Raw genomic sequence first — 230,686 nt, 5'->3', positions numbered from 1 at the left:
CGTCATGCGGTGTCGTGCTTAAAAGTGGATCCACTTTAACCTGTAATTAATGATATTTGATCATGAAGCCTGAATTTATTCAGGCTTTTTTTATAAATAAAATTTGTATTACTAATAAATTCAATCTTATTGACAATAAAATATCTATCTTGCTTAAAAAACAGAGTAATATTGTTCTTATAATAAGAAATAAAGTGATAATGAATTATTTAAACTATTTTTTATTTTTCTTCGATTCATTTAATCATCTCTTTGAAATGAAATAGCTTTAGCTTGGCTTAAATATTGATTTTTATCAATATAACGCTTTAAAGTTAAATCATTTCTAGCAAAAAATAAAGAACATATAATATATTTACGGATACTACCTTAAAGTAACTAATTACTGCGAAAATTTTAATATTACAGTCAATTCTTCCTAAGGTGTGTGTTGAGTTGTGAAAATTTATTAATTTGACACTTGAATTAATTAGCTGAATCGAGACTTCCTTCCAAATATTATTTCTTATTTTCTTAAATATGCGTAACAAATTAGACGTTATCACCATCCTAAAAAGACAATCAAAAAAAGATACTTCATCAACATACTGATACAGTACGTATGAGGATATTTACGTACACTTATTAAGTGTTTTATTATTGACTAATTAATTGATTAGCTAAATTGAAATATTTGATTTTATTAATCTCATCACGTAAATTAAATAAAAAGAAATGTGAGGAAGAAAGTTTTGGAAATGAATATTTTTTCATTGGATTATGAATATATAAGTGAAAGAAAGATATTTTGTTATTCTATTGGTTATGAACTTTCTCTCTTAAGACAACGTAATTCAATGACAGGTGCTGAATTAGGACAAAAGTTAAGCATTTCCCAACAACAAATATCTCGTTATGAAAGAGGTGTAAATAAGATACCTGTTGATATATTATTTTACGTTCTAAATATATTTAATATTTCAATTAATGATTTTTTTGATCGTGTTTCAAATCGTGTAGTCACATTGAAATATAAAATGAAATATGATTCAGAACATAACATTCCTTTTTTTAAAAACATTATTTAACGTATGGTTATTGAATTAAATAAGATGAGCATTATACATCACTAGATGATTAAATGTTATATATTAAATATATTATTCTATGATTTAATCTAATGTAAAAGTTATTTTTATCATTCTGTTTTTTATTTTTATTTTTATTTTTATTTTTTATTTCTATGAAATGTACCCTTTGAAATTAATGGGTATTTACCACCATATCTTTAATATAAATTAAAGTATTTTTTTATTATTAAGTGTTTATCAAGTGAAGTTGTTATTTATATTTATCTGTAATATAAAAAGGAAAAATCAATGCTTAAAACAAAAATGCTAGTTAAAACAGTATTAGCTGTATCGGTTTTATCACTGAGTGGTTTTGCTTCAGCCGCTACAGTTGTTAATGGCGGTAAAGTTAATTTTACAGGTCAAATTGTTAATGCGGCTTGTGCTGTTAGTGCTAAATCCATGAATCAGACAATTAATATCGGGCAATATCGGACGGCTCAATTTGATAGTTTAGGCAAAACTGCAGGGGATACTGGATTTTCAATTGATCTGGAAGCATGTGATACAACAGTAGCGCAAAATGCTTCTGCATCATTCTCTGGTGTTAGTGATGCTAATGATAAAACAGTATTAGCCGTTAGAAATATTACTAGTGGTGGTGCCGGCGCTGCTACTGGTGTTGGTGTTGAAATTACGGATCACACAGGTAAAGTACTTACTCCTGATGGTTCTGTTTTTTCTACCGCCAAACAATTAATTGATGGTGCTAATACTCTAGATTTTATTGCTCGCTATAAATCAACATTAGATACTGTAACTCCGGGTCAAGCTGACGCAGATGTTACATTTAAAATGCAATACGATTAATTCTAATCTAGTTTATTTAGAAGTATGGCCTTAATAGGTCATACTTCTATATCGAGGAAAATATGAAATATAGATTAATATATTTTATTATCCTATTTTTTGGTATTGCATTTAATACTTATTCTAATAATAGGAATAATTTTTTTATAGAGGATGGTGTTGTTTATTTTAGAGGAGGTATTGTTGAACCAGCATGTGTTGTTTCTCCCGAAAGTAAAAATCAAATTATTGATTTAGGCTCTTTAAGTAGTAATACATTTCATGGCGTGGGAAGCCATTCAATTAAAATTCCCTTTGTACTTAAGCTCACAAATTGTAATAAAAATATTAGTGATAAAGTAAGTGTGCTAATTCTAGGTGATGTAAATAGCAAAGATAAACGATTATTTAATATTACAGAACAAAAAAATTCCGCTTCAGGTGTCGGCATTGCATTATTTGATTTTGAAGATGAAATAATAATGCCAAATAAAATAAATAAATATAACTTTATTGAAGAGAATGAATCAAAAATAAATTTTAAAGCAAGCTATTTAGCAACGAACGATGAAGTCATTGGTGGTAAAGCAGATGCGACAGTTTGGTTTGTCTTTAATTATAATTAATTAGAAATATTATTAGAGGTTAATATGTATTTAATATATAGAAATTATATAGTCTTATTTTTTCTCTTCTTTTTTTCTGCGTGTTCTTATGCCGGTGGTGTTGCATTAGCGGCTACTCGAATAATTTATCCATCGGACGCCAAGCAGACATCAATTACTATTAATAATACAGATAAAAAACTACGTTTTTTAGTGCAATCATGGATTGATGATAGTAACGACCAAAAAACAAATGAATTTATTGTTACGCCACCGCTTTTTGTGAGTAAGCCTGATAGTGAAAATACACTAAGGATCATCTATGCGGGTAAAGCATTACCGGATAATAAAGAAAGTTTATTTTGGTTAAATACAAAATCAATACCAGAAATTGATCGCGAAGATATTAAAGATAAAAATGTACTTCAATTAGCCGTTTTATCAAGAATTAAAATATTTATTAGACCACAAGGGTTAACTTTTAAAACAGAAGATATTCCTAACAGCATAGGGTTTAATCTGTCAGGAAAAGATCTAATAATAAAAAATCCATCACCTTATTATGTCACTTTAATTAATTTAAAGATCGGCAATGATAAGTTAAATAGTGCGATGATCCCACCGATGGGTTCTATTGAGATGAAAGTGAATAATTTTAACTATAATCAGGTTTCCTATCAAACTATTAATGATTATGGTGCAAGCACTCCAATCATAATAAAAACAATTGGGAAGTAACATTGTTAGATTAACTAATAATAAGGCTTTTCTTATGCTGAAATCTAAAACGATAATATTTAATCTTTATATTTTCTTGGGATCTTTTTATTCTGGAGTTAGCTATGCAGATAGTTTTTTTAATCCTAACTTAATATCTAGCATTGATAGTGAAGTGGCAGATTTATCACGGTTTGACAAAGGAGAAGGTCAACCTGAAGGAAAATATTCAGTAGAGATTTATATCAATAATGAATATATTGAAACAAAAAATGTTTCCTTTTATGAAAGTGATAAATCTTCTGATGAAACGGGATTATTACCTTGTTTTAATTCTAATGAATTAAAAAACTTCGGAATAAATTTAGAGAGTAATAAAGAAAGTGTAGATAACACCTGTGTTAATATTTTAAATGAAATAGATAAATCGAATATAAAATTCGACTTTGAAAACCAAAAGTTATTTTTAAGTATTCCTCAAATAATGTTTAAAAATAACATACGAGGTTATATTCCACCAGAAAAATGGGATGATGGAATTAATGCTTTATTGTTAAACTATAATTTTACAGGACGTAATAGTAAAAACTTTAAGGATAATGTTAATAATAATAATTATTTTCTAAGTTTAAATCCGGGTATTAATATAGGTTCTTGGCGATTTAGAAATGAAAGTTCATGGACATATGCAAGCGGAGAAAGCACTCAAAATAAATGGAGAAATATAAGAACTTATGTACAAAAACCTATTATCCCATTAAAAGCAGAGTTGACAGTAGGTGATTCATTTTCTAATGGTACAATTTTTGATAGCTTAGGTTTTCGAGGTGCTAAGTTAGAATCAGATGACAACATGCTACCTGACAGCATGAGAGGGTTTGCGCCTACAGTTAAAGGCATTGCAAATAGTAATGCTATTGTAACAGTTAAGCAAAATGGTTTTGTTATTTATCAAATATCAGTTCCACCGGGCGCTTTTGAAATAAAAGATCTTTATGCTACTTCTAGTAGCGGTAATTTAGATATCACTATTCAAGAGAATAATGGGAAAATAACACAATTTGTGGTGCCTTATTCTAACGTGCCTATTTTGCAACGAGAAGGCCGGTTAAAATATGAGTTTATTGGTGGAGAATTCAGAAGTGGTTCTGATTTTCAAGATAAACCTAATTTTGGGCAAATAAGCCTGATTTATGGCTTACCTTACAATATGACTCTTTATGGTGGTAGCCAATTCTCAAGTAATTACCAAGCTTATGCTATTGGGCTTGGTGGGAATCTCGGAAATTTAGGTGCGGTTTCAACCGATGTAATTCAAGCTAATAGTATTTTGCCTAACGAAGAACATAAAAAAGGACAATCAATTCGACTACTTTATGCTAAATCTATTAATAGCACAGGAACAAACTTTCAAATTATGGGGTATCGCTATTCAACACAAGGCTACTATACTCTAAATGAAGTTAGTTATAAAAAAATGCAAGGTTATGAAATAAAAACACCAGATGGAATAATATCAAGTGAAGATCAACTATTTGATTATTATAACTTGAATTACTCTAAAAAAGGGCGTTTCCAAGTTAATATCAATCAAAAAATTACTGATAATAGCTCCTTATATCTTTTAGGATCATTCCAAAATTATTGGCGAACATCTGAAACAGAGCAATTATGGCAAATTGGATATAATGGAAATGTAAAACAAGTTAATTATAATTTAAGTTTTTCTCAATCAAAATCACCAGGAATGAGTGGTGATGATAAAAATATTGCATTTAATATTTCTATTCCGATAAATGATCTTTTTAACCAGAATATGGTTAATGATTTAAAATCAAATCAAAATAGTATGTATGCAGTTTACTCGATGAATAGAAGTAATGATAACACGCTAATTCAGCAAGCAGGATTAACAGGAACATTACTGGAAGATAATAATTTAAATTATAACCTTCAACAAGGCTATGCCCATAATGGCTCAGGTTATTCTGGAATGGTATATGGTAATTATAAAGGGAAATATGCCAATGTAGGAAGTGGGTATAATTATAGTAATGATTGGCATGAATTAAATTATAGTTTAAATGGCGGTGTGGTTGCCCATGCTGGCGGTGTGACATTAAGCCAACCTTTAGGTGATACTAATATTCTTATTAAAGCGAATGATGCTGATAATATTAGAGTGGAAAATGCAAATGGTATCTTAACCAATAATAAAGGTTACGCAATTTTACCTTACGCATCTACTTATAAGAATAACAGAGTTTCTTTAGATGTTAATTCATTGGGCGAAAATGTTGAAATAGAAAACTCAATTATTAATATTGTTCCTACCAAAGGGGCATTAGTTCAAGCTGATTTTAAAACAAATATCGGTTATAGAGCCATTGTGAATTTATCCAATAAAAATGGTTCAGCTATTCCATTTGGCGCAATGGTTATAGATGAAGAGCGCGCCGTCAGTGGTATTGTTGGTGATAATGGCAGTGTATTTATTTCTGGATTAGCACCAGTCGGAAGATTAAAAGCTAAATGGGGAAAAATGGAAGATCAGCAATGTTTATTTGATTATGAAATCAATGAACATGTTGTTAAAGAAAAAGGGATTTATTTTATTTCATCAACCTGCCAATCCTATAAATAGTAATTTAGTGAGTTAATTATGATTAGAACATTATTATTTACAATAATAGCTATTACTTCACAGAGTGCTTATTCTGTTTCTTGTTTAAGCGGCTGCAATACCAATGAATACTCAACATTAAGCGGGCAGTTGAGTAAAACTGAAAATAAAGCAGGTGTCACCAAAGATGCATCTGAAATTACTTTAACCAATCGAACTAGCCTTAAATGGAATGCAGGACAAGCGCAAACTTGGGCTACTTATTCTAATGGTAATATTCCTGCGGCTAATACTAATAACAATGATTGGAATTATTCAAAAATAGATGATTATATTTCTGTCGCATTAAGAGTGACTAATAGTTGTAGAACAATATATGTACCTTACAATGTACCCACATTAAGTGTTAGTTGTGGGTCGCGCACATATACAGAGGGTGAAGAAAGTGTTGTATCTACAAGAAAATATCAAACAAAAATAAGAATAGATAAGGCAATAATATCTGGAACCTATGTCAAAAATATATTTGTCGGTGAATTTGGTTTTTGCCAACCGCAAAATTGCTCATCAAAACAAGTGGTATTAACTAAGTTATTTTTAAATCTTTCTATGACTGTACCACAATCATGTGTCATTAACTCTGGTCAAGTACTTAATATTGATTTTGACAATATACCTGCATCAAGTTTTAAAGCAGCAGGGGAAAAGGCCGTAGGGGTTAATACGATATCTCGTAATTTGAATATTCAATGTGACAATATAGAAGCAAGTGCAGATTTAACTATGCGATTACAAGCAGATACAGTGGCAGGAAATGCCATAGTTTCTAATAATAAAAGTGTTGGGTTTGTGGTCGCTAATTCGACAGGTTCAGAATTAACACCAAATGATTTATCAAGTTTTATTCCTTTTAAGTTAAATGGAAATTTGGGTTCTAACGTCACAATTAATATTTATCCTGTCAGTGTTGATGGAAAAACACCGACTGAAGGCGCTGTAACATCAAGTGGCTTTTTACGCGTTGATTTCCCTTAATCGATATAGGCTCACATCATGAATGAGTTACCATATATTTACAAATTAGTACGTTATGTATTATGGGGATTTTTCCTAATAATGGGTTATTCAATATCTTTAATTCAAGGAGCAAAGGCTGACTTAGCCAATACAAATATTGTTATAAAGGCGAATATTGTTGCTAATACCTGTAGAGTGAGCCCAGACTCGATAAATCAATTTGTTGATTTAGGCGTGTGGGCGACGAAAAATTTTAAGCAAAAAGAGTCTACCGAACCTGTGAAATTCACGCTGAATTTAACTGATTGTAGTGTCACCACAACAGGTGTAAAAGTGACATTTAATGGTGAGATTGATGGCCAAGATAATACATTATTTAAACTTACAGAAAATGATTCTGCGAAAAATATAGCTATTGCCATATTAGATAAAAATAAAGATAAATTGCTGCCAGGTCAAAGTAGTATTCTATATCCTGTAGGTACTAACAATAATTTAGCGCTCGATTTTTATGCTCAATATACGGCTACAGGCCAGATAGTGACTGGAGGTAGCGCAAATGGAGAGGTATTGTTTGCTTTGGAATATCTTTAAATTATAAAGGGAACACTAAGGTTCCCTTTACTTGTTAAAATGCAATAAATTAATAGTGTTCAGATTAAATCCAATCTTTAGCACGAAACGCTTTTAAGGTTGCAACAAAATAGCTCATCTCTTCTGGTGTGCCTAGCGTTAAACGGCTCCAACCATAAGCAGGTGGAAATTCGCGACCAACCATAATATGGGCATCTTTCATTCTATTTTGATAAGTTTTTACATCACCTTTTACTTTATGAAAAATAAAATTGGCATGAGAAGGTACATATTCAATTTGTAATTCATTTAAAGCATCAACTACCATTTGGCGTGAAACATCGATAGATTTGCGACTATATTCTCTATAAGCGCGATCATTTAATGATGCTAATGCGGCAACTGCGCCAGCAGTGTTGGTATTATCGATAGAAACAAAGGTATCAATACCCTCAATAACGTCAGGTGCTGCAATACCATATCCCACACGAAGACCTGCTAAAGCATAAATTTTTGAAAACGTACGTGCGACAATCAGATTTTTATGACCTTTTTGAACTAATGCAATGGCACTAGTAAATTCAGGTGTTGATGCAAATTCAGCATAGGCCTCATCAATAATAAAAAACACATTCTCTTTTGCTGATTTTATCCAATTATCCAGTGGTGCTGTTGGTGTTAAAGTTGCGGTCGGATTATTAGGATTACATAAATACACCATGCTAATCCCATCAAATGCATCAGCTTTTTTCTGCATGGTTTTTAAATCAAAAGCTAATTTTTCATCGACAGGGATCTTAACGATATTTACCCCTAAAGGCGCTGCATATAATTCGGCATAATTAAAAGTTGGGTCTGGCACAATAAGCTGAACCGCTTTCTGTTCTTTTTGTCCTTTATTCGCGACATATTGCACAGCTGCTTGAATGGTCTCTGATGAACCGTTCCCTAACGTAATATGTTTATCTGATAATTGAAATGTTTTACCTAATTCGCTAATAAGTGCACTGCGTGCATCATCGGGATAACGAAACGCATTAGGTAATGCATCGATAATTGCTTGTTTAGCTTTAGGCGACATTCCTAAAGAGTTTTCATTAAAATTTAATAATAAAGGATTTTCTGCATTAAATATTTGTTTATTGCTGAGTTTTACATCGGCATAGGCGGAGTTAACGAAAGAGCTCAATGACAAGCTACCGATCACTAAGCTTGATGAAGTTAAGAATGAACGACGATTCATGTGATGTTTCCCAAGTGTATTATTTTAAATTTTATTAGTTTGTATAGATTACTAAAAAACAGCACAAAGTAAATAAATATGATAAAAAAATAATTAAATATTCACATGATTTCGTGGTTTATTTCTGATCTTTGTCGTATTAACAAATTTTATCTGAATGACTTACTAGATCCTTTGTTTCAGTTAAACAAGTCTCTATTTCTGCTGTCAGCCAAGTTTTAAATTTATCTTGTTTACTGTTGGGCTTGATTTCAGTTGGTGAAAGCAAATAGTAGCTAGAATTATCTTTAACAAAGCCATTTATTGTGGTTAGTTGCTGATTTTTAAGTTCATCCTGAACCATTAAAAAGGAGGCGATAGTTACGCCAAGCCCCGCTTGTGCTGCTTGTAATGCAAGGTAAAAATGTTCATATTGGCTTTTTTCAGTGCTGGTGAGTTGTACACCTGAATAGCGAGTCCAATCAAGCCAAGCTTGTGGTCGTGATAATGTTGATAGCTGCTTAATTGAGTGGTTTTTTATCGGCTGATGGGTAACGGCTGCAATCTGTTCATCACAAACCTTAACTGCATAAATATTCTTACTCCAATGGAAGTCATCGCGCCTAAATGCTAAATCAACACCCTCTTTATTAAAATCAATAGGCCCACCAGCGGCGACTAAATGTAATGTGATTTCAGAATATTGTGCATAAAAATTAGCAAGGCGAGGAATAAGCCATTTCATTGCTATTGTTGGCTCACAAGATACAACTAAAACATTGTCATTTAATGGTGAACGTAAATGCATAATTGTATCTTCAAGTTGCTCAAAAATAGCCGATGTAGTCTTATATAAATAACGTCCAGCATCATTAAGATAAACTGCACGATTACGGCGTTCAAATAATGGCACACCAAGTTCTTCTTCTAATAAACGTATTTGTCTACTTACTGCACTATGAGTAACGTGAAGTTGTTCTGCTGCACTTACAAAACTTCCCGTTTGTGCTGCACTATTAAAAAAACGTAGTGAGCTTAATGACGGCATTATCATAAATATAAACCTAAAATAGATGATAAAAACTAACAGATATCCTGCAAGATAAATCGCTTTTTATTTTTGGTCAAGTCAGCAAAATAGTAGTTGTTAACTGAGGTGAATAGATTTTTTATTAAAATAAAAATCTATTTTACGTCATTTTTTATTACCAATAATTGGCTAAGAAATAACAGTAAGGGAAACAATGAGCGAGCTAATAGCTGTTGCAATGATAACGATACTGGCAGTAATTAGTCCTGGTCCTGATTTTGCTATGGTGACAAAAAATAGTTATTCCTATGGTATAAAAACAGGTTTATTGACAGCGCTTGGTATTGCGTTGGGAGTACAAATTCATGTGTTTTACACCGTGTTGGGACTTTCATTGGTCATCGCAGATTCGCCAACTTTATTTTTAATTATTAAATTGGTGGGAGTAGGGTATTTAATTTATTTAGGTTTTAAATCGCTGACAAATAAAACGCAATTAACAATAGAAAACTCGGCAGGCATGGTGCCAACTTATTTTCAGGCACTAGGTGTTGGTTTCTTAACTAATGCATTGAATCCTAAAACAATGCTTTTTGTTATTGCGCTTTATACCCAAGTTGTCAATATTAGCAATCCACTTTGGCAAAATCTTACTTATGGTGTATTTATTTCATTTGCCCATTGGATATGGTTTAGCTGTGTAGCACTATTTTTTTCAACGCCGATTTTACGGGCTAAAATACTCTCACAACAAAAAATAGCAGATAGAGTTATTGGTATTTTATTAATTATTTTAGGTATCGGATTGTTATTTATTTCTGCGGATATAGGAAAATCAATACTCTGATTTTATAGTTATTTTTCTAATTAACTACTGGGTTAGCTTATTTGATAAGTTAACTCAGTAGATTAATACTAAATCAACAAATGATATTTTTATTGAAAAGGGTTAATTTACGTTTTTAGCCACTATTTTTTTATCATTAATTTATCTAAAGAAAATCCGAATAAAAACCTCAACCAAAAACCTCAACTAAATTCAACGTTAATAACGTTTTCCCTCTCTTTTATGTGATGTATATCAACTCTTGTGAATAGATTACTTCCATTAATTATTGTAAACAGACGACGAAAACGTTTGCATATTATTTTGAGGCAGATAGAATGCGGCAGATTTTTTGGCCTGGTGAAATTAAAAGGGGGTTAAAGTGTCTCAGGACAACAATTATAGTCAGGGCCCTGTGCCCATATCCGCACGAAAGGGTGGAATAGCGTTAACCTTTGTGATGTTGGGATTAACGTTTTTTTCAGCCAGTATGTGGACCGGAGGCGCTCTCGGTACGGGTCTTTCTTTTAATGATTTCTTCCTCGCAGTTCTTATTGGTAATCTTCTTCTTGGTATCTACACCGCATTTCTTGGTTTCATTGGTTCTAAAACAGGTCTTACTACTCATCTCCTCGCTCGTTACTCTTTCGGTATTAAAGGTTCTTGGCTTCCTTCTCTTTTACTCGGTGGTACTCAAGTTGGTTGGTTTGGTGTTGGCGTCGCAATGTTTGCCATTCCAGTTGGAAAAGCAACTGGCATTGATATCAATTTATTAATTGCTATCTCGGGTATCTTAATGACGGTTACCGTCTTCTTCGGAATTTCTGCACTAACTCTCCTTTCTATCGTCGCTGTTCCTGCTATTGCCATATTAGGTTGTTACTCAGTTTATTTAGCTGTACATGATATGGGCGGATTTTCTGCACTAATGGCAATAAAGCCTGTTGAAAAGCTCGATTTTAATTTAGCACTGGCAATGGTGGTGGGATCGTTTATTAGTGCCGGTACATTAACTGCGGACTTTGTTCGTTTTGGACGTAATCCTAAAATTGCTGTTATTGTGGCAATTATCGCTTTCTTTTTAGGGAATACCTTAATGTTTGTTTTTGGTGCAGCAGGTGCCGCATCATTAGGTATGGCAGATATTTCAGATGTAATGATTGCTCAAGGCTTATTATTACCAGCAATAGTGGTGTTAGGGTTAAATATTTGGACAACCAACGATAATGCACTTTATGCATCAGGATTAGGTTTTGCCAATATTACGGGTTTATCGAGTAAAAAACTCTCAGTAATAAATGGCATCATTGGTACATTGTGCGCATTATGGCTTTATAATAACTTTGTAGGTTGGTTAACCTTTTTATCTGCGGCAATTCCACCTGTTGGTGGGGTTATTATTGCAGATTATCTGATGAATAAAGATCGCTACAACACATTCTGTGTTGAGAAAATGCAATCGGTAAATTGGATTGCACTATTAGCTGTCGCTATTGGGATCGCCGCAGGGCATTGGTTACCAGGTATTGTGCCTGTTAATGCTGTATTAGGTGGCGCAATAAGCTATGCAGTATTAAATCCAATATTAAATCGTCGTACAGCGCAACAAGCGGAGATAAGTCATGCTGGATAAAAACATCGAACAAATTAATCATGCTCGTTTAGCTGGAAAAGAAGGCTTATGGCGCATCACGCTTAACAATAACAAAATTGAAACGATAGAACCTCAACCAAAAGGAGACTTTCATCCTAATGCATTAGATGCTGAAGGGGGGTTAGTACACGCACCTTTTGTAGAACCACATATCCACTTAGATACAACACAAACAGCGGGTCAGCCTAACTGGAATCAATCTGGCACCCTATTTGAAGGCATCGAACGTTGGGCTGAGCGTAAAGCATTATTAACACATGACGATGTAAAACAACGCGCATGGCAAACATTACAATGGCAAATTGCCAATGGTATTCAGCATGTCAGAACGCATGTTGATGTTTCTGACGCTTCATTAACGGCATTAAAAGCGATGCTAGAAGTTAAAGAAGAAATTAAACCTTGGATTGATTTGCAAATAGTCGCTTTCCCGCAAGAGGGTATTTTATCTTACCCAAATGGTGAGGCTTTATTAGAAGAAGCGCTAAAATTAGGTGCAGATGTGGTGGGGGCTATTCCTCATTTTGAATTTACGCGTGAGTATGGTGTTGAGTCATTACATAAGACATTTGCATTGGCACAAAAATATAATCGTTTAATCGATGTACACTGCGATGAAATTGATGATGAGCAATCGCGCTTTGTTGAAACTGTAGCGGCTTTAGCGCATAAAGAAAATATGGGCTCAAGAGTAACAGCAAGTCATACAACAGCAATGCACTCTTATAATGGGGCTTATACTTCACGATTATTCCGATTACTAAAAATGTCAGGTATTAATTTTGTTGCCAACCCATTAGTTAATATTCATCTGCAAGGTCGCTTTGATACTTATCCTAAACGTCGTGGTATTACTCGCGTAAAAGAGATGTTAGAGAGCAATATTAATGTCTGTTTTGGCCACGATGATGTATTTGATCCTTGGTATCCATTAGGTACTGCTAATATGCTGCAAGTACTGCATATGGGATTGCATGTTTGCCAACTAATGGGTTATGGCCAAATTGATAATGGTTTGAATTTAATTAGCCATAATAGTGCTAAGACATTGGCATTAACCGATTATGGTGTAGCAGTGGGAAATAGTGCAAACTTTATCATTTTACCCGCAGATAGTGGGTTCGATGCATTACGTCGTCAAGTACCTGTGCGTTATTCCATTCGTCAAGGTCGAGTCATTGCTCAAACACAACCAGCAAAAACAGAAATTATGTTAGATAAACCAACAATTATTTCTTATAAATAATTTTTAATACAGTTTGATAATAACGGACAGATTAATAAACAATCTGTCCGTTATTTTAGCGAATAAATAACTAAGTCGTATATTGCTTTAAATCTACTGAATATCTTACCTACGAAATAAAATTTAAATGACTTTGCTGTGTACAAAAATAAGTCATTGCGATTTAACAGTATTCAATTAAAATAACACCTGTTAGATACTCTCCGTATTACTGCGGCTGCTATCCGTTTAATCAGAGAGGTTTTTATGTCTATACAACGTTCACGAGCTTGGCGCCAATGCGTCAACCGTAAAAATAAACATCAAGAAATGGGTAGTGCGCAGTTTGCTTTTAAGCCAGAAAAAAAATGGCGCAATTTGTATACTCGATCACTAAAAATGACAAGAGCTGAGCAGCTGGGAATTGAATATCCAAGAATTTCTCGCAGCCAGCGCCGTTTAAATGCGTTATTAGATATTAGTGAGTCATAATGAATATCTTATTTATTTGCAGTAAAAATCAATGGCGAAGCCCTACAGCAGAGTTATTGTTTGCAAATAGAAATGGCATTGAGACTTTGTCGGCAGGAACACGACGAGATGCAAAATGTGTGGTAGATAATGAATTACTTAAATGGGCTGATTTAGTCTTAGTGATGGAATCAAAACATTTAAATCGATTATCTGCTCAATTTCCTGGGGCAATGCGATATAAAAAAGCGCATGTGTTGGATATTCCTGATAACTATCAGTTTAACGATCCTGCACTTATCACACTGCTAGAACATAAAGTTCAACCTTATTTACCAATGAAAGCAAGACTTACTGTTGATTAAATAAGCCATTTTATTGATAAAAAAACGCTCAGCTTAATTAAGTCTGGGCGTTTTTTTTATTTAATCGAGTCATGCTATATACAAAAAGTAATATAAAAAGTGAAAGTAAATTATTTACTGTTTTTCCGAATAAGTGCCGCTAGTTCAGCAAGCTCTTTATCATCTGCCCGCTCAAAATCATGAGATGAAAGATAACCGGGATATTTATCGAAGAAAATTTTCTGTTTATTTTCGATAGGGGCCCATTTTGTCATATCGCCAGTTCCATGCATTGGACTAAGTTTGCTATGAACATGGTCTACACCAAAACCTTCAAAAAACATACCTGAGCGAGAAACATCAGGGAAGGTTTTATCTAAAATTTTTGCTACTTTTTTGGTGGCTATAACTAATAAGGCGAGAGCTTCATCACTTAAGTCGAAAGCATAGCTAGGGTAATGTTTTTTAGGAATAACAACAGTAAAGCCTTTGGTATTAGGGAAAATAGACAAAAATGCAAGATGGTGATCATCTTCCCAAATTTTATGACAAGGTGCTTTACCCGCAACAATCTGACAGAAAATACAGTTATCCATATTCGCCTCATAGCAAAAAGTGAGGCTCTATATCATCAAAAATTACTGAAAAAAGAAAGTGTAATTATAGCTAGCTAAAGCGAATAGAAGAGGAGGGAGCAAAAAAGACTATGGCAATAATATCAATAGACCTTATCAACAGAAAACCGGCACTGTTATAAGGTCTATTACTTGTACTGTCAGATAAAATGCAAATATTGCTTTTTGTCTAAGGTAAATTATTAAAGTAAGTTTCTTTCTGCTAGATCAAGTGCAAAATAAGAAAGAATTAAATCGGCACCTGCTCGTTTAATTGAGCCTAAGGTTTCCATTACGACGCGATCTTCATCAATAGCGCCTGCTAATGCAGCAAATTTAATTTGTGCATATTCGCCACTAATTTGGTAAGCCGCTAAAGGCAACAATGTGCGTTCGCGTACATCGCGAATGATATCTAAATAAGCACCTGCTGGTTTTACCATTAACATATCAGCGCCTTCTTGCTCATCAATTAGTGATTCGCGGATTGCTTCACGGCGGTTCATTGGGTTCATTTGATAGGTTTTACGGTCGCCAATTAAACGAGAACCCGCTGCATCACGAAATGGGCCATAAAGTGCAGAAGCAAATTTAGTGGAATAAGAAACAATGCCAGTATCAACAAAACCCGCTTTATCTAGTGCCGCACGAATAGCCGCAACTTGTCCATCCATTGCAGCGGATGGTGCAATAAAATCAGCGCCAGCTTGGGCAGCAGCAACAGCTTGAAGACCTAAATTATAAATAGTTTCGTCGTTATCAACATGTTCACCATGCAGCACGCCGCAATGACCATGAGAAGTGTATTCGCAAAAACAGGTATCCGACATAACAATCATTTCAGGTACGGCATCTTTACAAATACGCGACATACGAGAGACTAGGCCATCGCTTTTCCAAGCATCGCTACCTGTTTCATCGAGGTGGTGTGAGACACCAAATGTCATAACAGTTTTAATACCCGCTTTTGCAATACGCTCAATTTCATAAGCAAGACGTTTTTCAGGAATACGAACGACACCCGGCATACTTTTAATTGGCTGATAATCATCCAACCCTTCTTCAACAAAAATAGGGAGTGCTAGATCATTTTTGCTTAGGGTTGTTTCTTGAAAGAGTGCGCGCAGGTTTTCTGACTGGCGTAGTCTTCTTAAACGCTGGATGGATTGTTCGTTGCTCACAATATCTCCTTTTTATGGCCAGTTCTAATAAATATTTACGATAGTATTATAGACCTTTAAACAAGGAGATAGATACTCTGATTCTTGATAAAACAGGAATAAACAGAAGAATGACAGTAAGAAAAACGATGTAAAACTTAATTTAAGAAAGAAAAATAAAATGATGTTTCAGTTGTTTATTATTAAATTGTAATAATAAAAAAAACAAAAAAGAGCAGGTTAATTTCCGCTCTTTGGTTTCAATAACAAACTAAAATAAAGCCTTTTTAGGCTATTATTTTTTCTGTTCGTTTAATACTTCAACCATTTGAATTTTACATGCAGCAACGATTTGCGTTAAACCTGCTTGGAATTCTGCACGAGAACCAATTTCAGCTTTTGCATCACGCAGAGATTTAACAACTTCTACGGTGCCTTGGGAGAAATCAGCTTCAGTTGCTTCTAATTTAGCTAAATCAAATTTCTTTGCTTTTAAAGCAGCTAATGCATCTTTTGCGATTGTCTCTGGTGAATCATTGGTGTCGTAAGCTCGGACTGAAATATCTTTAAATGTATCGCAATAGTCATCTGCCATTTTTGTTGGATTAGCAAATGCGACAGCAGGTAATAGGAGCAGAGAGAAAAGAAGTGGTTTCATTATAAAGCCTCATGGTTTATTTTTTAGTGCATACCATTTCAGTGTAACATACAAACCCTTATCACGTTAAATCAGAATAGGTGTAAAAATAAGCTAAAATAATGCACTTAATGCTTATCTAGCATTTATTGTTAGTATTTATTTTAAAGCAGTGAGTGATTTTATTGATTTTTTATTAAGGGAATTAATAGCGTTAAGCTAAGTGATATTAATTATATTGTTATTTATAGAACTTAATTAAGCTAATGTTTAATCAGATTTATACCAATAGACAGGATTATTTGCTGTTAAAACGTACAATAAAAAGAAAAGATGAAAATTATTAATGGTAATATAACTAACACATTAATAAATAAGATAAAAAAATCCCCTCTATAAAAATAGAGGGGTAGCTAAATGAATAAAGAATGGTTTATTTCGAGACTGAGTATATAGAAGTTTAGAACATATCTTTTGTTTATTTGTGCAGCACAAAAAGTCCAGAAAATAGAATAAAACTATGAGCAAACACTCAATTAGAAATAGAATAAAACTATTGACGATATGCAGTCTTAATTTGAGCTATTGTATTTCGGAATGTCTCTGCTTGTTTCTCATCATCAACTTTCTCAATAGCACGTTGAATATTTAAAATAACGCGGCCCGCATCTGCCTGGCCTAGCGCTTTTAACATATAAGTGACTAACGTTTTTAAACAAGCGACTTCTTGAGCTAAGGTTTCGACATCAGCTTCAGTTTTAAACTTCTCGTTCATGGGGCAATTTCCTTTGTATGGTGTTTATAATTTAAGCTTCAATTACTAATAGGATAGCATTGTCTGAGGTTGGTATGAATAGCTGTAACAAAAGAGCTATTCACAGTGGTTAGTTATCTTAATAAAAGGTTCATAAAGTGATAATACTTAATACGTTAAAAATAAAGCTCAAATAATCTCTCAGTTTATTTTTGGAAGTAACGCTATACTTTTATCGGTGATGTAATTCTGTGGATTTAATTTTTTAACTATCAGATTAATAGCAATAAATTGTGTAATAAAGGAACGATAAATGAAACAAGAGCAATTACTAAACGCGATATCTCATTATCCAGCACTTTATCAACGCAAATCAGGAGATACTCATAAAGGTTCATTTGGCACATTAGCGGTTATTGGTAGCACAGAAGGAATGAGTGGTGCCATTGTATTAGCAGGTAAAAGTGCGTTAAAAGCGGGATGCGGTAAAGTTTTTCTTGGTTTTGCTCAACAAAAGTTACCTGTTCCATATATCGATAGTGCACCTGAAATTATGCTACAAACAGCGACAACATTATTAAAACAAAAAAATGTCTCGGCATGGGCTATTGGCTGTGGATTAGGATTATCGGTAGATTCAGAGCAACTTTTATCATCAGTACTTACCCAACGAAATAAAAATACACCTTATGTGTTTGATGCTGATGCCTTGGTATTAATGGCAAAAATAAAACCAATACAGCAGTTGGACTCTTATTGTGTATTAACCCCACATCCTAAAGAAGCTGCTATTTTACTTAATTGTACTATTGCAGATATACAAAATAATCGAGAACAGGCAACTATTGAAATTGTTCGTCAATATAGATGTTGGAGCATATTAAAAGGACAAGGAACAATTATTGCTTCGCCCGATGGAAAAACGATAAAAAATAGTACAGGAAATAGTGGATTATCAACAGCAGGGAGTGGAGATGTATTAACCGGAGTAATGGGGAGCTTTTTAGCACAAGGTATGTCGATGTTTGATGCCGTTTGTAGCGCGGTATGGATCCATGGTATGGCTGCTGATATTTTAGTCGAAAATGGTACAGGACCTATAGGATTAACCGCTTCAGAATTAATAGATGCTATTCGCACTATTCGTAATCAAATGTGGCGAATAAAAAAACAGCATAGAGATGCTTTATTTTAAATGCAGATTTTTAATCGGAATTTTTACTAGTCTAATGAGCGTTAATATTAAAAAGTTTTTTTATTATCAGCGTTAAGGTATTAATAATTAAAGTTGGTTTATAATTGACATTAGATTGCTTTTAGTTAATTCACTCACAGTAATCTTGGGGTTATTGCGGTAGTATTAGGGCAAATGGAGAGTTGAGAGGAGTTATTATGTATAAAACAATTTTAGTACCTATCGATATTGTAGAAGAAGAGCTAACCAGCAAGGCTGTTCGACATGCACTGTATTTAGCGAAAGAAACCGGAGCTAATTTACATTTAATTCATGTTCTTCCTATCTCTTCGGCAATCATTAATGCTTATTCTCTGGGATATCCAGAAATTAAAGATAAAGCGACAGTAAAAGCTGAAAATGATATGCAAATGTTAGTGGACTCCATTGATTTACCTGCCGAAAAAGTCGCTTATACGGTAACTTTTGGCTCACCACGCGATGAAATATTAGTTACAGCAAAAGATATTAATGCAGACTTAATCGTGATCGGTTCACGCAGACCAAATATCAGTACTCATTTATTAGGTTCAACGGCAGCTGGTGTTGTTCGTTATGCTGATATTTCGGTATTAGTTGTTCGTTAATATATTCATTAATATGCTATGAGGTTTTCTCATGGCATATTTTTTGCCATTCTTACACAGTGTTATCTTATTTATAAAATATGCTGTTTATCAAGTAAACCGTCTATAGAGTGAATAAGAATGGAAAAATTCACAGAAGAACTTTTAAGGCTTGATCATTTTATTCTACGCATCTTACGCTATTATTTAATAGGGCTTATCTTCTTTTTTTTAGGATTATTACCAGGTGTGTTGGGGTTTTATTTAATTGAAGGTCATTCAATTATGGAATCTTCATTAAATGCAATATCCATGCTTAGTGGACAACCGGTAGAGCCTGCACCAGTCACACCGACTGGGCGTTTTTTCATTGCAATTTATGGCTTATTTCTTCAATGTGTATTTATTTTATCCATTGGGCTTGTCGTGACTCCGTTTATACACCGGCAACTCCATAAATGGCACCTTGAAGAAGATTAAACGAGAATGTTGTTATTTTAGGCTACAATAATAAACAGATTATAATCTAATAACGAGGAGTCACTATGTATAAAACTATACTAGTACCTGTTGATATCGCAGAAGATGAATTGACAACCAAAGCATTGCAACATGCGGTATATATTGCAAAACTTGAAGGTGCAAAATTACATTTATTCCACGCTATTCCTGATATTTCCCGTTTCTCTATTAGTTATAGCTACCATTACGATATGTTAAGTTCATTTGCTAACAAAGCAATTGAACGAGTTCAAGAGCAATTAAAAGAACTGGTTGATTCTGTTGATTTACCAACAGAGCAAATTGAATATTCTGCTGCTTTTGGCTCTGCAAGAGATAAAGTACTAGAACTCGCTGAAAAAATTAACGCAGATTTAATTATTGTGGGTTCTCGTCGTCCAAGTATTTCAACACATCTATTAGGATCTAACGCATCAGGTATTGTTGCTTATGCGAAACAATCTGTCTTAGTAGTACGCTAGTCTTTTATAAAGCCCCTAATGCTGTAGTAAGGGGCTTTTTTTGTGCTATTTTCTTGCTACTTCTACTAGTCATCCGTAAATTATTTTTTAATACGATAGTTATTTAATAATGATAATTATTACTGGCGAGAGAATGTGCTTAGCTTAACGTGTTTGATCTCTATTTATAGATTAGAGATAAGATAATATTATGAATAATAAACATTTTTAATTTATGAATATTACACAGTTTCCTATTGTGACAATGCAAGTTTTTTCTCAAACATTAGCGCATGCTAATAGCCGGTCTTCTGAGATGGATTTAGTATTAATAGGAAAAACGAAAAAGAAGATATGGAGGGAATGAAAGCAGTAGAGCGTTGGTTAAAAAGGTAAATTTTTATTGAGTGAATATTGTGCTGGTATGATTATGACTGTAAACCCACAAACTGATGACAAAGTACAATTAACGCAATTATCTTCAGTCATTTTTGCAGTATATGGCACAACTGTTTTTGTCGCAGAAACACGAAATGATGCTTATGTAAAAGTAGGGGGGTTGTAAGATAATAAATCTTAATAATGCATTATATGAGGCACTTAATTTAAGATGCCTTTATTGTAGATATATTATTAACTCTCTATGCTTGCTAAAAAAGGCATTTATCTTTATCAATTTAATGTCTAATAAAAACTTGATCTACTTACAGCCTTAAATCTTTTAATTGTTCATAATAGTCCACGAAGTTTATAAAGCAGAGAGTGAGCTATACTGATAAACTTTACATAAGTATTGCTCATTTTTTATTAATACTAAGGCGTAGCATGGACAATGAAATAATGGCAGAACACTATGCCATTTCAGAAGATAAGCAGCGTGAAATTACTAAATTATGTATCCAAACAGCCTTGTTGTTATTACAACATGGGGCTGAGAGTATGTTGGTTGAACAATTATCAACCCGCTTAGGGCTTGCGTTAGGTGTCCATCAAGTAGAGAGCGCAATCTCAGCCAATGCGGTGGTGTTAACCACCATTGTGAATGGACATTGTCAAACCTCGACACGAAAAATAGTAGATCGCGGCATTAATATGCACGTAGTTACTGAGGTTCAGCATATTGTTATTCTTGTTGAACACCATCTCGCTGATATTGTTGAAGCCAGAAAACGTTTTGAACATATAAAACCGCTAAGATATCCCCGTTGGGTAATTATATTTATGGTGGCGCTCTCTTGTGGGTGTTTCTCTAAATTAAATGGCGGTAATTGGGATGGATTTTTAGTTTCTGCAATGGGTGGTGGTTTCGGAATGTTTGTTAGACAAATATTAACGCATCGCCAAATGAACCCGTTAATTAATTTCTGTATTACTGCATTTGTTGCGACTTCTGTTTCTGGTTTTCTATTAAAATTGCCATATTTTCAAACAACGGCGACTATTTCCATGGCCGCTAGTGTCTTATTATTAGTTCCCGGATTTCCTTTAATAAATGCTGTTGCTGATATGTTTAAAGGTCATGTAAATACGGGATTAGCACGTTGGGCAATGGCGACAATGTTAACCTTGGCTACTTGTCTAGGTGTAATTTTAGCTATGGCAGTATGGGAGTTAAGAGATTGGGCATAATAAATATTATCCTCACACTTATTGAAGATATGATTTTAGCCGCCATCCCAGCTGTTGGTTTTGCGATGGTGTTTAATGTGCCATTACGAGCACTAAAATACTGCGCTGCATTAGGTGCAATAGGGCACGGTTCGCGCACATTATTAATAATGAGTGGTATGAATATTGAGTGGGCGAGTTTTTGTGCTGCAATTTTAGTTGGGTTTATTGGTATTCAATGGTCACGTTGGTGGTTAGCACATCCTAAAGTCTTTACTGTGGCCGCGGTTATTCCAATGTTCCCCGGAATAAATGCATATATCGCGATGATCTCAGTGGTTAAATTAACGCAAGTGGGATATAGCGCGGAAATTTTTGAAGCTTTAGTTACTAATTTCCTTAAAGCTTCATTTATTGTCGGTGCGCTTTCTATCGGGCTATCCTTGCCGGGATTATGGTTATATCGTAAGCGTCCGAGTGTGTAATTAGACAGCGTGTTGTAGTGAATTTAGAGTAATATCCAGTTCATTTTTATCAGAGATAATGATTTGGATCCGCAGTTTATTTTCAGACTCTAAACTAGCATGCGCTTTAACATCTTCGTTATTCGCATGCTTTTTTGTAATTTCAACTAACTCATCCATTAAATTCAGCATATTCTCATTCATTTTTTGAATCTCTCTAAATTAGCAATGGCTAAACCATAGCAAATCCCTTTTTGGTTAATGACATGAATAACGCCTTTTTCTATCATCTTTCACGCTTATTGTTTTATTTTTGATTAATTAATTGTAATAAAAATAAAAAGAAAGGTAGTCCAAAAGTAATCAAAAAAGGTTAATATAAAGAAAAATAAAGATAGGATTATTAGTTAGTTAATAACCATTAACTTTATTTGTATTAATTAAATAGAGAGTAAGGCAGATATCACTTTGAGAAAAATAATACACCAGTTCACAATATTGTTAGGTTTGTTTTTTATTGTTCTGAGCGTGCAAGCGCAAGCACCAGAAAATTTTTCTAAAGCAAAAGAGATAGCAAAAAAAGAGATTTATCATGATCGAAATCAACAAAAAGAAGGCACAATTTATTGTGGCTGTGATTGGGAATGGACGGGTAAGTCAGGTGGACAAGTTAATTTAGCCAGTTGTGGTTATAAAGTAAGAACACAGCAAACTAGAGCAATGCGTATTGAATGGGAACATATTGTTCCTGCTTGGGTTTTTGGGCATCAGCGCCAATGTTGGCAAAATGGTGGGCGTACTAACTGTGTAAAAACAGATCCTGTATTTAGAGTGATTGAAGCTAACTTACATAATTTAGCGCCGTCTATTGGCGAAGTTAATGGGGATCGTAGCAACTTTAGTTTTGGTCAATTATCTGGGCAGGCTCCTTATCAATATGGGCAATGTCGTAGTCGGGTTGATTTTGCTTCTCGTACTTTTGAACCACGAAATGAAGTGAAAGGGCAAGTCGCAAGAGTTTATTTCTATTTGCACGACCGCTACAACCTTTCTATGTCTCGTCAGCAGCAACAACTTTTTATGGCATGGGATCGTTCTTATCCGCCTTTAGCATGGGAAATTGAACGAGATAATCGAATTGCCAGAATTATGGGGCACCATAATCCTTTTGTTACAGGGCAAGTCAAATGGCAATTAGGTCATAAAAATAGTGGAGCAGGATTAACTGCAAATAGTTCGGCATCGACAAACCGAGCTGCAACAAATACATCTCAACCCGTTTCTAGTAGTACTGCTAATAAAGGGCAGGCTCAAAATGGTGAAATTAAAGGTAATATAAATAGCAAAATTTATCATTTTTCCCACTGTTCGGGGTATAAAAATATGTCTGATAAAAATGCTGTTTATTTTGCAACTGAAAGCGAAGCAACTAAAGCTGGTTATCGATTAGCGAATAATTGTAAACAGCCTTAACAGTTAATTAATTAATTAGATCCAACGACGAACGTGGCGACAATATTGTTGCCACGTTTGTGGAAACAATTCACTTAATAGTTTTTCTTCTTTCACTATTGTGTAGCGATCAGTAATAAAAAAGAACGCTATTGCAGCACCTAAAAATCCCCAATTACCAAAAATAAAAAATAACCCAATACTGATATCAAGAAAACCCAGATACATAGGATTTCGGCTAATTTTATAAGGGCCACTTGTTACCAATTGTTGTGGCGTGTGATTAGGATTCGGTGAGGTTTTTTGTTTGATAAAAAATGAAAGGCAATAAAAAAGCCAAATACCAGAAGTTATTACGGTTAATAAACCTAAATAAAAAAAGGATCCCGTTTTAATGGTGGCAGAATGAAGTTCAAAACCAACAAATGGAATAGCGTTAAGCAATAGCCAATAAATAAAAGGTAAACGTAAAAATTTCATTATTCCTCCTTAAATAACAAAATATGTTATTTAAATGTTAACCATCTCTCGTTATTACCCACTATCTTATTGAAAAAAAATTTTCATTGTCATTATACTGTCATATAGCTTCGTTAAATTTCACTTTAACTCCATGATGGGGAATATGAATGACAGAAGCAATGAAAATAACGTACCTTGCGTATGAAACCGGTAACAATCGATTATTAGTTGCTAATAATCTGAATTGCGACCGGTTTTTTATTTTCAATAACTTGTTTTTTTATAACTAGAGTCTAAAAGGGGACTCACCTTGTAATCACATGGAATGCAGATTGATGTCTATAACTTTTTGAAGACTAACAAGGGTAAATACCACTATGAGTAGACAAAAAGCAGCAACACGTTTACGTCGAGAAAATAAACGTACATCACGCAAAGAACAGCGTAATGGTTCTTATCAAGATAACGTTACTGTGTTACCCGGATTTCAAGCTATTGATACTATTGGTATGGCGAGGGAAAAACGTGATGAAAGGGTGCTTTCACCACGAACAGAAGCGCAACGCGAATATATGAATGCCATACGACATCAACATCTTGTATTTGCAACAGGAGAAGCAGGATGTGGAAAAACTTTTCTTAGTGCAGCAATGGCAGCTGATGCGCTTATTAATAAAGAAATAGAGCGTATTATTGTCACTCGACCTGTATTACAAGCTGATGAAGATTTGGGATTTTTACCCGGCGATATTGCCGAAAAATTTGCACCTTATTTTCGACCTGTCTACGATGTGTTAGTTAAGCGTTTAGGCGCATCATTTTTACAATACTGTTTACGTCCTGAAATTGGCAAAGTAGAAATTGCACCATTTGCTTATATGCGTGGACGTACTTTTGAAAATGCATTTGTTATTTTAGATGAAGCGCAAAATGTGACTATTAATCAAATGAAGTTGTTTCTTACGCGAATGGGGGAAAATGTCACAGTCGTAGTTAATGGCGATATTACACAGTGCGATTTATCGACAAATGTTGCTTCTGGTTTAGCTGATGCACTAACGCGTTTTGAGGCAAATAATCGAGTTGGTGTAATCCGATTTACAGAAGAAGACTGTGTCCGTTCAACCTTATGTCAGCATGTATTAGCGGCTTACCACAATTAATTTTTTAATAAAAAAGATAAATTAGGTTCATCTGCACTAAATAAAAAGGCTGTATATTGTCGAGGGAAACAATATACAGCCTGTACAACCAACTCAATATGCCTAATTAGCTTACATCTTCGTTATCCATAACATGATGGCGCTCAGCATGATAACCTTCTTCGTTATAACCAAAACGCCAGTAAGGGATAGCGTAAATTTGGCTACGATCATAGCCTTTATCGCGGCGAATATGACGTCTTAAAGCACGAATAATCTTGTCTTCACCAGCAATCCAAAATGCCACATCTTCTTGTGGTAACTGCCATGAAATAAATTCGTCGATTAAATTTTGCGTCTGTTCTTCAACAGAACCAATTAACCAAATTATTTCTAAATTTTTAGGTGCTTGAATTATTTGGCGATCAGATTCATTATCTACCCGAATAATGACTTTACCTTGTATATCAGGTGCCATTGTTTCAATTAATGCTATTAATGCCGGTAATGAGCTAGGGTCGGCCGCCATATAGTAATGAGATGCAGGTGCTAATAAAGGGTCTGGCCCACCTGGGTTGGTAATACCAATATAGTCACCTACTTTTGCATTCATCGCAAAATTAATGGCGGGACCTGCATCGTCATGTACTGCAAATTCGATATCAATCTCTTTTTGTTCAGGACGAATTGCACGAACACTATAAGTACGCACAATGGCTCTTGGTTCATTCTCTGGCCAAGCCGGCCCTTTTTCTGAGAATGTAGGCATTGTTGGTTTGATTTGACCATCTACAGGTAAGAATATTTTTAAATGTGCACCACCCGTGTTATCAGGATAGGTATCTAGATCATCACTAGTAAAAGTTATCGAGCGCATACCCGGAGTAATATCAGTAATACATTTTACTTGAACTAAGCGCGGTGGGGCTGGACGATAAATATTTTTCTCTTGAGTTGTTTCTTTATTACTCACTTTCTTTTACCTGACTCATTTAGTTGAATTATTTATCGTAGATATTATCATTTTTAATTAATAATGATAGTCATTATCAATAGTAACTGTGATTTTGATCGTAAAAAAACAGGCAAGGCAACACAAAAAATCAAAGAATAGAATACACTATAACATGCTGATTTTATTTTGATTTAGCCATCTATTTAGGTGAGAGATAATGAATGATTATTATCAGATACTTTCAATTTATAACGATTAAAGTATTTTAAATATGTTTTATTTATCTGTTTTTTTTATAAATATAATTTTAAATTATTTATAATTATTTTGTTTTAATGGTTTTTTAAAATAAAAATTAATTATTAAGAGGTTAATAATTATAATTACATAAGAATATAATAAAGATTAAAAGTATATTTTAATCTTATCGTAAATTAAAAAATTAAAACATTAATATATTAAAAATCTCTATATTGACCATTTAATTTGACTTAAATCACACTCGTAAAAAAATAATTAAAATAACTGGCAAGCTTATTTTTGTGTATCTAATATAAAAATGACTAGAGTTCTCTTTAGTCACCTTTAGTTAATGATGGCAATAATAAAAGCTTATTTTTGCTAATTGAATGCTAATCTATTCTCGGAGTTAAATATGTTTAAAAATAAACTCCCACTGTCATTATTATCAGTGGCTATTTTATCGACGTCAGCTTTTGCTACAACTAATAGCGCGGGTGGTATTATTTCTTTCTCTGGTGCCATTAGTGATACGACATGTACTATTAATGGAGGCAATAGTGCAGATTTTTCTATTCTATTAGATCCAATTACGGTGACAGATGCAGGAACAACTGCAAGTGCAGTGATTACAAAGAATCAAAAGGAGTTTGCATTAACATTCTCTGACTGTGCTCCAGCTTCAACACCAAGTGGCAGTAATTTAAAAATACATTTCTCTTCTGCAAATAGTATTTCTACAAACGGATTATATTTAATTAATGATACTGTTAATGAGAATGATCCTTTGGTGGCTAAAAACGTAGGCTTTAGTTTATCTACAACAGCAGCACCAACGGTTGCTATTCCTTTAAATGCGACATTTGATACAGGTATTAAAGGTGATAAAACAGCACCTGATTCAGATACCTTACGTTTAATTGCAAGCTATTATAAAACAAATGCGACAGCGGCTAAAACAGGTCCTGTACATTCTAATGTTATCTATACAGTCTCATATTTATAATATTTAAAGCCAGACTCATTTGAGTCTGGCTTTTTAGGACGATAATGATGAAAAAATTAATCTCATTTATAATACTCTTTTTTTCCTCAATAAGTGTCTATGCGAATGTTATTATTAACGGTACTCGGATTATCTATAATGAAGGTACAGAAAGCATTAATATTCAACTAACGAATAATGGAAATTTAGCTTCTCTTATTCAAAGTTGGATAGATAATGGGGATATTGATTCAACGCCAGAAAATGCCATATCCCCTTTTTATTTATATCCACCAATAGTAAAAATTGCAGGAAAACAAGGCCAATTACTAAAAATTAAAATATCTAATGAGCAATTACCAAATAATACTGAACAGGTTTATTATTTAAATGTATTAGATATTCCAGAAAATGCAGAGGCAATGAATGGAAAAAGCTATCTGCAATTAGTAATGAAAACAAGAATAAAAATTTTTTATCGCCCTAAAGCATTAACAGATGATCCAGCCTTGGTTAATGAAAAAATAACTTATCAATTAATAGGTAATAAAATTTTAGTCAAAAATAACTCACAATATCATTTTACAATAGCTTCTATTTCAACAGAGGGAACTCCTCGTATAACTCTTACTGAGGCTGAAATGATACCTCCGTTATCTTCGCGTGAGTTACCATTAATTAATAAATTAAAAAATAATTCAGTTGTTGTTATTTATGTTGATGATTTTGGTGTTTATAAATCACAGAATATTAAATTCTAATTGAGATAACATCGTGAAAAATAAAAAGTATCTCTCAATTCTTATTTTTATAGGAATGCAAAACTACACACAAAATCTGTATGCAGAGGGATTTGATACGTCTTTATTAGTAGGAAAATCAAAGCATGGAGATATATCCAGATTTTATATAGAAGATAAAGTGCCTGAAGGAAAGCAATTGGTTGATATTTATGTTAATCAAGTATGGAAAGGTCAGTTTGAAATTAATATTAGTGGAGAAAAACCTAATATTAGCCTTGACGCTAAGGATGTAAATAAATTAGGCCTGAATCTTTCTTTAGAGACTAAACAGCAAATAGATAAAGATGAACCCATTTTAGTTGATATCTTAGCTAAAGGTGTTAGTGCAAAATTAGATATTAATAATTTAAGATTAGATGTTATAGCACCTCAAATTTCAGTTAAACAATCAGAAGTCGGTTATGTGGATGCAAGTTATTGGCAACAAGGAATATCTGCATTAATCCTAGCTTATAATATAAATTACTATAATTACAAAGAAAAAAATGGTAATAAAAGTAATAATGAAAATTTTTTTGCAAATATAAACTCGGGTGTTAATTTGGGTTCATGGCAGTTTCGTGATGAATCTAACTATTCTTATTATTCACATGGAAAGCATCAGTGGAAAAATAATACTCGATATATTTATAAAGCATTAAGTAAAATAACGGCAGGGCTAACAATGGGTGATTTTTATACACCCGCCGCACTTTTTAATAGTATTTCATTTCGAGGTATTTCTCTTTCAACTGAAATGGGGATGTTACCCAATTCAAGCCAAGGTTTTGCGCCTATTATTAGAGGGGTTGCACAAACAAATGCTTTAGTTAGTGTTTATCAAAATGAAAACTTAGTTTTTCAAGAAAATGTTCCACCTGGTGAATTTTCATTTAGAGATATTCAGCCTACCGCTGGTGGCGGAGATCTTCTTGTTGTTATTCAAGAAGCGGACGGACGAAGAGAGTCATTCACTGTACCATTTTCTGCTGTGCCCGATATGCTAAAAGAAGGGGTTTATCGCTATAATGTGATGATGGGTGAATCTAGAATTAATAATACCGATTATCGGCCTAAATTTGCGCAAGGTGAAATTCATTATGGTGTAAATAATCTGGTTACTGTATATGCAGGAGGTATTGTTAGTGAAGATTATTATTCTGCATTAATTGGTAGTGGTTGGAATTTTAAATTTGGTGCGATATCTGCTGATATAACGCATGCAAGTGCAGATTTGCAAAATGGAAAAAAGACTGGGCAAAGCTTTCGCCTTGCTTATAGTAAATATATGGATGCAACACTAACCAACTTAACGTTAGCTGCTTATCGATACTCTACCAGTAATTATTACAGTTTTGTAGATTCAATATACTCTCATGATAATTATCAAGCTTGGAAAGATTATCAAAATGAGATTGCTAAACAGCAAGATAATAATAATACAGTTTCAGATTTAGATTTAACAACATTTGATGCACTGAGAGGTTCTAGAGCAAAAAATACCTTTACGATAAATTTAAATCAATATTTGGGTGGTCAGCGAGGCGCTATTTTTCTTTCAGGGACACATCGTAATTATTGGAATACGCAAGGTAATAACCGAGAATACCAATTAGGCTATTCAAATAACTATAAAGATATTGCTTACAATTTTTCGGTATCAAAATTAAGAAATTATGATAACGAAGACGAAACTCGTTATTATCTAAATGTCAGTGTGCCGATTTCATTCTTTGATAAAAGAGCCAATATCAATACTTCTATTTACGCTGCTGATTCACGTTATCAGCAATCTACATTAAGTTTGAGCGGCACAGCAGGTAAAGATGATTTGATGAATTATACTTTAACGACTTCTAATCAAACAGGCGGAAATAATTTAGTTGGTGCAAACGTTAGTTATCGTCATCCTTATAGTACATTATCGGCATCTTATACTGAAGCCAATGATTATCGCCAAGGTGGGTTAGGTACCAGAGGTACTATTGTTGCTATTCCTAATCATATTGTTTTTTCAGGTGATACAGGAAAAACTTACACTATTATTGATGCGCCTATGGCGAATAATATGATGGTGAATGGGAATAAAGCTACGTTAACTAATAATCAAGGTGTTGTGTTAGTGGCAAACACTATTCCTTATCGTACTAATACTTATACGCTAACCAATACTGAAAAGCCGTCTAATGCTGAAATGGTAGGAAATATAACGCATGTAACACCTTATTTAGGTGCTGTTAATTATCTCACTATTGCGACCGATCAACGGCAAACTTTTATTATCAAAGCTTCTTTAGAAAATAATGAGAGCCTGCCTTTTGGTACAGAGGTTTTAAATAATAAAAAACAAAGTATTGGATATGTAGGGCAATCGGGCGTGCTTTATTTAAAGAGCGACACATTGCCATCTTCTGTATATGTGAAATTAAATTTAGCAGGAAAAAAAGAGTGCGTAATTAATAATTTAATAAATACGATGGATGTAAATCGTAATATCTGTCGATAAAGGAAAGTATCATGAAATCATCTACCTTTATATTTTTACTTTTATTCGGAACAATAAGTCAACAAGCCATGGCAAATTGCAAGCCAGATAGTACCATAACCGCACCTAATATTAATTTTGACTTATCAACTGATTTAAATAGCACTTCAACAACGGCAACAAGAACAAGCAGAACAATATTTCCAGGTACATTTAAATGCACGGCAAGGGGATTGTTTCCTAATACAGTCGGTATTGCTTCTCCCTTTGCAGATAATCGGGTTGGAACCATAGGGTTTAATGGTGGAAAGCAATTTGTATCTATTACGCTGACATATTTGGAAAAGGATAGAGTGACCGACATTACAGCAGGAACACATCCTGCATCTGATTTGGATACTAATTTCACCTTAAAATTCACCTTAGTTAATAGCAAACCTTCTTCTAATTATACTGAGGTGAGTGGAAATACAGCGGTTGTAACACCGGTTATTTTAGCCTCTGATGCTTCTAGTTTAGGGATTATACAATGGTTAATTAACATTGTTGTGAAGTTGGTACAATTTTTATTAACTTGGCAATGGCCTGTTGATCAGAATAATATATTTTTGCAGCCGATGCAGATTACTTATAACCCTGTAATGACAACCTGTAATTTTTCTAATGCGGGATTAACTGTCGCATTACCATTAGTCAGTATTAAAGATGCTAAAACTTTAGATAAAGCGGGTTATACACCTTTTACATTAAATTTTACTTGCCAAGATTTCTTAAGCGGTTCAAAAGCATCTCGCGATATTAGTATGTTTTTATCTAGTCAAAATTTATTAGCTAATGATAAGTCAGTATTAACTAATACAACGGCGCAAGGCGCAAGTGGCGTCGGATTTCGTGTAGTAAAAAGTGATAATATAACTAGTCCACTTATTTTTTCTAATAGTGTAAGTGCTCAAGGAAGTGCAACAAGTATATTTAGTGTTATAAAAGGAAATACTATCTCACCTACATTCTCGATAAATATGGCAGCCTATTATTATCCTTATAATATTAATGCAGTAACGCAAGGAAAAATAGAAAGTACTGCAACTGTTGTGATGTCATATAATTAGAGAAGAAAAAATGAAGAGCATAATACGCACTTATTTTATTTTAATGCTTATTTTTTTCACCCATTTAACTTATGCAAGTGTTGTGCTTGAACGTACTCGTTTAATATTTTCATCAGATAATCAGATGGTTTCATTACAAGTTTTTAATCATAGTGAGCAACCGGCACTAATTCAGAGTTGGATTGATGAAGGCAATATTGAATCGACGCCAGAAACAACCTCTGCGCCTTTTTTGGTTATTCCGCCTATTGCGAAAATAATAGCCAATGACGGACTACAGATAAAAATAAAGCAATTTGAAAATCAACTTCCCCAAGATAGAGAATCTGTTTTTTATTTAAATGTATTAGATATTGCACCAAAATCATCGAATAAATTGAATCAAAATACATTACAGTTAGCGTTACAAACTAGAATTAAGCTTTTCTATCGACCAATCCAAATTGATATAAAACCTGATGAAATTGTTGATGGCATAAAAATAAATCAGCAAGGAATAAATTTAGAAATAAGTAATCCAAGTGCCTATTTTTTTACCATATCAAAAATATATGCTGAAGATAAAGAAGATAAACCCTTTGTGGGTGCAACAATGATAGCGCCTTTTTCTAAACAACAAATTCAATACCAGGGCGCGATTACACCTAACCAGCTAGTGACAATTATTTATATTGATGATGATGGTAATTATTTGCAAAGTAAGAAAAATATTAATTAATATGATATTTTTTATGTAAAAGAAAAGGGCTGAAAATAACTCCAGCCCTTGATTTTTATTATTATATTGCTGTGTGTATCTATTGCCTACTTCACTTTCATTCCGGCTGCTGTCATTAAAAATCGAAAGAGAGAAGAAACCGCAAACAAGGCAATTACACTACAAAACCAAATGGTAATAAGCCATCCCCACTTTTTAAGTAATGAGGGTTTGCTTTCTGTTGCTGGATCAGTGATAGCCTTCTTCATGAGTTTTTCCTCTAAATACGTAGTAACTCCAGAATGTATAAACAAGAATAATTGGAATAATAAATAGTGCGCCTACTAGCATAAAACCTTGGCTTTCTGGTGGCGCAGATGCGTCGACAAAACTGATTGCCGGTGGAATAATATTTGGCCAAATGCTAATGCCTAATCCAGCAAAACCTAAGAAAATAATCGCTAATGCACCAAAGAAAGGCAGGTAATGTCCTTTTCTTTTTACTGAGCGAATAATTAGCCATGCACTATATAAAACCAGTAATGGCACAGGTAAAAAGAAGAAAATATTAGGTAAAGAGAACCAACGTTCAGCAATAGCGGGTTGGGCTAATGGTGTCCATGCACTGACAATGGCAACAACCGCAAGCATTACTAAGGTTAATGGCTTGGCAACTTTATATAAATTTTGTTGTAAGTGACCTTCGGTTTTCATAATCAACCAGCCACAACCCAATAATGAGTAGGCAATAACTAAACCAAGGCCGCAAAAAAGAGGGAATGGTGTTAGCCAATCAAGGTAGCTGCCCGCGAAAGTACGATTAACTACGGGTAACCCCTGAACAACACTACCGACAACAATACCTTGTGTGAATGTTGCTAATACTGATCCGACAATAAAGGCTTTATCCCAAAAAGATTGGTGGTTATCATCCGCTTTAAAGCGGAATTCAAACGCGACCCCTCGGAATATTAGTGCAACAAGCATTAACGTTAAAGGCATTGCGAGTGCATCGAGGATCACGGCATAAGCCAGAGGAAAGGCACCAAAAAGTGCAGCGCCACCAAGTACTAACCATGTTTCGTTGCCGTCCCAAACTGGGGCAACGGTATTCATCATTAAATCACGATCTTGTCTATCTTTTATAAAAGGATAGGGCATTCCAATACCGAGATCGAAGCCATCCATAACGATGTACATCAGTGTACTAAATACGATTATGATGAACCAAATAACTGGTAAATCAATTCCCATTTTGAACCTCCGGTGTACCTTTACGGATCAGTTTTAACATATAGGCATATCCAATACCGAACACAGAACTATAGACAACAAAGAAGATCAGCAAACTAATGCTCATATGCATTTCACCATGAGCTGAAACCGCATCTCGTGTTCGTTGTATGCCATAAACAACCCAAGGCTGACGGCCAACTTCTGTGGTAAACCAGCCAGCAAGGATAGCGATAAGACCTGATGGCGCCATTAAAAATGTTAAGCGTAAGAAAGCTTTTGATTGATATAGTTTATTTCTATAACGCAACCATGTTCCCCAAACGCCCACTAAAATCATTAACATGCCAAGACCAACCATAATGCGGAATGACCAGAAAACAATAAGTGAATTGGGTCTATCTTCTTTAGGGAACTCTTTAAGTGCGGGTACTTGTTTATCTAAACTATGCGTTAAGATAAGGCTGCCAAGATAAGGAATTTCTAAAGCATATTTTGTCTTTTCAGCATCCATATCAGGCATACCAAAAAGAATAAGAGGTGTTGCTTCGCCAGGTTTATTTTCCCAATGCCCTTCAATTGCAGCTATTTTTGCTGGTTGGTGTTTTAAGGTATTTAAACCATGCACATCACCAATCAATGCTTGAATAGGTGCAAGGATAAGGATCATCCATAAAGACATCGAAAGCATTTTTTTCATTGCCGATGAGGTATTACCTTTAAGCAGATGCCAAGCGGCGGAAGCCGCAATAAAGAAGGCAGAAGCAAGGAAAGCAGCAACACCCATATGTGCAAGGCGATAGGGAAATGAAGGGTTAAAAATGACAGCAAGCCAGTCAGTTGGAACTACTTGGTTATTAATAATTTCAAATCCTTGTGGTGTTTGCATCCAGCTGTTTGATGCCAAGATCCAGAATGTGGACATCAATGTACCGAGTGCAACCATACAAGTGGCAAAAAAGTGGAGTTTTTCACCGACTTTATGCCAACCAAATAACATAACGCCTAAAAATCCCGCTTCTAAGAAGAAGGCGGTAAGGACTTCATAAGTCAGTAACGGACCCGTTATGGAGCCCGCGAAATCTGAAAATAAGCTCCAGTTTGTACCAAACTGATAAGCCATAACCAGACCTGATACAACGCCCATAGCAAAGTTAACAGCAAATATTTTTGACCAAAAATGGAATAGCGCTAAATAGTCCTTATTGCGGGTTTTTAACCATAAACCTTCCAATACCGCTAAAAAGCTAGCAAGTCCGATAGTAATAGCAGGGAAGATAATATGAAAAGAAACTGTAAACGCAAATTGGATACGCGCCAAATCAAAGGCACTTAACCCAAGCATAAAAAACCTCGTTATTAATATGTAAATTGCAGGTAAATCGTGTGGATTAGTAGACCATATGAAAGTAGACTATAATAGTGACAATAAGTTTAAAAATGACTATAACAGTTTTGAGGTAAACAGTTTTATATGACTCGATATGAACAGCTTGCAGCGCAAATTCGTCAACAGATTGAAGATAATATCTGGCAATCCGGCGACCGTTTACCTTCATTGCGGGATACGGTTAAACAATCCGGCTTAAGTTTAATGACGGTTTTACAATCGTATCAATTATTAGAAAGTCAGGGATGGATAACGGCTCGGCCACAATCCGGCTATTATGTTGCACATCGTAATACACGTTTTGGTCAGGTAACCGCCAGTAAAGGGCTGCATATGAGCGAAAATGTTGAAATAAGCACCTCTATTTTCAATGTGCTCCAAGCCTGTAAAGATCCCGACATTATTCCTTTTGGTTCTGCATTTCCTGATCCTAGCCTTTTTATTCAACCAAAATTAAGTAGCGCATTAGCGGCAGCGGCAAGGCATTTAGCACCTCAAAGCTCAGTAATTAACTTACCACCGGGTAATGAAAAGTTACGGCGTAACATTGCTCAACGCTATGCTTTACAAGGGATTCATGTCTCACCTGATGAGATTGTAATAACAGCAGGTGCAATGGAATCGCTGAGTTTTAGCTTGCAAGCTGTGACAGAACCGGGTGATTGGGTTGTGATTGAATCACCTGCTTTTTATGGTGCATTACAAGCGATAGAACGTTTACGCTTGAAAGCTATTGCTATTAAAACAGATCCCGTAACTGGTATTTGCTTAGATGAGCTGGAGAAAGTTGTTGAAAAATACGATATCAAAGCATGTTGGTTAATGAGTCACTGTCAAAATCCATTAGGTGGAACTATGCCTGATGAGAATAAAATTAAGCTGGTAGATATCTTAGCGAAAAATCAAATCACTTTAATTGAAGATGATGTGTATGGTGAACTGTATAACAGTCCAAAAGCACCGATGCCTGTAAAAGGTTTTGATAGATCTAATAGCGTATTGCATTGTGCTTCGTTTTCTAAATGTTTAGCACCAGGTTTTCGGGTGGGCTGGGTTGCAGCAGGTAAACACGCAACAAAAATTCAGCAATTGCAGATGATGAGTACAGTATCGGCAAGTATGCCAACACAACAAGCTATTGCTGATTATCTTTCCCAAGGCGGTTATGATACGCACCTTCGTCGTTTAAGATTATTGCTAGAACAAAGACGTTATCGTATGTTGCAAGCAATACAAACGCATCTTCCTGATGATGTAAAAGTTAATATTCCTATTGGTGGCTATTTCTTATGGGTTGAATTTGAATCAGAGTTTGATGCGAATAAACTTTATCATTTCGCCTTAGAACGAGGGGTGAGTATTGCGCCGGGTTCTATGTTTTCAACCAGTTGCCAATTTAATCATGCCTTTCGTTTAAACTCTTCGTTTCAATGGAATAATCGTACTGAACGTGGAATGGAAATTATTGGTGAAGGATGCCGTAAACTACGTCGAAAATAGCGTAGAAATAGCCGATGTTGGCGCACATTTTTAAAAGTTATTTATTGATTTATGAACGCTAATCTCCAATGATTGATCCTTGACCTCACTATCAGACTAATTAGCCAGATATTGTAGGAGGAGACAATGAAATTACGTTGTTTTGATCAACAAGAGTTACCGTTTATTTCATGGAGTAATCAACGAGGCACAACACAAGAAATTGTTTGTTGGCCGGTTAATAATGATTTTTCATGGCGTGCATGTTTAACATCGATTGATGATAATAGTTCACTAGGCCAATTTCCAGATATAGAACGGCAAATGGTATTGTTAGAAGGTAAGGGTGTTAATTTAAATAGTCCCGGTTTTTTTAATCACTCTGTGACGACCTCTTATCAACCTTTCGATTTTTCAGGCGATATACATGTACGCTCTGAATTAATCGAAGGGGCGGTTAAATGTTTAAATATTATGGTGCGTCGAACTTGTTGGAAAGCAGAAACAACGTTAGTGACACAACCCTTAATTTTGCCAAGCTCTCATGCTGGTTTAATTTATGTCATAGAGGGGCAATGGACGTTAACAGGTGCCACTTGCCAACATATTTCCAAAGGACAAGGTGCTTGGTGGCTACCCGATATTCGGGAAGGAGAAATTAGTCCATTAACCGCAAATAGCCAACTATTATGGGCAGATATTCGACCACTGAAATAGTCAATATCAGTGGTCAAATAAGGTGAAATACTTTTTGTATATATATTGATGCTAATTTAAGGCGAGATTGACAGCTGCAAAGGTGAGTAATCCACCAGCAATGCCATCATTATAGCGACGACGTTTATCAGACAAGCCACCTTTTAAGCCTATATAAGCAAAAACTGAACCTAAAATACCGTAAATGACCAAGCAAGTAGTAATAAATATTGTTGATAACAGTATAGATTGCAGAGCTATATCATTATGACTATCAATAAAGTTTGGTAAAATAGCTAAATAGACTAACAATCCTTTAGGATTGAGAAAACTGGTTAAAAAACCTTTACGAAAAACATGAGAGGTTTTATTTGCAGAAATGACTAAATTACTTTTTTTACATGCAGATAACAGCATTTTAATAGCAAGATAGGCGATATAAGCAACACCTATCCATTTAAGTAAATTAAATAAAATAGGTGATGCAGCAACGATAGTGGCAAGACCTAATGCACTGAAAAGGGCATGAGTAAGATACCCACTAATCACGCCAGCATTGGCTATCCATGCGGTTCTCATTCCACTGGCAAGACCTTGTGATGAGATAAATAAAATATCAGGCCCTGGAGTACAAATAAGTGGCAATACTGTCAGAGCAAATAATAATAAAGTGTTAAATTCCATCTTTTTCACCTGATATAAATATGTTGGGTTGAACATCGTTTTTGCTGTGAAATTTAGCTGAAAAATTATATGATGTTTTCGAAAAAATCGGGTTGCTTTGTTGCTAACAAAAATAATTAATTGGCAATAAAATTCCATAAATAGAGCTAAGGTTAATCTTTGATGTCAATAAAATTGGATAAGATAGATAAACATATTTTGCAGGTGCTTCAGCGTGACGGCAAAATCCAGAACATTGAATTAGCAAAAGAAGTTGGGCTTTCACCATCCCCGTGTTTAAGACGCGTGCGCTTACTAGAAGAATCTGGCGTTATTACTCGTTATGTTGCGGTTTTAGATGGTAGTAAAGTTGATGCTGGGTTGTCTTTATTTGCACGTATCTGGTTTAGAGCACAAGATGCTGAAACCATTGAAGAGTTTGTAAAAGCAATAAAAGTATTACCAGAAGTGGTTGAATGTCATTTAATGGCGGGTGAATGTGATGCATTGATCCGCATCGTGACAAAAGATTTAGCGACTTATCGTCGTTTTCATGCCGATTATTTAACACAAATCCCAAGTATCCAAAGTATAAAAACAGAAGTACCAATGGAAACCGTTAAAGTTAGTTTTGCTCTGCCGCTTTAAGTTTTTTATAAAAATTTAGATGTCAGTAAATTTAAACAATCACACAACATTACTTTTCAATATAAAAGCCTCTTAGCTCTTAATAAGAGGCTTTTTAATATAATGGATTAATTAAACTATCTAATTTTATTGAATCGATATAGTTCAGGCATATAAAAAGATATACAAATAAATAAAGATGCCCCTATATAATAGAGATTAAATATTGGCGCGAACCAACAGGTCATTATTGTTATAAAAATATTGATTAATGCTTAAACTTAATTTTGCCTAATAAACGGTTTTGTTACAATTTCAGTGGCTTTAACAATGATATCTTTACGTGGTTTCGCATTTTGTTCTTGCTGGGTAAAATAAATGACTAATATAAGTGGTGCCTGATTTTCACGCCAAATTACAGCAATATCATTAGTGGTGCCATAATCACCGCTTCCTGTTTTATCACCTACAATCCACTGTTTTGGTATACCTGCTTTTATGCTGTTATCACCCGTTGTATTGCCTTTTAACCAAGTTATCAATTGATTACGTTGATATTGACCTAGCGCATCGCCCAAAGTTAGCGCCTGAAGACTTTTCGCCATCGCTAATGGCGATGTTGTGTCTCGAGGATCACCATGTATTGCCGTATTTAATTCAGGCTCAGAACGATCAAGGCGATAAGTTATATCATTAATAGAACGTGCAAATTGAGTGACTTTTTCTGGGCCACCTAAATGCGCTAAGATTTTATTCATTGCTGTATTATCACTATATTGCAATGTTGCAGCGCTGAGTTGGGCTAATGTCATTCCTGTCGTTAAATGCTTTTCAACAATTGGGCTATAAGCGACTAAATCTGATTGTTTTATGCTGATATTCTTATCTAATAAATCTGTTTTTTGCTCGCTTTCTTTTAATAATGCCGCTACTGCCATTACTTTACTGGTACTTGCCATAGCAAAGCGTTCATTACCACGATAAGTTATTTGTGAATTATCAGCAGTATTAATTAAAGCAACACCTAAACGACCTTGAGTACTTTTTTCAAGCGCCGCTAATTGTTGTTCGATAGCACTATTATCTTGTGCCCATAAAGTTGATGAAGCGAAAAGTGATATTAATGAAACTACCATCACCACGGAACGAAGAAAAATTTTTTTAAACATAGTAATAAAAGCCTAGGTTAATTTAATAAAGAAAATCTCAATATAGATAATGGGTTATAACTAAATTAAGAGTTATAATTATCACTGTAGCGCAATATCCTATTAAATCACTTTATTGACAATCGATAATAAATCACCTTAGCCTAGAGAAAATCTATTGGCTAAGAATATTATGCGCACACATCTTCCTCTTAATGCATTAAGAGCATTTGAAGCATCAGCAAGACATCTTAATTTTACCAAAGCTGCGTTAGAACTGTATGTCACCCAAGGTGCTGTCAGTCAGCAAGTTAGAATGCTCGAAAATCGTTTAGGTGTAGTACTTTTTAGACGATTACCTCGTGGATTGGAAATGACGGATGATGCCCAAATTTTATTTTCAGTATTAACCAATGCATTTAGCGATATCGAGCGCGCTTTTAAACAATTTGAACGTGGTGAATATCGTGAAGTAGTCTCAATTGCGGCGGTTGGTACATTTGCAGTAGGGTGGTTATTACCTAAATTAGCAGAATTTAAACAGCAACACTCTGCAATTGAAATAAGTTTAAGAACCAATAACAACATTGTTAATTTAGCAACCGAAGGACTCGATTTTGCAATTAGATTTGGTGAGGGCTTATGGCCATTAACGCATAATAAGGTGTTATTTTCAGCACCATTAACGGTGTTATGTTCACCAGAAACAGCAAAACGTTTACATCATCCCAATGATTTAATTAATGAAAATCTATATCGTTCTTATCGAGAGGATGAGTGGGAAAAATGGTGCTGTGCTGCCAATATTTCAACATTCAAAGTTTCTGGCTCAATATTTGATTCTTCGCGATTAATGGTTGAAACAGCTATTTATGAGGGCGGTATTGCATTAGCGCCAGCAAAAATGTTTTCACGTGAAATCGCAAGTGGTCAATTAGTTCAGCCTTTTCCCATTGAGATTGAAATAGGAAAATATTGGTTAACGTATTTAAAATCTAAACCACTTACGGCTTCAATGGAGATATTTCAGCAGTGGTTAATAGATGAGGCGTTAAAAGAGTGCAGTAATTAATTTACTAAAAGCACTGAATAAATAAAATACAGTGCCTTTTATTTTTATTCACAAATAAAAACAGATCATTATTATAATAAAAAGTGCTCTCTTACTATTTCTCTACCAATTTCAATAGAGGCGGTTGCTGCCGGTGAAGGCGCATTGCACACGTGTAATGAGCGTTTTCCTTTTACAAAATGAAAATCATCTACGAGCTTTCCGTCTTGTGTGAGTGCTTGAGCGCGAACACCAGCAGGGCCAGGATGAATATCTGCTTCACGTAAATCAGGAATTAGCTTTTGTGCATTTTGAGTAAAAAGTTTACGAGAATAAGAACGACGTAATTCAGCCATTCCTTCACCAAAATAATTTCCAGCTATTTTCCAAAAACCTTTATAAGTTAATACCTCAGCCAAATCTTTTAAGTTGATATCGCTCTTTTTATAACCTTCACGTTTAAAGGCGAGTACAGCATTAGGGCCTACATCTCGATGCCCGTTATACATACGAGTAAAATGTACGCCTAAAAAAGGAAAATCAGGGTTAGGAACAGGGTAAATTAAGTGATTCACTAAGTAATTTTTATTATTGTTAAGCATAAAATATTCACCACGAAAAGGGACTATTTTCATTCCGGTATTGTATCCTGCCATTTTTGCAATACGGTCACTAAATAATCCAGCGCAATTAATTAGCCATTTACCTGTAAATTGATTATTTGATGTAGACACTGAAACAACATCATCGGTTTCATTGATAGCAGTAACAGTTTGATTAAACGCGAATTCACCATTGCGTGATTGGATAATTTCTACATGCTTGGCGGCAATTTCAGGGTAATTTACAATACCAGCATCTGGTACTAATAAAGCGGCAATGCCATTAACATAAGGTTCTCTGGCGTTGAGTTCGCTTTGTGTCATTTTTATTACTTCAAGCCCATTTTCAATACCGCGCTGATAAATTTTTTCTAATGCTTGTAACTCACTTTCATTAGTTGCAACAATGACTTTGCCACAACGATCATAATAAAGATTATGCTGTTGGCAAAATGCATAAGTAGTGATATTGCCTTGTTTGGCGAGTCTCGCTTTTAAGCTACCAGGTGTGTAATAAATACCTGAATGAACAACATTACTGTTATGGCCACTTTGATGAATTGCAGGGCCAGATTCCTTATCAATCACCAGTAATTTAAGCTCGGGCTGACTCTCTTGAAGTGCACTGGCAACTCCTAATCCGACTAATCCTGCACCGATGATAATAACGTCATAAGTCATAATATTATCCATTTTGCTAAATATATTGTTAACGTTTCTCTTGCTGTAAACGATTTAATTTGCCACGTACATTGGTTAAATGAAGGCGCATTTTATGACTGGTTTCGTCGCAATCTTGTTGACGTATTGCCTCAACTATCGCTTCATGTTCAGCGATAACACGTTCAGTTTCTACCTCTCGCCCTTTATTTTGGCTTAATGAATACATTAGTACGCCAAGATAAAGTTCATGCATATTATCTAAAATTCGAACAAAAAATGGGTTATGAGAAGCCACCATTATGGTGCGATGAAACTGATAATCTTCTTTATGGCCAATATTTTTATTTTGTGTCGTGGCTAAAATAAATGCTTGATGCGCGTTTTCAATAGCCACTAGTTCCTCTGGTGTTCGGCGCAAAGCGGCAATGGCAGCCGCTTCATGTTCAATGACCTCACGCATTTCAAGCAACGCATCGATTTCTTGAGGACGAGCGACTTCCATTACTATCGGTTCGTATTTACTCAGTATTGAATGGTCGATAACTCTTCTACCTCCACCTTGGCGTGAGGTAATAATGCCACTCGCTTCTAATACACCTAATGCTTCTCTGATTGGAACCCGGCTAACACCAAAGGCATCAGCGAGAACATTTTCAGAAGGTAATTTTTCACCAATAGGATAAGTACCGTCCGAAATACTTTGCTTTATTTGGTCAAGGGTCTGATGTGACGCTTTTTGGCGTGAGATCTTTTGTATCATCTAGTTTTCTCCGGGAATATGCCCCATATTATTTAATTGCTTTTTAGACCGTAGAATATGGAATGTGCCAGTAAGTATAATTAAGCCGATCCCCATTAGGTCAGTATAAAGGCCCGGTTTGATCATCAAAATAGCGGCACCAGCAAATGCAATGCGTTCAAACCATGTTGTTTTCACCATCCAAAAATTAGCGGTAGCAATACTTAATGCATAAATTCCTATTAATGCAGTAATAATCATTAATCCAATAGAGAATATACCTAAGTTATCGCCTTGCATTAATAATGCAGGGTTATAAACAAGAATGAACGGAATAATAAAGCCGGGTAGTGCTAAACGAACAGCATCCCATGACGTTTGCATTGGATCTGCTCTTGCTATACTCGCGGCAGTATAACTGGCTAATGCTACTGGTGGTGTAATATTAGAAAGAGCACCAAACCAAAATACAAAGAAATGCGCGGCTAAAGGTAATACACCCGCTTTAATCAATATAGGTGACACTGTAACGGCAACAACAATATATAATGCAGTTGAAGGCAAACCCATACTTAATACAATACATACCAACATAACGACTAATAAGATCATCCATAATGTATTGTCAGTCATCGAGACAATATTAAAGGCTAATGTGGCGCCAATACCTGTCATGGTAACAACACAAATAATGACACCAATGGCAGCACAAGCGATGGTAACTTGTACAGAGCCTCTTGCGGCTTCAGCTAAGGCATCAGCGACTTTGCTTAATGTCATTCGAACGGTTTTATCTGGCGTAATCCAACTGGCGACGATAATGGTTAATATGCCTAAAAATCCTGCATAAATTGGCGTTTTTCCGACAAGTAATGTGCCAATAACAATCACTAGTGGTAATAGTAATAAACCACGGGCTTTTAATACGGCTTTAACTCGAGGAATATTTTCTTTACTTAATCCTTTTAATCCTTGTTTTTTGGCTTCAATATCTATTGCCATAATTAATGCGGCGTAATAAAGCAGTGCTGGAATAATGGCGGCAATAACAATAGTGGTATAAGAAATACCCAAAAAGCCAGCCATAATAAAGGCAGCTGCACCCATAATTGGCGGCATTATCATTCCACCCGTTGAGGCAGTTGCTTCTACTGCACCAGCAAAACGTGGCGTTAATCCGATGCTTTTCATTAAAGGAATAGTGAATGTTCCCGTTGTTGCTACGTTAGCAACAGCGCTACCACTTAATGAACCTGTTAATGCAGATGAAATAACCGCAACTTGTGCAGGACCTCCACGACGGCGACCTGCAATGGCTAATGCTAAATCATTAAATAGTGCTGTAGCCCCGCTGACACTTAAAAATGATCCAAATAAAATAAATACCACAATAGCGGTTGATGCTGTTGATAGGGTAATACCAAATATGCCTTCACTGGTCATAAATAAGCGGTATAACAATCTTTCTACCGAAAACCCCGCATGACCAAAAATACCCATAAAATACTGACCAAATAGGGCGTAAATAATAGCGAAAGTTGCAAGGCCAGGAATAAAGTAACCTGTAGTACGACGGGCGGCTTCGAAAAGGACAATAATACCAAGTATCGCCATTACATAATCAGTCGTATTAGGAATACTTTTTCTGACTACATGTAGATCAACGTAATTAAGGAAAAAATAACCATAACTAATTAATGTTAAGGCAATAAAAAGATAATCCCAGAGATTAAACTTAGGTGTTGAAAAACGCTTAGAAAACGGGAAAAGAATAAATCCTAGAATTAAGATCCCACTAAGAAAAATAGTATTACGATAAAACTCTTGTGTATTTGATAACGCATTAGAGTAAATAGCATACAGCGAAATTAAAATAGCAAGGGTTGTAGTAATTTTAAGGTAAATACCTGCAAGCTGACGACTACCAGAGCCGGCTTCTTTATCTAGTGCAGGGGGTTCTACCGGAGTTAAATGGTCATTATTTATTGTCATAACTCACTCCTGTTATTTATTATTAATCTGCATTTGGGCTTCTGGCGGAATAAGATAATCGGGGATCGCTAACCCAATTTCTTTGTAATAACGATAAGCACCAAGATGGAGTGGCACAGAAACACCTTTTAATGCATTCTCTGTGGTGATGTATTTCGCAGCACTATGTACTTGATGAACCTCTGGTAGGTTTTCAAACATGGTTTTGGTGAGTTCATAAATTAACTCATCATCCATTGCGGTGGTGGTCATCAAAATATTAGGTTGAGCAATAGTGTCTACTTTTTCAGTTTGGCGAGGATAGGTATCTGCGGGTATTTCAAAGCGAAACCAGGAGTTGGCAATATTATTGATATCGTCTAATTGCTTGTCGGTGACTTCAAGTAATTTTGCACTTACACCACTTGCATACATATCTGTTACCGCAGAAGCAGGAACACCGGCAGGCAACGCACCACCATCAAGGCGACCATCACGCATAGCTGAAACGGTATCTCCATAACCAAGATATTCAGGTGTGATATCTTTTTTGGTTAAATTGACACCTTGTAAAATAATTATCGTAGATTGTTCTGTACCACTGGCTTGTGGGCCAACAGAGAAGCTGGTTGAGCGAATATCCTCTAATGTGCCAGTTTTCACTTTATTATTCATCAAAACAAAGTGTTCTACGTTAGGCCATAACATTGAAATAGAACGCAGATTTTTTTCTGGTTTACCTTCAAAATTACGCACGCCATCGTAAGCTTCTACTGCTAATAAGCTTTGTAAAATGGAAAGCTGAGCCTCATTTTTCTGCATTAGATAGATATTTTCTATCGATCCAGCAGAGGATTGCCCTGTAACTTGCACGCCTCTATCTTTTAAATGCGTACTCCAAACATTGGCCAAACCGACCCCCATTGGATAATACGTTCCTCCGGTTGATGCGGTTGCTACAGAAAGAAATTGTTTATTCGCATTCTCTTTTTTGCCGATCACTGCTAATGAAATAACAGCAATAACAGCAACAAGACCAATGGCGAGCTTTGTTTTTTTTATTCTCATGATGTTGTTGTTCCTGTACATAAAAATGCAGGTGAATGTTTCACACTAACTTGTATACAACATGACAACTTCAATAGGTAAATAAAGGTTGGTAAATTGTGAACCAACTTGATTAATTTAAAACAAAAAGATAACAAACTGTGATCATCTCTGTAATTATGTAAATTTTAATCATATTTATGGTGTTAACTAGGAAAGGCGACAGAAAATATCGATAAGAAAATAAGCAGTGAGAAAAAAAACTAAAAGTAAGGTAAAAATCCGAGGAATTAGATAAATAAGTCATAAAAAGACTAATTAAGATGAATAATAAGAAAAATAGTTAAGAAAATATGAAAATAGATAAGCTAATCATGTTAAGTGAGCAGCTAAAACAAGCGTGTGGGATAATGGAAAAGTGGTAGCGAAAGAAAAAGTCGCTGAATAGTAATGAGTTGAGTAGTCAGCTTGTTATAACGTGATGTTAAGTACTCCAGTTGCAATTAAAACAAAAAGTGCAGACCAAACTAATGCAGATATTGCGCTGGTTATATAAATACCATAGGCGGGTAATTTTAATAACCCTGCGCTAAATGGCGTTAAATAACGCAATACTGCAAGAAAACGTGAAATAAAAACAATGCAATAGGTTTTGCTTTTTAATAACTGCTGTAGACGATTAATTTTCGATTGATAACGAGATACTCTTTTTTCAAGGCGAGGAAAACGATAAATAAAGCGGCCAAGTTCATAGCTCATAATAGAGCCTAATAAAGCGCCACAACCAGCTGCAAGCCAAAGAAAAATAGGTGAATAAGTGGGTAAACAAAGACTAAATATTAATAACAACATAAGTGATGCTGGTGGTAAAAGGGAAGAAATACCTATCGTCGATTTACCGGCAGTTAATAAAGTAATAGAGATAAATAACGTTATTGGAGATAAATGATTTAATGAATCAATAATGAAATTAAATACCTCCATTTTTATTTTCTCCAGTTATTCTTAATTTATATAAATAATATTTATGTTCACTGAGTTTTAATTTTTCAATGAAATTTGTTTTTTTGTACCATATGCTAACAAAACTTAGAGATATAAAGCAATTATTTCAATAACAGCTATGCTAAATAAGTATGATTTCAGATGTTTTTTAATTTTTTATTAATATATAGGGGAATTGTTTAAATGGTAAATAAGATCCTTGGCTATGCTGCTAAATCACCATCAGCTCCTTTAGCCCCTTATCAATTTGAAGTGCGTTCGTTACGTGAAGATGATGTCGCTATTGATATTCTTTATTGTGGCGTTTGCCATTCAGATTTACACCAAGCGCGTAATGATTGGAATGCAAGTATCTATCCTATAGTACCAGGACATGAAATTATTGGTCATGTAACCGCGGTAGGAAATAAAGTAAATAAATTTAAAGTGGGTGATTTAGTTGGTGTGGGATGCATGGTAGATTCTTGTCGCCATTGTTCTGCGTGCCAACAAGGATTAGAGCAATATTGTGAAGAAGGATTCACCTTTACTTATAATAGCCATGATCGTCATGATAATCGGGTAACTTATGGCGGGTATGCGCAAGCTATTTTATGTGCTGAAGATTTTGTACTTCATGTTCCTAATAATTTAGCACCTGAAGGTGTTGCGCCTTTATTATGTGCAGGAATTACGACATGGTCGCCACTGCGCCAATGGGGAGTCACGAAGGGGAGTAAAGTTGCCATCATTGGGTTGGGTGGTTTGGGGCATATGGCGTTAAAATTTGCCCATGCACTCGGTGCTGAAGTGACATTATTTACACGCTCAATAGATAAAGAAGCTGATGCGCGACGTTTAGGTGCACATCATGTTGTATTATCTACCGATAAAGCACAAATGGATGCTGTAAAGAATGAGTTTGAAGTCATTATTGATACAGTACCTTACTCGCATGATATTAACCCTTATTTACCAACATTAATGATTGATGGCACATTAGTTTTTGTTGGTTTAATTGGTGATGTTGAGCCAACAATTAATACGAGTGCTATGATATTTGGGCGCAGAGCTGTTGCGGGATCTTGCATTGGTGGAATAGCAGAAACCCAAGAGATGCTGGATTTTTGTGGTAAACATAATATTACGGCAGATATAGAGTTAATTGATATTAAAAATATTAACCAAGCATTCGAGAGAATGATAAAGAGTGATGTGAAATATCGCTTTGTTATTGATATGAAAACGTTGTCTGAAAATTAAAGTAAATGTTTAATATTATATTCTGAAAGATAAATTTCAATATTTAATAAATTTTTATCTCGATATTTTATTATCTTAATCATTTATTATAATGCAGATTTTCTAGCAATTAACATTTCAGCCCATTGTGTTGGGTTGTTTTTAATAGGTAAACCTAATCTCTTACTTAACGAATAAAGTGTTGGTGCTGGTAATACAGAAGGTGGTTGAAGTGTTGGATTAATTAATACTTGTTCTGGTGCACCATCAGCAATTAATTGACCCGCAGATAAATGAATAATACGGCGAAAATGTCGAGCAGAAAAATCAAGGTCGTGGCTAATCGCTAGCACTGATGTACCTTGCTTTTTTTGTATATTCAGCCAATGTTCAAATTTTTTTAACCAGTAAGCGTCAAAATCACGTGTTGGTTCATCTAGTAATAATAACTGAGGAGAAACGATACTTAAGCTGGCGACGGCAACCATTCGACGTTGGCCTGCATGTAAATCTAATGGATGAATATTGGCAACGTCGGTTAAGCCACAAAGTTCAAGTGTTTCGTTTAATAGATGTTCTTTTTCTACTTTAGGAATTTTACGTTGTTTTAAGCCAAAAAGAATTTCATCTTTTACTGTGCTGTGAAAAATTTGGCGTTCAGGTTCTTGAAATAACACGCCAATCTGACAAGCACGTTGTGCTGCTTTAATATGAGATAAGTTTTGTTCGTTTAATCGAACTGTGCCTTGCTCTGGTTTTAATAATCCAGCGGCTAGGCGTAATAATGTAGATTTTCCTGCTCCATTATCGCCAACTAATGTTACCCATTCACCTTTATTTAGTGTTAAAGAAAGTTGTGATATACAAGGTGACTCATCTTCACTCCAACGATAAGTGATTTTATCAAGCTGTAGCATAAAACTCCTTAAATGCTTTAAGTAATGCTTGGTCATTATCAACAATGGGCTGTTTCCAATGACCTTGTTCAACTAACCAAGCAAATGCTTGCCATGCATCAGGTGCATTAACTGTTGAAATAGCCATAGGAAAAACTTGCTGCAATAAGCCCTGAGATTTTACTTTTCCGGCTTCTAATAATAAAAAGTGATCACTTAAGCTAATTGCTGGAAGTAGATTGCGTTCAAATACAATTACGCTGCAATTATATTCTTTAGCATAACGCTTAATTTGTTGCTGCAATTGCTGTGTAGCATTAGATGTTAAACGACTAAAGGCTTCATCTAATAATAAAAGCTGGGGATGCATAGCAAGCGCACTAGCAATAACGACACGTTGAGCTTCTCCACCTGATAGTGTGGCAGGGTGGCGAAAGCGTAGTTTTTCACATTGTGTTATTGCTAATGCTTCCTTTACACGAAACCTAATTTCATTGGCACTTAACCCTATATTTTCAGGGCCAAAAGCCACTTCTTGTTCAACAGTAAAAGCACAGCCAGAGAGTTGTAATTGCGGGGATTGTTGTACTAATTGACGTCCGGGGGCTAAAGAAACTAATCGGCTTTTGTCTAAATCAATTTCTTGCACAATACCTGAACCTTGAATTGTGCCGCTAAGTAAATCAGGAAACCAGCCAGCGATTAGTTGAGCTAGTAGACTTTTTCCGCTGCCATTGCCGCCTAATACGACTAACCATTCACCTTGATAAAGTTGAAGATCGATAGGTCCTATAATTGGCCGTTCTTCATTTTTAGGTGTAAAGCTGAGTTGTTGTAAATTTACCACCATAACCAAATCCCCCCTTCAATAAGGATTATTAATAAAATGGCATAACGAAGAACCACTTGAAGTGAGCTGTCAGTAGGTGGTGATAGCATGGTTCTTTTAGCAATAATCCGAAATCCTCGCATATCTAATGCTGCGCCACGAATAGCTAAGTCACTTAGGGTATGGCTTATTAAAGGAAAAAGTACGGCAGGTAACGCGCTTAAACGCTGATAAAAGTTACCATCAAGGGGGACACCTCTTGCTAATTGTGCTTCTTTTATATTTTGTAGTTGCTGATTTAATTGTTCTACAAGTAATAATGGTCCAGCTAAGAGATAAGAAAAGCTAACAGGTAAACGGCTCGCAAAAAGTGCTTTTATAAATTGTTCAGTAGTTGTGTATTGTAGCCATAATTGTGCGGCGCTTATTATGGCTAATAATCTTAACCAAAGCGCAATAGCAGCATGTTGGTTACTGGTATCTAAAGACGCATTGGTTATCCAGTGGGCAAGCCAACCACTGTGAACGAGCCATAATCCGATAGCCATTGGGATCATTAACCATGCAATAAAGCGCCACCGCCAGCGTGACGCTGTCCAGATTAATACGCTAATAAAAACGCCACCGCTGATAAGTAGCAATGGCAAATCTAAAGGTAGATAAATAACACTCGCACTAAGCCAAAACCAGAGTGCAAGTGAGGTAAACGGATGCATTGTCAACTAACCTTTGCCATCGATGGAAAATTACGTTGTGCTCGTTGTGGTAATCGACGTACTAAAATCCATGCAATAATGGCGGATAATATTTTATCGGCAAGATTAGCGCCCAACACAGTAATAGCAACAGATTCAACTAATCCTTCGCCAACAGCATGGAAATAAGCAACAAAGAAATCAGCGCCGCTTCCGGTTGTACCGGCGAATAAATAAGTACGAATTGGCACCGCGACCAACATTAAAGCCAAAGTGATAAGGATACCAGAGCCAATAACGCGAGTAAGAGAGCGAAAGCCACCAACACGAGCCAGTAAACCTGCACTTAATCCGATCATCATGGCAACAGGAGCAAAAGCGGCGGCTATAGGACCACTAATTAATCCCCACAATAGATTTGTCAATAAGCCAGTAAATAAAGCAACCCAAGGGCCACCTAATAATGCACAAATTAATGTGCCAATAGAATCTAGGAAAATAGGAAGTTTAAGCATCGAGGTAATTTGACCACCGATCATATTAATTGCGATAGAGACCACAATAAGAACTAGAGTACGACTCGATATAAGGGGCGTTGTAGACATAATTAAAAAAACCTTTGTAAAAGAGTAGTTATTATTGGTTTTATTACAGATGCGTAAATATATTCTCTTATCTGCGGGGTTTTATTTACGCGGCGTGATGACTAACTCTTCATAACCAGAGTATTTACAAGGTTGACGGCTAAAAGTCACTTGCTCTAACTCACCAATAACGAGCTCTAGCGTTGTGCGCACTGTACAACCTGGCATCATATGTCCACCACACATTAATCCATTTTCATCTGATACTGCTAAATGAAGATGTTCACTTGAGGCATCTAATGTGCCAATGAGTGAAACAATTTCAAACTTACCTGTAATATAACGATTTTCTTCACGACCTGCGAAACGTAATACCACATCTGTTAAACTCCCCACACAACCCGCAATAAATGCCGATTTCAGATTTTTTTCTTTAATAATCTGTCGTAATGCCATAATCACATCCTCATTAGGGAGAAGGCGAAGAGCAATAAATCGAGCATGAGAAGAAAGTGATGAGGTGTGAAACATGATGATTATCCTAATCTGAAAGTCTATATTTAATTTATTATGGTTATTGTAAGCACTAAAATGACTGTGTCAGATAAGATAAAACTTAGTTTATTTGTATTATCTACTTTCATTTTTATGCACAAAATTCGCATAACGTATTATTAATAAAAAAAACGAAAGAAGAAATAACGAATAACCTTTTATTAACAATGAAGTTGCTTTGTATCAAAACAAGAAGATATGAAGAAAAATAAAAAAGGCAAAGGATGAGTGGAAAATACTCACCCTTATTTTTTAAATACGGCGTTTAAGTAAGATAACTAAATAATTATATTATAATTGATGTGTTCCATTAATTTTGCATTATCCCGATAATCGACAGGAATAGCGAGAACAGCGGGTCCCTCAACAGCCATTGCTTCATGTAAAACGGTACGTAACTGAGACGCACATGTTACATCAAAGCCTTTAGCGCCAAATGATTCAGCATAGTGTTTGAAATCAATGGCACCAAATTTTACGCCAGAATAACGTCCATATTTTTCCTGCTCTTGCATCTCAACCATATTATAGGCGTTATCTACCCAGATTATATGCAAGATATTGGTGTTTAGACGAACAGCAGTTTCTAATTCCATAGACGATTGCATAAAGCCACCATCACCAGAAACTGAAATAATTTTATCCGATGGGCGAACAAAAGAGGCTCCAATTCCCCAAGGTAGGGCAACCCCCATTGTTTGCTGGCCATTAGAAATCAGCATTTGTCTTGCTCTAAAGCTATAAAGATAACGTGCAAGCCAAATATGGAAACTTCCCATATCGATGCAAAGCGTTACATCATTATTAATAATATCCTGCATCTCATGAATAATGGTTAAAGGGTGAATAGGGTTACCTTGTCTAAAATAACTATTCTGTTGCAGCGTTTCTCTTTGTTGGCGAATTTTTTCTAAAACCTGACGAGTGTTATTTGAGAGTGTAATTTGAGATGTGGATTGTTTAGCGAAACGCTGAGTTAAATTATCGAGGGTTAACTTAATATTGCCAGTCAATTCTAAATCAGGACAGTAAGCTAAATCTATTTCAGCCGGAATTTCATCAATATGAATAATATTGGCGTTGTGGTGATTCCACAATGAAGGCTCATATTCAATAGGGCTATAACCTAACGTAATGACTAAATCTGCATAGGAAAGTAGTTCATCTCCCGGTTGGTTATTAAATAAACCAATTCGCCCTGCAAATAAAGAGAAATGGCGATGAGCAATAGCACCTGCTGATTGATAAGTTCCCACAATTGGAAGGGGGCAAATATCAAGTAGTGATTGTAATGCTAGCGCATTATCAGGAAAACTTGCCTGTAAACCTAATAAAATAACAGGACTTTTTGCCGTTAATAATAATTTAACTGCTTCATTTATGGCATCATTATTAGCGCTACCTATATTAGATTTAGATTTTGGTACTAATATTGGGCTATCAACGGCATTATTTAAAATATCCATTGGAAACGTTAAGAATGCAGAGCCGGGTCTTCCTGATTCTGCATGGCGAAACGCATTGACCATGGTTTCAGAAATAGATTTTGCAGAATCTATTTCTGCACAAAATTTTGTAATTGGATTAAACATGGTAACCGTATCCATGCTTTGATGAACCAGTTTTAATCTATCAGCCGATTTTACTGAACCCCCTAATGCAACTAATGGATCACCTTCGGAAGTTGCCGTTGCAATGCCTGTTGCCAGATTAGAACATCCCGGTCCTGAGGTTGCAATTGCAACGCCTGCCTTACCTGTTAAACGCCCAACGGCAGCAGCCATAAAGGCAGCATTAGCTTCATGACGAACAACCACGGTTTCAATACTGGAATCAACAAGCGAATCGAATATACGATCAATTTTTGCACCCGGAATACCAAACACCTGTTTAATGCCATGTCGTTCTAATTGTTTGACGACTAAATCTGCACCACATTTCCAATGATGAGTGTTCATATAACCTTCTTTTATTTTGCAAGTGAATAAAATACGAGTTGGTAATAAAACTAAGGGGGTTCTAGATTAATTTTCGGCTTGCTTTATTGCCTGATGCAGATTATCTGGCATTAAGTTCGCTTGGAGGAAAGTTGAATGACTAGGTAAATCAATGGTAAAGCGGGAAATTACACCTATTTTTAAAGTGCCATATTTTAAATAGTAATCAAGAACATGGCCGCCACCTTGGCGTTGTTGATTAATATAATGTTCATGAAATCCAGCAACATTTATACCTTGCGTAAATTGTGGTGAGCGAAAGCCAGCAATAATACCGATTTCATTGTGAAAGGTGAAAATAGGTTGATTTTTTATCGCCTCTAACATAGGAGAGTAAGGAGGTTCTTGGCGAGGAACAGTACGTGTTTTAACTAATTCAAATTCGCCTTCAATTTTAATTGCACAAAAAAGATTATCGGAAGGAACATACTGATTGATGGTGTTATGTATTTCTTGCTGTGAGGCACCATAAGAAAACGAATGTTCAATATCAGAATTAAAAAAGGTCATCACAGCAAAAGGGGATTTTTGAGAATATAATGCTCTACGGGCACTACCATCAGAACGCAATTGGAAAACGTTGTTATCAAAAGCAACTAATTCACCATCAAGTTGATCAAAGGTGCCTAAACCAAAATCACCTTGTTTTAATAAATCAGCAATAGTCACATCACTATCATAAACGCCGGCAATTAAACTGCTCATTAATGAATTTTGATAAATGGTACATTCAGGATGATTATTAATATAATTATTTAGATTGGTTATTATCTCTTGGCTACATTGACAACTACTGTTTTTATTATGGGCTATATCGCTATTATTTCGCATATTATGGTTTAAATTATCATTCATAATGAAACTGCTCCTTATTGGAAATAAGTGGTCATTAATTGACTATCAATTTAATTATTGGTCCCATTGATAAAAAATTCAAATGTTTTTATTGTTATTAAAATATTGATAATGGTCCCCCCACTTTTTAGATTTGTGTAGTTATTATTTTATAAAGTTATTTGAATGGTTTTTTTTAATCATTTGAGGGTGATTACTTTATTAAAGTAGTACTTATAAATAGTTGTTATGGTAGATTTAAATACATAATTAATTATATAGATGACCATTATGAATATAGTGTTTACATATCTAAAGGCTCATTTGGCTAAGGATACTACAGCTGCTGTTGATGTGGCAGATTATCATCCTTCTTTTAAGAACTTAGCTTTTGCAAGAAGAATATTGGATATAAAATTAACAACTGCTGAATATAATTTCCATCGTAAATATAAGAAGCGTGAACTTAATAAAATTAAAGTAATTAAATATAGAATGCTGATTAAAAAAATAGACACCATCAGTCAAAGAAAAACATATTTCGATAAAGATCTCAGGAATGGAAATTTTGAGATTTTAAATAAACTTAATCATTTTAGAATTAAAACAAATAATGATTTTTCAAATTCTAATATTTCCAATGTTGATTTAAGTGATATATTTTTGGATGGCTCAAAATTTATAAATAGTGATTTGAGCGGAACTAAAATCCATATAAACGATGCTAATTTTTCGAATGCCAAGCTTGATAATGCAGAAATAGAATTTAATCTTGGATGCATAGATAAAAATTTTATGGATAAAAAATTAATTGATAATTCAGACGAAAAAACATTATTTCATACTCTTAGAAGTATTGATGATAAATATTCCGATATTAAAATAAAACTCGTTAATCAATTAATCAAGGATGTGGGGTATCCTAATAATATCTATGTAAATTCAAATCATATTAATTCGTTTCTAAATTACATTTTTTCAAAAGAATATTATTTGGAAGATAAAGAGATTAGAAATTCCGTTAAATCTTTGCTTGATAAATTAACTCTAACTGAAAATGATGAAAAATATATAAAACCAAAGTACGTATCGTTATATCTGGATATGATTTCCAAGTTTTTTAATGATCAAGAAAAGAATGATTTCATGTTGGAAGATAATGGGGATTTTATTAAGTTAATGGCAATCTCTCTTTATCATGATGATATAAATATCCGAGAAAAATCTAGAGATTTATATGATAAATATCTTAAATTAGAAAAAGTGAAACCTTTTTCTGAAGGAATTAAAGTTGGTAATGATGAAAGGGTTGATTGGGATAGTGAAGGTGCAGGCAATAATATTATCCTTATTAACAAAGATAAAACCATGGTGACAAGCTATAAAGAATTAAATAAAATGCTATTTGCCGACCCTACAAAAGCGGATATACAGTGGAATTCATTTTCTCTTTATATCAAAGAAGATGAACAGACTATTAATAGAATCAATCTTTATAATTTATTTAATAAAGATTTTAAGATCTTTAAAGATAATTATAATGTTTTTAAAGATAGTTGTCATGTTCTCATTCTTCATGAGAAATTTAATAAACTAGCATTAAATTTTGGCGACTACGCTGAAAGATTCTATTCTGCTTTCATTGGTAATCATATTCTGGCTGAAGATAGATTAATTGATCGCGATAAGAAAGAGCAAACTAAAATGTATGGGGTTTTAAATGAATTAATAGATATCCCAGAGAACAATATTTTAATGACATCACTCAAAAATGAACATTATCAACAAATATATGACATTTTTGAATTAAACGGGTTAAGTAATGAAGAAAAGTCTAAGTACTTACTGTGCCTTGCAATTATATTTGTTAAATATTCATCTAACGATGTATTTGGTCTGGGGAACGGGTCGCCTCGATCGTTGAAATTCTATGCTTATGCATTAATAAATAAAGCTAATGAATTAGATAAAAGATTAATGGGCGATGATTATAATGATGTTATATCTGATTTATTGGTAAGCGGTAATGAGACCACTGAAACAACCGGCCTTTATTTCCGAATGAGAGCATATGGAGAAATACACTGTGCTCCTATTTTTAATGAGATGATGCCACCACAGTGGAAGTAATACTTATTTAAAGTAAAACCATAAAAAAACCCAAAAGTTGATCTTCAACTTTTGGGTTTTTATTTAAGAAAATGTAGCTTTTGTGATTAAGAGACTTAGACGTTAAACAAGAAGTTCATCACATCGCCATCTTGAACAATATATTCTTTACCTTCGGCTCGCATTTTTCCGGCCTCTTTTGCGCCTTGCTCACCACCGTAAGTGATAAAATCGTTATAAGCGATAGTTTGAGCGCGGATAAAGCCCTTTTCAAAGTCGGTATGGATTTTACCTGCTGCTTGTGGCGCTGTTGCACCCACAGGGATTGTCCATGCGCGAACTTCTTTTACGCCAGCTGTGAAGTAGGTTTGTAAGTTCAGTAATGAATAACCTGCGCGAATAACACGGTTTAAACCCGGTTCTTCAATGCCTAAATCTTGCATAAATTCTTCGCGTTCAGCATCTTCTAACTCAGCAATATCGGCTTCGATAGCGGCACAAACAGGAACAACCACAGAGCCTTCTGCTTCGGCAATTTTGCGAACGGTTTCAAGGTAAGGGTTATTTTCAAAACCATCTTCATTAACGTTTGCAATATACATGGTTGGTTTTAAGGTTAAGAAGCTTAAGTGGCGGATAGTTGCTTTTTCTTCTTCGCTTAAATCAAGTGCGCGTAACATGCCTGCGTTTTCTAAATGTGGTAAACATTTTTCTAACACTTCAACTTCTGCTTTAGCAATTTTATCGCCACCTTTAGCTTTTTTCTGGTTACGATGAATTGCACGTTCACAGGTATCTAAATCAGAAAGCGCTAATTCGGTATTGATAGTGTCAATATCTTCTGCCGGATCAACTTTACCCGCAACGTGAATAATATTGTCATTTTCAAAACAACGAACTACATGACCTATTGCTTCAGTTTCACGAATATTAGTCAGAAATTGGTTACCTAAACCTTCACCTTTAGAGGCACCTTTTACTAAGCCCGCGATATCAACGAATTCCATTGTTGTTGGTAAAATACGCTGTGGCTTAACAATTTCAGCCAGTTTATCTAAGCGAGGATCAGGCATTGGAACAACACCTGTGTTTGGTTCGATAGTACAGAATGGGAAGTTGGCTGCCTCAATACCGGCCTTAGTTAAGGCATTAAACAGTGTAGATTTCCCTACGTTAGGCAGACCGACGATACCACATTTAAATCCCATAAACGTTCACCTTGTCACAAAAAAACGACAGAGAGGAGAGTCCCTGTTGTGCTGTTAAAAAAATTTGGCGCTATTATAGAACAAATCCCTGTTTGATTAAATCATCAGGGATTAATTGCGCAGAAGAGGGAGAAAAACGACTTCACCCATCGGAAATTTATGGCTAATTAAAACCAATATTAATAATTAGGCTTTAAAGCTATGCAAACGATTTATGGCTTTTTCAAGACCATCGCGCATTAAGATATCAGTACAAGAAAGCGCTTCATCAATTGCATCGTCAATTAATTTTTGTTCACTCATTGGCGGTTTCCCTAATACAAAGCCAACGACTTTATTTTTATCGCCGGGATGGCCAATACCAATACGTAAACGATAGAAATTAGGGTTATTGCTAAATTTACTTTGGATATCTTTCAAGCCATTATGGCCACCGTTACCGCCACCTAATTTCATTTTCACAACGCCAGGAGGTAAGTCGAGTTCATCGTGGGCCACTAAAATTTCATTAAGCTCAATACGATAGAAATTCGCCATTGCCTGTACCGCTTTACCACTAAGATTCATAAATGTTGTAGGTACTAATAAGCGAACATCTTCACCGGCTAAATTAATACGCGCAGTATAACCAAAAAATTTACTCTCTTCTTTTAGAGATTGCTGATGACGTTGAGCCAATAAATCTACATACCAAGCACCCGCATTATGACGAGTCTGGGCATAATCTGCACCGGGGTTTGCTAACCCGACGATAAGTTTAATTTTACTCACAATAGCCTTTCACTGTTATCGTCTTAAAAGAAAGGACATAGTTTACCTGTCTAAGACCCGAAGCACAAAATAGATTGCAGAGATTGTTTTTAGTTAAAACACACAAAGGAATATTTACCATTTAATGTAGCAAAAAGAGCTAAAAAAGGAAAAATAGCGCCGTAGACGATTTTTTAGAGCAAGAAAACACATTTTTTGCAAAGAATTGTCAGCATTTTTCAGGACATGTGATCACTTCGACAATAACTTTGTGATATTTATGGCTATAATAACTGCAAAGAAAAAGAGGTTATCCTTTCTGTATTTTGGTGTTGAATCGTCTGACGACGCGCTTGGAGGTGCAACATGAAATATAAACATGCATTTGCAGTTGGTAATTTATGTATGGCTATCGGGATGGTTGTTATGCTCGGTAGTCTTGGTTATACGCTAATTAGCCATATTTTTCCGTTAGGTCTTCCAGAGTTTTTATCTGATATTTCTTTAATGGGAATTTTTATTGGTGCATTGGTGTGGTTAGCTGGTGCACGTATTGGTGGCAGAGAAACAATAGCAGAAAGATATTGGTGGTTACGTAATCATGATGAACGTTATCGTCGCCATGATAACCATCGTTATCCATAGTAAATTTCAATTTTTATCAGAAGCAATTAGTTATTATAAAAATAAAAGTTGAGTTTAAATAATTACAGATAATGAGTTAATGGTTTTTCATTCTTGATTATCTTAAGTAGTAATTATAATAATACATGCCTATAAACCCGTTTTTTCTGTAACGGGTTTTTTATTGCCTTAATTTTACACTATCTCTTTATTTTTCTTTGGTTAGGATGTAAAAAACCCGCCATAACACAATGTAATACAAAGGTTATAACGGGTTTAGTTATCTCATACTACGATGAGTTTTTAACAAATTAATGTTCAAACATCGCAGAGATTGATTCTTCATTGCTGATGCGGCGAATTGCTTCTGCCAGCATGCCTGAAAGAGTCAATGAACGGACTTTATTTAATGCTTTGATTTCTGCTGACAGTGGAATTGTATCGCAGACAACCACTTCATCAATAACAGAGCTTTTGATGTTTTCAACAGCATTACCAGAGAAAATAGGGTGAGTTGCGTAAGCAAATACGCGTTTAGCACCACGTTCTTTCAGGGCTTCTGCCGCTTTGCACAATGTACCACCAGTGTCAATCATGTCATCAACTAGGATACAGTCGCGATTAGCAACGTCACCAATAATATGCATAACTTGAGAAACGTTAGCACGAGGGCGACGTTTATCAATGATAGCCATATCAGTGTCATTCAGAAGTTTAGCGATAGCACGTGCGCGAACAACACCGCCAATATCTGGAGAAACAACAATAGGGTTGTCCAAATCTTTTTGAAGCATATCTTCTAAAAGGATTGGGCTGCCGAAGACATTATCAACCGGTACATCAAAGAACCCTTGGATTTGTTCTGCGTGTAAGTCGCAAGTTAAAACACGGTCTACGCCTACACTAGATAAGAAATCCGCAACAACTTTTGCCGTGATAGGAACACGGGCTGAACGAACACGGCGATCCTGACGGGCATAACCGAAGTAAGGAATAACCGCAGTGATACGACCAGCGGAAGCTCGACGTAATGCGTCAACCATGACCACTAATTCCATTAAGTTATCATTAGTTGGTGCACAGGTTGATTGAATGATAAATACATCACCACCACGTACGTTTTCGTTGATTTGCACACTGACTTCACCGTCGCTAAAACGACCTACAGCAGCGTCTCCTAAGCTAGTGTAGAGTCGGTTGGCAACACGTTGAGCCAGTTCCGGGGTTGCGTTACCAGCAAAAAGCTTCATATCGGGCACGAGAAAAACCTCAGGCTTGCGTCCAGAGAGAGATATTGTTGACCTGTAAAGAACGTGTTTATGGACATAGCGTTTTTAAACATCATATTACGGGTGCAATAACACAGGTATCCTTGAGCGGAATAAATGCACAGGAGAAATGTTAACGCCTTGCGCTACAAATCCATGCACCCACTCAGGGGCGTTAATTAACACTTCACTAGCGGCAACTTGTGATTCGAACTCGCCGAACACACAGGCACCTGTCCCAGTTAAGCGTGACGGAGCATATTCTAACAGCCACGAAAGCAGATATTCAACCTTACGAAAACGTTTTCTTGCGATCATTTCACAGTCATTTTCAAACGGAGCCTGTAATAATGCGCCAAGAGAGCGGATAGGAGAGTTACGTTTTAATTCTGGATCTGTGAAGATTGTCGGAGTTGAAATCGAAATTCCGGGGTGTGCGACTAAATACCATTGCTCTTTTGGTGAAGCTGGGGTCAAAATTTCACCAACACCTTCAGCAAAAGCAGCGTGGCCTTTTACAAAAACGGGGACATCAGCACCTAAGGTTACGCCTAAATCGGCTAATGTTTCATCGCTTAATCCTGCTTGCCAATGCCAATTAAGTGCAATTAGTGTGGTTGCGGCATTAGAAGAACCGCCTCCTAACCCACCACCCATTGGTAATTTCTTGTCGATGCTGATATCAGCACCTTGATATTGCAATGCAATATTATGTTTTTGGCAATAATTACGTAACAAAAGTGCTGCTTTGATGATTAAGTTATCTTCATCTTTAACTCCTTCAACAGGGGTTAAGATATTTAACTGTGTATCTTTGCGCGGCGTAAATGTGAGCGTATCGCCATAATCAAGAAACTGAAAAAGCGTTTGTAGATTATGGTAACCGTCGGCTCGTTGCCCTGTAATGTAAAGAAAAAGGTTTAATTTAGCAGGAGAAGGCCAGCTGAGTGTCATTGCTGTATATCCCAGTTATCCATTTTTAATTTAATAAGGCGGTCACCTTGGCGTAATTCAAGGCGTTGTGGCAGATTCGGCGTGATATTTGAATCGTAGGCTTGATAAGTGATAATCCAATCGCCCTCGGGTGCAGGCCATGTCACTGATTTTAAAAGGTGATGAGCATCTAACTCAAAAATAGTCGCATCACCCGGCAAGCCAATTAGCCAAGCTCGTAGATTTTTTAGTGGAATAACCATGCCTGTTAGCTGATAAATCATTTCGACAGGATCATCGCTATAATATTTTTTGCCTTTGTTATCGGTGACTTCAATAACACTGGGCATCACATTTAAATCCAATTCCGTAGTGCCTAACGGATTCGTTAATAACAAGCGATAACGATCTTCATCTCGGTCTTGCCAATAAAAACGGGCATAAACTTTATGGCTTTGCTCAATGTAGGCAAAAGCACCTCGAGTTTCATATTGTGAAATCTTTTTTAAGGCTTGTTGGCGCTCTTGCCATTGAGCATCGTTATTAGAACCTGAACCCTGAGTATTAATTTGATTAAGGTTACAGGCACTCAGCAACAGCACCGTTAACGGAAGAAGGCGCAATAATTTGGTTGGGGAAAAGCGTGAGCGCATAGCTGAGATATTCCTTAAATTCGTTATCAGTTAAAAAAAAGAGTATCATAAACCCCATGATATAACGATATTTCATTAAATTGTGTATAGAAATCTCGTATCAAACAAGTAAGCTCTTTTATTGGATGTATTCATCAAGTAGAATGGCGGCAATGAAAAGTCCATACTAAATGCGCTGTTTTAGGTTTGCACTAAGTCAGGTCGCGAGGCGGTATTTATTCATAACTCGATATAGTTGATATGACGTTATTAGCATTAGGTATAAATCATAAAACAGCCCCCGTTGCTTTGCGTGAGAAAGTCTCTTTTTCTCCCGATACTATGGGTGATGCCTTAAATAATCTCCTACAGCAACCCGCTGTCAGGGGTGGGGTTGTGCTGTCTACCTGTAACCGTACTGAGCTCTATCTTAGTATGGAAGACAAAGAAAATAGTCATGAACAGCTTATTCATTGGCTGTGTCAATATCACCAAATAGAGCCAAATGAATTACAAAGTAGTGTTTATTGGCATCAAGATAATCAAGCAGTTAGTCACCTAATGCGCGTAGCTAGTGGTTTAGATTCTCTTGTACTGGGTGAGCCACAAATATTAGGTCAAGTTAAAAAAGCTTTTGCAGATTCTCAAAATTATCACTCGCTCTCTTCAGAGCTGGAACGACTTTTCCAGAAATCTTTTTCAGTTGCGAAAAGAGTGAGAACGGAGACTCAAATTGGTGCAAATGCGGTATCTGTTGCTTTTGCTGCTTGTACTTTAGCGCGTCAAATTTTTGAATCACTCTCTTCTTTAACTATTTTACTTGTTGGTGCGGGTGAAACTATTGAGTTAGTTGCTCGTCATTTACGCGAGCATCAAGTTAAGAATATTGTTATTGCTAACCGAACTAAAGAGCGTGCACAACGTTTAGCAAATGAAGTTGATGCAGAAGTAATTACATTAACGGAAATCGATGAACGCCTTGCTCAAGCTGATATTGTGATTAGTTCTACGGCAAGTCCTTTACCTATTATTGGTAAGGGAATGGTTGAACGCGCATTAAAAAAACGTCGAAACCAGCCTATGTTGCTGATTGATATTGCAGTTCCTCGTGATATCGAGCAAGATGTCGAAAAACTTAACAACGTTTATCTTTATAGTGTTGATGATTTAGAAGCCATTATTCAGCATAACCGTGAACAACGCCAAGCCGCAGCTGTTCAAGCAGAACACATTGTTCAGCAAGAGAGCGGTCAGTTTATGGATTGGTTAAGGGCTCAGGGTGCGGTTGGTGTGATAAGAGAATATCGTGATAGTGCTGAAGTATTGCGAGCAGAAATGACCGAAAAAGCCATCAGTCTCATTCAAAATGGTGCCGATGCAGAAAAAGTGATCCAGCAACTTTCTCATCAGTTAATGAATCGTCTTATCCATACACCAACAAAATCTCTTCAACAGGCTGCCAGTGATGGTGATATTGAACGCCTGAATCTATTACGTGAAAGTTTGGGTATTACCCATAATTAACTTTGTCTAACAGGATCTTAATCTACGAATGAAGCCTTCTATTGTCGCTAAGTTGGAAGCTCTACAAGAGCGTTATGAAGAAATTCAGGCACTTCTGTCAGAAGCCGATGTTATTGCCTCTCAGGATCGTTTTCGTGCGCTTTCAAAAGAATATTCTCAATTAACCGATGTCACGGCTTGTTTCAGCCAATGGCGTAGTGTTCAAGATGATATTGAAACGGCCCAAATGATGCTTGATGATCCTGAAATGAAGGAGATGGCACAAGAAGAGCTCAAAGAAGCACAGGCTTTAAATGACGACTTAGAAAATCAATTGCAATTACTGCTATTGCCTAAAGATCCTGATGATGAGTTTAACTGTTTCCTTGAAATTCGAGCCGGAACCGGTGGCGATGAGGCTGCATTGTTTGCGGGTGATTTGTTCCGTATGTATAGCCGCTATGCAGAATCTCGCCGCTGGCGTATTGAAGTCATGAATGCTAACGAAGGTGAGCATGGTGGTTACAAAGAAGTGATCGCTAAAGTGATTGGTGATGGCGCTTATGGCGTATTAAAATTTGAATCTGGTGGGCATCGTGTTCAACGTGTGCCAGAGACAGAATCTCAAGGTCGTATTCATACCTCGGCTTGTACTGTTGCTGTATTAGCTGAAGTGCCAGAGGCAGAATTACCTGATATCAGCCCAAGTGATTTGCGTATCGATACTTTCCGTTCATCAGGTGCGGGTGGTCAGCACGTTAACACCACCGATTCCGCTATTCGTATTACGCATATTCCTACAGGGATTGTGGTGGAATGTCAGGATGAGCGTTCACAGCATAAAAATAAAGCCAAAGCGATGTCGGTGTTAGGTGCGCGTATTCGTGCTGCTGAAATGCAAAAACGTCATGAAGCAGAAGCTTCGGAGCGTCGTAATCTATTAGGTTCAGGTGATCGTTCGGACCGCATCAGGACATATAACTTCCCACAAGGTCGTGTTACTGATCACCGAATCAACTTAACATTTTATCGCTTAGATGAAGTAATGGAAGGCAAGTTAGACCCACTTATTCAACCTATCGTTACTGAATATCAAGCAGATCAGCTTTCTGCACTTTCTGAGTTAAATTAATGAATTATGAACAATGGCTGCAACAAGCAGCCTTGCAATTAATTGAAAGTGACAGCCCAAAGCGCGATGCCGAAATACTTCTTGGGCACGTAACAAAACGTGCTCGTACTTATTTGATTGCTTTTAATGAAACGCAATTATCAGAAATAGAATTAGAACAGCTGGCACAATTATTGGCGCGCCGAATTACGGGGGAGCCAATTGCTTATTTGGTTGGTGAACGAGAATTTTGGTCATTGCCGTTAAAAGTCTCTCCTGCAACGTTAATTCCTCGCCCTGATACAGAATGCCTAGTTGAAAAAGCGCTAGAAAAGCTTATATCAACCCCTGCAAAGATCCTTGATTTAGGTACCGGAACAGGCGCTATTGCGTTAGCTATCGCTTCAGAACGTCCTGATAGCCATATTATTGGTGTGGATTTTCAGCCAGAAGCCGTGGCATTAGCTCAAGAGAACGCTCAAAATTTAGCGTTGAACAACACAGAATTTATGGAAAGTTGCTGGTTTAGTTCACTCTCAGGTCACCAATTTGATATGATAATTAGTAATCCTCCTTACATTGATGAATGTGATGAGCATATTTATCAAGGCGATGTCCGTTTTGAGCCATTAACGGCGTTGGTGGCGGGTAAAAATGGCTTTGCTGATATTGAAACAATCATCACAACTGCAGATCAGTTTTTAACTGATAAAGGCTGGGTATTAATAGAACACGGCTGGCAGCAAGGTGAGGGTGTACGCAAAATTTTTGCTGATAAGGGTTACTGCTGTGTGGAAACTTTCCGTGACTATGGCGGTAATGAGCGAGTGACAGTAGGTCGTTGGAATTATGATAGAAACCATAGCTGATTACGAATTTAATAAAGCCCCTTTGGTAAAAGGGATGATCCTTATCTCTCAGGCTATTCGGCCTGATTTTCCTACTCATTCAGTTAGCTATCAATTAGCTCAGTTAGTTGAACAGGCAGAAGCTGAAATTCCTCAAAACACAAGTGTGCGAGAACGAATTGAAGCGCTATTAAAGCTATTTTATAAACAGTGGCATTTTAGTGGTGCGAGTGGAAAATATTGCCTATCAGATACCTTATGGTTGGATAAAGTATTATCTACACATATTGGTTCTCCTGTTTCATTAGGTTCAATTTTAATTTATATCGCGCAGGCGTTAAATCTGCCATTAGCTCCGGTTATTTTTCCTACACAATTAATTATTAGAATAGATATTCCCGACGAAAAGGCTATATTTTTAAATCCAATTAATGGTGAATATTTATCTCAACATACACTCGAAGTATGGTTGAAAGGAAATATAGGAAATAACTCGATACTTATTGATGCTGATTTAGAAGAATCAGAATATAGCTCAATTATACGAAAGCTATTAGACACATTAAAAGTTTCGTTGATGGAAGAAAAAAATATGGAACAAGCATTAAAAGCGAGTGAAACGGTTTTAATGTTTGACCCAGAAGATCCTTATGAAATACGTGATCGTGGATTAATTTATGCTCAATTAGAATGTAATCATGTGGCGCTTTCTGATTTAAATTACTTTGTTGAGCAATGCCCTGAAGATCCAATTTCAGAAATGATTAAAATCCAAATTCATTCGATAGAACAAAATCCTGTTGTTCTACATTAAAATTTTAAAACGTACTTAATTAAAACAGTACATTACAAACAGTATAGGTATAAATATGCAACATAAAGTGGTGAATATTGGTGATATCAAGGTAGCAAACGACCTACCATTTGTGCTTTTTGGTGGCATGAATGTATTGGAATCGCGCGATTTAGCCATGCGTATTTGTGAGCATTACGTCACTGTTACCCAAAAATTGAATATTCCTTATGTATTCAAAGCCTCTTTTGATAAAGCAAACCGTTCTTCTATCCACTCTTATCGTGGACCTGGTTTAGAAGAAGGAATGAAGATTTTCCAAGAATTAAAAGAAACTTTTGGCGTTAAAATTATCACTGATGTTCATGAGGCTTCACAAGCTCAACCTGTATCTGAAGTGGTTGATGTTATCCAATTACCGGCCTTCTTAGCGCGTCAAACAGACTTAGTTGAAGCAATGGCTAAAACAGGTGCGGTAATTAATGTGAAAAAACCACAGTTTGTCAGCCCAGGCCAAATGGGTAATATCGTTGATAAATTTATAGAAGGCGGTAACGACAAAGTTATTCTATGTGATCGCGGAAGTAACTTTGGTTACGACAATCTTGTTGTCGATATGCTTGGTTTCCATGTCATGATGCAAGCTTCTCAAGGTGCGCCAGTTATTTTTGACGTAACACATTCACTGCAATGCCGTGACCCATTTGGAGCTGCTTCTGGTGGTCGTCGTGCTCAAGTTGCTGAATTAGCACGTGCGGGAATGGCCGTTGGCTTAGCCGGATTATTCCTTGAAGCGCATCCAGATCCAGACAACGCACGTTGCGATGGTCCTTCAGCGCTTCCATTAGCTAAACTAGAGCCATTCTTAGCACAAATTAAAGCTATTGACGATGTGGTAAAAAACTTTCCTGAGTTAGATACCAGTAAATAATTGTTGTTATGCAACTGCATACTGTTGTGAATATGTTCGGCGCTGATCTACAGCGCCGTTATCACGAAAAAATTCATAAAATCAACCTACACGGCGGTTTTAGCTGTCCTAATCGTGATGGTACATTAGGGCGGGGGGGGTGTACGTTTTGTAATGTCTCCTCATTTGCTGATGAACAAACGCAATATCACTCCATTGAAGAACAAGTCGCTGAACAAGCCAAAAATATTAATCGCGCCCGCCGTTATCTTGCCTATTTTCAAGCCTATACCAGCACTTATGCCGAAGTAGAATATTTGCGTACTCTGTATGAAACCGCATTGTTACAAGCGAATATGGTTGGTTTATGTGTCGGTACTCGGCCTGATTGTGTGCCTGTTAGTGTATTAGATTTGCTACAAAGCTATCAAGATCAAGGTTATGAAGTGTGGTTAGAATTGGGTTTACAAACGGCACATAATAAAACGTTAAAACATATTAATCGCGGTCATAATTTTCAATGCTATCAAGCAACAACACGAGAAGCACGGCGACGAGGTTTAAAAGTGTGTACGCATCTTATTGTGGGACTGCCTCGTGAAGATCATCAGCTAAATATGCAAACGCTACAGCATGTTATTGAAACCGGTGTTGATGGGCTTAAATTACATCCTTTACATATTGTTGAAGGAAGTACGATAGCGAAAGCTTGGAAAGCAGGGCGTATAACGCCATTAACCCAAGAAGAATATGTTTATACTGCTGGCGAAATGATCCGTCATACACCTCCTGATATTATTTATCACCGAGTTTGTGCCAGTGCGAGAAAACCTACGTTATTAGCACCAGAATGGTGTGAAAATCACTGGTTAGGAATGAATGCACTTTATCAAGATTTATTAGAGAATGGCGTTCAGGGAAGTGGCATAAATAAGCCGTTTATTCGTTATATTGATAATATTATAAAAGAGTAAGTTTATAGAAATAAGATAACTTCTCTTTTATAAGTAGATTGATGTTTAAATTAAATAGGAGTTGTAAACTTTATTATAACCTTTCGGAATTATAGGGTGTGTAAACATATTTATTGCTTTAGTGTTAATAATAAAAGGGATTATCTAAGCAGAAATAGGGGGTATTATTTATTTTTAAAATAACGTTAAAAATAAACTTAACCTCTAATCATTTAATTAAATAGAGATTAAAGGCTAAGTTTATTATTGTTTAAATGGAATGCTTAATGAATCAGCTCCATATCATCTAATGCTTTCTGTAGTGAAGGATAAAAATTAAGCGCGCCTTCAATCGGGGCAACTCTGGCTCTTGCTAATGTTTTTAATGGCTGGAATGGAATATCACAGACAATGACATGAGTATCTTTCTTTACATCATTAATAAAATGTTGAAAAGCATGTAAACCACCGGCATCAAGCACGGGTACCGCATCCCACTGCATAATTACTGTTTTATAACCTTTACTACGTTCACGTAATTCATTAAAAATACGTTCAGCAGCGGCAAAGAATAATGGGCCATTAACACGTACGACTAATAACTGTTTATCATCATCAGTATAAGAGGACTCTGTTATTTTCGTCATATTAGCAATACGGCGCATAAATAATAACGAAGCCAGTACTATACCAATAGTAATCGCAATCACCATATCAAACAGTACAGTAAGTGATAAGCATAAGACTAATACGATAATATCGTCTTTTGGGGCATGACGAATAAGGTCAATAACTTTACGAGCTTCACTCATATTCCATGCAACAATTAATAGTAATGCAGACATTGCTGCTAATGGTAAATAAGAGAGGAAGGGGGCGAGAACTAATAACGTTAATAAAACTAATAACGAGTGAACAATAGCAGAAACAGGTGATGTTGCACCTGCGCGCACATTAGCCGCAGAACGTGCAATTGCAGCTGTTGCTGTAATACCACCAAAGAATGGTGCAACAATATTACCCACCCCTTGACCAACAAGTTCATCATTAGAGTGATGTTTCTTACCTGTCATACCATCAAGAACAACTGCACATAATAACGATTCTATAGCGCCTAGCATTGCCATTGAAAATGCGGCTGGCAACAATGCAGAAACGGTGCTCCAATTAAGTGTTAAGGATTCGCCGGTACTCGGTAAATTCCAAGGCAGAACGAACTGAGGTAAAATAGGAGGAATACCTTGTCCGGTTGTGCCATTCGGCAGCATATAACTAAATTGTGAGCCAATAGTTGCAACATCATGCCCCAGTAAATTTACAATTCCCATCACCGCTGTGCCAGCAATTAAAGCGGGTAAGTGGCCGGGTAAGCGTAAATTTAATTTAGGCCAATAGATAAGAACCAAAAGCGTGGTAAGTCCAATTAAGGTATCACCGATATGAATAGTCGGTAATGCAGCACCTAATGCAATAACTTTATCAATATAGGTTTCTGGCACGTGTGTCAGTTCAAGGCCAAAAAAATCTTTTATTTGCATTGTCGCAATGGTGATAGCTATCCCTGAGGTGAATCCTAATGTTACGGAAACAGGAATATACTCGATTAGCTTACCAAAGCGAGCTAACCCCATAACCACTAAAATAACACCAGACATTAGTGTGGCAATTAACAAGCCACTTAAGCCAAATTGCTGTGATACGGGATAAAGAATAACAACAAACGCAGCGGTGGGACCTGAAACACTGTAGCGAGAGCCACCAGACACTGCGATAACAATACCGGCAATAGCTGCGGTATAAAGACCGTATTGCGGAGGAACACCGCTACCAATAGCTAATGCCATAGCTAGAGGTATCGCGATAATACCTACGGTGATCCCTGCAATAATATCTTTTAATAAACGTGCAAAAGAATACGGTTCTTTCACACATGCATCAATAAATGCACTAAAAGGGCGAACCCGGTTAACTTTATGAGTTTTCATTTAGGATCAAACCAAAATAAGAAGTCAGATGCCGAATAATGGCGATAAGGAAAAGAGAGGATATCGCTTTTATTCGCTGATAATAATGTGATATATCAAATTATTAATGTATATCTTAAGGCTTAAAGAAATAAAAATCAATTAAACTAATAAGTTAAGCTAAAATGGTAACATTATGTTTCTGATTGTATTTATTCTGTTGCCTCATTGAAAATGAAGGTTGAATTTTATTTTAAAAGTATAAAAATAGTTTTATTTTAGATTAAATGTCATTAATAAAGAAAATCAAATAAAAAACATCAAAAATTGATAAGAACTGTATGAGTAAAAATAAATTATAATCAATAAAATTAATAAAAAATAGCTATTGAAAATAGTAAAAATAATATATTTAAACGATTAAGAAAAATAAAAAATATTATTCCTTATACTAATGCCTATACTAATAGGTAAAGAAATTAATATTTTAAACTATTTTTAAGCCTAAAAAAGGTAATGTAGAAATCAATGTAATGTAAAAATATAAAAGATAGCCTAAGTAGGAAAATTGAGCAAACAAGCAACTTAGCGAGGGCTATGTTAGTCTATTTTAAACATAAAAAAATAGAGCCTAACTAAAAGCTAGGCTCTATCTTAGAAGATGGCGGTGAGAGAGGGATTCGAACCCTCGATACGTTGCCGTATACACACTTTCCAGGCGTGCTCCTTCAGCCTCTCGGACATCTCACCGTTTTTTGTTGAGTATGTTATTGAACATAGCTTTTATTGAACACAGATATGTCACATCTCAACGGGGCGCTACTATAGGGAAAAGGAGCATAAGCGTCAACAGCTAAATGTATTTTTTTCTTAACTTTTCCATCAAGCAGCCAAATAAAAAACAATATGAGCAAATGCTAAACAAATTATGCAGTAATCAAATTTGCAGTGTTGATTTAATGGTTCATATTTTCGTTAACTGGTTAACATTCTCAACATTTTTATTAACAACTTTTTCAAAGAGGCTTGAAATTAACCTCTAACCCCCGCACCCTATGATAAAAATGCTGGAGGAAGGCAAAATGAATATTATTTATTATCATCCTTTTTTTGACGCAGATACATGGATAAACGGTATGAAGGCGCGTTTACCTGATGCCAACATTAGGGCTTGGAAGCCGGGAGACGACCAACCCGCTGATTATGCTATGGTCTGGCTTCCTCCTTATGAGATGCTAGCGGGTCGTAATCATCTAAAAGGGATTTTTGCTTTAGGTGCGGGCGTTGATGCTATTTTGAAACAAGAGCAACAAAACCCAGGCACATTACCTGCGGGCGTACCGGTTATGCGTTTAGAAGACACAGGAATGGGGCTTCAAATGCAAGAATATGCTATTGCTAAAGTAATGTATTATTTTCGTCGCATGGACGATTATAAACGCCAGCAATCGCAACGGCTTTGGAAACAATTGCCATCTCATAGCTACGATAATTTTGTTATTGGTGTGCTGGGAGCGGGTGCTTTAGGTGGCAGTGTGGCAACAAAGCTTGCACAATTAGGTTTCAAGGTTCGTTGTTGGAGCCGTAGCGCCAAACAAATCGAAAATGTAGCGAGTTTTCATGGTAAAGAGCAGCTAAATGACTTTTTAACTGAGTGTAATTTACTGGTTAACTTATTACCTTATACACCAGAAACTCATGGTATTCTTAATTTCTCACTCTTTGAGCAACTGAAACCTTCTTCTTATTTAATTAATCTTGCCCGTGGTGCTCATTTAGTTGATCAAGACTTATTAGAAGCGATAGATCAAGGATACATTGCCGACGCAACCCTTGATGTTTTTGCTCAAGAGCCGTTAGCAGGAATGCATCCGTTCTGGACTCACCCTCGTATTTCTATTACACCGCATATCGCGGCTTTTACCTTGCCTAATATTGCAATGGATACGATTAAAGAGAATATTGAACGTATCGAAAAAGGTGAAATGCCATTTGGTGTTGTTGATATGAAAAACGGTTATTGAGCCGAATAATTAACACTTATATTTTGATAAGAGACGATAATATTAAAACTATCGTCTCTTTTTTTATTATTACTTTCAAATAATATCACTTTTTCTTTTTTTTATATAATGTAATAAAATTCCGGTTATAAATAGATATCTATTGCAGTTTATCTTATTGATGATAATCCCATTATTTTAATGTAATGGGAGTGAGCGATGAGTAATGGGATAAAAATAGAGCATCCAAGTAGATTAATTCCTTCAACTATCTATAAGGATATAAAATTCAAAGAAAAAGGGCAGGTCCTTAATGTAGATAATAGTAATAATTCATATGCTAATAATATTAGCAGTAATGAAAAAGAGAAGAAACATTTTAGCATAAATAAGGCTAATAATTATGTTTACTTGGGTTCAACTAATACTTCTTTGTTAAATAATATGGGGGTTACCCTTGAAGAAGATGGTTCTTTATTATTAATTAAAGGAAGAAGCTATGATTTATTTGCTGGATTATATCATAAACACCTAAAAGGTGGATTTAAATATGAGGGATTCAACATAGAATCAGAAAATGGAGAAAGTATAAAATTCGAAGAGATTTATGTAGATCTTGATGGTTTTTTAATTGGTAAGCAAAAAGATAATAATTCAGCATCTGAAAAAGATATTTTTTATAAGATTAATTTTAAAAAAATCATAAAAGAATATAATTTAGAAAATGTTAAGCAAGGAAATATTGACAGTAATTTTCTTGTTGAATATGAAAGTTATATACCAAAGGAAAATGAAAAACAGGACTTATCAAGTATTAATAATATTATTGAAAAAAAAAGTAAAAATATTTTAAAAATTAATAGGGAAGGAATGAGGCTCGAGATGGAGCTAAAAGATAATCAAATTTTTACTAAAGGTTTACCTGCTAGATTAGAAGCAAAAATGGATGAAGTTGATAGCAAAATAAAAGAAGATAATATCAAAAAAGATAATATCAAAGAAGATAAAATAAAATTACCGTTAGAAGAAAAAGATAAAATATTGGCGATAAAACCTATCTTAAATCAAATTCAGTTGGTTGTTGATAAAGGAAATAAAATAAAAATCTACTATTTAGATCCTTTAAATATTTTTTCTATTAAAGATTGTCAATTTGAGATAACAAGATTAACACAAGAACCTCCTTTATCATTTTATTCAATGGTAGGTGAGAATAATTTTAAAAACTATCATTCAGGGCAACCATTTTCTACTCAAACTATAGGTAATTTTAGTAGCCAACATATTCCTTTTTTTTCATCATTTATAGATAATTCAAGAGTTCATATTGATAAAGCAAAACAACAATATGCCTTAAAGAAATATAAAGCTATGATGTCGAGTATTGCTAAAAGTGTTGATCCTGGATTTAGAGGTTTATTTTCAAATATAAAACAATTAGTTAATTCTTCAACATCATCTTATAAAAATAAAAATATAGCGCTTGATGGAGTGAAAAAAAACATAAGCAAAAGTTATGCTGTATTAAATAAAGTGGTTAAGGGTATTAATAATGGGAAAACTCAAGGTGAGGTTATCTATTCTGTTGTTAAAGAATTAAAAGAAAAAGAGAGTATAACGCTTAATCATTATAATGACATTCGAGCATTTTTTGGTATGAATGCATTTAATTTACCCAAAAATATTGGTGTTAATGCCTTTTTATTAGCGAGTTATGCAAAAACACATTCGTGTACACTTTCAAAAGCTGAAGAAGTTAAAGAAGAAACTAAAGAAACTGAAGTAATATTTTCATTTGTTAATAAAAATAATATGGATGTATCTGCGGGACTATCTGCTGGTATTGGTGCATATAATCAAAGGTGGGGAAATGATAGTATTAATTACGGTGTTATTACCCCTGCAATGGCAAGTGTGATCCTTAATATCAATCATGAAAAACAATCTAATTTTTCATTCAAAATTGCATTAGATGATGTTGCTGAGTGTATTGATAAAGGATTATATATTACCAAGGATAGATTGAAATACAGTTCAACACTTAAAAAAAATAGAAAGATTAATGCATCACTGGGTGTTGAACTAAGAAGTGAAGCAAGTTTTGATGTTGGTGTTAGCGTAGGTTCAAATACAGAAGTAACAATACCAAGAAATGCAATAGGGGCGAATTTTATTGCCAATGTTTTAAAACTAAATATAAATATCAATAAATTTCTTGACTATGGACAATTAGAGTCTGACGAATCTAAAAGAGACGTTAGTCTTAAATTACTTGATTTTAATTTTGAATTATATCGAGATTTAAAGTTCACACCTTCATCGACAAGCTCTACAAATGAGATACAGTGGTATCCATTAACCACAGTGAAAAATTTTGAGGTAATGATTCAAAAAAAGTTAATGCACTTTTAGGTTTTTCATTATTTAATAGTGAAGAACTAAAGAGTAAAGAAGAAATTGAAAAGAGTAATAGTAATCGTAAAGGAATATATAAACGTATTTTAAAAATCAATAAATTATTTGATAGTTATCCTAACCAACATGAAGTATCAAACAATATCGATAAATTAGATAAAGTATATTTAAATTTATTATCTGGGAGAAGATTTAAAAATAAATTGGTATTAAACAAAAAAGAGAGAAATGATGATTATCAAACTAAAATTAGTAAAGATAAAGAAAATGTAATCAATGAAAACCCAGAAATACAACAGTTTTTATCTGATTTAAAAGAAAGAAAAGAAACATTGTCATCTCAAACAAAAAGTAATATGAATGAAAAGTTTAAACCTTATGTGGTTTCAAAGTACCGATTAAATGAAAAAAGTAAGGGACTCTATGATGATGCTAAAGGTAAGTTAAATGATTTAATTAATGAAATAAAGAGTAATAAAGAGGTTAAGCTTGATGAAATTAAAGAGAAGTTAGATCAATTATATATTGAATGTACTCAGGAACTAAAAGAAGTTGAATATAATCTTGATTCTATTGATGTGATGTCAATAAGTGAATTAGCTGATAAAGAAAAATCGTTGCCGATGGTTTTTGTACGGTTAGGTAGCCAAAAATCAATTATTCACCATCAAGTCAAAGGAGAGATTAAATTTCAATATGATTCAAGTGATAATCAATTGAATAAAATATCAACTAACTATTATTTCTAGATAAATCATTTGGTTTTCTTATGTTTTCTGATCTATTAATGGTTAAATTGTTTTATAAGTGATCATTTTTTATGGCTGCTCCCTCTAGGCACTGGAGAGTAAATTTTGTTTTTTCTTATCATTATTGATTTCAATAGAGTTTATCTCTAATTAATTGATATTATCAAAAAGATAAATTTATTAAATTGTATTTCCACATAACTTGGTGCTATAAAGTAGTTTCCCATGTTAATCAGATAATATGACTAATGAATATAGCAAATCTTCTTGAGCAAATTGCAGAGAAAGGATGGTGTGTTTGGGATGATTTCCTCACACCTGAAGCTGTTCAACAACTTAAAGCTTGTTTTGGCGAAAATACCCAACAAGCACGCATAGGTCGTAACGAAAATTTATTATCAGAAACAACAATACGTAGTGATAAAATTAGTTGGTTAGAACCCATAATGGGGGAGCCTGTTCAACATTATTTAATGCAGATGGAAAGTATTCAGCGCGCTGTTAATCGAGAATTTTTTTTAGGATTATTTGAATATGAAGCGCATTTTGCTTGTTATGAAAAGGGCGCTTTTTATAAAAAACATCTTGATGCATTTAAAGAAAATGCTAGCCGTCGATTAACAACAGTACTTTATCTTAATGATGAATGGACAGAGCAAGATGGTGGTGAATTAAAAATTTACGATCTTGATGATAATGAACTTGCAACCGTGGCACCTAAAGGTGGGCGATTAGTTGTTTTTCTATCAGAACAGTTTCCTCATGAAGTATTACCAACAAATAAAGAGCGAATAAGTATTGCTGGTTGGTTTAGAGTAAACGGTGTACGAGATAATTTTTTAGATATCGCTAGCTAGTTAATGAGTAAAATAATTGCTGTTTGAAAAGATAGCATGGGATTAGGCGCGTTTCTTATTTTAAGTATTAGACTTAAAACTAAGAGCGCGTTTTTTCTGTTTTTATGTCGATGAAATAGAAAAAAGTTGATTTTCCTATTGTTCAACGCACAATAGCATCAAAATTTACTGAATAGAAAAATGATGATGAATGAGTTTTCAATAGTATGCCGTTTATTAGGCACTATATTTCAACGTGAACCGGCAGATCCTATTTTATCGCCTATTATTGCGATGATTGGTGACGGAAAACTGAGTGCACTTTGGCCTCTTGAACAAGATGAATTATTTAATACTTTAAAACATAGCGTAAAAGACTTGGCGCTGGTAAAGACGGATTATCAAACACTTTTTGGTGGTGAAGCGCCCGCAGTCTCTATTTATGCTCATGATTATACGGATATAAAAGAAGAAGATACCCGCCAATTTTTAGTTGCAAGAGGCATGCCTGTTACTGAAAGTGCAACTGATAGCTTTGGTGCATTATTATTAGCCGCTTCATGGCTTGAAGATAATTCTGCACAAGATGAAATATTAGCTCAAACGCAGTTATTTGATGAATACTTACTTCCTTGGGCTGGTGCATTTTTGGGCAAAGTAGAAGCTCATGCAACGAGTGGTTTTTATCGAACACTTGCCGCAATTACACGCGGTGCATTATCTGCCTTGCATGAAGAGCTTTTAGATGATGAAACTAATGATGCAGAAGAAGAATAATATCATCTGATTATAGAAGACATTATTTTAAACGTATAAAAAAGGCAAACCATTCAGCTTGCCTTTTTATTAACTTCGATAAAAATTTTTAATCGAGCTATGCAACTTTTATAGTTGGATGATAAATTTCCCAGGCTTAACTTCAATGCCTTTTGCTAATTTAAATGCAGCTGCTTCAGCACTGTTTTTTTCAGGGTTTAATACGTAAACAGGTTGATTATCAAAATAGGTGGCTATCGAGCTATCAAGATAAGGTTTTAATGCAATAACAACAGCTTCCATTTTTTCTGGTGAAACCTTATAACTCTCAATACTCATTGATTTAATATAAATAGCGCCTTGTTCTGGCTGATAAACAGGTTGGCCACTTAAGACTAAATTAACTGTTGCCCCTGTTTTACCAAAAAGAGAATCAATTTTAAGTTCGGCTTTACCTGAAAGGCTTATTTTTCCTGGTTCAGTACGACCTATTTGAATAGAAAGTTCCCCTAATTTGATATCAGCAGAAATAACCCCATCTTCGCCAATATGTTTTTGAAGACCGGTTTTTGTCGTGAGATAGTCATTAATTAGCTTCTCACTGACATCAAATTGTTTTAGTTGATCACAGCCTACAACCAAGCTCGTTAATGCTAATGTTGCAGCCAGAAGAATTGCTCTCATATAAACTCCTTAATCATTGATAAAAGAAAGTTTACCTGAACTCTAAGGAGTAAGCATGGCTGTTTCGACTTTTTTACGATTAAACTGGCGGTGCAGGGCGTAAAGGGTGATAAATCCTGTGACACCTAATAAAAACCAAGGTAACTCAGGCATATCGAATTGTTTCCCTAAGTCGTACATCCATCCACCTCCTGTATAACCAATTGCACCACCAAAGGCTAAGCCTAAGCGACTAAATCCCATATAGCTGCCTCTTGCTCTAGGATCAGCTAAAGAAGCGCTTAAGGTTTCACGAGCAGGTTCGGCAGTAATGGTGCCAAGATAAAATAGGCCGATAATTAGGAAGATACCTTGTAATGAGTGGATCATACCAACTGGGAACATACTGATGCTCATTAAAAAGAGCCCCGCCATTAAGCGTTGTTCTAATCTAAAACGTTTTTCACTCCAACGCGCAATCGGGTATAGCAAAGTTAATGAAAGTAATGCTTCAATGGCATACATCCATTTTACTGCTGTAGGTGAGCCGGCAATATCATTAACAATGATAGGGAACATCAACATTACTTGTACAGATAAAATAAAATAACCCGTTAGCGTGAGAACATAAGTTACAAAGCGTTTATCAACCATTACACGCTTTAGTCCTTCTTTAATGGGTGTACGTGTTGTAGAAATACGATAAGCAGGTAACAGCCAAGCATTAAAAATAGCAGCAATAACGAAAACGCCAGCACCAACCCAGCAAACTAAATGAAAATCATAAAGCAGTAACCAGCTACCAATTAGCGCGCCAATAACGGCACCTGCGCTATCTTGCATTAAAAGTAGTGAATAAAAACGGCCTCGTTCATAAGGGCGCGTTAGTTTAATAACAAGCGCTGTGCGAGGTGGATCAAATAATGTGCCACCTAATGCAGATAAAATGCAAGATAGCCAAAGTATCCACGGTTGGTCCGCCATTGCCATTAGCGCAAATCCTAATGCTCGCAATAACATACCTGTAATGATCATGGGTTTGGCACCAAAACGGTCTGCAATAGCGCCGCCAAAAATACCTAGCCCTTGTTGTACCAGTTGGCGTAGACCTAATGCAAAGCCAACGATAACACCAGCCCAACCCAGCTGTTCAACAAAACGAATAGAAATAAGTGGAAAAACGACGAAAAAACCTAAGACGACTAACATATTGTCGACTAGCAGAAAGTATTTACCCAAGGTACGGGCTTGTGTTACCAGCGCCATTACTCACCATGATAAGCAAATGATTTAAATAAAATAGGGGGGATAATAAAGTCATTTATTATTGTCTATTCTGTATCTTATCGTCAGTAATTCATAGCAGATTAAAGATGATATTTTTTTATTGAGGTTAATGGCAGAATAAGTAGTATTGCTTCAGATTAGCCTCTTTTTTATCAAGGACAATAGTACTGTAATGTTTGGTTATCGTAGTGGGATACCTAAAATTCGTTTTGAAACGAAAAGAATGATAATTCGGCTTGCTTATGAACGAGATGCCGAAAGGTTGGCAAATTACTATACTTTAAACCGTCGTTTTTTAATTCCCTGGGAACCTTTAAGAGATAAATCTCATTATTTGCCTTCAGGGTGGGAATATCGGTTGCAATATATGAGTGAATTGCATCGTCAAGAAAGTGCTTTCCATTTTCTTCTGCTTACACCTTCAGAAGATGAAATTATTGGTGTCGCAAATTACAGCAATGTGATGAGAGGGGCTTTTAATGCCTGTTTCTTGGGGTATTCAGTTGGTGAAAAATGGCAAGGACAAGGATATATGTCTGAAGCATTGCAAGAGACACTACGTTATATGCAGCGTCAGCAGGGTATGCATCGCATCATGGCTAATTATATGCCTCATAATTTACGCAGCGGAAATTTATTGGCAAAACATGGTTTTGAGCGAGAAGGTTATGCAAAAAATTATCTGCAAATAAATCAAGAGTGGCGAGACCATGTATTAACGGCATTAACGACACGAAATTTTTCTTTGCGTAAATAAGTGTTATTTTAAATTCTGAATATTGTTTTATTGATATATAATTAACATTATATAATAACAATATTCAGAGCTTTTGACTCATATAGTACCACTGCTTTATATTAAAAAAAGATTGCGTAATTAATGATGATTCTTTCTTTTTAATATTGAAGCCACTCTTTTTATAAAGATGAATAGCGCCCGTATGTTTTGTATCCACATATAGTGATAAATAATTTTTTTTCAGATTATTTTTACTGTATTGGAAAATCCATTTAAGTATTAAAGAAGCAATACCTTTTCCTTGGTAAGCTGGCGAAACAGCAATATGAGATAAATAAGCTTCTTGCTTGTTAGGTTCATAATTAAACAATGAAAAGAAAATCTGCTGCTTTATATAATTTATTATTCCGTATTCCCAGTGTTTGCTAACAGGTGTTTTAGTAAATTCAGATGTTTTAAAGCGGGACTCTTTAATTGCAAGGCAAAAAGTTGCCACAATAGCATTAGCATCAGTTACCACAAATTGCACTTGGTTGGGTTTACGAGCCTGTTCATTCCAAATAGCTTCTAATTGATGTTGTTGATTAGGAATAGTTCTATCAATATGAAAAGCGTGTAATTTACGGCTAAAAGCAAGCGTAAATAACTGAATAATTTCAGCCGTATCCTTTTGAGTTGCGGCTCTAAGCATATAGTGTTCGTTAAGTGATTGCATGATATCTTGACTTAATAATAGTATATCTAACTTTAATTTAGACTGATTAGTCTATAATTTTATTAGACTACGTAGTCTAATAAAAAATGTCTAGAGATTTTTATCATTATGAGTAAAGCAATAACTGAAAAACAGAAAACAAAAATGAGGCATATTGTTGATGCTGCAATACGCTGTTTTGCTGTCAAAGGTTTTCATTCCACATCAACAGCTGAAATATGCCGAGAGGCAAATATGAGTCCGGGGAATGTGTTCCATTATTTCCCCACTAAGAATGCGATAATTGAAGCAATAGCATTAGAAGATGCTGGAGTCTTTGATGATATTTTTTGTCGTTATGAGAAGCTAGAAGATAGCATTCAGGCAATTATTGGTTTGATGTTAGAAATTATCGAGCTATATAACCATACAAAATATGCTCGTATCAGTATTGAAATTTTTGCTGAAGCTTCGCGTAATGCTACCATTCATCAAATATTTATTGAGAATGAACAAAAGAATAAACAGCGCTTAATCAGCATCATTGAAAAAGGGATAAGAAAAGGGCAAATAGACTCTTTACTTAAACCAGAAAAAATCGCCACTTGGTTATTGGTGATCGCAGACGGCTCTATGGGGCGTAATGTAGTGGATCCTCAGTTTAATGAAGTAGATTATCGAAGCATGTTAGATATGATGCTAAGAAAAATGCTAACTAAATAGCTTCTGTATTAATAAAAAGATCAATAAAGTCAGCCTATTCTTAGCATATTGATGATTGATTTTTCTGCGTTAGAGACGGACTATAGTCCCTTTCTTTTTCCTCACACAACAAAAACTAGAATGACTTATGAATTTACTTAAATCACTGGCCGCAGTGAGTTCAATGACGATGTTTTCACGGGTGCTGGGTTTTATTCGTGATGCTATTATTGCACGCATTTTTGGTGCGGGGATGGCAACAGATGCCTTCTTTGTTGCTTTTAAACTTCCTAATCTATTGCGAAGAATTTTTGCTGAAGGGGCATTCTCACAGGCGTTTGTGCCTATTTTGGCTGAATATAAAAACCAACAAGGTGAAGAGGCAACACGTACTTTTATTGCCTATGTCTCTGGTATGCTGACATTGATCCTTGCTGTTGTTACTGTCATTGGTATTGTTGCTGCACCTTGGGTTATTTATATTACAGCGCCTGGTTTTGCAGACTCACCAGATAAATTTCAGCTAACAACAGATTTACTACAAGTCACATTCCCTTATATTTTGCTTATTTCTTTGGCTTCGTTAACGGGTTCAATTCTAAATACATGGAACCGTTTTTCTGTTCCTGCTTTTGCACCGACTTTATTGAACGTCAGCATGATCTTTTTTGCCTTAGTGGTTGCACCTTACTGTAACCCTCCTATTATGGCGTTAGCATGGGCAGTGGTTGCTGGTGGTGTATTACAATTGGTTTATCAATTACCGCATTTGAAAAAAATTGGTATGTTGGTGTTGCCACGTATCTCTTTTAGAAATAGTGGTGTGTGGCGAGTCATGAAATTAATGGGGCCTGCTATTTTAGGGGTTTCGGTAAGCCAAATTTCCCTTATTATTAATACCATTTTCGCCTCATTTCTTGTCTCCGGCTCAGTATCTTGGATGTATTATGCAGACCGTTTGATGGAGTTACCAACAGGTGTATTAGGGGTGGCGTTAGGTACGATTTTATTACCCTCTCTATCAAAAAGCTTTACAAGTGGGAATACACAAGAATATAGAAAGCTAATGGATTGGGGCTTAAGGCTGTGCTTTTTATTAGCCTTACCTTGTACTATTGGTTTAGCCGTATTATCAGGCCCTTTAACCGCATCATTATTTCAATATGGTAATTTTAACGCACATGATGCGTTAATGACTCAACAAGCTTTAATGGCTTATTGTGTTGGTTTAATGGGGCTTATTATCGTAAAAATCTTAGCTCCTGGTTTTTATTCTCGCCAAGACATTAAAACACCAGTCAAAATAGCTATCGCAACTTTAATACTGACTCAGTTAATGAATTTGGCATTTATTGGTAGCTTAAAACATGTTGGATTAGCATTATCTATAGGTATTGCGGCATGTTTTAATGCGGGAATGCTATTTTGGCAAATTCGTAAACAAGATATCTATCAGCCATTAGCGGGTTGGCCTGTTTTCTTATTAAAACTAGCTATTGCGCTAGCAGTAATGGGAGCAGTATTAGTTGGTATGCTTTGGATAATGCCTAGCTGGGATATCGGAAGTATGTTGATGCGCATTCTACGTTTATTACTGGTTGTGGTGGTGGGTGCGGGGAGTTACTTTGTAGCTTTGTATATTTTAGGTTTTAGACCTCGTCATTTTTCGTTGCGTGCTTTGTAACAAATAAATTTTACTCCTCGTTTTTTTCATAAAAGCGAGGAGTCTTCAGTTAACAAAATCTTTTTGTAGAAACCCTTCCGTTTTAGAGTCTTTTTCTATTTTTAGAAAATTTATAATGATACATAGCTCACACTTTTGGTAATCTATCACGCTAATTCCCACCGTCTTATACAGAGAAAAATACAGTTAAATATCAAAATGATTTTTTTCTTACGATTTTTTTATTAAATTTATTTTCTAATTATTAACTAATTTCTACAGTTTTTCGGCATTAAAAAGTATTTTTATGTTGTTATATATAAATAATATTTAATATTAATCGGTGTGTATATCATTAGACAATTTGTTGATTGAAAGAGTCATTCTACATAAAGTAAAAGAATAGACACTATATTCTAAGGACTTACGGTTTGACGAATTATCTTTTTTTAGATAAACTCTCTTATGTCGTCTACGTTTATAAATTGACACATCTGTTAAATATTTCTTACTTAATGATGAAATATTACGAATATTTCAAAAATTTGCAGTACATATTAAAATATTTAGATTCTTTGATTTAAGACATATTATTATTTCTCTAATCAGGTAGATTAACCGTGACTGTAAAGTTATTTGCTTGTTATCGTTCAGTACTACTGAAAGTAATCATATCTATTTTGTCTGCGCTTCAAATAGGTAAACACGATTGCTGGGGATAAACAGTAAACGGTGAGTTGTGTAAATAATGAAAATTAATGCTGAAGGTGTTATCAATAATTAATTGAAAATACTTAAATATCAGTGTGTAATATTATTGTTGCTTTCATTTATCTCGCATTTGTTTTCTGTTTTTCCCTCCCTTTTCTAATTCCTTTCATATTTATTATTCTTTTATTAATAGCTCAATAACTCAAATACTTCTTCATTAATTCGCTATACTAAGAATAGTTACAAAGGCTTATGGTATTTTATCTTTTATTCTAGAGACTATTAAATATCCAATAAGTGTTTTTAGTAACAATAAAAATAAGAATGTTCAAGGAGCTACTATGAAAAAAGCAATTATTCTTTCTGTATCATTAGCAACATTATTTCTTGCTGGCTGTACTGCTGACGGAAAAATTAAAACCTCAAAACTTACTCCAGTAAACTGTGTCGGTGTTTTTAATAAAACTAATGAGAGAGTAAGCTTTACTGCAAAAGATGTCGATCAACGCTTATATAGCCCAGATAAGCCTATTGATAGTGTAGATGGTTGGATCGAGCAAAAAGATATTACAGATTTGCTGTGCCAAGACGTTATTAGTGCTAATGAAGATTAATCGCTGAGTAGCATTGGAAATTAGATTGTGTAAATTGCTTTAAATAGCTTAATTCGCTATATGAATAAGATATAACAAATAAATAAAAACCGATGGTGTATGCCATCGGTTTTTTTGTCCGCATAAATTATGGTTGAATATGTATGTTACATTCTATCAACGGTTTCAATGCCCAGAGTGTCTAGACCTTGTTTTAAGGTTCTTGCTGTTAAGCGAGCGAGTTTAAGACGGCTTTGGCGTACGTTTTCATCTTCGGCAGATAAAATAGGGCAGTTTTCGTAAAAACCGGAGAATGCCTGTGCTAAATCATAAAGGTAAGCACACATAACATGTGGTGTACCTTCACGTGCAACTTGCATAATGGTTTCTTCAAATTGAACTAAACGAATAGCGAGTTGTTTTTCGTGCTGTTCAATGAGATTAATTGGCTGAGTCAGTGTGCTTTCATCTATATCAGCACGTTTAAAGATAGATGCAACGCGAGTATACGCATATTGCATATAAGGCGCTGTGTTACCTTCAAAGCTTAACATCATATCCCAGTCAAAAATGTAGTCTGTTGTACGGTTTTTTGATAAATCTGCATATTTTACAGCACCAATACCAACAACACGGGCTACGTTATTTAACTCTTCGTCATCCATATCAGGATTTTTTTCACGAATTAAGACTTGAGCTCTTTCATAAGCTTCATCAAGTAAATCAGTTAAGCGAACAGTACCGCCTGAGCGAGTTTTAAATGGCCGACCATCTTTGCCTAACATCATGCCAAACATATGGTGTTCAAGTGACATAGAATCAGGGATGTAACCTGCTTTGCGCACGATAGTCCAAGCTTGCATTAAATGTTGATGCTGACGAGAGTCGATATAATAAAGGGAGCGATCTGCGTGTAGCACTTCGTGACGATATTTAGCACAGGCGATATCGGTTGTGGTGTAGAGGTAACCACCATCTTTTTTCTGAACGATAACACCCATTGGTTCGCCATCCTTGTTTTTAAATTCATCAAGGAAAACAACAGTTGCACCTTCGCTCTCAACAGCAAGGCCTTTTGCTTTTAAATCAGCAACAATACCCGGTAACATCGGGTTATAAAGGCTTTCACCCATAATGTCATCTTCTGTTAATGTGACATTAAGGCGTTGATATGTTTCTTGGTTTTGTTGCATGGTGATATCAACAAGTTTGCGCCACATAGCACGACAATATTCATCACCACTTTGTAGTTTTACTACATAGCTACGGGCACGTTCTGCAAATACTTCATCTTCGTCATAGCATTTTTTAGCTTCGCGATAAAACTCTTCGAGATCGGCTAATGCCATATCTGCGGCATTTTCATTTTGTTTTTTCTCTAAAAACGCAATGAGCATCCCAAATTGTGTTCCCCAATCACCTAAGTGATTAGCGCGGATAATATTATGACCTAAATAAGATAATGTGCGCGCACTTGCATCCCCAATAATGGTTGAACGCAAATGACCGACGTGCATTTGCTTAGCAACGTTAGGAGAGGAATAGTCAATAACAATAGTTTCAGGTTTAACCTTGGTGATATTAAGGTGTTCATCAGCTAATGCATTCTCTGCCTGTTGCGCAATCCAATCAGGAGATAAAAAGATGTTGATAAAACCAGGGCCTGCAATCTCAACTTTATTTGCAACACCTGTAATATCAAGCTGTTCCAGAATTTTTTCTGCGAGTTGTCGGGGTGGGATCCCCATTTTTTTTGCTGCTCCCATGACACCATTCGCCTGATAGTCACCAAATTGTACTTTGGCTGACTGACGGACAAGTGGTTCGCTATCAGCGGGAGCGCCAGCAGCGCACATTGCCACACTGATTTTTTCTGAAAGAAAAGCCTGAATATTCACCGGGTTACCTTAAATTAATGAGAAAATAAAACCTGACAAAAAAACGGCGACAGGTTTTTATAGAAAATTAGATTTAGCCTTGGATTTATAACATATTCTGGCTAGAACATGCTACTATCTGGGCCTTATCTTTAAGGGTTTTTCTCTGCTTTTTCATTAAGGTTACTCAAAATGGCGTTATTTTCTTCAATTCCACAATTAAAAGATTTATTTAATGAACTTCCATTATTTGAAGAAAAAATGATTCAATTGGCGAACACACTCAATATTGACTTGAGTTTTTATCCTACGGATCATATTTCGTTACGTTGTCATGAGTTAGTGTTAGCAGAACAATGGCGAGAGGGATTAAACCAGTGTGGAACCTGTATTTCTGCTAATGAGATTAATGGACGTCCTATCTATTTATTTAAATTAGATATCCCATTAATAGTATTAAATCAGCCAGTATTTATTGTGGAATTACCTTTCCCAACACATAAAACGTATTTATATCAAGGTTGGGAACATATAGAACAAGTGATTTCTATAAAACCAGATTTATTAATTAATACGGTACGATCTTTATTACCAAATCCTTTACCAGAAACATTAAAATTAAAAATTAGTGAACCGAAAGGTGATAAAGAGCGTCTACCTAATCCAACAGTAGCTGTGACTAATGGACAGGTTACGTTGAAGTATCATCCTTATTCGTTACAAAAAATCGTAGAAAGTGAGTGTTGAGCGACATATTCAGAAAATAGTTTGTATGTGTCAGCACAAAACTCTGATGGTGGAATTGAATGAATAACGATATTCGACAACTATTGTTCTTAATCGCTAAGAAATGATAATTATTTTCTGATTGCTTTCTTCATAAAGGATAGAGAGGGATGATATGACAAAGTTGGAGATTTGTTGTTTTGGTGCGGAATGCGCTCTAGTAGCAGAACGAGCGGGTGCTGACAGAATTGAATTATGTACAAGTCCATCTGAAGGTGGTGTCACACCAAGTTACGGAATGTTAAGACAAGTCAGAGATTTAGTTCGTATTCCTGTTCATCCTATTATCCGTCCACGTGGTGGTGATTTTTGTTATGGGCAAGCTGATTTTGCTGCCATGAAAAATGATATCAGCCTTATTCGAGATATGGGATTTTCTGGAGCAGTAGTGGGTACCTTAAATGAAGAAGGACATATTGATCTACCTAAAATGGCGATATTGATGGAACTTGCTGGACCATTAGCAATTACTTTTCATCGTGCTTTTGATATGTGTATTAATCCGTTATTAGCACTGGAACAACTGACGCAATTAGGTGTGTCCCGTATTTTAACTTCAGGACAACAAGCAAACGCAGAATTAGGCTTACCACTTTTGCGTACTTTAAATGAAAAGACACAAGGTCCTATCATTATGGCGGGTGCCGGTGTTCGTTTAAGTAATATGCAAAAATTCTTAGAGGTGGGATTAAAAGAAATTCATAGCTCGGCAGGTAAAGTTGCACCTTCTACCATGAATTATCGCAAAGCTGGCGTAACGATGAGCTCAGATAGTGAAGTTGATGAATTTACACATTATTGTGTTGATGAAGATACTGTTGAAGCGATGAAAGATATTATGAGTATTCATTCAGCAATGGTTTCTTAAATAAATACGTCGTTTTATAAAAAGAGTGTAGTGATCCTATTTTTAATTTATTCCTAATGATAGGAATAACTAAAAGATGTTATGAATATATCTTTGTAAGTTCAAGCCGTGCCATTATTGGCACGGCTATTTTTATTTTAAATCGCTAAGTTAAATAAAATAATAATATGTCAGTTACTGCTAGCTACAATTAATCCGTAAATTATTTAATCAATATCTTCTAATAATAATGTATGCGTAATACCACATTGCTCAACGAATGTATTGTCATGTGACACCAATAATAATGTGCCTTGATATTGTGCTAATAAATTCTCTAATAACTGCTTAGATTCTATATCCAGATGATTATCTGGTTCATCTAGTAGTAAAACGGCAGGTGGTGTTGGGCTATGCGTTAATGCGAGTAAAGTTGCTTTTAATTGCTCACCACCACTAAGTTTTTCAAGTGGCAGCATTGAGTTATCTCCTCGAATTCTTAACATACCAAGACGGGTCCGCCATTGTTCAATAGAAATTTCAGATTGATAATTATACAGAGCTTGTGAAACAGGTATCGTTTTATCAAGTAAAGCAAGATGTTGATCCAAATAACAAAAATCTTTATTCAAGCGATATTCACCCGATAATGGTGATATGGCGTCAATTAAACATTTTAATAATGTCGATTTGCCACATCCATTTTTACCTTTAATATGCCAGTGTTCTCCGCTATAGGCTGAAAATGAGATAGGTTTTTGATAACCAAAAGGTAAACAGAGATCTGAAACAAAAACATGTAAGCGTTGACCACTGCATTGGTAATTTAGCGTTATTTTTTGCTGATGAATATGCGCTTTTTCTTCTTCTAATGTTTGGCGTTGAGATTGCATATCATCCATTACACGCTGATGACGCTTAGCAACGGCAGACAAGCGTTGTTCAGCACGATTTTTTTGCATATCAAGTAATAGCAAGCATTGTGATCCACTTTTTCTAATCGATTCGCCTTGTTGGCGCCTTTGCGTGGCTTTTTGTTGGGTTACTTGTTGTTGACGTTTTTCACTTTTAATTTGGCTAGTAATACGCTCTGTTGCAGCCTCTAAAGAGGCTGTTTCAGCGCTTTTTTGTGTTTCATAAAGTGTATAGTTGCCGCCATATTCAGCCAATCCTTTCTCAGTCAATTCAAATATAGCGTCCATATGAGATAGAAATTGACGGTTATGACTAATAATTAATGAACCTGATTTATGTTGCGCGAGTTGCTTAACCAGCCATTGTTGTCCTTCAATATCAAGATGATTATCGGGCTCATCTAATAAAAGAAAGCTATTTTTATGTAAAAAAGCACGACAAAGCGCTAAGCGGGTTTGTTCTCCACCACTTAAATGAGCAATAGGCGTATCCATTGAAATCGGTAACTGAGCTGAATGCAATAAGCTTTGCCATGCCACAGGCAGCTGCCATTTTCCATCAAGTAATTCGATATCTTGCATTGAAGCAATACCCTCATCTACACGTTGAAAAGCTTGGTACAGAAGATTTATTCCTAATGCTTCAGCGATAGTATTACCGGTTAGTCGTGTTAATTGATCAACGTGAATAAAGGGGATGTTCCAGGTTATTTGTCCTGATGTTGGGGTTATTTTTTGTGCTAATAATCTTAATAGCACTGATTTACCTTTTCCGTTATGTCCAATTAATGCGTTTTGCTGACAAGTTAGTGAACGGCTTAATGGTGGAAATAGTAGAGTTTGATTAAATTCGATAGTTAGCTGTGAAAAATGACAAGCTATAGTCATAAATATACCTCCTAAGAGAAATAGGTGGCAGACAGCCGAGATCTTTTGTAGCAAAGAGACGCGATATAAACTATTGTCTGCCAGTAACAGAAAATAAATACTCAAAAGTATTTTGAAATGATTTTCTGGCAGAATTTAGTTCATCGTAGGGAAGTGCCTTTTAAAATAGGAAATTAAATAAAAAGTGAAATAAGAGTAATACCTGCGCATTATAAACATGAGTTAAGCAGAACAACAATAGAGATATTTAGCATTCTGTGCGCTGTCACTTACTTTTCATTTGGTTATTTATATTATTTTTTCAATTTTAAACGTAATTTTTTATAAAGCATTTTTATTTGAATTACCGCCATACAAATAAAAGGAATACCATAGAACAATGTACCGTAAGCCATGCCAATATGAGGAACGTTAAAATAATCACTGTGCTGTGGGATCAAATAGAGATAGTTGATTTCATTTAAATATTCGGGGGTTAAACCACCATAAGGAACCAGGAATTGAAAAATAAGCACAGAAAATAGACTAAACATAAAGTTAATAACTAACAATGCACTATAAAGTAAATTTTTTCCGAACTCTTCTTGAGTTTTTACCTGATACCCTCCAATAATGCGATTGGCAACAATCACGGCATAAAGCCAAATAATTAGATTTTCTTCTCCCATAATCATGCTGTTAATAACTAAGGCAAATATCCCATAAACAGGAATTAACGCAAAAACGAATTTAGTGCGAGAAAATGCCGCCATAAATACGCCAGAGTGCACTAAGATAAACTCAAATAAAAAAAGAACAGTAAGGTTATAAATTGTTTGTACCGAAAATCGTTCTGGAAACCACCACACTGTAATAATAAATGCGATATATAAAAATTGAGTTGCATAGTCGAATAATGAAAAAAAGATCTTTATTACACGTTGTAATGGCGTTAATGCAAAAGGCGTGGCTGAATTACTTTCAACAAATGAAGATAGTTCAATAAGCTGCTTATATGATTGTTTTTCTTTTAGTTGTTTATTTTTTGACAATAAAGATTGTTGTTTTTGTTGTGTTATTTTTTTTTGTGTAACCTGCTTGCTCTTATTTATATTTGCCATTGTTTATTTACAATCATTATTAACGGTATGATTTTTTAACCCAAGTAAAATCTAAAATAATAAGCCTATATTATGTAGAAAAGGGATATGCAAAAAATTGATATCCCTTTAGATTTTAGAAAATAATGATATTAAATTTTGCTTATGGCTTAGTGGCAATTAATATTGCCCGTTTTGGTGCGGGATAACCTTCAACCGTTTTACTATGGTCATTAGGCTCTAGAAATGCTTCTAATGAATCCGTTACCATCCATTCTGTTTTGCGTTGTTCGCCCAATGATGTGATATTTTCATCAACAATACGAACATCTTTAAAACCACATTTTTCTAGCCAAACTTTTAGCATTTTTGCTGATGGAATAAAATAGACATTACGCATTTGTGCATAACGTTCACCAGGAATTAAGCATTGGAATTCATCACCATCAATTACTAGGCTTTCTAATACTAATTCACCACCAGAAACTAATTGGTGTTTTAATTGCCATAGATGATCAAGTGGTGAACGGCGGTGATAAAGCACACCCATAGAAAATACGGTATCAAACGCATTTAGCTCTGGCATCTGTTCTATTCCAACAGGAATAAGATGGGCACGTTGATCATTACCTAATAATTTTCTTACTGCTTCAAATTGACATAAAAAGAGCTGAGTAGGGTCAATGCCAACCACCATATCAGCGCCTTCACCTAACATACGCCACATGTGATAGCCGCTGCCGCAACCCACATCTAACACTAAACGACCTTCAAGCGGTGAAAGGTGTGGTAAAACGCGATCCCATTTCCAATCTGAACGCCACTCTGTATCTATATTCACACCATATAGTGAAAAAGGGCCTTTACGCCAAGGCATTAGGGATTTTAAAATATTATTTAATCCAAGTTGCTCGCCTGCGCTGAGTGCGGGCGTTTTCGTGGCGATAACACCCTTTTTTAAATCACATTCAGTTGGTGTTATTTCGGGTAAGTTTTCTAGCATTCTTTCCCATGAAGCAAAATGTCCATGTAATGCGTGCGAACGCCATTCTGATAGCTGTGCTGGTAATGTGTCTAACCAATGAAATAAACGCTCATCTTGAGCAATACGTTGATAAAACGAGCTGAAGTTAATCATTATTTATCGTCCTTAATTGCTAATAATGAGCCAAAATTAAAACATTGAAACCAAACTTCAGCATGAGGAAACCCTGCGTTATGTAAGCGAGCTTTATGTGTTTCAACGGGATCAGTTAGCATCACATTTTCTAACATGCTGCGTTTTTGGCTAATTTCTAATTCACTGTATCCGTTAGCACGTTTGAAATCGTGGTGCATATTAAAGAGTAATTCACCAATTTGAGTGTCTTCAAAACTGAATTTTTCAGAAAGTACTAGCACACCGCCGGGATTCAAACCCTGGTAAATTCGGTTGAGTAATTGTTGGCGATGGTTTGGTGCTAAAAATTGTAGTGTAAAATTAAGCACAACCATTGAGGCGTTTTTAATTTCAATATCAAGAATATCACCTTCAATAATTTCAACAGGCGTATCCGCTTTATAGGCATCGATATGACGCTGACAACGTTCTACCATTGCGGGAGAATTATCAACGCCGATAATTTTGCATCCTGCCGCATTAATATTTCGGCGCATAGAAAGTGTCGCTGCCCCTAGCGAACAGCCTAAGTCATACACTTGGCTATTTGGTGTGACAAAGCGGCCAGCCAGCATGCCTATCATCGAAATAATATTTGAATAGCCCGGTACAGAGCGCTTTATCATATCTGGAAATACTTCAGCGACCTTTTCATCAAAATGCCAATCACCAAGATTGGCAATAGGTGCGGCAAATAAGCTGTCTTGTTGTGGTGATTTTTGATTAGACATAACTAAAATAAGTTTAAGGAATAAAAGAAGTGAGCATTCTACCAGAAGCGACGGTGCTCACAAAGTTGCATTATTCAGAAAGAAATGAGAAAAAATAGATAAACCTTTTCGATACCTTGCCGTTATTAATCACAACAGCAAGGATGTCGGTATTGATCAAGGATGATCATGTTATTCCAGCGAGGACTTAATAATAGAAGGAAAAGATTTGGATCCAAGGAAGGAAATAAATATTAGCAATGATCATCAGTAGCATAGACAAAAAAGTTGCAGCCATTCCAGAGCGGCGCCAACGAAGTTCGCGATGTTTTAAACCATAGGCATGTAGGATGCGGCCTGCGATTAAAATAGAGCCACAGATGTGTACCATCCATACAAATGCGCCATTCATTTCCATAACAAGTAATAAAACCATGGAAATGGGGATGTATTCTACCGCGTTACCATGAACACGGATGGCTGTTTGTAATTCATAAAAGCCACCGTCACCATAAGCTACCCGATATTGAGTTCTGAGTTTTACGACATTTAGGGACAATTTAATCAATAATAGTGCGCCCAATACGATATAAAGCGAGCTAACCATCTTTTCTCCATTGCCAAAACCAAAAAACGGCGAATTTAATGATAAACCTCAAAGCGACTTCTGTCGCTATAAATAATTATTATTAATAAATTGTTTAGGGATTAGCAAATCCTTGAAAAGATGTATCATATAAACTAGGTCTATACTCTTATCGCCGGGAAGAATTTTCGTTATAATGTCTGCCTTTTTTTTGACACTACTCGAAAAAGACTATTGCCAAAATTTCCGCAGCAGAAAGCACAACAAGCTGAGTAAAAGGATATTGTATGCGTACTAATTATTGTGGGCAGTTGAATAGCGCCCATGTGGGCCAAAAAGTGACTCTTTGTGGTTGGGTTAATCGTCGTCGTGATTTAGGTGGATTAATTTTCATCGATATGCGAGATCGCGAAGGTATTGTTCAAGTTTTCTTTGACCCAGAGCAGAAAGAGGCATTTTCTCAGGCTTCAGAGCTGCGTAATGAATTTTGTATTCAAGTCACAGGAACAGTACGTGCTCGCCCAGATAGCCAAGTAAATAAAAACATGGCCACTGGGGAAATTGAATTAGCAGCAGAGTCGCTGTCTATTTTTAATCGTTCTGAAGCCTTACCGTTAGATAGCAACCAAACAAACACAGAAGAACGTCGTTTAACTTACCGTTATTTAGATTTGCGTCGCCCTGAAATGTCAGGTCGCTTGAAAACACGCGCAAAAATTACCAGTTTTGTGCGTCGCTTTATGGATGGCGAAGGTTTTCTGGATGTTGAAACCCCAATGCTGACAAAAGCAACCCCAGAAGGGGCTCGCGACTATTTAGTACCAAGTCGTGTTCATAAAGGTAAATTCTACGCACTGCCACAATCACCACAGCTTTTCAAACAGCTGCTAATGATGTCTGGTATTGATCGTTATTATCAAATCGTTAAATGCTTCCGTGATGAAGACTTACGTGCTGACCGCCAACCTGAATTTACTCAAATCGACGTTGAAACATCATTTATGAGCGCAGATCAAGTGCGTGAAGTGATGGAACGTATGATCCACGCATTGTGGTTAGATATTTTAAACGTAGACTTAGGCACCTTCCCAGTAATGACCTTTGCTGAAGCAATGCGTCGTTATGGTTCTGATAAACCTGATTTGCGTAACCCAATGGAACTGAAAGATATCGCTGACTTAGTCAAAGATGTTGAATTCAGTGTCTTCGCTCAAGCGGCTAACGACGAAAAATCTCGAGTTATCGCATTGCGTGTGCCAGGTGGTGCGGCATTAACTCGTAAAAACATCGATGAATATACGCAATTTGTTGGCATTTATGGTGCTAAAGGTCTTGCGTGGATGAAAGTTAATGAAAGCGCGAAAGGCATCGAAGGCGTACAAAGCCCAATTGCAAAATTCTTAACAAATGATGTCGTTAATGCAATTTTAGCTACAACAGGCGCAACTGATGGTGACCTGATTTTCTTTGGTGCTGGCCGTCAAGGAACCATGAGCGATGCAATGGGTGCGTTACGTCTGAAAGTTGGGCGTGATCTTGAATTAACTGATCTGAAAGCATGGAAACCACTGTGGGTCATCGATTTCCCTATGTTTGAAGAAGATGAAGAAACGGGCAGTTTAAGTGCAATGCACCATCCGTTTACTTCGCCTAAAGATCTAACCCCTGCTGAGCTTACTGCACACCCTGTTGGTGCGGTTGCAAATGCTTATGATATGGTTATCAACGGTTATGAAGTGGGTGGCGGTTCTGTTCGTATTCACCGCAATGAGATGCAACAAGCGGTATTTAGCATCTTAGGCATTAGCCCTGATGAGCAACAAGAAAAATTCGGTTTCTTATTAGATGCGCTTAAATTTGGTACGCCACCACACGCTGGTTTAGCATTTGGTTTAGACCGTTTAGTGATGTTAATTACGGGAACAGATAATATTCGTGATGTTATCGCATTCCCTAAAACAACCGCTGCGGCTTGCTTAATGACTAATGCACCAAGTTTTGCTAATGATGATGCATTAAAAGAATTAGCCATTCAGGTGACTCAAAAAGAAAGCGAAGACAAAGAGTAAATCATGAAATATAAGCGCCCGGTATCTGTTTTAGTAGTGATTTATGCAAAAGAGACTAAACGGGTGCTTATGCTGAAGCGTCGAGATGATCCAGATTTCTGGCAATCAGTGACAGGTAGTTTGGAAGAGGATGAAACGCCTTTACAAACTGCATTACGTGAAGTGCGCGAAGAAGTTGGAATTGATATCATAAAAGAAAATCTTGAGCTGGTGGATTGCCATCGCACGATTATTTATGAGATTTTTGCACATTTTCGCCATCGTTATGCGCCTGAGATCACTCATGGTCAGGAACATTGGTTTGTGTTAGCACTTCCCTCTGAACGGGAAATTGCACTGACTGAACACACGCAATATCTTTGGTTAGATGCGCCACTGGCAGCCGACTTAACAAAGTCAGCCGGTAATCAGCAAGCGATACGAGAATTTGTTATTTAATTATTAGACCACGTTTGGAGAAATTTTCATGGCAGGTCATAGTAAATGGGCCAACACTAAACACCGTAAAGCAGCGCAAGATGCAAAACGCGGTAAAATTTTCACTAAAATTATCCGTGAGTTGGTAACAGCTGCGCGTTTAGGCGGTGCAGACCCAGCAACTAACCCACGTTTGCGTGCGGCAGTTGATAAAGCGTTATCCAACAACATGACTCGCGATACATTAAATCGCGCCATTGCTCGTGGTGCGGGTAATGATGAAAACGATAATATGGAAACTATTATCTATGAAGGTTATGGTCCTGCGGGTACTGCTGTTATGGTTGAATGCTTAAGTGATAACCGTAACCGCACTGTTTCTGATGTACGCCATGCATTTACCAAAACGGGGGGTAATTTAGGTACAGATGGTTCGGTATCTTACTTATTCACCAAAAAAGGTGTTATTTCTTATGCACCAGGCGTTGATGAAGATGCAGTAATGGAAGCAGCATTAGAAGCGGGTGCTGAAGATGTTGAAACTTATGATGATGGTGCAATTGATGTTTACACTACACCAGAATCATTTGGTGAAGTGAAAGATGCTATGGATGCCGCGGGCTTTGTTGCCGAGTCAGCTGAAGTTTCAATGATCCCTTCAACAAAAGCAGAATTAGATATTGAAACTGCACCAAAATTATTACGTCTGATTGACATGTTAGAAGACAGTGATGATGTGCAAGAAGTTTATCACAACGGTGATATTTCTGATGAAGTAGCCAAATTATTGGAAGATATTCTGTAATTTAACCAATAATTTTTGCGAATAGCAGCAAGTAAATTGCGCTGTTGTTGAAAGTGCGAAGAGAAGAGCAGAGCAGCATGTCTTGCTCTTTTCTCTCGCCATTGTCCATATCGGCCACAGGAATAGATATGGCTATCATTTTAGGTATCGATCCTGGCTCTCGGATCACAGGATATGGCGTTATTCGTCAGCAAGGACGGCAACTTATCTATTTAGGAAGTGGGTGTATTCGCACACAGGTTCCTGATCTTCCCAATCGACTGAAACGCATTTATGCCGGTGTAAGCGAAATAATTACGCAATTTTCACCCGATGTATTTGCTGTCGAGCAAGTTTTTATGGCGAAGAATGCAGATTCTGCGCTGAAGTTAGGGCAAGCGCGAGGTGTCGCAATATTAGCCGCTGTTAATAATGATTTACCTGTATTTGAATATGCGGCGCGGCAAGTGAAACAAAGTGTGGTAGGAACAGGGGCTGCGGATAAAAGCCAAGTGCAACATATGGTGCGATCAATATTAAAATTATCTGCTGCACCTCAAGCTGATGCCGCTGATGCGTTAGCAATAGCTATTACACACTGCCATTTTAACCAAAACTTACTGCGTGTTGGTGATCCTCGATTAGTCTTAACTCGCGGACGCTTAAGATAAGCAATAGCTGAGATAAATGTTTTTGGTTTTACACAGGCTGGATATACGTCCAGCTTTTTTTATGTTATAAACTTGGCGTGATTAATTTTGCGGAGGTGTTAGCGTGATAGGTCGTATCAGAGGAATTGTTCTTGAAAAACAGCCACCCGTCGTGCTGATAGAAGCGGGTAATGGGGTTGGTTATGAAATTAATATGCCGATGACCTGTTTTTATGAATTACCTGATATCGATCAGGAAGCCATTATTTATACACAATTTATTGTGCGCGAAGATGCTCAACTCCTTTATGGGTTTAATCAAAAACAAGAACGTGCATTATTTCGTGAATTAATCAAAGTTAATGGCGTTGGTCCTAAACTCGCCTTGGCGATTTTATCTGGCATGTCTGCTCGCCAATTTGTCACTGCAATTGAAAATGAATCTATCTCTTCACTGGTAAAATTACCTGGTGTTGGTAAAAAAACAGCGGAACGTTTAGTGGTTGAAATGAAAGACCGCTTTAAAGGACTTAATGGCGATTTATTTGACCAAACAAGTGATATTGAATTACCAGCGAGTCGTTCGCCTAAAGCACCAACGGCAGCTGATATTGAATCAGAAGCATCAGCTGCACTGATAGCATTAGGTTATAAACCACAAGAAGCAGCTAAAATGATTAGTCGAGTCGCAACTCCGGGAGCTGATAGCGAAACCCTGATTAAAGAAGCATTACGCGCGGCTATTTAGGAGTAACACATTGTGATTGAAGCAGATCGCCTGATTTCAGCAGATATTCAACAACCTGAAGAAGAAATAATTGATAGGGCGATCCGCCCTAAGTCTCTTGCCGAATATGTGGGGCAGCCACAAGTTCGTGAACAAATGGAGATTTTTATTCAGGCAGCTAAATTGCGTAATGATGCTCTTGATCATCTGCTTATCTTTGGCCCTCCTGGTTTAGGAAAAACCACATTAGCAAATATTATTGCCAATGAAATGGGCGTTAATTTACGCACTACATCTGGGCCCGTATTAGAAAAAGCGGGTGATTTAGCTGCAATGCTAACCAACCTTGAGCCTCATGATGTGTTGTTTATTGACGAAATTCATCGTTTATCGCCAGTAGTTGAAGAAATTCTTTATCCTGCAATGGAAGACTATCAACTCGATATTATGATTGGCGAAGGGCCAGCGGCTCGTTCTATTAAAATTGATTTACCTCCTTTTACCTTAGTTGGTGCCACAACGCGTGCAGGCTCTTTAACTTCGCCATTGCGTGATCGTTTTGGTATTGTGCAACGTCTTGAATTTTATAATGTTGATGACCTGCAGCATATTGTCTCTCGTAGTGCCCATTTTATGGGGCTTGAAATGACTCGCGAAGGCGCTCGGCAAATAGCGATGCGTTCACGAGGCACACCTCGTATTACCAATAGATTATTACGCCGAGTAAGAGACTTTGCCCAAGTTAAAGGCAATGGTGAAATTGATGAAGAAACTGCATCTAAAGCACTTGATATGCTGAATGTTGATGCCGCAGGTTTTGATTATTTAGACCGTAAGCTGTTATTTGCGATAATTGATAAATTTATGGGTGGCCCTGTTGGGCTTGATAACCTTGCAGCGGCAATAGGTGAAGAGCGCGAAACTATTGAAGATGTATTAGAGCCTTATTTAATACAACAAGGTTTTATACAGCGCACGCCAAGAGGGCGTGTTGCAACTAATCATGCTTATCGCCACTTTAATCGCATTATGGAAGAACCTTAATATTTATTTCAGTATGTGTTGGTCTTATTAAAGAGGTGATTTAAATGATAGAGCTTACGCGCGGTGACCTTTTAAAAGCCAATACAGAAGCTATTGTTAATGCCGTTAATTGTGTTGGTGTGATGGGGCGAGGTATCGCCTTACAATTTAAAAAGAAATGGCCTGACAATTTTAAGGCCTATGCATTAGCATGTAAAAATAAAGAATTACAACCTGGTAATATGTTTATTTATGAAATAGGACAAGCTACACATCCTCGTTTTATTGTGAATTTTCCGACAAAACGACACTGGAGAGAAGCAAGTCGTATTGAAGATATCGAAACAGGATTAATCGCACTTGTTGATGAAATAAAACAGCACAATATTAAATCTATTGCCATCCCGCCTTTAGGCGCTGGTTTGGGGGGCTTAGCGTGGCCTGTCGTTTATGAAAAAATAAAAAGTACCATGGAGCCTTTAATTGATGTGCATATTTTAATTTATGCGCCTATTGATGAATTGGAATTGCTAAATAAATAATCGCGACTGATTTTGTATTAATAAAAGCATTAATAAGAAGAACGCTAAAAATAAACCCCAATAACAAGTGATTTGCTATTGGGGTTTATTTTATTGAGTATTAACTCGTATTACTGTTTTGAAGGTGCAAATAAACTTAAAATAAATAAGCTACTTGCCGCTAATACAACTGATGGGCCTGCTGGTGTATCGTAGAAAGCCGAGAAGGTTAAACCACCGGTAATCGCTAGCATTCCAACACCCACAGCGATAATCGCCATTTGTTCTGGTGAGCGAGCAAAACGACGCGCTGTTGCAGCGGGAATAATAAGCAATGAAGTGATAATTAAAGCACCCACAAATTTCATTGCTAATCCGATAGTTAATGCGGTGATCATCATCAGTTTTAAACGTTCACGTTGAATATTAACGCCATCAACATAAGCCATATCTTGATTAATTGTCATCGAAAGCAAAGGGCGCCATGAGCGAATAATCACAAACAATACAATGACTACACCAATAAAAATACTAATAACGTCTTGATAGTTTACTGATAACAGATCACCAAATAGATACGCCATTAAATCTACACGCACATTTGACATTAAACTTACGACAACAAGCCCTAAAGAAAGCGCACTATGAGCCATAATGCCTAATAAGGTATCAACAGAAAGCTGCGGTTTTAATTCTAACCAAACCAATAAAATAGCTAAGAGAAGGGTAACGATAATCACGGCATAAAATGGCTCAATATTAAATAACAAGCCAAAAGCCACACCTAATAAAGAAGCATGTGCTAGTGTATCGCCAAAGTAAGACATTCGACGCCAAACAACAAAAGACCCCAAAGGACCTGCTGCCATTGCTAAGAGCATACCGGCAATCCAGCCCGGTAATAGCAACTCAATCATGACGGCACTCCTTATTGTGTTGATGATGGTGACGATAAATACCTAATTGCTCAGCACCTCGGCTGCCAAACATGGCAATAAATTCAGGGTGTGATGAAACAACATCAGGAGCGCCAGAGCAGCAAATATGCCCATTGAGGCAAAGTACTTCGTCTGTTTTTGCCATGACTAAATGCAAATCATGAGACACCATTAAGATTGCACAGCCAAGTTCATTGCGAAGCTGATTAATTAAATCATACAGGGCAAGTTGCCCATTAACATCAACGCCTTGAGTAGGTTCATCTAACACTAACAGCTGTGGCTGATTAAGAAGTGCTCTTGCAAGTAATACTCGCTGAGATTCGCCCCCTGATAATTTTTGCATTGGTTGATTAATCAGTTTTGCTGCGTTAACCCGTTCTAATGCAGGTAGAATATCTTTATCGTGAACACCTGGTTTTAAGGTCATAAAACGTTTTACCGTTAATGGCATTGTCGGGTCGAGATAAAGTTTTTGTGGTACATAGCCAATACGTAATGTGCGCTGGCGTATAATTTCGCCAGAAGAGGGATTTAGTAATCCTAACACTAAACGAATAACGGTTGATTTTCCGGCACCATTAGGGCCGAGCAAGGTGAGAATACGGCCTTCTTTTAAATCAAAAGAGATATCTTTTAATATTTCTCTTTCACCAAAAGAAACACAAACCGATTTTAAACGAATCAAGTCAGACATAAAATTAGCACTTGCAGAATCATTGAAACGTTATAATATAACATTTCCAATGATGATTCACGGGATTTCTCTCTATGTTACATAAAAACAACAAATTTGCGCATCGTTTTTTATTGAAATCATTTCTAGCGACAGCGATCATAACAACATTCAGTGCTTCAGTTCAGGCTGATGTGGTAGCTTCGATTAGACCTATCGGATTTATTGCAGCCGCGATTGCTGATGGAGTAACACCAACGCAAGTATTATTGCCAGATGGTGCATCTCCACATGATTACGCACTAAAACCGTCGGATTTAAAAAAAATCACTTCCGCAGACCTAATGGTATGGGTTGGTCCTGATATGGAAGTGTTTTTAGATAGACCATTAAATAGACTTAGTGACAATCATAAGCTTGCTTTAGCAGAAACTAACGAAATAAAGTCACTTTTATTGAAAGATGATGATGACAATGTGCATAAACATGAGGAAAATCACGAACATCATTCTCATGGTGGTTATAATATGCACATATGGTTATCACCAGAAATTGCGTTGTCGTCTGCAAAACAGATCCATCAACGGTTAATTACGTTGTATCCAGACAAGAAAGAACTTCTGGACGTAAACCTTGGTAAATTCAGCGAACAACTCAAGCAAACTGATAAAAATATTGCTAATATTCTGTCGCCCGTGAGAAATGAGGGTTATTTTGTCTTTCATGATGCTTATGGCTATTTCGAAAAACATTATAATTTAAAGCCGTTAGGTCATTTTACGATTAATCCTGAAATACAGCCGGGTGCTCAGAAATTACATCAAATACGAACACAATTGGTTGAGCAAAAAGCATCATGTATTTTTGCTGAGCCACAATTTAGGCCGACAGTGATAGAAACAGTGGCAAAAGGCACTGGGGTTAAAAAGGGTGTATTAGATCCCCTTGGAAGTGGAATTACTCTAAATCAAGAGAGTTACACAACATTCCTTACCCAACTAGCTAACCAATATGCGAGCTGCCTAAATGAGACAAAATAAGGAATTGAGAAGGTGCAGCAGAAGACGAAATCCATTGCACAGGTATATTTAAATTTACCACTACCCCATAAAATAATGCTTGGCTCGTTAACTGCAGCAACATTGGCCGTTGCGATATGGCGGCCAATAGTGCTTCAAACGGAACAAAGCAGAGAAGTTCCTATCAGTATTCAAGCACCTTTAGTGGTGCAAAATGAAAATACTGATGACATTATTACAGACAGTAGTGATCAACTTACTGATGAAGGACTTGTAGGTGCAGAAGATGGCACAGATACCAGCACTGCCGTAGCGCAAGTTCCTCACACCTATATTGTTTCTAGCGGCGATTCTCTAAGTACCATTCTGACCCAGTTTGGTATTGATTCTGCTGATATTGCGACAATATCAAACCAAAACAAAGATTTAAGAAATCTGAAAATAGGGCAACCTATTAGCTGGAAACTTGATGATGATGGTTTGTTACAAGAATTAAGTTGGGGTGTGTCTCGTCGTGAAACACGCGTTTATACCCGTACAGAAACGGGATTCCAAGAAACAAAAGAATTCCAAAAAGGTGAGTGGAAAAACAGCGTAACATCAGGTGTTATCCGAGGTAGTTTCTCTACCAGTGCCACAAATGCAGGATTGACCAATTCAGAAGCACGGGCTGTTACTAAAGCACTGCAATGGCAGTTAGATTTTAGAAAGCTGCAAAGTGGTGATCAATTCTCAGCTCTATTTTCTCGTGAAGTGTTAGATGGCCGTACTGAACAAAGTGAACTAATTGGCGTGCGTTTACGTAGTGCGGGTAAAGATTACTATGCATTTTTAGCGGAAGACGGACGTTTTTATGATAGTCAAGCGGGTGGGTTAGAACGCGGTTTTATGCGATTCCCAACGATTAAGCAATTTAGAGTTTCCTCACAGTTTAATCCACGCCGTGTTAACCCTGTTACAGGCCGTGTTGCACCACATAAAGGTGTTGATTTTGCTATGCCAGTAGGGACACCTGTTCTTGCTACGGGTGATGGTGAAGTTATTGTCGCGAAATACAGTGGCGCAGCGGGTAACTTTATCGCTATTCGTCATGGTAGCCAATACACCACGCGCTATATGCACTTACGTCAATTGCTGGTTAAACCAGGCCAACGTGTTAAACGCGGTGACCGCATTGCATTATCGGGTAATACAGGACGTTCTACAGGGCCTCATTTGCACTATGAGTTGTGGATAAACCAACAAGCAGTAAACCCATTAACGGCTAAATTACCACGCGCCGATGGTTTAACGGGCAAAGAAAAACAAGAATATCTGGCTAAAGTAAAAGAGATAATGCCTCAGTTAACGCTAGATAATTGACTGTAAACACTAATTTAAAGACATAAAAGCGGATGATTGATATCATCCGTTTTTGTTTTATCGATTTTTACGCCTATTAGGGGTGTCAGTTCAGAGAGTTATCTGATGAATAAAGAAAAAGATACCGATAGTAAAGCAGGTTATGTGCCTACTTTTCACCGTGCTTATTTGCATCTTCGCCATTGGGGAACATGGTTTGGTGCGGGAGTATTAAGTGCATTGGCATATATGCCAGTAAAATGGCGCGATCCATTTCTTGCCTCTATTGGTCGTTTTGTTGGGCGTAAAGCGAAAAGCGCAAGACGTCGTGCAGATATCAATTTGAGATACTGTTTTCCTCTGTGGGATAAAACACAACGTGAAGTTGTGTTAGATAAGATGTTTGAAACCGCACCACAATCATTTGTTATGCTTGCTGAGCTATGTTTAAGAGGACCTGAGCGAATATTGCAACGCACATCTTGGGAAGGGATAGGCGTCATTGAGCGCTTAAAACAAGAAGGGCGCAATGTGATTTTTATGGTGCCTCATGGCTGGGCTGTGGATATTCCGGCGATGTTATTAGCTGCTAATGGGCAAAAAATGGCTGCAATGTTTCATCACCAAAAAGATCCTGTCGCTGACTATTTATGGAACAAAGCGCGCCACCATTTTGATGGACGACTACATTCTCGCGAAGCAGGAATTAAACCGTTTATTTCAACTGTTCGCCAAGGTTTTTGGGGATATTATTTACCCGATCAAGATCACGGTGCTGAACATAGTCAATTTGTTGACTTTTTTGGTACTTATAAAGCGACTTTGCCTGCCATTGGGCGCTTAATGAAAGTGTGTCGCGCGGCTATTGTGCCGCTGTTTCCGGTCTATTGTCATAAAACACATCAATTAAAAATAATCATTCGTGAACCAATGGATGATATTGATGGGCAAGATGATTTGTATATAGCCCGTCGAATGAATGAAGAACTAGAAGCATTAGTTTCACCGACGCCAGAACAATATACGTGGATCTTAAAATTATTGAAAACACGTAAAGAAGGCGAAATAGAGCCTTATTCGCGTCACGATTTTAAAGATTAAAATCGACATTGAGATTTTTATTAGGTAATAAAAAATGGGCTTCCAATTGGAGGCCCATTTTATTTAATCAGATCTATCGCGAAATTTATTCAACTTCAAGAATACGACAGGTATTTGTGCTACCTATAGTACCCATTTGGTCACCTTGAGTAACTAACACTAAATCACCAGAAACTAAGAAACCTTTATCACGTAAACGAGCAATGGCTTCGTTAGCAGCGGCAATACCATCAGTATGAGTGCTGCAATAAACCGGTGTAACACCACGGTAAAGCGCAGTTTGGTTAAGGGTTTTCTCATGACGAGACATGGAGAAAATCGGTAGGCCCGTACTAATGCGTGACATCATACGTGCTGTACGACCGGATTCTGTCATTGCGATAATCGCATTAACACCTTTCATATGATTAGCAGCGTACATTGTTGACATCGCAATAGCTTCTTCAGCGGTATCAAACACCATATCTAAACGATGCTTAGATACATTTGCGGCTGGCATTTTTTCGGCGCCTAAACAGACCTGAGCCATGGCAGCAACTGTCTCTGCTGGATATTGTCCTGCTGCTGTTTCTGCCGACAACATCACAGCATCGGTACCATCTAATACAGCATTCGCTACATCCATTACTTCTGCACGTGTCGGCATTGGGTTGGTAATCATCGACTCCATCATTTGTGTTGCTGTTATCACAACACGATTAAGCTGACGAGCGCGACGAATTAATTTTTTCTGAACACCCACGAGTTCTGGGTCACCAATTTCAACACCAAGATCACCACGAGCAACCATAACAACATCAGATGCAAGGATGATTTCATCAATAATTTCATCGTTGGCAACGGCTTCAGCTCGTTCAACTTTAGAAACAATTTGGCACTCACAACCCGCATCACGGGCTAAGCGGCGAGCAAGATTAAGATCTTCACCCGTTCTTGGAAAAGAAACTGCAAGATAATCAACGCCAATTTTGGCAGCAGTAATAATATCTTGTTTATCTTTTTCAGTTAATGCGTCAGCAGAAAGGCCGCCACCGAGTTTATTAATTCCTTTATTATTCGATAAAGGGCCACCGACAGTCACTTCTGTAAATACTTTTAACCCATCTACTTTAAGTACTTTTAGTTGAACACGGCCATCATCAAGCAGCAAAATATCGCCCGGAACTACATCAGCAGGCAAACCTTTATAATCAATGCCGACTTTAGTTTGATCCCCTTCGCCTTTTTCTAAATTGGCATCTAATAGGAATTTATCACCAACATTCAGGAAAACTTTTCCGTCTTTAAATGTAGAAACACGGATTTTAGGACCTTGTAAATCCCCAAGAATAGCAACATGGCGACCAAGTCTTGCAGCAATTTCGCGAGTACGATTCGCTCGAGCGAGGTGATCTTCTGCAGAACCATGAGAGAAATTTAATCGAACAACGTTTGCACCAGCAGTAATGATTTTTTCTAGGTTATTATCACGATCTGTTGCTGGGCCTAAGGTGGTAACAATTTTTGTTCTTCTGAGCCGTCTGGACATGTAATACTCCGTTGACCTTGAACGAAAGGTGTTGGCTATCAGATAAAATAGAAATAAATATTATTTTATCCAATATGTTAAGTGAAACGCTTCAAGCTAATTGTAACATACTTGGCTGTTTTCATCATATGCGAGAGTTAGCTCGCAGATATGCTACCATTTTTCAAAAACTTATCTAGTCAGACGCACGATAGGAAGTGTGACAATTCTAACAGAACCATTAAAAACGGTTACTTATCAAATCGCGAATCACGTAATGCTTCTTTGACGCGCTTCAAGTTATCTCTGAATTTTGGTCCTCGACGTAAAATAAAACCCGTTGCCAGAACATCGATAACAGTAAGCTGTGCAAGGCGAGAAATCATTGGCATGTAGATATCAGTATCTTCAGGCACATCAAGCAAGATAGGTAAAGTGGCTTCGTTCGCTAAAAGAGACCCCGATGTTGTAATTGCAATAACCGCGGCATCGTTTTCACGCGCAATTTTTGCCACCTCAACTAAATTTTTAGTTCTTCCTGTGTGTGATATCACAACAACTACATCGCCATCACTACTATTTATACAACTCATACGTTGCATAATAATATCGTCGAAGTAGGTCACAGGAATATTAAAGCGAGAAAATTTATTCATTGCATCATGTGCTACTGCCGCAGATGCACCCAAACCAAAGAAAGAGATTTTTTTAGCCTGAGTTAAAATATCGACCGCTCGGTTTATTGCAGCGATATCAATATTGTTTTTTACATTTTCTAACCCCGCCATTGCTGATTCAAATATCTTATTTGTATAAGAAGAAACTGTATCTGAATCATCAATATTACGGTTTACATAAGGTGTGCCGTTGGCAATGCTCTGAGCCAAAAGTAGTTTAAAATCAGGAAATCCTTTTGTTGCCATACGACGGCAAAAGCGATTAACCGTAGGTTCACTGACATCAGCAGTTTTAGCCATTAGAGCAATACTTGAATGGATCACAGTTTGTGGCGTCGTTAGCACAACTTCGGCGACTTTTTTTTCTGATTTGCTCAAGATGTCCAGATTAGACTGAACCCTTTCCAATATATTCATTAAATATACAGATCCTTGGCTTTGCCAATTTCAATAAAAGGAGAAATCTATAACGGTTTTATGAAAATATACTACGCATAGAACAAGGCTTGCAGTGTTAACCACACGTAAATAAGGCTTTTTTCGTTAAAGTATGAGCTGTGTCTAACTTTCAGTGCTGAAAAATAGAAACAAAATAGTAATAAACTTACAAGAATAGCGAAGTAATGAGATAGAAAACGATGCATTAGCAAAAACATCATTATAAGTTAAAGAGTAAAATGCGTATGTGTATTTACTGAATACATCCAAAAGAGTACATTAAGACAAAATTCTGTAACAAAATTACAAAATCTCATCATGAGGAGACGTACTATGGCAGCGATATCGACTGCTCAGGCCTGTGATCTGGTTATCTTCGGTACGAAAGGGGATCTGGCACGCCGTAAGCTTATTCCATCATTATATCAATTGGAAAAGGCGGGATATATTCACACTGATACTCGTATTATTGGTGTGGGTCGTGCAGATTGGGATGTTGAGGCATATAAAAATGTTGCCCATGAAGCTTTAAAAACCTTTTTAAAAGAAGATATTAACCCTGAAATTTGGCAACGCTTAAGTGATCGTCTCGATTTTTGTAATCTTGATGTCAATGAAACCGACCATTTCATTGAGTTATCAAAACACCTAAAACAAGACAAATTACCTGCTATCTACTATTTTGCAATGCCACCAAGTACCTTTAGTGCGATGTGTCAGGGATTAGGACATGCAAAATTAAATAAAGAACCTAATCGTGTCGTGATGGAAAAACCATTAGGGACTGATTTGGCTTCTTCAGTTTCTATCAATGATAGCGTGGCGAAATATTTTAAAGAGAGCCAAATTTATCGTATCGACCATTATCTTGGCAAAGAAACGGTTTTAAACTTATTAGCACTGCGTTTTGCAAACTCCCTGTTTATTAATAACTGGGATAACAGAACTATTGATCATGTACAAATTACGGTAGCTGAAGAAGTCGGTATTGAAGGGCGTTGGGGCTATTTTGATCAAGCGGGTCAAATGCGTGATATGGTGCAAAACCATCTTTTACAAATTCTAACGATGATTGCAATGGCACCGCCTGCTGATTTAACCGCAGATAGCATTCGCCAAGAGAAAGTAAAAGTTCTGCGTTCGTTACGTCGTATTGATAATACCAATATTCGCGAAAAAACAGTTCGTGGGCAATATACGGGTGGCTTTGTACAAGGTAAAAAAGTCCCCGGTTATCTTGAAGAAGACGGCGCAAATAAAACCAGTAATACTGAAACCTTTGTTTCAATTCGTGTTGATATTGATAACTGGCGTTGGGCTGGGGTTCCTTTCTATTTAAGAACAGGTAAACGTCTACCGAGTAAATGTTCAGAAGTTGTGGTTTATTTTAAAAAACCAGCGCTAAATATTTTTAGTGAAACTTATCAGGAATTGCCTCAAAACAAACTGACTATTCGTTTGCAGCCTGATGAAGGTATTGATATTGAAGTACTGAATAAAGCGCCAGGACTTGATCATAAGCACCGATTACAAACCACAAAACTAGATTTAAGTTTCTCTGAAACCTTTAATCAAACACATCTTGCTGATGCTTATGAACGTTTGTTACTCGAAGCAATGCGAGGTATTCAAGCATTGTTTGTACGTCGTGACGAGGTTGAAGAAGCGTGGAAATGGGTTGATTCAATTATCAATGCATGGGAATGCGATAATGAACTACCTAAACCCTATCAAGCAGGAACATGGGGTCCTGTGGCTTCAGTTGCTATGATCACGCGAGATGGACGTTCTTGGAATGAAATTGAATAATCAATAAGTGTATTTATTGATTTTTAATCGTTACGCATACCCAGCTAATGCTGGGTATTTTTTATTATTTGTTTAAGCATAATTACAGCGCTTTCAATGAATAAAACCCATAATGAATCGCAAAAGTGCTGATTAATTATTCATAACGGTATCGGCTAGAAACTAAAACTTAAATAAAACCAACTAATTAAGTTAAAAAATTTCTCTGAAAGTCGTTGCTTTAAATAATTCGGCATGATAGAAATATCATGTAACATTTAACCATCTTATATGAGGGTTCGGAGTATATCGTGCGGATGGTCTGTGCGATGAAAGAATAAATAATCATGACTAGCGCCAAAAGCGTCAAAGTTAAACGTTCTACCTATAAGTTATTCCTTTCTGCTATTTTATCCAGCGAACACTACTGGTGTGGCGCATTATAGAAATCTCTCATCTTAATTCCTGACGCTATCAGGAAATGACGTTGCCTTAACGTTCGGCACTATTGCCGCCAGAAAGACTATCTACATGTTCTCTATCTTCTGCGCAAGAAACGTTTCGGCGTATTTCAAATGTGTATGAGAGATGAAAAATGATTTATTGGATATTTTTAGCTTTAGCTATTATTTGTGAAGTGATCGGTACTTTATCAATGAAGTACGCCAGTGTGAGCGGTGGTTACACCGGCATGATCGTTATGTGGCTAATGATTGCCACTTCCTATATCTTTTTAGCCATTGCAGTTAAAAAAGTGGCATTGGGTGTTGCATACGCCTTATGGGAAGGTATTGGAATTGTCATTATTACTGCATTTAGTGTTGTATGGTTTGGTGAATCATTATCACCATTAAAATTAGGTGGGCTTGCAATGCTAATTGCGGGGATCACTCTTATCAAATCCGGTACTAAGAAATCAGCTGTTGCTAAGAAAACAACAGACTCGGTGAAAAGTATTGCTGGAAAAGCCAAGCATGTTGCTAGTGCTGTAAAAGGAGCTAATAAGCCTATTTCTGTGAAGAATATCAAGGAGGCTTAATATGTTAGCTCAATTTGAATGGTGGCATGGTGCATTTCTTCTTCTTGCTGTAGTACTTGAAATTATTGCCAATATATTCCTGAAAATGTCGAATGGTTTTAGTCGATTAGGATTAGGAATAACATCACTTATTTGTGTACTCGGTGCTTTTAGCGCACTTGCAATGGCAGTAAAAGGTATCGAGCTTTCTGTGGCTTATGCACTTTGGGGCGCATTCGGTATTATTGCAACTATAGCTGCTGGTTGGATTTTGTTTAATCAACGACTCAATTATAAAGGATGGGGCGGAATTATATTATTACTGGTTGGTATGGTGATGATTAAGTTTGCCTGATTCTAATTAACCTAATAACTCGTAGTAAATAAGAAAATAATATTTATTGCACCACAGCAAAAGTAAAAAATTAAAAGGCTGAGTTCAAAATGAATTCAGCCTTTTTGTTTAATATTTATAGCAAATAGCCATGTCGGAGAGACTTATGGAAATGAATATCCTTCAGATTATTATGTTGAATTAACTAACAAAATAAATATAAAAAATAAAAATTAGCACCTGCAAAATAGGGTGCTAATTTAGACTTAGTTACAGTGCTGCAATAATTTTAATTTCTACTTTATATTCAGGGATCATTAATTGGGCTTGAACAGTACAGCGTACGGGTGCGCTACCTTTAGCAACCCATGCATCCCACGCTTTGTTCATTCCTGCAAAATCAGCTTTATCAGCTAAAAAAATAGTGGCATCAAGAATTTTGGTTTTATCGGAACCAACGCGTTGTAATAACATATCAATGGCCGCTAATGTATCCGCAGTTTGTTCAATAATATCACCCGATAAATTTTCAGGAACGCTGGTGTAATAGAGCGTGTCGTTATGAATAACGGCTTCAGACCAGCGATCTTCTGGGTCGATACGTTTAATTGTCATTATTGTTTCTCCTTTGTATGAACTGCGTGGGTGGCACTTTTTGTTATCCACTGGCATAATTTACGTCTTATTTTATAAAAAGAGTATGCCTGTGTCAGACGATTTTGCAGAAAACGGGATTTTAACCCGAACCGTTCCAGGATTTCATCCCCGTGAAGCACAGAGACAAATGGCTCAATCAGTAACAACAATTATTGATAACCAAGGCGTACTTATTGCTGAAGCGGGAACAGGAACAGGAAAAACCTATGCTTATCTTGTTCCTGCGTTGCGCTCAGGTAAAAAAACTATCATATCAACGGGATCTAAGGCACTACAAGATCAACTCTATAGTCGTGATTTACCCACAATTACTGAAGCTATCGAATACCAAGGTGTTACAGCCTTATTAAAAGGCCGCTCTAACTATTTGTGTTTAGAGCGACTTGATCAGCAAATGCTAAGTGGGGGTGATCTCGAAGCTGAAGTGTTATCGGATGTTATGCATATTCGTCATTGGTCAACGCAAACTGAAGATGGTGATATCAGCCATTGCCATTTAGTCGCTGAAGATAGTCGAGTGTGGCCATTAGTGACAAGTACTAATGATAATTGCTTAGGAAGTGATTGCCCACGATATAAAGAGTGTTATGTTTCTAGTGCACGTAAAAAAGCGATGGATGCTGATATTGTGGTGGTGAATCATCACCTTTTTATGGCGGATACAGTAGTGAAAGACACCGGATTCGGTGAGCTTATTCCAGAAGCTGAAATTATGATTTTTGATGAGGCTCATCAAATTCCTGATATCGCTAGCCATTATTTTGGTCAGCAACTGACTAGCCGACAGCTTTTTGATCTGGCAAGAGATATGACAATTGCATATCGCACTGAAGTCCGTGATCAAGTTCAATTGCAAAAAAGTGCAGATAGATTAACACAAATGGTAATGGATTTTCGTTTAGCGTTAGGCGAAACAGGGTATCGAGGCAACTTACGTGAACTTTTGCAAGGAACTGAAACGAAAAGATTTCTTACCTTGTTAGATGATGCATTAGAATTAAGTTATGACGTTATCAAACTCTCTTTAGGACGAAGCCAGTTACTTGATAGCGCATTTGAGCGCGCTACGATTTATCGTAATAGGCTAAAACGCTTAATTGATACCTCTATCCCCGGTTATAGCTACTGGTTTGAAAGTTATGGTCGTCATTTTCTTTTAGCCGTCACACCACTTTCTGTCGCTGATAAATTTCGTGAATTAATTAAATCTCATAAAAGTAGCTGGATTTTTACTTCGGCTACGCTTTCTGTCGATGAAAAAATGTCTTATTACACCGATAGACTGGGTTTAGAAAATGCCACGACATTAATTTTAACTAGTCCTTTTGATTATCAAAATCAGACGTTACTTTGTGTACCTCGTTATCTGCCGCCGCTCAATCAGCCTAATACTGCAAAACGCTTAGCTGCAATGCTCACGCCTGTGATTTTAAAAAACCAAGGCCGTTGTTTCTTTCTTTGTACCTCTCATGCCATGATGCGCGGGTTAGCGCAGGAGTTTAAAGCAAGTTTACCGCTACCTGTTTTAATGCAAGGGGAGATGGGGAAAACACAACTGTTACAGAAATTTGTTTCATCAGGAAATGCTCTCTTAGTGGCTACCCAAAGTTTTTGGGAAGGTGTTGATGTTCGTGGTGACACATTATCTTGTGTGATAATAGACAAGTTACCCTTTACTGCGCCTGATGACCCATTGTTAAGAGCTCGTATTGAAGACAGTGAATTGCGCGGTGGTGATGCTTTTCGTGATGTGCAAATTCCGGATGCGGTTATCAGCTTAAAACAAGGTGTGGGACGACTTATTCGTGATGTGAATGATTATGGTGCGATTATTATTTGTGATGACAGATTGGTATCTCGCCCTTATGGCGAAGTATTCTTAAGCAGTTTACCTCCATCACCAAGAACGCGGTCGCTACAAAAAACAGTCGATTTTTTACAACATCGAACGCAACATAATGAAACTAAATAAATATCGGGATCATAATAGTTATCGCACATAATGTGTGTTTATTCTGTTTAACACTATTATGATACAATTCTCTCTCTTTTAATTATCGAATTTGCCGGAGTTATGGCGTGTCACTGCGAATTTTAGCAATTGATACTGCAACAGAATCATGTTCTGTCGCAGTCTGGAACGAAGGTGTTGTTGCTTCACGTTTTGAGATTTCACCTCGTGAACATACACAAAAAATTTTACCAATGGTAAAAAGTGCACTGGAAGAAGCGGGTTTAACATTACAAAATTTAGATGCTCTGGCATTTGGTCAGGGGCCAGGTAGTTTTACCGGAGTACGAATTGGTATTGGCGTTGCACAAGGTATCGCACTTGGTGCCGAACTACCGATGATTGGTATTTCTTCTCTTGCAACAATGGCTGAAGGTGTTTTTAGAACAACGGGCAAAAAACAAGTGCTGGTGGCTATTGATGCTCGAATGGGGGAGATTTATTGCGCTCAATATCATCGTAACGAAGATGGTAAATGGCAGGGTGAAGAGACTGAAGCGGTTATGAAACCAGAACAGTTTCTTGAAAGTGTGGCTCATATCGAAGGTGAATGGGCTATTGCTGGTACTGGTTGGCAAGCTTACCCTGAGATGCAAAAAACGTTATCTCAACACATAATAGAAACAGAAATTACATTACCTGCGGCGCAAGATATGTTGCCTTTAGCGGTTTATCGCTGGCAAGAAGGTAAAGCGACCAAGGTAGAAGATGCAGAGCCTGTTTACTTACGCAATGAAGTGACATGGAAGAAACTACCGGGGCGTGAATAGCTGGTAATCAGTCTCTATTAGAAATGGTAGAGTACGACTATAATAATATTAGAGAGTCATGCTTATTATCACTTGTACGAGGTGGTTTATGAAAAGACAATTAAACTACCGTTTAGTCAGCAAAGCGCTATTTTTATCGGGTGCTTTGTTGCTAACCGGATGCGTCTCTATACCTGAATCTATTCAAGGCACAACAGCAGAACCTGTAACAAATTTAAATGTCGTGCTCGTGGCACCTGAACTATACATAGGCCAAGAAGGGCGTTTTGGTGGACGAGTGATAAATGTTAAAAATTTAACCTCATCTACCCAGCTTGAAATAGCAGTAATGCCTTTATCTAAATATGATGCAGCACCTGAGTTACAACAGCCATCAATTGGTCGTCTTTATGCTAATGTACTGCATTTTCTTGATCCCGTAGATTATAAAAACCAATACGTTACCGTTGTTGGCACCATTAAAGGTGTAGAAAAAGGTAAAGTGGGCGAAGCGACTTATCCATTTTTAAAAATGGATGTAACGGGTATTAAACGTTGGACATTAACACAGCAAGTGGTAATGCCGCCTCCAACGATGTCATGGGGGTATGGCTATTATGGTGATGCACCATTCTGGGGATATCACTATGGATATGGTGGTTACCCAACAGGGCCAGGACAAGTTGTGACTGTTTTAGAATAAAATACTAGCTTTTAATATAATGACAGCATGATATTTTTATTCCATTTGTGCGAAACGGTGTATAATCGGGGGCTATGATTTATTAGGTAACTATCTAATAGAGTTATTAAAGTTAAATAAAAGAGAGGGCGGTCTTGACCGCCTTCTTTTTTATCAGCTGAGAAAAATAAATATTTAGTGACACACTTCGCATCTTTACAACAGAAAATTGTTTGTGCTGGTAGGATGAGTTAATACTTTGTTAAAAATAAACATAATATTAACCAAGAAGTGCGATTAATCAGGAGTACTACTTTGGAAAAAGTCTGGCTTAAACGTTATCCGGCAGATGTACCGGCTGAGATTGACCCGGACCGTTTTGCATCCCTAGCTGAGATGCTTGAAAACGCTGTCGCAAATTTCGCAGATCAACCCGCCTTTATTAATATGGGCGAGGTCATGACTTACCGCAAACTTGAAGAACGCAGCCGTGCTTTTGCGGCTTATTTGCAAAATGGCCTAGGTTTAAAAAAAGGTGATCGAGTCGCCTTAATGATGCCTAATTTATTACAGTATCCCATTGCACTTTTCGGTATTCTCCGCGCGGGTATGGTGGTGGTTAATGTCAATCCCCTTTACACACCAAGAGAACTCGAACATCAGCTCAATGATAGTGGTGCAAGTGCCATTATTATTGTTTCTAACTTTGCTCATACGCTGGAAAAAATCGTTTTTAATACTAACGTTAAGCACGTTATTTTAACTCGAATGGGTGATCAACTTTCACGCCCCAAAGCGACTTTAGTTGATTTCGTTGTTAAATATATTAAACGGTTAGTGCCTAAATATAACTTACCTGATGCCATTTCATTCCGTAGAGCAATGCATTTTGGTTATAGAATGCAATATATCAAACCTGAAATTACAGGTAGCGATCTTGCATTCTTACAGTACACCGGTGGCACAACAGGTATTGCTAAAGGCGCAATGTTAACGCATCGCAATATGTTAGCAAACCTGGAACAAGCTAAAGCAGCTTATGTACCTGCTATGAACATCGGCAAAGAGTTAGTCGTTACTGCCTTGCCGCTTTATCACGTTTTTGCATTGACAGTAAACTGCTTATTATTTTTGGAAATTGGTGGTAAAAATTTACTTATTACCAATCCAAGAGATGTTAAAGGTACGATTAAAGAATTAGGACGTTACCCTGTCACGGCAATCACTGGGGTAAATACGCTATTTAACGCATGGTTGCAAAATCCAGAATTTCATCAGCTTGATTTTTCTAAACTTAACCTTTCTGTTGGTGGCGGAATGCCCGTTCAAAGTAGTGTTGCTAAAGAATGGGAAGCGCTAACAGGTAAACACTTATTAGAAGGTTATGGATTAACGGAATGCTCACCATTGGTGACTGGAAATCCTTATAACTTGAAAAAATACAGCGGTAGTATTGGGTTACCTGTTCCTTCAACAGATGTGAAATTTATGGACGATGAAGGTAATGAGGTAGATCGCACTGTCGGCGGCGAAATGTGGGTACGTGGCCCACAAGTCATGAAAGGTTATTGGAATCGACCTGATGCGACTGAAGAAGTAATGCATGATGGTTGGGTTGCAACGGGTGATATCGCAACAATGGATGATGAAGGTTTTATTCGTATTATCGACCGTAAAAAAGATATGATTTTAGTTTCAGGCTTTAATGTATATCCAAATGAGGTGGAAGAGGTTGTTGCTTCACATCCTAAAGTATTAGAATCTGCCGCAATTGGTGTGCCAAGTAAAAATTCAGGTGAAGCAGTTAAAATATTTGTGGTAAAAAAAGATCCATCGTTAACCGAAGATGAGCTAAAAACGCATTGCCGCCGCTATTTAACAGGTTATAAAGTACCTAAAATAATTGAGTTTCGTGATGAGTTACCAAAATCGAATGTTGGTAAAATTTTACGCAGAGAACTAAGAAATGAAGAAAAACAGTTGAAAACTCCAACTGAATCTTGATACAACACATCACAACCTTAGATAAATTCGCCGGTTTATACCGGCGTTTTCGTCATTAAATAAAAAGTCTTTAGACATAAAAAACAAGAGAAACCTGTTTTGAATTATCAATTGATTACGACAGACACTGCATTAGATATCGCATGTCAGGCTGCTTCCACCGTTTCACAAATCGCCTTAGATACAGAGTTTGTCCGCATACGTACATATTACCCACATCTGGGGCTTATCCAGATGTATGATGGTAAACAGATCTCTCTTATTGACCCTCTTGCTATTACGCAGTGGGCGCCTTTTGTTGAACTATTAAATAACCCAGATATCGTTAAGTATCTTCATGCTGGTAGTGAAGATCTTGAAGTGTTCTCTCATCAATTTGGTTGTGTGCCAACACCCATGATTGATACTCAAGTTGTAGCCGCTTTTCTTGGACATCCAATATCTTGTGGTTTTGCAACGTTAGTCGAGAAATACGAAAACGTAGCATTAGATAAAAGTGAATCTCGTACAGACTGGTTAGCGCGTCCGTTAACAGAAAGGCAGTGCCAATATGCCAGTGCGGATGTGTTTTATCTGTTACCTTTGGCTGAAAAACTGGTAGCAGAAGCGCAAGAAGCGGGTTATCTCGATGCTATTCGTGATGAATGCGAAATGATTGCAGAACGCCGTCAAGAAATAGCGCAACCCGAATTTGCTTATCGTGATATTGGAAATGCTTGGCAATTAAGAGGTCAACACCTTGCTTGTTTACAGATGTTAGCGCAATGGCGATTAAATCAAGCAAGATCACGTGATTTGGCTTTAAACTTTGTTGTAAGAGAAGAGCACTTATGGTCTATCGCTCGTTATTTGCCTTCGTCATTAGCCGAATTGGATGCTTTATCGCTTTCAGGGCAAGAAATTCGTTGTCATGGACGCCGATTACTTGATTTTGTGGTTAAAGCCAAAAACATTAACGATGAGGATTGCCCTGAACCCGTTCACAATTTAATTGAACAGCCTAATTACAAAAAAGCATTTAAAGAAATTAAAGCGGTTATTCAAAAGGTGAGTGAAGGAAAGCGTTATAATCCTGAATTATTAGCATCTAGAAGACAAATAAATCAGCTGCTAAATATCCATTGGAAAATAAAAGAAGGCGAGCCAGAGCTGTTTTCTCGTTGGCGGAAGGCATTACTAGAAGAACCCATTACGGAAATTTTAGCGCAATATCCTTAATAGAGACTTTATTAGAGGATTGCTACACGCAGTGTAATAAATCGCGATAATAGGTAGAGAGAGAGTTTCTTATATTGATATCTTATTTTGTTCTAAAGATATCGATATATAGAGCTCTTATTTTTGCCTATTTTTGGCATGAAAAAAAACGCCTATAAAATATAGGTGGTAATTTTCAGTGTAATAAATAGAAAAAGATTAATAGCTGTTTATTGCAATGTTACTCCTTTACTTATCGCCAATGATTAAAATAGCAATGAGATATGACGCTATTTGACCATTCGGATATATAGTTTCCCTATATAATTAAACACAGAGCCAATCAAATTAATTATAGTTCATGGCTGGCTCTGTGAATAATGGCTTATAGAGAGCGTTAAATGTAATTACTTTGTTGGCTCTTCATTTTCAGGCAAAGTGACATTCAGCTCTAAGACAGAGATATCATCGCCTTTTTGCTCAAATTGAACTGAAAGCATCTCTGGGTCTATCTGCACATATTTGCAGATAACACCTAATAAATCTCTTTTCATATCAGGTAAATAAGCTGGCTCGCTATCACCTCGGCGGCGTTCTGCGACAATAATTTGCAGACGTTCCTTGGCAATATTGGCTGTCGACTTCTTACGCGACAAGAAAAAATCTAGTAAAGCCATCTTTTACCCCCCAAAAAGGCGTTTCAGAAAGCCTTTTTTCTCTTCTTCAATAAAACGGAATGGATGTTCTTCACCTAACAAACGATTTACGGTATCTGAGTAAGCTTTACCTGCATCAGATTCATGATCTAAAATTACAGGCTCGCCTTGGTTAGATGAACGTAAAACGGATTGATCTTCTGGAATAACACCCAGTAGCGGAATGCATAAAATTTCAAGGACATCTTCCATACTTAGCATATCACCCCGGCTGACTCGGCCTGGATTATAACGCGTTAATAGAAGATGCTCTTTAATTGGATCTTGGCCACGTTCTGCCCTACGTGACTTAGATGCTAGAATGCCCAAAATACGGTCTGAGTCGCGCACAGAGGAGACTTCTGGGTTAGTTGTGATAACAGCTTCATCTGCGAAGTAAAGTGCCATTAGCGCGCCACTTTCAATACCTGCCGGTGAATCACAAATAATAAAATCAAATCCCATCTCATCGAGTTCATCTAACACTTGCTCTACCCCTTCACGGGTAAGAGCGTCTTTATCTCTTGTTTGTGAAGCTGGCAGAATAAACAGGTTTTCAGTGCGTTTATCTTTAATCAAGGCTTGATTTAAAGATGCATCACCCTGAATAACATTAACAAAGTCATAAACAACCCTACGTTCACAACCCATGATAAGGTCTAAGTTACGTAGCCCTATATCAAAGTCGATAACAACCGTTTTATGACCCTTTTGAGCGAGGCCGGTAGAAATGGCCGCGCTGGAAGTTGTTTTACCAACCCCACCTTTACCTGACGTAACAACAATAATGCGTGCCATGGAGTGATTCCTTGTCGATGCTCTAAATTAAGTTCTCGATAGTTAATTCATTCTCTTGCAAACTTAGTTGGACAGATTTTCCAACAAAATCAGCAGGAATTTGGTCGCTTAGCCAATATTGGCCAGCAATAGAAACAAGTTCTGCAGATAAATGCGTACAAAAAATTTGGCTTTCTTTATCACCAGATGCACCAGCAAGTACGCGCCCACGTAATACGCCGTAGATATGGACATTGCCATCCGCAATTAATTCAGCGCCTGCACTGACATTGCTAATAACAACTAAATCACTATTTTGAGCATAAATGCGTTGGCCAGAACGCACTGGTGTATGGATGATTTTTGTTTTCTGACGTACCTGAATTGGTACATCATCCGTTTTATCGTTATTTACCTGAGTTGTTGGCTTGGCTATTTTACCCTCATTTAAGATAGGTAACTGTGCGGCAATTATCGCTTCTTTTTGTTGAGTGTCTGAACTGCCACTAATTCCCACAACGCGTAAGCCAGCATCTTCTACAATTCGCCTCAGTTTTTTAAAATCAATATTTTGATCTGCTAATGCAGAAACATTAATAACCACAGGGGCGTTTTTCAGAAATTGAGGCGCTTGTGCGATTTTTTCTGAAATAGCCTGACGAATAACCTTCGGTGTTCCATCATTTAAATGAAGTACCGAAAGGGTAAAATTACTGCCTTTTAACTCAATGGGCGTGTTTGACATCTATCTGACTCAGTAAATTTTTTATAATCTGGCACAAAAAACCAGAGACGATATTACGAAAGTATATAAGCATGTTATATTTACTAAAATATTCAGGCAAGTCGCTTATTTTAATAATTAGAGTTTAATGAAAATGATTTGTGCAATTTACCGTAGTACCAAGCGTGATCAAACTTATTTATACATCGAAAAAAAAGATGATTTCTCTCGAATTCCAGATGAATTATTACAAAGTTTTGGCGAACCTCAATTCGCAATGCTGCTGAATCTCGCGGATAGACAGCGTTTAGCACATGCGGACATTGAAAAAGTCAAACGGGCGTTAATTGATCAAGGATTTTATCTTCAAGTACCACCACCTGTTGAAAGCATGTTAAATGCTTATTTAGATGAATTGAAAAAATCAGAAAAAACTGAATAAATCATCGAGATAAAAGGAGCCTCAATGTTCAAATATTCGCTCATTGGCATAATTGTTTCTGGTTTTGTGCTATCTGCGTGTGCAGATAGTCAACAAAAGCAAGTAGAAAAAAGTGTGATAACAAGTGAAACAACGCCACTTGGAACGCCTGCGCCTCTTCGATGGAAACAAATCAATGTTAGTTCACTTGAACAAACATTTCCTAAAGATTCGCGTACACCGGCACAATTTCCTGCTTATGTTGAGGCGTTAAAATTAAAAGCAGCTCAATTAGGTTATAAAGCAGAAACAATAGATTTTGCATTTGCAGAAGTTCATTTTATTGAACGTGTGGTGAAATCAGACCGTAATCAGCCAGAAAAGAAAATAACGCTAGATGTTTATCTTCCCCGCATTGTGACGAATGGTCGTATTAATGAAGGGGCTAAATTATATCAGGCGAATCAAGAAGCCTTAAATCGTATCAGTAATAAATATGGTGTGCCTGCAAACTATATAGTTGCATTATGGGGACTCGAAAGCGGTTTTGGTAAAGTGCAGGGCAAAGAAGATGTTATTTCTGCATTAGCAACCTTGGCATTTGAAGGTCGTCGAGAAGAACTATTTAGCCGCCAACTAATGGCAGCACTTGAAATAATTGAAGGTGGTCATTTACCTGAAGGGCAACGCTTAAAAGGTTCATGGGCTGGGGCTATGGGGCAAACTCAGTTTATGCCTTCATCTTTCCTTACCTATGCGGCGGATGGCGATAATAATGGCACCATTGATATTTGGAATAGTCGTGAAGACGCATTTGCTTCAGCCGCAAATTATCTGGCAACAGAAGGTTGGAAAAATGGACTTCCATGGGGAGAACAGGTTACTTTAGCGGTAGATTTTAACCAGCAACTCGAAGGCATTAAAGCTGAGCAGCAAAAAACGGTAGCACAATGGAAAGCGTTAGGCGTTCAATTACCTGCTAATAGTCAGCTAACAGATAATATGCCTGTTTGGTTAATTATTCCTGATGATGATATGCACAGAAGCTATTTAGTGACACAAAACTTCCGTACTATTATGCATTGGAATAGTTCTTACTTTTTTGCACTTAGCATAGTCACAATGGCTGATGGCGTTGCTAATAAAATAAATTCACTGCCTACTAAATAATAATCGGCTCTATAGTGAAATAAAACACAGCAAATTACCTATAAGGAAAATATTATGTATCAACACAGAGATTGGGAAGGTGCGTTGCTTGATTTTCCGGTCAATAAAGTGATTTGTGTAGGAAGTAACTATGCAAACCACATTAAAGAAATGGGTTCAGTACGTTCTGAAGAACCTGTTATTTTTATCAAGCCCGAAACCGCAATGTGTGATATTCGCCAACCTATTGCTATTCCAAAAGAGATGGGGGCTGTTCATCATGAAATCGAACTCGCCGTATTAATTGGACAGCCGCTTAAACAAGCCAATGAAGATCGTGTTGATCGTGCTATTGCGGGTTTCGGTATCGGTTTAGATCTTACTTTGCGTGATCTGCAAACCAAATTAAAAAAAGCAGGACAACCTTGGGAAAAAAGTAAAGCATTTGATGGTTCGGCACCATTATCCGGTTTTATTCCCGTTAACTCATTTGGTGATCCACAAAATGCAGATTTAACGTTACGTGTTAATGACGAAATTCGTCAGCAGGGCAACAGTCGTGATATGCTAACCCCTGTTTTACCCCTTATCAGTTATATGTCTCGCTTTTTTACCCTGCGTCCTGGTGATGTTATTTTAACGGGAACACCTGAAGGTGTTGGTCCATTAGAATCAGGCGATATGTTGGTATTAAGTGTTAACGAGCATCAGCTGACAACGCGGGTTATTTAATTCGTTTTGATGAGCAATAAGGTAATAACGTAGAGATGACACAGGCTTTTTGGCAGACTAAAACTTTAGATGAAATGAGTGATGATGAGTGGGAATCACTGTGTGACGGATGTGGACAATGTTGTTTACACAAGTTAATGGATGACGATACTGATGAAATTTATTTCACTAACGTGGCTTGTAATCAGTTAAATATTAAAACCTGCCAATGCAGTAACTATGAAGATCGTTTTCGTTATGAGCCAGATTGTATCAAGCTTACTCGGCATAATTTACCTACCTTTGAATGGTTACCAATGACTTGTGCTTACCGTTTATTAGCAGAAGGCAAAGCTTTAGCAAGCTGGCACCCATTAATTGCGGGTAATAAAGCAAAAATGCACCAAAGCAATATCTCAGTAAGATATATTGCTGCGCCAGAAACTGAAGTAGAAGATTGGGAAGATCATATTCTTAATCGACCTAAAGGGCGCGGTTAAATAAAAACCTATATTGATAGCCAATAAATAAAAAAAAGAAGCTTCAGCTTCTTTTTTTTATTTAGTTGAGTACAAGTCAAAGTCAGTATTATTCGTTATTTAACACAATTAACTGATGACGTTGATTGAAAAATTTCTTATAGGTTAAATAGCAGGCAATAATTGTTGAAAGGCTTGCGGTTGCCATCAACATAAAAGTAACCATAATTTGATATTTAACTGCCTGTAAAGGGTCGATACCAGCAAAAATAAGCCCTGACATCATGCCTGGTAAGCTGACAATACCCACTGTCTTTGCTGCATCTACAGTTGGAATAAGAGATGATTTAATACTATCTCGAATAATGCTCATTGAGGCTAACTTAGGTGTTGCGCCTAAACTTAGCATTTCTTGTATTTGTTGTTGTTGATTCTGAAAACGTTGCCCCAAATTATTGTAGCAAAGACCTGTTGCTATCATAGCATTACCCGCGATCATACCGGTAATGGGTATAATTTGAATTGGCGTAAATGCAATTGAACCTGTTAATAATAAAATAGTTAACGTTAATAGTGCACCCGTTGTAATGGCAGTGAAAGAAATAATAAAAATATCTTTTACATATTTACTGCGTTTTTTCGCATTATGTGCTGCGTTATAACAGATAAACAACACCATTAAAAATGTCAGAATAAAATGGTCAACATGAAAAATATAAGTAAGGACATAACCTACAATCAGCAATTGGATAATTGCTCTGGCGGTGCTCCAGATAATGTCTTTTTCTAAAGAAAGCTTCTCTTTATGACTAATAAAAATAGCAACTAGCACAAGTAAGAGAGAAAAAATAAGGGATTCATTACTTATCGTATGTTCGTTCATAATAGTATGTTCGCTCATAACAAAAGGATTACTCATAAAAATGCATTAATTCACAATTAAAAATTTTTTCAAAAGAGTGAGATTAAGTACCAGAATGTGAAGGTAAGTGAATAACATCATCAGCATGTTTTATTTCATTCTGATCATGAGTCACCCATAAAACGGCAAGTTTTTGCTCTTTTACATATGTGTGAATAGTGTCGTTTACCTTCGCCTTATTATCTTCATCTAAAGCACTAGTTATTTCGTCTAATAATAAGACCTTAGGTATAAATTGCAGATTTCTTATTAATGAAATACGTTGGCGTTCACCGCCTGATAATTCATTAATGCTTTTTTTTACTATTGAATTTGGTAAACCAAAATAATCTAGATCAGCGATGATCTTTTTTTCATCAACTGCCAGCTTTCGTAAGAAATAAGGAAATTGCAAATTATCATAAACAGTACTGCCAAATAGCATGGGTGTTTGGGTACAGTAAGAGACTTGTTGGCGATATGATTCTGGCAACATCGTTAAATAATCTTTGTTTTCAAAAAATAGCGTACCATTCGTTGGTGATAACAGTGATGAAATAATCTTTAGTAGGGTGCTTTTTCCACAACCAGAAGGACCTGTGATAAGCTTAAATTCAGCAGGTTCCAGCGAAAAATTAATATTATCAAGAATAGTTTTGTTATCTATTTGATAGCCGATTTTATCAAGACGTAAAAGCGAATTATTACTTTCCATTCTTATCCTAAACCTAGAAGAGAGAATATTATCATTATACACAAATGACGCTTTAGCATATCTGAGCTATATCAGTCATTGGATAGTTATACTTACCTTAAAGAGTAGGTGTCTTGAAAAAATTGGCAAGTGCAGAGTGTCAAAGCATTTTTCGAACAATAAAATAAAAAGCATTGTTATTAAAAAACGAAACAATACTTTTTATGATGAATATGAAGATCAGTTATGTTTTAGTACTATTTTTATTGTTTGGCATACCACTGTTTCATCATATTAATAATTTCATCAGTATGGCGTAAGCCATCTATTCCATAAAAACCATGATCTAACTGTTTATAACTCATAAATTGAATATTAGATTGCTGGATATTACGGCTTAATTGATCAAATGCATCAACATCTACATTAATATCGTTTAGTGTTTGAACAATTAAAACGGGAGTGTGATTATTTTTTTGCATGACTGCTTGTAAATCGATAGATAAAAATTGGTGCCACCATGATTTACCATGCTCACTGATTATTTGGTCATTATCTAGCTCATTGTTTTTAGCACTAATGGCAAATTGTTGAAAACCTTCTGTCGCCTCTTTAACGTATTCTAACGGTGTTGTATGACGAATATTATAAATAACATCATCGATAAAAAAGCGTCCTCCACCATTTAATGCTATACCCGCTTTAATGTCGTTACGCCGGTCAATAATGAGGTGAACCATTATTGCACCTTCGCTGCCGCCAACTAACACTAGGTTAGGATAATATGGCGATAATTTATCTAGCACTGCTGAATAGTCATTAGTACGTTGTGTCGGATTGTCTTTTAACATGTATTCTAAAGGGCAATCTTTACGTTCGTCGTAATTTTTAAGATAGGGCAACTGCGCTGTAATACCATATTTTTCTACCATCAAAATATCGCTATCAGGTAGCCATTGACCAAAAGTTTCCTGAATAAACGTATTATTTTTAATACTATTACAATCTGAGCCTTGCAGAAGCACTAACAGGGTTTTATTGTTTTCGCCGCGTTTATCAATGTAATAGTGGATGTCACTTCCATCTTCACGTGTTAATTGATGTGTGGAAATATCTGCGTAGCTCACAATAGGTTGTATAAATAGCGCTGAGAATAATAATAGCGATGAAATGCGCATAGTTACCTTATTTAGTAGAAAGTCACAGGATAGTAAAATAGGGGATTAGATAGACTAAAATTAAAAATAGCCTGGGTAAATCAGGCTATTGAAACCAAGTATTAATGTATAGGAACATAGTAGTCAATTTCTAATGTTTTAGGTAATTTCGTTAAATCAATATCCGTTTCTATACAAATATAATTTTCAATATCAGCGCCTAGGCGGCGACATAAACCTAAAGCAGGTAATGTATAAAAATAGATTTTCATCGCAAATTGCTTATATTCTTCTAGCGTTCCTTTAAACTGGAATCTGACATAACGACCTGCTGGAATACGTTTTTTTCTAAATCCACCTGTTTTTGTAAAATGGGTTAAGTCACGTAAACCAATTTCATAATCAATTTGGATCTTATTTTTACGCTCAGTATTTGGTTGATAAGAAATAAGTACGGTACTTTCAGTAAAGTTTTTATCGGTATACAGTAAAAAATCATTCCAAAATTGATGACGGATCTCTTCGTGTAACTTGCCAATATCTTCAATGGAGCAGAAATATTGATATTGCATTACATAAACATCGCTTTCTGGTAAATCCATTATTTTGGGGATCGGTAAATCAGTAACTGCAAAGTTTATTGGCGGCTGAAAATTATCGCCACATAAGATATCTATTCTACGATATTCAGTTGGAGTTACGCCAAATATTGCTTTAAATCGGCGAGTGAAAGATTGCTGAGAATCGAACTGATAACGTAATGCGATAGTTAGCACCGGTAGTTTAGTTAAACGTAATTCAGTTGCTGCTTTGGTAAGACGTCGCCCGCGAATATAAGATGCAAGGGTTAATCCTGTGGCTTGTTTAAAAACACGCTGTAAATGCCATTTTGTATAGCCGGATTTAATTGCAACATCGTCAAGTAACAACGGCTTTTCCAGATTCACCTCAATCCAGAGAAGTAATTCCTTGATAATTTCTATATTAAATGAGGATAAAGAATTGGAAGGGATAAGCCCATTGTACTGAGATGACATGATAATTTCCTGAAAAATATTTTGTACAGTTTACACAAAACTGATACCCATATATTATTACATACTTATGGTATGTTTTAAGGGTTTTATCATGGAAATAAAATCGCGGCAACAAGAGAATTCAGAACAAACACGCACCGCTTTAATCGAAGCAGCTCAATATTTATTTGTAAATCAAGGCTATTACGATGTTTCCATTGATGAAATATCACGTTATGCAAGAGTAACTAAAGGTGCATTTTATCATCATTTCAGTAATAAAAAGGCGCTATTAAAAGAGTGCTATCTTTTACAGGTTGAGTGCGCTGTTGAAAAATTAACAAAAATTCCTGTTAATGAAGATAAATGGATTGAGCTAAAAGAAATTTTTTCACTTTGTGTCGATCATATCTATCAGCATAAAAATGAGCTGATCCCTTTACAAGATATTATTTCAGTACTGGGTTGGAAAGAGTGGGATGAAATAGATGCAAATATTCTTATTCCTCGAATTCAATCTTGTGTTAATGCTCTTTTTGAACGAAAGGAAATTGACACTTATTCACCCGCCATTGTTGTTAATCTTATTTATGGTTTTGTTACACATATTTCTATTAACTTAAAAAATGAAGCGACATTACCAGAAGATGCATGTAACGATTTTAAAGCTATATTTGCAGATTTTTTAGCTGGAATAAAGCAAGCATCAAATCGAGTAAAGCAAGAAAACAAGCTTAAATAGCAGAATATGAAATGGCTATAACATTTTAATAAGTAAAACAAAAGGTAATAACAGATGGAGTTAAATAATATAAAAAGCCATTTTACTGCTACTGGTATTGTATTTAATAAAAAAGGGCAATTTTTATTTCACTTTCACCCTAAAATAGCGTGCTGGTTACCACCTGGTGGGCATATTGAAGAAAATGAAGAACCACAAGATGCAGCTTTAAGAGAGATAAAAGAAGAAACAGGGTTGCAATGCGAATGTCTTAGTTATCAGCCTGAATTAGCGCTTAATTTGGTGAACAAAGATGTCGTTGAGCTTATTAAACCTCTGGCTATTTTAAAAGAGCCCATTAATGATAAAAAAGAAGGGTTTCACTATCATATTGATATGATTTATCTCTGTCGCCCATTACTGCATAGTAAATTAACCAATAATTCTTTTCATTGGCTGACTTTGGCTGAACTTAAAACAAAAGAAACCCCTGAAAATGTGATAAGACTTATTGAACTGACAGAGAAATTATTAAAACAAAATTTTATTAAGCTTTCTTAATAAATAAGAATAAAATTGAATTAATAATAAAATAAGGTGGTTATAAGAAACCACCTTATTTTTTTGGAAATTAATAATAAACTTTATTTGATTTTCAATGGTCACTATGATTAATATAATTAACCTAATTAGGTATTTATACCTATTTGCATATTAAATTTAAATTGAATAAGAAAAGAACTAAAACTAAAAAATAATTAATGACTTATCTTTTTATGAGTAAAATCATGGGCATAGCAGGATATTATATAACTAATTTTTTGCTGGGAAGTTAAATGAAGTGTTTATTTCATAAATAAAAAATATATTTCACTACACCCTAAAGTTTTTTGTAAAAATTACCGACATTATAGATATGGGCAGTATTCAAACTGTCTCTATATTCTAATGAATGACTTTTAATCTTATTTTATTTACACCAGGGAATACTCTTTTTGTATTAGAGGGTATTCCAATATCTTACAAATGTGCAGATAAAAAACACCTGTATATTTTGATGGAATATGACCATGTTTAAGAACATCAGTATAGAAAAGACCGTAAAGGTCATGCTGGCCATTTTATTCACACTTATTATGAGCATCATTTATTTTAGTTATGATGCATCCACTCGATCTTATAATAACTTTGTTTCATCAAGCAATTTAAGCCAGCAAATGTTGCTTATGGGTAAAGCGCGTTATCAAATGGCTGTTATCCGAGCTAACATTAATGGTCTTGATGGACAGTTAAGAGTTAATGAAAAACCCTCGGCAAAATATTTTCATCAAACCGCCGAGTATATTGAAGTCACTCGTGAAGAAATTCATCGCTGGGCTGATGCCGAAAAACTCACAGTGGAAGGGCGTGAGTTAACAGATGAAATGACAAAACGATTTGATGAACTTCTTGATATTTTTAGTGGTGCGCTTGATAAATTGCGTAAAGGTGAATTAAGTACCCATTCCGCTAGTGCTAAAATGGATGAACTTAATGATATTACGATGACTTATTACGCATTAGCTAACAGCATTGAAAATAATTATATCGAGATTGCGAAAACATCACAGCAGCGCCTTATGATTATGGCAACTATAGCGGGTGTTATCGTTATTATCTTATTTATCTTTATATTACGTTGGTTCTCACATAGTTTTATTGGCAATATTAGGATCTTAATTAATATCTTCAGTAAAATGAGTCAAGGTGATCTCAGTATGAGAGTTGATAATCATGGTACCAATGAATTTGGACAATTATTCAATGAAATGAATAAGATGAAAAACTCATTGAGTCATATGATCTCATCAGTTAAAAATGCAGTTAATACAATTAGTGTTAGTGCGAGTGAGATAGCAACAGGAAATACCGACCTTTCTTCACGAACTGAAGAACAAGCGAGTGCATTACAAGAAACTGTTGCAAGTATGGAACAGATTAAAACAACGGTTGAGAAAAATGCAGATAACTCACGTGAAGCAAGCAAACTAGCATTAACCGCGACAAGTTCAGCACAAAATGGCGAAACAGTGATGGATAGTGTGGTAGAAACAATGTCTTCTATTTCTGAAAGTGCGAAGAAAATTTCAGATATTAATGACATTATTAATAGTATCGCTAACCAAACAAATATTTTGTCATTGAATGCCGCAGTAGAAGCAGCAAGAGCGGGCGAACAAGGGCGAGGATTTACGGTTGTTGCTGCTGAAGTGCGTAATCTAGCAAGTCGAAGTGCTGATGCGGCAAAAGAGATAAATGAATTAATCACTCATTCTGTTAATAAAGTTCAAGTAGGCTCACAGCAAGTCGCTCAAGCCGGTCGCTCTATGACTGAGATTGTAACAACAATTACACAGGTGAATGATTTTATGCAGCAAATTGCCCTTGCTTCTAATGAGCAGAGTATGGGAATTAACCAAATAGCGATGGCAGTGAGCGAAATGGATACAGTCACACAGCAAAATGCGGCATTAGTTGAAGAATCTGCAGCTATTACTGCGAATATGGATGACGAAGCACATCAACTTGCCGACTTAGTCGCACAATTTAAAGTAGAAGAAGATAATCAAGACACCTATACCCGTGGTGTTATTGAGTCGATATCTACTGAAAAAGATAAAAAATAAAAGTTGTTATTTGTTAGTAATACAATAAAAAAATCCCCTTTCAAAGTAAGTAATGCTAAATGAAAGGGGATTTTTTATTTTGAAAATATATCTTATACAAATAGCATAGCTTTAATCTTAACTGGCCGTTTATTAAGCTTTTATTTGATTAATACATTCAACGCCGTTAACAACTTCTTTAATATTATGTAAGGTTGTTTCACTAATACTGATCAAGGCTTCTTCAGTTAAAAATGCCTGATGGCCTGTAAATAATACATTATGACAAGAAGAAAGGCGGCGGAAGATATCATCTTGAATAACATCGTTTGATTTATCTTCAAAAAAGAGGTCACGTTCATTTTCATAAACGTCCATACCTAATGCACCTATTTTACCTTGTTTTAATGCATTAATTGCAGCCGCAGAATCTATTAAAGCACCGCGACTGGTATTGATAATCATCACGCCATCTTTCATTTGTGAAAAAGCTGACTCATTAAGCAAGTGATGATTATCTGCAGTTAATGGACAGTGCAAAGAAATAACATGAGAATTAGCATACAGTGTTGCTAAATCAACATACTCGGCACCTAAATCTAATACGGCTTGATTTGGATAAGGATCAAAGGCAAGTAATTTCATGCCAAATCCTTTTAAAATACGTAGAGTCGCTAAACCTATTTTACCTGTGCCAATAATACCTGCGGTACGGTTATGCATATTAAAACCCGTTAATCCTTCTAACGAGAAATTAGCATCGCGAGTGCGTTGGTAAGCGCGGTGAATACGACGATTTAAAGAGAGCATCATGCCTACTGCGTGCTCTGCTATTGCTTCGGGAGAATAAGCAGGAACACGTACAACAGTTATTCCTAATTCAGTTGCAGCTTGAAGATCTACATTATTAAATCCAGCACAACGTAATGCAAGAATACGAATATTTAAACTGGCAAGCTCTTGTAAAACAGGGCGGCTTGCATCATCGTTGACGAAAATACACACAGCATCAGCACCAATGGCATTTTTTGCTGTCTGTTCAGTTAAATTAAAATCAAAATATTCGATATCATAGTGATATCCATTATGCTGATTAACCCATTCCATGTGTTTCTGATCATAATGTTTAGTACTATAAGAAACGATTTTCATCTAGTCTTCTCTACTTTGATTAAATTTTTATTCTGAGGCTGGAAAATCAAGAATTATCCATCCTCAATATGAAAGAAATTAATACTATTATTATAAACGATTTTAACGAGATAAGTGGATGATTCTGGTTTGTTTAAAAGGAATACGATGTGTTGTTAAAAAAAACAATCAAATGGACAGGTACCATACTGCTTAGTGCAGGTATCATTGGCACTGCGTTATGGGTAACGATTCCTCATTGGTTGCCTGTTGTTGCAAAATCTTATTTACCAGAAGGGATATCCCTTACGCTAACTCAGCCTAAATTACAACAAATAGGCCTTTCAATTGATAATATTTCATTAAAAAGTGAAAGTTGCATATTAGCTAATATTGATGGTTTTGTTTTTCAATATAAAAAACAGCAAACAGACCATTTTCAATTTAGTAGCCACAATTTGATGCTTGATGAGCAGTGTTTTTCTCAATTATCAGCAATAGAAAAAGAGAAAACGGCACAAGCACCTCTTGAATTACAAACGTTATTAGCATCCATTCCAGCACTTTCTATTAATATTCAAAGTGTATTATTGAAAGGCTATGATGACTATCAAGGCTCGTTAAATTTAACAAGTGAAAAGAATGGGCGCTCAATCATTTATCAAGGTGATAAAGCTGAAATCCGCCTATTTATTCGTGATAACCAATGGCTAGATATTCAACACTTTAAAGTAAATTTACCTGATGATAATAATATTGAACTTGCGGCTGAAATAGCATTACCACTCGATATTGCTTCATTACCTGAAAATGGCTCAATTAACGCCACTCTATTAACCTCTCATTATACAAATCCGCTTGTTTTTGTCGGAGAGTGGAAAGGAAATGAGGGGACATTATCGTTAGCGGAGCAAGGTGGTGGACAAGCATTAATGCTGCTTCCTTGGCATGTCGATGCTAAGAATATTACTATTAAAAAAGGGCGTTGGGAGTGGTTTGGATTAGATCAACCATTACGTGGAGGTGTTGATATTAATCTAGCTCAGTGGCAAGAAGGTTTAGCTAATTTACGATTAACTGCACGACTGAATATGATGACAGAAGGGCGAGCAGGAAAAGGTAATTTAGTTATCTCTATACCAGAAACGCCAATTGACTTATTAGATGCACAAATCCCTATTCAGATAACCGGTGTTGTAAATAAAGAATTAATGCAAGCCAATGCACAATTACCAGTAAAAATAACAGGAATGTTAAGTGATCCAACGATTGAGTTTCTATCAGGCTCTTTATTACGGTTTAAAGGGCCTTTAACTGAAACATTAACTATCAAAGATGCAAGGTTGCCTCTGGCGGGTACAACATTTTCATCTCAAGGATTTAATGGCCGTTTAAATGCCATTGTAGTGGCTCAAGATTCAATTTGGGGGGATTATCGTATTCACTTTGATGGTAAAGCGGAACATTTCTTGCCTGATAATGGAAATTGGCAATGGCGTTATTGGGGAGAGGGTGATCTATTACCATTAAAAGCCCGTTGGGATATTGCGGGTACAGGTTATTGGCGGGACAAGACTGTCAGTTTTGAAACTTTAAACACTGGTTTTGATGTTTTAAAATATCAAAACACCACAATGACTGCGCCAAGGTTAACATTATTAAGTCCATTTCGTTGGTTACGGGATGATAAGAAACCAGCTTTTGATGGGAAATTAAAATTAACAAGCCAACGTGTTTCTTTTCCTTCTGGTGGTTTTTTAGATAAAACAGATTTTATTGCAACAGTTAATGGTGAGTCACCTTTTAATTTTAATCTAAAAGGTGAAATAAGCGCTAAACCCAATATCGGACCAATTGCAATAAATACACGTTGGGATGGGGCGCGATTAAGAGGTCAAATGCGTTGGCCTTCACAAGCAATTAATGCATTTCAATCTTTATTACCTGCAGAATTAGGTATTACGCTAGATAAAGGTGAATTTTATACTCAAGCTGGCTTCTCTATTGCACCAGAGCAAGGATTAGTTGCTGGTGGACATTTAGTTGTAAAACAAGGTGGAATGTGGCTAAAAGATGGTGTGTTAGAAGGATTAGATTTTATTCTGCCTTGGCGTTTACAGGGTGATGAATGGCAATTAGGTGTTAAGCAGCCAGTTCAACTGAGAATTAAACGAATTAATAATTTATTTGAAGTGACTGATATTACCGCTGACCTTCAGGGATTTTATCCAGCCACCGAAACAAAGCCGTTAGTCTTGTCTAACGTAAAACTAGCGATGTTAGAAGGCACTCTTTCAATGAAAAAATTAGCTATCCCACAACAGGAAGAGGCAATTATTTCATTAGATAATATTGAACTTAGCCATTTATTTACTTTATTAAAAGTGACCCAACTTGCAGCATCAGGCAAAGTAAGTGGTGAATTCCCATTTTATATAAATAATAATCAATGGATTATTAAAAATGGTTGGTTAGCCAACTCGTCTTATTTAACCTTGAGGCTTGATAAGGATTTTGTTGATTCAATAGATGACAGCAACATGTCGGCAGGTGTAGCTATTGCATGGTTGCGTTATTTAGAAATAAGTCGTTCTTGGACGAGAGTCAATTTAAGTAATTTAGGTGAGTTGATTTTAGAAGCAGAAATACAAGGAACCAATCCATTAGAAGATAAGCGACGACAAGTGAATTTAAATTATCATCACGAAGAAAATGTCTTTCAATTATGGCGAAGTTTACGTTTTGGATCGCAATTGGAAGAGTGGTTAGAGAAAAGCCTATCAGATTTAGGGAGTGAGTCAGAGTGAAACCATTATTTTTAAAAAAACTATTTTTATTAACGATCTTAATGATGGGAATATCGGCGTTAACAGGATGTATTCGACTAGAAGTCGCAACACCAGATAAACCTATTAATATTAATATGAATGTTAAAATTGAACATGAAATTAATGTCAAAATAGATCGACAAGTTGAAGATTTATTAAAAGATAACAGCGCAATTTTTTAAAGGATAAAAAATGAATTATAAACGATATCTACTAAGTGCTGTGTTAATGTTTTTATTTTGGAGTACTGGCGTTATAGCGCTTACTCTTGATGAAGCGAGATCACAAGGGCTGGTAGGCGAAACCTTTAAAGGCTATATAGAGCTTGTTCAACCTAATAACAAACAAGCACAAGTTCTTGTTGATGAAATTAATCAAGCAAGAAAAGCAAAATATGCTGAGATAGCAAAAACGAACCAAGTTACACCTGAATCTGTTGCAAGGCTAGCAGGGGAGAAATTAGTTGCTAGAGCAAGTGAAGGGGAGTATGTAAAGGGAATTAATGGGTTATGGGTTAAAAAATAATTTATTCTAAATTTTTTTATTTTTTTATTTTTTGAAGCAGAACGTTATTTTTATTAACGCTCTGCTTTATTAGTTATATTTCGACAATTTCTTCACCAATCATTAAATTAAAAATAATGTTAGACTGTATTTTTCCAGGTTTGGGAGGGAGGTTATCTGTTTTGACATAAGTTATAGCAAAATAAAACTCAGCATCACCATCAGTAATATTGGTAATAAATGTATTTTCACTGTTTAAATTAATAGCTCTTTCGTCATCATCGTAAAATAATTGAAATGTAACATTCTGACTGGCAGAGTTATCTAAAATATTATTTTTTAAATAACCCGTATTGGGATCAATTGAACGTGGATCTATTGTAAGCTTAATATCACCATTCTTAATTGAGCAGTCTAGCACTTCTAATATGATTGTGATGGTAGCATGTGTGGCTAATGCACCAGCTTGTTGAGAGGCAAAGTCATTAATACTAATAGTATTGCTATTATTATTAATATATATATCAACCATACAATTTAGTGGCAGAATATCATCACCTCGTTGCTGCGCAGATGAAGAAAAAGAGATTAAAGAAATAAGTAATGTTATAAAAATATTTATTTTTTTCATAATTTATTACCTGTAATTAATTTAATTAAACTTATTGACAAACAATGTCTTTTTTAATTAACGTATCAACTTTCATTTCATTGCTAATATCATAATTAAACTGACACTGTTGATGTTGTTCATCACCCCATTTTACTTTTATCCATCCAACTTCAGATAAACCCGAAAAAAATATTCGATTATTATCAGAGACAAAGCTTTGTGCAATCATATTATTTTGGCTATCGAATGCAGTTGTTGTTGCAAAAAAAGGAATTTCTGAGGTAGATTGAAATAAAACTTTTTTATTTATTTTTAATGGGAATGTGATCTTGGAAATTGCACCTAATGTAGGTACGATTGATTTTGTATAATGAGTTGCTTCACTATATTTAGGTAATGTCGATGACTGCAATGTGATTTTATTTATTTTATAAGGCGAAATATTAGGTAGTATTAAATAACCAAAATTATCTGTTTTAAATTTAGTGGAATAATCTGTTTTTATACCAGAAAATCCTTGTGTATCTACTAGAACGAAAGTTTTTCCTAAGTATGGAGATAATGTAACACCTCCATTATGGATTAAAAATGCACCACTTACACCAAAATTTAAATGATAAAATTGATTATTTGATGAATGTGAACCACTTATTCTATAAGATTGATAATTTCCTTTGTATTGCATACTTGCCGAATAATTATGACTTTTATTTTTAGGTGAAAATTTATTTCTATAACCTATTGAATAATTAAATTCTGAATGTGGTGAAAATGAGCCGCCAAAACGAGTATTATTCGAATAGTGGTTGTTGTTATAACTAAATTGATTATTTATCCAATGGTAAGTATTTCTATGATTAAATAAGGGTAGTTGAAAATAAAATGAAAAGTGATTGTCATTATTTTTTTTATTATATTTATATTTAATTGAATAATTTATATTTTTAATATAAGAAGAAAAGGTTGTATCGATGGTGTGGCTATTCTTATCAGTTAAGTAAGAGAAGTAATAGTAACTTAAAGATAAATGACCAACATTTATAAATGGTTGAGAAATAGAGAGTGTATATTTTTTTTCAGGAGCATTTTTTAATAGTTTATTTTCATGAGGTTTATTATATTTATAATATAATGAAGATAGTGTTAAACTTGTTTTTGTTGAAGTAAAAATTTTATTATAACGGATTCGATATTTTATATGACTATTATCTAAATAACTGACATCTGCTGCCAATCCACCTAATTCACCTAAACTAAAAATTAGGCCAGCTAAATAAGTGTGATGTTCTGTTTTTTTTCTAAATGCCGCATAAGAAGTAATTTTTTGATTAATACCATAAGCAAACTCACCAAGAAAATAAGGATGTTGGCTATCTTTTTTTTTGTAATAAGATTGCTGACTATAACCTGCAACTAAATTGTATTGATAATGATTAGTATTTAATTGATTAGGCATCATAGTAAAATAGTGAGTTGATTTTTTTATACGGCCATCAGCTTCTTTTATTTCGAGAGTTAGCTCAGAACTTCCTGTCGTAGGTAAGGCATTCAATACAAAAGGACCTGGAGGAACAGATGTTTCGTAGATAATTCTATCTTGTTGTTTAACACTTACTAAAGCGTATGTTTCTGCAATACCTTCAATAATAGGTTTATTCGCATAAAGAGAATGACTGGAAAGTAAATTATTAGAAATTAACTGTACTCCCATAATATTTTCACTAGCCAATAGACGGTTAGTGGGCGTAAATTTACCACCATAAATAAGTGAAGAAAGTGAATCTAATTGCTGATAAGCATAAAGTGTCTTTATTTTAATTTGGTTATTGTGGCCATTATAGATATATTTACTATTGCTGCGAATACGGACAGAACCTAAGTTAATACCTGAGTTAAAATTGATTTCATGTATAATATCTCTGTTTTTTTGATATGAGCCAAAATAGTCATAATGGCTAAATAAAGCATTAATGCCATTGTCCCACAGCGATTTATTAGGTAAGTTAATTCTATTATTTGTTATTCCTTTTTGTGGAATGGTTAAATAAAGGGATTTGGTTGAAAATATATCATTAAATGAAATTCCAATTTCATTTAATGATAATGGCTCTGTTGAATTGCTTTGGATATTATAAAAGTCAGTATTAATATCTAAATTGATTAAATCTTCAATAGATAATTTAGGCGTAAGCTTGCCATCAACATTATCAAAGATAATGTTTTTAGTGAATTTTTTTCGATTATTGACAAATAGTGTTGTCGGATATGTGCCCGCTAGTTGTTGATTTTCAACTAATTGAGCAATAAGTTTAGCATCGACATTAGGTAAACTATATAGATAAAGTGATGAAGCATTATCAGCATATATATTATAACAATAAAACACACTGAAAAATGAAATGGTAATACTATTAAGCTTAGCAATTTTACTCTTCATTAATAACCTCTTTAGATGGCATCTCAATAACATTTTCAAACTCATTTCTGATACTATAATTGATTATTGAAGAAGAGCTTAATTTAACTTTTGTATTATATTTTTTAAAAGGAGAAATAATTTTGCTTTTCTCAATAAAATTAATATTATTATCTTTTACTGAAGTTAATGTTATATAATAAGGTGTTGGGTTTTTAATAATAAGATAACCATTTTTGTTTTTTGAAAAAACAATATTACTGTAATTTTTTTCTTTACTACTTAATTTACTTGGTCTATAAAAAAGGTTGTAAATCATATTTAATGAAACATGTAATAAGTTTTCTTTTTCTTCTTTATTTTTAATGATAGGAACTGATTTTATATTTATTTTATAAAGTGATTCTTTTTCTTTAACATTTATATCATCAATTTTAATTATATCTAAAAAAAAGTTTCATTAGCACCAAGTTTGAATAGAGGAGGGGAGATAATAAAAGGTGCTGGTTCTTTGTTATCAACATTTGATTGTGTGACTACACTTTGAATGAAATATTCTTTATCTGAAGTGTTTTTTATTTCTATTCTTTCATTTTTAGTGTTTTCAATATAAATGAATTTATTATTATTTAGTTGAATTCCAGAAAAACTAAAAAAAGGGAAAAGTAAAAAAGTTAAACCAGTGACTAAGAGACTATGTTTATTCATGATTTTTCTCTTTAATTAAAATCACAAAGCCTAGAAACGACCTTGTGATTTGTACAAATATAATATAGCTGATAAGATAATATTTTATTATCTGTTTTTACTCACTAAACAATATCACCATCTGATATCAGAATAGATAACGGTAATGTTACTGTTACATTACCTGGAGTTGCCGCTTCTCCTACGGGTTTAATATAATTTACAGGAATGCTTAAATTAGCGCCATGAGTGTCTTGAGAAATAACAATATCATATGATACTTCCTCCATGAGGCTTACTACCGCTCCTAAGTCATTAAGTACAGCCACTCCAACATTGCTACCCGCACGATCTGTATTTAACATAGTATCAGATCCTATACCTGCAGCGGTAATACGGGCGTTTCTTAGTCCTGCTGAACAGCCTGTTAAACTAATTGAAACATTAGCACTGTCTTTGGTTGAAATACGACTTACGCCATCAAAGTCACTAACTCTAATGGTACCAAGTTGGAGCTGATCAGTTGTATTAACTAGGCAAGAGGGAACATCCGCATCTACCCGCCCAGTGATAGTAATATTCTGTGGACTAGCTATTCGCGAGTCTACTCTTACATCTGCAGCCATAGCCAAATTTGATACAGTGAGAGTAGATAAAATAACTAGTGAGATTAGCGATTTTTTCATTTTTAAATTCCATTTAAGTTTAAATTAAAAAAATGCTCTAAATATTCAATTATCATAAGAGCCAAAAAATAATAAAAATAATAAAAATAATACTAAACGATTACAATGAAATTTATGGTTATTATAAATATAATATGGGTGAATAGATTATAAAAATTTGTTACCATAAATGTAAAGCAAATAACTTGAAGTTTTATTTCTATTTATTTTTGATGATTGGGTTAAAATGTTGTTAATATATTATTTTTATGGTTTTAATTGTTTGTTTTTTTAAATTAATTTATCTTTGTTTTATTTTATCTAGTTCGTTTTTAAGTTATTTTTATATATAACATTAATGTAAGGTTGTTTTTACATTTATTTTAATATAATAAAGGAGCTACTATAGCAGTGTTTTATTAATTGGTGAGAATGTTAGTTTAATTTAATTAATAATAATATATTGTTAGTTAATAAGGATATCAATTTATTTTTCAGCTTGTTGCTCAGCTTGTTGAGCATGATTTTCACCGTAAGTGATACTTTCGGCTAAAATAAATTGGATATTCTTAATGCTAATACAACTTAAAAATTGGCTTGAAAATGGTATAACTAAATTAGAGAGGTGAACTATCTAAATATCATCACAGTCTGTGAGTACAATGTTTTTTTATTTTTAAATAATCTAATAGCCCAGTTTCATTATAAGGTTTCATCTGCGCGTACAATAAAATCAATGTCGTATTTTTAACTATTATAGGTGCTGAAAAATTATACATCGGGGCTGTAATAATAATCACATCATGTGTTTTAGCCCCACAATCAATTTTTCAGATAACACTCTTGCCGTTTTTGTTCATTAGAAAGTATTGATGTATCTTTACCAGATAAAAATATTACGGCTTGGTTAAATATTGGAACAGGATTTTTAACAAGTTTACGTATTGTAAATGGGTCATTAGGATTAGTTACTTGCCAATTTTCAATAAGATAATTGGCCATTTTATTGCTATAAGACCCGTTATCTAAAATGCTTGATTTCAGCAAAAGGATCTTTTTCATTTATATCTCTCTGTTTTGTTTGTTTTTAATGTAGTTTAATATTATGCCAATAATGATATTTATCAGATAACAATATCTTATCTAAAGATAAAAATATCACATCATGATCTTTAGAAGGTTCTATTCAAGATCCTGAGTATCACTTAATAAGCACAATAAATTTAATGAAGCCTTTATGTGCTGATAGGGTGTTGTGATATCATATAGCTAATAAATTAGACATAAAATGACCTATAAAAGGACAATAAAAGGTGACATTATCATCTGCCTCGCTCTATCAAGAAATAGAGCAATTATCGTTGCGGGATCAGCAGCGATTAAGAAAACGTCTGCGTGGCGTTGCTAAAATTAATAATGAAGAGTCAAAACAAGCTGTATTAAACGCAATTAAGCAAGAAATTATCTTAGCACAACAATTAATTAGCCGTCGCAGAACTAACTGCCCTGAAATTACATATCCTGAAAACTTACCTGTTAGTCAGAAAAAAAAGGCTATATATGATGCAATAAGAGATAACCAAGTGGTTATTATTGCTGGAGAAACAGGGTCAGGTAAAACAACACAGATCCCTAAAATCTGTCTTGAGTTAGGGCGAGGAATAAAAGGTTATATTGGGCATACACAGCCTAGGCGTCTAGCTGCGCGTTCTGTTGCGGAACGTATTGCTCATGAATTAAAAAGTACATTAGGAGAATCTGTAGGTTATAAAGTTCGGTTTAGTGATCATGTGGGTGATAATACACTAGTAAAATTGATGACTGACGGGATTTTATTAGCAGAACTACAACAAGATAAACTGTTGTTACAATATGACACGATTATTATCGATGAAGCACACGAACGTAGTTTAAATATTGATTTTATTTTGGGATATTTAAAACAATTATTACCTAAACGCCCTGATCTAAAAATTATTATTACCTCAGCAACTATTGATCCTGAGCGATTTTCTAAGCATTTTAATCAAGCTCCTATAATAGAAGTATCCGGGAGAACTTATCCGGTTGAAGTGAGATATCGTCCTATTGGTGGTGATGAACTTGATAGTGACAAAGATATGACGGATGGCATTGTCGATGCTATCAATGAGCTGGGCAACGAAAGTGCTGGCGATATTCTTATTTTTATGAGTGGTGAGCGCGAAATTAGAGATACTGCTGATGCGCTTAATAAATTACAACTTCGCCATACTGAGGTGTTGCCATTATTTGCTCGACTTTCTAATAGTGAGCAAAACCGTATTTTTCACTCACATAGTGGTAGACGTATAATATTGGCGACTAACGTTGCTGAAACATCGTTAACTGTGCCTGGTATTAAATATGTAATAGATACGGGTTATGCGCGTATTAGTCGTTATAGCTATCGAACTAAAGTCCAACGATTGCCAATAGAACCCATTTCTCAAGCTTCAGCTAATCAACGAAAAGGTCGTTGTGGCCGTGTATCTGACGGTATTTGTATTCGCCTTTATTCAGAAGATGATTTTATTTCTCGCAGTGAATTTACTGATCCTGAAATATTAAGAACCAACCTTGCTTCTGTTATTTTGCAAATGACATCAATAGGTTTGGGAGATATTAGTGCATTCCCATTTGTGCAAGCACCAGATAAACGAAATGTACAAGATGGTGTTCGTTTATTAGAAGAACTAGGTGCTTTACAAAATGAAACGGATAGCCAAGGGGCGTATCATTTAACCCCAATGGGAAAACAACTTGCACAACTTCCTATTGATCCTCGTTTAGCGAGAATGGTACTTGAAGCACGAAAATATGGTGCTGTTAAAGAATTGATGGTAATTACATCTGCGCTTTCTATTCAAGATCCGCGAGAAAGACCGATGGATAAGCAACAGGCCTCAGATGAAAAACATCGTCGTTTTCAGGATAAAGATTCTGATTTCCTCTCTTTTTTAAATATGTGGGATTACTTAAAAACTCAACAAAAAGAGCTGAGTCAATCGCAGTTTCGCAAACTTTGTAAGCAAGAGTTCTTAAACTTTATGCGTGTACGAGAGTGGCAAGATGTTTATACCCAATTACGTCAAGTAGTTAAAGAATTAGGATTCCCAGTTAATAGCGAACCAGCGGATTTTAGAAGTGTTCATGTTGCACTATTAAGTGGTTTATTATCTCACGTTGGTCAAAAAGATACTGAAAAGCAAGAGTTTACGGGGGCGAGAAATGCACGTTTTTCTATTTATCCCGGCTCTGGGTTATTTAAAAAACCACCAAAATGGACAATGGTGGCTGAGCTGGTAGAAACTTCACGTTTATGGGGACGAATAGCTGCTCGTATCGACCCAGAGTGGATTGAACCTATTGCTGAACACTTAGTAAAACATCACTACAGTGAACCTCATTGGTCAAAAGCACAAGGTGCGGTGATGGCTAATGAAAAAGTGACATTATATGGTTTACCTATTGTTGCGTCTCGATCTGTAAATTACAGCCAAATTGATCCGCTATTATGCCGTGAACTTTTTATTCGACATGCTTTAGTTGAAGGGGATTGGCAAACTCGTCATGCTTTCTTTCGTGATAATTTGAAATTACGTACTGAAGTGGAAGAACTAGAACATAAATCTCGCCGTCGCGATATTTTAGTCGATGACGAGACTATGTTTACTTTTTATGACCAACGTATTCCTCAAGATATTGTTTCCTCGCGCCATTTCGATAAGTGGTGGAAAGAAGTGCAAAAAGCATCACCAGATTTGCTAAATTTTGAAAAAAATATGCTTATCAAAGATGATGCCAAAAGAGTTAGTGCATTAGATTATCCAAATTATTGGCAACAAGATAATTTAAAATTACGATTAAGCTATCAATTTGAACCGGGTACTGCGGCGGATGGTGTAACAGTACATATTCCATTAGCAATATTAAATCAGGTTAAAGAAGAGGGATTTGATTGGCAAATTCCGGGTATTAGACATGAATTAATTGTGGCATTAATTAAATCATTACCTAAACCAATACGTCGTAATTTTGTGCCAGCACCTAATTATGCATCTGCATTTCTAGAGCGAGTACCAAAGCCAGAGGATCAATTGCTTGATCGGCTTGAAAAAGAGTTGCGCCGGATGACGGGGGTAACAGTTGATAGAGATAGTTGGCAACTTGATCAAGTTGCAGATCATCTAAAAATAACATTTCGGGTTATCGATGATAAAAATAAGATACTTGCTGAAAGCAAAGATCTTAATGCATTAAAGGAAAGCTTAAAAGAAAAAGTGCAAAAAACATTATCTGCTGTAGCTGATGATGGTATTGAACAACGAGATTTGCATATTTGGAGCTTTGGTGATTTACCACAACGCTATGAACAAAAACGAGGTGGTTATTCGGTTAAAGCATATCCAGCATTAGTTGATGAAAAAAATAGTGTTGGTATTAAGCTTTTTGAAACGGAATCTGAGCAGCAAACTTCAATGTGGGAGGGGGTGAGACGATTATTATTATTAAATATTCCATCACCTATCAAATATCTTCATGAGAAATTACCGAATAAAGCTAAATTGGGTCTTTACTTTAATCCTTATGGTAAAGTATTAGATCTTATTGATGATTGCATTGCATGTGGTGTTGATAAACTTATGGCATCTTATGGTGGTTTGATCTGGCAAGGATCTGAATATCAAAAACTGCAAGATTATGTAAGAGCTGAATTAAACGATGCTGTTGTTGAAATAGCTAAGCAAGTTGAAGCTATTTTGACTCAAGTATTCGCAATTAATAAACGATTAAAAGGGCGTGTAGATATTAGTGTTGCTTTTGCATTATCAGATATCAAGGCTCAGCTTAATCAGTTAGTTTTCCCAGGGTTTGTAACTTCCCATGGCTGGAAACGATTGACTGATATTCCACGTTATTTAAGTGCTATTGAAAAACGGATGGAAAAATTAGCCATAGATCCTAATCGTGATAGGGCACAAATGAGCCGAGTTGAAAATGTAATTCAACAGTGGCAACAGTGGTTAGGAAAATTAACAGAAAAACAAAAACAGCAAGAAGATGTGCAAAATATTCGCTGGATGATTGAAGAATTAAGGGTGAGTTTATTTGCTCAACAAATAGGGACTCCTTTTCCAATTTCAGATAAACGTATTTTACAAGCAATTGAGCAAATTAGTTTTAATTAGTTTATAAATTGTAGTTACAAAAATAAAATGGCTCATAAAAATTGTCTAAATTATGAGCCGTTTTTTTACTGATAATTTAAATTAACATTTAACACTTTATCATTTGAACGAGTAGCAAACATATTGTTTTTATTTAATATAAAATAATCTATTGCATTGTTATTTATTGATAAAGGATAAATTATTCCATTTTCTATTATTTTTATCATATTTTTATTGTGACTGAATAAATATGGGCATTTGAAAATTTCCAATATAATGTCTGATTTATATAGATGTGAAATAGTAAGCTTGTATTCACAACTTGATTCATAAACATAATTAGCATATTAGCATGGTAGAGATTGTAAAACATACAAACTAATAAAAGCAAATATATGAATTTTCATATTATACCTTAATCATATTCTAAAGTAACATTTGCAAGAGAGTGTACTTTACCAGCTAATATTTTTTTATTTATCTTTATATAACCCACGGAGAAATTAAAAATATATTTAGATGTAGGTGTTCGGATACTATTTATTATTTTTGAACCAAGAATATAATTTTTATTGTTGTGCTTTATTAATAAGCCGCTACCGGAAGGTTCTTTGTTTAATAAAAGAGCTAAAATACTTTTACTCTCTGTTTTATATATTTCTGGGCTGTCTATTTTCAATGTTATTTGTGTTTTGTTTTTACAATCAACATTAATTGAAAAATTTTTTTCATTAATAGCTGTATAATAGTTCAAAGTGTCTTTATCTACGGGCTCTAAATGAATACTTGGTTCATTAATACTTAGTTTGCAATTAGCAACCTTGGGTAAGTCAATAAGTAATTGTGTATTATTGTACTTTTTACCATCTAAATATGCACTTATAGTAATAGGTGAGATAAAATTAAAGGATTTTAACGAGAGGTCTAACTCGCCGATTTTGACTAAGTGAAGGTGAATACCATTCCAGCTTTCTTGACAATATCGAAAATCATAGCCATTTTTAACTTTTTGATAATTACAGTTATTGATATATGTTTTTTTTACGGTAATAATATTTTTATTTAGAGAGAAAATATCTCCATTACTAATTAATTTAAATCCTATTCCTGGGATCCCTGTTTCAAAAATGTTATCTTTATGATGTTTTGCTGATATGACCCATTATTGTAGATGCGATAGTTATGTGCAACTTAGTTTGCATTTTAATTTCCTTTATAATTTTCAAAGGTGTGTTTTTAAGATAAATCAACTTGATTTAGTTTTATTCCATTTGGATGAGGGAGATAATATAATTCATTGTAGTTATATAAAAGTCGGGATTAATGATTACCGTTAATTATATTTTTAGTTATATGTATCGAGTTTGAATTGTTTTTTAGTTTAAATTTCTTTCTTTCATGATGGTTTAAGTTTCATTTGCTAAAATATAAGAAAATAACACAGCAAAAAAGGCCTTTATATTTAAATAGCCACTTTCTATACTTAGTTACAACATACATTTACTTTTAACAATTTATACTTAAACTTCAATGAATAAAAAAACAGCTTAACAGTATAAAAATACTGTTTTTTCATATATCGCGGATATGCTATTTTGATAGAAGATAGAAGATAGAAGAAAATAAAAGAAGCCCCTATATTTCTCAGGGGCTAAGATTAATATTAAGCAATAGCTAGATAGCCAAGGGCAGGTATAGCACCAAACAATACCAGTCCTAGCATAACTTTTTCACTAGTATGTAATGGCTGTTTGCTTTTATATTGCCTACGAGTATATAAAAATATCAAAATACCAGGTGCGTAGAGAACAACAGACAGTAGTAAGTTAATTACACCTGAAGCATAAAGTAACCATAATCCATATAAACTAGCTGGAATAGCGATAAGTAGTAAGGCTTTACTGCTACGAGCGATAGCGACTTTAAATAAAAATGCACCGACAAGAAAATAGGGTACTAGTATCATCTCAGATGCGATAGTTAATAACGTATTATAATTGCTACCGGTTAACCAAATGATAACTAGTGAGAGCTGTACAGCACAGTTGGTAAACCATAGCGAAGATGATGGAGCATCATTTTTATTTTGCTTGCTTAATTGTTTTGGAAAAGAGTGATGTAAAGATGCAATATAAGGTACTTCAGCGGCCATTATCGTCCAACTTAAATAAGCACCACATACAGATAAAATAAGACCTGCTGCAATAATAATTTCACCCATGCTACCGACCAATTTAACTAATAGCGGAGCCATTGATGGATTTTTCATCATCGCTAATTCTGGTTGGCTAACTAGCCCTTGAGATAATAAGGTGACAAGAATATAAATAATTAGCGCCACAACAACAGCAAGCACGGTTGCTAAACCCACATCTCGTCTATTTTTAGCTCTTGCAGATACTACTACCGCACCTTCGATACCAATAAATACCCATAAGGTAATTAACATGGTATTTTTTACTTGATCCCAAACTGGAACGCCCATATTTATGCCCTCAAAATCGAGCGTAAATATATCCATATTAAAAGCAAGTAGGGCAATAATAATAAATAGTCCTAAAGGGAGTAACTTTGCCATTGTTGCCATTAAATTAATGCTTGCTGCCGTTTGTACACCTCTTAGCACTAAAAAGTGAACGATCCACAATAATATCGATTCACCGATTAGTGCATAGAATGTATTTCCATCACCAAAAATGATGTTATCAGGTGTATCAGTAAAAAAACTGAACGCAGCAAAGACAATGACAAGATATGAAACGTTCGCGACCACAGCGCAAACCCAATAACCCCATGCAGAACAAAAACCAATAAATTCACCAAATCCCTCTTTCGCATAAGTGAATATGCCACCATCAAGATCAGGTCTAAGGCGCGAAAGTAGTAAAAGAGAAGTTGCGAGAAAGAGGATACCAATTCCGGTTATCACCCAGCCAATGATAAGCGCTGCAGGGCTAGCGACTTGCGCCATATTTTGAGGCAAACTGAATACGCCAGCACCAACCATCGAACTTAATACCAATGCGGTTAGTGACATTAAGCCAAGTTTTTTATTCAAAGATAATTTCCTGCGTGATTAAAATTGTAAATAAATAGCGTATTTTGTTGTTTTTAGCTTAATAAAAAGAATAAATATGAATATTTAAATTTTAGGTAAAGATAAAAACACTAAAAAACAGCGAGATTTTACGGAGAGTTGACTTTGTTGTCTATGCATAAAATCATAAACTTTATGCATTTTTATTAGTTGGGTGTGTTGGCTCAAATTTAGAATAAAAAAACCTTGCATAAGCAAGGTTTTTTATTGATACGCTGTGATGTTTTATTTAAACAAGTCAGCTGTAATGGTAACCGTACCACCATCACTCTGCCATTCATTCGTGATATGGTAGAATTTAGCACCTTTCTCAGCTGCACGTTTTGCAACTTGATAAGAGATTTCTGGTGAGTTAACAAAGTAGCCACTGAAAGTAATAGTATCAAAAGGATCCATTAATGCTGCGGATGCTTTGTTAATTTCTTGAATCGCTGTGCCATCAGGTAAAGTTACAGTGTAACGACCTCCCATCGACGTTTGTGTTTCGGTAAATGTACCTACACTTCTGTCATAGTCGGTATTAGAATCCAACCCTGGTTTTTCAACTTTATTTGCAGCTTCACCGCCTTCAGCCATAAGGGCACGGCCTGCATCTGAGTCAAAGGGAACGATTGCTTCTGGAGCTTGAATAGCACGTTTAGGCGCATCTTTTTTATAGATATAAGCAGTAACTTCTTGGTTGCCACCATCATTCGTCGATACATTACGTACAATAAAGAATGATGCAGCACCTTTGCTTGCCGCTTTTTTCGCTATGGCATCGTTTATATCAGGAGTTGTTGGGTAATAACCTCTAATAGAAACGGTATCAAAAGGTTGCAGCATAATTGCTTCTGTTTTCGGCAGTTCTGTTACACCATGAAATACGCGATAGGTATCATCATCTGCTTTAGGCGCATCTTTTCGATACAAATCAGCAGTAACACTCATGTTACCACTGTCACTGACATCATCTAGGCCTTGAATATAGAAGCTATCAGCACCGATTTTATCAGCACGACGAGAAACTGCGTCAGCGGCTTCATAAATCGCGTTAAAACGGCCGATTACTGTAATTCGTTCAAATGGTTTTAATTCTGCTGCCTGTTCTGGTGTCAATTCCTGTGCAGCCTGCGCAACAGTGATACTCGTTAAAGACAACATCGCTGCTGCGATGACTGAGGTTTTCAGCTTCATACAAAATCCTTCCGCCTTGCGCAATTAATATTGGTCATGTGCTGAACATAGTGATCTATCACATAGAGTGCAATTATTACATGTAATAATAGCATTTGTCGCATTATTTTATTTAGTGACTAACCACTTGGTCAAATGACCAGTATATGTTACCAGATATTTATCTGAAAATAGTGAATAATTCATTAATATGCCTTTTCGACTAAAATGATCTAATTAAGTTCAATTTTAGCTTTACACAGATATAGATTATTGGTTTTATTTTCAGTAGGTTATTAGAGCTCTTATTAATAGTATGCAAATGACTATTTTTAACACTACTTTTGCATATTTATGATATTAATAGAGAAATTTTAACAAATTTTGGATGGATAAGAAGGGAAAATTATGCGAATTGGTATACCCAAAGAGCGACTTTCTAATGAAACAAGGGTTGCAGCAACGCCAGCTACTGTTACTCAACTGATAAAATTAGGATTTACGGTCGCTATTGAAAATGGAGCTGGAATTGCATCTAGCTTTGAAGATAAAGCGTATCAAGAAGCAGGAGCTGATGTTGTTAATCATCAAGATATTTGGCAATCCGATATTATTTTGAAGGTTAATGCTCCACTTGATGATGAAATCACTTTATTGAAAGAAGGCTGCACACTTGTCAGTTTCATTTGGCCTGCACAAAATGCGGCATTGCTCGAAAAGCTGACAGAAAAAAATATCAATGTCATGGCGATGGATAGCGTACCTCGTATCTCTCGTGCACAATCATTAGATGCTTTAAGCTCAATGGCAAATATTGCAGGTTATCGTGCTGTTGTTGAAGCGGCTCATGAGTTTGGTCGATTTTTCACAGGACAAATTACAGCGGCCGGTAAAGTACCACCAGCAAAAGTAATGGTTATTGGTGCCGGTGTTGCAGGACTTGCTGCAATTGGTGCGGCAGGCAGTCTTGGGGCTATTGTTCGAGCCTTTGATACGCGTCCTGAAGTAAAAGAACAAGTGCAAAGTATGGGGGCTGAGTTTCTTGAACTGGATTTTAAAGAAGAAGCAGGCAGTGGTGATGGCTATGCCAAAGTCATGTCGAAAGCATTTATTGATGCAGAAATGGCATTGTTTGCTGAACAAGCAAAAGACGTTGATATCATTATTACAACAGCACTTATTCCAGGAAAACCAGCGCCTCGTTTAATCACAAAAGAAATGGTTGATTCAATGCGCCCAGGAAGTGTCATCGTTGACTTAGCTGCTCAAAATGGCGGCAACTGTGAATACACAGTACCCAATAAAGTCTTCACTACAGAACATGGCGTGAAAATTATTGGTTATACAGATTTAGCCGCACGTTTGCCTGCTCAATCTTCTCAGCTTTATGGTACTAATTTAGTTAACTTGCTGAAATTATTGTGTAAAGAAAAAGATGGTAACATCAATATTGATTTTGATGATGTTGTGATCCGAGGTGTTACCGTTATTCGAGCCGGAGAAATTACATGGCCTGCGCCACCAATTCAGGTTTCAGCGCAGCCCAAAGTCACTCCTGCTGCTAAACCACAAGAAAAATCAGTGGCAAAACCGGTTTCTCCTTGGAAAAAATACGGTTTATTAGCTATCGCGTTTTTATTATTTGCATGGCTTGCTAATGTTGCACCAAAAGAATTTTTATCTCACTTTACGGTGTTCGCGCTATCTTGTGTGGTAGGTTATTACGTTGTTTGGAATGTAAGTCATTCATTACATACGCCATTAATGTCAGTAACTAATGCAATTTCAGGCATCATTGTTGTTGGCGCATTATTACAAATTGGTAGTGGTGGTTGGGTAAGTCTATTTTCATTTGTCGCTATTTTAATAGCGAGCATTAATATTTTTGGTGGGTTCACCGTTACTCAACGTATGTTGAAAATGTTCCGTAAAGGATAAGGGAGGCAATTATGTCCAGCGGAGTTGTTACAGCGGCATATATTGTCGCCGCAATACTATTTATTTTTAGTCTTGCTGGTTTATCAAAGCATGAAACCTCTAAACAAGGGAATTACTTTGGTATTGCAGGGATGGCAATTGCATTATTTGCCACTATATTTGGGCCTTATGCGGGCAATGTTGGCTGGATCATTATTGCAATGGTAATTGGTGCCGTTATTGGTATTCGCCTAGCAAAAAAAGTCGAAATGACTCAAATGCCAGAACTTGTTGCTATTTTGCATAGTTTTGTTGGTTTAGCTGCTGTTTTAGTCGGTTTTAATAGCTATCTAGATCACAATACAGCTATGGAACCCGTGATGGTTAACATCCATCTGACCGAAGTATTTCTAGGTATTTTCATTGGCGCAGTAACATTTACAGGTTCAATTGTTGCTTATGGTAAATTAAGTGGAAAGATGTCATCTAAGCCGATGATGTTACCTAATCGCCATAAATTAAACTTAGCAGCATTAGTGGTCTCTTTTTTATTAATGGTTTGGTTTGTAAAAACAGACAGTGTAGGTTTACAAGTTTTCCTTATTATCGTAATGACATTAATCGCATTAGCATTTGGTTGGCACTTAGTGGCATCCATTGGCGGTGCTGATATGCCTGTTGTGGTTTCGATGCTGAACTCCTATTCAGGATGGGCAGCCGCGGCGGCTGGTTTTATGCTAAGTAATGATCTGCTGATTGTAACGGGAGCTTTAGTGGGTTCTTCAGGTGCAATTCTTTCTTATATTATGTGTAAAGCGATGAACCGTTCATTTTTCAGCGTAATTGCAGGTGGATTTGGTACGGATGGTTCTGCCTCTGCTGAAGAAAGTGAAATGGGTGAATACCGTGAAACAACGGCTGAAGAAGTTGCTGATATGCTGAAAAATTCGACTTCAGTTATTATCACCCCAGGCTATGGACTTGCTGTTGCTCAAGCACAATATCCAGTGCACGATATTACAGAAAAACTACGTCAACGTGGAATTAAAGTACGTTTTGGTATTCACCCAGTAGCAGGGCGTTTACCAGGACATATGAATGTGTTGTTAGCTGAAGCCAAGGTACCTTATGACATAGTATTAGAAATGGATGAAATCAATGATGATTTTACCGACACTGATACCGTATTAGTTATTGGTGCTAATGATACGGTTAACCCAGCTGCTCAAGATGATCCAAATAGTCCAATTGCAGGAATGCCTGTATTGGAAGTGTGGAAAGCACAGAATGTTATTGTATTTAAACGTTCAATGAATACGGGGTACGCAGGTGTACAAAATCCGCTATTCTTTAAAGAAAATACACAAATGCTATTTGGTGATGCAAAAGCTAGTGTTGATGCAATATTAAAAGCACTGTAATACACAACAAATCACAACCATGTAATATAAGCTTGTAAAATAAAAAACGCCCAATTAGGGCGTTTTTTATTGGTTAGATTAAACGATTATTGCTTAATCGTGATCTTTATCAACTGTGATAGGGCAAGTAAAACCATCTGGCTTAATTGCTAGCAAATCACATTTTATATGGTCGATCAGCTGTTCTGCTGTGTTACCTAAAAATGCGGCCGAAAGTCCTGTTCTTCCTAAGATGCCTAAAACAACAATACCCGCATTAAGCTCTTCACACATATGAGGTATCACTTGCTCGGGTAATCCTTCCTTAACATAGGTTTTTTCTTCTGGAATAGAAAACTTCTGGCGAAGTTCTTTCATCGCAATAAGATGTTGGCCTCGTAATGCATTGTTATAAAGATTAGGATCAAAATCAGGTAGCTCGATAGCAATATTGATAGGGGCGACGGGATAAGCACTTAATAAACGCACATCAGGATCTTTCTGTATGCGATGAGATAAATCGTTAGTTAACTCAATCAATTTTAAATTAAGTGCATCGTGATAAGACTCTTCGTTAGATAAATTAGCTGCAACAACGATAGAACCGTATTCTGGCCACTCTTTATCTTTTACCATCCAAACTGGGCAAGGGCATTTTCTTAATAGTTGCCAATCGAGGGGTGTAAAAATAAGCGAACCTAATTTATCGTGCTGATGAGCCATCTTCAGTAATAAATCATGCTCATGAGCAATAACTTCTTCGATAATAGCTTCATAGGGACGATTATGCCAAATGACTTTGATATCAATTTCGATACCCGCTTCAAGGTAATAGCGTGCTTGCTGTTTTATCCAAGCCGCTTTTTGGCTAATAACACCTTTGCGCATTGCATTGCGTTCATCAGGAGATAAAAGGGTGGTCATATCATACGAGAGGTCGTAAACCGGTAGAAAAGCTTTTATCCGCCCACCATTACGCTGAACGATATAGACCGCACGACGAAGTGCAGGTTGGTCATCTTGGTTAGGATCAATGACAACGAGAAGGTTTTGATATTTTTCCATTGTAATATCCTCTTTAGGGCTGGATTTATCCATCTACTTTTTAAAGATAACCCAAGAAGATAAAATGCAATAGTACAAAATAGAAAACGGGTCACAAATTTGTGTGACCCGTTATAAAAATGAAATATGTTAAATGAAAATTAGACTTCTGTAGAAGAAGGAAGCTTACCAGCCAACTCACTCAACAGCGTATTATCTTCAATGGTAATATATTTACCTTTCACGCTTAGCATTCCACTTTTTTGGAAACGACCTAGCAACCGGCTAATAGTTTCAACAGTAAGACCTAAGTAGTTACCGATATCACCACGAGTCATCGTCAAACGAAACTCGCGAGGTGAGAAACCACGCTGTGCAAAGCGGCGAGAGAGATTATAAATAAATGCGGCCAGACGTTCTTCTGCATTCTTTTTCGATAACAGTAAGATCATCTCTTGGTCGCCCTTAATTTCACCACTCATTAAGCGCATCATTTGTTGACGAAGGTTTGGCATTTTGCCTGACAAATCATCTAACGTCTCGTATGGAATTTCACAAACCATTGAGGTCTCAAGTGCTTGCGCGAAACTTGGATGCTCTGTATTAATAATGGCGTCAAATCCAACCAAGTCACCAGCCAGATGAAAACCCGTAATTTGCTCGTCACCGGCTTTAAACAAAGTTTGACCTTTTTGGATGGGCTTTTTACGCTCGATAATATTATCGAGTTGATCAAGCTCATGCTCGTTTAAAGTAAACGGGATGCAGAGCTGGCTAATACTGCAATCTTGACAATGGATTGCACAACCGCCAGATTGGATTCGGCGAACGACGCGTTTTTCTGGGATCATAAGCTTGCTCATTACAAATAAAAATATTGATATGCGTCAATTTTAACACATACTGCTGTATTTAGTAAGGGGAATAATGGTACGCATAGAAATAATTCTGAATGTAACAAATCATGTATATTGATAAAAACAATGTTTTGTTTGGAGGCTGATTTAGAACAATTTGCGCTAACCCTATACTGAGTTGGTATATTATTCGATTTTTTAGGTAAGTCATAGCGGTATTGCTAAATTATCCCCGCCAAAAAGCAAAAATCAAGGTAGGCTCCAAAAAATTCTATCTTTATATTGACATTTCACTTACCTCTTTACTTTAAATCAGTGTTTTTCCTATAGTTCCTTTTATTTTATTAACAATCTTTAAGTGGGGTTAACTAGATGTATTTTTGATGCAATTTAATGCTAACTAAAGTTAGAAAAAGAAATTGGTAACCAACGTGCGACTATTGCAATGTGTCCAGTGTTATTTACAGGTGCTATATTGGGCGGTTTGGGATTATTAGTATCGACATTACATATGGGATACCCGTGGAATGCATTCTATGTATTGCGTCATATTTCATCGTCATGGTTAAGTTGTGAAATTATCTTTGCTGCCATTTATCTTGGTGCTTTTATGTCTTTATTACCACATATCAATGCTGAGATGGATGCATGCTAATACATACTTTATGTTTCTTGGCGCACTATTTTCAACCGGTACTGCAATTACTTTCCCTCACACGCCTATCATTGCGTATAATGAAACATTCGGATTAAGAATATCTGCATGGATATTGTCTATTCTCAGTATTGTTATGATTGGATATAGCTTGTGGAAATATCGCGCAGCTGTATTTACTTCAGGTTCACATCTGTTATTAGCAGGTTGTGGTGTAACAATTATTGCTGAGATACTTAATCGGTTTGCATTTTTATAGTTAAGTAACGGAGTAGTAATGTATGAGGCGTTTTATTAAGGTGGATCTTCCCCCTGAACCTGTAATTAATGATAAATGTGTCAGGAAACGCCTCAAACAAAGCTTATGTGATAGCTGTTTAAGAAGTTGCCCTGTGGGCGCTATCACATTTGGCCATTTAAATGTTGAAATAGATAATGAGCTTTGTTTTCAATGTGGTAACTGTTTATTTACTTGCCCTGTTGATGCAATAGAAAATATCACCCCCCATGAAAGAACTTATCAAGATAACTTATTAGTCGTTAGTCACGATGAGCCTCTCGCAAGCGTTGAAGAATTATTAGTTTGGCATCGCCAATTTCAAATTCGCGGGATGAAAATTATCGAACCTTTAGTCGACAAATGGCTTTCAGTTCTGGCTAAATTAAACTTACAACTTAAAACATTACAAGAACCTATTTGGCAGTTAGTTATTACTGAACCAATGGATGTGGATAGTGGACGACGTTTTATGCTTTTTCGTCAAAAACTTGATGAAAAGCCACTTAATAAAAACCATGTAAAAACAGGGTTAAATGCAAGAAAGCAGCTTTATCCTGAAGATAGTTGGTTTCAAATTAAGCTTGATAAAGAGAATTGTATCCTTTGTTCTGCTTGTGCCAAAGTATGTGATGAAAATGCAATTGAACTTGAAAATAATGTTTTTACATTAGATGAAAAACGCTGCACAGGTTGTATGAATTGCCAAGTTGTTTGTTTTCCTAAATCAATCATGGTCGATGAACAAGTCGCAAAAAATAGTGAACCAATGCGTTATCATTATTATGATGCACATTGTGAAAAATGCCGTTTAGCATTTCTAGCATGGGAACCCGAATCAAAACTATGCCCAATATGCACACAGCATAAAAAACAGGGATGGTTATAATTTTCCATTAATGCGCTAATATTTTACTTGTCAGTTTGATAAAACTATTATCGATTATATTGATAATGGTTTTTATTTAGTGGTTAAAACATCATTAAATTCTGATGACGAGTAAAATAGATAAGGGAAAACTAATGACTCAAAATCACATCTTACCCAAAGAAATGGTCGAAATTGCGATAATTGAACCGGGTGGCATTGATAAACTCCAAGCACAAGTCGCTCCATTACCATTATTAGCACCTCACTACATGTTAGTTAAAGTAGGGGCTGCTGGCGTAAATCGGCCCGATATATTTCAACGACAAGGAAGTTATCCTCCACCAGCAGATGCATCACCTATCCCTGGCTTAGAAATAGCGGGAGAAATTGTTGCTTTGGGAGATGGATGCTCTCAGTGGAAATTAGGTGATCGTGTTTGTGCATTAGTCGCGGGTGGTGGATATGCGCAATATTGCCTTGTGCATGAAGATATCGCACTACCATCAATGAACATGAGTGATATTGAAGCGGCCGCATTGCCTGAAAATTTATTTACAGTATGGGCAAATCTTTTTCAGTTAGGTAAATTAAAAAAAGGTGAGTCTGTTCTTATACATGGTGGTACATCAGGTATTGGCTCTATCGCTATTATGCTTGCTCATGCAATAGGTGCAAAAGTATTTACAACAGTTGGATCGGCAGATAAAGAAGCTGTGGCATTAAAGTTAGGTGCCGATTATGTTATCAATTATAAATTAAAAGATTTTGCTCATGAAATTCCTAACTTAACGGAAGGGAAAGGTGTTGATGTTGTCCTTGATATCATTGGCGGCGATTACGTTGAGAAAAACTACCAAGTCGCAGCTAAATTCGGCAGAATAATACAAGTTGGCATGATGAAAGGGATGCCTAAAAATTTAAATATGATGCCGATGATGATTAAACGCTTAATTCATACTGGTTCAACAATGCGTTCTCGAACAGTAGAAGAAAAAGTCGAAATAGCACAAGAATTAATGCAACAAGTTTGGCCATTGATTACTAGTGGTAAAATAAAACCTATTATTAATGCCATTTACCCTTTAGATGAGGTAGGGAAAGCACATCAATTAATGGAGTCAGGGGACTTAATTGGTAAGGTTATGCTCGTTCTCTCTTGATAGAACATAAATAGATGATATCAAACTTATAAAAAATAATTTGTTATAAGTAGGGTAACAATATTTAAGTCGTTGATCACGATTATTCTGAAAAAACACACATCTAATTTATTGTGTGTTTTTTTGTATTGAAATAAAAGCTAATGACTCTTAGTAAAAAAATTCCTCTTTATAAGAATAAAATAAATAATTATTACTTTGGAATAGATATTAGTCGATAAAAACAGTTGTATATTTAAATTAAGTTAGAGCTAAGTATTGACCACAGTGAAAATAAAATAATTTTTATAAAAATATAACTTAAATCAAAATTGATAATAAAATAGTGTAATTAACGAATAAAATTGAATGTTTTGTCATAAGAGAATGAAAATATAATCATAGAATCTTAAAATCTTATCTGATATCAATAAAATAAAGAAGATTCTTACTCATCATGTAGTATATCATTTAAAAAGATATATATTAATTATGCTAAATAAGCACAATTTTCATTAGAATTAATAACAAAAATTTATATATAGGTGCGATGATGGCAAACAACAAAGAAATCTGTCTGAGTGCTACAGAACGTGTATATCATTCTAGAGCGGCCGATACTCTCGTATGTTATCATCGAGAGATGACAAAAATATTAATGGATAGTGAATATCTTTTTTCTAAAGCCCAAAAAGCAAAAATAAATAGTAGCGATAACATTGAACACAAAACAAAAAATAACGCTTTGGGAAAAAGAATAGTTGATAATGCTTATGACAATATTCTTACTACATTAAAACAGCAAATATTTAATAACCAACCCAATATAGAACCTTATTTTTCGCATCATAATTCACAAGTGATGCAGTTGGCAAAATTAGGGTACCTTAGCGCATTAGCATATAGCTCAGATAATGTATTTAACAATCACTCACCGCTACAAAAACAACAAGAAAAAGAAATTACGCGTGATCTTTTTCAATTAATTGGATTTGATTCAGATAAAGCTTTTGGTCATATCACCACAAGTCATATTCTCGCGTGTTACGAAATACTTTGGGCGTTACGAAATTTAAAAACATTGCCGATGGCAATTGCAAGACATCCAAAATCACGCGATTTGGTCGCGGATAAAAAAGCATTTGAATTATTTAATATGTCTGTAGGTGATATTTTATCGATAGGTGAAAAATTGCATGAACGAGGTATTTTTGATGATGTGAGCCACCTCACTTGCCGAGGTACAGGTATGACTCGAACAATGCATTTAGGTAAATTACTTGTTCCTATTTCTCGGTTTGAATTTTGGAAAAAAGCAATGGATATCTTAGGGTTAGGTTATGATAATCTAATTGCATTACCTATAGATGAAACATTTAGAACAGATACAAATAAAACGAAAGAAATAATTTTACGACTGATTGAACAGGGTGAACCGATTCTTGGCGTGATAGGTGTTTTAGGGTCGCCCACTTACGGCAGTATAGATATGTTAAAACCGCTGTTTGAATTACGTGAAGAGTGTAGTCGGAAATTTAATAGTTCATTCTATATTCATATTGATGCTGCGCAACTTGGTTATATGAGAAGTTTATTCCTTGATAAAAATAATAGAATAATTCCTTATGAAATATTAAGTAAAAAACTAAAAAAAGAAGCTCCTGAACTCGAATTACAGCCGGATGTTTATGATAGCTTTGCTTATTTATCATTAGCTGATTCGGTTTCATTTGAGCCTTTCCAAGCAGGATTCTCACCATATCCTACTGGGATCGTTTGTATTAAAGATGCACGTATGAGCCGTTTTTTAGCAAATCCACCCAAAGTCTGCCCTGAACAAGCAGATGCCGCCTATGAAATAGATGGAATTCAATCCGCACCAGCTGTTGCATCAATTTGGAGTATTCATCAACTTTATTCATTTAATTCTTTAGGTTTTGGTCTACATGCACAAACATTGTGGGCAGCCAGAGTAAAACTTGAACAAGTATTAAATAAGGCAAAGGAAATAAAAAGAAGTGGTAATTCTTATATCATTAAGCCATTACCGACTTCTGATTTTAATAAACTTAGCTTTGCGATAGTTATCAAAGGTAATCGTTCTTTAGATGTACAGAATAATCTAAATAAAGCTATCTATGAAAATTTGGTTTTACAAAGTAATCATAAACAAGATTTAAATTTACTCACACTTTGTGCTCGTAATAGTGATGATATCCCTGCCAAACTTTGTCATGACTGCGATTTAGATAAAAGTGAGTGGCAAGAGGTTAAACATTTAAACCTACTTCAATTAACCATGAAAGATGCTGAAAGATGCGGAGATCAACAAATCGAAGAAGGGTATCAATATATTAAACAGGTTGTCTTATCTGCATTAAAAAACCAGCTTATAAAAGAGTAATATTTTATTGATATTATGTTGCTCAAACAAAAGGTGGATGAAAAATCCACTTTTTTGTTATGCATTATTTATCAAAAACACATTAGTGACAGTGTCGCTTATATTTACTGCAAATTTCACAATCATTTTATTCCTGCATTTCTTCTTATATTTTTAATTTCGATAGCGCTATCTCTATAGATATTTACGTTTTTATCTAATTTTAGTGAGATTTTCATCGTCAGTTCACTTCTATAGCACAGAACACCAAGTTAGATAATGAGAATCATTCATAATAGTTGCCATTATTTAAAATATATAATCATAAATAAATCAACTCGTTAAATTGAGTTATAATTTATATTTCAAAATAGATATATCTAAAACTTGATCATTTAGATATATCGGATTATATTGCTATACATAATTTCGATATATCTAAAACAATGAGGGAATATTTATGATGATTCGAGCATTAAACTCACTTTACCAACAACATGCTGATGATGGCGAACATGGTGGTTATGGTAAAGGTTGTTGTGGTGGAAAGGGGAAACATAATAAACACCATGAAGGTCACGACGAATGTTGCCATGGTGAGCACGGTGAACATGGTAAACACCATGAGGGTCACGGCGAATGTTGCCATGGTGAGCACGGTGAACATGGTAAACACCATGAGGGTCACGGCGAATGTTGCCATGGTGAGCGCGGTGAACATGGTAGACACCATGAAGGTCGCGGCGAATGTTGCCATGGTGAGCGCGGTGAACATGGTAAACAACATGGCCGTGGTGGTCGTGGTTGTGGTAGTCGAGGTAAAGGTCAAGGCCGTCAGTTAAAACGTATGTTTGATCATGGTGATTTACGTGTTTTATTACTTAGCATGATTGCGAATAAACCTAGTCATGGTTATGAAATAATTCGTGGTATCGATGAAGCATCCTCAGGTTTATATGTACCAAGCCCAGGTGTTATTTACCCAACGTTAACATTGCTCGAAGAGCAGGATCTCGTTGTGGCAAACATTGCTGAAAAAGGCCGTAAAAATTACAGCATTACACCTGAAGGAAGTGCCTTTTTAGCTGAACATCAGCAAATTGCACAGAACATTCAAACTAAACTTGCCTACGCAAGAGATTTATCTCAAAACGCAGGTGGTGTATCTGAAGAAATTGAATCTGCTGTTGGTAAATTAAAAGCCGTACTACGCCATAAATTGGTATTAAAAGAGCTCTCTGTTGAAAAAGCAGAACGTATCGCATCTATTCTTAATGATGCGGTGGAAAAAATTGAATCTATTAATGAGGCCTTGATCTCTGAGGAAAGGGAAGATGAATAAAACGGAAACTCAACCGCAAGGTAGAAGAAAAAATAGTGATATAGAAAGAGAGGATTTAGAAAATAATCCTGCTGTAAAAGAACAAATTTGTCCTAAAATGCCAGTATCTTATTTTCGCCGAGCATTACGTAAACCCGGTAGAATATAATGATAGATAGACGGAGGTTATAATCTAATGACCTCTGTCAATTTTTAATCTTTGCTGTAACAACCTCGCCTCAATCTGGTATCTAGTTAAAAATCGTGACTAAAACGAGTTTTTCAATTGCAAAAGCCAACGGTCACTTCATTTTTAACTACATTTCATTTTTAACTACATATAAATGCCTGCGCTAAATTCTCTTATTCAAATACATATTCATCACTTTAAGATGTATGACCATGTAATTTATCCTCAGTTATTGAACTCACATCAAAAAAAATAAAATTGGCTATGGAAATGTTCCATATTAACGACTACTTTATACAAATCATTTCTATAACTAATAAAAATAGAAAACACAAACCAGAACTAAACTCAGAAGAAGCATTAAAAACAGAACACCTTTAAATAGGGCTTGTTAAAAAGCACTTAAGCGAGAATAAGTGTACTTATTTAATTTGGATAACAAGCTTTATGTGGCGTAATCATTTTTTAACTGCTTAATGAAGAGAGCAAGATGTGAATAACTATCTGATACTAAGGTGAAAAGTACAGAAGAGAAAATCATAATAATAATTCCATCAATTAAAGCAATAGGTCACTCAATTGAGTGCTCTGAGTATCGTTATGCCAATTTAAGTCCACTTTGCTGATTTTAGGAATATTTGAATGAAAATGAAGTCATTATCGCTAGCTATTGGTTTAGTCTTAACAATACCGCTGTCTGCGTATGCTCAAACAGATATGAGCGCAATTGAAGCAAGATTAAATGCACTTGAGCAACGAGCGGCCAATGCTGAAGCAAGAGCTGCTGTTGCTGAAAAAAAAGCGGCTCATCTTGAACAACTTATTATGTCTGGTACAGGCTCAGGTAAATTGATTCAGTTAGAAAATAATTCATCAAACAATATGGAGCAGAGGATCGCTGTATTAGAACAGCAATCTGAAGATACGCAAGCGAAAGCAACACAAACCCAAACAAGGCTAGATGAATTAGGGCAACAACAAGTATCGACATCTTCGAATAAAGAAAGCCAAGGTCTTTTTTCTACCAATACAGATTGGGGAAATCTTAAATTATATGGAGACGTTGAATATAATATCGACGCTGCAAGTAAAAAAGGTCAGTTAACATCAATGCGTTCAATGCCAGGAAACCAAAAAGAATTTTCTGATAGTGAAAAATGGAGCCTTAATGGACGCATATTAATCGGTGTTGATGGTGAGCGAGAGTTACAAAATGGCAATTATGCTGGATTTAGTGCTCAACCAATGGCTGATATGACCGGAAAAATGAATCTTGATGATGCTGTGTTTTATTTTGGTCAACGCGATAAATGGCAATATAAAATTGGGCGTTATGAAGCTTATGATATGTTCCCGTTAAACCAAGATACCTTTGTTGAATATTCAGGTAATACCGCCAATGATTTATATGGTGATGGTTTCGGTTATATATATATGATGAAAGAAGGGCGAGGCCGTAGTAGTGACGGCGGTAGCATGATGGTAAATACTCAATACGATAATTGGTATTTTGAGCTTAATGCGCTAGTTGAAGATGGCACTTCTGTTTTTAAAGATAGTGAGTATCACGGGCGCAAACTTGATAATCGTAAGAATGTTATTTATATGCGCCCAGTGGTGGCATGGCAAAAAGATAATTTTACTATTGCTGCGGCTGTAGATGGTAACGTTATCACTAATGCTTATGGTTATGAAGATGCAGACGGTAATTTTCAAGACCAATCACGCCGTACTGGCTATGGTCTTACTTTAAAGTGGGACACACTTTCAGAAGATCCTATTAATGGAATTGTGGCTAATTTAAGTACAGCCTATCTTGATGCCAAAAATGAGAATGATTTCTCTATTGGAGGAAACGTTTTATGGCAAAAATTCCAACTAGGTTATATTTATGCGCATAACGATATCAAGGCTTATGATAAAAAAGTAATAGGCAGCAATGATAGTTATCTCACAATTAACCCTGGAAAATATAACATCAATACTGTTTTTGCCTCTTATGAACTCCCTAATATTTTAGGTATGGATAATTTTAAAACTTACTTAGGTGCTTATTATTCTCACATTGATGGCAAAGATGACATTAATGTAGAGAGTGGCGACAAAGATCGCTATGGTGCAAGAGTTCGTTTTAAATATTTCTTTTAATTCTGATACCGTTATTAATACCGGTCTACTGTGTAGATCGGTACTTTTTTTTCATGATTTCATCCCATATTGCCCAAGTTGTGATAATCCTCGAAATTTTGAGTCGCAGTAAGATAGATGACTGATTTTTCAGATGCTAATGTTTTTATTCTTGTCATAATATTGCAAATCAGCGTAACCAATAATAAAGAATAATGTAGCAATATATTATCATTGACTGAGTAATAAATTATGCTTCTATGCACGCACACCAACTTACTGAAAACATTACTACTAACACTATTACTACTAACAACAGTTTTACTGCCAATAACCTCTTTTGCTAATGATCTTTCAATTCTGCCACAAAAAGAGCGTGTCGAATATTTCGCTCAAGCACAACAAACAGGCATCACAGGATTAGCTATAAAAACAAAGCCAGTATTAGCTCGACAGGCTCAAGAAGGTGAAGTTATTACCACTGTTATTAAAGGTGAAGGGGTTGAAACTATTTCTGCACCAGCGAAACAAGGTGACTGGGTTGTACAAAATATTTGCCCAGAAACAGGTAATGAAGAAATTTTAGTAAGAAAAGAGAAGTTTGCTCAACGTTACAATGCCGTTGAACAGAGCAAAGCAAAGATAAATTCTAACACGAATCAATATCAGCCATTTATCCCTAAAGGTGTTGAAATGAATTATTTTATTGTGCCTGATTCAACACCTGCTTTTGTTATGAAAGCGCCTTGGGGAGAGCTACAACGTTTTCAATCAGGTGATGCCGTTGTTCAATCCACTACTGATAGCCAAGATATTTATCGTATTCAAAAATCCGCATTTGAGTGTACATATACAATTATTAAAAAAGCAAAATAAAATCAATAAATTATATTTTTTATTGCCGTAATTGATTTATAACATTGGTCAAGATAATTACTTGAATTTATCAGCTCAATGAATAAATTGTCTTTTATGATTGATATGCGTTACCCGCCACATATTGTTAACTTGTCTCTATCAATTTCTTCAACTCATTAGGCAAAACCTATTGATACGATAGCGGGAATGTATTAGCTATTACCAAATGGAATAGGTACATTAGGCTCATACCAAACAGGAGGAAATACAATGTCTTTAATCAATACCCCAATCAAACCATTCAAAAACATGGCATTTAAAGACGGTCAATTCGTAGAAGTGACTGAAAAGGACGTCGAAGGCAAATGGAGCATTTTCTTCTTCTATCCAGCAGATTTTACCTTTGTTTGCCCAACTGAGTTAGGTGATTTAGCTGATCATTATGATGAATTTCAAAAAATGGGTGTAGAAATATTTTCTGTTTCTACAGACACTCATTTTACTCATAAAGCATGGCATAGCAGCTCAGAAACTATTGGCAAAATCAAATATGGCATGATTGGCGATCCAACAGGTGCATTAACTCGTAACTTCGAAAATATGCGTGAAAACGAAGGTCTTGCAGACCGCGGTACTTTTGTTGTTGACCCACAAGGTATTATTCAAGCAATTGAAATCACTGCTGAAGGTATTGGTCGTGATGCATCAGATTTGCTGCGTAAAGTTAAAGCTGCTCAATATGTAGCTAGCCATCCAGGCGAAGTTTGCCCAGCCAAATGGAAAGAAGGTGATGCAACTTTAGCTCCATCACTGGATTTAGTTGGTAAAATCTAAAAAAGAATTAAGCCACTAAAAAAGTTGTTTATCGGGTGTTTCGGCACCCGATTTTATTGAGGGTGCAAAAATGTTAGATAATAATTTAAAAGCTCAGCTGAAAGCTTATTTAGAACGATTAACCCAGCCAGTTGAGTTAGTAGCAACATTAGATGACAGCAAACATTCTGTTGAAATTCAATCTCTATTAAAAGAGATCGAAATATTATCCGATAAAATGACTTATCGTGAAGACAATAGCGCCAATGTGCGTAAACCATCTTTTCTTATCACCAATCCAGGGAAAGAAACAGGTGTTCGTTTTGCAGGTTCACCACTAGGGCATGAATTTACATCGTTGGTCTTAGCATTACTGCAAACAGGTGGTCATCCATCTAAAGAAGCGCAAGATTTACTTGAACAAATTCGTCAGTTAGACGGTGAGTTTCATTTCGAAACCTATTATTCGCTCTCTTGTCATAACTGCCCAGATGTTGTTCAGGCATTAAACTTAATGGCGATTTTAAATCCGAAAATCACACACACTGCGATTGACGGAGGCATGTTCCAAAATGAAATTCAGGAACGTAATGTGATGGGCGTTCCTGCTGTATTCTTAAATGGTAACGAGTTTGGTCAGGGTCGTATGACACTCGCTGATATCGTTAACAAAGTAGATAGTAATGCAGAAAAACGTGCTGCCGAGGCTTTAAATAAGAAAGATGTTTTTGATGTTCTTATTGTTGGTAGCGGTCCAGCAGGTGCATCAGCAGCAGTTTATTCAGCGCGTAAAGGCTTAAATACCGGTCTTATCGGTGAGCGTTTTGGTGGGCAAGTTCTTGATACTGTTGATATTGAAAACTATATTTCAGTACCAAAAACAGAAGGTGCTAAACTTGCAGGTGCATTAAAAGCGCATGTTGACGATTATCAAGTCGATGTAATTGATAGCCAAACTGTGAGTCGTTTGATCCCGGGGGTTTCAGAAGGTGATTTACACCAAATTGAAACTGCATCGGGTGCGACACTAAAAACGCGTAGCTTAATTATTGCAACAGGTGCTCGTTGGAGAAACATGAATGTTCCCGGCGAAAATGAGTATCGTACTCGTGGTGTAACTTATTGCCCACACTGCGATGGTCCATTATTTAAAGGCAAAAGAGTAGCTGTTATTGGTGGTGGTAACTCAGGAGTTGAAGCCGCTATCGATTTAGCTGGCTTAGTAGAGCATGTCACTGTATTAGAGTTTGCGCCAGAAATGAGAGCAGATGCCGTATTACAGAAAAAACTGCGTAGCTTAAGTAATGTTGAAATCATTTTAAATGCACAAACAACAGAAGTGTATGGTGATGGTACTAAATTAACAGGACTTAAATATAAAGATCGCACTAATGATTCTATGCATGATATCGCTTTAGCGGGTATTTTCGTTCAAATTGGTTTATTACCTAATACACAGTGGCTAGAAGGCACTGTTGAGCGTAATAAAATGGGCGAAATTATTGTTGATGCTCGTGGTGAAACGAATATTAAAGGTGTATTTGCAGCGGGTGATTGTACAACAGTGCCTTACAAGCAAATCATTATTGCAGCAGGAGAAGGTGCTAAAGCCTCACTCAGCGCCTTTGATTACTTAATTCGCACCACTGCAAAATAAGTAAATCTAAAATAATCAATATGTTATACAGAAAGGCGTCTTTTTTAAGATGCCTTTTTTGTACATAAAATGAATAATTCATAAATCCAATTCAGTAAAAAGTTATACTCATCGTTATAAAACACTCTGTGCTATCATCCTTTCTGGTCGTTAATCATAGAGATGTTTAAATGGATATAAATAAAAAAAGTTACCTGCAAATCGCTCGCGTAGTGGTGTTTTCGCTTTTATGCTCAAGCGTATTTTCTGCAAATGCTAAAATAGAAGTGCGTGATGAAACTTTGTTTGAAGCACATCAGCGCTTTAAAACTAATATTGTGAATGATAGTTTTGATAATATTGATCCACCTTGGGAAGCGCCACCAGAAATATTTAATATTATTAAATATCCTGCAAAGGCAGGGGATATGTTTGCATATCTAACACCTCCACCAGAAAATAAAAGTATTAAATTGCCTGCTGTTATCTGGTTAAATGGCGGTTATGGTGGAATAGGTGGCGATGATTATTTCTGGCAACCCAAACCTGCTGATAATGACCAAACGGGTGCAACTTTCCGTGATCCAAATATGGTATTAATGATACCTTCATTCCGTGGAGAAAATACTAATCCCGGTCGTTATGAAATGTTTTATGGTGAAATTGAAGATTTAGAATCAGCAAGAGAATATCTAGCTTCTCTTGAGTATATTGATCCTAAACGTATCTACGTTGTAGGGCACAGTACTGGCGGAACCCGTGCATTATTGGCAAGTGAATATAGTGATAAATTTAGAGCTATCTTTTCATTAGGTGGAATACCTGATCTTGAATTACGAGCAGCAGGAAACATGATTGTTGAATTACCATTTGACGAGAATAATAAAGAAGAATTTAATGTCCGCTCAGTATATCGTTATATTAAATCTATAAAAAGCCCAACCTTTTATTTTGAAGGCCGTGGTTATTTTTGGGATGAATTTAATGAAATTCGAGAAGTTGCGATGGTGAATGACATTCCATTAAAAATATACAATATCAAATACGGCGATCACTTTAATATCATTGTTCCTGTATCTAAACTAATTAAAGAGAAAATTTTACTTGATACCGATACTACTAAAGAGAGTAGCATTCAATTCAGTAATGCTGATATTAAATGGATAAATAAACAAGTTAGATAAATTAACTATAGTATTTTCTAATGGGAATTTCGGTAAATCATACAGAAGTTCTTATATTACAATAAAACCACTCTTTTATTTAAGCGACAAAAGAGTGGTTTAAGTAAGATTTATATATGATTATCTTAATTAATTTCTACAAAATTAACCTGCAAATCCATCACACAACGCTTGCAATGTGTTAATCATTCTTCCCATATGGAAACCATCACAAGTCGCATGATGTACTTGTACTGATAATGGTAATAAAATCTTACCATCAACTTGGTAATATTTTCCCATGGTAAAAATAGGGGGATAATAATCCTTAACATTGGTGATATTAAGGTTAAAACCATCAAAACTTACCCATGGTATCATTGATATACAAAAATGATTTTCAGGATGATGAGGCTTGGCTGATAAAGCTAAATTATCTTTGTAATGCTGATAATCTTGCTCGTATCGTTGTAAAAATGTCATCCAATCTTCACTATATTCACTCCAAATTTCAGAAAAAGTCTCTGTTTCTTGGTGAAAAAGAGTATAAGCAGGATTTATTTGATCCCATATAATCAGCTCATCATCTTTTATTGCCATTCTCGACTCAGGATAGCTATTGACTGTTTTAGCTATCAAGAAAATTAATGTGGGATACAGCTTAAGATTTTTATTGGTTAATATTGTTTTTAATAATGTAATGTCTAGCTTAGTTGTTAAACTAAAGCCACATTGCAAGTTATGACGATAATGAAGGAAATGTTCCTTTCTATTCCATTGTTCTAAGTCTACTTTTGTATAATTCATTTAATAAGCCCTTCTTGTTAATTTAAAGTTTTTTAACGAAGAAGGGCATCTCTGGTTGTTTGAATGGGCATCACATAATCCTTATTTTTATTGAAAGCTTGTTAAGTTTAATACAATTTACTTTTATCTCATATGATTGAAATAGCATTATAGAGTAATATGATAAAATAGACTTAATAAATCATGAAGTGACTTATGCTATCAACTAAATTATCGTATCAATGGAAGCAAAAAAAACGAGCAAGGTTATCATTTTTAGGTGCAGAATTAGTTTGGTCAGTTTTATTAGGTGTTATTCAAACACTGCTTTATCAAGGATATATTGTACTTTATCCAGAAGATGCAGGTCTTGCTCTTCAAAGTACGTTTTATTACCAATTTTCGTTTAGCCTATTTGGATTAATGGAAACAATGTTTGTTATTATCCAAATCTACATATTTACACTTATTTTGTCCCAGAGAATAAGAGATATCGGAATAAAATATCCAGTAGCCATTTCATTTGTTTTTACTGCCGCCTCATTATTATTAATGCCATATACGCTAATTTACTCACCCAATATTATGATGTTGCTCTCTTTCATTATATTAATTGGTTATCTTGTTGCTTTATTTGCACCTTCTGCGCATAAAGTAGATATTGATACCCATGAAGATCTAAAAGAGAAAGAACGTAACAATAAAATCGTGAATTAAAGTAAAAATAACTAGAATAACAATAAAGAGAGCATCAAAAAGATGCTCTCTTTTGTGAAACAAATTAAGGTAGGGCATTAATTTCTTACGATAAAATATCAATAGTGCCTTTTTGACCATCTATTCTTACTGTTTGTCCATTCTTTAATATATTCAATATATTACGGACTCCCATAACAGCAGGTAAACCTAATTCCCGAGCTGTTACTGCCCCATGTGATAATGGGCCACCACTTTCTGTAATAATGCCTGAAGCGCGATAGAAAAGTGCAGTCCATGCTGGGTTTGTGGTTCTTGCTACTAAAATAGCGTTTTGCGGAAATTCTGCAAAATTCTCAGGACCATGAACCAAATAGACTTTACCTTCAATAATTCCAGCACTGCCTGCTAATCCTTTTAATAGATGTCCATTAGCAGTATCGACGACATCATCACTTTCTTCACCATAAATCCATTGTGGTGTCGTTGCTTGAGCTTTTAAATAACCTGTTTTATTTTGATAAATATGCGAACGTAATGCATTCCAATTTGTTAATTCATCGGTATTTATTGCGTTAGCAAGAGGTTGCTCATTAGCAAAATAAATATCCATTGGGTCATCCAAAATACTACGAATAACTAATCGTTCTCCTAATGCTTTTAATCCTCTACGCATTGGCAAGGCCAGACGTGTGGTTTGATAATGCTCTAAATCATCTAATGCAGTATAAACGCGCGCGAGTCGAATAATCTCTTGTAAGAAAAAACGTAACTCTTCTGGAGCATCAGAAATAATAGCAAACTCAGTTTCTGATTGTAGAATTTTTTTGCTAAGTGGATCTTCTGTTCGTTTATCATCAGCTAAGTCAGCCATTGCTTTAATTTGTATTAAAACAATATGTGGTGCATCTAACCAAGTCGGATGATATGCATCAAAATCTAATTCTCGATGCCCGTGATTAGTGAGAAATAGAGTAAATTGCTGATAAAAACAAGGATCAATAGCAGCAAGTTCTTTCATTATAGAACGCGGTTCTATTTTCTCTAATGCGTTAAGTAATACTGAATGCTGACGTACATAACGAGAAAGAGCCCAAAGTTCGGCATTAACTTGTCCTGTTTTAGTGTCAGACATTGCAATTAAATTATCGAATGCATTATGCGCGTACTTTTCTTCTTTAAAGAAAAGTTTTAATAATGCCATCAAAGCAGAGTAAAGTGAGCGCTGAGTTAATGATATCGCGATATTAGGTAAGAAATAGTCAGATCCTAATTTATTAATACGTTGTATATAGTCCCATAACTGCGATAAATTTTTATCTTCTAATGGTTCATTCATTAACGCACCAATAGAGATTAAATATTTATCTAAATCGCGCATCCATGTTATTGGTAACTCTTGCACCCAACTAAATTTTTGAGCAATTTCAGGTAACGATTTTAATAGAGTAGGTAAATCATTCATCATTGAAGTAGGTAGGCGATTGCTATATAAAGAAACCGCATTCTGGTTGCCATAAATATAATAATCTTGTACTCCAAACCACTTACCATTAAAAGAAGGTAGCCCCATAAGATTAAGGCTAAAGTTTAATGATGAATGAAATCCTGCTTCACACATATCCCATGTTAATGGGGTTATTGGATTAGGAAAACGTTCTGCTGATTCTTCTCTTGTCCAAATAGGTGCAATTTGAGTTACATTACGAGATTGTAAGAGCCATAGTTTCCCGTGATGAAATGCCCATTCAATATCTTGCGGAAAATCAAAATATTTCTCAGCTAAAATTGCTAACTCAGCAACTTGTTTGCATTGTTCGTTGTTTAATGATGCTGTATTTTTTCTTTTGTTATCAACGGGTAATATTTCAATCCCATTTTCCACCATCACAATAGCATTTGTTTTTTCAGCAATAGTTTGCTGTTTTAAGGTTAAAGAATCTCTGTCGATAAGATACTCATCGATAGGCTCTTCACCCGCAACAACGGTTTCACCAAGGCCAAAAGCAGCATTAATTAATACCGTTGAAAGTGAGCCTTGAACAGGATCTATAGAGAATGCAACACCCGCAGCTTCGTTTTTTTGAACATCAACCATTCTTTGTAAAACAACAGCCATAGAGGCTTGTGAATGAGGTAAATTTAAATGTTGGCGATAAAGCATTACATGAGTGTGCCACAGTGATGCATAACATTGGCGAATAGCGTCAAGCAACATAGGTAATGTTTTAACACCTAAAAGCGTATCATGTTGTCCCGCAAAAGCGGCACCTGGCATATCTTCTAAAGTACCGGAGGATCTGACTGCTAAAGGCGTATTATTTAAATCTAACTCATCAAGTATTAAACCTAATGCATAGGTTAAATTTTCAGGTAAAGTGGCTTGCAAGATAACTTGTCGAATTTGATGACTTATTGTTTCAATATCTTGATCTTGTGTTGATAAGAGATCATTAATTTTTGGCAGTAATGGCGAAATAAATAATTGATATGCTTGGCAAGATAAAATCAAACCATCAGGAACCGGTAGCGATTGAATTGTCTTGGCTAAACTAGCTCCTTTTCCACCGCTTATTTGTACATCAGTAGCAGTAGGATCGTTAATCTTATAAATGAGTTCCATATATGACCTTATTATTTTTACACGTAAAATAAAGTACAAACAGCGCTAGTAATGCACCACAAATAACATCAATACCATAATGGTAATGTAGGTAAACTGTAGCTAAGATAAGTCCCATAGCGATAGGAAATAAACAATAAGCTATTTTTCGATAGCCAGAAAAATAGTAAAAACCAACGATATAAATTGTTATTCCGGTATGTAATGAAGGAAATACATCCATTCCGGTAATACCTTTATCAACTAATCCTGTTAAAAATAGCGTCATTGCTCCCGTGTGAACGGGATAGGTAAAATCTATAGGGAAAGCGGCATAAGGCCCTGCCGCAGGTATTGAAAAATACCCAATAAAACCCCAAAAATACATTAACATTAAGCCAAAAAAATAATTGTTTGTGTGTGTTGGTTGACGGATAAAAAAGAAAAATAATGCACTACCTATAATTAAAAAATAGAAACTAAAATAGCAAAATGCGAGTAATTCACTTAATAATCCTGATTGTATAGAAATAGACCACTCTGGTAGGCTTTTACCAAACCATAATAATTTATCCAGTTTATATAAAATAGCATCAAAATTTTCTTGATATAAACCGTATCGAATAGATTTAAAAAGCGGAAATATTGACCAACAAGCTATTAATTGCAGTAAGCCAAACCAATAAAATCGAGGAGGTGATGCAAGATTTCGGTTTTTATATCCAATATAAATGAGTAAAAGCCAGAAAAGTAAACCGGAAATAATAGCGGGTAACATATCTACCGCATTAAGCAACCAGCTAGCATAAGTGCCTAATGACCAAATGATAAATAACTGAATAGAAAATAACTGATTAAATATTTTTTTTGTTTTAGGTACTAACATATTTGTGAACCTTTAGTTCTTATGATCTTCAGTCCTATTAATGCACTAATAAGACTTACACTGATAAATAATGGTGAGAAAAATAATAAGATAAAAAGTATAGGTAACCAAATAATAGCAGCTAGACTTCCTCCTATAATTTTAAAAAAACTTACTGTATTACGAGCGTCAGCAAAACGAGAAGCAATAAGAGCACTAAGTAATATTGGAAAAAAAATAAACATAAAACAAAAAGAAATATAACGCCAAGTTTTTATAGAATGAGGAATGTTATTCTCTATATTTCTATTTGATTCCTCATATTTAATTAGATTATTTTGATAGTCAATAAATGACTCAGCATAAGAATCTCCCTTGATTTTTCTATTACAAGCATAATTTGATGCTTTCTTGAATAAGTCAATATCAGGGCAGTTAACGGAAATATTATTTAAAGCAAGAGATATATCCTGATGGATATTTTGTTCCCATTCTCTTGATGTTAAATCACCTTGTTGAGGAATAATAATATTATCGCCTATATACAATTCGACTTCAGAGCTAAATTTATCTGGAGCAAGATAAAACAGTCCTACTGGAACAATATCAAAAACGATGCCTTCATCGAGTAGCGATCTAATTATTCGTGCAGCACCTCGTTGATAAGGCAGGGGTTTGCAACCCCATTCACTGCTTCCTTCAGGAAATAATAATAAATCACCGCCGGCTTTGATGTGTTCTATTGCTGCCTCTGAAGGACTAGAAAATGCATTGGAATTAATACCAAAACGAGCTCTATCTTTTTTTCTAACAACAGGAATTCCTGTAAAGAATGCTCTCATTAACCGACTGTTTAGTAACTGTATTGAAGCAAGAGCTTGTGCTTTAGGAAATTCTTTTAATGCTATATAAGCATCAAAAGCACTGTTCCGATGACTACAAATTATCAATTTAGGATGTATATTTTTTGATGAATTTCTATTATGGTAAACAGGATTAACGTTAGAAAAATAAATTTCTCTAATACTTTTTGATACCACTTGATAATAAATAGGAAGTGGTGAGCCCGCAACAAACTGAGGTGTGTTTATTGTTGAAGGTAATATTTTAGTAGGCATGGAATTTCCTTATTTTATTCCTTCTACAGAAACATATCATGTCATCTAAAAAATTCACACAAATTTATTGCAAGAAGAAATGGCAATAAAGTAAGCGATGAATTATATAAATTATGCTAATTAATTTTTAACGCTTAATTATAATGAATGAGGTGGGAATGGAAGAAATTCAACTTAGATTGGCAGAACCGCAGGAGGCTAAACGATTATGGTATCTACGAAATCAAGCACTAAGGTTTGGCTGTGAGAATGTGTATTCGCCGACTATTTTAGCCGCTTGGACTCCAGATGAAATGCCTGAAGGTTATCGAAAAGCGATTATTGAAAATCCATTTTATGTTATTGACTATGAAAAATATCATCTTCCTGTCGCATCAGGTTTTTTGGATGTTAAAACAGGTTTTGCTGAAGCCATTTTTACATTACCTGAATATATGGGAAAAGGTTTTGCTAGTTTGATCCTGAAACAACTTAAAATAGAAGCGAAAAAAAGAGGGCAATTACAATTATTATTAGATTCCACGCCTAATGCAGTGATTTTTTATTTAAGACAAGGTTTTAATGTGTTGGAAGAACGTGAGTATTATTCGAGTTTAACTAAAACAAATTTACACTGCTATAGAATGTTTATTGATCTAAATACGGAATTGATCGATTAATGTTTAAATTAATCATAAAAAGACTGTTTATTTCTAATACTATTGATATATAAAAAGCTGTTCTTAAAATGCGATAAATTATTTATTTTCTTGATTTTTTGAGTTGGGTTTTATATTTTTGATCAAAAATAGTAATTTCTTTATTGTTGCGATATTGTAAAAAAATAGAACATTTTTAGAGTGATAAAAATTATGCAAAACGTGTTATTAACGTTATGGCCATTATTTGCATTAATTGCGCTAGGAGCAATCTTAAGAAGAAATAAAACATTTGAGCCTGCGTTTTGGGTTGGGGCTGAAAAACTCAATTACTTTTTACTATTTCCTGCGTTACTGATAAATAGTTTGGCAAAGGCACCTTTGAACGACCCCCAATTATTTCATCTTGCTGGTGCGATTTTTTCTGTTGTGATAACTATCACTATTTTATGTGTAATAATTAAAAAAATTACAGGATGGAATGCGGGTCGATTTGGTGCAATTGTTCAAGGTAATATTAGGTTTAACACTTATCTAGGATTAGCCATTGTTGCTGATCTATTTGGTACTTCTGGTCTAGGTATCGCAGCACTTATACTAGCAATACTTGTTCCACTATCTAATGTTACTTCTGTGCTATCTTTAACAGCAGGGCAAAATGTAACTTTACGTCAGTTAATTTTACCCATTATAAAAAACCCGCTAATTATTTCTTGTGTTATAGGGATTATTATTAATTTATCAGGTATTGGTTTGCCTTTGGGCTCAGATCAGTTTCTTAAGTTATTAGCTGCGACTAGCTTACCTTTAGGGTTGATTTGTATTGGGGCTGCACTGCACATTTCAACACTAAAAGCAGAGAGTAAGATGATCTGCATTAATACCATCAGTCGTTTAACTATTGTACCTATTATTGCATATGCAATTGCGAGTGTATTAGAGCTATCATCATCAGTCACTGTATTAATGGTTATCTTCTTTTCTATTCCAACAGCACCTACCTCTTACATTTTAACAAGACAACTTGGTGGTGATTCTGAGCTAATGGCAGGGATTATTACTGCTCAAACAATGTTTTCTGCAATTACTCTGCCTATTATTTTAGGTATGTTATCAGGGTGATTTTTTGAAATGTTTATTTAAATGAAATATTCTTTGGATTGAACAATAATTTAGTGGTGTTTTTTTATATAAAAAAATTATATTATTTATTATCTTTATTTTTCATTTATTCTAAATGGAAATAAAAATTAGTATGAAAATATCAAATGCAAGCATTAGCCAAAAAAAAATAAATAAATTAGCGAATAACTCGCCATCTAGTGTAATGAGTATTTGGGAGAAAATAAAAGATTGGTTTGGACTCAGTCAGGAAAAAAAAGTATTAACTTTAATTTATAATATTTATTTTAACCAAGAAGCAACAATTTTAGAGAAAAGTAGAGATTTCTTTAGTCTAAAGAAACTTGCTGGAGAACAGTATAAAAATGAATTTAAACATATAGTAGATGGTAATGATATACAATATATCATTGATTTTAAAGATAGTTCTATTCTATTTCGCAGTGATATCACACCATTTATTGAAAATATAAAAAATGAACTTAATTTTGATTTACAAAATGAGAGTAATAAATTTTTAGAAATATTTATTAATGATTATTATGATAAAAAAAATTATGACGCAGAAGATTATAAGAAAAAAGTTATTTCATTTAGAACGGCTCTGATGAAACACATCAATAAGAAGAAAAATTATCCCAACGAAAAGAACTTTTCTCTTGATATCTTTGAGCAGAAAAAATCATTTAATGATAAATATAACTATTTGAAAGAAAACAGTGAAAAATATTCAGTTAGCATTAATAAAGATAAATTAATAGAGAAGCTATATAATCCATTGAGTTTGGATAAGCAAATAGAGCTTAGAAAACAGGTAGAGGTCGACATTCCAAGATGTGATCTAAAATATGATGATGAAAATATAACTGATATTAATTCATTAGAAAGTAAGTTAGCTTTACCTAATGAAAAAGATATTATTCTCATTTTTGAGTTGATTCATCAAGGTATTTTTCCAATAATAAAAGATTCTTTTGATAAATATGAACCTATTGCTTCAATGTATTCAGCCTTTACAGGGAAGACATCTATTGATATAAAAAATAATGAAGGTGTATATGTTATAACTATTAACAATAAAAAAGAAATTAAAGAATCTGATATTGAAAAATTGATTCAATTATCAAATTTTATTTTAAATGATTTTGATTATGATTCTATGAAATTATATATTGAGAATTTTATCGATGATCCTATAACAAAAGAAAAGGTAGATGCAGCATTAGAGCAATATAAAATACAAATCATGGAAATAACAGAAGATAGTATTGGTGATAAATTTAATTATAAAAAAAATAGATTTCTTCTGCTAGAGGAAGAGATAAATGTAAAATTTGAATTTAATCCTTCCCAAGATAAGGGATTAACTATTTCTACTGACGAAAGTAAAGTTGAATATAGTTTATTAAAATCTTGATTGGGATAAGCAGAGCTTCTTGCTATGATGTAAACAAATTAATAATAAGCAAGAGGCTCTTTTATGTCACATCCTCACACCCCTGAAATTAATAAAATAATCAGTAAGTTAAAACAGCAATATCAAAATGCTGTAGAAGCATTACGCAATGCAATTATTGATTATGCGCAAGATGGAAAATTACCCGATATAAAACAAAGAGCCGAAGGATTATTTTCTTATCCTCAATTAACCGTTTATTGGTATGGTGAAACAAAAACAGAGGATAAAACAAGAGCCTATGGTCGACTACCTCAATCAGGTACTTATTCAACTACTATTACTAACCCAAGTTTATTTGAAAATTATTTAGCAGAACAACTGCAATTAATTGCAGATGCTTATCATGCAACATTTGAAGTTAGTGCATCAAAGCAAGAAATTCCGTATCCATTTGTTATTGATGGAACGGGTATTGGCTTTGATAGATTAATGAGCGCTTCTTTAGCTAAATATTTTCCAACAACAGATCTCTCCAAAATTGGCGATGAGATAACAGATGGTTTAATTTGTGATAGAGAAGTATTACCTCTTTCTCATTTTGATGCGTTACGAACCGATTTCTCTCTTGCTCGTTTAAAACATTACACTGGTACACCACCTGAAGATGTTCAACCCTATATTTTATTTACTAATTATAATCGTTATGTTGATGAATTTGTTCGTTGGGCAAGTGAACAAGTAGCGGATGAAAATAGTCCATATTGTGCACTTTCTTGTGCTGGCTTTCAGCAAATTACGGCAGAAACAGTTGATCCTGAAAAATTTATTTCTGACTTAACGTGGAAGAAATATCAGATGCCGGCCTATCATTTAATTGCCAAAGAAGGCCCCGGAATAACATTAGTTAATATCGGAGTTGGACCTTCTAATGCAAAAACAATTTGCGATCACTTGGCGGTATTACGTCCGCATGTTTGGTTAATGATTGGTCATTGTGGTGGGTTACGAGAAAGCCAATTAATTGGTGATTATGTATTAGCTCATGCCTATTTACGTGATGATCATATTTTGGATGCTGTATTACCGCCAGATATTCCTATTCCTAATATTGCTGAAGTTCAACGTGCTTTATATGATGCAACTAAAATGATCAGCGGAAAGCCGGGGCATGAAATAAAACAGAGATTAAGAACTGGAACTGTAGTTACAACAGATGATCGAAATTGGGAATTGCGTTTTTCTGCATCAGCAAGGCGGTTTAATTTAAGTAGAGCTGTTGCAGTTGATATGGAAAGTGCAACAATAGCGGCACAAGGTTACCGTTTTCGCGTTCCTTATGGCACTTTATTATGTGTATCAGATAAACCTTTACATGGTGAAATTAAATTACCTGGTCAAGCGAATCATTTTTATGAAGGTGCAGTATCGGAACATTTGCAAATCGGTATACAAGCAATTGAACTATTAAAAGTAGAAGAAGACCGTTTACATTCTCGTAAATTAAGAACATTTAACGAACCGCCATTTAGATAGTTACATATAAAAGAACAATAAAATAAAAACACCCAATCTAACAATAGAATTGGGTGTTTTTTATACTGTTAATCTGAAGCTAATCAGCAGTAAACAGGACGTTTATTAAATAAATTAAAAGCGCAAATGGCGTGCTGCTTTTCTTAAACGATCATTACCACGTCTATCATAACGCTGAGTTGTCATTATGCTCGCATGTCCCATTGCATCTTTTACGGTGACAATATCTTCACCATTATCTAGCATTGCAGATGCAAAAGTTCGGCGTAAATCATGGGGGGCAAATTTATCAATTCCACTTTCTTGCTGACGAGTTTCTAAAATAAAATAGATGGCTTGGTCGGTAATTCTTTCATCAGTAACATCATCAAATCGACGAATTCGTGTGAATAGAGGGCCATTTTGATCGCCTCTAATTTCATCAGTCCAAAGTTGGACTCTATCCCAAGTATCATCAGGCATATAAGAGATCCGTTCTTTATTTCCTTTTCCTCGAACAATAAATGCTTGATCGCGAAATTGAATATGTTCGTAATTAAGTGCCACAATTTCTGAACGACGTAATCCACACCCTAATAACACACTTAATATTGCAGCATCTCTTAATCCTTTAGATGAATTATCTTTTTCACAACAGCGAAATAAAGCCCGAATTTCTTGGCTTGTTAATGCTCGACCTTTTGGTAATCGACTACCTCTAACAGATTTAACCTGTCGAATATGTTGATAACTTTCCGTATCTATTTGTTTCATTGCCCAAGCTTCTAAAGCAACGCCTTTTAAAGCAGCAAGATAAGTATTGATTGTTGCCGGTGCTTTATTGGCATCCGATAACATATCAATAATTGCTTGAATATGATGACGGCGAAGGGCGCCCCATTGGCAATTTTTTAATGAAGAAAATCCGATCATCCTAGCAACTATAGTCAAAAATGATCCCATTGTCTGACGACTACGTTTTGAACCTAAACTCATTAAATAAGCCAATGCCGGATTACTTTGAGCCGGTGATGTAAAAGTTGCATTTAGATCTAGTAGCGACTGTTTTTCTAAGCGCACTAGCGATGTTTCAGGGGTATTTTCTTGATCGCTGTGGTGATTTTCCACTGTAATTTCCTTATTAAATCAACATAACCATGATGAATATTCTAACAGATCTAAATATTAAAAATTCTACTTTTTCAAAGGATCATTTTAATAAGTAGAACAGATCTAGTCTATTTTTAGAGCAAGTGGGGTGTTATTTGTACTGCCATGGTTCATATAATAAACATGATAAGTTAATCTAAAATAGAATGATCTAAGTGAATGGGAAAATTAGTAAAGAAAAGGTCGGTGAATAGGCTGAGATAAGGACTTTAAAATAGATAATGTACCCTAAGATTTTAATCGTAATTTTTAAAATAGCATACGTAAGTTAAAAATTAGGGTACAAAAAATTATTAATCTTTGTAGATTGCTACTATTGGTTTTCCATCATTACCAACAGTACCTCGATACATTCCTTCAGAATTAAAAGACATGGTGTAGTTTCCTGATTTATCTAAAACAATAACACCACCACTTCCATCAATAGCTTTAACTTCATCTAATGCATTTTTTGCAGCTTGTTCTAATGGAAGTTTTTGATATTTTACTTGGGCGGCAATATTAAATGCAGTTAATGTTCTAATAAACATTTCACCCGATCCTGTTGCTGATACGGCAACAGTTTCATTATCTGCATAATTTCCTGCTCCAATAATAGGGGAATCACCAACACGTCCATAACGTTTATTTGTCATTCCACCGGTTGAAGTTCCCGCGGCTAAATTACCTTGTTTATCTAATGCAACTGCACCAACGGTGCCATATTTATAATCGTACATCATAGGGTCAATAAAAAGTGCAGCAGTTTTGCCGTCATGATCTAAAACCACAGTTTCTTTTTCTATCGCTTTTTGTAATTGTTGCCAACGATGCTCAGTTTTAAAATATGAAGGATCAACAATAGCAAGACCTTGTTCTTTAGCAAAAAGATCTGCTCCCGTAGAAACCATTAATACATGAGGACTTTTATCCATTACAGCTATTGCTGCATTAATAGGATTTTTTACCGTAGTAACACCAGCTACTGCTCCTGCTTTACGTGTTTTGCCATCCATAATTGAAGCATCAAGTTCATTTCGGCCATCGTGGGTAAAAACTGCACCTTTACCCGCATTAAAAAGCGGTGAATCTTCCATGATATTTATAGATTTTTGTACTGCTTCAATACTTGTACCGCCACTATTTAGTACGGCATATCCTGCATTTAATGCTTCAGTCAGCTTTTGTTTATATTCTTTTTCTTGTTCTGGAGTGATGGTATCTTTAGTTATTGTTCCGGCACCACCGTGAATAACTAAACGGATAGGGGGTTCGGTATTAGCTAAAACAGATGAGGCAAAAAGAGTACAGAGAGTGATGGTTGCGAGCTTATACTTAATATTATTCATATAAACCTTCTTATTTTTTTATTAAAATTAATTTTGTTTTTTATATTACTAGCCATCGATATTGTTATCAGGTGATTATTAACTGCAATAATTAATATATAAAAAATTTACTTCACATGTGGTCTGATCACTAATTATTTTCCTACTGATAAATATTAAACATATCTTTTTTTGTAAAAAAATAAAATTAAATTATGCAAAAACAATAAATTATCAATTTAATATTGATATTTTTTTATAGTTTTAAATTAAAAAATATTTCTAGAATGTTATTTTAAACGTTGATTTTATATTGAAATTTATTATTAATTAAAATTATTTAATTTTATTGCTAATTAAATTTAATAATTTTAATTAATAATAATGGATTGATATTAGAATTTGATAAACTTTCTACTCACTCTATATTATTAAATATATAAATCATTAGGTTAGATATCTGTATTTTTATAATATCTATGAGTGATTATTTCCTTAGATTTTAAATGTAATAATGCCTTCTGTATCATATACAAATTGTGTGTTTTCTCGAATAATCAAAAATAGATAACGATTATGTGATAAAAGCGCTACATTAATTTGATTTAACGCTCTATGATGAATGTAATATATTTTATAATTCATATGGTTATCTTTTATTTTTTGTATTGGATAAATTAGCTTTATTAATATAAATGAACTATTTTTAACGTAGATAAAAAAACAAATTATAATTTTTCTTGCGTTGTTTAACTATTTTTTCACATACAGTAATGCACACAAAATATTGATGTAATTTATGGCAAAAGGAAGGTTAAATAATTTATATGAAAAATCAAAAAAAGAATCGATTTTTTGTTTACAGTATTGGGCTTATTGCAATAGCAGCGGCGGGCATTTTCTGGTGGGTATCTCAAACACCGGCACTTCCCGAAGGCTTTGCTCAAAGTAATGGGAGAATAGAAGCAACCGAAATAGATATTTCAACGAAAAGCCCAGGACGTATTGACTCTATACTCGTGCAAGAAGGGGATTTTGTTAAAGCTGGTGAGATATTAGCTAATATGGATACCCGAACATTAAAAGAACAACTTCATGAAGTTCAAGCCCAATTAAATCAAGCCAAAAGCAGTGTTGTCACTGCTGAATCTGCACTCTCTCAACGTCAAAGTGAACAACTTGCCGCTCAAGCGGTTGTTCGGCAACGAATTGCCGAATTAGATGCTGCACAAAAAAGGCTTAACCGTTCCCGTGCATTAGTAAAAACTAATGCCATTTCTATTCAACAACTTGATGATGATATAGCAAGAACAGAAGGCGCAAGGGCTGCTGTTGAAGCCGCTAAAGCGCAGGTAACAGCGGCTATTGCTGCGATTGATTCTGCAAAAGCGGGCATTATTCAAGCAAAAACCAAGGTAGATGCAGCAACTGCCAGTGAACGCCGAATTATTGCTGAACTGGATGACAGTGTATTAAAAGCTCCCCGTAATGGCCGTGTTCAATATCGTGTGGCAGAACCTGGCGAAGTTTTAGGTGCTGGCGGCCGCGTCTTAAATATGGTTGATCTTAGTGATGTTTATATGACCTTTTTCTTACCTACCGAAGCCGCAGGTAAAGCTGCTTTAGGAAGTGAAGTTCATATTATTTTGGATGCTGCACCACATATCGTTATTCCAGCCAATACAACTTATGTTGCTAGCGTTGCACAATTTACGCCAAAAACGGTTGAAACAGATAACGAAAGATTAAAACTGATGTTTCGTGTTAGAGCTCGTATCGCTCCAGAATTACTAGAAAAACATTTGGAATACGTGAAAACAGGTTTACCCGGTCGTGCTTATATTCGTTTAGATAACAACCAAAATTGGCCAACTGAATTAGAGGTGAAATTACCACAATGAGTCAAACGATGAGAACGGAAAGTCATTCTCATATCATTGAACTGACTCATGTATCCCAACATTATGGTGATACTTTGGCTCTTGATGATGTGACATTGGCAATTCCCGCCGGAAAAATGGTGGGATTAATAGGGCCTGATGGTGTCGGAAAATCGAGTTTAATTTCACTTATTTCAGGAGCAAGAGAAATTCAAGAAGGACAAGTTATTGTTCTTCAAGGTAATATGCATGATGCTGATCACCGAAGAGCAGTATGCCCTCGTATTGCTTATATGCCTCAAGGATTGGGTAAAAACCTTTATCACACACTTTCTGTATTTGAAAATGTTGATTTTTTTGGTCGACTTTTTGGGCAATCAAAACAAGAGCGTGCAGAACGTATAAATGACTTACTTGAAAGTACAGGATTAGCCCCGTTTCGTGATAGACCTGCGGGTAAACTTTCAGGTGGCATGAAGCAAAAATTAGGGCTTTGTTGTGCACTTATTCACGATCCTGAATTACTTATTCTTGATGAACCTACTACTGGGGTAGACCCATTATCAAGAGCTCAGTTTTGGGAGTTAATTAATCGTATTCGAAAACGTCAAAAAAATATGAGTGTGTTAGTTGCAACGGCTTATATGGAAGAAGCTGAACGTTTCGATTGGTTAGTGGCGATGGATGCTGGAAAAATTTTAGCAACAGGTCATGCTGACGAATTAAAAAAACAGACTCATACTGATGAATTAGAAGCTGCATTCATTGAGCTTTTGCCGGAAGAAAAACGTAAAAACCACCAAAAAGTGATTATTCCTCCACGAGATAAAAGTGATGACGACATCATTGCAATAGAAGCGCAAGATTTAACTATGCGCTTTGGTCAATTTGTCGCCGTTGATCATGTGAGTTTTCGTATTCCTAAAGGTGAGATTTTCGGATTCTTAGGCTCTAATGGTTGTGGTAAATCGACCACAATGAAAATGTTAACCGGATTATTAGAAGCAAGCGAAGGGCGAGCATGGTTATTCGGTCAAGAAGTGGATCCTAAAGATATTGAAACACGCAAACGTGTTGGTTATATGTCGCAAGCTTTCTCACTTTATAGTGAGTTAACTGTTAAACAAAATCTTGAATTACATGCCAAACTTTTTCATCTCCCAGAAGAAGAGATACCCCAACGAATCAAAGAGATGAGTGAGCGATTTAATCTCACTGAAGTTGAAGATATGATGCCAGATGGTTTGCCATTAGGTATCCGTCAGCGGTTATCACTTGCTGTCGCGGTTATTCACCAACCTGAAATGCTGATATTAGATGAACCGACGTCGGGAGTTGACCCTATAGCTCGTGATATGTTTTGGAACTTGATGGTTGATCTCTCTAGACGTGACGGTGTCACTATTTTTATATCAACTCACTTTATGAATGAAGCAGCGCGCTGTGACCGAATGTCATTAATGCATGCTGGTAAAGTATTGGTTACAGATACGCCGAGTAATTTAGTTAAAAATAGTCAATTTGATACATTAGAAGAAGTATTTATTGATTATCTTAAAAAGGCTTCTGGTGAACAAGAAAATCCCGAATTTGAAGATAAAGAGCTGCAACTTCCTGCATCTAGTGTCGAAAGTGCAGAACAAGCATTAAAACAGCGATTTAGTTTACGTCGATTATTTAGTTACAGTATTCGTGAAGGGATGGAATTACGTCGAGATCCAGTACGTTTGACGTTAGCACTTTTAGGTACAGTTATTCTTATGTTTATTATGGGATATGGTATCAGTATGGATGTCGAAAATCTCCGTTTCGGCATTATGGATAGAGACCAAACGGGCTTAAGTCAAGCATATAGTCAGAATTTATCTGGTTCACGTTACTTTATTGAGAAAGCACCTATTACTGATTATGACCAACTTGAACGCCGCTTACGTAGTGGCGATATTACGGTTGCCGTTGAAATTCCACCTAATTTTGCTCGCGATGTTGCCAAAGGGCATACGGTAAAAATTGGAGTTTGGATTGATGGTGCTATGCCAAACCGCGCTGAAACAGTCCGCGGATATATTCAAGCAATGCATTTAACATGGATGCTTGATATGGCGATGCGTCAACCAACAAATATGGTAGATAAACTAGCCCCCATTGATATTGAAACTCGCTATCGTTATAACCCTGATGTGAAAAGTTTACCTGCGATAGTGCCCGCTGTTATTCCTTTGTTGTTAATGATGATACCCGCAATGTTAAGTGCATTGAGTGTGGTACGTGAAAAAGAATTGGGTTCAATTATTAATCTGTATGTGACCCCAATAACCAAAACGGAATTTTTATTAGGAAAACAATTACCTTATATTTTATTAGGTATGTTTAACTTCTTTATGCTGTGCATACTCTCTGTTTTTGTTTTTGGTGTGAGCTTTAAAGGAAGTTTATTAACCCTTACTTTAGGTGCATTACTCTATATCACTATTGCAACAGGTATGGGGTTATTAATTTCATGCTTTATGAAAAGCCAAATTGCAGCTATTTTTGGGACATCAATTATGACCTTAATACCCGCTACGCAATTTTCGGGTATGATTGATCCCGTTTCATCTCTTGAAGGTATTGGTAAATGGATAGGGCATATTTATCCAACCTCTCACTTTTTAACCATCACCAGAGGTACATTCTCTAAAGGATTAAATCTCTTTGATTTGCCTTGGTCTTTTATTCCTTTATTAATCACAATCCCTATTGTTATTGGGCTGAGTGTCTTTTTCTTGAAAAAGCAGGAGGCTTAAATGTGGCGCACTATTCAAAATGTATTTAATCTTGGAATAAAAGAGTTACGAAGTCTTTCACGAGATAAGGCGATGCTAGCTCTGATCGTGTTTGCTTTTACCGTCTCAATTTATTCATCGGCAACTGTAACTCCGGGATCTTTACATCATGCTCCTATAGCAGTTGCTGATCAGGATAAATCACAGTTATCTGCACGCATTGTTAATAGTTTTTATATGCCGTACTTCTTACCACCAGCAGATATTACACCAGATCAAATCGATGGTTTTCTAGATAGAGGAACTTATACTTTTGCTCTAGATATTCCACCTAATTTTCAGCGCGATTTACTTGCAGGGCGTAAGCCAGAAATACAGGTTAATATTGATGCAACACGTATGAGCCAAGCATTTTTAGGAAATAGCTATATCCAAAGTATTGTAATGGGTGAAGCAAAAACCTTTTTAGCAAAAAATAGATCAAATGATCCACTTCCTGTTGATTTAGAAGTCAGAATGAGTTTTAACCCCAATCTTACACAGTCTTGGTTTGGTTCAGTTATGGCAATTATCAATAATATCACGATGTTATCGATAGTTTTAACCGGCGCTGCGTTAATTAGGGAACGAGAGCATGGCACTATTGAACATTTATTAGTGATGCCTGTGACCCCCTTTGAAATAATGCTTTCTAAAATTTGGTCGATGGGGCTTGTGGTTTTATTAGCTTCAGCGATATCTTTGGTTTTAGTCGTAAAATCGCTATTAAATGTGCCTATTGAAGGGTCGGTTTTATTGTTTATGTGCGGTGTCGCATTAAGCTTATTTGCGACCACTTCTATTGGGATTTTTTTAGGTACCATGGCACGTTCGATGCCGCAATTTGGCTTGTTAATGATCATGGTTTTACTCCCCTTAATCATGTTATCAGGGGGAATGACATCACGAGAAAGTATGCCTCAGTTCGTACAAAATGTAATGGAAGCAATGCCAACGACACATTTTGTCACTTTAGCTCAGGCAATTTTATATCGAGGTGCAGATTTCTCTATTGTTTGGCCACAATTTATTATATTAATTGTTATCGGCTCTGTATTTTTCAGCTTAGCATTATTGCGATTTAGAAAAACAATCTCAGCTATGGCATAAAACGATAACCGATCCCCGTTTCTGTTATTAGGTGAGTAGGACATGTGGGGTCGGTTTCAAGTTTTTGACGTAAATGCCCCATATATATACGTAAATAGTGACTATGTTCAACAAAGTTAGGTCCCCAAACGTGAAGCATTAAATGGCGTTGAGTTAATACTTTTCCGCTGTTATTTACTAATTCACTTAATAAACGAAATTCTGTTGGTGTTAAGTGAATGGCTTCTTTTTTACGAGTCACCGTTCTATTAACCCAATCAATAGTAATATCGCCAAAAGAAAACTGAGTATTTTCGTTTTCTTGTTTGATTGTTCGACGCAATGATGCCCGCACCCTAGCTAATAATTCACTAATGCCAAAGGGTTTAGTCAGGTAATCATCCGCACCTGCATCCAAGGCTTTAACTTTGTCTTGTTCTGAATCTCTAGCAGAAAGCACAATAATTGGCGTTGCACTCCATTGACGAAAATCTTGAATAAAATGGATCCCATCTTTATCGGGTAATCCAAGATCAAGAATAACTAAATCTGGTTTTCTTGATGCAGCTTCCATTAATCCCCGCTGGCATTCTGATGCTTCATAAACACGAAAATCTTCGTTCTCTAGCGCGAGCCGAACAAAACGTAAAATCTCTTTTTCATCTTCAATAATCAATATGTTATAAGGCGTCACGGGTTTGCTTCAATCTCATCAATATTAGGAAGTGATTTTAAAGGTAAAACAAAGTGAAAGCTTGCTCCACCTTTTTCATTATTTTCTGCCCAAATAGAACCTTCATGTAAACGAATTATGGCACTACAAATTGCTAATCCCAAACCAACACCAGGAATAGCGGATTCTTTCACTGCTCGAGAGAATTTATTAAAGATGATTTGCAACTGTTCTGTAGGAATGCCATTGCCTTCATCCCAAATTTCCACATGAATTTGTTGTTTCTCAATCGTGGCTTTTAATCCCAATCTTGTGTTGAATTCAGTATATTTAACCGCATTTTCTAGTAAGTTTGTAATGACTCGTTCAATTAAATTGCTGTCACAATAGAGCAATAAATCAGCTGAAATATCAATTTGCAAAGGATGTTTGTCGAGCAAATAAGAAAGAGAACGCACCGCACTCCCTACGATTTCTTGCAATGAATTCCATTGTAAATTCACTTGAATTCCACCAGATTGAATTCGTGCCATATCTAACAGATTATTAACTAATCGAGATGTGGTAAGAATTTGCTGGCGAATTTGATTAACTTGTTCGGTATGTGCTGAGCCTTCAGCACTTAAGTCGAGCAGTAAAATTTCGGATTGGCCAAATAATACTGTTAATGGCGTTTTTAAATCGTGTGAAAGTGCTGCTAACAGTGCATTTCGCAGCTGCTCACGCTCTATATTAATGCGTGATTGCTCCGCTGTTTTTGCTTGTTGTAGTCGTTCAAGGGCATTAGCAATAAGACCATTAAAAGTCTGCAATAGCTGTTGTTGTTCAGGAATAAGTAATTGACGAAGGTTATTCGGTTCAATGGCCAAAATAGCCAATACTTGTTGCGATGCGGTAATTGGGTGTAATTGATAAGGAACACTTGGTAGTGTATCCGTGCCCGCACCCGCAATTTGATCTTTATCGCAACACCAGCGAGCTATTGCTTCATCAATAGGCAAATTCGCCATACCTTCAGCTGGAAATGGAACCAGTGCATCAGTTTCATTTTTAGTAAGAAGACAGACTTTGGCATCAAAAGCACTAGATAAAAAGTGATAACTTGTGCGTACCACTTCAGGCAAAGTGACTGCTCGGCTTAATTCTCGGGTCATTTCAAATAAATGTCGGGTACGTTGCTCTCGATAACGTGCAACACGCGTTTGATAACGCATTCCGGCAGTTAAATTACCAACCACTAACCCCACAATTAGCATGACAGTAAATGTGATCAAATACTGCATATCTAAAACGGCTAACGAAAAATGAGGCTGCACAAAGAATAGATCAAAACTAATAACGTTGATTAAAGCTGCAAAAATAGAAGGGCGACGACCAAAAAATAATGCAATTAAAACCACACCTAATAAATAGAGAGTAACTAAATTGGCCTTATCTAATGCCAATAAAAAAGTGCGTGAAAATAGGGTTATCGCTAAACATAGGGCAATAGCGGTGAGATAACCTTTTAGATCTTGCCGCCATCTATCATTTTGTAATTGTGGTGTTTTAGTGTGATAACGTAAATCTTCATCTGTTAACGCCACACTAATAATATGCAAATCGGGGGCATACCGAGCCAATCTTTCAGCAAATCTCATGCGTATCCAACGTTTGAGCCATTGCCATTTTTGATAGGAACGCTGCCCAATAATGACCTTACCTAAGTTATGTTCTCTGGCGTAACGAATTACGGCTTTTTCAGCTTGATTATCTGAAAGGATCGCAGTTCTGGCGCCAAGATGTTGAGCTAATTTAAGTGAATGTAAAATAGCGCGACGCTTATTTTCACCTATTTGATGTAGTTTGGGCGTTTCTACATAAATTGCATGCCATTGACAACCAAATGCAGCAACATAACGCGCCGCGGTACGCACTAACTTATCATTTCCACCATGTGCGCCAAGGCATACCATTAAACTATCGGTGGTATGCCAAACAGGAGCAGAACCTTGGCTATCACGAAATTCTTTTACTTGTGTATCAACGCGATCTGCCATTCGACGCAATGCTAATTCACGCAGAGCAATCAAATTACCCTTGCGAAAAAAATGCTCAATAGCACGTTCTGCTTGTCCGGTAAGATAGACTTTTCCTTCATGTAACCGTTGTTGTAAATCATCGGGTGGTAAATCCACCATCACGACTTCATCAGCTTGGTCAAAAATATAATCAGGAATTGTTTCTTGAACACGAATACCTGTAATGCTGCCTACAATATCATTAAGACTTTCAATATGTTGAACATTAATTGTCGCTAAAACATCAATACCAGCTTCTAATAACTCTTCAACATCTTGCCATCGCTTAGGGTGCCGACATTTGTGAGGGTTACTAAATGCGAGCTCATCCATTAAAATCACAGCGGGATGCCGCGCTAAAGCGCTGTCTAAATCGAATGCGGTGAGTTTTCTACCGCGATGGTGAATACGCAGAAATGGCAATATCGGCAGTCCATCTAATAGGGCTGCCGTTTCTTGGCGCTGATGCGTTTCAACCACACCTGCAAGTACATCAATACCTTGCTGATGTAAACGTTGTGCCTCTTGCAACATAGCGTAAGTTTTACCAACACCCGCACAAGCACCGAAGAATATTTTTAACCGCCCACGAGTTGACGTTTTTGTCAGAGCAAGCAAATCATCAGGATCAGGGCGTTGCCATTGTTGTTTATTTTCCATTTTATAGCCCACTCATTGGCTTTTGTTTTTCAAGCATTAACTTATCAAGCGCTTGATTCAATGTGAATACATTAACTACTGGCTCTCCCATAAATGAAATAAACGGTGAAATAGTATTGTCTTTAATTAGCTGGTTAATTTCATTCCTAGTCAGGTTTCTTTGATGAGCAATAGTATCAGCCTGATAATAAGCCGCTTGTATTGAAATATGAGGATCAAGCCCACTCGCTGATGCAGTAACTAAATCGACAGGAACAGCTTGATGATTATTAACTGTTTTTTGCCATATTTGCACTCTTTGTGTTACTGCATTTAATAATAATGGATTCGATGGTGCGAACTGACTAGCACCCGATGCCATACTGTTATAAGGCAATTCTGCTGTCATTGATGGGCGACCTTGGAAATAATCAGTACCATAGAATTGCTGACCAATTAATGTCGAGCCAATAAGCTTATCATCTTGATAAATCAATGAACCATTAGATTGCCACGGGAAAAATAAGTTGGCTAATCCAGTAACTAATAAAGGATAGGCTAATCCAGTGATAAGTGTGAGTAATAACATCATCACCAGTGATGAACGAAATAAATGCATATTCAACCCCTTAAAATCCAATAAAAGCTAACAACATATCGATAATTTTAATGCCAACAAAAGGCACTAGTAGCCCACTTAATCCATATAAAGTAAGGTTACGACGCAATAATGAATGCGCTGAAACGGGGCAATAAGGCACACCTTTTAATGCTAATGGGATAAGAAACACGATAATTAACGCATTAAAAATGACCGCGGATAGCATTGCTGATGCTGGTGAATGTAAATTCATCACATTTAGCATATTTAACTGAGGATAAGTCACCGCAAATGCGGCTGGAATAATGGCAAAATATTTTGCTATATCATTGGAAATACTAAATGTTGTTAGTACACCTCGTGTCATCAACATCTGTTTACCAATATGGACAACCTCAATTAATTTGGTTGGATTAGAGTCTAAATCAACCATGTTGCCGGCTTCTTTTGCCGCTTGAGTACCTGAGTTCATTGCAACAGCAACATCCGCTTGTGCTAATGCTGGCGCATCGTTAGTACCATCGCCAGTCATGGCAACTAGGCGGCCTTCTGATTGATATTGGCGAATTAATGCAAGTTTTGCCTCGGCTAAAAAATCATCTACTCCAGATTCAGCAGCTATCGCCGCCGCCGTAAGATGATTATCGCCTGTGATCATTACGGTTTTTATTCCCATTTGACGCAGTTGGGCAAAACGCTCTTTAATACCACCTTTAACGATGTCTTTTAATTCAACAACACCAAGAATTTTTTGATTTTCAACCACAACCAATGGCGTACCACCGGTTCTAGCAACTTGTTCAACAATCGTGGTCACTTCATCAGGAAAGCGGCTATGGCTTACTTCAACGTAGCGACGAATAGCATCAACAGAACCTTTACGAATAAGACGTTCGCCAAGATTAACGCCACTCATTCGGGTCATGGCTGAAAAGGGAACAAAAGAAGCGCCAAGAGCAGTTAAGTCTCGTTCACGTAAATTAAATCGCTGTTTAGCTAGAATAACAATACTACGACCTTCAGGTGTTTCATCAGCCAATGAACTTAATTGTGCAGCATCTGCCAGTTGCTTTTCTGTAATACCAGAAAGAGGAATAAAACGAGAAGCTTGGCGATTGCCTAATGTAATAGTGCCTGTTTTATCAAGTAATAAAACATCAACGTCACCCGCAGCTTCAACAGCACGTCCGCTAGTTGCAATCACATTGGCATCTAACATGCGGCTCATACCGGCTACGCCAATAGAAGAGAGCAATCCACCTATAGTTGTTGGAATTAAACAAACTAATAAAGCAATGAGTGTTACAACAGAGATAACTTCACCACTGTTTTGATATTCCACTGCAAAAACACTAAATGGATACAGTGTGGTACAAGCTAATAAGAAAATAAGCGTTAAAGCAGTAAGTAAAATAGTTAATGCAACTTCATTAGGTGTTTTTCTACGTTTTGCGCCTTCGACCATACCAATCATTCGGTCAAGAAATGAATTACCAGCTTCAGCAGTACAGCGAATAATAAGCCAATCAGATAAAACACGAGTACCGCCAGTCACGGAAGAAAAATCGCCACCAGATTCACGAATAACGGGGGCAGACTCGCCAGTAATTGCGCTTTCATCCACAGAGGCACCACCGTCAATGACCTCGCCATCACAAGGAATAATTTCACCCGCTTTAACTAAAACAATGTTGTCTTTATGTAATGACAGTGAATCAATGATTTCTTGAGTTGCATTAATATCAGCAGTTTGTAAACGTACTGCTTTTGATGACTGCTTAGCGCTTCTTAAGCTCGCTGCCTGAGCTTTGCTGCGACTCTCAGCTAAGGATTCAGCAAAATTAGCAAACAGTAAAGTTATCCATAACCACAATGTAATCTTTTGCACAAGCAGGATCATCACAGTGGTTACAAGAGATAGATAAGTAATAGGCGAAAACATTTTGTGTATATACACCATCTTGCTCAGTCCAATCACCACCCGCATATTCATAAATACGGCGAAAATTCACTTCAGGAGATAAATTTTTAAAATCTTTGCACGCGAGTTCGCAGGTTTTGCAGCCGGTACAACGACTTGAATCGATATAAAAACCATATTGCGTTGACATAACCAGACTCCTTACGCCTTGACGACTTCAACAAGATTACTGTGAGAAGGATTACCCTTAGCAAGTGGAGAAGGGCGTTGGGTCGTTAACACGTTAATGCTACCTGCGTGGTCAATACGATTGCTATCTGGGTTGTACCATGCACCTTCACTTAATCCGACAACACCTGGCAGAATACGAGGCGTTACTTTGGCATTAATTCGCACCTCGCCACGACCGTTATAAATACGGACTAGATCACCCTGTTTAATACCGCGTTTTGATGCATCAACGGGGTTTATCCAAATTTCCTGTGGACATGCGGCTTTTAATACATCAACGTTGCCATAAGTGGAGTGAGTACGTGATTTATAGTGGAACCCCGTCATTTGTAATGGGTATTTTTCCATTGCCGGATCGCCATAACTTTCAAATCCAGCAGAATAGACTGGCAGCGGATCGATAACATCATCAGCAGCTAATTCCCAAGTCGCTTTAATTTCAGCAAGTTGAGAGGAATAAATTTCAATTTTACCTGATGGCGTTGTCAGTGGGTTGTTTGCAGGATCTTCACGGAATTTGCGATAAGCGACATGGTGACCTTCTGGGTCACGTTTTTTGAAAATACCCTGAGCACGAAATTCTTCAAAGGTAGGTAACTCTGGCAGCGCTTGACGAGATTGCTCATAAAGATGGCGTAACCACTCTTCTTGAGTTCGGTTTTCAGTGAATTTTTCACCAACGCCCATACGCTTAGCAATTTCACTCGTCATTTCATAAATATTGCGACTTTCAAAACGCGGTTTAATCGCTTGATCGGCAAAAATAACATAAGCCATATTACCCGCTGATGCATCCATACAGAAATCCATCTGCTCTGAAGCGGTACAATCCGGTAACAGAATATCTGCATATTTGGCGGATGCGGTCATATGGTTATCGATCACCACAATCATTTCGCATTTTTTATCGTCTTGCAAAATATCATGAGTACGATTGATTTCAGAATGTTGATTAACTAAACAGTTGCCGGCATAGTTCCAAACCATTTTAATCGGTACATCAAGTTTATCTTTTCCACGTACACCATCACGCGTTGCCGTCATTTCAGGACCACGTAAAATAGCATCCGTCCACATAAACATCGAAATACTTGTAGTTACTGGGTTTGTGAACGTAGGCATTCTAACAAAAGGAATACTATATGAGCCTTCACGAGCCCCGGTATTACCGCCGTTAATACCGACGTTACCGGTTAAAATCGATAACATTGCAATAGCACGAGAGGCTAATTCACCATTAGAACGGCGTTGAGGCCCCCAACCTTGAGTAATATAAGCCGGTTTGGCACTGGCAATTTCACGCGCTAATTTCACAATACGAGAGGCTGGAATACCCGTGATTTGCGCTGCCCATTCTGGCGTTTTTGGTTGACCATCAATCCCATCGCCTAAAATATAAGCTTTATAGTGACCATTTTTAGGCGCACCTTCTGGCATTGTTGTTTCATCATAACCAACACAGTATTTATCTAAGAATGGCTTGTCTACTAAGTCTTCTTGGATCATCACATAGGCGAGGGCATTAACCAACGCGGCATCAGTACCAGGACGAATAGGGATCCACTCATCTTCGCGGCCTGCACCTGTATCGGTATAACGTGGGTCAATAATAATCATGCGAGCATCCGACTTTTCGCGGGCTTGCTCAACATAATAAGTGACACCACCGCCACTCATTCGTGTTTCGCCGGGGTTATTACCAAACATCACGACTAATTTAGAGTTTTCAATATCTGAAGGGCTATTGCCATCAGCCCAGCCACCATAAGTATAATTCAGTCCAGCGGCAATTTGTGCAGTACTGTAATCACCATAATGGTTTAAGTAACCACCACAGCAATTCATTAAACGAGCAATGAGTGTTGCACCCGGTGGCCAAGATTTTGTCATGGTGCCACCTAAGGTACCAGTACCATAATTTAGGTAGATAGATTCATTACCATAATCTTTAATAAGGCGCTTCATGGTGTCAGAAATAGTATCAAAAGCTTCATCCCATGAGATGCGCTCAAATTTACCTTCACCACGTTTACCAACACGTTTCATTGGATAACGTAAACGGTCTGGATTATATACTCTGCGGCGCATAGAACGGCCACGTAAACAGGCTCTGACTTGGTGTAATTCATCGTAAATATCGTTACCCGTATTATCTGTTTCAACGTATTTAATTTCACCATCAACAACATGCATACGTAACGGACAACGACTACCACAGTTTACGGTACATGCACTCCATACCACTTTTTCATTACTGACTGATGTTTCGGCTCCCTGTTCTGCCGCGATAGCTTGACTGAAGGGGAGTGACAACCCACCCGCAGTTGCGACTAATCCACCTGCTGCACCCGCTTTGACAAAGCCGCGACGAGATAAAGGGGTGGAAAGTAACGCCATCTCTTTGATGTTTTTCATACATTACTCACTTGATTATTTATATTTTTAAGAAGGAATAGAAGATAAAACGGCTTATAGATAAATAGTTATTGTTATTCTTGTTAAAAAATAAGCGACTTAACGTAGGTGATAAAACCCAACTGTTAATGTGGATACTACTTGTATATAAAAAGCGGTAGTTGTTTTACATCAAAGAAAAGTGATTTATTACAAGCGTTACCACTTTTTTAATTAACCCTAAGTTTTTGTATTATTTATATTTAATCAAATGATTTATTTGGTTATGTATAAAAATATATAACGATTAGTAATGTATCTTTATATTGATAGCAAGAATAAGTACGATAAGTAACTATCTATTATTCTTAGTTTTTATTCTTCCATTTGATATTTTTATCAATAATTACAATTTACTTTTTTGAACTATAATTATTTAACAAACTTTTAATTCCACCTTGCTAAACAAGTGCAATTATGTTTAGCAAAGTGGCTATTTATCATGGTTATTATATTTAACAAATGAACATTTCATCATCTATTTTGTCGCTTAGGTCACAAAAACATCCCGTTTATTGGTATTTATATTGCTATCTTTAATAGGTTTTTATTTAATCAAGTTATTAGCTAAACCGGTTTAGTTTTTATTTAATAAATTACGCTAAATTGGTTTGCAAACAAAAATAAGACTGACCGAGGTTATTATGAATATTGAAAATGTGGCTCGCCAACTTGTACCTTTACTAGGAGGTGCTGAAAATATCGCCAGTGCTGCACATTGTGCAACACGTTTAAGGTTGGTGCTTGTTGATGATTCTAAAGCTGATAAAGAGGCAATTAATAAACTAGAGGGAGTAAAAGGCTGCTTTAGCAATGCAGGGCAAATTCAGATAATTTTTGGTACTGGGTTGGTTAATAAGGTTCATGCAGCATTTATTGCTGCTGCTGGTATTGGGGAGTCAACTAAATCTGAAGCTGCTAATATCGCTGCAAAAAAATTAAACCCTTTTCAGCGTATTGCAAGGTTACTCTCTAATATCTTTGTGCCTATTATTCCTGCCATTGTTGCTTCTGGTTTACTTATGGGATTACTTGGTTTAATGAAAAGTAATCAATGGGTAAGTTCAGATAATGCTCTCTATATCATGTTAGATATGTGTAGTTCTGCGGCATTTATTATTTTACCTATTCTGATTGGTTTTACTGCCGCAAAAGAGTTTGGCGGAAACCCTTACCTTGGAGCCACTTTGGGGGGGATCTTAACTCATCCCGCATTAACCAACGCATGGGGTGTTGCGGCGGGTTTTAATACTATGGACTTTTTTGGTTTAGAAGTTGCCATGATTGGTTATCAAGGCACCGTATTCCCTGTATTACTCGCAGTTTGGTTTATGAGTGTGCTAGAAAAACAATTACGTAAAGTTGTTCCTAATGCCTTAGATTTAATTATTACCCCATTTTTAACCGTCATTATTTCAGGTTTTGTTGCCTTATTAATTATCGGGCCTGTTGGTCGTTTATTAGGTGATGGTATTTCATTTGTACTTAGTACCCTAATAACAGAAGCAGGTTGGTTAGCTGGAATTGTATTTGGTGGTTTGTATTCAGTTATTGTTATTACAGGTATTCATCATAGCTTTCATGCTGTAGAAGCAGGGCTATTAGGTAACCCAAATATCGGTGTTAACTTTTTATTGCCAATATGGGCGATGTCAAATATTGCTCAAGGCGGTGCTTGTTTAGCGGTTTGGTTTAAAACTAAAGATCCCAAGATTAAAGCTATCACAATACCTTCGGGTTTCTCTGCGATGTTAGGCATCACTGAAGCCGCAATTTTTGGTATTAATCTACGTTATGGTAAACCTTTTATTGCTGCGCTTATTGGTGGTGCTGCTGGTGGTGCGTGGGTTGTTGCTTCCCATGTTTATATGACCGCTGTAGGATTAACTGCAATTCCAGGTATTGCTATTGTGCAAGCAGGTTCAATAATTAACTATGTGATTGGTTTAACTATCGCATTTGCAACAGCATTTATCGTTTCGCTGCTACTTAAATATAAAGTGGAGTCTGCATAAATGAAAAAGAATAAAGGGTTATCCGCTATTTTACAGGCGGTAATGAGCCATAGTGCAATGGCGGTAAAAGATAAATATTATCCACGTTGGCATTTAGCACCCATTACTGGGTTATTAAACGACCCCAATGGATTTAGTTTTGATGGTAAATATTACCATCTCTTTTACCAGTGGAACCCTTTATCTTGTGAACATCGCAATAAATGTTGGGGTCATTGGCGTTCTAAAGATTTAATAACTTGGCAGCATCAACCCATCGCATTAATGCCTGATGAAGTTTACGATAAAGACGGTTGTTATTCAGGCAGTGCTGCAATGAATAACGGTAAATTGACGCTGTGCTATACAGGAAATATAAAATTTAGTCATGCTGGACGCAGTGCATGGCAATGTTTAGCCGTTGAAAATGAACAGGGTGATTTTGATAAATTAGGGCCAGTATTAGGACTTCCTGAAGGTTATAGCGGACATGTTCGTGATCCGAAAATTTGGCAATATCAAAATCGTTGGTATATGGTCCTAGGTGCTCAAACCTTAGATAATCAAGGAAAAGTATTATTATATACCGCACCTGATCTTTATCAGTGGCAGTTATTAGGTGAGTTAGCAGGGAGTCATTTAGGGGGATTAGGTGATGCTGGCTATATGTGGGAATGTCCCGACCTTTTTGAACTTAATGGCGCTTTTATATTACTCACATGCCCACAAGGAATTAAACCAGAGGAAAAAGATTTTTTAAATACGCATTCGAGTGCTTATCTTATTGGTCATTTTGATTACAACACTCATCAATTTTCTCATGGTGAATTAATTGAATTGGATGCAGGGTTTGAATTTTATGCTCCTCAAACTACGCTGGCTGCGGATGGACGACGAATAATGTTTGGTTGGATGGGGGTTCCTGATGGTGAGGAAATGTATCAACCCACGATCATTAATGGTTGGATCCACCAAATGACATGCCCTCGTGAACTTGAAATAAAGCAAGGGAAATTGTACCAGCGGCCGATAAAAGAGTTACAACAATTAAGAAATAAACAACAGCATTGGCATGGGATTGCAGATAATGCACCAGAGGTAGACGATGTTTCAGTAGAATTAGATATTCAACTCAGCGGTGGTCTCTCTATTTATTTTTCCGATACGCTAGAACTGATTATTGAGAAAAACCAAGCCATATTAAAGCGGCGTAGTTTTAAAAATGCTCAATGGCATTCGCGTTATTGGCAATATCCTGTAACACAGCTTCAGATATTATGTGATAGCTCTAGCGTTGAAATATTTTTCAACAATGGAATAGGTGTGATGAGCAGTCGTTTTTTTGCATCAGAAAAACAGCAAATTAAATTTTCTGGGAAAGACAAAATTACACTAACTTACTGGCGATTAAACGATGCCTTGGTAAAATAAGCGAGCTTAAATATCGAATAATTAAATATGGCACCCTGAAGGTTGTTGAGTACAAAATAAAGTGAAAAAACAAAAACGGATCACCATTACTGATATTGCAAAACTTGCTGGCGTTTCTAAAACGACGGCCAGTTTGGTACTTAATGGACGAGGCAAAGAGATGCGTGTGGCAGATGAAACCATCCTACGCATCACATCTATTGCACAGCAATATCAATACCAACCTAATATTCATGCTCGTTCCTTACGTGATAATCGTAGTTATGCATTAGGATTAGTTATTCCAGATATAACTAACTATGGATTTGCCTCAGTTGCCTACGAATTAGAAGTATTGTGTCGCGAAGCAGGTATTCAATTATTAATATCTTGTACTGATGAAAATGCAGCGCAAGAAACATTAGCAATAGAACATCTTCTTTCACGACAAATTGATGGACTGATTGTTGCCTCATGCTTGCAATCAGATTTTGAATATCAGCGTTTAAGTCAGCAAATTCCTGTGGTGTTATTTGACCGTTACTTTGAAGGCACAACACTACCTTTTGTTGCAACTGATGCCATAACAGCAACACAACAACTTATTGCTGATATAACATCCATTGATCAACCCAGCTTATTAGATGAATTCTATTTTTTAGGTGGACAAGCCACACTTTCGCCAACAAAAGACCGTCTATTAGGTTTTACACAAGGATTAACACAAGCCGATGTTAACCTAAAACCAGAGTGGATCATTCATGGTCATTATCATCCCAGTTCAGGATATGAAATGTTTGGCTCTCTTTGCGCCAGATTAGGACGCCCACCCAAATTTGTATTTACCTCCGCTTGTGGCTTGCTAGAAGGTGTATTACGTTATTTAAGTCAAAATAAACTTTTACAACAGTCCGTATATCTCGCAGGTTTTGATGATCACTACCTTTATGATTCATTATCTGTGCCAATAGATACTATTGCTCAAAATAACCCTGCATTAGCATCACATTGTTTTCGACTGATTATGGCGTTGATTAATCATAATGATTTAGAAACACACCAAATATTTATTCCTGCTGAAATTCGTAAAAGACATTAATAAATGAGCAATAATTAATGTAAATCATTGGCTTAAAATAAAAATTTAAGCCTTTCTATTTTGGAACGGCCTCAAAAAATGATTAATATGCCCAGTAAAAATAGCATAAATATAAACCATTTTTATTTCCCTGGGTAAAAGACACAAAAAAGTAACATTATGTAATCGCATTTAGCTTAACTTTCTGATAATGATTATCTAGATAATTTCAGACAGGAAGGCAGGGAAATGGAACAGATAGACAATAAAAAAGAAAATAATAAAGAAAACAGCGTTAATAGTGTTTTTTGGTTGGGCGCTTTACATGCATTACCATTGTGTCTTGCCGTTGTACCCTGGGGAATATTAGCGGGATCAATGGCTGTTGATGCAGGTCTAACATTTGCACAAAGTGTTGGAATGTCTGCAATTATATTTGCAGGCGCTGCTCAGTTGGTAACATTAGGATTAATCACTTCTGGCGCAGGCATTTTAACTATTATTATCTCGGTTTTTTTCATCACGGCACAACATTTACTTTACGGTTTAACCTTACGGCCACATGTTGCTCATTTAAAATGGTATCAACGTATCAGTATTGGTTTTTTATTAACTGATGAACTGTTTGCTGTATCTATGCAGCAAAAAACAAAACTAACACCCGCTTATATGATTGGTGTTGGACTCTGTTTTTATATCGTATGGGTGGGTGTCAGTATTATTGGCATTTTTATGGCAAGCCAAGTCTCTAATTTAGCAAGTTATCATCTGGACTTTTCAATTGTGGCAACTTTGCTAGCTATCGTTATTCCGTTAATTAAGACATTTAGTACCTTAATTGGGGTAATTGTTTCATTTAGTCTTTCTATTCTTTTTAGTTGGTTAAATATAGAAGGCGGTGTGGTTATTGGTGGGCTTGCAGGAATGTTTATTGCTGTTTGTGTAGCAAGAGTAAGAGGAGAGTAAAAATGACATGGACATTACTGTTAATTTTAGCGCTGATTATTTTCCTTTTACGTTATTTCTTTCTTGAACCAGCAGTACCAGTAAGATTACCCGCAGTTATCAGACAAGCTTTAGGTTATTCTGCACCATGTTTATTAACCGCTATTTGTGCACCTATTGTATTACTGGAAAAAGGGCAGTTTAAAGGAGTATGGGATAATCCTTATCTTTGGGGAACGCTATTATGTATTGTACTAGCGCTAAAAATACGCAATACCTTAATTATTGTTTTATTAACCTTAGCCGGATTTTATCTATTAAATTATCTATTTAATTAAATACTGACGTGTTAGCTAATCTAGTTAGCTCGTGAAATAAAAGCAGCATTAGCATAAAACTGATGCTGCTTTATTGTTCTATTAAGACAGAAGATGTCCATATTGTGCTAAATCGACATTACCACCACTAATAATAATGCCAATTTTTTTTCCTGTTAATTGATCACCAAGTTGGCGAGCCGCTGCTAAACTTAAGCATCCCGTTGGCTCAACAACCATTTTCATACGTTGAGCATAAAATTGCATCGCGGATATTAACTCGTCATCAGTTGCAGTTAAAATATCATCAACATATTTTTTAATAATATCAAACGTATAATCGCCTAAATGCTGTGTTTGTGCTCCATCAGCAATTGTTTTAGGTGTATCAATATAAACAATTTCACCTTTACGAAATGATTGTTGGCCATCATTTCCAGCCTGTGGTTCTACCCCAAATATTTGACAGTTTGGTGAAAGTGCACGAGCTGATAATGTTGAACCAGAAAGCAACCCGCCACCTCCCAGTGGTACAAATAACATATCTAATTTACCCACTTCTTCTATCAGCTCTTTTGTTGCAGTACCTTGCCCAGCAATAATATGAGGGTGATCATAAGGTGGAATTAATGTTAGTTTTTCCTTTTGTGCCAGGTGGCGACCGATTTCTTCGCGATCTTCTGTATAGCGGTTATAAGTAATAACGCGTCCACCATAACCTTTTGTGGCAGCCATTTTCGCTTTAGGTGCGTCTTCAGGCATGATAATAGTTGCAGGAATACCTAATAATTTAGCAGATAACGCAATGGCTTGAGCATGATTGCCAGAAGAAAAAGTCACTACACCATTTTTACGTTGTTGTTCGCTAAACTGCGATAACGCATTCATTGCACCACGAAATTTAAAAGCGCCCATACGTTGAAAATTCTCACACTTAAAATAAAACTGAGCACCTGTTATTTCATTTATTGTACGAGAGGTGAATACTGGCGTTTTATTAATATAAGGTAATATGCGCTGATGAGCGTTTATTACATCTTGGTAAACAGGGGCTGATAATTTATTCATACACAAGGCTCCTTAATCACTATTGCCTCAATTTCAATCTTACTACCGAAATGCAGCTCTTTAACACCCGCCACTAAACGAGCGGGCTTATGTGAGCCTATCCATTGTGCATATAATGTATTTACAATTGGCCACTCGTTAATATCAGTAACATAAACTTTTACCTGAGCAATATCGGTCTTTTGTGCATTTATTCCAATAAGGCAAGCATTCAAATTTTCTAGCACTTGAGCAATTTGGTTTTCTATTTTTTCATGTGCTAATGGTTTTCCATCGTTATTGATAGGAAGTAACCCCGAAATAAAAGACATATTGTTAGCAGTAACAACATGAGAATAATGTCCGCCAGGTGAGGAGAGGGTTTCAATATTTTGTTGTATAAGATGAGTGGTCATTTTCTTATCCTACTTTATTTAAGATAGATAAAGCATACACCTAACTATAATTTTTGTCTAATGATAGACTTTAAGTTTAATTAAATGCTGTTATTAACTGCTTTACAGTCTAAACTTAATAGCTCATCTATTTTGTTGTATGTAGTAAAAAGTTCTTTAAAGCGCGTTCTTCTTTTGTTTTAAGATTAAGCTTTCAATATCTTTTTTAATCACATCAAAATCAAGATTATTAGAATTTTCTAATAAAGAGTTATAAACTTTTTCAGCTAACATATAGTGGATATCCGCATTTAGTACTGAGATGCTATTTTCTTCTAATTGTTCTTCTATATTTAAATAAAAATAATGACTAGTATTAACATTATTATTTTTGCTTTCAGAAATTGATGGAATATAAATTGAATCTATCAGTTTTTTTATTTCAGCTTGAGAGTTTATATAGTGAACTATTGAACTTTGAGCACATTTATAATTTATCTCTATATTTTTATCTTTGAGATGGGTTTCATAAATTTTATTGAATATATTTATCTTTTCTGCATCGCTAACTTTTGATTTATTCACCCTACAATATTTGTCAATATTACGATTAATTAATGATGAAATAAAAGCTATTTTTTCTTGCTTCCACCATTCACCTATAGCTTTATTCTTATCTTCTTTTTTTTTGCCATTAATTTTCGTTGAGTTATCGGATGTGAAATCTATAATTTTTTTTCTTAGGACAAGAATATTCATATTAACGGAATTAAATTTAGATACTATGGTCACACTAGAGTTATTGATATTATTTATATTCTCTAATAATTTAGAATATTTACCACTCCCATTTTTTATATTATTTTCTTTGATGTTTTTGTTTTTATTTCTAACATTAGTTCTTTTGATAAAAGAATAAACTTTTTCATTTAACATATTTAACCTCCATTCAATTCGTAACAATAGAATTATCTAATAATATTATTATTTCTTTCACAAATAAAACAATGGTTATAAATGTTTTTATATACTCATTATTAAAAAATAAAAAGAGGTGTAAATACACCTCAATACAAATGATAGTTATTAATGTGTTCTTATTTTAATAAGAGCGACGAGTTATCTTCCATGCAGTATAAATTGCAACTAAGGGAGCTAATGCAAGGAATAAAAATAAAGCAGATGCAGAAGATGAAAGCCCCTCAGCCGTACCGCTATTAAAGCCATTTAAATTAACAATCATCCCAGCAAAAGCGGAACCTAGCGCAGTAGCAAATAATTGTACTGTGGTAATTGATGCACCAGCAATGTCTTTATCTTCTTCAGCAGCCGCTTGCAATATACGCGTGAGTAAATGTGGCCAACCAAAACCGATACCATAACCAATAAAAAATAAGCCAAATAGAATAATAGTGAGCATCATTGCATTATCTGTTTGCAGCATTGGATTAGGAATTGCCCATGCTAATACGAGTAAACCGACAAAAACAATAATAGGACCACTAAAGATACTAAAGCGCATTTTAGCCCCTTGCCAACTTGCACTCATAACTTCAGCGACAGTCCAACCTAATGCCATTAATGCGCTCATATAACCGGAAGCTAAAGGTGTTTGACCATGTAAACTTTGCAAATAATAAGGGACAAAAACTTCACAAGTCATACCTATCGCAAGTAATGAGATAGTGATATATAGCAATGCGTGTAACGAAAATCCTTTAAAAGTATTGGCTGGTAATAAGCGAACAGATAAGCGTTTTTCAAAAAATATAAGCACAGCAATTAAAGCAAAAACGGCCACAATACTGAGTAAATTAATAGTAAGAGACGATGAAAGACTTCCTGATGAAATAAGTAACACGGTGATAGTTAAAATAATTAATTGTAGATAAGGTAATGGCTTCTTCGTGTTTTTTCGCGCAGTTTCTTTATTTTTAGGCAAAATAAACCATAAATAAATACCATAAAAAATCATCACTGGTAACATAATACCAAAGGCATAACGCCAAGCATCTAGCTGAGCAAAAATACCACCAACAGCAGGGCCAACAAGCGTTGCAACTCCCCACATTCCTGAAATTAATGCCATTGCTCTAGGCCAAAGTGCCTGATCATATACAATATTTACCATAGCATAAGCAAGGGCAAATAAAATACCACCACCAAGACCTTGAACAAATCGGCCTATTAACATCGTTTCCATTACTGGAGCGATAGCACATAATAAACTACCAATAAAAAACAGCAGCGTTGCAATTAAATAAGCACTTCTAGCACCGAGTGAACTTAATAATCTAGCTGATAGAACTGAACCGATAATAGATGCCGCAACAAACAGCGTTGTATTCCATGCATATAAACTGATACCACCAATATCATTAACCACCGAAGGTAAGATCGTTGTTGCCATTAAAATATTAACAGCATGGATAATCACACCAAAAGAGAGTGCAAACGAGATAGCGCCATTTCGCCCAGAAAAAAGATCGCGCCATTGGCTATTGTTATTAGGGATCATGACAAAAATATCCTTCTTATTATTGCTATTCCGACATAGCTTCGTTAAATTAACAAGATAAAACTTGGATTAATAAATACTGAGCCAGCTAATATGTCAAGGAAAAACTTGGAAAATAATTATCCCGCACAACGTACAGTCGGAGATAAAATATTATTTCTGATTAAAAAACATGGACCTATGCAAGCTAATGAGGTCGGTCAGCGATTAGGTACTAGCAGCGAAGCTGCAAGACAACAATTTGTAAAATTAGCGAATTTAGGATTTGTTGAAGCGATTACAGAGCCAAGAGGTGTTGGTCGTCCTATTCAATATTGGCATTTGACTGAATTAGGACAAAAACAATTTCCTGATACTCACGCAGAATTAACAGCACAAATTTTATTAACCATTCGCGAAGAGCTGGGTGAAAGTGCAATAGAGAAAGTGATCCTTGCTAGAAAAAAACAGAGTTATGAACGCTATATAAATGCAATAAAAGAGGCTGATGAACTAACAGATCGCCTTGATATTTTAGCGAATATTCGTAGCCAAGAAGGCTATATGGCACATTGGAAGCAAGTTAAAGATAACGAATTTCTTTTTATAGAAGATCACTGTCCAATTTGTGCAGCTGCAAAAGTGTGTCAGGGATTTTGTAATGCAGAACAAACACTTTTCTCTGAAACGTTAGGTGTTGAATTCGAACGAGTTGAATATATTCTTGAGGGTGCAAGACGCTGCGCTTATCGTATTGTTATTTAACCACAATGCAAAATTAGTACAACAGAACCACGTAAAATGTGGTTCTGTCGTTTTTTCACCCAACATTATTTAAGTGAAATCGCCGTTGCTTTCCATATTCTTTGCATATATTCCGTTACAGCTCTGTCAGCAGAGAAATAACCCATTTGACAGATATTAAGTGCAGACTTCCTTAGCCATGCATTTTCATCATGATAAAGTGCATCGACTTTATCATGTGTATCGACATAACTACGATAGTCAGCTAATACTTGGTAGTGATCACCAAACTCAATCAAACTATTAAATATCGATTTGTACTTATCAGGATCATTGTTATTAAAAAAGCCGTTAGCGATTTGATTAAGTACTGTATGCAACTCAATATCTTCATCATAATAGCGACGAGGTGAGTAACGTTGTCTTAACGCTGCAACTTCTTGGGCGTTATTACCGAAGATAAACATATTATCAAAACCAACATGCTCACCAATTTCGATATTTGCACCATCCAGAGTACCTATGGTAAGTGCACCATTAAGGGCAAATTTCATATTACCTGTACCTGAAGCTTCAGTACCAGCTAGCGAAATTTGCTCTGATAAATCAGCCGCTGGGATTATTTTTTGCGCTAAGCTAACACCATAATTAGGAATAAAAATAACTTTTAATTTATCTTTAATACGTTCATCGTTATTAATAGTAGAGGCAATATCGTTGATAAGATTAATGATTTTTTTCGCATTATAGTAAGCTGATGCCGCTTTGCCACCAAAAATAAAAACGCGAGGTACCCAGTTTTTTTCTGGATTTTGTAAAATACGGTTATAACGCGTAATAATACCAAGTACATTGAGTAATTGACGCTTATATTCATGAATGCGTTTAATTTGTACATCAAATAACGCATCAGGATTAATAGTGATACCCATTTTTTGCTGGATTAGTTTTGCCAGATTCTGTTTATTCATACGTTTGGCGTCTTTTAATTGGTGTAAGAATTTAGTCTCTTTAACTAGCGGCATTAATTCACCCAACTGTTCTAAATTAGTCCGCCAACCTTCACCAATATAACTATCAATGACATTGGAAAGAGGAGGGTTCGCTAATGCCAACCAACGACGAGGTGTAATACCGTTAGTAATATTGCAGAATTTCTTAGGATATATCATAGCGAAATCAGTGAAGAGCGACTGCACCATTAATTGGCTATGTAATTCAGAAACACCATTAACTTGATGACAAATAATCACTGCTAACCACGCCATGCGAATATTTCGCCCATTATCTTCATCAATAATAGAAACCCGGCGTAATAAATCGTTATCATCAGGAAATTGCGTTTTAACTTGTTTTAAAAACTTGTCATTAAGTTGGAAAATGATTTGTAAATGGCGAGGAAGTGCGCGGCCAATCATCTCAACAGGCCAAGTTTCAAGCGCTTCACCCATTAACGTATGATTAGTGTATGAGAATATACAAATAGTTTGTTCCCATGCATCATCCCAACTCATTGCGTGGTTATCAATCAGCTGACGCATTAATTCAGGAATAGCTAGAACTGGGTGGGTATCATTCAGGTGAATGGCTATCGACTCTTTTAAGTTATCAAAGCGATTATGCAGATGATAATGGCGCTGCAAAATATCTTGAACTGATGCGCTAACTAAAAAATACTCCTGCTGTAAGCGTAGCATTTTGCCAGACAAGGTAGAATCATCAGGATAAAGGATACGTGATATATTTTCAGAGCGATCTTTCGCTTCAGTCGCTTCCAAATATTCACCTTTATTAAACTTACCCAAGTTAAGCGCGTTATTGGCTTTTGCCGACCATAAACGAATGGTATCTGTTGCTTGAGTATTATACCCAGGAACTATGGAATCATAAGGTTGAGCAACAACATTAAGAGTATCAATCCAAAGACTTTTATCGTTTTCTTGTTGCAAACGACCACCAAAATTAACTTGAAACTGGGCTTCGTGGCGAGGAAATTCCCAAGGATTACCATTTTCTAGCCAGTTATCTGCTATTTCGTGTTGTTCACCATTGATGATTTTTTGACGAAACATTCCGTATTCATAACGAATACCATATCCCATAACGGGATAACCTAAAGTGGCACAAGAATCGAGAAAACAAGCTGCAAGACGACCTAAACCGCCATTCCCTAACCCCGGATCGGGTTCAAGATCGATTTGTGATCCTAAATCAAGTCCTAACTCGAGTAGCGCTTGTTTTACTTCTTGATAAACCCCTAAAGAGAGCATGGCATTTGTTAAGAAACGCCCCATCAAAAACTCCATAGAAATATAATAAACTTGTTTAATTTCCGGTGAAATTTCTGCTTTAGTCGATTTTAACCAACGTTCTACTAATCGGTCCCTAATGGCATAAGAAGTCGCATTTAACCAATCAGATTCGGTGGCATATTCAGGAAACGTTCCAACAATAAACATAAGTTTATAGACAATAGATCGTTTAAGGGAGGCAATATCTTTATCTGGTGATGAATAATCGAATTCACATAAATTTTTCATTATAAGTCTCTTTACTACTTTTTATTCAAATAGACATCGTATCTATAACCGCTGATACAGTGCCGCATAAGTGTTTGCAGCTGTTTCCCAACTAAATATAGTTTGGCTCATTGCGTCTTGTTGCACTTGTTTCCACTGTTTTGGCATTGACCATAAAGTGAAGGCACGCTCAATTGCAGCGCGTAAGTCGTCTAATGTCGTTTCATAAAAAACAAACCCCGTAGCTTGATGTCGTGCCAGATTTTCTAATGAGCAATCATGTACGGTGTCAGCTAAACCACCAGTATGTCTGACTAAGGGCAAGGCTCCGTATTTCAAAGCATATAATTGAGTTAAACCGCAGGGTTCAAAGCGACTTGGCACCATAATGACATCAGCACCAGCAATAACTTGATGAGAGAAAATTTCATCATAACCAATATGAATAGCTACGTTTTGTGGATATTGTTGTTGAGTACTTAAGAATGCGGTTTCAAGGTTATTATCACCCGTGCCAAGCAACACAAATTGGCCACCTTGTTCAACAATATCAATAAGGGTCGCTAATACTAAATCAAGACCTTTTTGAGAGGTTAAGCGGCTAACAACAGCAAAAAGAGGTGCGTCGTTATTGATAGGTAAACCACATTTTTTCTGGAGAACTGACTTATTTTTACTGCGTTTTTCGAGTGATTTCACATCATAATGATGCTCAATCAGCGTATCTATGGCCGGATCCCAAATCGCCTCGTCGATACCATTTAAAATACCACTAAGGCGCTGCTCATCATTACGTTGCCTTAATAACCCCTCTAAACCATTACCAAATTCATAGGTAGTTATTTCTTTAGCATAGGTTGGGCTAACCGTTGTAATGTGATCCGCATAAAACAGACCCGCTTTTAAAAATGAAATTTGTCCGTAATATTCCAATCCATTGATAGAAAAACAGTCGTCTGGCAACTCAAGTTGATGAAGATGATGGGGGGAGAATTCGCCTTTATAAGCAAGATTATGCACAGTAAATACAGATTTTGCTGCGTAATGTTTTACTGCTAAATAAGCACATGCAAGCCCTGCGTGCCAATCGTGGGCATGAACAATATCAGCTCGCCATAAAGGATCAAGTCCCGCAGAGAGCTCGCTGGCAACCCAACCTAGCAGGGCAAAACGAAAAACATTGTCATTATAGGCGAGCTGGTGCTGGTCGTGATAAGGGCTACCTGCACGCTGATAAAGATAAGGAGCATCAATAAGGTAAAGATCAACGCCTTGATATTGCCCATAAAGCAAGGAAATATTTCCAGCAAAAGTATTAATATTAATGACTAATTTTAAGTCGGTAATATTATCTTTAATTGCAGGAAATGCAGGTATTACAACCCGTGCATCTAAACCTATTCGTTTTTGTGCTAAAGGAAGAGAACCCATAACATCAGCCAATCCTCCTGTTTTGAGCAGTGGAAATAATTCAGAGCAGCAGTGGAGAACATTCACGAAAAAGCCTCCTCATTTTGCGGTTTTTGCTCGTTTTCTATTTCATTGGATATTGTACTGCCAGGTGTTGTGTTGTCAGGTATTGTGTTGTCAGATATTTCAGGCTCTTTTTGAGCCAATTGTTCAAGCATTTCTCGAGTAACTAATACAATACCTTCTTCAGTACGATAAAAACGTGCAGCATCTTCTTGTGCATTCATGCCAATCACAGTACCTTCAGGGATAGTACAACTACGCTCAATAATGCAGCGTTTTAAATAACAATGGTGACTAACGGTTACGTCTGGCAAAATTACAGAATCTTCAATATGACAAAAAGATCCCACTCGTACTAATGGGAATAAGACAGCAGAATAAAGTGTTGAACCGTTGATAATACAGCCATCAGCAATCAATGAGTTCATCATTTGACCATGTTCGTTATGATTATCTTGTACAAACTTTGCTGGTGGTAATGGCGTCATAAAAGTACGAATTGGCCAATCTTTCGCATATATATCAAGCGCAGGTGTCACAGAAGCTAAATCTAAGTTTGCAGACCAATAAGCTTCAATGGTTCCTACATCACGCCAATAAGGCGGTACTGATGGATCTGAACTCACACAAGAAAGTTCAAAAGGGTGAGCGAGTACATCACCACGTGCCGTAATTTTGGGAATGATATCTTGGCCAAAATCATGATGCGAATTAGGATCAAGACTATCTTCTTCTAATAAATCAAATAGATATTCTCTATCAACTACATAAATACCCATACTGGCTAAAGCGTGTTCGGGATCACCAGGAATACAAGGAGGATTAGATGGTTTCTCTAAAAAGTTGAGTACTTTGCGGTTTTCGTCAACATCCATAATTCCAAATTGGAATGCCTCTTTTTTAAGTACAGGAATACAAGCAACGGTAAATTTTGATTTATTTTCAACATGATCAAGTAATAAACGCGCATAGTTCATTTTATAAATATGATCACCAGCTAAAATCACCACATATTTAGCACTATAACTACGAAGAATATCGAGATTTTGATAAATAGCGTCTGCTGTACCCATATACCAATGTTCGGTATTTTTACGCTGTTGAGCCGGTAATAAATCCACAAATTCATTCATATCTTCATTAAAAAATGACCAGCCACGTTGTATATGCTGAACCAATGAGTGCGATTGATATTGTGTAATTACACCAATACGACGGATGCCAGAATTGAGGCAGTTTGATAATGTAAAATCGATAATACGAAATTTTCCACCAAAAAAGACCGCCGGTTTTGCTCGTTTTGCCGTTAACGCTTTTAAGCGTGTACCACGACCTCCCGCTAAAATGAGTGCAATTGCATCCTTAGGAAGTTGTTGTGCCAACATCAATTTTTGGCCTTGTTCTGTTGTCATCATAGTTATAGCACTCCAATCAAATTACTCAGTCTGGGAGGAAATCGTTGGTAACTTCTCAGCGCAAGACTGAGGATAAAAAACGCTACTTCGCCAGAGCGTGATACTGCTAGGTTGTATTTCACATTGCTGTTTTTGTGTTGAATAACACCGCGGCCAATTTGCGGTATCTAGCAAACAAGACCATTGACCTTGAGGTAAAGAAAAAAGGGCACTATTTCGTAATGGATTAATCATCAAAATCCATTGCTTAGCTAAAACAATTTGTAATGGAGAAGGTGGGAGTTGTTGCCAATTTTCATTGCTAATTGGCTCACCATGTTGGTTTAACCAAATAATATTTTGGCTATTGCTTTCCCACCACTCTAGAGATTGCAATGGGATAATTTGGCGGCGTAATTCAATAAGGTGACTAATATAATCTGTTAGGTTATAAGGTGGTTGAAACCATTTTATCCAACTAACTTTATTATCTTGGCAATAAGCATTGTTATTACCGTACTGTGTATTACCTAATTCATCGCCCGCTAATAAGTGAGGTGTACCTCTAGAGAGCAGTAATGTGGCAAATAAGTTTCTTATTGCATGTAATCTGAGGTGTTCTATTTTATCGTTAACAATCAAACCTTCCTCACCAAAATTCACACTGTAATTGGTGTTATGCCCATCTAGATTTGATTCACCGTTTTCTTCATTATGTTTATTTTGATAACTAACCAAATCGCGTAATGTAAAACCATCATGGCTAGTCAGCATATTAATGCTGGAATATGGCGGCCTACCATGTTTATGATATAGCTTGGCTGAGCCAGTAATAATGTCGGCAAATGTAGCAATAGAGACATCTCGCCATAACCAAAAACGACGAACAACATCACGATAAGTATCATTCCACTCAGTAAATGGAACAGGAAAATTACCGACTTGATAACCATCAGAACCCAAATCCCAAGGTTCTGCGATAAGCTTAATGCGAGAAAGTAGCGGATCTTGACGTATTGCTGTTAATAACGGTGAATGCACATCAAAATAAGGTACTCTGCCAAGACTCGTTGCTAAATCAAATCGAAAACCATCAACATGATATTCGGTTACCCAATAACGCAAACAGTCCATAACCCACTGAACAGTTTCGGGACGATTTAAATTAAGTGTGTTTCCACATCCAGTCCAATTTTGTGCTTTATTCTCATCGTTTAACCAATAATAAGCCTGATTATCAATACCACGTTGTGAAACAATATAACCTTCAGTCTGATCACTTAATTCTGCCGTATGGTTAAATACCACATCTAAAATAACTTCAATATTGGCTTTATGTAGGCGCTTTATGGCTTCTCTAAACTCATCCATAATATTGCGGCCCGTGTTTGAATAATATTGTGTCGCTAAAGCAAAAGGCGCTAATACGTTATAGCCCCAATAGTTTTTTAATCCAATATTATTAAGATGAGGCTCAGTTAAGTGATATTGAACGGGTAATAGCTCCAGAGCGGTGATACCCAATTTTTGCAAATGGGATATAAAAGCAGGGTGCCCTAATGCAGCGTAAGTACCTGCAATGTCATTAGGAATATCTGGATGAAGTTTCGTCAGTCCTTTTACGTTTCCTTCATAAATAATAGTTTTTGACCATGGCGTATTTAAACGCTGATAGGTTTCTTTCTCTTTATAAGAATGACAAAAACAGCCACTATCATCTGTAATAATACCTTTAGGCATCATTGCGCTATTATCATGCTCTAACACATTAAAAACAGAGGAAGTAAAGGGCAGCGTATTATCAATAATTTCTGTGACTTGTTTGGCATAAGGATCTAGCAATAGCTGTTGTGGTTGATAAAAGGATCCATGCTCGGGATCCCATTTACCCTCTACACGATAACCATAGTGTAAACCAGGCCCTGCACCGGGTAAGTAACCGTGCCAGATATGGCCCGTTTTACCGGGTAGTTGATAGCGGATCTCTTTGCCTGCTTTATCAAATAAGCAAAGTGTTACTTTAGTAGCATTTTGACTAAATAATGTGAAATTGACACCATAGCCATCATAATGGCTCCCCATAGGAAAAGGACGACCATAATCTAATGACATATTAATCCTTTACTGTTAAATAAAGTGTAGCAAGTGGCGGTAAAGTCAGTGTCAAAGAGTTAGGCTTGCCATTGAATACCTCTGTGGTTGTCTTTATTTCACCTAAATTTCCAACATTGCTTCCATTATAAAACTCAGAATCACTGTTTAGGATTTCCTGATAAGCACCAGCACGATAAACACCAACAACATAGTTATGATGCACAACTGGCGTAAAATTGCAGATAACGACGACTTCATTACCTTGTTTATCACGACGACAGAAAGCAAAAACGGAATTGTCTTGATCATCAACGGTTAACCATTCAAAACCGTTTCGGTCAAAATCGCATTCATAAAGCGGGGTATAAGATTGGTAACAACCATTTAGATCACGAACTAAATGCTGTATACCTTTATGCGGACTTTCAGGATTTTCTAATAGATGCCAATCTAAGCTACTGTCATGGTTCCATTCACGCCATTGCGCAAATTCACATCCCATAAAAAGCAATTTTTTACCCGGAAATGCCCACATAAAGGCAAGATAAGTACGTAAATTAGCGAATTTTTGCCAATCATCACCGACCATTCGACCGATTAGTGAGCCTTTACCATGAACGAACTCATCGTGAGACAAAGGGAGAACAAAATTTTCGTTATAGGCATAGAGCATACCAAAGGTCATTTGATTATGATGGAATTTCCGATAGATAGGATCGAGCTGCATATAAGACAAAGTGTCATGCATCCATCCCATATTCCATTTGTAATTAAAACCTAGCCCGTCATCATCAGGAGGCAGTGTTACACCAGGAAAATCGGTAGACTCTTCAGCTATGGTTATTGTACCTGAGCAAGTTGTACCCAATAATTTATTGGTATGGCGAATAAAATCGATAGCTTCTAAATTTTCACGGCCACCATGTTTATTGGGGATCCATTCACCTTCTTTGCGGCTATAGTCGCGATAAAGCATTGAAGCTACGGCATCAAATCGGAAACCATCTATTGCAAAGTGTTCATGCCAATAAAGCAAATTACCCGAAAGATAATTCATTACTTCATTACGACCATAATTATAAATTAAGGTATTCCAATCTGGGTGAAAACCTTCTCGTCTATCCGCATATTCATACAGAGCAGTGCCATCAAAACAGCGTAAGCCGTAGTCATCTTCAGGGAAATGACCGGGAACCCAATCTAAAATCACACTAATGCCTGCTTGATGCGCTGTTTCAATAAAATCACGAAAATCCATTGGCGAACCAAAACGACGAGTGGGCGAATATAACCCTAATGGTTGATATCCCCATGAACCATCAAAAGGATGTTCGTTAATGGGTAATAATTCGATATGTGTAAAGCCCATATCTTTAACATAAGGAATTAATTGTTCTGCAAGTTCGCGGTAACTTAACCAGCTTTGATCATCAACATGGCGACGCCAAGAACCTAAATGCACCTCATAAATAGAAATAGGAGCATTACGCTGATTCGCTTGTTGGCGCGATAACGGCATAGATTGAATGGGGGGTAAGGTATTAATAACAGAGGCAGTTTCAGGACGAACTTGCGTTTCAAATGCATAAGGGTCAGCTTTAAGATGACGCTGTCCATTGATATCTAAAATGGCATATTTATAGCGCTCACCAAGCTGTGCTTGCGGGAGAAAAAGCTCCCAAATACCACTTTCGCGGCGTAAACGCATAGGAAAACGACGTTCATCCCAAAAAGAGAAATCGCCCACAACACTGACACTTTGTGCATTAGGTGCCCATACGGCAAAAGAGATACCATTAATATCTCCTAATGTAACGGGGTGTGCACCTAAACATTGATAAGGACGAGAATGATGCCCTTGAGTTAAAAACCAGATGTCCATTTCTTGAAGCAACACACCAAATCGATATGGGTCTTCAATAATGTCTTGGTTATTTTGCCAAGTGACAGCTAAACAGTAAGTAAAACTGCGCTTACGTCTAGGAATAACACCAGAATAAAAACCAGCAGGGTGCTTTTGTTCTAATATGGCAACCTTACGGCCACTTTTTTTATCGATAACACTTACAGCGGTTGCATCGGGTAAAAATACACGGACTTCTAATCCAATAGATGTTTCATGCATACCAAGTAGAGCAAAAGGATCAGACTCAAACCCATTAATCAGTTTTTCTATTGCTTTTTTCGTCACAGCTACAGACATCTCATCGTCCTTAGTTGCTAGCAAAATAAATTAGTAAACTTTATTAGTTAATGTCAGCATAGAACGTGTATTTAAGTTAAACAATAAGTGTTTATAACTGATTATATAAAAATCGAATAATAAACACACATAAAATAGCGTGCATTTATATTGTAATTAATTGTATTTATTTGGTTTTAAATCTAATGGCAGGTAAATTCTTCGAATAATTAAAACAGCACGATTAGCTTTTTTTAATCGCGAGAATAACGCATGAAGCATTAGTTAATTTTAATTAAATAAATAAAATAAGCGTTAGTCTATATACTAAAAAAGTTAAAAAAAGTATATTTCATTACAGATTTTTGGCTTATTTCATTAGTAAAATTAACTTTTCTGCATTGTTAACCATTGTTCAAAATCAATATGTGTTTTTGTTTTTTGAACACCAAGAGGCGTTAACGCATAGTAGCAAATAGGGGCAATTTGAATTTCAGGAAATAAGACCTTTAATCGGCTATCACTAATATCATTTGATAAAATAGAAAGTGGGCCAATTCCAATACCTAATCCATCTAAGATGGCCTGCAAAGAAATATGAAAATGGTCAAATCGATAATGACGAAAAAACTGCTCATTTGTGTTGAGTTTTGCCTTAGTTAGCCATTGTTGCCAGTGCCCAGGCCGAGTTAATGTATCAATAACAGGGCAGTCAAAAACACCCCCCATTTCAGTGACATTGTAACGTTTTAATAGTTTTTCAGAGGCCACAAGGCAATGAACATCATTAAGAAAAGCAATAGATGAATATTCTTGTTGTTGAGGATGTGGACGAATAATCAAATCATCATGACTAATTAAATGAAATCGCTCACTATTTGCTGATGCTATTTGGATATTCGCATTAGGATATTGCTGATAAAAATCCTCCATTCGAGGAATTAACCATTTAAGACACAACGTTGTAGGCACACTAATATTAAGAATATCGTTTTTACCTCCGTTACCATAACGAAAACCAATATCATTTAATTTATCAAAAACATCACTTAACTCTTGTGCCAGTGTTAATGCATAAGGTGTAGGAACTCTCCGTAAGCCTTGTTTATAAAATAGAGATACTCCAAACCATTTTTCTATCACCTGAATATGTCGACTAATTGCCCCATGAGTGACACACAATGTTTGAGCTGCTTCAGTAAAACTTTGACTATGACAAGCAACAAGAAAAGCTCGCAGTGAAGGCAGAGGAGGGAAATTTTTCATCATAATATTCTCATTATCGCTTTCTTATTAAAAGTCACAGTATTGTGACATTTTATCACAGGCAAAAATAAAGAAGACAGGTATGATACTTTTCTTTAACTTATTGAACTTAAAGGATGATAATGAGCTTTGTTGCTGTGATTTTATTAGCAGTGTTTTCTGGGGTAATTAGTGGTGTTGTGGGAACGGGCTCATCTATTTTACTTATTCCAGCACTAACTTATGTTTTTGGTGCTAAAGAGGCTGTCCCTATTATGGCGTTAGCTTCTGTTATGGGAAATTTATCACGTATTTACTTATGGCGTCATAGTATTTGCTTAAAACCATTATTTTATTATCTGTTACCTGGTGTTCCTGCCGTGATCCTTGGCGCAAATACATTATGGTTACTGCCTGAAAAGTGGATTAATATTGGGATGGGGTTATTTTTTATTTTTATGATCCCAATTATTCATTTATTACGTCGTCATCAAATTAAAATGAAAACCTACCAAGTTATTATTTCAGGTGCTGTTGTTGGCTATTTAACTGGTGTTGTGTTCTCAACAGGTCCACTTACAATACCTATATTTTCGGCATATGGATTAACATTAGGCCCATTACTTGCTACAGAGGCCGCTGCTTCTTTTATTATTTACCTTACAAAAGCACTGACATTTAGTCAGTTAGGTGCCATTGATAGTTTTATTTTAATTAGCGGTGTATTAGTCGGCGGTGGATTAACATTAGGAAATTTTTTAGGTAAAAAGCTTGTACTAAAACTTACGCCAAAACTATTTCAATGGTTACTTGATAGTATGTTAATTTTTGCGGGTGGTTCTCTATTAATCAATGGCCTCATTTCATAATTAAGCAATCAACGCATTATTGCGTTGATACTGATGATTAAATCTATTTTTGCCATTATTTATCTTATTGTTCAGATAGAAAGGGCGAAATTAACATTAGTGATATATCGGCTAAAGGAATAAGTGAATCTGCCGATGCTCCAGCTCTTGCTCTTAACGAAATTGAGTGCAAGAGCGCAACAATACCTAATGCAATAGAGTGAACATCTACAGTTTCTTTTAATTCTCCCATTTCGCGAGCCTCTTTTAAGACATCAATAACTTGCTGTGTTTGTGCATTAATAACATCATTAAGCATAGATTGAATTGCAGGATCTGCGATTTCAGTCACTGCGGTTGAAAGCACCATACATCCTGTTAATCCCTCACTATCAGTATAAAAACGAATAGCTGACAAAAGATAACGCTGTATTCGCACTGCAATAGTATCTTCTGGAGAGTTCTTTTCTAATTCATGATAATAACGTGTCGCTGCAATATGATTAAAACGCTCAATAGCTTTTGTATAAAGTGCGGCCTTATTGCCAAATGCCGCATATAAACTGGGTTTATTCATTTGCGTTTCAATAACCAAATCATCCATTGATGTGGCTGTAAATCCTTTTCTCCAAAATAACGCCATAATTTTATCAAGTGCAGCATCACTATCATAACGACGAGGGCGACCTTTTTTTTGCATTTTGTACCACCTAGTAAGAAATGTGTTTACTCAGTATAGAACAAATGTCATTATTTTACTAATCAGTACAAAATAGGAAGAAAAAAATGAATAAGCATGAAATGATTTATGGAAAAAATATGGCTTCAATTATTGAGCTTGTTGAAGAGGGACGGAAACAACAACTTAACCCATTAAAGATAGGTATTTTTGTTTGCCCTGGTTTTATGCCTATGGACATTAATGGCGCACAATCTGTATTTACCATTGCCAGTGCTGAGATCTACTTTATTTGGAAAAAGAAAGAGTTAGTCGAAGGTTATATTGGTTGGCCAACAATGCCAACAATGACCTTTGATGAATGTCCTGAAGATCTCGATGTATTAGTTGTGGGAATGGTGCCACCAGAAATCGTTGAAGACACTGAAACTTTGGCTTTTTTTGCCAATATTGGTCGTAAAGCGCGCTATGTTATTGGTACATGTTATGGCTCTTTAGTACTAGGAGCTGCGGGTTTATTAAAAGGCAAAAAAGCAACCAGTAACTCAAATGTGGTACCTATGCTGCCTGATGTTGGTGCAACGGCTGTTGCGGGGAGTGATGTCGTTATTGATGGAAATATTTATACATCAGGGCCAGCCACGGGGTCATTTGACGCTTCTTTATTGGTATTAGAGCAGCTATTAGGAACTCCTTTTGCGCAATTAACAGAGCTGGCAATTGAGTATGATCCAAGACCTCCTTTTGGTACTGGCTCACCAACCCTGGCAGGGCCAGAGATGACAGCAATAGCGCAAACACTGACAGCGAAATTGAATCAACAATTTCACCAATCAGCCCGAAATGGATTCAAAAAAACAAGGTTAACCGAAAATAATTAAGCTAGGATGCTATCTTTAGCTGTTTTATGCATTTAATCTTTGGAGTCATTATGACTGAATACGAAAAAATGGTATCAGGCCATCTTTATCACGCAAATAAAGAAGAAAAACTGCAACTAATAAGAACAAAAGCGCGCGAAATTATTTATGATTTTAATCTCACTCGTCCTTCTGAAGATGCGAAAAGAATTAATTATTTAAAACAGCTATTAGGAAAAACAGGAAAAATTTTTTATATTGAACCACCATTTCATTGTGATTACGGTGAATTAATCGAAATTGGTGAGAATTTTTATTCTAATTTCAATTTAACTATTTTAGATTGTGCACCAGTAAAAATTGGCAGCAATGTAATGTTTGCTCCTAATGTAAGTCTTCTAACTGCAACCCATCCTATCGATCCTGAAATACGCAGCAGTGAGCTTGAATATGCACTTCCCATTACTATTGGCAATCATGTTTGGTTAGGGGCAGGATGTATAGTTCTACCTGGTGTTACTATTGGGGATAACTGTGTTATTGGTGCAGGAAGTGTAGTAACTAAATCTATTCCTGCCAATTCCGTTGCTGCTGGTAATCCCTGTCGCGTTCTTCGACAGATTGGAGAAAAAGATAAAGCTGATGCTCAACAACGAAACTATAGGTAATTTTTCACATAAATAAAACATCAGTAACTTATTATTTAGGCTCAACAATATCCAATAAACGTATCTAGTTGAGCCTAAAAATATTATTACTCTTTAATAAAACTCAAATAATTAAAGAGTGGTTTAAACCCAAATTTTCGATACAACTCTAAACCATCAGCTGATGCATCTAAAAAGCAGCGCTCAACACCTTGTTCACGACAAAACTCTAAAACATGTGTAATTAAGTGCGTTGCATAGCCGTTTCCTTGGTAATTAATATCAGTTCCAATATCATCGAAACGTGCTAGGTTTTCATGCAAAGTTAACGTTAATGAAGAAACGGGAGCACCATCTACTAATAATGCGTAGTGAAAAATATTGGCGCCATTATCTAATGCTTTTTGATGATAACGAATATATTCAGTAATAATTGTATCTTCATCACCATTATCACCCACGGGAAATGCTGTTTTTAATGGATGAGCCCATTGTTCTAAATTATGGTTAGTTAAAATAATGTCGCATGGACTATTTTTATAGTTAGGGTACGTCGCTTCTGATAGCGTTAAATACATCGCTGTAGTCATTCCATCGCCACTATAACCTGCATTTTTAATCATAGTGTCAAAATCAAGTAATAGAGATTCTGGAAAAACTAAAATATGCCCTTTTTTCTGAGAGGAAAATAGGGTACTGGCTTGTTGAAATGCGCTTTCTGTTGCACCTTGGCGAAGGTAAATAAAATTAAAAATAGGTGCATCCATTGGGGTCATAAAGCAGTGAGTGTGATCACCGATACGAATATTATTTTCGCAAATTTCAGACCAAAAGGCTTTTTCTATAATTTTAAATTCTTTATACAGTTGTGCATCCATAATGGTTCTCTAGATAAATCGCGATAAGCGATAAGGGGTAAGCATAGGGTTCGCTTTTTGGTGTATCAGTTCTTGTGCAACTAATTCACACAATAAAGGTGACAGCGTCACGGCTGCATGCATAGTAACAATATATAGTCCCTGAAAGGGAGACACAGGACCAACAATTGGCATTTCATCTTTGGGCATAGGCCGTTCACCAACTGAGACTTGTGTAATCGTTAGTTTACCGATATCTGTAAAATTATCATAAAAAGTCTCTTTCGCACGTTGCGCAATGTGCTCAGGGTGATGTTCATCACTATTATCAATGTAATCTTCTGCTGCAATAATCTCATTTTGAGCCAAATGACGTAACTCCATTTCTGGCGTAGAAATAATACAGGGTAAAAATACATTATTAGCAGTATAGGTTGTTTTTAATAAAATACTTGGTGATGCATATAGAGGTAAATCAATCTGTTGTGCAGATAATAGCGGTAAAGCGCCAGTACCTGCAGTTAAAATAACATAATCACTATATAAATCGCCTTGGGCTGTTTTAACACCAATAATTTGGTTGCCTTTACGTAAAAGTGCAATGACTTCATTATTCTCGCTATATTTAACTCCCATATTTTGAGCTTGTTGAAGTAATATTTTGATTACGTGTAAAGGATCTACTGCACCTTCGTTCATCGTAAATGCTGCTAATTCGGGTGGATTACGAAGCTGAGGTACTTTTTTAATAAGTTGTTTTTTAGTTAGAGGTTGAACATTAAAACCTGCTTGATTATGAGTTTTAATAAATTGTTCAGTTTCACTTTCAGAAGACATCCAACTTATTGCTCCCGACTAATCTATATTGAGTAAACCTTGAGTTTGTTTATCAAGCTCTCGCCAGCCGTTAATTGAATCCGCACGTAATTGTTGATAAGCATCAGGACGTCCATAAGAAACATTTAGCCAAGCAAAAGAGGCACTCGTAGCACCAGAGCCGGCCGTAGATTTATCAAGTAAGATAACCTGCATATTACTCATTTTTGCTAAGTACCATGCCTGCATTACACCGACAATACCTGCACCAACAATAATAATTTTCTTTTGAAAATGCAGTTGTTGTGGTTTGTTTGGTCTCATTTCAATTTCTCTAGTAACAAAGGTTATAAACCCTACATACAATAGTAAAAACGATACAGATTAATCTTTTTAACAAAAAGGATCTTGTTTATTCTATCACTATTCGTGCTAACCAATCATTGTAGACAATAATAAAATTATATTTTTCAATTATTTATAAAACAAAAGCCATCTAGCAACACATGATAAATCAGAAATAAAAAACAATAGCTTAATACTCTATAACATAAAACAAACAATAGGGTATTATTGCTATTTTATATTTAAAATATAGTTTTTATAACTAACTTTTAAAAAAATATCAGATTATTAGTCTTTAAAAAAGATAATAACAGCACCGTACTATAACAATGGTTAAGCTTAGATTATTACTCTTAAATTTAATGTAAAAATAGACCATACGACTGCCTTTTGGTTAGATTATTAGAATATAAATCTTATTTATATTTATAATAAAGATTATTGTTTTACAAATTTATTAACGTCGATATGATAGCTCACATATCCAGCATGTCATTTTAATTTAAAAAGGCGTCATATGTTAGAAAATATCGGTATTTCAAATATTTGGACATACCTTTTAGGCGTTATTTTTATCACGTTAGTCCCTGGACCTAACTCGATTTTCGTCCTAACTTCCAGTGCGAAGCATGGCGTAAAAGGGGGGTATAAAGCCGCTCTTGGTGTTTTTACGGGTGATGCATTATTAATCTTTTTGGCATTTTTGGGGGTTGCTTCATTAGTCAAGACTTCACCCGTCTTCTTTATTATTATTAAATATGCAGGTGCTCTTTACTTAACTTATTTAGGATTAAAAACCCTATATGCAACGTTTCAAAAGAAAAAAGAGACAGCAGAAGAGGTCTCAGTAGAAGCAATAAAAGCAAAAGATGGTTTATATGTTAAAGCTCTATTTTTAAGTATGCTTAATCCTAAAATGATTATTTTTTATGTGTCATTTTTTATTCAATTTATTGATCCTAAATACGAAAATGCGGGTATTCCATTTTTTGTATTAGGCGTAATTTTAGAAACTTGTAGTATGCTGTATTTATCTATACTTATCTTTGGTGGTGTCGCAATTACTAATAAAGTTAAGCATAACAAACGACTAGCTTCATTATCTAACAGTTGTATTGGCGCCGTGTTCTTACTTTTTGGTGCTAAATTAGCTTTAACAGCTTAATGCGACAATTTAGATATCAGGTCACTGCTTAATTAAGTAGTGACCTTTTTTACTTTCTATATACACTTATATTTATTTTATAACCACTTCTAATATAGCGTGATAAGTATCTGTTTTAATAATTTTATTAATTTTTAAATCTGCTTGATCTAATAAATTATTAAATTCATCAACGGTTCTCTCTCCTGACTCAGGGAAAGCACTCATACAAAGAATATCCATATACTTCGCAGTATCTGGTATGTTTTTCTTGAAGATAACAGGTTCTATAATAAGAACTTTAGAGTCAGGCTTCATTGCTTTTCTAAAATTTTTAAAGAAAGTAACGGCACTGTTATCATCCCAATCATGAATGATGTATTTAATTAAATAAATATCTGATTCAGGGTAGTCACCAAATAGATCTCCTTCAATTAATTTCCATCGGCTATCATCACCTAATTCTGTTAATCGAGTTCTTTCTAATACATGTTTACGATCAAATAGCTGTCCTTTTAATGTTGGGTTAACTCTCAATACTTCTAATAATAAACCACCTAATCCGCCGGCAATATCTGTAACGACTTTATTTTTAGGAAAATCATAGTGCTTTACTATAAAATAGTTTTCTATTTTTGAAAGCGAATTCATACCTACCTGAAAATCATGATCTTCTCTCACATTATCTTGCCAATATTCATAGAAAGACATGCCATATAAATTTTCAAAAGCAGGATTTCCTTGAACAGATTCAACAACATCTCCTACAGGGCGCCAAAACGTTTCATTCGTTAACATTAATATAGAGTCACGCAATGTATATTCATGATCACTTAGTAAAAAATGTCCCGCCGGTGCAAGTGAATACGTTAACCCCTCTGATTCATAAAAAATATTTTCAGAAGCTAATATTCTTAATATCCTATTTAATGCCAATGGTAATGAATTTGTTTCTTTGGCTAATTCATTTACACTTTTGGGACCATCTTTAAGTAAATCTGCAATTTTTAATTTTGCAGCTGCTCTTAATGCTGCTGGAATAGCAAATAGCATTGTCTTTTTCATTAAATCTATAGCAGCAGCTTTATTTTTTAAATCAAAGGTATTATTATTCATGTTATAAAATCCTAAGGTTATTAAATTAAAAATATTAATTTATACATTAAATATAAATTAATTAAATTATAGGTGGTTATTTTATTTGCATGAGCTTATTTTTAATTTTAATTTCCTCAGCGTCATTAGTGATATAATAAATTAATTTATAATTATCGAGTGAAATATAAAAGATATATTTTTTGTAAATATTATTTTTTAGTTATAGTTTTATTTATTACTAATTAAATTTTTATTATTGCTTTAAAATCAAAAGTATTTCTCAAATTAGTCTCTTAATCCTTAATAACAACTATGGCAAAATTGCATCACTTTACAGGACATTACCTTTAAGAAATGAATAACATATTGTTATTTAAGCAATAAAATAACCAAAGGATATTTATGCGACTCAATTTTCCCTTAATTGCTCTTGCAATGGGTGCTTTTGCTATAGGTGCAACAGAGTTTTCACCAATGGGAATGTTACCTCTTATTGCTCAAGGGCTAGACATTTCGATACCAACAGCAGGTATTGCAGTTATAGCATATGCAACGGGTGTTATGATTGGTGCACCAATTATGACTTTACTACTTAACCGATATTCGGTTCGTAAAGCACTAACTATATTAATGGGGTTATTTACGCTAGGTAATATACTTTCAGGATTATCTCCTGATTTTATATCGTTATTATTATCTAGGATTATTACTAGCTTAAACCACGGTGCTTTTTTTGGTATCGGTGCAGTAGTCGCAGCAAGTGTGGTTTTACCTCACCAAAGAGCTAGTGCTGTTGCTGCAATGTTTATGGGATTAACATTAGCAAATATTGTTGGTGTGCCTCTAATGACATGGTTAGGGCAAACAATAGGATGGCGGGGGGCTTTTTTAGCTATTGCCACACTAGGTGTTATTACTATTGCTGCACTACTATTTAGCTTGCCAACAATAGCCAGTAGAAAAGAAACCAATATACGTAACGAATTAAAAGCACTCACCAAAACGCCGGTGTTATTAGCACTTTTAACAACCGTATTGGGTGCAAGTGCTATGTTTACGCTATATACCTATATTGCACCCATTCTAATTAATATTACTGATCTAGCGCCTGAACGTATTATTTTTATGTTAGTTCTTATTGGGATAGGATTTACGTTAGGTAATTATTGGGGCGGAAAAGCAGCAGATAAATCATTAAATAAAGCACTTATCTCTCTTTTCCTATTACTAATTATTAGCATGATGGTTTATCCATTAGTTACAAAAACAGAAATTGGTGCTGGTATTGCTTTAGTTATATGGGGATTTGCTGCATTTGGTTTAGTCCCACCAATTCAAACAAAAGTAATGTTACTTTCTAAAGATGCGCCTGCACTTGCATCTTCAGTCAACATTGGTGCTTTTAACCTTGGTAATGCAATAGGTGCAGCGGCTGGCGGAGTGGTTTTACAAATGGGTTTAGGCTACTCAATGGTGCCGATTGCTGGCGGAATTATTGCGCTATTAGGATTATTATTAGTGTTATGGCAATGTCGCCGAGAATGTCACTAGTTAGGGTTAATGGTACATAATACAAAACTAAATAGCCTAACATTTATGTTAAGGCTATTTAGTTATAAAAAATTACCTTATTAGCAAGAAATGGAGTGCTATAAAACCCTATTGTCAGCCTATACTGAGTACAATCCGTTATCTTAATTGAGATGCTACATGTATTTTTGCTATGGTGAAAAAGAGATAAATACGCTAAAGCGGCGAGATAAACGCTTCGCTGGATTAATAGAGCGAATAGGTGAAGTTAAACGTCCACTTACACCTGATTTATTTACTGCATTAGTTAAAAATATCATTGAGCAGCAAATTTCCGTTTCAGCTGCCATAACCGTAAATCAACGACTATTAGATTTATGTTTGGGAGAATATACACCTGAACGCATCATCCAATTATCTGTAATTGATATTCAGCAATGTGGCATGACAATGCGAAAAGCGGGGTATATTTTAGGTATTGCTGAAAGCGTGCTAACAAGGCAATTAAATTTACACCAAATACCAACGTTAACAGATAAAGAAATTATACATACATTAACCCAATTAAAAGGAGTTGGTGTTTGGACAGCTGAAATGATGTTAATTTCTTCATTAAACCGACCTGATATTTTAAGTTGGGGCGACTTAGCTATTCAGCGTGGAATAATGCGTCTTTATCGCCACAAAACACTAGATAAAACACGCTTTGAACGTTACCGCAAACGCTATTCACCTTATGGTTCTACGGCATCACTTTATTTATGGGCTCTATCTAAAGAGTCTGAATAAATGAGCAACAATCGGAGTGTACGACCTATTTTTTACGTTAATAATGTATCTGACATCCTAATTTGAGTTTTAATTCGAGAGAAAAGCGATGATGGAAGATAAACATAATCAACTTATTGAACAAGCTTGCCGCTTTATTGAAGAAAATAACGGTGATGTTTCATTGGCTCGCATTGCTGAGCATATTATGGTAAGTCCGTATCATTTTCATCGTTTATTTAAATCTATTCTAGGAATAACACCAAAATCTTATGCTAATGCTTATCGCCAGCAGTTAATAAAAAAAGCGCTAACTGAAAACGCACGAATTACAGATGCTATTTATCAATCAGGTTTTAATGCAAATAGCCGTTTTTATGAGAATGCTTCAGCAATATTAGGTATGACACCAACCGATTGGCGTACTGGTGGTGAAAATATTGTCATTTTTTTTGCCATAGGTATTTGCTCCTTAGGAAATATTCTTGTCGCTCAAAGCGAAAAGGGAATTTGTGCGATAACTTTAGGTGATGATGCTGATAATTTACTTGTCGATTTACAAAAACAATTTCCCCACGCTGAGCTTATTGGAGCCAACAAGGAATTTGAACAAATCGTGGCTCAAGTTGTTGGTTTTATAGAGTTTCCCTTGCAATCGTTATCTTTACCATTAGATATTCAAGGAACGATTTTTCAACAAAAAGTATGGAAAGCATTAATGGAAATTCCTTTTGGTTACACGGTTACTTACCAAGATATCGCGAATAAAATTGGTTCCCCAAAAGCTTATCGAGCAGTCGCTAATGCATGTGGCGCAAATAAATTGGCCGTTGCTATCCCTTGTCATCGAGTTGTAAGACAAAATGGTGAGCTATCGGGTTATCGCTGGGGAATCGAGCGCAAAGCAAAGTTGTTGCAAAATGAGCAAAAACTAATAAATAAATGACGCTATCTTAAAAAACAGCGTTTATTCAACACATCCCTCAACAATAAAAATTATCATGATAAGATAATTATTAAATTATAATTTCTCTGTGAGTCAATATATGTTTACTGTTCCAACTGAAATCACGTTCTTTGAACGTTTAATACCTTCTATTCTTTCAGAAAACAAAGTCATTACTATTCGAGATGAGAGTGAAAGCCATTATATACCAGGCTCTGAAGTTGAATTATTTGCTAATGAGCATCGGACTCACTATGGGAAATTAAAAATTTTATCCGTTTCTAAACTGCAATATAGTGATATAAATGAGTATCATGCACAGCAAGAGGGCATGGAATTATCGGTATTAAAAACACTAATTAAAGAAATTTATCCTACGACTGACTCATTATATTTAATTGAATACCGATTAATAAAATAGCGCTCTTTAAACCATAAAAGAAGGGAGCCTATCAGCTCCCTTAAGTTAACCAAGCGTATTTAATTCAGATTGAGAAGTTGCTTTAATTGCTTAATTTCGCTTTCCCATTGTACTTGTAAAGCAGGTTTTTGATGACTTACTTTGCGAGCACGATCTGCTGTCAGTTTTTCTTCAAGTTCAATTAATTGTATTAATTTTTCATCTTCATCATGATTAACAGATTGATTTTCTAGCTGAATATTAACAACATCGCTAGCACTTGTATCTGGCTTTTCTTGTTGCGAAATAAGCTGATAAATTATTTCTATATCATGATGTTCAGTTAAAATACCGTTATGAATATACCAAAAACGATTACAGCTATTTTCAATAAGTTCTCTATCATGGCTTACTAATAATATACCGCCGGAAAATTGACGAATTTGTTCTGCCAGTGCCTGTTTTCCATCCATATCAAGATGGTTAGTTGGTTCATCGAGCATTAATAATGAGTATTTAGCCAAACTTAACCCAATAAATAATAGCCGAGCACGTTCGCCACCACTTAAAGAACTCACAATTTGGCTATGACGAGAATAAGAAAACCCCGCACTAATAAGTGCCATTTTTCTTTGCTCATCTGTCAATGCAACAAAAGGTTTCAGGGCATCAATAAGAGTATCGCTATCAATAAGTTGAGCCATTCTTTGGTCGTAATATCCCAATTCAACACGAGGATGAAGCCTAATAGTACTTTCGCCATCCGTTTTAATGGTTTTCATCGCCCAAATCATTCTTAATAGTGATGATTTTCCCGTTCCATTAGCGCCAATAATTGCAATTCGATCACCACTTTTAATACGCTGATATTCAACGTTATATAACATAGGCGCATTATCAGCTGGGGTAACAGATAACTGATTTAATTCACAAAGCCTATCTGCTCGTAATGAAATACCAGAAAGTTGTAGAACCCATTGATTACCTTCGGTTATATCAACTTGATCGTCTTTTAAACGAATAATCTGTTTTTCCATTTGTTTAGCTTTACGGGATAAGTTTTCATTATCATAAACATGCCCCCAGGTTGCTAATTGCTTAGCACTTTGCGCAATACGATCAATTTCATTTTGTTGAGCTTCACGCCGATGTTGCGCACTAATATCTTGTTCTTCTTGTGCTTGTCGTGCTTGAGAACAGGGTAGACGAAATAATGACAGCGTTTTATTTCGAATAACCCATGTACAATTTGTAACCTGATCTAACAATGTATTATCGTGTGAAACCAAAATAAAACTACCACGCCAATTTTTAAGAAATGACTCTAACCATAAAATGGTTGGAAGATCGAGATGGTTGCTCGGTTCATCTAATAGCAATAAATCAGGCTCAATAATTAACGCTCTGGCTAATAATAAACGAGTGTGTTGACCTCCACTTAATTGTGAGATTAATAACGTTTTTTCATATTCTTTAAAACCCATTTCAGTTAATAGTAAATCGGCTCGCCAACCTTCAGATAATCTGTATTCTTCAGGTAATTTATGAAGGACCGCATCCATTAAAGTTATTGACTGTAATTCGTTAGGTAAGTGTTGCTCTATATAAGCCATAACCGTTTTATTAGCGATGGAAATAGTACCTTCACTAGGAGGCAATTGGTTTGATAGCAGTTTTAATAACGTACTTTTTCCACAACCGTTATAGCCAATTAAACCTATTTTCTCACCTTTAGTCAGAGCGAGTGAAATATTATTTAGCAATAAACCGTGGTTATTATGAAAAGACAGATTTTGTGTAGATAATAATGTGCTCATAGCTTACTCATTTTTTAGGCGTAAAAACGCCTGGGCATTATCAAGCGATAACCCTGTAAGCTGAGGAGAGGTGATAACTAACGTCGCTCAGGCAGGTTAACGCAGTAAAAAACTGTGAGAGCCTGAGCTATTACGATTACCAAAGAAGTGTGAATATTCGATTAGATCACACAACAACATAATTAGCCTCCTTATTTAAATTAATGGGTTGATAGGTAGGCTCATTCTAGCAAAATGAGTTTCGTTTTCACAATATATCTTTTGTACAAAATGGTGTCATTCGGTGTGGATATTTAGAATTTATAAAGCAAGATGAAAATAATCGCTCTATAGAAAAATCCCTACAGTTTATTGCTTATAGTGATTTTATGATTAAGCGAAAAGCTAGCTTGAAAATGATTTTTTTCAGAACAAACTCGAATGTGTTCCAACCCTTTTTGTAATTGGATTAGTTCTTTAATTTTTTATCAATCTCTTCAATTTTTAATTGAACTATATTTCTATCAATTTCAGGTATTTTCTGATGATCACTGCGTTATTTCATTTAATGAAAATAAGCTTGTTGCGCTAAAGATATTAACGCTAATCGAGCAAGGATCTCTGGATGATATACTCGCTTTAACCCTTTACAACCAATAGCGTTAATCAATCCTTTTTTTTCATAATAACGGATTGCAAAAGAGGCTAGACCGGTTGATTGGGATACTTCAGTAATATCCATTTTGGTAAGCTGTTTTTTTCTATTTTTGTGCTCATCCCATCTTCGATAGCATTGTTGCCCATGTAAGGCTATTGCAAAGTAAAATAGTGATTTTTTAACGCACTAAATCATAGAATTTCATCATTTTATCGTAATTTTTCGCAGATAAGAACTATCTGCCTACATTGGGCGTTTTGAACATGATATATTGCTATCTATTCGCTATAGCTGTCCTATAAAAGGTTAGAAAATGAGTAAATTAAGAGTCGCTATTATTTTTGGTGGAAAATCCACTGAACATCAAGTTTCACTTCAGTCAGCAAAAAATATTATTAACGAATTAGATAGAACAAAATTTGACCTCTGTTTAATTGGCATTAATGAACAAGGCCAGTGGCATGAATATTCAGAGACTGATTATTTATTAAATAGCGATAATCCTAAAACCATCTCATTAAGTAAACCACTGCGTGCTGTTGCAATTATTCCTGGTAGTACAAAAAATCAATTTATTGCCCTTGAAGATGGCAAAGCATTACCTCAAATTGATGTTGTTTTCCCAATTGTCCACGGTGCTTACGGTGAAGATGGTACATTACAAGGCTTATTACACATGATTGATATGCCTTATGTTGGACCAAATATCATTAGCTCTGCCGCTTGTATGGATAAAGATGTCACTAAACGTCTACTAGATGGCGCGGGGTTAGCGGTTGCTCCATTCATTACTGTGATGAAACATCAAATTAATGAGGTTTCTTACAACGAAATCGTGCGCCAATTAGGTCTTCCTCTTTTTATTAAACCAGCTAATTTAGGTTCTTCTGTAGGTATTAGTAAAGTAAATAACGAAGCAGAATTTAATGCAGCACTGACTATGGCATTTGAATATGATTTAAAGGTTATTGTTGAAAGTGCCATTGTAGGCCGTGAAATTGAATGTGCTGTTTTAGGAAATGAAAAACCTGAAGTTAGCCCTTGTGGAGAAATCGTATTAAACGATGCATTTTATGCCTATAACACAAAATATATTGATGATGATGGAGCTAAAGTTATTGTACCTGCGGTAATCAATGACGATGTCAGTTTAAATATTCGTCAAACCGCACTGAAGGCTTATCGTGTATTAAATTGTTTAGGTATGGCGCGTGTTGATGTGTTTTTAACTCAAGATAATCGTGTAGTCATTAATGAAATTAATACACTACCTGGTTTTACCAATATCAGTATGTATCCGAAGTTATGGCAAAGTGCTGGTCTAGAATATAAATCGCTTATTACTAAGCTGATTGAGTTTGCACTTGATTACCATAAAAAAACATCAGTATTAAAAACAAAATGTGAGCTTTAATTAACAAAACATATTTAAAATCCTCGCCTAAAATAGGGCGAGGATTATATTAATTTATACATTAAGCATATTTTCGTGATCCTGCGACACAAAAAATAACTGCTATCGTCACTAATAACATAATAATATTTACTGATTCATTAAGTAATGTTGCTGCCAGTGCTAAGCCAAAAAAGGGTTGTAATAATTGAAGCTGACCAACGGCTGCAATCCCACCTTGAGAAAGACCTTTGTACCAAAAAATAAAGCCTATTAGCATACTAAAAAGCGAAACATAACCTAATCCTACCCACGCAGAAGTTCTGATAATACTTAATGAGGCTGGCATCAGAATAAAAGTAAGAATAAACATAATGGGTAATGAAACAATTAATGCCCAACAAATAACTTGCCAACCGCCAAGTGATCTCGTTAATGTCGCACCTTCTGCATAGCCTAATCCACAAACAATTACAGAGGCTATCATCAATATATTAGCGCTAATAGATGATGTACCACCTTGAGATATCGCATATCCCATTACTAATAAACTACCAATAATAGAAAATAGCCAGAAAATAGGGCGCGGCTTTTCACCACCGCGTATTACCGCAAATATGGCGGTTGAAAGCGGTAATAACGCTAAAAAAACTAAAGAATGTGCAGATGTCATTTCCTGTAGCGCAATAGCTGTTAATAAGGGGAAACCAACAACAACACCTAAAGAGACTACGGTTAATGATATCCATTGTCGTAATGTAGGTAGTTTTTCTTTATAAAGTAATAACATGCCAAGAGATAATAGCCCAGCAATTGTTGCTCTTGCGGCTGTAAGAAAAAGAGGATCAAATCCAAGTACCGCCGCTTTTGTGGCAGGTAGTGAACCACTAAAAATTAGCATACCAATAAAACCATTAATCCATCCTCTTTTTCGTTCATTTT

208 protein-coding genes, 1 tRNA gene and 3 pseudogenes (1 of these 212 cut by a window edge) are annotated in these 230,686 nt (G+C 35.8%); 117 read left to right on the top strand and 95 right to left on the bottom strand.

Annotated elements, in window-relative coordinates:
* The 8 genes from oppF to M997_RS10765 form a co-directional block, all read left to right on the top strand.
* On the top strand, window positions 1-39 hold the end of the coding sequence (gene oppF, locus M997_RS10805) for a murein tripeptide/oligopeptide ABC transporter ATP binding protein OppF (protein ID WP_064720122.1). Its footprint begins 969 nt before the window's first position; only the last 39 of its 1,008 coding nucleotides appear in the window; its start codon lies beyond the left edge, outside the window; the stop codon is at window positions 37-39.
* A gap of 698 nt (window positions 40-737) precedes the next feature.
* Window positions 738-1,067: a helix-turn-helix domain-containing protein gene (locus M997_RS10795; RefSeq protein ID WP_169816679.1), complete on the top strand. Its 330-nt coding sequence runs from the start codon at window positions 738-740 to the stop codon at window positions 1,065-1,067.
* 291 nt (window positions 1,068-1,358) lie between these two features.
* On the top strand, window positions 1,359-1,919 hold the full coding sequence (gene fimA / locus M997_RS10790) for a type 1 fimbrial major subunit FimA (protein WP_064720119.1): 561 nt from the start codon (window positions 1,359-1,361) through the stop codon (window positions 1,917-1,919).
* Between the two features lie 62 nt (window positions 1,920-1,981).
* Window positions 1,982-2,524, top strand: a complete 543-nt coding sequence (locus tag M997_RS10785; RefSeq protein ID WP_064720118.1) for a fimbrial protein — start codon at window positions 1,982-1,984, stop codon at window positions 2,522-2,524.
* Between the two features lie 24 nt (window positions 2,525-2,548).
* The gene (locus M997_RS10780) at window positions 2,549-3,241 is read left to right on the top strand and encodes a fimbria/pilus periplasmic chaperone (protein WP_064720117.1); all 693 of its coding nucleotides are present in this window, start codon (window positions 2,549-2,551) and stop codon (window positions 3,239-3,241) included.
* 34 nt (window positions 3,242-3,275) lie between these two features.
* The gene (locus M997_RS10775) at window positions 3,276-5,864 is read left to right on the top strand and encodes a fimbrial biogenesis usher protein (protein ID WP_064720116.1); all 2,589 of its coding nucleotides are present in this window, start codon (window positions 3,276-3,278) and stop codon (window positions 5,862-5,864) included.
* An 18-nt stretch (window positions 5,865-5,882) separates the two neighbouring features.
* Window positions 5,883-6,878: a fimbrial protein gene (locus M997_RS10770; protein ID WP_064720115.1), complete on the top strand. Its 996-nt coding sequence runs from the start codon at window positions 5,883-5,885 to the stop codon at window positions 6,876-6,878.
* 18 nt (window positions 6,879-6,896) lie between these two features.
* The gene (locus M997_RS10765; protein WP_064720114.1) at window positions 6,897-7,454 is read left to right on the top strand and encodes a fimbrial protein; all 558 of its coding nucleotides are present in this window, start codon (window positions 6,897-6,899) and stop codon (window positions 7,452-7,454) included.
* Window positions 7,455-7,518: 64 nt separating this feature from the next.
* Here the strand turns inward: M997_RS10765 and M997_RS10760 are convergent, their stop codons facing one another.
* Both M997_RS10760 and M997_RS10755 read right to left on the bottom strand, forming a co-directional pair.
* Window positions 7,519-8,676, bottom strand: coding sequence for a pyridoxal phosphate-dependent aminotransferase (locus tag M997_RS10760; protein WP_064720113.1), 1,158 nt, complete (start codon window positions 8,674-8,676; stop codon window positions 7,519-7,521).
* Window positions 8,677-8,815: 139 nt separating this feature from the next.
* The gene (locus tag M997_RS10755) at window positions 8,816-9,709 is read right to left on the bottom strand and encodes a LysR family transcriptional regulator (protein ID WP_064720112.1); all 894 of its coding nucleotides are present in this window, start codon (window positions 9,707-9,709) and stop codon (window positions 8,816-8,818) included.
* A 190-nt stretch (window positions 9,710-9,899) separates the two neighbouring features.
* Here M997_RS10755 and M997_RS10750 point away from each other — a divergent pair, with 190 nt between their 5' ends.
* The 5 genes from M997_RS10750 (at window position 9,900) to M997_RS10730 (ending at window position 14,226) form a co-directional block, all read left to right on the top strand.
* The gene (locus M997_RS10750) at window positions 9,900-10,532 is read left to right on the top strand and encodes a LysE family translocator (protein WP_064720111.1); all 633 of its coding nucleotides are present in this window, start codon (window positions 9,900-9,902) and stop codon (window positions 10,530-10,532) included.
* Window positions 10,533-10,893: 361 nt separating this feature from the next.
* Entirely contained in the window at window positions 10,894-12,144 is a 1,251-nt protein-coding gene (codB, locus tag M997_RS10745; protein WP_064720110.1) for a cytosine permease, read from the top strand.
* On the top strand, window positions 12,134-13,411 hold the full coding sequence (locus tag M997_RS10740) for a cytosine deaminase (RefSeq protein WP_064720109.1): 1,278 nt from the start codon (window positions 12,134-12,136) through the stop codon (window positions 13,409-13,411). Before codB ends, M997_RS10740 begins: the two co-directional genes overlap by 11 nt.
* A 246-nt stretch (window positions 13,412-13,657) precedes the next feature.
* Complete coding sequence (locus M997_RS10735; protein WP_082918426.1) at window positions 13,658-13,882, top strand: hypothetical protein; 225 nt, start codon at window positions 13,658-13,660, stop codon at window positions 13,880-13,882.
* Complete coding sequence (locus tag M997_RS10730; RefSeq protein ID WP_064720107.1) at window positions 13,882-14,226, top strand: low molecular weight protein tyrosine phosphatase family protein; 345 nt, start codon at window positions 13,882-13,884, stop codon at window positions 14,224-14,226. The genes M997_RS10735 and M997_RS10730 overlap by 1 nt, the downstream gene beginning before the upstream one ends.
* Before the next feature lie 110 nt (window positions 14,227-14,336).
* Here M997_RS10730 and M997_RS10725 read toward each other — a convergent pair whose 3' ends face one another.
* The 4 genes from M997_RS10725 to M997_RS10710 all read right to left on the bottom strand — a co-directional run bounded on the left by M997_RS10725 (window position 14,337) and on the right by M997_RS10710 (window position 17,391).
* Window positions 14,337-14,801: an HIT family protein gene (locus tag M997_RS10725; protein WP_064720106.1), complete on the bottom strand. Its 465-nt coding sequence runs from the start codon at window positions 14,799-14,801 to the stop codon at window positions 14,337-14,339.
* A gap of 221 nt (window positions 14,802-15,022) precedes the next feature.
* Window positions 15,023-16,000: a porphobilinogen synthase gene (gene hemB, locus M997_RS10720; protein ID WP_064720105.1), complete on the bottom strand. Its 978-nt coding sequence runs from the start codon at window positions 15,998-16,000 to the stop codon at window positions 15,023-15,025.
* A 274-nt stretch (window positions 16,001-16,274) separates the two neighbouring features.
* The gene (locus tag M997_RS10715; RefSeq protein ID WP_064720104.1) at window positions 16,275-16,637 is read right to left on the bottom strand and encodes a hypothetical protein; all 363 of its coding nucleotides are present in this window, start codon (window positions 16,635-16,637) and stop codon (window positions 16,275-16,277) included.
* A 532-nt stretch (window positions 16,638-17,169) separates the two neighbouring features.
* Window positions 17,170-17,391, bottom strand: coding sequence for a DUF2594 family protein (locus M997_RS10710; protein WP_064720103.1), 222 nt, complete (start codon window positions 17,389-17,391; stop codon window positions 17,170-17,172).
* A 292-nt stretch (window positions 17,392-17,683) separates the two neighbouring features.
* Between M997_RS10710 and M997_RS10705 the strand changes: the two genes are divergently transcribed.
* The 7 genes from M997_RS10705 (at window position 17,684) to M997_RS10675 (ending at window position 22,225) form a co-directional block, all read left to right on the top strand.
* Window positions 17,684-18,565 carry an NAD(P)H-hydrate dehydratase gene (locus M997_RS10705; RefSeq protein WP_064720102.1) on the top strand — a complete coding sequence of 294 codons (882 nt, stop codon included), beginning with the start codon at window positions 17,684-17,686 and terminating at the stop codon, window positions 18,563-18,565.
* Window positions 18,566-18,762: 197 nt separating this feature from the next.
* Window positions 18,763-19,191: a universal stress protein gene (locus tag M997_RS10700; protein WP_064720101.1), complete on the top strand. Its 429-nt coding sequence runs from the start codon at window positions 18,763-18,765 to the stop codon at window positions 19,189-19,191.
* A 120-nt stretch (window positions 19,192-19,311) separates the two neighbouring features.
* A complete protein-coding gene (locus M997_RS10695; protein WP_064720100.1) occupies window positions 19,312-19,650 on the top strand; it encodes a hypothetical protein in 339 nt (112 codons plus the stop codon).
* 65 nt (window positions 19,651-19,715) lie between these two features.
* Complete coding sequence (locus tag M997_RS10690) at window positions 19,716-20,153, top strand: universal stress protein (RefSeq protein WP_064720099.1); 438 nt, start codon at window positions 19,716-19,718, stop codon at window positions 20,151-20,153.
* Between the two features lie 409 nt (window positions 20,154-20,562).
* Complete coding sequence (locus M997_RS17855) at window positions 20,563-20,697, top strand: hypothetical protein (protein WP_275658104.1); 135 nt, start codon at window positions 20,563-20,565, stop codon at window positions 20,695-20,697.
* A 260-nt stretch (window positions 20,698-20,957) separates the two neighbouring features.
* Window positions 20,958-21,761: a threonine/serine exporter family protein gene (locus tag M997_RS10680; protein ID WP_064720098.1), complete on the top strand. Its 804-nt coding sequence runs from the start codon at window positions 20,958-20,960 to the stop codon at window positions 21,759-21,761.
* A complete protein-coding gene (locus M997_RS10675) occupies window positions 21,752-22,225 on the top strand; it encodes a threonine/serine exporter (RefSeq protein ID WP_064720097.1) in 474 nt (157 codons plus the stop codon). The genes M997_RS10680 and M997_RS10675 overlap by 10 nt, the downstream gene beginning before the upstream one ends.
* Here M997_RS10675 and M997_RS10670 read toward each other — a convergent pair whose 3' ends face one another.
* Entirely contained in the window at window positions 22,226-22,408 is a 183-nt protein-coding gene (locus M997_RS10670) for a hypothetical protein (protein WP_064720096.1), read from the bottom strand. It lies immediately after the preceding gene.
* A 276-nt stretch (window positions 22,409-22,684) separates the two neighbouring features.
* On the opposite strand from M997_RS10670, the gene M997_RS10665 reads away from it, so the two are divergent.
* On the top strand, window positions 22,685-23,677 hold the full coding sequence (locus M997_RS10665; RefSeq protein WP_420874838.1) for an endonuclease: 993 nt from the start codon (window positions 22,685-22,687) through the stop codon (window positions 23,675-23,677).
* Between the two features lie 15 nt (window positions 23,678-23,692).
* Here the strand turns inward: M997_RS10665 and M997_RS10660 are convergent, their stop codons facing one another.
* Window positions 23,693-24,136, bottom strand: a complete 444-nt coding sequence (locus tag M997_RS10660; RefSeq protein WP_064720094.1) for a methyltransferase family protein — start codon at window positions 24,134-24,136, stop codon at window positions 23,693-23,695.
* 359 nt (window positions 24,137-24,495) lie between these two features.
* On the opposite strand from M997_RS10660, the gene phoH reads away from it, so the two are divergent.
* Window positions 24,496-25,281 (top strand): phosphate starvation-inducible protein PhoH, encoded by a 786-nt coding sequence (gene phoH / locus M997_RS10655; protein ID WP_064720093.1) that lies wholly within the window; start codon window positions 24,496-24,498, stop codon window positions 25,279-25,281.
* Between the two features lie 106 nt (window positions 25,282-25,387).
* Here the strand turns inward: phoH and M997_RS10650 are convergent, their stop codons facing one another.
* On the bottom strand, window positions 25,388-26,233 hold the full coding sequence (locus M997_RS10650) for a siderophore-interacting protein (RefSeq protein WP_064720092.1): 846 nt from the start codon (window positions 26,231-26,233) through the stop codon (window positions 25,388-25,390).
* Window positions 26,234-26,870: 637 nt separating this feature from the next.
* Between M997_RS10650 and M997_RS10645 the strand changes: the two genes are divergently transcribed.
* Genes M997_RS10645 through M997_RS10625 form a run of 5 tightly spaced genes read left to right on the top strand, consistent with a single transcriptional unit; the run spans window position 26,871 to window position 32,534 of the window.
* Window positions 26,871-27,461, top strand: a complete 591-nt coding sequence (locus tag M997_RS10645) for a fimbrial protein (protein WP_064720091.1) — start codon at window positions 26,871-26,873, stop codon at window positions 27,459-27,461.
* Between the two features lie 47 nt (window positions 27,462-27,508).
* A complete protein-coding gene (locus tag M997_RS10640; RefSeq protein WP_064720090.1) occupies window positions 27,509-28,201 on the top strand; it encodes a fimbrial biogenesis chaperone in 693 nt (230 codons plus the stop codon).
* Between the two features lie 13 nt (window positions 28,202-28,214).
* Window positions 28,215-30,728, top strand: a complete 2,514-nt coding sequence (locus M997_RS10635) for a fimbria/pilus outer membrane usher protein (protein ID WP_074379353.1) — start codon at window positions 28,215-28,217, stop codon at window positions 30,726-30,728.
* A gap of 11 nt (window positions 30,729-30,739) precedes the next feature.
* Window positions 30,740-31,816, top strand: coding sequence for a fimbrial protein (locus tag M997_RS10630; protein WP_064720088.1), 1,077 nt, complete (start codon window positions 30,740-30,742; stop codon window positions 31,814-31,816).
* 10 nt (window positions 31,817-31,826) lie between these two features.
* Window positions 31,827-32,534 (top strand): fimbrial biogenesis chaperone, encoded by a 708-nt coding sequence (locus M997_RS10625; protein ID WP_156510821.1) that lies wholly within the window; start codon window positions 31,827-31,829, stop codon window positions 32,532-32,534.
* A gap of 86 nt (window positions 32,535-32,620) precedes the next feature.
* On the opposite strand, the gene M997_RS17210 is transcribed toward M997_RS10625, so the two are convergent.
* The 3 genes from M997_RS17210 to M997_RS10615 are packed head-to-tail and all read right to left on the bottom strand — an operon-like array spanning window position 32,621 to window position 35,091.
* Window positions 32,621-32,782: a DUF2474 domain-containing protein gene (locus M997_RS17210; RefSeq protein WP_074379352.1), complete on the bottom strand. Its 162-nt coding sequence runs from the start codon at window positions 32,780-32,782 to the stop codon at window positions 32,621-32,623.
* Window positions 32,763-33,767: a cytochrome d ubiquinol oxidase subunit II gene (cydB, locus tag M997_RS10620; RefSeq protein ID WP_064720087.1), complete on the bottom strand. Its 1,005-nt coding sequence runs from the start codon at window positions 33,765-33,767 to the stop codon at window positions 32,763-32,765. Before cydB ends, M997_RS17210 begins: the two co-directional genes overlap by 20 nt.
* Window positions 33,757-35,091, bottom strand: a complete 1,335-nt coding sequence (locus M997_RS10615; RefSeq protein ID WP_064720086.1) for a cytochrome ubiquinol oxidase subunit I — start codon at window positions 35,089-35,091, stop codon at window positions 33,757-33,759. The genes cydB and M997_RS10615 overlap by 11 nt, the downstream gene beginning before the upstream one ends.
* A gap of 129 nt (window positions 35,092-35,220) precedes the next feature.
* On the opposite strand from M997_RS10615, the gene M997_RS10610 reads away from it, so the two are divergent.
* Complete coding sequence (locus M997_RS10610; protein WP_064720085.1) at window positions 35,221-36,636, top strand: aminotransferase-like domain-containing protein; 1,416 nt, start codon at window positions 35,221-35,223, stop codon at window positions 36,634-36,636.
* 126 nt (window positions 36,637-36,762) lie between these two features.
* Window positions 36,763-37,332, top strand: a complete 570-nt coding sequence (locus tag M997_RS10605) for a HutD/Ves family protein (protein WP_064720084.1) — start codon at window positions 36,763-36,765, stop codon at window positions 37,330-37,332.
* A gap of 51 nt (window positions 37,333-37,383) precedes the next feature.
* Here M997_RS10605 and M997_RS10600 read toward each other — a convergent pair whose 3' ends face one another.
* Window positions 37,384-37,995, bottom strand: coding sequence for a LysE family translocator (locus M997_RS10600; RefSeq protein WP_064720083.1), 612 nt, complete (start codon window positions 37,993-37,995; stop codon window positions 37,384-37,386).
* A 162-nt stretch (window positions 37,996-38,157) separates the two neighbouring features.
* Between M997_RS10600 and M997_RS10595 the strand changes: the two genes are divergently transcribed.
* Window positions 38,158-38,622 (top strand): Lrp/AsnC family transcriptional regulator, encoded by a 465-nt coding sequence (locus tag M997_RS10595; protein ID WP_023582027.1) that lies wholly within the window; start codon window positions 38,158-38,160, stop codon window positions 38,620-38,622.
* Window positions 38,623-38,882: 260 nt separating this feature from the next.
* Here the strand turns inward: M997_RS10595 and bla are convergent, their stop codons facing one another.
* A complete protein-coding gene (bla, locus tag M997_RS10590; RefSeq protein WP_064720082.1) occupies window positions 38,883-39,770 on the bottom strand; it encodes a class A beta-lactamase in 888 nt (295 codons plus the stop codon).
* Window positions 39,771-39,942: 172 nt separating this feature from the next.
* Here bla and M997_RS10585 point away from each other — a divergent pair, with 172 nt between their 5' ends.
* Window positions 39,943-40,821, top strand: coding sequence for a LysR family transcriptional regulator (locus M997_RS10585; RefSeq protein WP_064720081.1), 879 nt, complete (start codon window positions 39,943-39,945; stop codon window positions 40,819-40,821).
* 71 nt (window positions 40,822-40,892) lie between these two features.
* Here M997_RS10585 and lhgO read toward each other — a convergent pair whose 3' ends face one another.
* From lhgO to M997_RS10560, 5 genes are all read right to left on the bottom strand, one after another.
* Window positions 40,893-42,095: an L-2-hydroxyglutarate oxidase gene (gene lhgO, locus M997_RS10580; RefSeq protein ID WP_074379351.1), complete on the bottom strand. Its 1,203-nt coding sequence runs from the start codon at window positions 42,093-42,095 to the stop codon at window positions 40,893-40,895.
* Window positions 42,096-42,111: 16 nt separating this feature from the next.
* The gene (locus M997_RS10575; protein ID WP_064720079.1) at window positions 42,112-42,825 is read right to left on the bottom strand and encodes a FadR/GntR family transcriptional regulator; all 714 of its coding nucleotides are present in this window, start codon (window positions 42,823-42,825) and stop codon (window positions 42,112-42,114) included.
* The gene (locus M997_RS10570) at window positions 42,826-44,796 is read right to left on the bottom strand and encodes a TRAP transporter permease (protein WP_064720078.1); all 1,971 of its coding nucleotides are present in this window, start codon (window positions 44,794-44,796) and stop codon (window positions 42,826-42,828) included.
* Window positions 44,797-44,808: 12 nt separating this feature from the next.
* Window positions 44,809-45,843: a TAXI family TRAP transporter solute-binding subunit gene (locus M997_RS10565; protein WP_064720077.1), complete on the bottom strand. Its 1,035-nt coding sequence runs from the start codon at window positions 45,841-45,843 to the stop codon at window positions 44,809-44,811.
* A 450-nt stretch (window positions 45,844-46,293) separates the two neighbouring features.
* On the bottom strand, window positions 46,294-46,806 hold the full coding sequence (locus tag M997_RS10560; RefSeq protein WP_064720076.1) for a DedA family protein: 513 nt from the start codon (window positions 46,804-46,806) through the stop codon (window positions 46,294-46,296).
* A 204-nt stretch (window positions 46,807-47,010) separates the two neighbouring features.
* On the opposite strand from M997_RS10560, the gene M997_RS10555 reads away from it, so the two are divergent.
* Window positions 47,011-48,069 (top strand): NAD(P)-dependent alcohol dehydrogenase, encoded by a 1,059-nt coding sequence (locus M997_RS10555; RefSeq protein WP_064720075.1) that lies wholly within the window; start codon window positions 47,011-47,013, stop codon window positions 48,067-48,069.
* 86 nt (window positions 48,070-48,155) lie between these two features.
* On the opposite strand, the gene M997_RS10550 is transcribed toward M997_RS10555, so the two are convergent.
* The 7 genes from M997_RS10550 to budA all read right to left on the bottom strand — a co-directional run bounded on the left by M997_RS10550 (window position 48,156) and on the right by budA (window position 54,459).
* Window positions 48,156-48,965 carry an energy-coupling factor ABC transporter ATP-binding protein gene (locus tag M997_RS10550; protein ID WP_064720074.1) on the bottom strand — a complete coding sequence of 270 codons (810 nt, stop codon included), beginning with the start codon at window positions 48,963-48,965 and terminating at the stop codon, window positions 48,156-48,158.
* A complete protein-coding gene (locus M997_RS10545; RefSeq protein ID WP_064720073.1) occupies window positions 48,952-49,794 on the bottom strand; it encodes an energy-coupling factor ABC transporter ATP-binding protein in 843 nt (280 codons plus the stop codon). The genes M997_RS10550 and M997_RS10545 overlap by 14 nt, the downstream gene beginning before the upstream one ends.
* Window positions 49,785-50,489: an energy-coupling factor transporter transmembrane component T gene (locus M997_RS10540; RefSeq protein WP_064720072.1), complete on the bottom strand. Its 705-nt coding sequence runs from the start codon at window positions 50,487-50,489 to the stop codon at window positions 49,785-49,787. The genes M997_RS10545 and M997_RS10540 overlap by 10 nt, the downstream gene beginning before the upstream one ends.
* A 2-nt stretch (window positions 50,490-50,491) precedes the next feature.
* Window positions 50,492-51,073, bottom strand: a complete 582-nt coding sequence (locus M997_RS10535) for an ECF transporter S component (protein ID WP_064720071.1) — start codon at window positions 51,071-51,073, stop codon at window positions 50,492-50,494.
* A gap of 81 nt (window positions 51,074-51,154) precedes the next feature.
* Window positions 51,155-51,583, bottom strand: a complete 429-nt coding sequence (locus M997_RS10530; RefSeq protein WP_064720070.1) for a PPC domain-containing DNA-binding protein — start codon at window positions 51,581-51,583, stop codon at window positions 51,155-51,157.
* 302 nt (window positions 51,584-51,885) lie between these two features.
* A complete protein-coding gene (alsS, locus tag M997_RS10525; RefSeq protein WP_064720069.1) occupies window positions 51,886-53,565 on the bottom strand; it encodes an acetolactate synthase AlsS in 1,680 nt (559 codons plus the stop codon).
* A 66-nt stretch (window positions 53,566-53,631) separates the two neighbouring features.
* A complete protein-coding gene (gene budA, locus M997_RS10520; RefSeq protein WP_064720068.1) occupies window positions 53,632-54,459 on the bottom strand; it encodes an acetolactate decarboxylase in 828 nt (275 codons plus the stop codon).
* Between the two features lie 270 nt (window positions 54,460-54,729).
* Here budA and M997_RS10515 point away from each other — a divergent pair, with 270 nt between their 5' ends.
* Window positions 54,730-56,568: a pentapeptide repeat-containing protein gene (locus M997_RS10515; protein WP_064720067.1), complete on the top strand. Its 1,839-nt coding sequence runs from the start codon at window positions 54,730-54,732 to the stop codon at window positions 56,566-56,568.
* Between the two features lie 95 nt (window positions 56,569-56,663).
* Here the strand turns inward: M997_RS10515 and ychF are convergent, their stop codons facing one another.
* On the bottom strand, window positions 56,664-57,755 hold the full coding sequence (gene ychF / locus M997_RS10510) for a redox-regulated ATPase YchF (RefSeq protein WP_064720066.1): 1,092 nt from the start codon (window positions 57,753-57,755) through the stop codon (window positions 56,664-56,666).
* A gap of 186 nt (window positions 57,756-57,941) precedes the next feature.
* Window positions 57,942-58,526 (bottom strand): aminoacyl-tRNA hydrolase, encoded by a 585-nt coding sequence (gene pth, locus M997_RS10505; protein WP_064720065.1) that lies wholly within the window; start codon window positions 58,524-58,526, stop codon window positions 57,942-57,944.
* Window positions 58,527-58,871: 345 nt separating this feature from the next.
* On the opposite strand from pth, the gene ychH reads away from it, so the two are divergent.
* Complete coding sequence (gene ychH, locus M997_RS10500; protein WP_064720064.1) at window positions 58,872-59,150, top strand: stress-induced protein YchH; 279 nt, start codon at window positions 58,872-58,874, stop codon at window positions 59,148-59,150.
* A gap of 290 nt (window positions 59,151-59,440) precedes the next feature.
* Here the strand turns inward: ychH and prs are convergent, their stop codons facing one another.
* From prs to lolB, 3 genes are all read right to left on the bottom strand, one after another.
* A complete protein-coding gene (prs, locus tag M997_RS10495; RefSeq protein ID WP_036912921.1) occupies window positions 59,441-60,388 on the bottom strand; it encodes a ribose-phosphate diphosphokinase in 948 nt (315 codons plus the stop codon).
* Window positions 60,389-60,475: 87 nt separating this feature from the next.
* Window positions 60,476-61,351 carry a 4-(cytidine 5'-diphospho)-2-C-methyl-D-erythritol kinase gene (gene ispE / locus M997_RS10490; RefSeq protein WP_064720063.1) on the bottom strand — a complete coding sequence of 292 codons (876 nt, stop codon included), beginning with the start codon at window positions 61,349-61,351 and terminating at the stop codon, window positions 60,476-60,478.
* Window positions 61,348-61,983: a lipoprotein insertase outer membrane protein LolB gene (gene lolB / locus M997_RS10485; protein ID WP_064720062.1), complete on the bottom strand. Its 636-nt coding sequence runs from the start codon at window positions 61,981-61,983 to the stop codon at window positions 61,348-61,350. Before lolB ends, ispE begins: the two co-directional genes overlap by 4 nt.
* A 240-nt stretch (window positions 61,984-62,223) precedes the next feature.
* On the opposite strand from lolB, the gene hemA reads away from it, so the two are divergent.
* From hemA to mnmL, 6 genes are read left to right on the top strand one after another with little or no spacing between them, the layout of a single operon-like run.
* Window positions 62,224-63,486, top strand: coding sequence for a glutamyl-tRNA reductase (gene hemA / locus M997_RS10480; protein WP_064720061.1), 1,263 nt, complete (start codon window positions 62,224-62,226; stop codon window positions 63,484-63,486).
* A gap of 28 nt (window positions 63,487-63,514) precedes the next feature.
* On the top strand, window positions 63,515-64,597 hold the full coding sequence (prfA, locus tag M997_RS10475) for a peptide chain release factor 1 (RefSeq protein WP_064720060.1): 1,083 nt from the start codon (window positions 63,515-63,517) through the stop codon (window positions 64,595-64,597).
* On the top strand, window positions 64,597-65,445 hold the full coding sequence (gene prmC, locus M997_RS10470) for a peptide chain release factor N(5)-glutamine methyltransferase (RefSeq protein ID WP_064720059.1): 849 nt from the start codon (window positions 64,597-64,599) through the stop codon (window positions 65,443-65,445). The genes prfA and prmC overlap by 1 nt, the downstream gene beginning before the upstream one ends.
* Window positions 65,429-66,238 carry an invasion regulator SirB1 gene (gene sirB1 / locus M997_RS10465; RefSeq protein WP_064720176.1) on the top strand — a complete coding sequence of 270 codons (810 nt, stop codon included), beginning with the start codon at window positions 65,429-65,431 and terminating at the stop codon, window positions 66,236-66,238. The genes prmC and sirB1 overlap by 17 nt, the downstream gene beginning before the upstream one ends.
* A 55-nt stretch (window positions 66,239-66,293) precedes the next feature.
* A complete protein-coding gene (gene kdsA, locus M997_RS10460; RefSeq protein WP_064720058.1) occupies window positions 66,294-67,148 on the top strand; it encodes a 3-deoxy-8-phosphooctulonate synthase in 855 nt (284 codons plus the stop codon).
* A gap of 8 nt (window positions 67,149-67,156) precedes the next feature.
* Complete coding sequence (gene mnmL, locus M997_RS10455; protein ID WP_064720057.1) at window positions 67,157-68,101, top strand: tRNA modification radical SAM protein MnmL/YtqA; 945 nt, start codon at window positions 67,157-67,159, stop codon at window positions 68,099-68,101.
* A 263-nt stretch (window positions 68,102-68,364) separates the two neighbouring features.
* Here the strand turns inward: mnmL and dauA are convergent, their stop codons facing one another.
* Window positions 68,365-70,065, bottom strand: coding sequence for a C4-dicarboxylic acid transporter DauA (gene dauA / locus M997_RS10450; protein WP_064720056.1), 1,701 nt, complete (start codon window positions 70,063-70,065; stop codon window positions 68,365-68,367).
* A 641-nt stretch (window positions 70,066-70,706) separates the two neighbouring features.
* A tRNA-Ser gene (locus M997_RS10445) sits at window positions 70,707-70,794 on the bottom strand.
* Window positions 70,795-71,126: 332 nt separating this feature from the next.
* Between M997_RS10445 and ghrA the strand changes: the two genes are divergently transcribed.
* The 5 genes from ghrA to M997_RS10425 all read left to right on the top strand — a co-directional run bounded on the left by ghrA (window position 71,127) and on the right by M997_RS10425 (window position 76,824).
* A complete protein-coding gene (gene ghrA, locus M997_RS10440) occupies window positions 71,127-72,068 on the top strand; it encodes a glyoxylate/hydroxypyruvate reductase GhrA (RefSeq protein WP_064720055.1) in 942 nt (313 codons plus the stop codon).
* Window positions 72,069-72,266: 198 nt separating this feature from the next.
* Entirely contained in the window at window positions 72,267-74,459 is a 2,193-nt protein-coding gene (locus M997_RS17495; RefSeq protein WP_192876358.1) for a hypothetical protein, read from the top strand.
* Between the two features lie 206 nt (window positions 74,460-74,665).
* Window positions 74,666-75,211, top strand: coding sequence for a hypothetical protein (locus tag M997_RS17490; protein WP_109406090.1), 546 nt, complete (start codon window positions 74,666-74,668; stop codon window positions 75,209-75,211).
* A gap of 248 nt (window positions 75,212-75,459) precedes the next feature.
* Window positions 75,460-76,068, top strand: a complete 609-nt coding sequence (locus M997_RS10430; protein ID WP_064720054.1) for a 2OG-Fe(II) oxygenase — start codon at window positions 75,460-75,462, stop codon at window positions 76,066-76,068.
* Window positions 76,069-76,254: 186 nt separating this feature from the next.
* Window positions 76,255-76,824, top strand: a complete 570-nt coding sequence (locus M997_RS10425; RefSeq protein WP_064720175.1) for a TorD/DmsD family molecular chaperone — start codon at window positions 76,255-76,257, stop codon at window positions 76,822-76,824.
* A 108-nt stretch (window positions 76,825-76,932) separates the two neighbouring features.
* On the opposite strand, the gene M997_RS10420 is transcribed toward M997_RS10425, so the two are convergent.
* Entirely contained in the window at window positions 76,933-77,487 is a 555-nt protein-coding gene (locus M997_RS10420; RefSeq protein ID WP_064720053.1) for a lipoprotein, read from the bottom strand.
* Window positions 77,488-77,529: 42 nt separating this feature from the next.
* A complete protein-coding gene (mdtH, locus tag M997_RS10415) occupies window positions 77,530-78,732 on the bottom strand; it encodes a multidrug efflux MFS transporter MdtH (protein ID WP_064720052.1) in 1,203 nt (400 codons plus the stop codon).
* 193 nt (window positions 78,733-78,925) lie between these two features.
* Here mdtH and rimJ point away from each other — a divergent pair, with 193 nt between their 5' ends.
* Window positions 78,926-79,510, top strand: a complete 585-nt coding sequence (gene rimJ / locus M997_RS10410) for a ribosomal protein S5-alanine N-acetyltransferase (protein WP_064720051.1) — start codon at window positions 78,926-78,928, stop codon at window positions 79,508-79,510.
* Window positions 79,511-79,574: 64 nt separating this feature from the next.
* Here rimJ and M997_RS10405 read toward each other — a convergent pair whose 3' ends face one another.
* On the bottom strand, window positions 79,575-80,207 hold the full coding sequence (locus tag M997_RS10405) for a GNAT family N-acetyltransferase (RefSeq protein ID WP_064720050.1): 633 nt from the start codon (window positions 80,205-80,207) through the stop codon (window positions 79,575-79,577).
* 108 nt (window positions 80,208-80,315) lie between these two features.
* Between M997_RS10405 and M997_RS10400 the strand changes: the two genes are divergently transcribed.
* The 3 genes from M997_RS10400 (at window position 80,316) to M997_RS10390 (ending at window position 83,876) form a co-directional block, all read left to right on the top strand.
* On the top strand, window positions 80,316-80,909 hold the full coding sequence (locus tag M997_RS10400; protein ID WP_064720049.1) for a TetR/AcrR family transcriptional regulator: 594 nt from the start codon (window positions 80,316-80,318) through the stop codon (window positions 80,907-80,909).
* Window positions 80,910-81,036: 127 nt separating this feature from the next.
* Entirely contained in the window at window positions 81,037-82,572 is a 1,536-nt protein-coding gene (murJ, locus tag M997_RS10395) for a murein biosynthesis integral membrane protein MurJ (protein WP_064720048.1), read from the top strand.
* Window positions 82,573-83,603: 1,031 nt separating this feature from the next.
* Window positions 83,604-83,876: a hypothetical protein gene (locus M997_RS10390; RefSeq protein WP_064720047.1), complete on the top strand. Its 273-nt coding sequence runs from the start codon at window positions 83,604-83,606 to the stop codon at window positions 83,874-83,876.
* A gap of 146 nt (window positions 83,877-84,022) precedes the next feature.
* Here the strand turns inward: M997_RS10390 and argS are convergent, their stop codons facing one another.
* A complete protein-coding gene (gene argS / locus M997_RS10385) occupies window positions 84,023-85,753 on the bottom strand; it encodes an arginine--tRNA ligase (protein ID WP_064720046.1) in 1,731 nt (576 codons plus the stop codon).
* 171 nt (window positions 85,754-85,924) lie between these two features.
* Between argS and M997_RS10380 the strand changes: the two genes are divergently transcribed.
* Complete coding sequence (locus M997_RS10380) at window positions 85,925-86,479, top strand: VOC family protein (RefSeq protein WP_064720045.1); 555 nt, start codon at window positions 85,925-85,927, stop codon at window positions 86,477-86,479.
* 154 nt (window positions 86,480-86,633) lie between these two features.
* A complete protein-coding gene (cutC, locus tag M997_RS10375; protein ID WP_064720044.1) occupies window positions 86,634-87,386 on the top strand; it encodes a copper homeostasis protein CutC in 753 nt (250 codons plus the stop codon).
* Between the two features lie 206 nt (window positions 87,387-87,592).
* Here cutC and M997_RS10370 read toward each other — a convergent pair whose 3' ends face one another.
* The 5 genes from M997_RS10370 to M997_RS10350 all read right to left on the bottom strand — a co-directional run bounded on the left by M997_RS10370 (window position 87,593) and on the right by M997_RS10350 (window position 92,722).
* Window positions 87,593-89,167, bottom strand: coding sequence for an ATP-binding cassette domain-containing protein (locus tag M997_RS10370; RefSeq protein WP_064720043.1), 1,575 nt, complete (start codon window positions 89,165-89,167; stop codon window positions 87,593-87,595).
* A gap of 293 nt (window positions 89,168-89,460) precedes the next feature.
* The gene (locus M997_RS10365; protein WP_064720042.1) at window positions 89,461-90,267 is read right to left on the bottom strand and encodes a hypothetical protein; all 807 of its coding nucleotides are present in this window, start codon (window positions 90,265-90,267) and stop codon (window positions 89,461-89,463) included.
* A 142-nt stretch (window positions 90,268-90,409) separates the two neighbouring features.
* Complete coding sequence (gene cmoB, locus M997_RS10360) at window positions 90,410-91,384, bottom strand: tRNA 5-methoxyuridine(34)/uridine 5-oxyacetic acid(34) synthase CmoB (protein ID WP_064720041.1); 975 nt, start codon at window positions 91,382-91,384, stop codon at window positions 90,410-90,412.
* Window positions 91,384-92,136, bottom strand: a complete 753-nt coding sequence (gene cmoA, locus M997_RS10355) for a carboxy-S-adenosyl-L-methionine synthase CmoA (RefSeq protein ID WP_064720040.1) — start codon at window positions 92,134-92,136, stop codon at window positions 91,384-91,386. The genes cmoB and cmoA overlap by 1 nt, the downstream gene beginning before the upstream one ends.
* Window positions 92,137-92,323: 187 nt before the next feature.
* Window positions 92,324-92,722, bottom strand: coding sequence for an MAPEG family protein (locus tag M997_RS10350; RefSeq protein ID WP_064720039.1), 399 nt, complete (start codon window positions 92,720-92,722; stop codon window positions 92,324-92,326).
* A gap of 266 nt (window positions 92,723-92,988) precedes the next feature.
* Between M997_RS10350 and aspS the strand changes: the two genes are divergently transcribed.
* The 7 genes from aspS to M997_RS10315 all read left to right on the top strand — a co-directional run bounded on the left by aspS (window position 92,989) and on the right by M997_RS10315 (window position 98,913).
* Window positions 92,989-94,770, top strand: a complete 1,782-nt coding sequence (gene aspS / locus M997_RS10345) for an aspartate--tRNA ligase (RefSeq protein WP_064720038.1) — start codon at window positions 92,989-92,991, stop codon at window positions 94,768-94,770.
* Window positions 94,771-94,773: 3 nt separating this feature from the next.
* Window positions 94,774-95,208: a dihydroneopterin triphosphate diphosphatase gene (gene nudB, locus M997_RS10340; RefSeq protein ID WP_064720037.1), complete on the top strand. Its 435-nt coding sequence runs from the start codon at window positions 94,774-94,776 to the stop codon at window positions 95,206-95,208.
* A 28-nt stretch (window positions 95,209-95,236) separates the two neighbouring features.
* Window positions 95,237-95,992, top strand: coding sequence for a YebC/PmpR family DNA-binding transcriptional regulator (locus M997_RS10335; protein WP_064720036.1), 756 nt, complete (start codon window positions 95,237-95,239; stop codon window positions 95,990-95,992).
* Window positions 95,993-96,120: 128 nt separating this feature from the next.
* Window positions 96,121-96,642, top strand: a complete 522-nt coding sequence (gene ruvC, locus M997_RS10330; RefSeq protein WP_064720035.1) for a crossover junction endodeoxyribonuclease RuvC — start codon at window positions 96,121-96,123, stop codon at window positions 96,640-96,642.
* A 103-nt stretch (window positions 96,643-96,745) separates the two neighbouring features.
* On the top strand, window positions 96,746-97,369 hold the full coding sequence (gene ruvA, locus M997_RS10325) for a Holliday junction branch migration protein RuvA (protein ID WP_064720034.1): 624 nt from the start codon (window positions 96,746-96,748) through the stop codon (window positions 97,367-97,369).
* 12 nt (window positions 97,370-97,381) lie between these two features.
* The gene (ruvB, locus tag M997_RS10320; protein WP_064720033.1) at window positions 97,382-98,392 is read left to right on the top strand and encodes a Holliday junction branch migration DNA helicase RuvB; all 1,011 of its coding nucleotides are present in this window, start codon (window positions 97,382-97,384) and stop codon (window positions 98,390-98,392) included.
* Between the two features lie 44 nt (window positions 98,393-98,436).
* Entirely contained in the window at window positions 98,437-98,913 is a 477-nt protein-coding gene (locus M997_RS10315) for a macro domain-containing protein (RefSeq protein WP_064720032.1), read from the top strand.
* Window positions 98,914-99,023: 110 nt separating this feature from the next.
* Here M997_RS10315 and znuB read toward each other — a convergent pair whose 3' ends face one another.
* Together znuB and znuC are read right to left on the bottom strand one after the other, a co-directional pair.
* Window positions 99,024-99,809, bottom strand: a complete 786-nt coding sequence (gene znuB, locus M997_RS10310; RefSeq protein WP_064720031.1) for a zinc ABC transporter permease subunit ZnuB — start codon at window positions 99,807-99,809, stop codon at window positions 99,024-99,026.
* Window positions 99,802-100,527: a zinc ABC transporter ATP-binding protein ZnuC gene (gene znuC / locus M997_RS10305; protein ID WP_064720030.1), complete on the bottom strand. Its 726-nt coding sequence runs from the start codon at window positions 100,525-100,527 to the stop codon at window positions 99,802-99,804. Before znuC ends, znuB begins: the two co-directional genes overlap by 8 nt.
* A 74-nt stretch (window positions 100,528-100,601) precedes the next feature.
* Here znuC and znuA point away from each other — a divergent pair, with 74 nt between their 5' ends.
* From znuA to lpxM, 3 genes are all read left to right on the top strand, one after another.
* Entirely contained in the window at window positions 100,602-101,546 is a 945-nt protein-coding gene (znuA, locus tag M997_RS10300; protein ID WP_064720029.1) for a zinc ABC transporter substrate-binding protein ZnuA, read from the top strand.
* Between the two features lie 12 nt (window positions 101,547-101,558).
* Window positions 101,559-102,887, top strand: coding sequence for a murein DD-endopeptidase MepM (gene mepM, locus M997_RS10295; RefSeq protein WP_064720028.1), 1,329 nt, complete (start codon window positions 101,559-101,561; stop codon window positions 102,885-102,887).
* Between the two features lie 105 nt (window positions 102,888-102,992).
* Window positions 102,993-103,967: a lauroyl-Kdo(2)-lipid IV(A) myristoyltransferase gene (gene lpxM, locus M997_RS10290; protein WP_064720027.1), complete on the top strand. Its 975-nt coding sequence runs from the start codon at window positions 102,993-102,995 to the stop codon at window positions 103,965-103,967.
* An 85-nt stretch (window positions 103,968-104,052) separates the two neighbouring features.
* Here lpxM and pyk read toward each other — a convergent pair whose 3' ends face one another.
* Window positions 104,053-105,495 carry a pyruvate kinase gene (gene pyk, locus M997_RS10285; protein WP_064720026.1) on the bottom strand — a complete coding sequence of 481 codons (1,443 nt, stop codon included), beginning with the start codon at window positions 105,493-105,495 and terminating at the stop codon, window positions 104,053-104,055.
* Between the two features lie 230 nt (window positions 105,496-105,725).
* On the bottom strand, window positions 105,726-106,568 hold the full coding sequence (locus tag M997_RS10280) for a MurR/RpiR family transcriptional regulator (RefSeq protein WP_064720025.1): 843 nt from the start codon (window positions 106,566-106,568) through the stop codon (window positions 105,726-105,728).
* A 354-nt stretch (window positions 106,569-106,922) separates the two neighbouring features.
* On the opposite strand from M997_RS10280, the gene zwf reads away from it, so the two are divergent.
* The 3 genes from zwf (at window position 106,923) to mdtI (ending at window position 109,750) form a co-directional block, all read left to right on the top strand.
* On the top strand, window positions 106,923-108,398 hold the full coding sequence (gene zwf / locus M997_RS10275; protein WP_064720024.1) for a glucose-6-phosphate dehydrogenase: 1,476 nt from the start codon (window positions 106,923-106,925) through the stop codon (window positions 108,396-108,398).
* Between the two features lie 574 nt (window positions 108,399-108,972).
* The gene (gene mdtJ / locus M997_RS10270) at window positions 108,973-109,416 is read left to right on the top strand and encodes a multidrug/spermidine efflux SMR transporter subunit MdtJ (protein ID WP_064720023.1); all 444 of its coding nucleotides are present in this window, start codon (window positions 108,973-108,975) and stop codon (window positions 109,414-109,416) included.
* 1 nt (window position 109,417) lies between these two features.
* Window positions 109,418-109,750, top strand: coding sequence for a multidrug/spermidine efflux SMR transporter subunit MdtI (gene mdtI, locus M997_RS10265; RefSeq protein ID WP_064720022.1), 333 nt, complete (start codon window positions 109,418-109,420; stop codon window positions 109,748-109,750).
* Between the two features lie 249 nt (window positions 109,751-109,999).
* On the opposite strand, the gene M997_RS10260 is transcribed toward mdtI, so the two are convergent.
* Window positions 110,000-110,344: a RidA family protein gene (locus M997_RS10260; RefSeq protein ID WP_064720021.1), complete on the bottom strand. Its 345-nt coding sequence runs from the start codon at window positions 110,342-110,344 to the stop codon at window positions 110,000-110,002.
* 85 nt (window positions 110,345-110,429) lie between these two features.
* Here M997_RS10260 and yoaA point away from each other — a divergent pair, with 85 nt between their 5' ends.
* The 5 genes from yoaA to rnd all read left to right on the top strand — a co-directional run bounded on the left by yoaA (window position 110,430) and on the right by rnd (window position 117,050).
* Complete coding sequence (yoaA, locus tag M997_RS10255) at window positions 110,430-112,358, top strand: DNA repair helicase YoaA (protein ID WP_082918421.1); 1,929 nt, start codon at window positions 110,430-110,432, stop codon at window positions 112,356-112,358.
* 113 nt (window positions 112,359-112,471) lie between these two features.
* Complete coding sequence (tsaB, locus tag M997_RS10250) at window positions 112,472-113,167, top strand: tRNA (adenosine(37)-N6)-threonylcarbamoyltransferase complex dimerization subunit type 1 TsaB (protein ID WP_239994670.1); 696 nt, start codon at window positions 112,472-112,474, stop codon at window positions 113,165-113,167.
* Between the two features lie 88 nt (window positions 113,168-113,255).
* Window positions 113,256-113,849, top strand: a complete 594-nt coding sequence (locus tag M997_RS10245) for a Slp family lipoprotein (protein WP_064720018.1) — start codon at window positions 113,256-113,258, stop codon at window positions 113,847-113,849.
* Window positions 113,850-114,143: 294 nt separating this feature from the next.
* On the top strand, window positions 114,144-115,832 hold the full coding sequence (gene fadD, locus M997_RS10240; protein ID WP_064720017.1) for a long-chain-fatty-acid--CoA ligase FadD: 1,689 nt from the start codon (window positions 114,144-114,146) through the stop codon (window positions 115,830-115,832).
* Window positions 115,833-115,931: 99 nt separating this feature from the next.
* Window positions 115,932-117,050 (top strand): ribonuclease D, encoded by a 1,119-nt coding sequence (gene rnd / locus M997_RS10235; protein ID WP_064720016.1) that lies wholly within the window; start codon window positions 115,932-115,934, stop codon window positions 117,048-117,050.
* Window positions 117,051-117,436: 386 nt separating this feature from the next.
* Here the strand turns inward: rnd and minE are convergent, their stop codons facing one another.
* From minE to minC, 3 genes are read right to left on the bottom strand one after another with little or no spacing between them, the layout of a single operon-like run.
* Entirely contained in the window at window positions 117,437-117,706 is a 270-nt protein-coding gene (gene minE, locus M997_RS10230) for a cell division topological specificity factor MinE (protein WP_064720015.1), read from the bottom strand.
* Between the two features lie 3 nt (window positions 117,707-117,709).
* Entirely contained in the window at window positions 117,710-118,522 is an 813-nt protein-coding gene (gene minD, locus M997_RS10225) for a septum site-determining protein MinD (protein WP_064720014.1), read from the bottom strand.
* A 22-nt stretch (window positions 118,523-118,544) separates the two neighbouring features.
* Complete coding sequence (minC, locus tag M997_RS10220; protein ID WP_064720013.1) at window positions 118,545-119,246, bottom strand: septum site-determining protein MinC; 702 nt, start codon at window positions 119,244-119,246, stop codon at window positions 118,545-118,547.
* A 133-nt stretch (window positions 119,247-119,379) separates the two neighbouring features.
* On the opposite strand from minC, the gene M997_RS10215 reads away from it, so the two are divergent.
* The 4 genes from M997_RS10215 to M997_RS10200 are packed head-to-tail and all read left to right on the top strand — an operon-like array spanning window position 119,380 to window position 122,006.
* Window positions 119,380-119,667: a YcgL domain-containing protein gene (locus tag M997_RS10215; RefSeq protein ID WP_064720174.1), complete on the top strand. Its 288-nt coding sequence runs from the start codon at window positions 119,380-119,382 to the stop codon at window positions 119,665-119,667.
* Between the two features lie 24 nt (window positions 119,668-119,691).
* On the top strand, window positions 119,692-120,816 hold the full coding sequence (locus M997_RS10210) for a lytic murein transglycosylase (protein WP_064720012.1): 1,125 nt from the start codon (window positions 119,692-119,694) through the stop codon (window positions 120,814-120,816).
* A gap of 54 nt (window positions 120,817-120,870) precedes the next feature.
* A complete protein-coding gene (locus M997_RS10205) occupies window positions 120,871-121,527 on the top strand; it encodes a fumarylacetoacetate hydrolase family protein (RefSeq protein WP_064720011.1) in 657 nt (218 codons plus the stop codon).
* A gap of 35 nt (window positions 121,528-121,562) precedes the next feature.
* Window positions 121,563-122,006, top strand: coding sequence for a cysteine cluster protein YcgN (locus M997_RS10200; protein WP_064720010.1), 444 nt, complete (start codon window positions 121,563-121,565; stop codon window positions 122,004-122,006).
* 88 nt (window positions 122,007-122,094) lie between these two features.
* Here the strand turns inward: M997_RS10200 and fetB are convergent, their stop codons facing one another.
* From fetB to M997_RS17850, 4 genes are all read right to left on the bottom strand, one after another.
* Window positions 122,095-122,868 (bottom strand): iron efflux ABC transporter permease subunit FetB, encoded by a 774-nt coding sequence (fetB, locus tag M997_RS10195; RefSeq protein ID WP_064720173.1) that lies wholly within the window; start codon window positions 122,866-122,868, stop codon window positions 122,095-122,097.
* 82 nt (window positions 122,869-122,950) lie between these two features.
* Window positions 122,951-123,601: an iron efflux ABC transporter ATP-binding subunit FetA gene (gene fetA / locus M997_RS10190; RefSeq protein WP_064720009.1), complete on the bottom strand. Its 651-nt coding sequence runs from the start codon at window positions 123,599-123,601 to the stop codon at window positions 122,951-122,953.
* Window positions 123,602-123,843: 242 nt separating this feature from the next.
* Window positions 123,844-124,758: an alpha/beta hydrolase family protein gene (locus tag M997_RS10185; RefSeq protein ID WP_064720008.1), complete on the bottom strand. Its 915-nt coding sequence runs from the start codon at window positions 124,756-124,758 to the stop codon at window positions 123,844-123,846.
* Window positions 124,759-124,859: 101 nt separating this feature from the next.
* Window positions 124,860-125,774 (bottom strand): helix-turn-helix domain-containing protein, encoded by a 915-nt coding sequence (locus M997_RS17850; RefSeq protein WP_064720007.1) that lies wholly within the window; start codon window positions 125,772-125,774, stop codon window positions 124,860-124,862.
* Between the two features lie 91 nt (window positions 125,775-125,865).
* On the opposite strand from M997_RS17850, the gene M997_RS10175 reads away from it, so the two are divergent.
* From M997_RS10175 to M997_RS10165, 3 genes are all read left to right on the top strand, one after another.
* Complete coding sequence (locus M997_RS10175) at window positions 125,866-126,495, top strand: TetR family transcriptional regulator (RefSeq protein ID WP_064720006.1); 630 nt, start codon at window positions 125,866-125,868, stop codon at window positions 126,493-126,495.
* 54 nt (window positions 126,496-126,549) lie between these two features.
* Complete coding sequence (locus tag M997_RS10170) at window positions 126,550-127,035, top strand: NUDIX hydrolase (RefSeq protein WP_064720005.1); 486 nt, start codon at window positions 126,550-126,552, stop codon at window positions 127,033-127,035.
* A 509-nt stretch (window positions 127,036-127,544) separates the two neighbouring features.
* The gene (locus M997_RS10165) at window positions 127,545-129,140 is read left to right on the top strand and encodes a methyl-accepting chemotaxis protein (RefSeq protein WP_074379350.1); all 1,596 of its coding nucleotides are present in this window, start codon (window positions 127,545-127,547) and stop codon (window positions 129,138-129,140) included.
* A gap of 132 nt (window positions 129,141-129,272) precedes the next feature.
* Here the strand turns inward: M997_RS10165 and M997_RS10160 are convergent, their stop codons facing one another.
* Complete coding sequence (locus tag M997_RS10160; RefSeq protein WP_064720004.1) at window positions 129,273-130,271, bottom strand: 2-hydroxyacid dehydrogenase; 999 nt, start codon at window positions 130,269-130,271, stop codon at window positions 129,273-129,275.
* A 149-nt stretch (window positions 130,272-130,420) separates the two neighbouring features.
* Here M997_RS10160 and M997_RS10155 point away from each other — a divergent pair, with 149 nt between their 5' ends.
* The 3 genes from M997_RS10155 to M997_RS10145 are packed head-to-tail and all read left to right on the top strand — an operon-like array spanning window position 130,421 to window position 133,603.
* A complete protein-coding gene (locus M997_RS10155) occupies window positions 130,421-133,057 on the top strand; it encodes a YdbH family protein (RefSeq protein WP_064720003.1) in 2,637 nt (878 codons plus the stop codon).
* Complete coding sequence (locus tag M997_RS10150) at window positions 133,054-133,260, top strand: YnbE family lipoprotein (RefSeq protein ID WP_064720002.1); 207 nt, start codon at window positions 133,054-133,056, stop codon at window positions 133,258-133,260. The genes M997_RS10155 and M997_RS10150 overlap by 4 nt, the downstream gene beginning before the upstream one ends.
* A gap of 10 nt (window positions 133,261-133,270) precedes the next feature.
* On the top strand, window positions 133,271-133,603 hold the full coding sequence (locus M997_RS10145) for a YdbL family probable chaperone protein (protein WP_064720001.1): 333 nt from the start codon (window positions 133,271-133,273) through the stop codon (window positions 133,601-133,603).
* Window positions 133,604-133,676: 73 nt separating this feature from the next.
* Here the strand turns inward: M997_RS10145 and M997_RS10140 are convergent, their stop codons facing one another.
* From M997_RS10140 to M997_RS17755, 6 genes are all read right to left on the bottom strand, one after another.
* Window positions 133,677-134,213 carry a fimbrial protein gene (locus M997_RS10140; RefSeq protein ID WP_064720000.1) on the bottom strand — a complete coding sequence of 179 codons (537 nt, stop codon included), beginning with the start codon at window positions 134,211-134,213 and terminating at the stop codon, window positions 133,677-133,679.
* A 31-nt stretch (window positions 134,214-134,244) separates the two neighbouring features.
* Entirely contained in the window at window positions 134,245-136,632 is a 2,388-nt protein-coding gene (locus tag M997_RS10135; RefSeq protein ID WP_064719999.1) for a fimbria/pilus outer membrane usher protein, read from the bottom strand.
* Window positions 136,622-137,035 (bottom strand): fimbrial biogenesis chaperone, encoded by a 414-nt coding sequence (locus tag M997_RS17335; RefSeq protein ID WP_275658106.1) that lies wholly within the window; start codon window positions 137,033-137,035, stop codon window positions 136,622-136,624. The genes M997_RS10135 and M997_RS17335 overlap by 11 nt, the downstream gene beginning before the upstream one ends.
* Before the next feature lie 20 nt (window positions 137,036-137,055).
* Window positions 137,056-137,319 (bottom strand): fimbria/pilus periplasmic chaperone, encoded by a 264-nt coding sequence (locus M997_RS17330; protein ID WP_082918418.1) that lies wholly within the window; start codon window positions 137,317-137,319, stop codon window positions 137,056-137,058.
* Between the two features lie 104 nt (window positions 137,320-137,423).
* A complete protein-coding gene (locus M997_RS10125) occupies window positions 137,424-137,984 on the bottom strand; it encodes a fimbrial protein (protein WP_064719998.1) in 561 nt (186 codons plus the stop codon).
* An 801-nt stretch (window positions 137,985-138,785) separates the two neighbouring features.
* Entirely contained in the window at window positions 138,786-139,025 is a 240-nt protein-coding gene (locus tag M997_RS17755) for an NADPH-dependent FMN reductase family protein (protein ID WP_239994654.1), read from the bottom strand.
* A 251-nt stretch (window positions 139,026-139,276) separates the two neighbouring features.
* Here M997_RS17755 and hrpA point away from each other — a divergent pair, with 251 nt between their 5' ends.
* A complete protein-coding gene (gene hrpA / locus M997_RS10115; RefSeq protein ID WP_064719997.1) occupies window positions 139,277-143,173 on the top strand; it encodes an ATP-dependent RNA helicase HrpA in 3,897 nt (1,298 codons plus the stop codon).
* A 397-nt stretch (window positions 143,174-143,570) separates the two neighbouring features.
* Here the strand turns inward: hrpA and M997_RS17750 are convergent, their stop codons facing one another.
* The 3 genes from M997_RS17750 to ydgH all read right to left on the bottom strand — a co-directional run bounded on the left by M997_RS17750 (window position 143,571) and on the right by ydgH (window position 147,428).
* Window positions 143,571-143,990: a fimbrial protein gene (locus M997_RS17750; protein WP_275658107.1), complete on the bottom strand. Its 420-nt coding sequence runs from the start codon at window positions 143,988-143,990 to the stop codon at window positions 143,571-143,573.
* 828 nt (window positions 143,991-144,818) lie between these two features.
* Complete coding sequence (locus M997_RS10105) at window positions 144,819-146,213, bottom strand: basic amino acid/polyamine antiporter (protein ID WP_064719995.1); 1,395 nt, start codon at window positions 146,211-146,213, stop codon at window positions 144,819-144,821.
* Between the two features lie 264 nt (window positions 146,214-146,477).
* Window positions 146,478-147,428 (bottom strand): DUF1471 family protein YdgH, encoded by a 951-nt coding sequence (gene ydgH, locus M997_RS10100; RefSeq protein WP_064719994.1) that lies wholly within the window; start codon window positions 147,426-147,428, stop codon window positions 146,478-146,480.
* Between the two features lie 387 nt (window positions 147,429-147,815).
* Here ydgH and pntA point away from each other — a divergent pair, with 387 nt between their 5' ends.
* Together pntA and pntB are read left to right on the top strand one after the other, a co-directional pair.
* Entirely contained in the window at window positions 147,816-149,345 is a 1,530-nt protein-coding gene (gene pntA / locus M997_RS10095; protein WP_064719993.1) for a Re/Si-specific NAD(P)(+) transhydrogenase subunit alpha, read from the top strand.
* An 11-nt stretch (window positions 149,346-149,356) separates the two neighbouring features.
* Complete coding sequence (gene pntB / locus M997_RS10090; RefSeq protein ID WP_064719992.1) at window positions 149,357-150,745, top strand: Re/Si-specific NAD(P)(+) transhydrogenase subunit beta; 1,389 nt, start codon at window positions 149,357-149,359, stop codon at window positions 150,743-150,745.
* Between the two features lie 93 nt (window positions 150,746-150,838).
* Here pntB and uspE read toward each other — a convergent pair whose 3' ends face one another.
* Together uspE and M997_RS10080 are read right to left on the bottom strand one after the other, a co-directional pair.
* Window positions 150,839-151,789 (bottom strand): universal stress protein UspE, encoded by a 951-nt coding sequence (gene uspE / locus M997_RS10085; protein ID WP_064719991.1) that lies wholly within the window; start codon window positions 151,787-151,789, stop codon window positions 150,839-150,841.
* A gap of 140 nt (window positions 151,790-151,929) precedes the next feature.
* The gene (locus tag M997_RS10080) at window positions 151,930-152,619 is read right to left on the bottom strand and encodes a fumarate/nitrate reduction transcriptional regulator Fnr (RefSeq protein WP_064719990.1); all 690 of its coding nucleotides are present in this window, start codon (window positions 152,617-152,619) and stop codon (window positions 151,930-151,932) included.
* Between the two features lie 451 nt (window positions 152,620-153,070).
* Here M997_RS10080 and M997_RS17745 point away from each other — a divergent pair, with 451 nt between their 5' ends.
* The 12 genes from M997_RS17745 (at window position 153,071) to M997_RS10030 (ending at window position 166,079) form a co-directional block, all read left to right on the top strand.
* On the top strand, window positions 153,071-153,280 hold the full coding sequence (locus M997_RS17745; protein ID WP_239994655.1) for a DmsC/YnfH family molybdoenzyme membrane anchor subunit: 210 nt from the start codon (window positions 153,071-153,073) through the stop codon (window positions 153,278-153,280).
* The gene (locus M997_RS17740; RefSeq protein ID WP_239994656.1) at window positions 153,270-153,539 is read left to right on the top strand and encodes a hypothetical protein; all 270 of its coding nucleotides are present in this window, start codon (window positions 153,270-153,272) and stop codon (window positions 153,537-153,539) included. Before M997_RS17745 ends, M997_RS17740 begins: the two co-directional genes overlap by 11 nt.
* Window positions 153,540-153,561: 22 nt before the next feature.
* Entirely contained in the window at window positions 153,562-154,446 is an 885-nt protein-coding gene (locus tag M997_RS10070; protein WP_064719989.1) for a 4Fe-4S binding protein, read from the top strand.
* 134 nt (window positions 154,447-154,580) lie between these two features.
* The gene (locus tag M997_RS10065) at window positions 154,581-155,588 is read left to right on the top strand and encodes an NAD(P)H-quinone oxidoreductase (RefSeq protein WP_064719988.1); all 1,008 of its coding nucleotides are present in this window, start codon (window positions 154,581-154,583) and stop codon (window positions 155,586-155,588) included.
* A 532-nt stretch (window positions 155,589-156,120) separates the two neighbouring features.
* Window positions 156,121-157,971 (top strand): pyridoxal-dependent decarboxylase, encoded by a 1,851-nt coding sequence (locus tag M997_RS10060; RefSeq protein WP_064719987.1) that lies wholly within the window; start codon window positions 156,121-156,123, stop codon window positions 157,969-157,971.
* A 439-nt stretch (window positions 157,972-158,410) separates the two neighbouring features.
* Window positions 158,411-159,292: a PadR family transcriptional regulator gene (locus M997_RS10055; protein WP_064719986.1), complete on the top strand. Its 882-nt coding sequence runs from the start codon at window positions 158,411-158,413 to the stop codon at window positions 159,290-159,292.
* Window positions 159,285-159,440, top strand: coding sequence for a hypothetical protein (locus M997_RS17575; RefSeq protein WP_164971553.1), 156 nt, complete (start codon window positions 159,285-159,287; stop codon window positions 159,438-159,440). Before M997_RS10055 ends, M997_RS17575 begins: the two co-directional genes overlap by 8 nt.
* A gap of 663 nt (window positions 159,441-160,103) precedes the next feature.
* The gene (locus tag M997_RS10050; RefSeq protein ID WP_074379349.1) at window positions 160,104-161,609 is read left to right on the top strand and encodes a carbohydrate porin; all 1,506 of its coding nucleotides are present in this window, start codon (window positions 160,104-160,106) and stop codon (window positions 161,607-161,609) included.
* Window positions 161,610-161,840: 231 nt separating this feature from the next.
* Window positions 161,841-162,464, top strand: coding sequence for a hypothetical protein (locus tag M997_RS10045; RefSeq protein ID WP_082918416.1), 624 nt, complete (start codon window positions 161,841-161,843; stop codon window positions 162,462-162,464).
* 252 nt (window positions 162,465-162,716) lie between these two features.
* Window positions 162,717-163,280 (top strand): alkyl hydroperoxide reductase subunit C, encoded by a 564-nt coding sequence (ahpC, locus tag M997_RS10040; protein WP_064719985.1) that lies wholly within the window; start codon window positions 162,717-162,719, stop codon window positions 163,278-163,280.
* Window positions 163,281-163,350: 70 nt separating this feature from the next.
* Window positions 163,351-164,916 (top strand): alkyl hydroperoxide reductase subunit F, encoded by a 1,566-nt coding sequence (ahpF, locus tag M997_RS10035; RefSeq protein WP_064719984.1) that lies wholly within the window; start codon window positions 163,351-163,353, stop codon window positions 164,914-164,916.
* A gap of 170 nt (window positions 164,917-165,086) precedes the next feature.
* A complete protein-coding gene (locus tag M997_RS10030; RefSeq protein WP_064719983.1) occupies window positions 165,087-166,079 on the top strand; it encodes an alpha/beta hydrolase family protein in 993 nt (330 codons plus the stop codon).
* A gap of 144 nt (window positions 166,080-166,223) precedes the next feature.
* Here the strand turns inward: M997_RS10030 and catA are convergent, their stop codons facing one another.
* Window positions 166,224-166,865: a type A chloramphenicol O-acetyltransferase gene (gene catA / locus M997_RS10025; RefSeq protein WP_064719982.1), complete on the bottom strand. Its 642-nt coding sequence runs from the start codon at window positions 166,863-166,865 to the stop codon at window positions 166,224-166,226.
* 195 nt (window positions 166,866-167,060) lie between these two features.
* Here catA and M997_RS10020 point away from each other — a divergent pair, with 195 nt between their 5' ends.
* Entirely contained in the window at window positions 167,061-167,561 is a 501-nt protein-coding gene (locus tag M997_RS10020) for a hypothetical protein (RefSeq protein ID WP_064719981.1), read from the top strand.
* Between the two features lie 85 nt (window positions 167,562-167,646).
* Here the strand turns inward: M997_RS10020 and M997_RS10015 are convergent, their stop codons facing one another.
* From M997_RS10015 to M997_RS10005, 3 genes are read right to left on the bottom strand one after another with little or no spacing between them, the layout of a single operon-like run.
* Window positions 167,647-170,163 carry a PEP/pyruvate-binding domain-containing protein gene (locus tag M997_RS10015; RefSeq protein ID WP_064719980.1) on the bottom strand — a complete coding sequence of 839 codons (2,517 nt, stop codon included), beginning with the start codon at window positions 170,161-170,163 and terminating at the stop codon, window positions 167,647-167,649.
* Window positions 170,147-171,028, bottom strand: a complete 882-nt coding sequence (locus tag M997_RS10010; RefSeq protein WP_064719979.1) for a phosphatase PAP2 family protein — start codon at window positions 171,026-171,028, stop codon at window positions 170,147-170,149. The genes M997_RS10015 and M997_RS10010 overlap by 17 nt, the downstream gene beginning before the upstream one ends.
* The gene (locus M997_RS10005) at window positions 171,022-172,125 is read right to left on the bottom strand and encodes a lysophospholipid acyltransferase family protein (protein ID WP_064719978.1); all 1,104 of its coding nucleotides are present in this window, start codon (window positions 172,123-172,125) and stop codon (window positions 171,022-171,024) included. Before M997_RS10005 ends, M997_RS10010 begins: the two co-directional genes overlap by 7 nt.
* 158 nt (window positions 172,126-172,283) lie before the next feature.
* Between M997_RS10005 and M997_RS10000 the strand changes: the two genes are divergently transcribed.
* The 4 genes from M997_RS10000 (at window position 172,284) to M997_RS09985 (ending at window position 176,817) form a co-directional block, all read left to right on the top strand.
* A complete protein-coding gene (locus M997_RS10000; protein WP_064719977.1) occupies window positions 172,284-172,784 on the top strand; it encodes a GNAT family N-acetyltransferase in 501 nt (166 codons plus the stop codon).
* Between the two features lie 192 nt (window positions 172,785-172,976).
* Window positions 172,977-173,885, top strand: coding sequence for an AEC family transporter (locus tag M997_RS09995; protein ID WP_064719976.1), 909 nt, complete (start codon window positions 172,977-172,979; stop codon window positions 173,883-173,885).
* Window positions 173,886-174,018: 133 nt separating this feature from the next.
* Window positions 174,019-175,302: an SGNH/GDSL hydrolase family protein gene (locus M997_RS09990; protein ID WP_064719975.1), complete on the top strand. Its 1,284-nt coding sequence runs from the start codon at window positions 174,019-174,021 to the stop codon at window positions 175,300-175,302.
* 63 nt (window positions 175,303-175,365) lie between these two features.
* Window positions 175,366-176,817 carry an AMP nucleosidase gene (locus tag M997_RS09985; RefSeq protein WP_064719974.1) on the top strand — a complete coding sequence of 484 codons (1,452 nt, stop codon included), beginning with the start codon at window positions 175,366-175,368 and terminating at the stop codon, window positions 176,815-176,817.
* A gap of 114 nt (window positions 176,818-176,931) precedes the next feature.
* Here the strand turns inward: M997_RS09985 and M997_RS09980 are convergent, their stop codons facing one another.
* The gene (locus tag M997_RS09980) at window positions 176,932-177,924 is read right to left on the bottom strand and encodes a tyrosine-type recombinase/integrase (protein ID WP_082918415.1); all 993 of its coding nucleotides are present in this window, start codon (window positions 177,922-177,924) and stop codon (window positions 176,932-176,934) included.
* Window positions 177,925-178,259: 335 nt separating this feature from the next.
* Window positions 178,260-179,294 carry an isoaspartyl peptidase/L-asparaginase family protein gene (locus M997_RS09975; protein ID WP_064719972.1) on the bottom strand — a complete coding sequence of 345 codons (1,035 nt, stop codon included), beginning with the start codon at window positions 179,292-179,294 and terminating at the stop codon, window positions 178,260-178,262.
* Window positions 179,295-180,100: 806 nt separating this feature from the next.
* Between M997_RS09975 and M997_RS09970 the strand changes: the two genes are divergently transcribed.
* The 3 genes from M997_RS09970 to M997_RS09960 are packed head-to-tail and all read left to right on the top strand — an operon-like array spanning window position 180,101 to window position 185,067.
* Entirely contained in the window at window positions 180,101-181,174 is a 1,074-nt protein-coding gene (locus tag M997_RS09970; RefSeq protein ID WP_064719971.1) for an HlyD family secretion protein, read from the top strand.
* An 8-nt stretch (window positions 181,175-181,182) separates the two neighbouring features.
* Window positions 181,183-183,939, top strand: coding sequence for a ribosome-associated ATPase/putative transporter RbbA (rbbA, locus tag M997_RS09965; RefSeq protein ID WP_169816678.1), 2,757 nt, complete (start codon window positions 181,183-181,185; stop codon window positions 183,937-183,939).
* Window positions 183,940-185,067 (top strand): ABC transporter permease, encoded by a 1,128-nt coding sequence (locus M997_RS09960; protein WP_064719969.1) that lies wholly within the window; start codon window positions 183,940-183,942, stop codon window positions 185,065-185,067.
* Here M997_RS09960 and kdpE read toward each other — a convergent pair.
* From kdpE to dmsA, 6 genes and pseudogenes are all read right to left on the bottom strand, one after another.
* Window positions 185,057-185,740, bottom strand: a complete 684-nt coding sequence (gene kdpE, locus M997_RS09955; RefSeq protein WP_064719968.1) for a two-component system response regulator KdpE — start codon at window positions 185,738-185,740, stop codon at window positions 185,057-185,059. The genes M997_RS09960 and kdpE overlap by 11 nt on opposite strands.
* On the bottom strand, window positions 185,737-188,439 hold the full coding sequence (gene kdpD / locus M997_RS09950; protein ID WP_064719967.1) for a two-component system sensor histidine kinase KdpD: 2,703 nt from the start codon (window positions 188,437-188,439) through the stop codon (window positions 185,737-185,739). The genes kdpE and kdpD overlap by 4 nt, the downstream gene beginning before the upstream one ends.
* A 1-nt stretch (window position 188,440) precedes the next feature.
* Complete coding sequence (gene kdpC / locus M997_RS09945) at window positions 188,441-189,037, bottom strand: potassium-transporting ATPase subunit KdpC (RefSeq protein WP_064719966.1); 597 nt, start codon at window positions 189,035-189,037, stop codon at window positions 188,441-188,443.
* A gap of 10 nt (window positions 189,038-189,047) precedes the next feature.
* A pseudogene (gene kdpB / locus M997_RS09940) lies at window positions 189,048-190,979 on the bottom strand (potassium-transporting ATPase subunit KdpB); the annotation flags it as partial.
* A pseudogene (locus tag M997_RS17485) lies at window positions 190,900-191,130 on the bottom strand (4Fe-4S binding protein); the annotation flags it as partial. The pseudogenes kdpB and M997_RS17485, both read right to left, overlap by 80 nt.
* Before the next feature lie 11 nt (window positions 191,131-191,141).
* Window positions 191,142-193,586: a dimethylsulfoxide reductase subunit A gene (gene dmsA / locus M997_RS09930; protein WP_064719964.1), complete on the bottom strand. Its 2,445-nt coding sequence runs from the start codon at window positions 193,584-193,586 to the stop codon at window positions 191,142-191,144.
* A gap of 683 nt (window positions 193,587-194,269) precedes the next feature.
* Between dmsA and M997_RS09925 the strand changes: the two genes are divergently transcribed.
* The 5 genes from M997_RS09925 (at window position 194,270) to M997_RS09905 (ending at window position 199,390) form a co-directional block, all read left to right on the top strand.
* A complete protein-coding gene (locus M997_RS09925) occupies window positions 194,270-195,640 on the top strand; it encodes a sucrose-specific PTS transporter subunit IIBC (RefSeq protein WP_064719963.1) in 1,371 nt (456 codons plus the stop codon).
* Complete coding sequence (locus tag M997_RS09920) at window positions 195,641-197,050, top strand: sucrose-6-phosphate hydrolase (RefSeq protein WP_064719962.1); 1,410 nt, start codon at window positions 195,641-195,643, stop codon at window positions 197,048-197,050.
* 61 nt (window positions 197,051-197,111) lie between these two features.
* Window positions 197,112-198,128 (top strand): LacI family DNA-binding transcriptional regulator, encoded by a 1,017-nt coding sequence (locus M997_RS09915; RefSeq protein ID WP_064719961.1) that lies wholly within the window; start codon window positions 197,112-197,114, stop codon window positions 198,126-198,128.
* A gap of 228 nt (window positions 198,129-198,356) precedes the next feature.
* Window positions 198,357-199,073: an AzlC family ABC transporter permease gene (locus tag M997_RS09910; protein WP_082918414.1), complete on the top strand. Its 717-nt coding sequence runs from the start codon at window positions 198,357-198,359 to the stop codon at window positions 199,071-199,073.
* A 2-nt stretch (window positions 199,074-199,075) separates the two neighbouring features.
* Window positions 199,076-199,390, top strand: coding sequence for an AzlD domain-containing protein (locus M997_RS09905; protein WP_064719960.1), 315 nt, complete (start codon window positions 199,076-199,078; stop codon window positions 199,388-199,390).
* 81 nt (window positions 199,391-199,471) lie between these two features.
* On the opposite strand, the gene M997_RS09900 is transcribed toward M997_RS09905, so the two are convergent.
* The 4 genes from M997_RS09900 to M997_RS09885 all read right to left on the bottom strand — a co-directional run bounded on the left by M997_RS09900 (window position 199,472) and on the right by M997_RS09885 (window position 203,329).
* A complete protein-coding gene (locus tag M997_RS09900) occupies window positions 199,472-200,437 on the bottom strand; it encodes a threo-3-hydroxy-L-aspartate ammonia-lyase (protein WP_064719959.1) in 966 nt (321 codons plus the stop codon).
* Window positions 200,434-200,832 (bottom strand): RidA family protein, encoded by a 399-nt coding sequence (locus tag M997_RS09895; protein WP_064719958.1) that lies wholly within the window; start codon window positions 200,830-200,832, stop codon window positions 200,434-200,436. The genes M997_RS09900 and M997_RS09895 overlap by 4 nt, the downstream gene beginning before the upstream one ends.
* A 156-nt stretch (window positions 200,833-200,988) precedes the next feature.
* A complete protein-coding gene (locus tag M997_RS09890; RefSeq protein WP_064719957.1) occupies window positions 200,989-201,747 on the bottom strand; it encodes a type III secrection system effector, WxxxE family in 759 nt (252 codons plus the stop codon).
* 166 nt (window positions 201,748-201,913) lie between these two features.
* The gene (locus tag M997_RS09885; protein WP_064719956.1) at window positions 201,914-203,329 is read right to left on the bottom strand and encodes an MFS transporter; all 1,416 of its coding nucleotides are present in this window, start codon (window positions 203,327-203,329) and stop codon (window positions 201,914-201,916) included.
* A 93-nt stretch (window positions 203,330-203,422) separates the two neighbouring features.
* Here M997_RS09885 and M997_RS09880 point away from each other — a divergent pair, with 93 nt between their 5' ends.
* On the top strand, window positions 203,423-204,073 hold the full coding sequence (locus M997_RS09880) for a helix-turn-helix transcriptional regulator (RefSeq protein ID WP_064719955.1): 651 nt from the start codon (window positions 203,423-203,425) through the stop codon (window positions 204,071-204,073).
* A gap of 65 nt (window positions 204,074-204,138) precedes the next feature.
* Here M997_RS09880 and glgP read toward each other — a convergent pair whose 3' ends face one another.
* The 6 genes from glgP to M997_RS09850 form a co-directional block, all read right to left on the bottom strand.
* Window positions 204,139-206,592, bottom strand: coding sequence for a glycogen/starch/alpha-glucan family phosphorylase (glgP, locus tag M997_RS09875; RefSeq protein WP_064719954.1), 2,454 nt, complete (start codon window positions 206,590-206,592; stop codon window positions 204,139-204,141).
* A gap of 42 nt (window positions 206,593-206,634) precedes the next feature.
* A complete protein-coding gene (glgA, locus tag M997_RS09870; protein ID WP_064719953.1) occupies window positions 206,635-208,068 on the bottom strand; it encodes a glycogen synthase GlgA in 1,434 nt (477 codons plus the stop codon).
* Window positions 208,065-209,459, bottom strand: coding sequence for a glucose-1-phosphate adenylyltransferase (gene glgC, locus M997_RS09865; protein WP_239994657.1), 1,395 nt, complete (start codon window positions 209,457-209,459; stop codon window positions 208,065-208,067). Before glgC ends, glgA begins: the two co-directional genes overlap by 4 nt.
* Before the next feature lie 21 nt (window positions 209,460-209,480).
* Window positions 209,481-211,550, bottom strand: coding sequence for a glycogen debranching protein GlgX (gene glgX / locus M997_RS09860; protein WP_074379348.1), 2,070 nt, complete (start codon window positions 211,548-211,550; stop codon window positions 209,481-209,483).
* A gap of 1 nt (window position 211,551) precedes the next feature.
* Window positions 211,552-213,735 carry a 1,4-alpha-glucan branching protein GlgB gene (gene glgB / locus M997_RS09855; protein WP_064719952.1) on the bottom strand — a complete coding sequence of 728 codons (2,184 nt, stop codon included), beginning with the start codon at window positions 213,733-213,735 and terminating at the stop codon, window positions 211,552-211,554.
* Window positions 213,736-214,101: 366 nt separating this feature from the next.
* Window positions 214,102-214,983 carry a LysR substrate-binding domain-containing protein gene (locus M997_RS09850; RefSeq protein ID WP_082918413.1) on the bottom strand — a complete coding sequence of 294 codons (882 nt, stop codon included), beginning with the start codon at window positions 214,981-214,983 and terminating at the stop codon, window positions 214,102-214,104.
* 119 nt (window positions 214,984-215,102) lie between these two features.
* Between M997_RS09850 and M997_RS09845 the strand changes: the two genes are divergently transcribed.
* A complete protein-coding gene (locus M997_RS09845; protein WP_064719951.1) occupies window positions 215,103-215,828 on the top strand; it encodes a sulfite exporter TauE/SafE family protein in 726 nt (241 codons plus the stop codon).
* 64 nt (window positions 215,829-215,892) lie between these two features.
* Here M997_RS09845 and M997_RS09840 read toward each other — a convergent pair whose 3' ends face one another.
* A complete protein-coding gene (locus M997_RS09840) occupies window positions 215,893-216,507 on the bottom strand; it encodes a TetR/AcrR family transcriptional regulator (RefSeq protein ID WP_064719950.1) in 615 nt (204 codons plus the stop codon).
* 86 nt (window positions 216,508-216,593) lie between these two features.
* Here M997_RS09840 and M997_RS09835 point away from each other — a divergent pair, with 86 nt between their 5' ends.
* Window positions 216,594-217,367: a DJ-1/PfpI family protein gene (locus M997_RS09835; RefSeq protein ID WP_064719949.1), complete on the top strand. Its 774-nt coding sequence runs from the start codon at window positions 216,594-216,596 to the stop codon at window positions 217,365-217,367.
* 50 nt (window positions 217,368-217,417) lie between these two features.
* Window positions 217,418-218,014 (top strand): sugar O-acetyltransferase, encoded by a 597-nt coding sequence (locus M997_RS09830; protein WP_064719948.1) that lies wholly within the window; start codon window positions 217,418-217,420, stop codon window positions 218,012-218,014.
* An 86-nt stretch (window positions 218,015-218,100) separates the two neighbouring features.
* Here the strand turns inward: M997_RS09830 and M997_RS09825 are convergent, their stop codons facing one another.
* Window positions 218,101-218,871: a GNAT family N-acetyltransferase gene (locus M997_RS09825; protein ID WP_064719947.1), complete on the bottom strand. Its 771-nt coding sequence runs from the start codon at window positions 218,869-218,871 to the stop codon at window positions 218,101-218,103.
* A gap of 9 nt (window positions 218,872-218,880) precedes the next feature.
* A pseudogene (locus M997_RS09820) lies at window positions 218,881-219,990 on the bottom strand (NAD(P)/FAD-dependent oxidoreductase).
* 538 nt (window positions 219,991-220,528) lie between these two features.
* On the opposite strand from M997_RS09820, the gene leuE reads away from it, so the two are divergent.
* Complete coding sequence (gene leuE, locus M997_RS09810; protein ID WP_064719944.1) at window positions 220,529-221,176, top strand: leucine efflux protein LeuE; 648 nt, start codon at window positions 220,529-220,531, stop codon at window positions 221,174-221,176.
* A gap of 72 nt (window positions 221,177-221,248) precedes the next feature.
* Here the strand turns inward: leuE and M997_RS09805 are convergent, their stop codons facing one another.
* Window positions 221,249-222,271: a methyltransferase gene (locus M997_RS09805; protein WP_064719943.1), complete on the bottom strand. Its 1,023-nt coding sequence runs from the start codon at window positions 222,269-222,271 to the stop codon at window positions 221,249-221,251.
* 384 nt (window positions 222,272-222,655) lie between these two features.
* On the opposite strand from M997_RS09805, the gene M997_RS09800 reads away from it, so the two are divergent.
* The 4 genes from M997_RS09800 to yqfB all read left to right on the top strand — a co-directional run bounded on the left by M997_RS09800 (window position 222,656) and on the right by yqfB (window position 225,918).
* Window positions 222,656-223,804, top strand: coding sequence for an MFS transporter (locus M997_RS09800; protein WP_064719942.1), 1,149 nt, complete (start codon window positions 222,656-222,658; stop codon window positions 223,802-223,804).
* 159 nt (window positions 223,805-223,963) lie between these two features.
* Entirely contained in the window at window positions 223,964-224,572 is a 609-nt protein-coding gene (locus tag M997_RS09795; protein WP_064719941.1) for a DNA-3-methyladenine glycosylase family protein, read from the top strand.
* A gap of 91 nt (window positions 224,573-224,663) precedes the next feature.
* A complete protein-coding gene (gene ada / locus M997_RS09790) occupies window positions 224,664-225,497 on the top strand; it encodes a bifunctional DNA-binding transcriptional regulator/O6-methylguanine-DNA methyltransferase Ada (RefSeq protein WP_064720167.1) in 834 nt (277 codons plus the stop codon).
* A 100-nt stretch (window positions 225,498-225,597) separates the two neighbouring features.
* Window positions 225,598-225,918: a N(4)-acetylcytidine aminohydrolase gene (gene yqfB / locus M997_RS09785; RefSeq protein WP_064719940.1), complete on the top strand. Its 321-nt coding sequence runs from the start codon at window positions 225,598-225,600 to the stop codon at window positions 225,916-225,918.
* Window positions 225,919-225,977: 59 nt separating this feature from the next.
* Here the strand turns inward: yqfB and M997_RS09780 are convergent, their stop codons facing one another.
* Together M997_RS09780 and M997_RS17205 are read right to left on the bottom strand one after the other, a co-directional pair.
* Entirely contained in the window at window positions 225,978-227,714 is a 1,737-nt protein-coding gene (locus tag M997_RS09780; protein ID WP_064719939.1) for an ABC-F family ATP-binding cassette domain-containing protein, read from the bottom strand.
* Between the two features lie 544 nt (window positions 227,715-228,258).
* A complete protein-coding gene (locus M997_RS17205) occupies window positions 228,259-228,435 on the bottom strand; it encodes a MerR family transcriptional regulator (RefSeq protein WP_082918411.1) in 177 nt (58 codons plus the stop codon).
* 229 nt (window positions 228,436-228,664) lie between these two features.
* Here M997_RS17205 and ddlA point away from each other — a divergent pair, with 229 nt between their 5' ends.
* A complete protein-coding gene (gene ddlA, locus M997_RS09775; RefSeq protein WP_064719938.1) occupies window positions 228,665-229,765 on the top strand; it encodes a D-alanine--D-alanine ligase in 1,101 nt (366 codons plus the stop codon).
* Window positions 229,766-229,826: 61 nt separating this feature from the next.
* Here the strand turns inward: ddlA and M997_RS09770 are convergent, their stop codons facing one another.
* Window positions 229,827-230,663: a DMT family transporter gene (locus M997_RS09770; RefSeq protein WP_248846337.1), complete on the bottom strand. Its 837-nt coding sequence runs from the start codon at window positions 230,661-230,663 to the stop codon at window positions 229,827-229,829.
* Window positions 230,664-230,686 lie beyond the last annotated feature (23 nt).

The sequence above is a fragment of the Proteus hauseri ATCC 700826 genome (genome assembly GCF_001654965.1).
Taxonomy (GTDB): Bacteria; Pseudomonadota; Gammaproteobacteria; order Enterobacterales; family Enterobacteriaceae; genus Proteus; species Proteus hauseri.
This window is presented reverse-complemented; position numbering and strand designations above follow the sequence as displayed.

What these genes read in the sequence shown, in the direction of transcription:
- M997_RS09805 (WP_064719943.1), bottom strand. Translation starts at nt 222,271, where the DNA reads ATGAATAATAATACCTTTGATTTAAAAAATAAAGCTGCTGCTATAGAT.
- catA (WP_064719982.1), bottom strand. Translation starts at nt 166,865, where the DNA reads ATGAATTATACAAAAGTAGACTTAGAACAATGGAATAGAAAGGAACAT.
- M997_RS09780 (WP_064719939.1), bottom strand. Translation starts at nt 227,714, where the DNA reads ATGAGCACATTATTATCTACACAAAATCTGTCTTTTCATAATAACCAC.
- M997_RS10425 (WP_064720175.1), top strand. Translation starts at nt 76,255, where the DNA reads ATGAATGAGTTTTCAATAGTATGCCGTTTATTAGGCACTATATTTCAA.
- M997_RS17850 (WP_064720007.1), bottom strand. Translation starts at nt 125,774, where the DNA reads ATGTCATCTCAGTACAATGGGCTTATCCCTTCCAATTCTTTATCCTCA.
- M997_RS10710 (WP_064720103.1), bottom strand. Translation starts at nt 17,391, where the DNA reads ATGAACGAGAAGTTTAAAACTGAAGCTGATGTCGAAACCTTAGCTCAA.
- M997_RS10785 (WP_064720118.1), top strand. Translation starts at nt 1,982, where the DNA reads ATGAAATATAGATTAATATATTTTATTATCCTATTTTTTGGTATTGCA.
- M997_RS10080 (WP_064719990.1), bottom strand. Translation starts at nt 152,619, where the DNA reads ATGATCCCAGAAAAACGCGTCGTTCGCCGAATCCAATCTGGCGGTTGT.
- glgP (WP_064719954.1), bottom strand. Translation starts at nt 206,592, where the DNA reads ATGAAAAATTTATGTGAATTCGATTATTCATCACCAGATAAAGATATT.
- yoaA (WP_082918421.1), top strand. Translation starts at nt 110,430, where the DNA reads ATGCCTGTGTCAGACGATTTTGCAGAAAACGGGATTTTAACCCGAACC.
- M997_RS09900 (WP_064719959.1), bottom strand. Translation starts at nt 200,437, where the DNA reads ATGAATAAATTATCAGCCCCTGTTTACCAAGATGTAATAAACGCTCAT.
- M997_RS10420 (WP_064720053.1), bottom strand. Translation starts at nt 77,487, where the DNA reads ATGAGAGCAATTCTTCTGGCTGCAACATTAGCATTAACGAGCTTGGTT.
- znuB (WP_064720031.1), bottom strand. Translation starts at nt 99,809, where the DNA reads ATGATTGAGTTGCTATTACCGGGCTGGATTGCCGGTATGCTCTTAGCA.
- ychF (WP_064720066.1), bottom strand. Translation starts at nt 57,755, where the DNA reads ATGGGATTTAAATGTGGTATCGTCGGTCTGCCTAACGTAGGGAAATCT.
- pntB (WP_064719992.1), top strand. Translation starts at nt 149,357, where the DNA reads ATGTCCAGCGGAGTTGTTACAGCGGCATATATTGTCGCCGCAATACTA.
- mnmL (WP_064720057.1), top strand. Translation starts at nt 67,157, where the DNA reads ATGCAACTGCATACTGTTGTGAATATGTTCGGCGCTGATCTACAGCGC.
- M997_RS09795 (WP_064719941.1), top strand. Translation starts at nt 223,964, where the DNA reads ATGTATTTTTGCTATGGTGAAAAAGAGATAAATACGCTAAAGCGGCGA.
- M997_RS17855 (WP_275658104.1), top strand. Translation starts at nt 20,563, where the DNA reads ATGACTGTAAACCCACAAACTGATGACAAAGTACAATTAACGCAATTA.
- M997_RS10730 (WP_064720107.1), top strand. Translation starts at nt 13,882, where the DNA reads ATGAATATCTTATTTATTTGCAGTAAAAATCAATGGCGAAGCCCTACA.
- M997_RS10515 (WP_064720067.1), top strand. Translation starts at nt 54,730, where the DNA reads ATGAATATAGTGTTTACATATCTAAAGGCTCATTTGGCTAAGGATACT.
- M997_RS09905 (WP_064719960.1), top strand. Translation starts at nt 199,076, where the DNA reads ATGACATGGACATTACTGTTAATTTTAGCGCTGATTATTTTCCTTTTA.
- M997_RS09960 (WP_064719969.1), top strand. Translation starts at nt 183,940, where the DNA reads ATGTGGCGCACTATTCAAAATGTATTTAATCTTGGAATAAAAGAGTTA.
- M997_RS10060 (WP_064719987.1), top strand. Translation starts at nt 156,121, where the DNA reads ATGGCAAACAACAAAGAAATCTGTCTGAGTGCTACAGAACGTGTATAT.
- leuE (WP_064719944.1), top strand. Translation starts at nt 220,529, where the DNA reads ATGTTAGAAAATATCGGTATTTCAAATATTTGGACATACCTTTTAGGC.
- M997_RS17205 (WP_082918411.1), bottom strand. Translation starts at nt 228,435, where the DNA reads ATGGATATTACTGAAGTATCCCAATCAACCGGTCTAGCCTCTTTTGCA.
- dmsA (WP_064719964.1), bottom strand. Translation starts at nt 193,586, where the DNA reads ATGAAAAACATCAAAGAGATGGCGTTACTTTCCACCCCTTTATCTCGT.
- M997_RS10365 (WP_064720042.1), bottom strand. Translation starts at nt 90,267, where the DNA reads ATGGCAAATATAAATAAGAGCAAGCAGGTTACACAAAAAAAAATAACA.
- M997_RS10215 (WP_064720174.1), top strand. Translation starts at nt 119,380, where the DNA reads ATGATTTGTGCAATTTACCGTAGTACCAAGCGTGATCAAACTTATTTA.
- M997_RS09970 (WP_064719971.1), top strand. Translation starts at nt 180,101, where the DNA reads ATGAAAAATCAAAAAAAGAATCGATTTTTTGTTTACAGTATTGGGCTT.
- pntA (WP_064719993.1), top strand. Translation starts at nt 147,816, where the DNA reads ATGCGAATTGGTATACCCAAAGAGCGACTTTCTAATGAAACAAGGGTT.
- M997_RS10770 (WP_064720115.1), top strand. Translation starts at nt 5,883, where the DNA reads ATGATTAGAACATTATTATTTACAATAATAGCTATTACTTCACAGAGT.
- ddlA (WP_064719938.1), top strand. Translation starts at nt 228,665, where the DNA reads ATGAGTAAATTAAGAGTCGCTATTATTTTTGGTGGAAAATCCACTGAA.
- M997_RS10210 (WP_064720012.1), top strand. Translation starts at nt 119,692, where the DNA reads ATGTTCAAATATTCGCTCATTGGCATAATTGTTTCTGGTTTTGTGCTA.
- glgC (WP_239994657.1), bottom strand. Translation starts at nt 209,459, where the DNA reads ATGATGACAACAGAACAAGGCCAAAAATTGATGTTGGCACAACAACTT.
- M997_RS09995 (WP_064719976.1), top strand. Translation starts at nt 172,977, where the DNA reads ATGCAAAACGTGTTATTAACGTTATGGCCATTATTTGCATTAATTGCG.
- M997_RS10605 (WP_064720084.1), top strand. Translation starts at nt 36,763, where the DNA reads ATGAAATTACGTTGTTTTGATCAACAAGAGTTACCGTTTATTTCATGG.
- M997_RS10280 (WP_064720025.1), bottom strand. Translation starts at nt 106,568, where the DNA reads ATGAATATATTGGAAAGGGTTCAGTCTAATCTGGACATCTTGAGCAAA.
- M997_RS10030 (WP_064719983.1), top strand. Translation starts at nt 165,087, where the DNA reads ATGGATATAAATAAAAAAAGTTACCTGCAAATCGCTCGCGTAGTGGTG.
- M997_RS10045 (WP_082918416.1), top strand. Translation starts at nt 161,841, where the DNA reads ATGCTTCTATGCACGCACACCAACTTACTGAAAACATTACTACTAACA.
- M997_RS10595 (WP_023582027.1), top strand. Translation starts at nt 38,158, where the DNA reads ATGTCAATAAAATTGGATAAGATAGATAAACATATTTTGCAGGTGCTT.
- ghrA (WP_064720055.1), top strand. Translation starts at nt 71,127, where the DNA reads ATGAATATTATTTATTATCATCCTTTTTTTGACGCAGATACATGGATA.
- M997_RS10335 (WP_064720036.1), top strand. Translation starts at nt 95,237, where the DNA reads ATGGCAGGTCATAGTAAATGGGCCAACACTAAACACCGTAAAGCAGCG.
- M997_RS10625 (WP_156510821.1), top strand. Translation starts at nt 31,827, where the DNA reads ATGAAGAGCATAATACGCACTTATTTTATTTTAATGCTTATTTTTTTC.
- M997_RS10750 (WP_064720111.1), top strand. Translation starts at nt 9,900, where the DNA reads ATGAGCGAGCTAATAGCTGTTGCAATGATAACGATACTGGCAGTAATT.
- aspS (WP_064720038.1), top strand. Translation starts at nt 92,989, where the DNA reads ATGCGTACTAATTATTGTGGGCAGTTGAATAGCGCCCATGTGGGCCAA.
- M997_RS10260 (WP_064720021.1), bottom strand. Translation starts at nt 110,344, where the DNA reads ATGACAATTAAACGTATCGACCCAGAAGATCGCTGGTCTGAAGCCGTT.
- bla (WP_064720082.1), bottom strand. Translation starts at nt 39,770, where the DNA reads ATGTTTAAAAAAATTTTTCTTCGTTCCGTGGTGATGGTAGTTTCATTA.
- M997_RS10575 (WP_064720079.1), bottom strand. Translation starts at nt 42,825, where the DNA reads ATGATACAAAAGATCTCACGCCAAAAAGCGTCACATCAGACCCTTGAC.
- alsS (WP_064720069.1), bottom strand. Translation starts at nt 53,565, where the DNA reads ATGAACACTCATCATTGGAAATGTGGTGCAGATTTAGTCGTCAAACAA.
- M997_RS10005 (WP_064719978.1), bottom strand. Translation starts at nt 172,125, where the DNA reads ATGCCTACTAAAATATTACCTTCAACAATAAACACACCTCAGTTTGTT.
- M997_RS10690 (WP_064720099.1), top strand. Translation starts at nt 19,716, where the DNA reads ATGTATAAAACTATACTAGTACCTGTTGATATCGCAGAAGATGAATTG.
- M997_RS09880 (WP_064719955.1), top strand. Translation starts at nt 203,423, where the DNA reads ATGTCAAGGAAAAACTTGGAAAATAATTATCCCGCACAACGTACAGTC.
- M997_RS10755 (WP_064720112.1), bottom strand. Translation starts at nt 9,709, where the DNA reads ATGATAATGCCGTCATTAAGCTCACTACGTTTTTTTAATAGTGCAGCA.
- M997_RS10740 (WP_064720109.1), top strand. Translation starts at nt 12,134, where the DNA reads ATGCTGGATAAAAACATCGAACAAATTAATCATGCTCGTTTAGCTGGA.
- M997_RS10175 (WP_064720006.1), top strand. Translation starts at nt 125,866, where the DNA reads ATGGAAATAAAATCGCGGCAACAAGAGAATTCAGAACAAACACGCACC.
- M997_RS10390 (WP_064720047.1), top strand. Translation starts at nt 83,604, where the DNA reads ATGAAAAAAGCAATTATTCTTTCTGTATCATTAGCAACATTATTTCTT.
- M997_RS10350 (WP_064720039.1), bottom strand. Translation starts at nt 92,722, where the DNA reads ATGGTTAGCTCGCTTTATATCGTATTGGGCGCACTATTATTGATTAAA.
- M997_RS10780 (WP_064720117.1), top strand. Translation starts at nt 2,549, where the DNA reads ATGTATTTAATATATAGAAATTATATAGTCTTATTTTTTCTCTTCTTT.
- M997_RS10135 (WP_064719999.1), bottom strand. Translation starts at nt 136,632, where the DNA reads ATGAAGAGTAAAATTGCTAAGCTTAATAGTATTACCATTTCATTTTTC.
- M997_RS09825 (WP_064719947.1), bottom strand. Translation starts at nt 218,871, where the DNA reads ATGGATGCACAACTGTATAAAGAATTTAAAATTATAGAAAAAGCCTTT.
- M997_RS09975 (WP_064719972.1), bottom strand. Translation starts at nt 179,294, where the DNA reads ATGAATAATATTAAGTATAAGCTCGCAACCATCACTCTCTGTACTCTT.
- M997_RS10570 (WP_064720078.1), bottom strand. Translation starts at nt 44,796, where the DNA reads ATGACAATAAATAATGACCATTTAACTCCGGTAGAACCCCCTGCACTA.
- M997_RS10680 (WP_064720098.1), top strand. Translation starts at nt 20,958, where the DNA reads ATGGACAATGAAATAATGGCAGAACACTATGCCATTTCAGAAGATAAG.
- M997_RS10765 (WP_064720114.1), top strand. Translation starts at nt 6,897, where the DNA reads ATGAATGAGTTACCATATATTTACAAATTAGTACGTTATGTATTATGG.
- mdtH (WP_064720052.1), bottom strand. Translation starts at nt 78,732, where the DNA reads ATGGCGCTGGTAACACAAGCCCGTACCTTGGGTAAATACTTTCTGCTA.
- M997_RS09885 (WP_064719956.1), bottom strand. Translation starts at nt 203,329, where the DNA reads ATGATCCCTAATAACAATAGCCAATGGCGCGATCTTTTTTCTGGGCGA.
- M997_RS10660 (WP_064720094.1), bottom strand. Translation starts at nt 24,136, where the DNA reads ATGAAATTTTTACGTTTACCTTTTATTTATTGGCTATTGCTTAACGCT.
- M997_RS10405 (WP_064720050.1), bottom strand. Translation starts at nt 80,207, where the DNA reads ATGCAATCACTTAACGAACACTATATGCTTAGAGCCGCAACTCAAAAG.
- M997_RS17210 (WP_074379352.1), bottom strand. Translation starts at nt 32,782, where the DNA reads ATGAAGAAGGCTATCACTGATCCAGCAACAGAAAGCAAACCCTCATTA.
- M997_RS10610 (WP_064720085.1), top strand. Translation starts at nt 35,221, where the DNA reads ATGACTCGATATGAACAGCTTGCAGCGCAAATTCGTCAACAGATTGAA.
- fetA (WP_064720009.1), bottom strand. Translation starts at nt 123,601, where the DNA reads ATGGAAAGTAATAATTCGCTTTTACGTCTTGATAAAATCGGCTATCAA.
- yqfB (WP_064719940.1), top strand. Translation starts at nt 225,598, where the DNA reads ATGTTTACTGTTCCAACTGAAATCACGTTCTTTGAACGTTTAATACCT.
- M997_RS10020 (WP_064719981.1), top strand. Translation starts at nt 167,061, where the DNA reads ATGCTATCAACTAAATTATCGTATCAATGGAAGCAAAAAAAACGAGCA.
- dauA (WP_064720056.1), bottom strand. Translation starts at nt 70,065, where the DNA reads ATGAAAACTCATAAAGTTAACCGGGTTCGCCCTTTTAGTGCATTTATT.
- zwf (WP_064720024.1), top strand. Translation starts at nt 106,923, where the DNA reads ATGGCAGCGATATCGACTGCTCAGGCCTGTGATCTGGTTATCTTCGGT.
- kdpC (WP_064719966.1), bottom strand. Translation starts at nt 189,037, where the DNA reads ATGCATTTATTTCGTTCATCACTGGTGATGATGTTATTACTCACACTT.
- M997_RS10695 (WP_064720100.1), top strand. Translation starts at nt 19,312, where the DNA reads ATGGAAAAATTCACAGAAGAACTTTTAAGGCTTGATCATTTTATTCTA.
- M997_RS10050 (WP_074379349.1), top strand. Translation starts at nt 160,104, where the DNA reads ATGAAAATGAAGTCATTATCGCTAGCTATTGGTTTAGTCTTAACAATA.
- M997_RS10380 (WP_064720045.1), top strand. Translation starts at nt 85,925, where the DNA reads ATGGCGTTATTTTCTTCAATTCCACAATTAAAAGATTTATTTAATGAA.
- M997_RS17740 (WP_239994656.1), top strand. Translation starts at nt 153,270, where the DNA reads ATGCATGCTAATACATACTTTATGTTTCTTGGCGCACTATTTTCAACC.
- M997_RS17495 (WP_192876358.1), top strand. Translation starts at nt 72,267, where the DNA reads ATGAGTAATGGGATAAAAATAGAGCATCCAAGTAGATTAATTCCTTCA.
- pyk (WP_064720026.1), bottom strand. Translation starts at nt 105,495, where the DNA reads ATGTCCAGACGGCTCAGAAGAACAAAAATTGTTACCACCTTAGGCCCA.
- M997_RS10555 (WP_064720075.1), top strand. Translation starts at nt 47,011, where the DNA reads ATGGTAAATAAGATCCTTGGCTATGCTGCTAAATCACCATCAGCTCCT.
- M997_RS09990 (WP_064719975.1), top strand. Translation starts at nt 174,019, where the DNA reads ATGAAAATATCAAATGCAAGCATTAGCCAAAAAAAAATAAATAAATTA.
- M997_RS10700 (WP_064720101.1), top strand. Translation starts at nt 18,763, where the DNA reads ATGTATAAAACAATTTTAGTACCTATCGATATTGTAGAAGAAGAGCTA.
- M997_RS10670 (WP_064720096.1), bottom strand. Translation starts at nt 22,408, where the DNA reads ATGAATGAGAATATGCTGAATTTAATGGATGAGTTAGTTGAAATTACA.
- M997_RS10065 (WP_064719988.1), top strand. Translation starts at nt 154,581, where the DNA reads ATGACTCAAAATCACATCTTACCCAAAGAAATGGTCGAAATTGCGATA.
- minD (WP_064720014.1), bottom strand. Translation starts at nt 118,522, where the DNA reads ATGGCACGCATTATTGTTGTTACGTCAGGTAAAGGTGGGGTTGGTAAA.
- phoH (WP_064720093.1), top strand. Translation starts at nt 24,496, where the DNA reads ATGAGTAGACAAAAAGCAGCAACACGTTTACGTCGAGAAAATAAACGT.
- M997_RS10735 (WP_082918426.1), top strand. Translation starts at nt 13,658, where the DNA reads ATGTCTATACAACGTTCACGAGCTTGGCGCCAATGCGTCAACCGTAAA.
- M997_RS10775 (WP_064720116.1), top strand. Translation starts at nt 3,276, where the DNA reads ATGCTGAAATCTAAAACGATAATATTTAATCTTTATATTTTCTTGGGA.
- M997_RS10725 (WP_064720106.1), bottom strand. Translation starts at nt 14,801, where the DNA reads ATGGATAACTGTATTTTCTGTCAGATTGTTGCGGGTAAAGCACCTTGT.
- mdtI (WP_064720022.1), top strand. Translation starts at nt 109,418, where the DNA reads ATGTTAGCTCAATTTGAATGGTGGCATGGTGCATTTCTTCTTCTTGCT.
- M997_RS10645 (WP_064720091.1), top strand. Translation starts at nt 26,871, where the DNA reads ATGTTTAAAAATAAACTCCCACTGTCATTATTATCAGTGGCTATTTTA.
- ispE (WP_064720063.1), bottom strand. Translation starts at nt 61,351, where the DNA reads ATGACACTCAGCTGGCCTTCTCCTGCTAAATTAAACCTTTTTCTTTAC.
- M997_RS10140 (WP_064720000.1), bottom strand. Translation starts at nt 134,213, where the DNA reads ATGAAAAAAATAAATATTTTTATAACATTACTTATTTCTTTAATCTCT.
- hemA (WP_064720061.1), top strand. Translation starts at nt 62,224, where the DNA reads ATGACGTTATTAGCATTAGGTATAAATCATAAAACAGCCCCCGTTGCT.
- M997_RS10200 (WP_064720010.1), top strand. Translation starts at nt 121,563, where the DNA reads ATGACACAGGCTTTTTGGCAGACTAAAACTTTAGATGAAATGAGTGAT.
- cmoB (WP_064720041.1), bottom strand. Translation starts at nt 91,384, where the DNA reads ATGATTAACTTCAGCTCGTTTTATCAACGTATTGCTCAAGATGAGCGT.
- M997_RS10185 (WP_064720008.1), bottom strand. Translation starts at nt 124,758, where the DNA reads ATGCGCATTTCATCGCTATTATTATTCTCAGCGCTATTTATACAACCT.
- budA (WP_064720068.1), bottom strand. Translation starts at nt 54,459, where the DNA reads ATGAATGATAATTTAAACCATAATATGCGAAATAATAGCGATATAGCC.
- cmoA (WP_064720040.1), bottom strand. Translation starts at nt 92,136, where the DNA reads ATGTCTAATCAAAAATCACCACAACAAGACAGCTTATTTGCCGCACCT.
- rbbA (WP_169816678.1), top strand. Translation starts at nt 181,183, where the DNA reads ATGAGAACGGAAAGTCATTCTCATATCATTGAACTGACTCATGTATCC.
- M997_RS10160 (WP_064720004.1), bottom strand. Translation starts at nt 130,271, where the DNA reads ATGAAAATCGTTTCTTATAGTACTAAACATTATGATCAGAAACACATG.
- M997_RS09890 (WP_064719957.1), bottom strand. Translation starts at nt 201,747, where the DNA reads ATGTTAAATGAAAAAGTTTATTCTTTTATCAAAAGAACTAATGTTAGA.
- M997_RS10565 (WP_064720077.1), bottom strand. Translation starts at nt 45,843, where the DNA reads ATGAGAATAAAAAAAACAAAGCTCGCCATTGGTCTTGTTGCTGTTATT.
- M997_RS10550 (WP_064720074.1), bottom strand. Translation starts at nt 48,965, where the DNA reads ATGCTACAGCTTGATAAAATCACTTATCGTTGGAGTGAAGATGAGTCA.
- M997_RS17575 (WP_164971553.1), top strand. Translation starts at nt 159,285, where the DNA reads ATGAATAAAACGGAAACTCAACCGCAAGGTAGAAGAAAAAATAGTGAT.
- kdpD (WP_064719967.1), bottom strand. Translation starts at nt 188,439, where the DNA reads ATGGAAAATAAACAACAATGGCAACGCCCTGATCCTGATGATTTGCTT.
- M997_RS10715 (WP_064720104.1), bottom strand. Translation starts at nt 16,637, where the DNA reads ATGAAACCACTTCTTTTCTCTCTGCTCCTATTACCTGCTGTCGCATTT.
- glgB (WP_064719952.1), bottom strand. Translation starts at nt 213,735, where the DNA reads ATGTCTGTAGCTGTGACGAAAAAAGCAATAGAAAAACTGATTAATGGG.
- lolB (WP_064720062.1), bottom strand. Translation starts at nt 61,983, where the DNA reads ATGCGCTCACGCTTTTCCCCAACCAAATTATTGCGCCTTCTTCCGTTA.
- cydB (WP_064720087.1), bottom strand. Translation starts at nt 33,767, where the DNA reads ATGGGAATTGATTTACCAGTTATTTGGTTCATCATAATCGTATTTAGT.
- M997_RS09830 (WP_064719948.1), top strand. Translation starts at nt 217,418, where the DNA reads ATGACTGAATACGAAAAAATGGTATCAGGCCATCTTTATCACGCAAAT.
- cutC (WP_064720044.1), top strand. Translation starts at nt 86,634, where the DNA reads ATGACAAAGTTGGAGATTTGTTGTTTTGGTGCGGAATGCGCTCTAGTA.
- M997_RS10760 (WP_064720113.1), bottom strand. Translation starts at nt 8,676, where the DNA reads ATGAATCGTCGTTCATTCTTAACTTCATCAAGCTTAGTGATCGGTAGC.
- M997_RS10600 (WP_064720083.1), bottom strand. Translation starts at nt 37,995, where the DNA reads ATGGAATTTAACACTTTATTATTATTTGCTCTGACAGTATTGCCACTT.
- M997_RS10055 (WP_064719986.1), top strand. Translation starts at nt 158,411, where the DNA reads ATGATGATTCGAGCATTAAACTCACTTTACCAACAACATGCTGATGAT.
- M997_RS09925 (WP_064719963.1), top strand. Translation starts at nt 194,270, where the DNA reads ATGAATATTGAAAATGTGGCTCGCCAACTTGTACCTTTACTAGGAGGT.
- M997_RS09910 (WP_082918414.1), top strand. Translation starts at nt 198,357, where the DNA reads ATGGAACAGATAGACAATAAAAAAGAAAATAATAAAGAAAACAGCGTT.
- M997_RS10145 (WP_064720001.1), top strand. Translation starts at nt 133,271, where the DNA reads ATGAATTATAAACGATATCTACTAAGTGCTGTGTTAATGTTTTTATTT.
- M997_RS09800 (WP_064719942.1), top strand. Translation starts at nt 222,656, where the DNA reads ATGCGACTCAATTTTCCCTTAATTGCTCTTGCAATGGGTGCTTTTGCT.
- M997_RS10015 (WP_064719980.1), bottom strand. Translation starts at nt 170,163, where the DNA reads ATGGAACTCATTTATAAGATTAACGATCCTACTGCTACTGATGTACAA.
- M997_RS09840 (WP_064719950.1), bottom strand. Translation starts at nt 216,507, where the DNA reads ATGCAAAAAAAAGGTCGCCCTCGTCGTTATGATAGTGATGCTGCACTT.
- fetB (WP_064720173.1), bottom strand. Translation starts at nt 122,868, where the DNA reads ATGAACGAACATACGATAAGTAATGAATCCCTTATTTTTTCTCTCTTA.
- M997_RS10070 (WP_064719989.1), top strand. Translation starts at nt 153,562, where the DNA reads ATGAGGCGTTTTATTAAGGTGGATCTTCCCCCTGAACCTGTAATTAAT.
- M997_RS10560 (WP_064720076.1), bottom strand. Translation starts at nt 46,806, where the DNA reads ATGGAGGTATTTAATTTCATTATTGATTCATTAAATCATTTATCTCCA.
- M997_RS17755 (WP_239994654.1), bottom strand. Translation starts at nt 139,025, where the DNA reads ATGAAAAAGATCCTTTTGCTGAAATCAAGCATTTTAGATAACGGGTCT.
- fimA (WP_064720119.1), top strand. Translation starts at nt 1,359, where the DNA reads ATGCTTAAAACAAAAATGCTAGTTAAAACAGTATTAGCTGTATCGGTT.
- M997_RS10400 (WP_064720049.1), top strand. Translation starts at nt 80,316, where the DNA reads ATGAGTAAAGCAATAACTGAAAAACAGAAAACAAAAATGAGGCATATT.
- M997_RS09985 (WP_064719974.1), top strand. Translation starts at nt 175,366, where the DNA reads ATGTCACATCCTCACACCCCTGAAATTAATAAAATAATCAGTAAGTTA.
- ahpF (WP_064719984.1), top strand. Translation starts at nt 163,351, where the DNA reads ATGTTAGATAATAATTTAAAAGCTCAGCTGAAAGCTTATTTAGAACGA.
- prfA (WP_064720060.1), top strand. Translation starts at nt 63,515, where the DNA reads ATGAAGCCTTCTATTGTCGCTAAGTTGGAAGCTCTACAAGAGCGTTAT.
- M997_RS10125 (WP_064719998.1), bottom strand. Translation starts at nt 137,984, where the DNA reads ATGAAAAAATCGCTAATCTCACTAGTTATTTTATCTACTCTCACTGTA.
- M997_RS10245 (WP_064720018.1), top strand. Translation starts at nt 113,256, where the DNA reads ATGAAAAGACAATTAAACTACCGTTTAGTCAGCAAAGCGCTATTTTTA.
- nudB (WP_064720037.1), top strand. Translation starts at nt 94,774, where the DNA reads ATGAAATATAAGCGCCCGGTATCTGTTTTAGTAGTGATTTATGCAAAA.
- M997_RS10630 (WP_064720088.1), top strand. Translation starts at nt 30,740, where the DNA reads ATGAAATCATCTACCTTTATATTTTTACTTTTATTCGGAACAATAAGT.
- glgX (WP_074379348.1), bottom strand. Translation starts at nt 211,550, where the DNA reads ATGTCATTAGATTATGGTCGTCCTTTTCCTATGGGGAGCCATTATGAT.
- M997_RS10535 (WP_064720071.1), bottom strand. Translation starts at nt 51,073, where the DNA reads ATGTCTACAACGCCCCTTATATCGAGTCGTACTCTAGTTCTTATTGTG.
- minE (WP_064720015.1), bottom strand. Translation starts at nt 117,706, where the DNA reads ATGGCTTTACTAGATTTTTTCTTGTCGCGTAAGAAGTCGACAGCCAAT.
- murJ (WP_064720048.1), top strand. Translation starts at nt 81,037, where the DNA reads ATGAATTTACTTAAATCACTGGCCGCAGTGAGTTCAATGACGATGTTT.
- kdsA (WP_064720058.1), top strand. Translation starts at nt 66,294, where the DNA reads ATGCAACATAAAGTGGTGAATATTGGTGATATCAAGGTAGCAAACGAC.
- M997_RS10370 (WP_064720043.1), bottom strand. Translation starts at nt 89,167, where the DNA reads ATGACTATAGCTTGTCATTTTTCACAGCTAACTATCGAATTTAATCAA.
- M997_RS09895 (WP_064719958.1), bottom strand. Translation starts at nt 200,832, where the DNA reads ATGACCACTCATCTTATACAACAAAATATTGAAACCCTCTCCTCACCT.
- M997_RS09845 (WP_064719951.1), top strand. Translation starts at nt 215,103, where the DNA reads ATGAGCTTTGTTGCTGTGATTTTATTAGCAGTGTTTTCTGGGGTAATT.
- M997_RS10165 (WP_074379350.1), top strand. Translation starts at nt 127,545, where the DNA reads ATGTTTAAGAACATCAGTATAGAAAAGACCGTAAAGGTCATGCTGGCC.
- M997_RS17330 (WP_082918418.1), bottom strand. Translation starts at nt 137,319, where the DNA reads ATGAATAAACATAGTCTCTTAGTCACTGGTTTAACTTTTTTACTTTTC.
- M997_RS10640 (WP_064720090.1), top strand. Translation starts at nt 27,509, where the DNA reads ATGAAAAAATTAATCTCATTTATAATACTCTTTTTTTCCTCAATAAGT.
- M997_RS10010 (WP_064719979.1), bottom strand. Translation starts at nt 171,028, where the DNA reads ATGTTAGTACCTAAAACAAAAAAAATATTTAATCAGTTATTTTCTATT.
- lhgO (WP_074379351.1), bottom strand. Translation starts at nt 42,095, where the DNA reads ATGGATAATATTATGACTTATGACGTTATTATCATCGGTGCAGGATTA.
- ruvC (WP_064720035.1), top strand. Translation starts at nt 96,121, where the DNA reads ATGGCTATCATTTTAGGTATCGATCCTGGCTCTCGGATCACAGGATAT.
- M997_RS10615 (WP_064720086.1), bottom strand. Translation starts at nt 35,091, where the DNA reads ATGCTTGGGTTAAGTGCCTTTGATTTGGCGCGTATCCAATTTGCGTTT.
- ychH (WP_064720064.1), top strand. Translation starts at nt 58,872, where the DNA reads ATGAAATATAAACATGCATTTGCAGTTGGTAATTTATGTATGGCTATC.
- M997_RS10430 (WP_064720054.1), top strand. Translation starts at nt 75,460, where the DNA reads ATGAATATAGCAAATCTTCTTGAGCAAATTGCAGAGAAAGGATGGTGT.
- znuC (WP_064720030.1), bottom strand. Translation starts at nt 100,527, where the DNA reads ATGTCTGACTTGATTCGTTTAAAATCGGTTTGTGTTTCTTTTGGTGAA.
- M997_RS10000 (WP_064719977.1), top strand. Translation starts at nt 172,284, where the DNA reads ATGGAAGAAATTCAACTTAGATTGGCAGAACCGCAGGAGGCTAAACGA.
- M997_RS10540 (WP_064720072.1), bottom strand. Translation starts at nt 50,489, where the DNA reads ATGCATCCGTTTACCTCACTTGCACTCTGGTTTTGGCTTAGTGCGAGT.
- M997_RS10585 (WP_064720081.1), top strand. Translation starts at nt 39,943, where the DNA reads ATGCGCACACATCTTCCTCTTAATGCATTAAGAGCATTTGAAGCATCA.
- M997_RS10705 (WP_064720102.1), top strand. Translation starts at nt 17,684, where the DNA reads ATGAAACAAGAGCAATTACTAAACGCGATATCTCATTATCCAGCACTT.
- M997_RS10545 (WP_064720073.1), bottom strand. Translation starts at nt 49,794, where the DNA reads ATGGTGGTAAATTTACAACAACTCAGCTTTACACCTAAAAATGAAGAA.
- M997_RS09850 (WP_082918413.1), bottom strand. Translation starts at nt 214,983, where the DNA reads ATGATGAAAAATTTCCCTCCTCTGCCTTCACTGCGAGCTTTTCTTGTT.
- mdtJ (WP_064720023.1), top strand. Translation starts at nt 108,973, where the DNA reads ATGATTTATTGGATATTTTTAGCTTTAGCTATTATTTGTGAAGTGATC.
- minC (WP_064720013.1), bottom strand. Translation starts at nt 119,246, where the DNA reads ATGTCAAACACGCCCATTGAGTTAAAAGGCAGTAATTTTACCCTTTCG.
- M997_RS10315 (WP_064720032.1), top strand. Translation starts at nt 98,437, where the DNA reads ATGATAGAGCTTACGCGCGGTGACCTTTTAAAAGCCAATACAGAAGCT.
- M997_RS17745 (WP_239994655.1), top strand. Translation starts at nt 153,071, where the DNA reads ATGTGTCCAGTGTTATTTACAGGTGCTATATTGGGCGGTTTGGGATTA.
- M997_RS09835 (WP_064719949.1), top strand. Translation starts at nt 216,594, where the DNA reads ATGAATAAGCATGAAATGATTTATGGAAAAAATATGGCTTCAATTATT.
- M997_RS10795 (WP_169816679.1), top strand. Translation starts at nt 738, where the DNA reads ATGAATATTTTTTCATTGGATTATGAATATATAAGTGAAAGAAAGATA.
- ydgH (WP_064719994.1), bottom strand. Translation starts at nt 147,428, where the DNA reads ATGAAGCTGAAAACCTCAGTCATCGCAGCAGCGATGTTGTCTTTAACG.
- M997_RS09920 (WP_064719962.1), top strand. Translation starts at nt 195,641, where the DNA reads ATGAAAAAGAATAAAGGGTTATCCGCTATTTTACAGGCGGTAATGAGC.
- M997_RS10205 (WP_064720011.1), top strand. Translation starts at nt 120,871, where the DNA reads ATGTATCAACACAGAGATTGGGAAGGTGCGTTGCTTGATTTTCCGGTC.
- ahpC (WP_064719985.1), top strand. Translation starts at nt 162,717, where the DNA reads ATGTCTTTAATCAATACCCCAATCAAACCATTCAAAAACATGGCATTT.
- uspE (WP_064719991.1), bottom strand. Translation starts at nt 151,789, where the DNA reads ATGGAAAAATATCAAAACCTTCTCGTTGTCATTGATCCTAACCAAGAT.
- lpxM (WP_064720027.1), top strand. Translation starts at nt 102,993, where the DNA reads ATGAATAAAGAAAAAGATACCGATAGTAAAGCAGGTTATGTGCCTACT.
- M997_RS10530 (WP_064720070.1), bottom strand. Translation starts at nt 51,583, where the DNA reads ATGTTTCACACCTCATCACTTTCTTCTCATGCTCGATTTATTGCTCTT.
- znuA (WP_064720029.1), top strand. Translation starts at nt 100,602, where the DNA reads ATGTTACATAAAAACAACAAATTTGCGCATCGTTTTTTATTGAAATCA.
- ada (WP_064720167.1), top strand. Translation starts at nt 224,664, where the DNA reads ATGGAAGATAAACATAATCAACTTATTGAACAAGCTTGCCGCTTTATT.
- M997_RS10170 (WP_064720005.1), top strand. Translation starts at nt 126,550, where the DNA reads ATGGAGTTAAATAATATAAAAAGCCATTTTACTGCTACTGGTATTGTA.
- prmC (WP_064720059.1), top strand. Translation starts at nt 64,597, where the DNA reads ATGAATTATGAACAATGGCTGCAACAAGCAGCCTTGCAATTAATTGAA.
- rimJ (WP_064720051.1), top strand. Translation starts at nt 78,926, where the DNA reads ATGTTTGGTTATCGTAGTGGGATACCTAAAATTCGTTTTGAAACGAAA.